Below are 230,686 nucleotides of genomic sequence, written 5' to 3'. Positions count from 1 at the left end.
CTCGGTGCTGAGCGATCCGAGGTCGTTGCCGCTCGGGGTGAGCGAAACCTTGCCGCTGCGCTGTCCATTAGAGGAGGTGATAGAAGAGGGAATGTTGACTTGCTTCACGCTCGCGATCGAGGAGAGCGGTACCGAACCGGAAGCGGTGGGAATCGGGGCGCTGCCCAGAGCTTGGATCGAGGTGAACTGCGTTCCCTTGCCGATCTGTACCCGGTAATCGGTGGTATCTATGCGCACCGTGCCAGCCGGGATAGGGCTGACCGTCGCGGCGAGAATGGCTGCCACCTGCTGTTCGTTGAGTCCGGCGGCTACCGCCTTAGCCCGATCGATGCTGATCTCCACCACCGGATTGGAGGCAGAGAGATTGCTTGTCACCTCAGAGGCGCCGGAGGTGTCCTTCAAGGCAGCCATTACGGCGTCATTGGCTTTTTGCAGGTCTTCGCCGCTGCTGGCTTTGATGTTCACATCCACGGTGCTGGAGGTGCCTAAGCCGCCGCCGCTGGCATTCAGCGTGATGGTGCAGGCATCCTTGACGCCGTCGAGAGCCTGCTTCACCTGAGCTTGCAGTTTCTCCTGATCGGCCTTCTCATCGGTAACAACCTGGAAGGTAGCGCTGGAGGCGCCGGAGGAAAGCAAGGAAGAGAATCCTCCGCTAGCGTTGCCCACGGTCACCTGGATGTCCTGAACGCCCTCAATGCCGTGCAGCGCGTCCTCGACTTTCTGTGCGGCCTGGCTGGTGCTGTCCAGGCTGGTACCTAGCGGCATAGCCTGAGTGATTGAGAGCGAGTTCTGGCCTGAATTGCCGAGCAAGTTCTGCGGCAGGAGAGGCGTCATGGCCAGCGTCCCAGCCAAGATCAAGAGGCCAGCAACAACGGTCCAAACAGGATGTTTCTGGGTATTTCGCAGGATCGGCAGATAGCCGCGTTGCAACCAGCTCTTACGTTCCTTTTCCTCAACGGCGGCCAACGACTCGGCGGTGGGGGTACCGGCGTCTTTGGGGGAGCGCAGGAACCAGAAGGCAAGCACCGGAACGATGGTCAGCGAGACCAAAAGCGAGGCGACCAGCGCGATGGTAACCGTGAGGGCAAAGGGCCGGAACAGTTCTCCGGCGATATTGCCAACAAAGGCAATCGGGAGGAAGACGGCGACCGTAGTCAGCGTCGAGGCAGTCACCGCACCGGCAACTTCCTTAATCGCTGAGGTGATCGCAACAAGCTTGTCCTCGCCATAGCTGAGATGTCGTTTGATGTTCTCGATCACCACAATGGAATCGTCAACCACCCGGCCAATCGCGATGGTCAGGGCACCCAGGGTAAGGATATTGAGTGAGTAGTGGCTGGCCCAAAGCCCGATCAGCGTGACCAGTAGGGAGAGCGGGATGGAAATCGCGGTAACCAGCGTGGAGCGCACCGAGAGCAGGAAGATCAGGATCACGATGACGGCGAAGCCCAAGCCGAGCAGGCCTTCGGTACCGAGGTCCTTAATCGACTTCTCGATGAAGGGGGCCTGATCAAAGACCGTGGTAAAGGTCACGTTCGAGCCCAGTTCGTCCTTCAACTCGGGGAGCAAATCATTGACGGCGTGTGCCACCGTGACGGTATCTGCATCGGGGGTCTTGGTGACCGAAAGCGCTAAGGTGGGCTTGCCGTTTGTCCTGGTGATCGACGTCGTCGGATCATCTTGTAGTGAGACGGAAGCGATCGATCCGATAGTTACCGGGGTTCCGGGATTTTTGGTGCCAGCGAGAGGAAGACCTTTTACCGCATCGATGGAGTCCACCGGGCTGCCGATCTGCACGGAAAGCGATTTGCCCGCATCGGTGATACTTCCTGCAGGTACCAGGGCACCGTTGTTCTTCAAGGCATCGGCAATGGCGGAGACGGAGGCCCCGGCTGCGGCCAGCTTAGCTGGATCGGGTTGGATCTCGATGTGCTGACCGTTCGCGCCGGTGACATCCGCACCGCGAACCCCGGCGATCTTCAGCAGCTTGGGTACGGCGATTCGTTGCAGATCGGAGTTAAGTTCCGAAAGCGACTTATCCGAGGCCACTGCGAGGTAAAGGATCGGGAAATCGCTGATGCTTCCCGCAATGGCCTGCGGATCAGCATCGGAAGGCAGCTGATTACGAGCATTAGCGATGGCTCGGTCAATCTGGTTGCGGGCACGGTCCAGGTTGGTGCCGTAGGTAAAGGTCAGGTTGATGGTGGATACGCCGCTGCGTGAGGTGGAACTGGAGGAATCCAGATTCTCCACCGCGTTCAGGGCCGTTTCCAGGGGCCTGCCTACCTGTGCATCAATCACCTCCGCCGAAGAGCCAGGCATCGAAGTGACCACGGTGATCTGTGGAAACTCGAGTGAGGGGATGAGCTCCTGTTTGAGGGAACTCATAGAGATCACGCCGAAGATTGCGACGAAGACCGTCACTAGGGCGATGAGTGCGCGGTTGCGCAGGGACAGGGCGGCCAGACGGAACATCGGTCATCTCCGAAGTAGAGGCTTGGTCAAGCAGGCGTGATCAACCGAGATTGATCTAGAAGTTAATTCAGTTGTAGGACCGCTGCGGTTTTTGTCATGGTCTCCGCAGCCAAATCCGGGTTTTCGTTGAGCTTAGTACCCAGTGTGGGGATCATTTCCTTGAGCTTGTCCTGCCACTGAAACTTGAATTCCCGCGGGAAACAACGCTGCAATAGTTCCAGCATGATCGGCACCGCTGTGGATGCTCCCGGAGAGGCTCCCAGCAGCGCGCTGATCGATCCGTCTGAGGAGGTGATGACTTCGGTACCGAACTGCAGGATGCCGCCTTGCTTGCGGTCCTTCTTCATGATCTGTACACGCTGACCGGCGGTGATCAGTTCCCAGTCCTCACCATTTGCCTGCGGGAAGTATTCCTGCATGGTGTGAACCTTGGAGCCGCGTGATTTGAGCACCTCGGAGATCAGATACTTGGTCAGACCAAGATTATGCACGCCGGCCGCAGCCATCGGATAGATATTGGAGGGCTTGATCGACAAAGGTAGATCCCATAGCGAGCCAGCCTTGAGGAAGTTCGTGGAGAAACCAGCGTAGGGTCCGAACAGCAGCGACTTCTTGCCGTCAACATAACGAGTATCCAGGTGCGGAACGGACATCGGCGGGGCACCGACGGACGCCTGGCCGTAGACCTTAGCGCTGTGCTGGGCGGTGACTTCTTCGTTAGTGCAGCGGAAGAACTGGCCGGAGACCGGGAAGCCACCGTAGCCCTTGCCCTCTGGAATGCCAGAGCGTTGCAGCAAGTGCAGCGCTCCGCCGCCGCTGCCGATGAAAACAAAGCGGGCCTTGATGGATCCCAGCTCCCCGGAGGCCCGGTGCTTGAGCTTGAGTTGCCATTTGTGGTCGGTGCCGCGTTTGACGTCGGTGACGTCGGTGCCGTAGTTAATTTCGCCGTCGCGGGTGGACAGGAAATTGACCAGGTCCTTGGTCAGCGTGCCGAAATCAACATCGGTGCCTTCGGCTGCCCGGGTGGCCGCGACGCGTCCGGAACCTGAGCGGCCCTGCATGACTAGGGGAGCCCATTGGGCAATCTGCTCACGATCCTCGGAGAACTCCATCGAGGAGAACAGCGGGTTCGGCTTGAGCGCCTGGAAGCGGGTGTGCAAGTAATTGGAGTGGTCCTCGCCCATCACAAATGACATGTGCGGCACGGTGTTAATGAAGTTCTTCGGCGAACCAATGTGCCCTTCGGTCACCAGATGGGACCAGAACTGCCGGGAGAGTTGGAACTGCTCATTGATGCTGATGGCTTTCGCCGGATCAACCGAGCCATCTTTGGCCGCAGGGGAGTAGTTCAGCTCGCAGAGTGCGGAGTGTCCGGTGCCTGCGTTGTTCCAAGGGCCGGAGGACTCCTGGCCCAGCTCATTGAGGCGTTCAAACACCACAATGGACCAGTCCGGTTGGATCTGGCTGAGCATTGCGCCCAGGGTAGCGCTCATGATGCCGCCGCCGATCAAGACGACGTCGGCTTCTTTGGTCTGTGAAATGAAGGTCACGGGCATTTCTCCGGTAGCTGCGGACGATGCAAAGCGCCTTAGAAGCGTATCGCGCAGCGAGCTACTTCCTTAAATTAGAAACCTGCTCAGGAACTGAGGGTGATCTTATTGAAGACCTCGTTGAGCACCGGACTGACCGGATAATTATTTACCCGGGGGGAGAGAGCCAACGCGGAAATCGGGAAGGCAATCGGTACCGCCGGGATCGAGGTGGCGATATCTGCATTGATGGACTGATAGGCCTTGGTGCGTTCTGGCCCGTCAGGAAGCGTTTTAGCGCGGTCGATCTTGGATACCAGCTGCGGATCGGTGGAGCCCAATTCGCCCGTGGTCGAACCAAAGAGCGGCCCCACAAAATTATCTGGATCGGAGTAAGAACCGTTCAGGCCAAGCAGGTCCAAGGCATGATCTCCCGCGCTGGTGACTTTGCCCACATAGTTGTCGGACCACTCGATCGGCACCGGTTTAATGTTGAAGCCGACGGCAGTCAGTTGAGCTGAGATGTCGGCATAGATCTTTTCGGGGCTCGGCAAATAAGGTCGAGTGACGTTGAGCGGATAGTAGAACTTCAGCGGCTCGCCCTTATAACTTGACTCCGTCAGCAGTTTTTTCGCCTTATCCGGATCATAACCGGCGCTGGGGACTTGATTGTTGAATCCGCTCAGCTTGGGTGGGATGAACTGGTTGGTTGAGGTCGATCCTTCGATGAAGTAGTTCTTCACCAGGGAGTCCTTGTCGATGGCCACCGCAATAGCCTGGCGAACCTTCAGATCGGCCAGTTCCGGGATTTTCTGATTCAGCCCCAGGTACATCACGGAGAAGGGATCGCGCTGCTGAACCTGCATGCCCCGCTTCACCAAGGATTCGAAGTTGTCCGTGGTGACGAAGTCGTAACCATCGATCTTGCCGCTCAGCAATGCCTGTAGGCGAGCCTGGGATTGTTGGTAGGTGACAAAGTGGATGGTCTGGATTTGGCCCTTGTCTCCCCAATACTTGGGATTCTGGACCAGGGTGACGGTGCCATCCTTCCAACTGCTGAACTTATAAGGTCCGGTGCCAACTGGGTCGAGCGCAAATTTGGAGAGCTTGAAGGCTCCGTGCTCTTGGTCCAGCACATCGGCCTTGCCAGAGGTCAGTGCTGCCGGGGAAGCGATGCCGAAAGCGGGCTCGGTCAGGGCGTCCAAAAAGCTGGTGAGAGCCAGATTCAAGGTGATGGTCACCTTGAGCGCGCTATTGGCAGTGCAGCTTTTGAAAACCGAGTTCTTGGCATCGTTGGAAAACGTCCGGAACAGGGATTTGAAGCTGCCAGGGAAGATGGTGGATGACTTTTGCACCGGGAAGTTGTACCAGCGATTGAAGTTGGTACAGACAGCCGCCGCGTTGAAAACCTGTCCGTCCTGGAACGTGACATTCTCTCGCAGCGTGAATTCATAGGCTAAGCCGTTGTTCAGAGCCTTCCAGCTGGTGGCCAGCGCCGGGGCGGGATCCCCAGTGGTGGGATCGGTGGTGACCAGCCCCTCAAAGATCTGCCGGGTGACCCGGTTGGAGTCCACATCGCTCACTAAAGCGGGATCCAGTCCGGCTGGGTCAGAGGAGGTGCCGAAGTTGAAGGTTGTGGTGGATAGCGAAGAGGCCGACGGCGTCGGGTCGGGGGCCGTGGTGCAAGCTGCCAGGGAGATAACCAGCAGGGCAGCGGCTATCACACCGGCTCTTGATCGGCCGGCTCCGGATCGTCGTCGCACGCGGTTCTCCCTTTGCAACTGTGGGTAGTGAATTCTTACCAGTCTAATCAGACCAGCTATGAACAGAGGGCTCACTGTGAATCTACTCAAGAGAACCAGAGTAAGTTCCCGCTGCTCTGGACAATTTCGGATACCGGGCTAGCGTGGAAAGGTGATTTTGAAACGCAAGCGGAACAGAGCGTGGCGTGGCCTCGGAGCTGGGACCGCCGTCGTGCTGTTGCTTTCAGGTTGTGCCACGGCGGCCGGGGCGAGCGCTCCGATCACCATGGAACCGAGCGGGAAGACCGATGGGGCAGCGACCACAATAGTGGTGGTGGGCGATTCGATTAGCACCGGTTTTCAGACCTCGAGCGCCGATTCTTGGCCGAGCAAACTGGAGCAGAACTTTACTGCTCAAGGCGTGGCGCTGACCTTGGTAAACACGGCGGAAAACGGTGCTGGGTACCTAGTGGCCGGCTCGGAAGGGAAGACCTTCGAGCAGCAGACGGAGAACGCCATCCCGGGGGATACCAGCGTGGTGATCGTTTACGGTTCGGAAAACGATATTGGCTACGATGTCAGCCAGATCAGCTCCCAAGTGGTGAGCACTGCCACCGCCGTCCGAGCCCAGGCTCCGCAAGCACAGATACTCTTTGTTGGCCCGGCCTCTTATAGTTCGAACGTCGATCCGGATCTGCTGAGTATCCGTGACCGGATCCAGCAGGGTGCGAAGAGCGCGAAGGCTGATTTCGTGGACCCCATCGCCCAACGTTGGATTATGGATGATGAGGCTGAATTGATCGGGCCCGACGGCGATCACCCCACCGTGCAGGGGCATCTTTATTTGGCGGCGAAGTTTGAGTCCCTGGTGGCTCCGTTGCTGAAAAAGGGGTAGCTTTGCGGGGCGATGTTAGCGTGATGAGCATGCCCTTTCAATCAACCCATCGGCTCGAATTCCATCAGGATCGAGTCATCAAGCGTTTCAATTCCTGGCAGAATCAGGAACCGCAGCGCGAGCGGGCTGCGCTGGAATTGTTGGCCTTGCATGCGCCAGACCTCTCGCCACGCTTTCTTGATTCTGGTGAAGACCAAGGCCATCCCTATGTTGTTATGAGTCGGCTTGAGGGAACTGCAGCGGAGGGGGCGCTAAGCGATCTGCAGCTTTCGATGCTCGCCTCGGCCTTGAGGGAACTACACACTTCTGTTCCCAGCGACACGTTGAATGAGTTACCTCAACGGGTCTGGGGTCGGGAACTCGCCACGGAGGCTTTGCAAAGGCTGGATTGGTCGCGTTCCGAAGGATTATTGGGTCCAATACTCAAAGCGGCCGAGTTGGCTCAAGGATGGCTCAAGAGCGCCGAACTATTAGAATTTCGCGACAGCGTTGGAGTGAAGGTCTTTGCCCAAGCCGACGGAAATGTCGGAAATGCGGTTTTTGACGGTGCGCGTTGTCGCCTGCTCGACTTTGAGGATTCCGGCTGGTCGGATGCCTCGTTTGAATTGGCAGATCTACTAGAACATCCCAGTAGTCGGTTGACTGAGCTACTGAAGGTCAAAGAATTCATTGCTTACTATGCGCCGAGCCGTCAAACCTCAGCTCAGTTAGGTATTGACCGGAAAGCCATGGCGATATTTTGGCTGAATCTCCTGCTCCCCGGGAACCCAGCTCACCACCGCAATCCCGAGGGCTCTCTGGCGAATCAGGCAGCCCACGTCAGCGCGCTTTTGACTCGCTAAGCTGTGCGTTCTTGTGGTTGTTGGGCAATTTCAGATGTTAAAGCCCGTTCCCCCTCAGGCTGAGAAAGAAGAGGTAATGACTGACATCGATCAGCTGGCCATGACGCCGTAGGCGTCAGAAATCCAGGTTCACTACGTCGATGTGCGCGAGGCGGGACTTGAACCCGCACGTCCGAAGACACCAGAACCTAAATCTGGCGTGTATACCAATTTCACCACTCGCGCATCGGCTCAAAAGATGAACCGAGTATCCATCTTAGTCCAGCTTAAGGTCTCTGCGAAGTTTGGCGACGTGTCCGGTGGCTCGAACGTTATATTGAGCCAGGCTGAGGGTGCCTTCTTCGTCCACTACAAAGGTCGAACGGATCAAGCCCTGGTAGGTACGCCCGTAGTTTTTCTTCTCGCCCCAGGCTAGGTAAGCCTCGGCCACCGAGTGCTCAGGATCGGAGAGCAGAGGGAAGTTCAAGGATTCCTCGCTAGCGAACTTGGCGAGGGCTTTTGGCTGGTCGGGCGAAATTCCGATCACCGCGTAGCCAGCGGAAGCCAGCGAGTTGAGATTGTCCTGGAAGTCGCAAGCTTGTTTGGCGCAGGCCGGTGTTGAGGCTGCCGGGTAGAAATACACCACCGTCTTCCGTCCGCGGAAATCATGCAGGGCGACGATCTTGCCATGGGCGTCGGATAAGGCGAAGTCGGGTGCGGGGTCACCGACGGAAAGGCGATTTTCAGGCATATGAAGAGCATATCCTGCTCTGCCGACAGTCTCCGTGAAGAGTTTTTGAATCTATTGTAAAAAATATTGAGAGTCCATAGACTGAACTTGGCGAGGATCGTCGGGCGTAGTCTGAGCCTCAGACGCAGCATCAAGAAAGGCCGATATGGACAATCAGGCATACATCTTCGACGCATTCCGTACTCCGCGGGGCAAGAATAAGGGCGGAGCCTTGCATGGCACTAAGCCAATCGATCTTGTGGTTGGTTTGCTAAATGAGCTGCAGCCCCGAAACCCGAGCCTAGACCTAGAGCGAATTGACGACGTCGTCCTCGGGGTGGTCTCGCCGGTGGGCGAACAAGGGGGAGACATTGCGCGCGCGGCTGCCCTGGTGTCCAAACTGCCCGAAAGCGTGGCGGGGGTACAAATCAATAGGTTCTGCGCTTCCGGGCTGGAGGCGATCAATCTTGCCGCAGCCAAGGTGAGCGCGGGGTGGGATTCGCTAATAGTCGCCGGCGGAGTGGAATCGATGTCCCGGGTGCCGATCGGCTCCGATGGCGGTGCCTTCGCCCAGGACCCCACCACCGCCTACGACACCTATTTCGTGCCCCAAGGCATTGGGGCAGATTTAATCGCCACCATCGAGGGGTTCAGCCGAGAGGATGTCGATGCCTTCGCGGTGGCTTCGCAAAACAAAGCCGAACACGCCTGGAATCAGGGTTATTTCGATCGGTCGATAGTGCCGGTCAAGGACCTCAACGGTGTGCTGCTGCTAGATCAAGATGAGCACCGCCGTCCTACATCCAGTGTGGAAAGCCTGGGCCAGCTGAACGCAGCCTTTGCCGTGATGGGGGAGCAGGGCGGCTTCGATGCCGTCGCCCTGCAGCGTTATTACTCGGTTGAGCGGATCAATCACGTACACACCGGCGGGAATTCCTCCGGCATCGTCGATGGTGCCGCGCTGACGCTGATTGGCAATGCAGAGATCGCCCAGGGTCTAGGGCTGGAACCACGGGCCCGGATCGTAGCCACAGCGGTGGTCGGCAGCGAACCGACCATTATGCTGACCGGCCCAACCCCGGCCACTCGTAAGGTATTGGCCAAGGCTGGCCTGACCGTGGATGATATCGACCTTTTCGAGCTCAACGAAGCCTTTGCCGCCGTCGTACTCAAATGGATGAAGGACCTCAATATTCCTGCAGAGAAGGTCAATGTCAACGGCGGTGCGATTGCCATGGGCCACCCACTCGGGGCTACCGGGGCAATGATTCTGGGCACCGTACTGGACGAGTTGGAACGCCGTCAGCAGCGATATGGGCTAGTCACCCTGTGCATCGGCGCAGGGATGGGCATCGCCACCATCATTGAACGAATCTGATCGAGAAGAGCAAGAGGAAGACCATGGCCCAAGAAGCTCCTGCCATCCACTGGACAAGTGACGACGACGGCGTTGTCACCTTGACGATTGACGATCCGAACGCGAGCGTCAACACCATGAACGATATCTACATCAGTTCAATGGCCACCACGGTCGAACGGCTAGAAGCGGAACGCGACTCGATCCGCGGGATCATCATCGCCAGCGCGAAGAAAAGTTTTTTCGCTGGCGGTGACCTCAAGATGCTCAGCCAAGGGTCACCGGAAACCGCAGAACAGCAGACCAAACTGACCAACGAGGTCAAGGGGCACTTTCGGAGGATGGAAAAACTCGGTGTCCCCATCGTGGCCACCCTCAACGGCACCGCCTTAGGTGGCGGCCTGGAGGTCGCGCTGACGGCGCATCATCGGATCGCTGCGGACGTCCGGGGTAGCCAGATCGGACTGCCTGAAGTCACGCTGGGACTGCTTCCCGGCGGTGGCGGAATCATCCGGACCGTGCGCATGCTCGGCCTACAGAACGCGCTCACCAAAGTGATCCTGACCGGCACCAAATACTCTCCGCGAGCCGCACTTGAGGTGGGACTGGTGGACGAGGTGGTCGATGTGGTCGAAGAACTCGCCCCGCGAGCCAAGGCTTGGATTATGGCTCATCCGGAAGCAACCAAGCCCTGGGACGTCAAGGGGTTCCGGATTCCCGGTGGCGCTCCCAGTAGTCCTGCCCTTGCCGCGATCCTGCCAGCCCTGCCCGCGAATCTGCGCAAACAGATTAAGGGAGCCCCAATGCCGGCCCCGAGGGCGGCGCTCGCTGCTGCAGTGGAAGGTGCCATGGTCGATTTCGACACCGCCTCTCAGGTGGAGACCCGATACATGATCAGCCTGACCATTGGCCAGGTGGCGAAGAACATGATCAACGCTTTCTTCTTCGATCTCCAGCAGATTAACTCCGGCGGTAGCCGACCCGCAGGGATTCCAGCCTGGAAAGCCAGCAAGGTGGGGGTCATCGGAGCCGGGATGATGGGGGCAGCTATCGCCTATGTTTCCGCTAAAGCCGGGATCGACGTCGTACTCAGAGACGTTTCACTGGAGGCCGCCGAACGAGGCAAAGCCTACTCAGTTGGCTTAGAGAAGAGGGCTTTGGAGCGAGGCAGAACCACATCGGAGAAGTCCGAGGCTCTGCTCGGCAGGATTCTACCCAGTGCCGATCCGGCGGACTTTGCGGGTGTTGACCTGGTGATCGAGGCGGTCTTCGAAAACGCCGAGGTAAAACAGAAGGCCCTCCGGGACATCGAAGGCATGGTGAATCAGGATGCCGTGCTGGGCTCCAATACCTCCACCCTGCCAATCACCTTGCTTTCCGAGGGAGTGTCCAAGCCCCGGGACCTGGTGGGTATCCATTTCTTCTCCCCAGTGGACAAGATGCAACTGGTGGAACTGGTTCGCGGCAAGAACACCTCGGATGAGGTGCTGGCCAAGGCTTTTGATTACGTATTGCAGATCCGTAAGACCCCCATCGTGGTCAACGATGCGAGGGGCTTCTTCACCTCCAGGGTGATTGGCAAGTTCATTGCAGAGGCGGTGGCTGCCGTGGGAGAGGGAGTCGAACCGATTGCGGTAGAGCAAGCCGCCCTGCAGGCAGGCTACCCAGCCGGGCCGCTGCAACTGCTCGATGAACTCACCCTGACCCTGAGTCAGAAGATCAGGCTGGAGGCGAAGGCTGCCGAGGAAGCCGAAGGAAAAACCTGGTTGGCACATCCCAGCGAGGCAGTTCTGGACCGGATGGTCGATGAGCTGGGACGTAAGGGTCGCTCTACGGGAGGCGGCTTCTACAACTACGACCAAGACGGAAAAAGAACGGGTATTTGGCCTGGGCTGCGCACCGCCTTCGCCTCGGGTAGTCGCGAATTACCGCTCATAGACCTGCAAGAAAGAATGCTCTTCGCCGAGGCGATCGATACCGTCCGTTGCCTGGATGATGGCGTTCTCAGCTCGGTTCCCGATGCCAATATTGGGTCGATCTATGGCATTGGCTTCCCCGCCTGGACCGGTGGGGTGCTGCAATATATCAATCAGTACGACGGCGGCCCCTCCGGCTTCGTTGCCCGGGCCGAGGAGCTTGCGCTCAGCTACGGTCCGCAGTTCGAGCCGCCAGCGTCATTACGGGAATTGGCCCGATCCGGAAAGAGGTACTGAGCGCCCTGGTGACAGGTCCTACAGTTGGCTACCCATGCCATAACGAACCAGATCTTGGGTGGCCTTCACCAGATCCTCCAAGGTTCGGGTGCGGGGATTCCACCACTCGGCTGCCCAGTTCATTGAGCCGAGAATGAGGAGTCTGGTGACATTGATGTCGAGATCTTTCCTGAGCTCTCCGGCTTCCTGTGCTTCGCCGAGCAAGGTGCGCCAGGTTCTGCTGTAGGTAGCCTCCTCAGCCGCCGGTCGTACCCTCAGATGCTCGGGGAGCTGACCGGTATTGCGGATAGAAGCGGTGGCGTAGTCCGAGATATTCAGTTCGTAACGCAAATGGGCTTCCACCGCGTGCAGGATTTTCTGTAGCGGGCTGGTTTCTTGCGGCAATTCGTCGAGTACCTGCTCCACATGGGTTCTTACCCGGTGAGCGCCGGCCCACATGACTTCTTCAACTAGCTCATCGCGGGACTGGAAGTAGTAATAGATGGCGGGTGCTTGGACCTCGGCTACCCGAGCCACATCGGCCAAGCGCATTCCGGCATACCCTTTTTGGCTGAGTACTTGAGCGGCGGCGTCAAGGATGCGCTCGCGGGTGCGCGCCGATTTAGAGGGGTTCTCTAAGGCTTGTTCGTTGCTGGTAGCTCCGCTCATCATCTTCAGACTATATCGAGGGCTTTGCCTCCGGCTATTATCGTTTTTAATTTGATTTCAGGATCCCGAACTTTAGTAGTGTCGCACGGCAAAGTTACCGGAGGGATGGCTCTGGAGCGATAAGTCGGACGTCATGCTGATCGCGCACATACACCTTTTCTAGCGCTTTGGTAAGTCTTGAGCATTGACTCGGACGGGGTTAAATTTAGAGGGTGCGGGCGCTTCTAGTGTGCGGAGCGGCTGTGCTGATGGCGATGGCTCTTTTAGTTTCGCCCAAGGCGCAAGCTGCAACTGGGGAGAATCCGCCGCGCCTGGGATCGAGTTTTATCGAGCCGCAAACGGTGGTTTCCTGGGACGCCGTCCGCTGGGACCAGGAAACGCATTCCATGCTCGAGGCAGGCATGGATTCGATGAGTCTGACCTTCTCGATCAATGACAATAGCAAGATCTCCTACTACCCAACTAGCCTGAAGGGCTACACCCAGAGCATCGCTAACGGACGCCAGGTAGATGTGCTGGGAGCCATGCTTGCAGCCGCCAAGCGGGCCAATATGACGGTTTGGATTGGGCTTCAGGCCGATAGTCCCACCTGGTTTAGTACGGGGCAGCTTGATGCCTCTTGGCTCTCCGCGCAGGCAACATTATTTGGGAAAGTGGCCCAGGATATCTGGAACAAGTACGGCGGAAGCTATCAGGGAACCATCTCCGGCTGGTACGAGCCCTACGAAAACAATAACTACGATGCGATCGTTGGCACGGTGAATCGACCGCAGCTGATGCACACGTTCTTTCGGCAACTCAGTTCTGCCCTGGGAAAGGTCAGCAAGGACGGCCGAGCGGTCCGTAAACCGGTGATGATTTCCCCGTACTACCTGCGAGAACTGGAGAACAGCACAGATTATCGAGATTTCTGGCGGATAGCGTTACGCGATACAAGTATCTCGGTGGTGGCATTGCAGGTTGATGCTTATCTAAAACCTGGGTCTCAGCAGGACGAGGAAAGCCGGACCGAAGTGATCTCTCAGTGGGTTCAGTCCGTTTCTCAGGGTGTTGCTGAGGCTGGAAACGGTGCCGTCAGCTGGGCGAATATAGAACTTTTTCAGCATGATTACTCGACGGCCACTGTCCGATATATGCTCACGGCGATCCAGGCGGCGGCGCCCTTCGTCAGTGGATTCACCAGCTATAGCTTCGCTTCCAGATGGAGTCCTTGGAGCATTGGTTACAACTGGTACTTACAGGCGTACCGGGACTATCTGGACAGCGGTCTGATTCCTAGTGCACAGGTGAACCCACCAACCATGATCTCGGTCAGTCGAAATGGAACAGTCCTGGATCTTCGCTGGAATGCTCCGGAGCCAGGGCGTTATCAGGTGGTCTCTTATGCCGTCTATGCCCTGTCGAGCAATATCAGGGTTGCCACCGCAGGATGGGACGCCTCGGGAGTGAGCATAGCGGTAACGCCGGGGGAGAGCTACGTCATTCAGGCGGTTGACGCGGCGGGCGATGTATCACCCTTGGTTTCTCTGAGTTAGTACAAGTCTAGTTGATACTTGCTATTGTAGATGGCCGGTGGGATGCGGTTGGGGTTGCATCCCACCGGCCTCCCTCCTGTCCCGCACGGCGGCAGAGCTAGGCAGAACAGGAGGGGCGCCGCAGCATATCTTGCAGGGAACGAGTTGCTGCGGCGGGCGAGCTGTTAGCTCGCCGGTTTAGGGGAATCGCTAGTGGATTCTTTGATTTTTCTTAGGCCTGGGAGGAATTGAAATGATCCCAGAGCGCCTCGAGACACTGTGCCGAGGCCGTTCCGTCGCCATAAGGATTTGAGGCTTCAGTCATTGCCGCGTAGTCCTCTGGATGACGCATCAATCGAGTGGTCTCGGCCACGATCCGTTCGGTATCGGTACCGATCAGCTTGACGTTGCCTGCCTCGACTCCCTCACCACGTTCAGTGGTTTCCCGCAGTACCAGCACGGGCTTGCCAAGTGAAGGAGCTTCCTCCTGGACACCACCAGAATCGGTAAGTACCAAATGGGCACGGCCCAGCAGCTTGGCAAATTGCGCGTAGTCCAAAGGCTCAATCAAATGTACATTGTCCAAGCCATCCAGATGTTCATGCAAGATAGTCCGGACAGCAGGGTTCTTATGCATTGGCAAGACAATCCCGGCTTCCGGGAAGTCAGCCGAGATCCGTGCGACGGCGGCGGCAATGTTAGCCAGAGGCTCACCCCAGTTTTCCCTACGGTGAGTGGTCACCAGAATGATCTGCCGAGCGCTGTCGCGGCTTGCCTCAAGCAGCTGTGGATCATCGAAGTCGCCGGGAAGATTCGCGGTATATAAGAGCGCATCAATGACCGTATTGCCCGTCACCGCAATGTTCTTCTCAGCCACTCCATCGCGGAGCAGGGCGGTCTTATTCGCCTCGGTAGGGGCGAAGTGTAGAGCCGCAATCTGACCGATGAGCTTCCGGTTCGCTTCTTCGGGGAAGGGATTGTAGATGTTGCCGCTACGTAGTCCAGCCTCCAGATGGAAAACCGGGATCTGCTGATAGAAAGCAGCCAGGGCACCCGCGAAAGCCGAGGTGGTATCGCCTTGGACAATTACGCCGTCGGGCTTCACCTCGGCGAGCAGTTTGGACAAGCCCTCCAACACCTTGGTGGTGATTGAGGTCAAGGTCTGACCGGGCTCGCTGATGTCTAGATCTGTATCTGCAACGATGCCGAAAAGCGAATTGACCTGGTCGAGCATCTCACGATGCTGCCCGGTAAGGATGATGTACACCTCGAAGCGAGGATCGGCTTGTAACGCCTTGACCAGAGGAGCCATTTTGATGGCTTCCGGACGAGTACCGTAGATAACGGCTATTTTCTTCATGGTGTCTTTCTTAAAGCCGAATTGATCAGGTGTCCTTGGCGACTGGGCCGCCAAGGTGTTGTTCTGCGTTGCGTTTGGTCTTGAGCCAGCCATTTCGTCCGGTAGCAACCCGGAATGCGGCACGGACCAGGCAGATGTAGGTGTAATACACGTACAGCCACATGCCGATACTCCAGCCGATAGTTCGCCACCAGCTAGCCGTCGGCTCGCATTTGATCTTATAGATAGGACCCCACATGGCAAACGGCATGATTCCGAAAAGCAAAGTCATGAGGAGCACCCAGCCGATGTTCTCCAAGCCACCAAAAACGGGCTGACCGGAGAGAGCGCTGATCAGGAAGAAGATGGCCATGCCACCCCAAGTGAGGATGCCTAGGAGCTGCAGATAGGGAAGTATCAAGTAGTAGGTTGACTCGACCACTGACGCATTAGAGAAGTGCCTAGATTTGATGATTTCCGGCAGATATTTAATGCACTGGATATTGCCCTGAGCCCAGCGGGTTCGCTGAGTTACCAACCGTCGCCCGCTGCTAAGCGCTTCCTGGGCTACGTAGGACTCTACTATATGGCGATTCTCATAGCCGGCCAACAACACGTGGACACCGAGTTCGTAGTCCTCCAGGAGAGCACCATGCCACGGTTCTCCGGCTTCGTCCGCGATTTTTTGTAGCACGGAGAGCCGGGTGAATTGCCCATTGCCGCCTAGGCCAACCGAGGCGGTTTTCTCCCGAAGACTCTGCATGGCCACAATCACGGTGCGGAATTCGATGTCCTGCATCCGGAGCAGGGCCCGGCCGAAGAAATTACGAATTGGTTTACCAGGACCCAGGGGAGCGGGATCGTCACGATTCTTCATCCAGACCGAGGTCTGTGCAGCGCCGACCTTTGGATTGGCAAAGACATCCGGGCCTGCCGCCTGCTCGAGTGCATTGGCCGCAAGCTCACCGTCTGCGTCGACGACGCAAACGATCAGTTTTTCCGGATTGACGCCCTCCTCTAGCGAGCTAAGCATCTGATGGTAAGCAGTGTTCAGCGCGTCACCCTTGCCGGTCCTGGCTTCTGGTCGACGACGTTGAACGAGATGCACAAAACGGTCCTTTTGGGCGTAACTTTGCACGATGCTTGAGGTGGCATCCTCACTGTCATCATCAATCACCCAGATATGGGTGCCGGGGAAAGTGCCAGTAAGCCGCTCAATGGTGTTGCCAATGACAGCTTCCTCATCCCGGCAAGGGACCATAAAATGCCATTCGAAGTCTTCGGAGTTTCCGGGAGGATTTGGCTTCCGCCGGAAATAGGGGACCACGATGGAGGTGATGTAAGTGAGAAAGCCGATCAGCAGGAAGACTGCAACTGCCTGGATAATGTTCATTGCTGGGACTTGTGTTTCCGGCCGAAGGAGAGTCGGATGAAGACGATCATGCCCGCAGCGAAGGCCAGCAGCGCAAAGGCGCTTCCGTAACCCTGGTGGGCTGCATCGAAGCCCGCCATGCCGAAGTGGTCCCAGCCAAAGGCAATCATCACGATACGAATCACATTAGCAAGAACGATGATGAGGAAACCAGCCGCCAGTGCCTTAAAGACGGTGCCAATCTTGAAGCGCCTCATTAGTAGAAGTAGCGCGGCCAGCAAAAGCAGCGGTGAAATGATGATGACCGCAGAACACAGCTCGGTGATATCGATACCTCGTGGATTCGCTGTTCCTAAGCCGAAGTAAGCGACCTGGCCGAGGGACAGTGCTTGTCCAGGCACCACCCAAGAGATGGCGAAGGCCGAGATTGTGGCCTCCCAACCTCTTACTACCTCGCTGAAAATCAGCGCCAACACGGCTGCTGAGGCAAGCATGGCAGCGAGAACAACCCTCGGCAGATAGCCGAATACCGACCCGGTCGGGAGATTGTCGCGGTGTTTGCGTTGAGCCGTCACAGTGATTTTTTCCATTCTTATTTCTTCTTGAGCGCGGTACAGCGCTCGGTCCAAGGTGTGGGAGGAGCCCCCCAAGGCGCCCCTCCCACACTATGAGTCGGCGGTTTAGTCCGCCTGGTTTGAGGTGCGTAGTCGACGTCCGCGCAGAAGCAACAGACCACTAGCGATCAGAACGACCGCCACTACTAGCAGGACCCCACCACTGAAACCGGTGGAAGCTAGCACGCCGCCTCCGGCAACAGCTCCAATAAGGGGGCCGCTTCCGCCTCCAGGAGTACCGCCGTACATCAGCGCACGTCCGTTGCTGAAACGGCTACCGCACTCTGGCGACGCCGGACGATCAGCAGCATACCGAACAGAGCGATCAAGCTCGCTCCGCCAATGCCGAGCACCGTCGGGGAGATCATCGGACCGGAAGGCGTCGGCACCACAGTGTTCGGTCCCACCGTTGCATTGGCCAGCGAGATAGCCATTGCGCCACCGGAAAGACCGGGGAACAGGCTAGCCTTGATGGCTGACTGCGTGTAGGAACCGTTGCTGTTGGTAGCAGACGGCTTCAGTACGAAGGACCCGATAACCGAGGCGACGCTGCTGAAAGAAGTCGCAGCCAGATCGGTAACCGTTTTAGCAGCCGCCTGCAGAGTAGCCAGCGCTGCCTTTGCCGCAACATTCAGCGGGAAGGGCAGTGCATTGACCGCAGCAATTGCCGGTGCCAGCATGGTCGCGATACCGGAGTTCACCTTATCGGCCATCAACTGCGGCAGCAGCTTGACCAAATCGGTGTTTGGCGGCACCTGCTCCCAGCTGGGAACTCCCATTGCATTCAGGAACTGATCCTGACCGATGGTGATACCGTTCGGGCCCACCGGGCTGGTGAACGGAGTCAGGCCAGGAACCAATGCACCCAAAGTGTTGTAGGCAGTCTGCAGCAGAGTCAGCGGCGCGCGGAGGGCATCCACCGCGGTGCCGCCGATTACGGCGTTGATGTCGGACACGGTGGACGAACTGGTGGGAGTCCCATCAGCGGCCAAATGCGCCTCGGAAGAGAACTGACCCACATTGAACTGAACCGTGAACACATCCGGCAAGCCAACAGTGCTCGGCTTGATGTTGAACTGTGCCGCCGAGGATCCCGGAGCGCCGGAGGCGGTTACGCCGCCAGCATATGCGTCCGAAGAGCCATCAACACTGGCATCAGCGTAGCGTCCAAAGCCCTGAAGCGTCAGGATCTGACCGATTGGTCCCGGAATCGTGACGCCACCTTCGGCGCCCGAGGTAACCAGCGGTGCTTGGCCGCTATTAGTTGCATCAACAGCACCAATAGATCCAATCGTGGTGCCGAGTACCGATCCGGAGATCAGGTTGGCATCACCATGGGAGATCGTGGTGGCCGCTGAGGCCAAAGAAGCACCCGAAGCCACCATTCCGGCGGCAAGGGCCACAACGGCTCCGGCCTTTAGGCCGCCCCTGAGCCGTCTGCGCGAACGCGAAGACGAGGGAGGTTGTATATCCATATCTACTCCTTCATGGAAGCAACGGTTCCGTCTTGTGAACGAGGCCCGTTGCCGTAATCCATCCGACCTGATGGCCGGACCACTATGGTGTAGATGGAAATGGGATATAGTGACGCAAAATCGCTTGTGACTTAGCTCACAGGTCTGAAAGATTGGCCTTCGACACCGAGACTCTCACTTTCACCGAATGAAACCTTCGAGTAGATCTCTTGCCTCGGAGATGTTCTTCGGCAGGCTCTCGTATTCCAATTGGGTTGCGCCGAGTTCTTCCCCGAAGCTCCTCAGCAAGGACTCCTGTAGGTGCAATAGAGAACTGAAGTTGGTGGTGCTGCGTTCCAGCAGAACCAGAATGGTTCCTTGGCTGTAGCTCACGGTTGCCCCTGAATCCCTGAGTGTCTGAGCAGCTAGTTCACCGAGCTTTGCCTCGAAGAACCAAGAATCGAGTCCCGAGGCGGGCGGTAGCTGAGTAAATTTTAACGCCCCAAGTGCCCAGTGCTGAGCCGTGTTCCGGACCGCCATTGAATCGGTCAGCACACGGTGGAAATGCGCGGAGGTGGAAAGGCCTGTGCCTGGTTCCGTGCACGATATTGCGGGGCCTGGCTCCCAGCCAACGACCCAACCCTCCACGAATCCTTGGAGGCAATCCAGGTCAACATCCTGTTCGGCAGCCTGATAGAGCAGGCGGAAGTCAGCAATCGACTCGGCAATACTCACTCCGCTAAATCCTCGGCTATTGCCAATTTTGCGGGCGAGTTCCACAGACAGCTGACCTTCGTCCGCCATCGATTCGGCAGCGATTTCGAGCTCCGGGGTCCGCCAATCGCCCTCAGTCCGCCAGCACTGGGCAGCTGAGAGCGTCTCCCATCGCTTGATCAGGGCCTGTGTGCTGTCTTTGCGGGGTAAGTCGAATAGGCGGGGAAATCTCATACTTGGTAGTAGTCGGAACGGGCATTTAGTGACGCGACATCTCAAAATGTGACAATGAGCATAAAATTTCATTTTTCGCGTCATCAAAACGAGAAAACTTCTACTTAAGCTATGTGCAACACAATGCGATCCGAGTTTTAGCGACCGACTCCGCCTCACAAGGGTCAGAGAGTGACGGTCAGCTCATCGCCCGCGTCCGGGGCGGGAATACAATTGCCTTCGAAGAGCTCTATCTGCGTCATAAAGCAGTGGCGCATGCGGTGGCCAGGGAGAACGCGGACAACGCCAGTGACGCGGAGGACATAGTTTCCGAAGCTTTTTCCTACTTGCTGGCAAAGCTTAGAGCGGGTGAGGGGCCGGACAACTTCTTCCGAGGTTACCTGCTCACGGCTGTACGCCGTACCGCTTACGCCCGGAATAGATCGGCCGTGAAGACTAGGCCTTCTGCCGACGATCTGATTTTGGATCGACCGCTAATGGAACCAGACCGGATCATCGAAGAATTCGAATCCACCGCGATGGTGCGAGCTTTCTCCGATCTGCCGGAACGCTGGCAGAGCGTGCTGTGGTATCTCGATGTTGAGCAGGAAAAAACCCAAACTGTGGCCGAGCGGATGGGTATCTCGGCAAACTCCGTCTCTGCATTGGTGATGCGCGCTCGAGTTGGCTTGCGGACCAATTACCTTCAGCAACACCTGAGCCCAGATCAGGGCCGCGAATGCCGTGGGTACATCCGCCAACTCGCGAAGTATGTCAGTGGCACTTTGTCGAAATCCTCACGTTCCGGCGTCGAAGATCACCTGACTGATTGCGCCCGGTGCACACAACTACTTCTCACCCTCAAAGACACCAACCCTGCCTTCCGTGCCGCGATTGTGCCAGCGATCGCGGGAATCAGCTATCTGGCCTATCTCAACCTTCCTCCGGTAGGAAACCTTCCGCTGCCCCGAGCCAGGGGGTTGCAGAGCATCCTGCGATCCACCGGAGTCGGAGTTGGTCTGGGGAGCGCAGCCGGTGTCGCCGCAGTGGCGGCCGCGGCTTCGGTGATCCTGATGTCCAGCAGTCTGCCGGTGGCTCCCTCCGTGGAGGGAAATCAGCAGGGATCCTCGCCTGCAGCCGTTGCGATAGGCCGACAGCCTGCGGCAGCACCGTCGTCGAAATCTTCCGCGAAAAGCAAGCCGGAGGCAACGAAACCAGCCCAGCTGGTCGCGGGGCCGACCACTTCTGAGTTCAGCCTGCCGCAGTCCCTGGTGAGCCCGCAGCAACAAAGCTCATTGGCTACCACGCCGGTGAATATTGCGCCGTTGACAACTGGTCAGGCGAGTAGTCCGGTGCTAAGTTCTCCGGCCCCGCAAGTAGTGAGTAAGCCGGTAGCTACGGCTCAGCAGCCCACGGTGGCTCCGGTCGCCGAACCGGCAACCCCAACGGATCCGACTGTCAGTACCCCTGATCCGATCATCAGTACCCCGGACCCGACCACACCCACCGAACCATCAACACCAACCACTCCGGTGTTACAAGCGATGACGGTGCAGACGAGTTCTTTAGCGCTGCTTGGTGCTTTCCATCAGATCACCACGACGCTCACCCCACCGGTGGGGACTACCGCAACCGATCTCACGGTGGTGTTCAAACTAGACTCAGCAGCCTCTTTTGTGCCGATCCAACCACTGAATCCTTTGGGCTGGGGCTGTGACCGGGGTAGTGATGACCAAACTTATACCTGCAAGATCTCTGGTGTGGTTAGTACCCCGATGATTCTCACCCAGACCATCAGCATTCTCTCGACCGGAGCCACATCCACCGTCGAGGTAACCGTTAGTGGTACCGGAATCGCCCCCTCCACCTCGAGCTTGGCGATCTGAGCTTGAGGTCTTGATAGCAATTTGATAGCAGCAGGCTGCTAAATTCACTGTTATGACTGAGCAGAATCCGCGGCTAGTTAGGGTCTACGACGAACTTAACTCGGGCACCTGGGACACGGATTTCTATGCCGCTCAACTGAGTGCAGAACCACTTCGAGTTGCCGATATTGGTTGCGGGACCGGCGCCTTTGCGGTGCGATTAGCCCGGCTTGGTCATCAGGTGGTAGGAGTTGATCCGAGCTCCGCGATGCTCGATTTCGCCCGTAGGCGTGAGGGCGCCGAGCTGGTTCATTGGCTGGACGGCACCGCCGAGAGCCTTCCCTCAGGTCCTTTTGATGCTGCGTTGATGATGGGCCATGCTTTCCAGTGCCTATTGAGTGATGAGGCTATTTTGGCAACACTCCGGGCGGTGAGATCTCGTTTGGCCCCGGGTGGCAGGTTCATGTTCGAATCCCGAAACCCGGTGGCAAAGGCTTGGCTGGGCTGGAACACTCCGGAAAACCAGCCGAGCCGGACAGAGACCGCCTCGGAAGGCCCGCTCGAAGAGAGCTACCGGGTGCTCAGTGCCAAGAATGAGCTGGTGGATTTCGAATGCTGGAACAAATTCCTCTCCGATGACGAAGAGATCACCGAACGTGCCACCCTGCGCTTCGCTCCAGCCTCGACCCTGGACACTCTGCTGGCTGCTGCGGGATTCGGTGCGATTCGCTGGTTCGGTGACTGGAATGGGGCTGATTTCGATCCGCGGAGCAGCGCCGAGATCATTGTGATTGCTGCCTCCTGATTCGACCGTCCTCAGAGCTGTCATTTCTTGGCAAGCTCAGCAACCCGAGTTGTACTCGCAGTGCGATAGTCTGCGAAATATCAGCTTTTAGTGGCAGCAGATTCGGGCACCGGAGGACGGATGCAGCAGGAAATCAGGCTAACGAAGGACATCAGTATTCTTGCGGATGGTCTGGTCCAGGACAAGAGGTTAGCGGTTGAAACCCAACGGCTGGTCCGTAAGTTCCGCAGACTTAAGTGGTTCTTCTTAGTTGTGCTGATATTGATTTGCTCCGGTGTGGTGAGCCTCCTAGTTTTCCTCACTAGACCGACCTGGGGCGGATTCGTCGAGGTCCCGGCAACCGTGACGAGTCAACATCACTATTACTACAGAGGAGATCATTGCCAGGTCGGGGTGCGTTTTAGCTTCCGCGGCGAGCAGCGCAATGCTAGTTTCGACACCTCAAACATCTGCACGGTAGCCCCGGTTATTGGCGCGGCCGTCACCTTGGCTGTTGACCCAGCTGATCCTAGTGACGTCTTGATCAAGGGATATGACGGATTTCAACGAGAGCTACCTTATTTCTTCGGGTTTTTCGGCTTGGTATTCATAGGGCTGTGCTCTGCATTCCTCAGACTTGCGATGTCCAACGAACGTCGTATTCGGGCAGTGGGCAGGAGAGGAAGCTGGATGCAATTGACAGCCGTGGTCTTCCGACGGGCACGTTATCGGAGGTCGGTAACGCTGATTCTGCAGGCCACTGGGGTCGATAGAAAACCGGAACTCATCGGATTGAATTTGCCGGATAGCTGGCCTGGAGTCCTCGGATTGAAGGAAAGCAGCAGCCTTAGCTGCTGGATAGCGGCCGACGGTGATGGCCAAGTCTTGCTGTCGGCTCCGGATGTCGTTCGGGTCTACTTAGTCGGAATCTCGCTGCCTAATGATTTTGAGCTCCGTGCCATGCAGAGCTAATCGGCGATATCGAGGTCCTAATCTCCTGGTGGCTACGGAGTGAAACGCCTGGTGGCTACGCCTAGAACTTCCTCCATTGTCCTTCGGAGATCACCTCAACCGATCCGTCGACTACCTTGATGGCTGTCTGCTCGTCAATGGCGTAGGCCGGGATGTCGATGTCTGCGGCCCACCGCTCCGCGTCAGCCATCGTGTTGCTTGGGAAGGCGTTCAGGTGCGGAAAGATCGAGAAGTCGACGACTCCCAAGGTGCGGTCGTCCGGTGCGGACGGCCACTCGACGAAATAGGCCCCGATTCGAGGCGTCATCACCATGCTTCCGGCACTTACGCCCACCCAGACCATCTCCGGCAGCGAAGACAGCTGATCAGCAAGCCCAGACTCTCGGATCCAGTGGTACAGGTAGGTAGCGTCGCCGCCGTCAACCAAGAGTACGTCCGCTTCCTCGATCCAGGGCACCCATCGTTCCGCACCGATCGTGGGCAGCGCGGTGAGCTCAAGGACGCCGATCGAAGCCCAGCCCAAGCCGGAGATGTGTAGCCCTTCGGGACTGGCGGCTATGAAACCCTGCACCGTCGTCGGGCCGCACATCGGATGACCCCACTGGGCGGTTGGAATGCAGAGGGCGTGGCACTCGGAGATTGGCTTGCCTAGTAGCTGCAGGAGAGCCGAGTGGATGCTGGGGTTTGTGACGCCGCCTGAGGTAAGCAAGAGCTTCAAGGTGCCTCCAAATGAGTGCTCGGAAGACATCCGGGACCAAAGGCCCTGGACCGTCCGGCAATGATTTAGCCATCCTAGTTCTCTCTGAGACGGAAAGGAGGAGGGTGGGAGTCTTGGGGAAGCTCCCACCCTCCTCGTTATCACCACTCCAGCTCATCAACAGGGGAGGGGACCCTTGTTGATGAGCTTGTATGGAGGGGATGCGGAGCGGTACGGATCACCTTTCGTAACAGGTGCTCCGAACCGCAAGCTATTAGTGCGTTCCCGGTAGCTCAACCCTGGCTCCGGTGTTCGCTGAATGAGAATCGTCGTCTGGGCTCCATGCCCAGAAGGACCTGAACATCAATAATTATGAGCAAGACCTCCAAGGGGGGTGTTCACCTTGTTTGATCCGGCCATCATTGCGCACTGAATTCTGAAAATCAGTCACAGGAGGGCACTCCGAGCTAATTTTTCGCCGGCGCGGCCCTCCGAAGCTCTAGGCTTGCCGTTCTGTGATAGAAGGTAGCAATGGAGTTAACAAGACTGGATCGCAAATTACTTCTGGTGCTCCAGAGGTCACCTCGGATGCCCTGGGCTCAGGTGTCGCAACTGGTTGGAGCGAGCGCCGCTACCTGTCAGCGACGATGGGAAGAGATCCGAGATGCCGGAAATGCCTGGATTACGGTAGGTCCCATTGGATCGGCGGGGGAACCCGTTGTCTTCGGTCTCAAGCTGGCATGCGCCCCGGGACAACTGCGGAGCTCTGTCCAATCGTTATCGGACTCGCCGCAGGTGCTCGGACTCGATACCGCTATTGGTCAGTTCAACATCATGGCTGTGGTGCTGACTCCTTCGCTGGACGCGATCAATGACTTCCTTGACAGCAAACTCCCATCGCATATCACTGCGTACGAAACTGTTCTTTTTACCAAGCTGATATCCGGAACCTTCGATTGGTTTCTGTCCGCTATCAATGACGAAGAGCGCGCCATCATTGCCAAGATCCCTCGGAGTGTTCGCCTGGATCCCTCTGATTTCAAGGACCAGAATCTGGACCGGGTTGATAAGGCGATACTGGCGAAGCTTCATCTCAATGCCCGAGCCGCGACTGTGGATATTGCCGCCGCGGTAGTGAGCGAACTGGGCGGACAAAACGACGTATCGGCCCGAACAATTTCACGCAGGACCGAATACTTGGTGTCTCGCCAAGGATTCCGGATTCAATGCGAGGTTTTGCCTGAGTTCGTTGGCCTCCAGGCCACTGTCCATTTTTGGTTGCGGTTTCCGCCGCAAAATTATCGTGAAGTGATCGGCTTGGTTCGCAGTTTGCCCGAGGTGAGGTTCGCCTATTTCACCCCAGGCCGGACAAACCTATTTCTCTACGTCTGGTTGGGGAACGCTGAAGATCGCATCGGCTATGAATCGAGGCTGGCTCGGTTAATACCAGGGCTTGAGATCGTAGAGTCGGTACAGATAACCAGAACCTATAAGAGAACGGGCGCCGTTATACTCGACGCCGGAAAGCCGAGGCATACCGGCTGGGAGGATCGATGATAATCCCGCGCACTTTGTCGTAAGGTCTACCGATCAACAGGTGTGGCGATTGTCTCCACGGTCCTCGTTTCCGAGGGTTGCTCGGCCGGTATGAGAGTCACACCCTTGCTAGCGACGCTATTGCGGCGAAGAATGAGGGTGTGACTCTCATATGCAGGGCAGCGCCCTGTCGGTCCGTTATTAGGAAAAGGTTGCCCCTGCGCGCCTTTTCCAGCTGCCGCACTTCTAGAACAGACCGAGCAGCTGCCTTCCTGCGTGAACGATCCCCCATCGCTCATTTATAAGTGTCGCTACGGAAGAAACGTGTCGCAGAATAATCTGTAATTTTTTTCGGAGGTCCTCATCTGACTTGCTGTGAGACGTTGCGGGGGAGTAGGCCGTCATCATTTCGGGCATCAGACCAGGTTCTGCAAGAACGTGCCAACCGTTTTTTGCTCGAGTGGAGTTGCCTCGCATTCCAGTCTGGTCTGATCTTTTAGACCGGGGTGGATATCTTCGATCACCAATTGACAGTAGTGGAGCCGGACGAAGTTCTCCGCAGTGTTGGGCAAGAGGAAATAGAGGATGCGGTGGTCATAGGCCACTACCGCCTTCGTTTCTTCGAAGGTGGAGAGGCAGATTTGTCCAAGATTGGCCTGCAGGCTCCAGACGCCCGGGGCCGCCCAAAGCTCGGCCTTATCGGGTAGCCGAATCACCGCAAGAATCGTGTTCTCCGCCGAATCGTCGGAGAGGCAGTTGTCGAGCAGTATTTTTTCCAGATGCGAAATAGTCGAAAGGCCTGTTCCGGGTTCGACGCAGTAGGCACCGGGTGGATCCACTAGTCCGGTCGCCCATCCTTCGGCAAGCGCCTGAAGTGCGCTCACATCAACTTCGAGATCTAGGGCGGCAAAACCGCACCTGAAGTCTTCGAAAGTCTCGGCGATCCCCACACCTGCCTCGGCTCGTGCGAAACCGAGATTCGAAGCCATCGGTTCAAGTTTGCCACCCAGGACCATAGCCTGAGCAATAACTCCCACCTCTGGGAGGAACCAATCTCCGGCGTCACGCCAGCCCGCCGACTGTGACATGATTGACCATTTATGTAAGAATTTATCCACTAGACTGCTTGAGATCTCCGATCCGCCAATATGTCGCGTGCTCATGTACATAGGTGTCCTGAATGAAGTGATCGTGTCGCAGATACTCCTTGTGATGCTGATCACAAGGAGCCAAGGTGCTGTGCTGCTACCGATAGCGGGCTCGGAAAATAGTTGATGCGCGTGAATGGATAGGTGAGGACATGTCCTCTCAGAAAAATGAATATGCCCCAGGCCGAGAAAAAACTTCTAGCGACGCAGAGCTGATCACTCTCGTTAAAGCTGGCCAAGAGGAGGCATTCGATGAACTTTATCGTCGGCATCATTCCATTGCGCTGGCCATCGCAAGACAAAACGTAGACACTCCCTCTGACGCCGAAGATATCGCGGCCGAAGCTTTTGCTCATGTCCTGGCCATGTTGAAAGCAGGCAGTGGCCCAGAGAACTTTTTTCGAGCTTATCTACTGACCGTGGTGACACGGACGGCGCACCGGGCGAACGCGAAAAATTCTCGGATTCGAGCCACCGACGATGAACAAATGCTTGATGTTTCCGTGGAAGACGAGATCCCTGAGCTGGAAGCCATCGATTCTCGTGCGGTGGCAGAGGCCTTTCAAGAATTGCCAGAACGGTGGCGCGCTACCCTTTGGTACATTGACGTAGAGGGGCAGAAGCCCGCTTCGGTCGGGGTCATCCTTGGTATCTCCGCAAATGCTGTCTCCTCTCTTGCGGGAAGAGCGCGAGATGCGCTTCGCAGTGGCTACCTTCAAAAACATGTTCAGACCGTTGCGCTTGACGATTGTCGTCCTTTCGCGAACAACCTTGGTAGTTATGTCACGGGGAGTCTGCGGAAGTTCACCAGGGATCAAGTGACCGAGCATCTCTCAAGTTGTTCGAAGTGTACGGCCCTCCTGGTAGAGCTCTCCGATATTCGAGGAACTATGCGAAGAGCGTTGGTTCCAGCCATTACGGGCCTTAGCGCCGCTAGCTACCAAGCCACGGCGCAGCCCCTTGGCTTTGGTGATGCCGTGACTGGCTCTGCTGTGGCGAAGTCCAAGGTTGTCATTTTGATCGGTTCAACTATTGCTGTGGTCGGGATCTTGGCTCTCCTCACCATCCACCTCTTCGGTGTTGGGCCCGATCGGCCCCTGAAGGAGGCTGCGAAGTTAATCCCCCAAGAGGTTGCCGTGGCCCAAACACCGGTGCCGGTAAAAAAACCTTTGCAAACGCCGACGCCAAGTAAGCCCGCTCTTGTCCCGGTTCCAGCACCGGCAGCTACGACTCAGCCGCCAGTTACGGCTCCAGTGGCTGTTCCGGTGCCTGTCCCTACACCCACACCTACGCGGGTCCCGACCAAGGTGACCGGCCAGATCCTCGCTGCATCGACTCCCTCGGGGTCGTCATCGGTCAGCATTTCGATGGTGGCAGATGGAACTCAACCGCTTTCTTTCTTGAAGGTTGAGCTAAAGCTCGGTCCGGGAAAAGTTTTCTCCCAGTCTCAACCTGCACAGGCCTCAGGATGGTCCTGTTCGGCACCTACCGGGGCGAAGGATCTCATCGTTTGCACGACGGACCAGGGGAGTAAAACCCCGCTGTCCTTGAGTGCAAACATAGATTCTGGATCCCCTACTTCTCTTAGCCTGACAATCTCGGGGACCGGAATCACGACCACCAGTTCTTCTAGAACTGTCTAGCACCTAGGATTTCCTCGGCTAAATCAGTAACCCTTTCCAACGTCGGACTAACTGTGCATACTGTTTGAATGAACAAGCCGGAGTTGGTTTCAGCCCAGCAGTGGCAGCGAGCTCGGGATGAACTGTTGGTGGCGGAGAAGGAACTTACCCGTGCGCAGGATGCCCTGGCTGCGCGACGCCGTCGACTGCCAATGGTCAGTTTTAGTAACCACTATGTGTTCGATACACCCACTGGCCCAGCAACCCTGCTCGATCTATTCGATGGCCGCGAGCAATTGGCGCTCTACCAGTTCATGGACGTTGGGCCTGAGCACTTCTGCCCGGGTTGCACCTGGTTCACCAATAATGTTCCCGATACTGGTCTGGCTGGATTGGCACAGAACGGTGTCAGTTGGGTCACGGTCTCGGATATGCCGCTGGAACAGATCGAATCCTATAAGCAGCGCAAGGGTTGGACGCTACCTTTCGTTTCATCCCACGGCACCAGTTTCTCCGAAGACTGCGGGGTGGGCGGCGGTTTCATGTTGAGCATGTTTTTGCGGGACGGCGATGAGGTGTACCGAACTTACAACACCACCTCCCGTGGCGTTGACCGTTTGGTTTTCAGCAACAGCATTCTCGATCTGATGCCATTTGGCAGGCAGGAAAGCTGGGAAGATTCCCCAGCTGGATGGCCACAACAGCCTTGAACCACGGTGTAGCTGTGGAGCGGACTTGATGATCGTCCGGTAAGTGAATTTTCGGGCGTGTCTGCTGGTAACTCGTCTCCCGTCGCCGCTCCCATTTTCCTTATGCAAGCGGTATCCGACGTTTCGTTCCGACATTCAAGTTGCTAGCACCTGGGCATGGCGACTCCTTTGGGGCGCGTAAATAAAGGGCTTTCCCCCGGTCTGCAATTATCACAGAGTGGGGGGTGCTTCTTTCATTTACCGGAATCTGGAGCCTCGATTGATGTTTTCTTAATCACGTTCATAAAGTTCAAGAAAATCGCGTCAGTGGTTAGGGGAATTGGCTACTTAAGGTTTGTGCATCGCTTCATGATGAACCTTGTGACGAAAGGGAGCTAAACCTTGGGGAGCCATACCTCGGAAAGAAAACCGCACACCTCACTGAAAAAGGTGGCTGGCAGGATACGAGGTATTGCCTTGGCCAGGGCTGGTGTTATTGCCTTGTTACTAAGCGCGGGATTGGTTCCAGCAGGAGTTTCGACGGCGTCGGCCGCACCGACAGTGCAGCCGGAGACCGCGCCGGATTGTGCCGCTCTGCCCGGAGAAGCAGCGCAGACTCGTCTTGGTTCGGTGTTCGTCCGTCCGGACGCTGGCCCGACGCAGTACTCGGACTGGTGGTGGGGCTCCACCGCAGGGGTCACGGAATGGCCCGACACGGTCAATTTGCTCGCGAAAGCCTGCGTGGATTCGGTCATAGTGCAAGACACTGCCCAGACCTGGACAGGTACTAACCAAATCCCAGGTATGGGCGCGGAGCAACAAGGTCCTTGCATCGTGAAGGATACGAAGGGGCGGTGGGTGCAGCCGCTGTTTAGTTCAACTGATTCGGAGTGGGATGCCTCCCGCGTCCGATATAACAGCGCCGTGTCTGGACCGGTCTCGTGTGTGAATGCCCCGGAGCGGCGTGCGGACCAGGTCGGTGCGATATTGGCGGCGGCAAAGGCTCGAACTGATTCAAGCGGGAGACCCTTCAAAGTATGGCTGGGCCTGCAGCTTGATGAGAATGCTTGGTTTGGCGGCGGATCGAGTAACGATGCCTGGATGGCCCAGCAAACCGCCTTGTCTAAGGACCTTGTGGATGCATTGTGGGCTAAGTACGGACCGAGCAACGCCGCAGGGTCGGTACCGGGGCATACGGATTATTCCTCGATGATCGCGGGTTTTTACTTGCCGTTTGAGGCGAACAACACCGAATACACCACCTCGACCGCTGCGGATCAGGCTGCCCGGAAGAAACGGTTTGATCTGTTGAATGCTTACACCGATACGGTCTCGACTTACATCACCAGCAAGCAATCTTCCCTCGGGGTGATGGTGGCTCCATATCACTCGGGAAAGATCGGCGCAGATCCAGCCAGCGCCGCGGAAAAAGACAGACGAGCTGATTACCAAAGCGTGGTTACTGAGCTTTTGAAAAACTCGGCAGTTAGTGTTTATGCCCCGCAGGACATGTTGGGTGCGCAGGGCGCTTCGCCGACCGATATTGCTCCTTGGTTTATTGCCGCTAGGGCGGGGATCAGTGCGTCCGGCAAACCCACAAAACTGTGGGCAACCTCTGAAACCTACTCTATGCAGGGTGCCTCGAACATGCCGATCGGCGAATTAACTGCCCATATGAAAGCGGCGAACACCGTCATCTCAGGCTTGAGTCCTTCTGTCGCTGGTATTGATGGATATGCCGGTTTCTCATTGAATAACCTGAACCGCAATGCCTGGGCATTCAATGCTTCTTTGAACACCCTGTCTTACCGGGCGTACCTGTCGTACTTGGCTCTAGGCTGGTCTCCGCCGCAAGTTGTGCCGGCCATGAACGCAGACCGGCCCGCTGAGGGGAACACCGTGAGCGCCGTCCGGTTAGGAGGGAGCAATAACTATAACGTTCAGGTCGAGTTCCCCTTCCTGCCCACTGCCGTGCCGGATTTCGGAGGCACGATGTATTCCCCGGTGGCAGGCTATCAGATCTACCGCAATGGTCAAGCTGTCCGACAACTACCCCAACCACTAAAACAAAAAACCACTCCGGCGACGGTGGTTGACGGAAACAGCGACGGATATCCCGATGTCGACACCACTGCTCGTGCAGGCACGAGTACCGGAGCAACCGGGGTTCTCGGATTCACTGACCCTAACCTGCAACCGGGAAACACCTACACCTACCAGGTTGCCGCTTTCGATGCTTTCGGCAATACCGGACCCAAATCACCGGGTACGGCGGTGGTGTTCCCCACCGACGCAATCAGCGTCGTGAACGACACGGGCAACCCGGACTCCCCGCAGGACAAGGGCACTGATATTGGAATCAACGCTCCCTACACCTTCTTTCCATCGAGCGTTGACGCGTCCAAAGGATCCGACGGCTCAGGGGCTTGGCTAGATTACAACCAGTACATCAGTCCGAACACTTCCAGCACTGGTGGGTCATACCCCGACGGTGTAGCCGGGCCGAAGCTTTCGGACGGTAATACCGGCGAACCAACTTTCAAAGACCCAGCTTGGACGGGGATCTCTAATGCCGGTGGTACCTACACCATCACCTACAACCTCGGTACCGATACTCAAATACACACCGTTAACACGCACTGGCTCAACGATCCCGCGGGTGGGATCTCACCGCCAGCCGGGATCAGCGCCGAATGGGCACCGGACCCCGCCGGTACCGGTGGAACTGCCGTTTACCACTCCTTCGCCTCGGGGGCTGTTGACCCAGGAACAGGGACCAATACGGCTGGAGCAACTCCTGTCACCGGGATTCCAGCAGGAACAGCCGGTTGGTTCAGTACCTCCCTGCCCGCTGGGCAAACCGCGAATGCCCGGATAATCCGGCTCACCGTCACACCCGGAACCGCAGGAGACTGGTCAATGATTTCCGAGGTTGAGGCTCTCACTGCCTCGGGTGTCGCCGTCGAGCCCTGTACTCGGTCGTCGACTTATACCTGCATTGCTCTGGCCAGGGGAGGGAGCCCACTGAAAGTTAGGTACCAAGAACAGCCCTGGGAGAGTACCGACCCTATTAAAACCGGTCGACTCACTGACCCGACGGTTCCCGCCCACCCTGCCGATCCGTGGACCACAAACCCCGTCGGTTGGGACACCACCGTCCCTGGCTGGTGTAAACCAGATGCTGGAACTACCTGCGGGCAAGGTTCATCGGCAACGATAACTGCTGTTGTTGACCTTGGTACGAATCAGCCCATCGGAAGTCTCAGCTCATCCTGGTACAACCTGCCTGGCTACGGGGTGTTGCCGCCAACCGCCGTGACCATGGCCTACCGGCACGAACAAGACCAGGTAGGAGCTGATACCGGATTTCAAGCAGCAACACAGGCAGCCACCGATAGCGGAGCTGGTAAGTACACGACCTTCAACGCCACGGTGCCTGTCCCAGCCACCGGTAATCCCGTGACAGCTAGGTGGATCCGCTACACCATCAATATTTCCCAGACCGGCAGCTCGGCAGCACAATGGTTGATCGCTGATCGGCTTAATGTCCGGACGCCTATTGCGGACTCTCTGACAAACAACCAAAACACCCTAGCCGCCTACCGCACAGGAAACACCAACAACCCCGGTTACAACCCTGGGGAGCCAATCGATCCCGACACAAACAATCCGACAAGCCCGCTTCCTCAGGGTACAGCGCCTTTGCTTCCTAAAGACCAAACTGTAGGGAACGCTATGCCCGAGCCATGCACATCTGCGTCTGCGAACTGTGTTGCTCGGGATACCACCAGCGGGATCAATGCCCTGACTAAAACCGACGGAACTGGAAAATCCCCCTTGGTCAATGCCGAGGAGTGGTGGAAACCAGGTACGCCCTGGGTTGGGTTGAGTAATTCGATCGGCTGGGACTTAACGCTTGCCCCTGCCTGGCAACCACACCTAGGTGTTCCGACAGCACGGATGGACGAAACTCAGATTAGTTTCTTGCGCTCAGCTAACTCCGGAATTCAACTTCCCTCAAGCGTGGACCTGTATTACAGCACCACAGCTGTGGATGACGCTAAAGCAACTTGGAAATGGACCCGGTCCACTGCAGTGGCTCCGATTCTGCCTCCGTACCTGCCCGATAATACCGAATTCATTCACAGCTACACCTTCCCTCCCTTCACCACCGACAACGGCTCCACCATCGGCAAGCTCCGCTTCCATCTCAACACCAACGGGATCGCTTACTCACCCCGTTTGAATGCAACTATTTGGAGAAATGTTCCGTGATTGATACCTCTAGTAATTTGATGGCGAGTTTTTGGGTTCGTAGGCGTCTTCTTGTGAGGAGGTGGGTTAGTGCTGTTCTCCTGAGCCTAGGGGCAGCCTTGCTATGTAGTGGAGTTCTGGCTCCGGGTTCGGCGCAGGCTGTGGTCAGTGAGTACGATCCAACGGATGAAACTCATTACTGCAACTTTTACGACACGGCTTTGAAGAAATGGGTTGTGGGTTGTTTTGATGCGACGGCGCGGATTAGTGATCTTACTAGTGGGGCTATGCCGGGGGATGGTAAGCCTGTTCGTCCGGGTGATGTTTTGTTGTTTACCTATACTTTGACGAATAACACGACTACCACTATTGAGGATCTTTCGCTTTATGGTGTTTTTCCGAAGATTGATTGTGCTCCGGATCCTGCGTGTCTTTATGGGCCTGAATTCGATGGTGGCAATGGGTGGCAGTCTAATCGGGAGGTGGGTCTGGTTCCTGAGTCTTTGCGTATTCAGGGTGATCCTGATGTGAACATGGGTCATTTTGATGGTGGGGTGGTTCGTCCTTTCACTCTTCTTGGTCAGGCGGGATTTTTGCAGCCTTATGCGAGCGCGGATTTTCGGGGGTATCTTCCGCCAGGTGCTACTACGGTGACGACGTTTCAGATTCAGGTTCCGTATAACGCACCCATCGGTTCTACCTACGCCATGACTGTGAACTACACACATGCCGGAGATGTGAATCCTTTTTCCTTTTCTGGTGCTACGGCCAGATATGCGCAGGTTGATGCGTTACCGACACCTGAACCGACCGCTACTGCGACGAGTACACCACCTGTAACTAGTGCACCGACCTTAACTAGCACGCCTACAACGACTACAACCGAACCGAGCGTCACGGCTAGCCCGACAGGAACTAGCACGCCGAGACCAACGAGTACTGGCTCATCCAGTACGACCGGTGGTTCGGGTAGTTCGTCGGGAACTGATACGTCTGTGTCAGCCGGTACGGGGTCACCCTCGACCCTGGTCAAGCCCGCAAGCGTGTCCTCGGGTTCTGATGCAGGGGTGGATAGTGGTGCCGCCCCGCAAGCGTTAGCAACCACGGGGACGCCGAGCAGCACTATCTGGGTTATCGTCGCTGGAATTGTTAGCGCCGGGTTAGGACTCGCGTTCATGTTGGCCAGCAGGAATCGTCGCCCACGCCGTCACTAAATGTAGTGCTTAGGCGTCTTTGTAGGTTGGTGTGATTGCAACTATTTGGAGAAATGTTCCGTGATTGATACCTCTAGTAATTTGATGGCAAGTTTTTGGGTTGGTAGACGTCTCTTTGTGAGGAGGTGGGTTAGTGCTGTTCTCCTCGGTGCAGGGATAGCCTTGCTATGTAGTGGAGTTCTGGCTCCGGTTTCGGCGCAAGCTGTGATTACTGAAGAACACAATGACTACGTTGAAACTCATGGTTGTAACTTTCGTGATCCCTTTTATAAGATTACTTATCAGGGTTGTTTTGATGCGACGGCGCGGATTAGTGATCTTACTAGTGGGGCTGTGGCAGGGGATGGTAAGCCTGTTCGTCCGGGTGATGTTTTGTTGTTTACCTATACTTTGACGAATAACACGACTACCACTATTGAGGATCTTTCGCTTTATGGTGTTTTTCCGAAGATTGATTGTGCTCCGGATCCTGCGTGTCTTTATGGGCCTGAATTCGATGGTGGCAATGGGTGGCAGTCTAATCGGGAGGTGGGTCTGGTTCCTGAGTCTTTGCGTATTCAGGGTGATCCTGATGTGAACATGGGTCATTTTGATGGTGGGGTGGTTCGTCCTTTCACTCTTCTTGGTCAGGCGGGATTTTTGCAGCCTTATGCGAGCGCGGATTTTCGGGGGTATCTTCCGCCAGGTGCTACTACGGTGACGACGTTTCAGATTCAGGTTCCGTATAACGCACCCATCGGCTCTTATTACGGAATGACGGTGAATTACACGCATTCTGACCAGCCGCTGGCCAAGCTCAGTGGCGCTACGGCCAGGTATGCGCAGGTTGATGCGTTACCGACACCTGAACCGACTGCTACGGCGACGAGTACACCGACTTCAACTAGTGCACCGACCTTAACGAGTACCCCCACGACTACGTCCGAGCCCAGTGCTACGGCTGGTCCGACAGGAACTAGCACCCCCAAGCCGACCACTACTGGTGTGGCAAGCGCGACCGGTGCTACGGGTAGTTCGTCGGGAACTGATACGTCTATGTCGGCCGGTACGGGGTCATCGACTCCGGTTCTGATTAAGCCAGCAAGCGTGCCGTCGGGTTCTGATGCAGGGGTAGATAGTGGCGCCGCCCCGCAAGCGTTAGCAACCACGGGGGCACCGATCAGCACTATCTGGGTTATCGTCGCTGGAGTTGTTAGCGCCGGGTTCGGACTCGCGTTCATGTTGACCAGCAGGAGTCGTCGCCCACGCCGCCACTAAACCCAAGCCCAGACCAGGCGGAGACAGCTCGCGTCGCTGTCGTGCCCTGGAGGAGTGTTTTTCCTGATAACGCAGGGAGTGGCGTTTCTGACCGAGTAGTCGGTTCGGCCCTCAAGAAGCGAGGCTAAGCCGCCGGCAAATCAACCTTGCTGGCGAAAAGGATGCAGGAAGGGACCAGATGGAAACCGTAGTTCCAAAAACGAGTTATGCAGACGATGTTAGTTCCGCCGTTCTCGATTTTCCGCTGGAACTGGGCTTAGCAGAAGCCGGTTCCAGCGATGGCTACGACGTCTATAGATCACCGGCAGATTGCCCAAAATTGCCGCCCAGGGTGAGACCATTTTCAATCTGTGCTGAACATAGATCAGCCACCAAAAACCCACTCCAAAAACAATCGGTCCTGACCGCGTTTCCGCAGGTCAGGACCGATTCTTTGTGCACCCCCCGGGACTCGAACCCGGAACCCATTGATTAAGAGTCAATTGCTCTGCCAGTTGAGCTAGAGGTGCAATTGTCACTCTCGCAAGCCCGGTCAAAACAGACCATTTCTGCGATTCGCAACGACATGTAATGCTACATGGTTTTCGGGTGGCTGTGAAATTGACGCAACTACGGTCCCGAGGAGGGCTGGACGCCCTTGAGATCGTTAGCGTAACCAAAGCGTGCCGGTTCGCCCAGAGACTTGCGCAGTCATAGACTCGGCACATGAGCGTGGAGACTGCTAAATCAGATAAACCGGATATCAAACCCCGTAGCCGTGTCGTCACCGACGGCATTGCCGCTGCTCCCGCACGAGGCATGCTTCGTGCGGTGGGCTTTGGAGACGAGGATTTCGCCAAACCGCAAATTGGCGTAGCCAGTTCCTGGAACGAGATTACGCCCTGCAACCTCTCGCTCAACCGACTCGCTCAAGGCGCTAAAGAGGGCGTGCATGCGGGCGGGGGATTCCCCATGCAGTTCGGCACAATTTCTGTTTCCGACGGGATCTCGATGGGTCACGAGGGCATGCACTTCTCCCTGGTATCCCGTGAGGTAATCGCAGATTCGGTGGAAACCGTCATGATGGCCGAGCGAATCGATGGTTCGGTGCTGCTCGCGGGCTGCGATAAGTCGCTGCCCGGCATGCTGATGGCGGCCGCGCGCCTGGACCTCGCCAGCGTCTTCCTCTACGCAGGCTCGATTATGCCGGGCTGGGTCAAGCTCGAAGATGGCACCGAAAAGGATGTCACCCTGATCGACGCCTTCGAGGCTGTCGGAGCCTGTGCCGCTGGCAAAATGTCGGTGGGTGACCTAGATCGGATCGAGCGAGCGATCTGTCCGGGTGAGGGCGCCTGTGGCGGCATGTATACCGCCAACACGATGGCCTGCATAGGCGAAGCGCTCGGAATGTCCCTGCCGGGTTCCGCTGCCCCGCCAAGTGCCGACCGCCGTCGTGATTCCTTTGCTCATCAGTCCGGTGAGGCGGTAGTGAATCTGCTCCGGCTGGGCATCACGGCTCGCGACATTATGACCAAAGAAGCTTTCGAGAACGCCATCGCCGTGACCATGGCTTTCGGCGGCTCGACCAATGCTGTATTGCACTTGCTGGCCATCGCTCGCGAAGCCGAGGTGGATCTGCAGCTTGAGGACTTCAACCGAATTGGCGACAAGATCCCGCACCTGGGCGACCTGAAGCCCTTCGGCCGGTACGTGATGAACGACGTCGACCGGGTGGGTGGGGTGCCGGTCATCATGCGGGCGCTGCTCGACGCCGGCCTGCTGCACGGCGATGCGCTCACCGTAACGGGCAAGACGCTGGCGGAGAACCTAGAAGCCATCAACCCACCGGATCTGGATGGCAAGATCCTACGCGCGCTGGATAACCCGATCCATAAGACCGGTGGGCTGAGCATCCTCAAGGGCTCGATGGCACCCGAGGGTGCAGTGGTAAAGACCGCTGGCTTCGACGCCGAGATCTTCGAGGGCCCGGCGCGAGTCTTCGAACGTGAACAGGGTGCCCTGGAAGCGCTCAAAGCAGGGCAGATCCAAGCCGGCGACGTCGTGGTGATCCGCTACGAAGGCCCCAAGGGGGGGCCGGGAATGCGTGAAATGCTTGCCATCACTGGCGCAATCAAGGGTGCAGGTTTGGGCAAGGACGTCTTACTGCTCACCGATGGCCGTTTCTCCGGTGGAACCACCGGGCTCTGCATTGGCCATGTGGCTCCTGAAGCGGTCGACGGCGGCCCTATCGCCTTTGTGCGCGATGGTGACCGGATCCGGGTGGACATCCCAAACAAGAGTTTTGACCTATTGGTCGATCCAGTCGAGCTGGAGGCTCGTAAGGAAGGCTGGCAGCCCTTGCCTGCTAAGTTCACCAAGGGAGTGCTCGCCAAGTATGCCAAGCTGGTGCACTCCGCTTCCGAGGGTGCGGTCTGCGGCTAAACGCCTGACTGTTTGGTGCCGGTCCGCTGCGGGATTCACCCGCGCGGGGCCGGCACCGTTTCGGTGAACGTCCACTAACTGGACACTGTGTCCATATAATGAGATGCGTAACCGGTCGGTTGACACTCTCTGCGAGGACCGGAACACTAAAGGTATGCAGATCGGAATTCTCGTAGTCCTTACCAAGCGCGTGACGGATTAGCCCACAAGGCAAACCGTCCGACTGGTAACAGTCCGAGCTGCATAGCACGCGCAAACCCCTCGCAGAGCCAACCGGCTGGAGGGGTTTTTTATTTGGATCGACCAGCTCCACCTGATGCGACACCGGATCACCGTCATGCTTTCCAACGGTGAAAGCGAAAGAAGAGTCTCATGAGTAAAAGTCCGACCACCAGCCCGACGGTGACAGCCAGTCCGGCGCTGATGGCGAATTCGCACCAGTCCGCCAAAGCAAGCTCGGCGAGGTCCCTCGTCAAAGCCGACTTGGCCGCTGCCTCGCTGGTCCAGGGCCCCAATAGGGTTATCCCGCCCACGCAGATGATCGGTTCGCAAGCAATCGTCCGCGCTCTTGAGGAGCTCGGGGTGACCGATATCTTCGGGCTTCCGGGTGGCGCGATCCTGCCCACCTACGATCCCTTAATGGCTTCGGACCTGAACCACGTTCTGGTCCGGCACGAGCAGGGTGCCGGGCACGCTGCAGAAGGTTATGCGATGGTGACCGGGAAGGTTGGCGTCTGCATTGCCACCTCGGGTCCCGGGGCTACCAACCTGGTCACAGCCATTATGGATGCACATATGGACTCCGTACCCTTGGTTGCTATCACTGGTCAGGTTGCCTCCGGAGTGATCGGAACTGATGCCTTCCAGGAAGCAGATATTGTCGGCATCACGATGCCGATCACCAAGCATTCGTACCTGGTCACCGACCCTAATGACATCCCTCGGGTGCTGGCCGAGGCCTTCCACCTGGCGTCCACCGGCAGACCCGGTCCGGTGTTGGTAGATATCGCCAAGGACGCCCAGCAAGGGCCGATGACTTTCGCCTGGCCACCCAGCGTCGATCTTCCGGGGTATCACCCGGTGTTCCGCGGACATTCCAAGCAGTTACGCGAAGCAGCCCGACTGATTGCAGCCGCAAAGAAGCCCGTGCTCTATGTGGGTGGTGGCGTGATCAAAGGGCACGCTTCGGCCGAACTCCGTGCCCTGGCTGAGCTGACCAAGGCTCCCGTGGTGACCACATTGATGGCACGTGGAGCGTTCCCGGACTCACATCCACAGCACGTTGGTATGCCGGGTATGCATGGATCGGTTTCTGCCGTCACTGCTCTGCAGCAATCCGATCTGCTCATCACCCTGGGGGCCCGTTTCGATGATCGGGTGACCGGAGTGCTCGCCAGCTTCGCTCCTGGCGCTAAGGTGATCCACGCGGATATTGATCCGGCCGAGATTTCTAAGAACCGCACCGCGGATGTCCCGATTGTCGGCTCGGTCAAAGAGATCATTCCTGATCTTATTCAAGCCGTGACCGCCGAATTCGCCGAGTCTGGAACTCCTGATCTGGCCGAATGGTGGTCCTTCCTGGACAACCTCCGCAACACTTACCCCTTGGGCTGGACCGAGCCCGAGGACGGGTTAACTTCGCCGCAGAAGGTGATTCAGCGCATTGGTGAGCTCACCGGCCCGGAAGGGGTCTACGTCGCTGGCGTGGGACAACATCAGATGTGGGCGGCTCAGTTCGTCAAGTACGAGCGTCCGCATTCCTGGCTGAACTCCGGGGGAGCGGGCACGATGGGCTATTCGGTACCCGCCGCGATGGGTGCCAAGGTGGGTGCTCCGGATCGAGTGGTTTGGGCGATTGACGGTGACGGCTGTTTCCAGATGACCAATCAGGAACTGGCCACCTGCCGGATCAATAACATTCCGATCAAAGTAGCGATCATCAACAACTCCTCGCTCGGCATGGTGCGGCAGTGGCAGACCCTCTTCTACGACGGTCGCTACTCCAATACCGATCTGAATACCGGGCACAACACCATTCGGGTACCGGATTTCGTGAAACTTGCCGAAGCCTACGATTGTGTGGGCTTGCGCTGCGAACGCGAAGAGGACATCGACGCGACCATTCAGAAAGCCCTGGAGATCAATGATCGCCCGGTGGTGATCGATTTCGTGGTGAGTCCCAATTCAATGGTTTGGCCGATGGTGCCCGCGGGTGTCAGCAACGATCAGATCCAGGTGGCTCGAAACCTGACCCCACAGTGGGAAGAGGAGGACTAAAAGATGGCGCGTCATACCCTCTCTGTTCTGGTGGAAGACAAGCCAGGTGTACTCACCAGGGTCTCCAGCCTGTTCGCCCGCCGGGCCTTCAACATTAACTCCCTTGCCGTCGGCCCCACCGAGATCAACGGGGTTTCCCGGATGACAGTTGTGGTCGAGGCGGAGGGTGACTTGATCGAACAGGTCACCAAGCAACTGAACAAGCTGGTCAACGTGATCAAAATCGTTGAACTCGTTTCCGATTCTTCCGTACAGCGCGACCATATCCTGGTCAAAGTTCGTGCGGATGCAGCAACCAGGCTGCAAGTTACCCAAGCTGCCGACCTGTTTCGGGCCGCAGTGGTGGATGTCTCCACGGATTCGCTCATCATTGAAGCCACCGGCCATCCGGAGAAGCTCACGGCGTTACTCAATGTGCTTGAGCCGTTCGGAATCCGGGAAATCGTCCAATCGGGCACCCTGGCGATCGGCCGCGGGGCTCGTTCGATGAGCGAACGCGCCCTGCGCAGCGCATAACCCTTATTTTTATCCAACAACTAAGGCCCTTAGGCCTCAAAGGAGAATCACTGTGACCGAGTTGTTCTATGACGACGACGCCGATCTGTCCATCATCCAGGGTCGCACCGTCGCCGTCATCGGCTACGGCAGTCAAGGCCATGCGCACGCCCTGAGCCTGCGCGATTCCGGCGTCGACGTTCGAGTTGGACTGGCTGAAGGATCCAAATCGCGAGCTAAGGCTGAGGCCGAGGGCTTGCGCGTGCTCAATGTGGCCGAGGCCGTGGCCGAAGCCGATCTAATTATGGTGCTTACCCCGGATCAGGTACAGCGGCACGTCTATGCAGAATCTATCGAAGCTAATCTGCAGGCCGGCGATGCGCTGTTCTTTGGCCATGGCTTTAACATCCGTTACGGCTACATCAAGCCCCCGGCGGACGTCGACGTTGCGCTCGTTGCTCCTAAGGGCCCGGGCCACATTGTTCGCCGCGAGTTCGAAGCCGGCCGCGGCGTGCCGGACCTGATCGCCGTCGAGCAAGATCCTTCCGGTAACGCCAAGGCACTCGCACTCTCCTATGCGAAGGCCATTGGTGGCACTCGCGCCGGAGTCATCGAGACCACCTTCACCGAGGAGACCGAGACCGATCTCTTCGGCGAGCAGGCTGTGCTTTGCGGTGGTGCTTCGCAGCTCATTCAGTACGGTTTCGAGACTCTGACCGAAGCTGGTTACAAGCCCGAGGTTGCTTACTTTGAGGTGCTGCACGAGCTCAAGCTGATCGTCGACCTGATGGTTGAGGGCGGCATTGCTAAGCAGCGCTGGAGCGTTTCGGATACCGCCGAATACGGCGACTACGTTTCCGGCCCTCGGGTGATCGATCCGCACGTCAAGGAAAACATGAAGGCCGTGCTCAAGGACATCCAGGACGGCAGCTTCGCCAAGCGTTTCATCGACGATCAGGATGCTGGAGCTCCGGAGTTCAAGGCGTTGCGGCTCAAGGGTGAACAGCACCCGATCGAGACCACCGGCCGCGAGCTGCGGAAGCTGTTCTCTTGGATCAAGAACGAAGACGACTACACCGAAGGCTCCGTAGCCCGCTAACCCTTTGTTACGCGCGAGTGCACACTTAACGCCCATGTTCTTCACGCAACATAGGCTTTAAGTGTGCACTCGCGCATTGAAGTTTGCTGTCGGATCTAATTGAATTTTGAGGAACCTCCTGTGACCGCCAAGCCCGTAGTGCTGCTCGCCGAAGAACTTTCACCCGCAACGATTGATGCGCTCGGTCCGGACTTTGAGATCCGGCATACCGACGGCGCTGACCGGTCCCAACTGCTCGCTGCCATCGCCGATGTCGACGCCATTCTGGTGCGTTCGGCCACCCAGGTGGATGCCGAAGCTATTGCCGCCGCCAAAAAGCTCAAGGTGGTGGCCCGCGCCGGGGTCGGCTTGGACAATGTGGACATCAAGGCTGCGACCCAGGCCGGTGTGATGGTGGTGAACGCACCGACGTCGAACATTGTTTCCGCTGCGGAACTCACGGTGGGCCACATCTTGAGTCTGGCTCGGCACATTCCGGCGGCCAGCGCCGCACTCAAGGCGGGGGAGTGGAAGCGGTCTAAGTACACCGGTACAGAGCTGTACGAGAAGAAGGTCGGCATTATTGGCCTGGGCCGGATCGGCGCTTTGATCACCGCTCGGCTGCAAGCCTTCGAAACTCAGATCTTGGCCTACGATCCCTACGTGACCAGCGCTCGGGCCGCTCAGCTGGGCGTCCAGCTAGTCAGCCTCGATGAACTGCTGGAACAGTCAGATTTCATCACCATCCACATGCCCAAGACGCCGGAGACCCTCGGCATGATCAGCACCGAGGCGTTCAAGAAAATGAAGAACACCGCCTATGTGATCAACGTGGCCAGGGGAGGGCTGATCGATGAGACCGCCCTGTACCAGGCTCTGCAGGACGGCGAGATCGCCGGGGCCGGTATTGATGTTTTTGTGAGCGAGCCGAGCACCGATCTGCCTTTCTTCGGCTTAGACAACGTGGTGGTCACCCCGCACCTGGGCGCCTCAACCGATGAGGCACAGGAGAAGGCTGGTATCTCGGTGGCGAAATCTGTGCGGCTCGCGTTGGCGGGCGAATTGGTGCCCGACGCCGTGAACGTCGCCGGAGGCGTGATCGATAAGGACGTTCGCCCGGGCATCCCCCTAATCGAAAAGCTCGGCCGAGTATTCACCGCTCTGACCCATGCTTCGGTGACCCAGATCGACGTCGAGGTGGCTGGCGAGATCGCCACGAAGGACGTCAAAGCGCTCGAACTAGCGGCGCTCAAAGGCGTGTTTACCGACGTCGTCTCCGAACAGGTTTCCTATGTCAACGCTCCGGTCCTCGCCGAGCAACGCGGTATCAACGTGCGGCTGATTACCACCGAAGAAGTGGAAGATTACCGCAATGTGCTGACCCTGCGCGGTGCTCTTTCGGACGGTTCGCAGATCTCCGTGGCGGGTACCTTGACCGGACCGAAGCAGATCGAGAAGCTGGTGGGGGTCAACGGCTACGACGTTGAAATCCCGATTAGCGATCACCTGATTGTGCTGATCTACCAGGATCGACCCGGTGTGGTGGGCACGGTGGGTGGAATCCTGGGCGAGAAGGGCATCAACATTGCCGGAATGCAGGTCTCCCGAGCGGCCGACGGCGGTCAGGTACTTTGCCTGCTCACCGTGGACAGTGCGGTGCCCCAGCAGGTACTGGATCAGCTACGCGCATCCATCAATGCCAGTACCGCCCGCGAGGTCGACCTGGAGGACTGAGCTTACGCTCAGCGGAGGGAATGATTCGACCGTGATCGAATCATTTCGGCGGCAGACTGGCTAAAGAAGCCAGCTCAAGGAGTCGCCATGCAAACCGCAGTGCCAGTGCTACAGAAGCCATTTTTTTCGTCACGGCAACGCTGGATGGCTCTGGTCGCCCTCTCCTTGGCTTTCGCGCTTATCCAATTGGATGCCTCGATTGTCACCATCGCACTGGGTTCTATTCGGAGCGATCTCGGTGGCGATGTGAGCGCCATGCAGTGGGTGATTGACGGTTACACCGTGCCGCTGGCGGCCTTCATGCTGACCGCCGGATCGCTCGGAGACAGAATTGGGCACCGGAAGCTCTGCTTGAGCGGCTTGTTACTCTTCGCCCTGGCCTCCGTGCTTTGTGCGCTGGCCCCCGAATTCGGCTGGCTGATCGCGGGACGGGTTTTCCAGGGCATCGGCGCTGCCGTGCTACTACCTTCCTCGGTAGCTCTGGTCAGTCAGCTCTTTCCGGCACCTGCCGCCAGGGCACGGGCGCTGGGAGTATGGGGAGGGGTGGCCAGCGTCGGCTTCGCCGCTGGACCGCTTCTCGGTGGACTGTTACTGAGCAATTTCTCCTGGCAGGCAATTTTCTGGCTCAATCTTCCGGTCACCTTGCTGATCGGCTTGGCCATTCGGCTGCTAGCGGCCGAGTCGCCGCCACAGAGCCGACGCCTAGACCTGGCAGGTGCTTTACTCGGCGTGCTGACTTTGGCAACTTTGACCGCCGGAATCATCGAAACCGGCCACGGCGAACCGTTACTCTACCTCTGCTTACTGTTGGTCGCCGTCGTGCTCGGGTTCTTCTTTTTCCGGCTGGAACGCAGACCTGGCGCCATGCTGCCCTTGAACATTTTTTCGGCGCCATCCTTTAGCTGGGCCATTGGGGTGGGATTCCTCTTTAACTGCTGTCTGTATGGCACCCTGCTTTCTGTCACTTTGGTCTTACAGAGCGTTCTGGGCCTGACCGGAATGGCAAGTGGCCTCGCGGTCTTCCCACTCGCCGTCGTGGTCTGTTTCGGTGCACCAGCCAGCGGGTTCTTGGCGGCGCGTTTCGGCCCCCGGGTGCCAATGATGCTGGGGTTTGGCTCGGGAGTTGTCGGATCATTGACGGTGCTCTTCGCGGGGCTCGGCAACTCCATTCCACTACTCATGGTGGGAATGGGGATTCTTGGACTTTGTTCCTTCGCGATGCCAGCCATGACCTCGGTAGCGCTCTACTCGGCTCCGGAGGAACATCGGGGTCTGGCCAGCGGAGTGCTCAACACCTCGCGGCAGATGGGTGGTGCCATTGGTATTGCGGTACTGGGTGCGGTGCTGGGCAGCCACCCAGGGAGCACCGCTGTGCTGGCACCACTCATGGCGATTGTGGCGGGCTGCTTTATCCTCGGCCTGGTGTGTACCTTCTTCGCCACTGTCTCCCGGGAAACCGCGCAGCACAGAGTTACAGTGAGGTGATGGTGGTGAGAGGCGAAGTGAACCTATCCCGAGTTGGCGAGCTTTTTGCCGACCGGGCACGCAGCCGCATTCTGATGGCACTGCACTCCGGCAAGGAACTGCCCGCCAGTACGCTGGCTAGCGAGGCCGGAGTTAGCCGTTCGACGGCGAGTAGTCACCTCCGTAAGCTCAGCGACGGCGGCTTACTTGCCGTCGCCGAACATGGCCGGAATCGCTATTATCGCTTGGCGAATCAACAGGTTGCCGAGGTGATCGAGAAGCTTGCCGAACTGGCCTCCGAGGGACCGATCCGCTCGCTTCGCGAAGGCACCAAAGCGGCACAATTGAGCCTGGCTCGCACCTGCTACGACCATTTGGCGGGCAGGCTGGGCGTCTCGGTGATGAAAAGTATGCTCAATCAAGGGCTTCTTAGCGGTGGCGACGGTAGCTACGATCCGCTGAAGAGCGGTACCGATCGCCCTGCCAGCCACGGACACGATCACGACTACAAGCTCACCCCAGCCGGCGAAGAGTTCATTGGCAGACTAGGGGTGAAATTCGCACCGGGCAGCCGACCCTTGATCCGCTATTGCATCGACTGGACCGAGCAGAGCCATCACTTGGCCGGAAAGCTGGGACGGGGATTGTTCGAGCGTTTTCTGGAGCAGGGCTGGATCCTGCAACGGCAGAGCAGCCGGGCACTGAAAATCACGAGCAGCGGAATCGATGCTCTGCACCAGCACTTCGGATTGGACTGGGAGCGTCCTTGAGTAGTGAGCCGCTCAAAACCGTCACGATTTCTTAAGCCACCCGGCGGACGGTATTTTCAAGGGGTGACCAAGACTCCTTACTACCTGACCACCGCGATTACCTACCCCAATGGGGTGGCACATATCGGGCATGCCTATGAGTACGTCTCCGCGGACGCGCTGGCTCGTTTCAAGCGCCTAGACGGCTTCGATGTCTTCTACATGTCGGGTACCGATGAGCACGGACTGAAAATGCAGCAGACCGCGGAAAAAGAAGGTCTGCCGGTCAAGGAATTGGTGGATCGGAATTCCGAAGCGATCCGCGAGGTGCACGATTTGGTGGGCAGCAGCTACGACCGCTTCATGCGGACCACCGATGCGGATCATTACGCGGCTTCGCAGGAGATCTGGCGTCGGATGGAAGCCAATGGCGATATCTACCTGGATAAGTACACCGGCTGGTACTCGGTGCGCGACGAGGCCTATTACCACGAGGACGAAACCGAGCTCCGTGAGGATGGAATCCGGTACTCCAAGGAGACCGAAACCGAGGTTACTTGGACCGAAGAAGAGTCCTATTTCTTCCGGCTTTCGCAGTACCAGGATAAGCTCCTGGCGCTCTATCAGGCGCAGCCAGAATTCGCGGCACCTCGGTACCGCTTCAATGAAGTGATTAGCTTCGTGAAGTCGGGGCTACAAGACCTCTCGATCAGCCGGACTTCCTTTGACTGGGGTGTTCCGGTTCCCGGCAACGAAAAGCATGTCATGTACGTCTGGGTGGACGCGCTGACCAACTATCTCACCGGGGCCGGATTCCCCGATCAGAATTCGGAGAAGTGGCGTTACTGGCCCGCTGATGTGCACATTATTGGCAAGGACATCTCCCGCTTCCACGCCGTCTATTGGCCCGCTTTCCTGATGAGCGCGGGGATTGAGCTACCCAAACGGGTGATGATCCACGGCTTCTTGTTCAATAACGGGGTGAAGATGTCCAAGTCGCTGGGCAATGTGGTTGCCCCGGCCGATTGGGTTGCCGAATACGGCTTGGATGCGGTGCGTTTCTTCTTCCTCCGCGAGGTGCCCTATGGTCAGGATGGAAGCTACAGCCATGAGGCGATTATTGGCCGGAAGAACTCGGATCTGGCGAATAATCTGGGCAATCTGGCGCAGCGTTCGCTCTCAATGGTGGCTAAGAATTGCGACTCCCAGGTACCCGCTGCTGGCGAATTCAGTGCGGCCGATACCGCTCTGCTTGATCAGGCCGAGGCGCTGTTGGAACTAAACCGCGGCTATTTCGAGGTGCAGGACTTCCACCGGGCCCTGGAGGCGATCTGGACCGTGCTGGGTGATACCAATGCCTACTTCGCCGAGCAGCAGCCCTGGGTGCTGCGGAAAACCGATCCGGAGCGGATGCAGACCGTGCTGTACGTGACCCTGGAGGTGCTGCGTCGAGTCGGCCTGCTGCTTCAGCCGGTGATGCCGGAATCCGCAGCTAAGCTGCTGGATGCCTTGGGAGTTTCGCACGACGACGGCGCCCGCGACTTTAGTGCCTTCGCTATGGTTCTGGTGGCGGGGACTTCGCTTCCGGCCCCGGAGCCGATCTTCCCGCGCTACGAAGAGTCAACAAGCGACAGCTAAAACTAGCTGGAATCGATGGCTGCCAGCTTTAGCTCATCTACTTGTTTTTAGTTGCCTTACTCTTTCAGTCGCTTTCGGATGCTTGCCAGGAAGCCGTGTTAGCTGGCCAGGTGATCTTGGTTTCGTCGAAGGTCACTTGGTAGTAATCGGTGGGGTAGGGCGGCCAAGGCGGCTCGTACCAAGGGTAAGGTGGTTTCCAGAATTTTAGGATCTTTACCGTGATCGGGCCGTAGGTGTAGGTATGCCCCTCCTGGGCGTTCTTGAAGCCATGCTCAAGGTGAACAGCTTTTCCCTTGTTGGGTGATCCTTCGATCCAGGGTGCCTGATCTATTTCGATATTCAATACCAGACTCAGTGTCTTGAGATCGCTGTGGTAGCCGTAAAGAGAGTTTGGCTGTGTGTAAATCCAGCCAGCCTTTTTCGTGTCACTGGTTGCGCCGGGGTAATCAAGCCGTGGGGCCGAGCTGAATAGCTTTGGCGGGGGATTAGTTAGTACTACGTTGGCCTCCGGAATAGTGGGCGCTGGCCAGAAGGCGTTCAAGGGGAACCCTGTCACGGCAACAGATATCACGATCAGCCCGGCAAGAAGGCTGGCCCAGGTTATCCAGTGGCGCCGTGCGGACCATTTGTGCTGGGAATTTGATGTGGCTGCGGTATCGGTGGTGTTTATGTCCGAAGCTTTGGGCAGATTCTCCGTCGTGCCGCTCATGGCTTGGCCCCGATAGCCAGGTCACGGAAACGCGAACGGAACTCGTCTATCGAGATTGTTACTGTTCCTTCGATCTTCGTGCCTTTTAGGTTGCCGCCGTCTGGTCCCCAGGGGTTGGCGAGGGTGACTTTGCCGTTCTGGACGCCGGTGACGATGTAGACGTGGTAGGGGACGAGTGCGGGGTTACCCGGGTTTTGGTCCCAGGGGAAGCCGTCGGTGTATCGGGTTGCAGCAATGGGTTGGTGGTCGTCTATTGCTTTCTTCAACTGCTCTTCCGTCGGTGACAAGGGTGCGAGGTGGTTGCCGTGAGCGGGATCATTCACGATGATTGTGTCTGCGTCCTGTCCGGTGAGTAGTTCCAAGGCACCTTCAGGTGCGACCCCTTTGTTTCCGAAGGCTGACGAGAAACCACTGAGACTGTCATAAGTGCCAGATCCGGGCTGAGCAGCCCGCGCCTTCTCAAACACTGAAGCCCAATTCCAACCCTTGTTCTCTTGACCGTCCTCACCATAGGAGTAATAAGGGATCTTTCTCCCTTTGAAGTTTTGGTAAGGCAGGTAGCCACTGACCGTGGTTTCGAAGGGCTTGTCGTCCTTATAGAAAGTCACTGTGTAGGTGCCGTTGGGGTTTTGTCGAATGTTCTTTTCAAGGAAACCTGGTCTGGTTCCGGCGATCGCACCGATGCCAGCATTGAACCAGCAGTCATCCGCCGCTCCTTGATGGACGTCTTTGAGTTGGAAGCGCTGGGAGAGGTCGATAGGTGGTTTGATCCAGCCGTCGCCTTTTGAACCGGGTTCCAGGGCCGGCATAAATTGGTGCAACCGGTCCACGTCCACGGCAGAGGCGGCATTGAAGAGTTGATTGGCCATGATCATCGGCCCATCGCCACCATTATTGGTCAGAAAGTCGTTGAACTGTTTCAGATCGTCGTCGCTGAGCCCGGCGATAGCCGCCCGCCACTCCGCCTGGCTGTAGACGCCTGGACCCATCCACGACAAGGCGCCAAATAAATACCCCACCGCGTTAACCCCACCAGCACCTTTGATTTTGCCCAGCAGGTCATTGGTACGGCTCTGGTCTACCTCGAACCGTGCGAACACAGGCGCCAGTCCGGCAAGCATCTGATTCAACACCGGATTGCCGGAAACTACAGCACCATCCAAACCCGCGATACGGGCGCGTTCGCTGACTGGGCGGAGCACATAGCGGGCACCGTAGCCGCTCATACCTTCGGTGTATTCGGTACGGATCTGTTCCAGAGCCCTGCTTGCGATATCGCGGGCAGCATGCGCGTCTTCCAGATGCCCTTGAATAAGGGAATCCATGCCCGGCATGGACATTTGAGACGGGTCGTTGATGACTTGCTGAATCTGGTTCGTTTTCTGTTTTGCAGCCAGGAAGTCTCCGAGCTCCGATTCAGAGCGGTCTTGTAAGCCCTTCAACCAGAGCCCGCATTCCGAACACACCCCGGAGAGTGTGGTGAAGTCCTTGATCGATGACTCCAGGAAGCGAGCTAGCGAGGTCAATAGACCGAGCGTTGCCTCTACGGTGAGACCTGCTGAACCATCGGTGCTGACCAGGGACTTCATCTGGTCCGCGTAGCCTTGATAGGTGCTCGTCTGAGTTTTCCAGAACGTACCGACACTCGTGATGCTCTGCGGATCTCCGGGACACGGATCACCACCGGCCTGATTCCACTCCCCGGCGCTGTAAGCGCTCTTCCGGCTCACGATAAAGTCACCCCGTGCGGAAGCTTGCCAGCCAAGGATTGATCCGCAGCAGTGAAGGACTGGGCTGCAGACCGGATGCCCTGTGCCGCTGCATAGAACAGCTCCTGAGCCTCGGCGATCTGATCCTTCAACGCCGAGTTCACAGCCTCCACAGCGTGAGCGAAACCGCCGGTACCGGCGTCCATCACGGGAATGGCGACGGCAGCAGTGAGATCCCCCGACACCCCGAGAACAGTCTTCGCACGGGATTCGAAGAATGCGGTACTCGTTAGCAGATCGGACATGTTGTTCTCTCACTCGCCGAGAATTTTACCCAAACGATAGTCAATACAACATACAGTAAACCGTCGAGCAGCCGAGAGACAACCAACTCACAGAAATCCCTTACGAAAATATGGTCCAAGAACGCCATTGGGGCGTGGCCGCGGCCACGCCCCAATGGTGCATCCGATACTCACGACCGCGCACTACGTTAACGCCAGTAGGCTGCCAACGGGTTCAGCGCCGATTAGTTGATCAACCGATTAGCCGATCAACCGATTAGTCGGTGGCCAGGCCCTCAACCGGCGAGAGCCGGGCGGCTCTTCGGGCCGGGATTACCGAAGCAGCCAGGCCAGCCACCGCGGCGATCAGCAGTACTGCAAGTAATTGCAGCCAGGGCAGATTGGGCATCACCGGTCCGAGCGGGCCCAGGGCGGACTGGGTGCCCAGCCAACCGTAAAGGCTGCCCAGGACCACTCCGATCAGCGCCGCGACCCCGGCGATCAAGACCGCCTCCAGGGCGAGCATGCCACGCAGCGCACCTCGGCTCAGACCAAGGGCACGTAACAGCGCGTTCTCCCGGGTGCGTTCCAAGACGGAAAGCGAGAGTGTGTTCGCCACCCCAATCAGGGCGATCAACACTGCTACCGCGAGCAGCCCGGTGACAACGAGCAGCAGAATATCGATCACCTGATTGAAGCCAGCCTTGATCAAGGCCCCGCCGGAAACCTGGGAGTCCTGGACGCCGAGGGCAGCCGCGATCTTCTTCTGCAGGGTCAGCAGCTCATCCGTGCTCTGCCCTGGAGTCAGTTTCATCCACACCTGTTGCAGGGCACCGGATGGTGCGGGAGCCGTCCCCAGGTTCACCATCACCGGGAACTCAGCCGTGCTGGCCTGGGCCACGGGCAGATCTTGATGGCTGCTACCGGAGTCCAGGGTCAGCGAGCTGGCTTTGGTGCCCTTGGGCATCAGCAGCTGGGCCGGCTTCACCTGGTTCTGCGGAGTGCTCAGCAGCAGGGCAGCATCTGCGGAGGAGATACCGTAGACCGGGGTGCCTGAGTATTCGCCGCCAAGCTTACCCACCAGCGGGATCAGCACCGCTTGAGTAACCCCTTGCAGTGCTTTAACGGCTTCGAGTTGTTGGCTGGTGTATTTCCCGTCATACGCCTGGACATCTACCGGATAACGTCCCTCCAGGCTGGAATCGAAGGTGCTGCGCGCTGTTGCCGCGCCGGTGAGCATCATCGAGACCAAGGTGACGCCGATCAGCAGCGCGGCCGCGGTCGCCGTCGTCCGGCTGGGGTTCCGCACCGCGTTCAGCGAGGCTAGTTTGCCGGGCACGCCGGCCGGGGTGGCGAGCTTACCCACCGCGGAAACCAAAGCTGGGATGAACAAATTGGCGCAAAGCAGCAGACCAATAAAGCTTGCAGCACCGCCGGGTACCGCGATCAGCAGGTTCGAGGTCAGCGCGCCCGCGGTGAGGGCTAGACCGCCGAAGACCAGGAGTACCCCGCCCACCACGAGGCGAGTGCGTCCGCCACGGTTGTTGAGTGCAGCGTCATCGGCGGGCCGCATAGCAGCCAAGGGCGCGACGGCGGTCGCGGCCCGGGCGGGTACCAGGGCTGCCACCAGGGTCAGCAAGGTGCCCACCACGAGCCCAGCCACCACAGCCTGCCAATTCAGCGCGAAGGTAGCGAACTGGTAGTCCGGGATAGTGCGTAGGGAAGAGACCAGGGCGGCCATCCCGGCAATGGACAGCGCGACTCCCAATATCGAGGACAGGATGCCGACTAAGAGCGCTTCAACCAGCACAGAATTTCGAATCTGACTCTTACTGGCGCCGACGCAACGCAGCAGGGCGAGTTCACGGGTGCGTTGGGCGACCAGCACTGCGAAGGTATTGGCTACTACGAGGGCCGCGACAATCAGCGCTATTGCGGCGAAGGCCAAGAGCACGACGGTGAGCACATCGGTTCCACCGGTCATTCCCTTCATGGTTTCCGTGGTCTGTTCGTCCGCGGTGAGGACCGTGATGTTTTTGAAACCGCTCGCCTCGACGGCCTGCTGAATGGCGGTCCGGCTGTTCTGGTCAAGCGGTGAAGCCAGTTTGAGTTGAATTGTGGTGAAGCTCAGCGGGCTGGTCGCCAACGGAGTTACGGTGGCCAGTGGAGCCAACATCTGACCCGCTCCGGAACTATGCGGGTCATTGCTCGGCTTGAATAAGCCGCTCACCGTGACTTCGAGTTTCTGGCCCTTCGAATTGCTCAGGGTGAGGTTCCCCCCGAGCTTCACCTGCTGACGCTCCGCGGTTTTCTCATCGATCGCCACCTGGGTGGGGCTGCCGGGCAGGCTTCCCGAGCTCAGGACGGCTGATTCCAGCGAGAGGTCCTGGGAGGTGTTCTGCAATACGGCGTTGAAGCTTCCCGCGGTCGTACTGGCCTCTACCGGTGCATTGATCTGAGCGAAACTTGAGCTGACTCCGGGTAGCTGCTTCACGGCGTCGTACGCCTTTTGATTGAGTGGCTGTTCGTAGTTAGTCGAGGAAACGACGGCATCGGCCTTATTGAAGGACTGCCCGACGCTGGCTTTCAGAGTTGCTTGAGTGGAACTGCCAACCAGTAGGGTGGCCACCAGAAATCCGACGGCGAGCATCACGGCAAGTCCGATGGCGATAAAGCGCCGGGAATGTGTTTTGACTTGAGCAAGGGCTACCTGGAGCATCTCAGGCACCCAATTTGGCCAGCGCAGCCAGCACGGTCTCTGGGGTGGGGTTGCTTAGATCGCCCACCAGTTTGCCGTCGCTCAAGAGCACCACCCGATCCGCATAGGATGCGGCCAGCGGATCGTGAGTGACCATAATAATGCTCTGCCCCATCTCTTGGGCGGCTCGGCGCAGCATGCCAAGCACCTCGGCACCCACTCGCGAGTCCAGATTGCCGGTGGGCTCATCAGCGAAGATCACCTCGGGACGAGTCAGTAGGGCGCGGGCTACCGCGACTCGCTGCTGCTGGCCGCCGGAGAGCTGGTGTGGCCGATGCGTCAACCGATCGGTCAAGCCCAGTGTTGTGGTGACGAAATCAAACCACTCGCGGTCTACGGTGCCATTGGCGAGGGCAACCGGGAGGGTGATGTTCTGCTCAGCCGTCAGGGTAGGGACCAGATTGAAGGCTTGGAAGATGAAGCCGATTCGGTCCCGGCGCAGCGCGGTGAGCTGAGCATCATTGAGTTTGGTGAGATCCGTTCCGGCCATGGTAATGCTGCCAGCGTCCACCGTGTCGAGGCCTGCCAGGCAGTGCATCAGGGTCGATTTGCCGCTACCGGAGGGGCCCATAATGGCGGTGAAACGGCCGGAGGCGAAATCGACATCAACATTTTGCAGGGCCGTCACTGCGGTCTCGCCCCGGCCATAGTTCTTGTTCAGGCCGCGTGCTGAAACGGCCGTGCCGGTAGCGACGCCTTCTGGCCCCGAGGAGTGAGTATCAGTCAAAGTGGTCATACTTCGACGGTACCGACGGCTCGATAGCGAGGGAATCGGGCCAGGGAATGATTCCGGTCAGCTCCAGAGCGGTGAGCCTCAGCCCAGGGTATGAGAGGCCACGGGTCTGAGCACGCCTAGCTCGGGGTAACCACACCGGTCTCGTAGGCGATGACCACAATCTGCACTCGATCCCGGGCACTGAGTTTGCTCAAAATATGTCCAACGTGGGTCTTCACGGTCGCCTCGGAGAGGAAGAGGCTACTGGCGATCTCCGGATTGGAATAGCCCTGGGCAATCAACAGGAAAACCTCGTGTTCCCGCGCGGTCAGGCGCTGCACAGCTTGCTGGTGTTCATCCTTGGCAGCGCTCGGGGCGCTGAGTAAGGGAGCCACATGGTCCAGCAGCCGACGTGTGGTGGAGGGGGCAATAACGGCGTCGCCGCGATAGACGGTGCGGATCGCTTCCAATAGTTCCTCCGGTGGCGCGTCCTTGAGTAGGAAGCCACTGGCGCCGGCCTGAATGGCGGCTAGCGCGTACTCGTCCAAATCGAAAGTAGTCAGCACCACGATCTTGAGTCCGGCCAAGCGGGAACCGTCAGGTGCCGAACGCACCCGCTCCATCAGTTTGCGGGTGGTTTCGATGCCGTCCATTCCGGGCATCCGCACGTCCATCAGTACGACGTCGGCGGCGCTCGCTGTCAGCGCGGTGAGGGCATCCCTACCGTTCCCGGCCTGCAGAACGACCTCGAGATCGGGCTGCGAATTGATCAGCATGGTGAAGCCGGAGCGGACCAATTGCTGATCGTCCACCAGGGCAACCTTGATCCCGGCATTGGCGGTGTTTTCTGCGGTATCGGTCATCAATGCCTCGTTGCTAGCTGGATCAGGCTTCGGTATAGGGAATGAATGCGGCGACTTGGAAGCCGCCACCGGTCTGGGGCTTTGCTTCCAGGGTTCCATCGTAGAGCTTGACCCGCTCGCGCATGCCGAGCAGACCGTTTCCGCCCCCGGAGCTGGGCGGGTCGGCGGCGGCTCCGCGACCGTCGTCGAGCACCGAGATGGATAGCCCGCGCGACTGCCAGTTCAGACTTACCGTGCTGTGCGCTCGCGGACCGGCGTGTTTGAGCACATTGGTGAGCGCTTCCTGGACCACTCGATAGGCGGTCAGCTCTGCTCCGGCGGGGAGCTGTCTGCGAGCCTGGCCCAGCTGATTCAGCTCGACGGATAGCCCCGAGGAGCGAAAGCCGAGCAGCAACTCATCGATATCTCCCAGGCCCGGGAGCGGCCTGGTAGAGGCTTCTTCGTCACCACGTAGCACGCCAAGTAAGCGACGCATTTCGCGCAGTGAGTTTCGCCCGGTTTCCGCGATGGTGCGCAGGGTTTCGGTAGCGATCTTCGGGTCTTGTTCGGCAGCGTAACGGCCGCCGTCGGCCTGGGTGATGATGACGGAGAGCGAATGGGCCACGATGTCGTGCATTTCGCGGGCGATATGTGCTCTTTCATCACTCGCGGCCAGGGCACGCTCCTGTTGCTGCTCAATTTCCAGTCGTTGAGCCCTGTCCTCCAGTCCTTGTTCGCGTAGCCTGCGGGTTCGAGTGAGATCCCCAAAGGTCCAGGCGAAGAGCACCAGCACCCAGACCAGAATCATTAGGATGACCGCATAAGGCAGATTTGCAATGGTGAAAGTGCTGGTGTCGAGGCCGAGGTAGAGGTAATAGCGAGTAACCAGCATCGCGCCACCTAATAATGCTAGGCTGAGACCGCAGAGGCTAGCCCAGCGCGGGGCAAAGGCCGCAAGAGCGTAGACCACCAGGATCACGCCAAGATCGGCGGGCATCGGGGTGATGTCGAGAGCCCACTGCAAAATAGCGGCTGCCGCAATAATGCTGCCGGCCAGCACGGGGCGGGTGCGTCGCCAGATAAGCGGCGCGATCAGCAAGGTGGCGAAAAACACCGTGATTCCCAGCTCTGAGCTCGGGAAAAAGGCCAAGGCTAACCAGAGCAGGCAGGTGACGGTGATGTCCACGATGAAATGATGAGTGCGGAACCACTCGTAGACCCTGTGCATCACCATGTTTCGACCTTAGAGCCTGACGGCCGCCGCTTGCATCCTGCCACGGTCTGATTCCGGAACCTTCGCCAACTGTCCGCAGATTGTCCGGAGGGTGAGACAGGTTGTCCAGCATTTGGATGCCTCATTACCCTGGAAGGATGAGCACATCGATTGATCTGGCAGTCATTCCCGGCGACGGAATTGGACCGGAGGTGGTGACCGAGGCAGTCAAGATCCTCAAGGCTGTCGCCAGCCAAACCGATCTGGAATTGAAACTGACCGAGTACACCCTCGGTGCCGAACACTGGCTGCGCACCGGGGAGACTCTGCCGGAGGAGACGCTCGCTGCGATTCGTCAGCACGATGCCATCCTCTTTGGCGCGGTGGGCGCCGCGCCGGGGGACACCCGGATTCCCTCCGGACTGATCGAACGCGAGCTGCTGCTCAAGCTGCGGTTCAGCCTGGACCACTATGTGAATCTGCGCCCATCGAAGCTCTATCCAGGAGTGTCAAGCCCGTTGGCAGCTCCCGGTGTGGTGGATTTCGTCGTCGTCCGGGAAGGCACCGAAGGTCCTTATGTCGGCAACGGTGGCGCACTGCGCGTTGGCACAGGGGAGGAGATTGCCACCGAGGTCTCTGTCAATACCGCTTTCGGTGTGCAGCGAGTGGTGCGGGACGCCTTCCGTCGTGCCGCTCAGAGTGAGCGGAAAAAGCTCACCTACGTGCACAAGCACAATGTTTTGGTCTATTCAGGACATCTCTGGAAGCGCACGGTAGAAGCCATTGCCGCAGAATACCCGGAGGTGGCGGTCGACTACTTGCACGTCGATGCCGCCACCATCTTCCTGGTCACCGATCCGGCTCGTTTTGATGTCATTGTCACGGACAATCTCTTCGGGGACATCCTGACCGATCTGGCCGCGGCGATTAGCGGCGGCATCGGCTTGGCTGCTTCCGGGAACCTCAATATGGATCGCAGCGCACCGAGCATGTTTGAGCCGGTGCACGGCTCCGCTCCGGATATCGCGGGGCAGCAGAAAGCTGATCCCAGTGCGGCAATTCTTTCGGCTGCGCTTTTGCTGGATCATCTCGGACAGCCGGAGCTGGCCGCCAGGATTGAGACCGCAGTGGAGGCGGACATTGCGGGGCGTGCTTCGCTGGGCCAGCGCACGACGGCGCAAATCGGCGATGCGGTGTTGGCTCGCCTCGGTTAGGGGTACTTCGCCTAGAATCATCGTGATGGGCGCGGCCACTAGGATGGACCATGATCGTTGCCGCGACCGGGTTGGTAAATCCGGCCCCGCCCAGAGGAGAGAAACACGATGAGCCAGGACACCGGAACGGACTCGCAGTCCTCTGAGCTGGAAGCCGCCGATAGTCACGACCTGATCCGGGTGCAGGGCGCGCGGGTGAACAATCTCAAGGACGTGAGCCTTGAGATTCCGAAGCGACGACTGACTGTTTTTACCGGCGTCTCCGGCTCCGGTAAAAGTTCGCTTGTGTTCGCTACCATTGCGGCCGAATCGCAGCGAATGATCAACGAGACCTACAGCACCTTCATCCAGAGCTTCATGCCAACGCTCGCCCGCCCGGACGTCGACGTGCTTGGCGGGCTGACCACCGCGATCATCGTCGATCAGGAGCGGATGGGCTCGAACTCTCGTTCCACGGTCGGCACGGTCACCGATGCCAATGCCATGTTGCGGATGCTCTTCAGTCGACTGGGGCAGCCGCACGTCGGCTCACCGAACGCGTTCTCCTTCAACGTGCCCTCGATTAGCGGGGCCGGTGCGGTCACTCTGGAAAAAGCCGGTAAGACGGTGAAGGAACGCCGCAGCTTCAGCATTACCGGTGGCATGTGCCCCCGCTGCGAAGGCATGGGCACCGTGAATGACATCGATCGCGGACAGCTCTATGACGATTCCAAGTCCCTTAATGAGGGAGCGCTGACCATTCCCGGTTACACGGCGGATGGCTGGGGTGTAAAGATCTTCACCGGTTCCGGCTTCCTCGATCCGAATAAAGCGATCCGGGACTATACCGAGAAGGAACTCCAAGACTTCCTTTTCAAGGAGCCGGTCAAGGTCAAGGTCGGGGACATCAACATGACCTATGAAGGCTTGATTCCCAAGGTCCAGAAGTCGATGCTCTCCAAGGATAAGGAGGCAATGCAGCCCCATATCCGTGCCTTCGTGGAGCGAGCCGTCACCTTTATCTCCTGTCCCGAATGCGGCGGCACCAGGCTCAGCGAAGGCGCCCGTTCCTCGAAGATCGCCGGGATCAGCATTGCCGATGCCTGCGCCATGCAGATCAGCGATCTGGCCAACTGGGCGCGGGGAGTCAAAGAACCGTCGGTGGCGCCGCTCTTGGCGAACTTATTGGCGCTGCTTGATTCTTTTGTAAATATCGGCCTCGGCTACCTCTCGCTCGATCGCCCCTCCGGAACCCTTTCGGGCGGCGAGGCGCAGCGCACCAAAATGATTCGTCACCTCGGCTCCTCGCTCACGGATATCACCTACGTTTTCGACGAGCCGACCATTGGCCTGCATCCGCATGACATCCAGCGAATGAACGATCTGCTGCTGAGACTGCGGGATAAGGGCAATACGGTGCTTGTGGTGGAGCACAAGCCCGAAGCCATCGCCATTGCCGATCACGTGGTGGACCTTGGCCCGCGTGCAGGCACGGCCGGCGGTGAGATCTGTTTCCAGGGCACCCTTGAGGGACTGCGAGCCAGCGGTACGCTCACCGGTCGCCACCTCGATGATCGGGCGCAGCTGAAATCCTCGGTGCGTTCCAGCAAGGGAGCCATCGAAATCCGGGGCGCAAAGTCGCATAATCTGCAGAATGTCGATGTCGATGTGCCGCTCGGCGTGCTGGTGGTGATCACCGGGGTTGCGGGTTCCGGCAAGAGTTCACTGATTCACGGCTCGCTGGATCATCGTGAAGAGGTGGTCTCTATCGATCAGGGCGCGATTAAGGGCAATCGGCGCAGTAGCCCGGCGACTTACACCGGCCTGCTGGAGCCGATTCGCAAAGCCTTCGCCAAGGCGAACGGCGTGAAGGCCTCGCTCTTCAGCGCGAACTCCGAAGGTGCCTGCCCGGTCTGTAAGGGTGCCGGGGTCATCTCCACCGATCTTGGTTTCATGGATACCGTCGAGACGCCCTGCGAGGAGTGTGAAAGTAAGGGATTCCGCGCCGAGGTGCTGGAGTACAAACTCGGTGACGAGGATACCGCCAAGGACATTAACGAGGTGCTGGCCATGTCGGTGGTCGAAGCGGAGGATTTCTTCGGTAAGGGTGCGGCCAAAATCCCGGCGGCCCATGCCATTCTGCGGCGCCTAGTCGACGTAGGCCTCGGCTATCTCAGCATCGGTCAGCCGCTTTCCACCCTCTCCGGCGGCGAGCGGCAGCGACTCAAGCTGGCCACTCGGATGGGGGAGAAGGGCGGCGTGTACGTGCTCGATGAGCCGACCACGGGTCTTCACCTGGCCGACGTCGAACAACTTTTGAGTCTGCTTGACCGGCTGGTGGAATCGGGCAAATCGGTCATCGTGATTGAACACCATCAGGCGGTCATGGCACATGCCGACTGGATTATTGACTTAGGTCCGGGAGCCGGGCACGACGGCGGTAAGGTCGTTTTTGAGGGTACCCCGGCCGAGCTGGTCGCGGCCCGTTCAACCCTCACGGCTGAGCACCTCGCAGCCTACGTGGGTGCCTGAGTAGAACTGCCTCGATAACGGGGAACTTTGCTCAGGCCAGTAGAATGGTTTTGGCCACCCCACTAGCCGCTTCCGAGCGGTACAGTTAATGATGAATAACCGAACTAAGCCTGAAACCCCGCTCCGCCGGGGGCAACACCGCATCCTTGGAGGACAACGATGACTCAAGTGTCGAGTGAATTGGTTTTCGATCAGCGATTGAGCGAAACCCCGAAAAGCGCTACGGAGCGCGAAGCAATCCTGGCGAATCCTGGATTTGGCGATCACTTCACGGACCACACCGCCATTGTTGACTACAAGGTTGACCAGCAGGGTGAAGGTGGTTGGTACGATGCGCGGATTGAGCCTTATGGTCCGATCGCTCTGGACCCGGCCGCTTGCGTGCTGCACTATGGGCAGGAGATCTTCGAGGGTCTGAAGGCTTATCGGCACGCCGACGGCTCGGTGTGGACCTTCCGTCCGGACGCTAATGCGGCTAGGTTGAACCGTTCCGCTCGACGCTTGGCGTTGCCGGAATTGCCCGAGCAGGTGTTCCTTGATGCCATCACCAATCTGGTTCAAACCGATCAGCAATGGGTCCCCTCGGGCGATGGGGAAAGCCTGTACCTGCGTCCCTTTATGATCGCTACCGAGGCTTTTCTGGGGGTGCGCGCGGCTCGAGAGGTTTCGTTCCGAGTCATTGCCTCCCCGGCCGGTAACTATTTCGGTGGAGAGCTTAAGCCGGTTTCGATCTGGATCTCCCGTACCTACGCTCGCGCTGGGCGAGGCGGTACCGGGGCGGCGAAATGTGGCGGGAACTATGCAGCCTCGCTCTTGCCGCAGCTTGAGGCAGAAGCCCACGGCTGCAAGCAGGTGCTGTTCCTCGACCAGGAAAACGATAACGCCGTTGAGGAACTGGGCGGGATGAACGTGTTCTTCGTCTTCAAGGACGGATCGCTAGTCACTCCGGCGCTCTCCGGCAGCATCCTGGAAGGCGTCACGCGTTCCTCGGTACTTCAGTTGGGCCGCGATCGTGGTCTCAACGTGCAAGAGCGTACCGTGACCTTGGATGAATGGCGTTCCGGGGTGGCTTCCGGGGAGATTGCTGAGGTCTTCGCCTGTGGGACCGCCGCGGTGATCACGCCGATTGGGCGACTGATGGATGAGAACGAGGAGATCGGCTCGGCAGATGCCAAGGCCGGGGAAGTGACCATGAGCATCCGTGAGGAGCTGCTCGGCATTCAGACCGGTACCGTGGCGGACAAGCACGGCTGGTTGCGCCGCTTGGTCTGAGCGGTTCCTTTACCCGCCGTGGGTCCTGTCGCCGTCTTGCTCGGACAACGTCTGCCCTGAAATCGTGAAATAGTTGTTCTATGCGTATAGCCCGATTTGTTGTGGATGCCGAACCCCTCTATGGCGTAGTAGATGACGCCGCCGAGAACGTCCGAGTCATTAAAGGGGATCCGTTCTTCAACGGTGTTGAATTCACCGGTCAGAGCCATCCCCTCGATGATGTCAGGCTGCTTGCCCCAATCATTCCCCGATCCAAGGTGGTGGGAATTGGTCGCAACTATGCCGAGCACGCCAAAGAGCTCGGAAATGAGGTTCCTGCCAGCCCGCTGATGTTCCTTAAGCCGAACACCTCGGTGATAGGGCCGGGTGATCCCATTGCCTTGCCGGAGTTCTCCGATGAGGTTTCCTACGAGGCGGAGCTCGCAGTGGTGATCGGCCGGATCTGCAAGGACGTTCCAGAGGAGCGGGTGGACGAGGTGATCTTTGGCTACACCTGTGCCAACGATCTGACCGCGCGCGATGCGCAACGCACCGACAACCAATGGGCCAGGGCAAAGGGCTTTGATGGTTCTGCCCCCTTGGGTCCGTGGATTGAAACCGAGCTCGACGTCGAAGACCTCGGCGTGCAGGGGCGGCTGAACGGCAAGCTGGTCCAAGACGGACGAACCTCGCAAATGATTTGGGGCGTAAAGGCTTTGGTCTCCTACGTTTCGCAAGCCTTTACGCTGCTCCCAGGCGACGTGATCCTGACCGGAACCCCGGCAGGAGTCGGGCTGGTCACCGAAGGCGACCGCTACGAGGTAGAGATCGAAGGCATTGGCACGCTCTCTAACCCGATTGTGCGACGCTAACTCGCCGACTATTCGATACGAACACCATAGATTCGGAAAACCATGACGATACCTTCTGTTGATTCCTCGACGCCCGTCCGGGTACGGTTCTGCCCTTCGCCTACCGGTACACCGCACGTCGGCTTGATCCGCACCGCGCTCTTTAACTGGGCTTATGCCCGGCATACCGGCGGCAAGTTGGTGTTCCGGATCGAGGACACCGATGCGGCTCGGGACAGCGAGGAGAGCTACCAGCAGTTGCTGGAAGCCCTGAACTGGATGGGAATTGACTGGGATGAGGGTGTGGAAACCGGGGGACCGCATGCGCCCTACCGGCAGTCACAGCGCAGCGAGATCTACCAGGATGTGATTGCGAAACTCCGCGAAGGCAATTTCATCTACGAGTCCTATTCCACTCCGGAGGAAATCGAGGCTCGACACAAGGCTGCCGGTCGCGATCCGAAACTGGGTTACGACGGCTTTGACCGGGACCTCAGTGAGGAACAGATTGCGGCGTTCAAAGCCGAGGGCCGTCAGCCCGCCTTGCGCCTGAGAATGCCCGATGAGGACATCACCTTTAATGATCTGGTCCGGGGTGAGATCACCTTCAAGGCTGGATCGGTGCCCGACTTCGCGGTGGTGCGGCCGAATGGTGCCCCGCTGTACACCTTGGTCAACCCGCTGGATGATGCCCTGATGGGCATTACCCATGTGCTGCGTGGAGAGGACATCTTGTCCTCCACACCTCGGCAGATTGCGCTGTACCGTGCTCTGCATGCCATCGGGGTGGCCAAATACCTGCCAGAGTTCGGCCACCTGCCCTACGTCATGGGTCAGGGCAATAAGAAACTCTCGAAGCGGGATCCGGAATCCAGCTTGTTCCGTTTGCGGGACTGGGGATTCATAAAAGAGGGGCTGCTGAACTATTTGGCGCTTTTGGGCTGGAGCCTTTCCGCCGATGAAGATATCTTCACGGTCGAGGAAATGGTCAAGGCTTTCGACGTTAGCGATGTATTGGGCAATCCGGCGCGCTTCGATGTGAAGAAGGCGGAGGCTATTAACGGCACCCACATCCGCTTGCTCGCACCCGCGGACTTCCGTGCTCGGCTAGTGCCTTACCTGCAGACCGCTGGCTTAGTCGGCGCTGAGCTGACCGCGCGTCAGGAAGAGATCCTGAGCGAGGCCGCCCCACTGATTCAGGAACGAGTTCAGTTGCTGGGCGAGGCTCCGGAGATGCTCCGGTTCCTTTTCGTTGCCGACGACGACGTTGCTCCCGCCGAGGATGCGCTCAAGGGCCTGCCGGAAAACTTGGGTGAGGTATTGGACGCGGCGATTGCCGCCGTCGAACCTCTTTCCGAGTGGACCGCTGAGGCTATTCAGCTTGCCTTGCGTACTGCGCTGGTGGATGGTTTGGGTGTGAAGCCGCGGCTTGCATTCGGGCCGGTGCGGACCGCGATTTCCGGTCGCCGGATCTCTCCGCCACTGTTCGAATCCATGGTCATCCTGGGCAAGGAATCCTCCTTGGCTCGCATCCGTAGCTTTCGCGATCGCTGAGTTGTTCCGGTGATTCCCCTGGATGCTCAAATTCGTGCCGTGCTCTTCGATATTGATGACACCCTAGTTGACCTGGGCACTGCCATGGCGCGTGCTGTCAGGGCATCGAGTGCGGAATTCGTGCCCGAACTCAGCGAGCAGGAGTGGGATCGTTTGTGCTGGGGATTCCAGGCCGATCCGGAGGGCTACTATGACGCCTTCCTACGTGGTGAACTGGAATTCGTGGGGCAGCGAGTGGCTCGGGCTCGGCTGGCGTTCGCCAGCGTGGGTGGGGGATTGCCCGACGCTCAGGTGGAGGGCTGGAACGCGGCTTACGAAAGTGAAGCACAGCGGCATTGGCAGCCGTACCCGGATGTTTTACCGGTTTTGGATGCGCTGGATGCGTCCGGTATTCGCTACGGTGCGGTGAGCAATAACGTTGAGTCCTACCAACGACGCAAACTGGATATCGCCGGGCTGTCCCGGATCTCGGTTTTGGTCGGAACAGATACTGTAGGCGTGCCCAAACCCGATCCTAGGATCTTCCAGGAGGGGGTTCGGCAGCTGGGTTTCTCTGTGTCCCAGACCCTTTATGTCGGCGACAATCTGCTAGTTGATGCGCTAGGGGCAACTCAGGCAGGTCTACCGGCGCTCTGGCTCAACCGGGAGGGCTTAGCCGCCGAGAGTGTCGACGGTCAGCGCTGGGATGGGCCGCAAACGAGCACCCTGGCAGAGCTGCCTGAGTTCCTCTAGGTTGTCAGCTTAGGAAATCAATCCTCGTCTTCGTAGCACGATGGAGAGGATGCAACCGAGCAGGATCAAGGCGCAGACGATAATGCCGATCAGTCCAACTGTTCCGGCGGGACTGACATTGGTTACCTTGGTTTGAAGCTCGTGTGCGCCGTCGTTGAGCTTTTGCGAACCGGCTAGCAAACCATTCTCCGGATCTGGATTGTGCATTCCATCCTTGATCTGCACCATGCCATCCGAGAGCAATTTGGTGCCGAGTACCACGCCGGGGGCAGCCGGGTCGGTGCTATTCAGCTTCTGATCCAGGGTGACAAAACCGGCCTTCATTTTCTGGCTTCCGGTATCGAGCTGTTTTGTTCCATCCGCCAGCTTGGCCGAACCAGCAAGAAGGCCGCTATTCGGATTTTTCACGCCGTCGAGGAGTTTGGCGGCACCGTCTGCCAATTGCTGGCTACCATCGTGTAGTTGGGTAGTTCCGTCAGCGACCTTGCTGGAACCGGCGAGCAGGCCGTTCTCTGGATCAGGGTTGGTGAGACCATTGAGCAGCTTGCTCGCACCAGCTGCAAGCTTTTGTGATCCCGGGGATAATCCGTCTTCACCGGGGTGATGCGGGTCTTCGTACATTGCACTGAGAAGTTCTGCACTCCCATCGGCAAGGGATTGGGTTCCTGGGCTTAAGCCAGGATCGGCATGATTGACAGGATCATGAGACATGCCATCGAGCAATGCGGCGACACCTGAATACAAGCCTGCGTGCGGATTCGGATCGCTTAAACCGGCCGCGAACTGGGCTTGACCATTGGAGAGAGTCTTGCTCCCAGCAGCTAGTTGCTGGGCACCAGCTGCAATTCGCTTGGATCCGTCAACCAGGCTCGGACGACTCGGAGTGCTGGGACCACTTACCGCGCTTTTGAGTGCTTGTCCTCCCTGGTCGGCGAGGGTTGCCCCATCAGCTAGTTGCTGTATTTGCGAGAGCAGTACCGCAGAAGGAAGCGCCCCTACAGGCCCCTTGACCGCTGCGAGAAGAGCCTGGAGACCTTCTTGTAGCTGGGCAAGTCCGCAGGCTTTGGTGTAGTCAGCATTACCTTGGCTGTGAACACCAGCCAGATTGTTTACACCGTCCGCAAGGGTCGAATTAGGGTCAACGGAAGTCACCGGAACGGTGGGACACGTTGTGGAATTTGTCTTGACCGGAGCAATCAAAGCTGCTGCTTGCTGTGTTCCAGCGGCCAATGAGGCGCTACCGGCAGCTACCTGCGCCGCGCCAGTGGTGAGTTGAGTAACTGCAGGTTTAATTTTTCCTGTAACGCCCTGATTGAGTTCAATCAGCCCCGGCTCTAGGTAGACCTTTACCCGGCTTGCAATCGTCGCGGAGCCGTCTTTGAGTTTCTTCACGCCATCTAGAAACTCTCCGTTGAGTGCAGTTGCAAGCTGGCCGGCACCATCGCTAATTTGCTGTGCGCCGGGTACCACCTGGTTACTGATAGCCCCGTTGAGCTTGACAGCACCCGCGTCGAGCAGCCCTGCACCAGCATTAAGTTTGCTCGCTCCATCACTGAGCTGCTGAGCTCCGGGGGCAAGCTGCCCGTTAATCCCGTCATGTAACTTCTGCGCCCCGGCATTTAGCTGCCCTGCGCCACTGGCGATCTGACCGGCTCCGTCGGCCAAATTCTGTGGGTCCTTGCCACTGCTGCTCGGGGTGAGTGCACCGGAGAGCTGCACGGCGCCGTCGGCAAGCTGTTGGGCACCGACCTGTGCCTTGTCTACCCCCGGAGCCAACTGATTGACCACCTTGTTCCTGAGTTTCTGGGTGCCGTCGGCCAGTTGATGGCCGCCGTCGGCAGCCTGTGCTGTGATGACCGCGAACATGATCAGCAAGCCCAGAACGAGCAGTCCGAGAATGGCGATGACGATGTTATGCCTACGTGGATTCGGTGTAGGTCTAGCGACCCTGCTAGTTGACACGAGAAGTTTCCAATCGGGAGAACGGATGGTTTCAGTGTGACCCGGATTACATTTCGTTGTTACCAAACAGTAACCTACCGCAGAGTAACCTCTAGCTGTCAAGGCTCGCGTGGTTATTTTGTTCAAAAGTTTGAGGTATTTTTTCCGTGCTTTACGTTCTTCTGAGGAGAAGCCGGCGCAGGCTCGGTTTTGTCGGTGGGGGATTCTCGGGTAAAGTTATATCCCGGCGCTTGGGCCGTCTCGGGAGTCTATGACAACCGGGAAAAGGCCACGCAAGAGCCATTGGGATATGGTGTAATTGGCAACACAACGGTTTCTGGTACCGTCATTCTAGGTTCGAGTCCTGGTATCCCAGCGCTAACGGAAGCCCCTCGTAGCGGTCAAGGTTGAGACTTGATTTCGGAGTGGATTTCGGTGGCAAGCCGCGGCCCCATCGTATAGCGGCCTAGTACGTCGCCCTCTCACGGCGGTAACACGGGTTCAAATCCCGTTGGGGTCACCAAGGAAATGGTCTTCCGAAACTCAGGTTTTGGGAGACCATTTTTGTTTTTTCTGGAGCTTTCCATCCAGGCTTCCGGCGAGGCTTCGGTTTGGCTGGCTCTGTTGCGTTATGGCATAATCGATGCGTTCGGCCCCATCGTATAGCGGCCTAGTACGTCGCCCTCTCACGGCGGTAACACGGGTTCAAATCCCGTTGGGGTCACGTTCAGGAGTCCCGGTCTTTGGCCGGGGCTCCTTCTTGTATGTTGGTAGCTGATGCCCCGCGCCTTTCAGCTTGCCGCGGCGTCCCGAATCTTGATCAGGGTGCGCAGATTTCTGGTCGTGGTAGTTGATTTGTAGACCGCCTTCGCGGTGAGCTTGCTGATCGGCGACTCCAAGGTTCCGCCCACCGGAGCCAACCAGGCCACCGCCTCGGGACCAAGCGCGGCGAGCTGGCCCTCCAGTTCCCGTCCCTCTTCCAATAAACGGGCGACGGCGGCTGGCTCGGAGGAGAGGGTGACGTAACTGTGCTGCTCGGCAGAGTCAGGGGAGTAGGGGCAAGCCTCGATCAGCTCGGCGATCCTTTTCACGGTCAGAACCACCACCCAAGCCTGATAATCGAAGCGCTTCCTGAGCGCCTCCTCAATCCGGTTTTTGAGCTCGACCGCGGGGAGCTCGGAGGCTAGTACCACATTGCCGCTAGCCAAAAGGGTCTTGACCTTCTGCACCGGGAGCGTCGCCAGGCACTCTCTGAGATCGGCCATCTTGATATTGATCCCGCCAACATTTACGCCGCGCAAAAGAATCGCGAAGTTTTCCATGGGAAAAGCCTACGTTGTTCGGCGTAAGGCTGGCTTATTCGCTCGCCTTTTTGAGTGCTTCGGTGAGCGCGCGGGCGGCAGCCCCGACAACCTCGGCGTGCAGCCTACCGGGCTGTCGGGTCAGTCGCTCGATGGGACCGGAGATCGATACCGCGGCGATCACTCGCCCGGAGGGGCCGCGTACCGGGGCCGAAACCGAGGCGACCCCCATCTCTCGTTCGCCGAGGCTCTGAGCCCAGCCTCGCCGTCGGACGCCGGCCAGCACGGTGGGGGTAAATCTCGCGTTTTGTAGACCATCCAGCAGCCTCTCGTGATCCTCCCAGGCCAGCAAAATCTGCGCCGCGGAGCCGGCCTTCATGCTCAGCTTGGTGCCTACCGGGATGGTGTCTCGTAGCCCGATAGGACGCTCGGCCGAAGCCACACAGACCCGCCATTCGCCCTGTCGGCGAAAGATCTGGGCGGATTCCCCGGTGGCGTCGCGTAGCTGGAGCAAGACAGGCCCGGCGGCCGCAATGAGCCGGTCCTCGCCCGCCGCGGAAGCCAGTTCAACGAGGCGTCCGCCCAGAACAAAACGACCATGCACATCGCGACTCACTAAGCGGTGGTGAGCCAAGGCCTGAGCCAGCCGGTGCACGGTGGGCCGAGCCAGGCCGGTGGCGGCCACGAGCTGCGCCAGGGTGGTAGGTCCAGCCTCCAGTGCGTCAAGCACCTGGGCTGCTTTATCGATGACACCGACGCCGCTGACACCATGAGAATTGTCCATATAGCGATATTAGCGTCTCATTATATGAGATGCACATCGAAGTGCTGGCGCGTTACCAGTACCGCTGTCAGAGTAGATGAAAAGAAGTAAGTAGATGGCTAGAACCATCGGTGGCTGGAGCACCTCCAGCACAAAGGCATCCAGCACAGGAGCGGATCGTGAGCAGCAACATTCCCAAGACCCTGGCAGAGAAGGTCTGGGCAGACCACTTGGTACGCAAGGGACAGGACAACGAGCCAGACCTGCTCTTCATTGACCTGCACCTGCTGCACGAGGTGACCTCCCCCCAGGCTTTCGAGGGATTGCGGCTGGCTGGCCGACCACTGCGCCGGGTGGATCTGACCATTGCCACCGAGGATCACAACACCCCCACCCTGGACATCGATAAGCCCATTGCGGATCCAACCAGCCGGACCCAGATCGAGACCCTGCGCAAGAACTGCCAAGAATTCGGCGTTCGGCTACATTCGCTCGGCGATGCGGAACAGGGCATTGTGCATATCGTGGGCCCGCAACTGGGCTTGACCCAGCCCGGGATGACCGTGGTCTGTGGCGATTCACACACCTCTACTCACGGCGCTTTTGGTGCCCTGGCCTTTGGCATTGGCACCTCCGAGGTGGAACATGTGATGGCCACTCAGACCCTGCCGCTCAAACCCTTTAAGACGATGGCCATTAACGTCGAGGGCACCCTGCGACCGGGTGTGAGTTCCAAAGACATTATTTTGGCGGTTATCGCCAAGATCGGCACCGGCGGTGGCCAAGGTTATGTGCTGGAATATCGGGGCTCAGCGATCCGCGAGCTGTCGATGGACGCCCGAATGACCATCTGCAATATGTCCATTGAAGCCGGGGCCCGAGCGGGCATGATCGCCCCGGATGAGACCACTTTCGAATACCTCAAGGGCCGCCCGCACGCGCCAGAGGGCGAAGATTGGGATGCCGCGGTCAAATACTGGAAGTCCCTGCACACCGAAGCCGATGCGAACTTCGACGCGGAAGTCTTCCTGGACGCGAATACCCTGGAACCCTTTGTCACCTGGGGCACCAATCCCGGCCAGGGAGTGTCCTTGAACGAGAGCGTTCCAGCCCCCGAGGACTTTGCGGATGAGAACGCCAAAGCAGCCTGCGAACGAGCACTGAGCTACATGGGACTCGAGGCACACACCCGGATGAAGGACATCCGAGTGGACACCGTCTTTCTGGGCTCCTGCACTAACTCCAGGATCGAAGATCTGCGGGCCGCTGCCGAGGTTATCAAGGGACGGCAGAAGGACCCGGAGATTAGGATGCTGGTAGTTCCCGGATCGGCACGGGTGCGCTTGGAGGCCGAGGCCGAGGGCTTGGACAAGGTCTTCAAGGAATTTGGCGCCGAGTGGCGTTTTGCGGGCTGTTCGATGTGTCTGGGAATGAACCCGGACCAATTGCAGCCGGGGGAGCGCTGCGCCTCCACCTCAAACCGTAATTTCGAAGGGCGGCAGGGCAAAGGTGGCCGCACCCACCTGGTTTCTCCGGTGGTCGCCGCTGCCACCGCAATCCGAGGCACCCTCAGCTCGCCTTCGGATCTACCCCCGCTGACGACGGCGAACGCGGCCTAGGCCAGGAGAGAGACAATGGAAAAGTTCAGTACGCACACCGGAATCGGCGTCCCTTTACGGGAATCTGATGTGGACACCGATCAGATCATCCCCGCGGTCTTCCTCAAACGCATCACCAAAACCGGCTTTGATGATGCGCTCTTCGCCTCCTGGCGCAAGAACGAGGACTTCATCCTCAATCAGGAACCCTTCAAACACGGCAGTGTACTGGTGGCCGGCCCGGACTTTGGCACCGGTTCCTCCCGGGAACACGCGGTCTGGGCACTGCGGGACTATGGCTTCAAAGCGGTGCTCTCCTCCAGATTTGGGGATATCTTCCGCGGAAACTCCGGTAAGCAGGGCCTGCTCACAGCTCAAGTTGACCAGGCCGATATTGAGCTGATCTGGAAGGTCCTGGAGAACGCACCGGGCACCGAGGTAAGCGTTGATCTGCTCAGCAAAACCGTGAGTTGCGGGGTGGTGGTAGCTCGCTTCGAGATTGACGATTACATCCGCTGGCGGCTATTAGAAGGCTTGGATGATATCGCTTTGACCATGGTGCATGAGGAGAAAATCTCCGAGTACGAGGCTCAGCGTCCGTCGTGGAAGCCCCGTACCCTGCCGGTGAAACTGGAGCAGGAACTTTAGCCGCTCCGCACGGGCAGGAATATTCGATCTGAGCGGCAGAAGAAACTATGCTGGATCGATGAGTAGCGTACTGACAGTTCGTGGCGGCGTGCCTTTATCCGGGCGAATTTCGGTACGGGGGGCGAAAAATCTGGTCCCCAAGGCCATGGTGGCCGCGCTGCTGGGGGATTCCCCCTCGGTGCTGCGCAATGTTCCCGAAATTAAGGACGTTGAAGTAGTCACCTCGTTGCTTCAACTACACGGTGTCTCCGTGCTTAAGGACCCGATTAATGGGGACCTGACCTTGGACCCGCAAAACGCCACCACCGCCTCAAGCACCGAGATTGACGCCCATGCGGGGGACTCCAGAATTCCCATTCTGCTGTGCGGCCCGCTGATACACGCCATCGGGGAGGCATTTATCCCGGATCTGGGCGGCTGCAAGATCGGCGACCGGCCGATTGATTTCCACCTCAATGTGCTGCGGCAGTTCGGCGCCGTGGTGGAGAAGCGGCCCGGAGGCATCCATATCTCCGCCCCGAAGGGGCTACAAGGCGCCAAGATCTCGCTGCCCTATCCCAGTGTGGGAGCCACCGAGCAGGTACTCCTCTCCGCCACCAAAGCCGAGGGCATCACCGAACTTATCGGGGCCGCCGTCGAACCCGAAATCATTGACTTGATTGCTGTGCTGCAAAAGATGGGCGCGATTATTAACGTCCAATCCGAGCGGACCATCCGGATCGAAGGCGTGAAGAACCTGAGCGGCTACCTGCACCGGGCTCTGCCTGATCGCAACGAAACCGCCTCCTGGGCCTCCGCCGCCCTGGTCACCCGCGGCGACATCTTTGTCGAGGGCGCCGCTCAGCGCGACCTGATGACCTTTATCAATACCTTCCGCAAGGTAGGCGGCGGAATGGACATCGAAGAGGACGGCATCCGCTTTTATCACCCCGGCGGTAAGCTCAATCCGCTGGTGTTGGAAACCGACGTACACCCCGGCTTTATGACCGACTGGCAGCAGCCCCTGGTAGTAGCCCTGAGCCAGGCCGAGGGGGTGTCCATTGTGCACGAGACGGTCTACGAGAACCGCTTTGGCTTCACCAAGGCGCTGGTCCGGATGGGGGCTAATATTCAGCTGCATCGGGAGTGCCTGGGAAGCACGCCCTGCCGCTTCGGGCAGCGCAACTTTCGGCATTCGGCCGTGATTTCCGGTCCCGCGCCGCTGCGCGGTGCCGATATTGACGTGCCCGATCTGCGTGGCGGATTCAGCCATCTGATCGCCGCGCTGGCGGCCACCGGAACCTCGCGGGTGACCGGGATCGATGTGATTAATCGGGGCTACGAACGGTTCACCGAGAAGCTGGCCGCACTCGGTGCCGATGTCGATGTTAGCGCGGGAGTGGCCAGGCGATGACCGAATCGCAACCCCTTAGCATGAGGGTGATGTTTCATATTCTGGCCGATACCTTGCGGCCCTTGATGAACATCATGCTCGGCAAGGAATGGCTCCAGCTGGAGAAGCTGCCCCGGGATACCGGTTTCATTATCTGCCCCAATCACTGCACCGAAATCGATCCGATTCTGGTGGGGCAGATGCTTTACAGCAATGGCCTTCCACCGCACTTTTTGACCAAAGCCTCACTTTTTAAGATTCCGGTGGTGGGGAAGGTGCTGGCCGGTTCCTTACAGATCCCGGTGGACCGGGCCGGGCCAACCGCCCGACGCTCACTCGAAGTGGCTCAGGAGGTCCTAGACCAACGGGGCGCCATTGTGATTTATCCGGAGGGCACCCTGACCAGGGACCCTGATCTGTGGCCAATGAAGGGGCACACCGGAGCCGCCAGGCTGGCTCTGCAGACCGGTGCACCGGTTATCCCGGTGGCACATTGGGGTGCCCAGGAAGTCTTTCCTCGCTACGCCAAAATGGTGAAATTGTTTCCTCGAAAGAAGGTTCGGATGATCGTCGGTGATCCGGTGGATCTCGACGAATTCCGCGATAAGCCCCAAGATAAGCAGCTTCTGGACGCCGTCACGGAGAAGATTCTGGTCGAGATTACGCTCTTGCTGGCAGGATTGCGGGGCGAACAGCCACCCGGCGAACGCTGGGATCCGAGTGTGCACAATCAGACCTCCCGTGGCAGGCAGATAGACAAAGACTCCGGGATGAACGAATGAGCGGCGGGAGCAAGCTAGCGGTTCTGGGCGCGGGGAGCTGGGGTACAACTTTCGCGAAAATCCTGGCGGATGCTCAGCCGGAACTGAGCGTTGAGCTCTGGGGACGGCGAGCAGAGGTGGTAGCACAGATCAATCGGGACCATCGGAATCCGAACTATCTGCCCGGCATTGACCTGCCACACAACATCCTGGCGAGCACCGACGTCGAAAGCGTACTGAGCGGAGCCGCCCTTGTGGTTCTAGCGGTACCCGCGCAGTCCCTTCGCCCGCAACTGGCCGCCTGGCGGGAACATTTAGCACCGGACGCCGTCGTGGTCTCCCTGATGAAGGGCTTGGAACTGGGCACCGACGCCAGGATGAGCGAGGTAATCGCCGAAGGACTCGGGCTGCCTGCCGAGCGGATCGTGGTGGTCTCCGGACCAAATCTGGCCATGGAGATCGCGCGTTGCGAACCAACGGCCTCAGTCATCGCCTGCACCGACGAATCGGTGGCCCACTGGGTCGCCTCGCTCTGCACCGCCAGCTATTTTCGCCCCTACACCAATACCGATGTGGTCGGGGTGGAGATCGGCGGCATTGTAAAAAACGTGATCGCCTTAGCCGTCGGCATTTGTGAGGGCAGGGAAATGGGCGATAACACCAAGGCATCGGTGATCACCCGCGGTCTTGCCGAGACCACCCGGCTGGCACTCGCCCTCGGCGGCGAATCGGATACCATGGCCGGACTTGCCGGGCTGGGCGATCTGGTGGCAACCTGTTCCTCACCTTTGAGTCGAAATCACAGCGCCGGCCGTTTGCTCGGCCAAGGGCTGAGCCTCGATGAGGTCAACGCCAGGATGACGCAGACCGCTGAGGGGATCAAATCCGGCCGCGCCGTCTACGATCTCGCCAAGAAACTGGGCGTTGAGATGCCGATTACCGAGGCAGTGGTTGCCGTGCTGGCTGGCAAACTCGACGTCGACGAATTGGGGCCACGGTTATTGTCCCGAGAACTTAAATCAGAAGGGGAATCTGCGTGACCGAAAAAACGCATAAACCGCGGATCGCTGTGCTCTTTGGCGGTCGCTCCAGCGAGCACGCGGTCAGCTGCGTCACTGCCGTGGGCGTGATGGGTGCGATTGACCGGCAGAAGTACGACGTCGTCCCGGTCGGGATCAGCAAGAACGGCCAGTGGGTGCTGGCCGGCCAGGAAACGGAACGCTGGCAGATTACCGCCGATAGTCTCCCCGAGGTAGATCCTGCAGCGCAGGCTGTGGCCTTGCATAGCAATGGTGCCGGTACCGAACTCGTGAGCAGCGCTCCCGGGGAGATACCTCAGTTATTGGGTGAGGTCGATGTGGTCTTCCCGCTACTGCATGGACCCTTCGGCGAAGATGGCACCGTGCAAGGACTGCTGGAGCTAGCCGATATCCGCTATGTGGGTTCCGGGGTGCTGGCCTCTGCCGTGGGCATGGATAAGGAGTACATGAAGATCATCTTCTCCTCCGCCGGACTTCGTGTGTACCCCTATCAGGTGATCCGAGAAAACGAGTGGCGGCGTTCCCGTTCCGCCGTGCTGGCTCGCGTGGAGGAGCTGGGTTGGCCGGTTTTCGTCAAGCCCGCCCGGGCCGGATCATCAATGGGGATCAGCAAGGTTGACGGCCCCGAGCAACTCGAAGCAGCCATTGAATTCGCCCGCGAGTATGACCCTAAGGTGATTGTGGAGGCCGCGGTCTCGGGGCGGGAAGTGGAGTGCGCCGTACTCCAGGGAAGGGACGGGGCGCCAACCCGGACCTCTTTCCCGGGTGAGGTGGTTACTTCTGGGGATCACAGTTTCTACGATTTTGAAGCCAAGTACGTGGCCGGGTCGGGTACCTCGCTGAGCTGCCCGGCGGAGCTGCCGGATGCTGCCATCAAGGAGATCCGGCGTGCCGCTGCCAAGGCTTTTGAGGCGATCGACGCCGAAGGGCTCTCCAGGGTGGACTTTTTCTACACCCCCGAAGGGGAGGTGGTGATCAACGAGATCAACACCTTGCCCGGCTTCACACCGAGGTCGATGTACCCGCAGATGTGGGCCGCTAGCGGGATGAGTTATCCCGAGTTGGTCGAAGAGCTGATCCAATTGGCGCTGAGCCGGAAGACCGGCCTGCGCTAACGACTGCTTTTTGCGCCAACCTCGGCTTGGAATCTCAGTTGTTGGTGCTGCTTCCGGTGCTACTTCCGGTGGGGAGCGTCTCCGCCGGTCCCACACATTTATAAGTCTGCGGGATTTTGGACACCGAGGCGGCTAGTTGCGGCAAGATCGTGCTGGAAGCCACATTCTTCTCACTAAAGAGAATCTCGGTGGCAGGCTGACGGCCGTAGGTGGTCAGGGTCCAGGTATCGCCCTTCTGCTTCATCACCCAGTCCACACCATTGACCCCGACGCAAGTATCCGTCGTGGTGCGTGGGGGTGGGGTGACGCCGCAGCGCAACACCACCACGGAGGGATTTCCCCAGGCTGCGGTGGCTTGGGAACTGGTTTCTCGCAGCGGCGCGTCGGCCAGCGCATCCGGAAGTGCGATCATCATCGGTGCGCAAGCCGGATCGGCGGAGTCCTTGGCCGGGGCCACCTCTACGGCCGGCGTGCAGGCGGTCAACAGGGCTCCCACGCCGAGGAAGAGGATGAGGAGCCGTCCGGGCGCTGCTTTCAACATACTTTTCAGCCTAGCTGATCGGCGTTCAGTTTATTTTGACCCTTCCCGTCGGCAGCTTTGGCGGTGGGAGGCGTTTCAGAAGGCAGGCTGTCAGCTCGAGGCGTTACGGTGGAGGGATGAGTGGAAATGTCGCGGACCGGCTCACCGTCGGTCAATTGAGTGAGCGTGAGTTGCTCGCCCAGATTTTCCCTCGCCTGGCTAACTCCTCCTCAGTACTGCTGGGGCCCGGAGACGATGCAGCCGTGGTTGCTGCCCCTGATGGTCGCACCGTGATTTCGATGGACACCCAGGTCCAAGACCAAGACTTTCGGCTGCACTGGAACAACGGCTACGCCTCCACAGGCTTCGATGTTGGTTGGAAGGCGGCAGCCCAGAATTTGAGCGATATTAACGCCATGGGAGCGGTAGCCACCGGCATGGTGGTCAGCTTGACCATGCCGCCGCAGACCGAGCTGGAATGGATGCGAGACCTTACCGAGGGACTGAGTCGCGCAATAACGGAGCTGGGTGCGGATCGGTGCGCCGTGGTCGGCGGGGACCTGTCCTCGGGACGGGAGCTGGTGGTGACGGTGAGCGTGATCGGTGACCTTGAAGGACGGGCGCCGGTGCTGCGTTCGGGAGCTGAGGCGGGGGATCGACTGGCCATCTGTGGGGCTCTGGGCCGTGCTGGGGCGGGCTGGGCGCTGCTGGAAAGCGAGAATTCGATCTCCTCGTTGAACGCCGATCAGCTGGCTTTACTGGATTCCTTTCGTTGCCCGCGGCCACCCTTACTCGCAGGTCCTGCCGCCGCCCGAGCCGGAGCCACCTCAATGCTTGACGTTTCCGACGGACTGATTCGCGACGCCGGGCGGCTGGCTTTGGCGAGCGAGGTTCAGATTGATTTGGACCCAGGAGTCCTCCGAGAGCTAGCAAGGCCGTTGGAACCGGCGGCTCGACTGCTCGGACGGAACGCCGTCGATTGGGTGCTCGGTGGAGGAGAGGACCACGGCCTGTTATCCACATTCGGACCCAGATCGGCCCTGCCACCTGGATTCACGGTGATAGGCTCGGTACGCTCGAAAGCAGATAACGACACAAACCCCGCTGGGGTGCAGGCTCCGGTAACGGTTGCTGGTCAGCGCAGCGACGTCGTGGGATGGGATCATTTTGCAGACTAAGATCGCCGCCAACGCTTCCGCATTTCGGCGTTGGTTGGCTAAAAGCGAAGAGACTCTCGGAAACCACAGTGATCGGCTCAACGCGATCAACATCTTTCCGGTGGCCGACGGTGATACCGGGACCAATCTCTATCTCACCATGAGGGCAGCCAACAGGGCGGCCCAGCAGAACGAAAGCTCAGACCTCGGAGTGCTGCTAAGCGCCGCCGCTCAGGCAGCGATGGAGGAAGCGCGGGGAAATTCCGGGACCCTGATAGCGGTTTTCCTGGCCGCAATGGCCGAACCCTTGCAGGGTGCCACCCGGTTGAGCGCCCCGTTACTGGCCGCTGCCCTGCGCCGGGCTCAGATTCGTTCCTGGTCGGCGCTCAGCGATCCCATCCAGGGCACCATGCTCTCCGTTCTGGAGGCCGCTGCCGAGGGGGCGGTTACCGCCGACGATGCACTGGGCGGTGATGACAGCAATCACGCGCTATCGGTGGCCCTGGATGCCACGGTAGCCGCCGCCCTGGAGGGGGTGGTGCGCACGGAACAGCAATTGAGTGAACTGCAGCGAGCCCAAGTGGTGGATGCCGGAGGGGTTGGTCTGCTGCTCGTCCTCGACAATCTGCGCGCGGTGATCCTGCATCAGGAGCTACAAGCGAATTTGCTCGATGGCCTGGCGGGCTATGACGTACACAAAACTCATATCCACCAGTCAATGTCCGTGATCGAAGGCGTCGAGGTGATGTGCACGATCGCGCTGTCTCCTTTGGACGCGGCGAATTTGCGAATGAAGCTGGACGAACTGGGTAACTCGGTGATTATGAGCCCGATGGCTCAAGAGGGCGAGCAGGAAATTTACCGCTGGCGGGTACACGTACACGCCGATGAGCCGGATGCGACACTCACCGCGATCCGTGCCCTGGGCGAGCCGATGAACGTCACGGTGGCGGAATTGCGCGCGGCAACCCATGACCATGCGGACGGCTGAGGGCGCGCTGCCGCTGGAGCGATTGCTGGGTAAGGCCTCCGCGAGCAGTCTGGAAAAACATCTCGGCTTGAGCACCGTGGCCGAGCTGCTCAATTACTTTCCGCGGCGCTACCTCAACCGCGGCGAACTAACCCCGATCAATAGCCTGCCCTTCGACGAAGAAGCCACCCTGATTGCCCGAGTGGTCAGCCTGACCAGCCGACGGATGCGGCAACGCAAAGGCAGCATCACCGATGTGGTGATCACTGATGACACCGCCGGGGGAGCCGGATCCCTCAGAATCAGCTTCTTCAACGGCTGGCGAGCGGAGAAGGAATTGCGTCCCGGGGTACGGGCGATGTTCTCCGGGAAGGTTGGCTTCTTCAACCGCTCGCTCACCTTGACCAATCCAGATTACGTTTTGCTGGATGGCACCGGTGATGACGGGGAGATAGCACTCGCCCCCATTCCGGTGTACCCGGCCACCGCGAAGCTGCCCAGCTGGAAAATTGGTAATGCGGTCTCCGCCTTGCTGGACGCCGTCGACCTCGCCGAGCTCAGTGACCCGCTGCCGCCAGAGATCGCCGAACGCGAAGGCTTTGCCACTATGGAGGCGGCCTACCGGATGATCCACCGCCCGGCGGATGCGGCGCAGTGGCAGCAGGCCCGGGACCGCTTTCGCTTTCAGGAAGCGCTGGTGCTCCAGACTGCCCTGGCTCGACGTCGGGCACAGACCATGGCTCAGCACGCGGTGGCCAGACTCGGCAGTCCGGACGGGCTGTTAGCCGCCTTCGACGCAGCCTTGCCTTTCACTCTCACCGCCGGGCAGACGGCTGTCGGGGTGCAAATATCGGAGGAGCTCGCTGCTGCTAGCAAGGCAGGCCCCGGCCCGATGCACCGGCTACTGCAGGGAGAAGTGGGCTCCGGTAAGACCTTGGTGGCTTTGCGTGCCATGCTTCAGGTGATTGACTCCGGCGGACAGGCGGCGCTGCTAGCTCCTACCGAGGTACTGGCAGCTCAGCACTATCAATCGATCCGAAATATCCTGGGACCGCTCGCCGAAGGCGGCATGTTGGGCGGCTACGACGGCGGCACCCAGGTCACCCTGCTCACCGGGACGATGAGTGCGCCGGCAAAGAAGCAAGCGCTACTGGCTGCGGCCTCCGGGCAGGCAGGCATTGTGATCGGTACCCATGCTCTGCTTTCCGATCACGTTCAATTCTTCGATTTGGGTTTGATCGTGGTGGACGAACAACACCGCTTCGGAGTGGAACAGCGCGATGCGCTCAGGCTCAAGGCCTCACATCCACCGCATCTGCTGGTGATGACGGCAACCCCCATTCCGCGCACGGTGGCGATGACGGTGTTCGGTGATCTAGAAACCTCCGTACTCCGAGAGCTCCCCGCCGGGCGAGCACCGATCAGTAGCTTCGTGGTGGGGCTTGTTGAGAATCCCGCCTGGTCACAGCGAATCTGGCAGCGCAGCCGCGAGGAGATCGATGCCGGGCACCAGGTCTACGTTGTCTGTCCCCGGATTGGTGAGGCCGAGGGTGCGGAAGCACCCAGTGGGGACGAACCGGAACAGAGTAACCGCGGGGAGAACCGGGAGCTCACCTCGGTGATCGAGCTGCTCGAACAGCTACGCAACGAGCCCGCCCTGGCTTCTTGCCGAATCGAAGCCATGCACGGCAGGCTCGATCCTGCGGAGAAGACCAGAATCATGGCCGATTTTGCCGCCGGAGAGGTGCAGATGCTGGTCTCCACGACCGTGATCGAAGTGGGCGTTGATGTACACAACGCCACCCTGATGGTGATCATGGACGCGGACAGATTCGGCATCTCGCAGCTGCATCAGCTACGTGGCCGGGTGGGTCGCGGCGGATTACCGGGTACCGCACTGCTGGTCACCGAGCTGGAGCCCGAACACCCCAGCCGACGGAGGCTGGACGCGGTAGCGTCCACCACGGACGGCTTTGCGCTCTCCCATGAGGACTTGAAGCTTCGCCGTGAAGGCGACATCCTGGGTGCGAGCCAATCAGGCGGTCGGTCCGCATTGCGCTTGCTCAGAGTCCTAGACCATGAGCAAATCATTGAGAAAGCCAGGGCAGATGCGGTTCAGATCATTGCCGACGACCCAGAGTTGGAAAGGCATACTGAGTTGGCCGAGGCGATTGAGCTTTCACTCAATCCGGAGAAAGAGGCTTTCCTTGAGCGAGGCTAAAACACACCGGCTAAGCGGAGAAGAGCGATGAGCAGGATCATTGCAGGTTTGGCCGGTGGGCACAGCCTAGTCAGCGTGCCAGGTACCGGAACCAGGCCCACCACTGACCGGGTGAAGGAAGCCCTGTTCTCCCGTCTAGAGGCGATGGACCTGCTGAGCAACGCAGCGGTGCTGGATCTCTACGCTGGCTCTGGTGCGCTCGGCATTGAAAGCGCAAGCCGTGGTGCCCGCAGCGCAGAATTGGTGGAAAACGATCACCGAGCCGCTCAAGCCTGTCAGCGGAATGCTGAGCTGCTCAATAAGCTGCGCGGTAGTAAAGGCAAAGCAGTCTCGGTGCACCGTTCCAAGGTGGAAACCTTCCTGGCACGCCCGGGAGGACCCTGGGACCTGGTCTTCCTCGACCCGCCCTACCCGCTTTCCGAGTCGGAACTGGCCGACGTGCTGGCGGAGCTGAGTGGCAAGCTCTCCGCGGGAGCCGTCGTGGTGGTGGAACGTTCCTCGCGCAGCCCCGAGCCCTGCTGGCCGCTAGGGGTCGAGAGGTTCTCCGAGCGTAGCTACGGTGAAACGAAGCTCTGGTTTGCCGAACCAGTCGAGCCCCCGGCTCCGGAACTCTAAGCTCGATTCTCGATCCCCGATCTTCGTCTAGAGGCGGAAATCGTCGAGTTCTACGCCTTCCAGGACTCGACAGGGATGCGGTCCGGCGGCGAGCAGCCGTTCGGTCCAGAGCGGATTCCAGTGTTCGGTGAGGCAGCCAGCGAGAATCAGATTGCCCGGGTAGCGACCGCTGAACATGGAGCTCTCTGCATAGAGCACCGTGGCTGGCAACACCGAACTTAGGGCGGTGCATTGACTGCGCAGCAGGCTCAGCCCCGGTTCGTCCCCGACATTGACCAGCAAAAGACCTTCCGGACCGAGTAACGCGGCGGCCTCGGCGTAGAAATCTGCACAGGCGATATGCTCCGGAGCATCCGGACCGGAAAAGATGTCCAGCACAATGGCATCAAAGGGCCCTTGATCGGCGACCTTCGGCAACATCCAACGGGCGTCACCAATTTCAATCTGCAGCTCACTACCGGCGGGCATGGGCAGGCTCTCAAGCACAAAATCCAGTAGTTCTCGTTCCAATTCGACGGCGGTCTGCTCAGAGCCTGGTCGAGTGACGGCTAAGTAGCGAGCCAGGGTCAGCGCGCCCGCACCCAGGTGCAACACCTTAATCGGCTCAGCGCCTGGTCGAAAGACATCGAGCAGATTAGCCATCCGGCGCAGGTATTCATAAAAGACCTGTTCCGGGGCGGCCAGATTCACATGGGATTGCTCGGCTCCGCCGATGCTGAGTACATAAGCGCCGGGAATGAAGTCGTCCGGCTGAATCTCGGCATGCACACCGAGTGAACTCAGCAGCCGGCGGTTCAGAGCACGTCCTTGAGCGTCCCGAGCCGGCGAGCAGCTTCCTCCAGCACCTCGGTCTTCTTGCAGAAGGCGAAACGCAGCAGGCTCCGGTTCCGCTGGGCCGCCTCAGGGTGGCAGAACACCGAGACCGGGATGGCGGCAACCCCGATCAACTCGGGTAGCTGCCGAGCCAGTAGGGCCGCGTCAGCTTCTTGAGCGCTAGCCAAGCTCAGGGGTGCCACATCGGCATTGATGAAATAACCGCCCTGTGGCAGATGCACGGTAAAACCTGCCTCGCGCAGGCCGTTCGCAAGCAGATCACGTTTTTGCCGCAAGGAGTCTGCGATGCCCTGGTAGAACTCATCGTTCTGGCCCAGACCCCAGGCGATGGCTGCCTGGAAGGGTGTTCCGGAAGAATAGGTGAGGAACTGCTTGACCGTACGCACCGCGGCGATCAGCGTGGCCGGACCGGTGGCCCAGCCCACCTTCCAGCCGGTAAAGGAGAAGGTTTTGCCAGCCGAGGAGATGGTGATGGTCCGTTCCGCCGCTCCGGGCAAGGTGGCTATTGGCCGGTGCGGGGCATCGAAGGTTAGATGCTCATAGACCTCATCCGAAACGATCAGCGCATCGTACTTCGTGGCCAGCTCAACGATCTTCTGTAAGGCTTCGAGGGAGAACACCGCTCCGGAAGGATTATGCGGGTTGTTCAGCAGCACCAGCCGGGTTCGGGAAGAAAAAGCGGCTTCCAGGGTTTCCAGATCCACCTGAAAGTCTGGCGCGTTCAGCGGCGCAGTGACGTGACGGGCACCGGAGAGCCCGATCATCGCCCCATAGGAATCGTAGAACGGCTCAAAGGTCAGGACCTCATCGCCCGCACTGGCAAAGGCCAGGATAGTGGCGGCAATTGCCTCGGTGGCTCCGGTGGTTACCAACACTTCCTGTTCAGGGTCGACGGCGAGCGAGTAGAAGCGCTTCTGATGGCTGGAGATAGCCTCCCGCAGTTCGGGGATGCCCCTGCCGGGAGCGTACTGATTGGCACCGCCGTCGACCGCTGCCTTGACCCGGTCCTTGATCTCCTGCGGACCGTCCTCGTCCGGGAAGCCCTGACCCAAGTTGAGCGCTCCAGTCCGGGTAGCCAAGGTGGTGATTTCCTCGAAGATCGTTACACCAAGCCGGCCGTTGGTGGACAGCAGATTGGCTCCTTCGGCGGTGCGTTGCCACGGCATGCTCATCCTTTCACCCTATCCCCGAAGCGCGAGTGCACACATAACGCCCATACTTTTGCTGAAACATCGGCGTTATGTGTGCACTCGCGCGGGGGAGGGAGGATAGATTGGACTTATGCGTCGCGCGGTGTGCCCCGGATCATTTGACCCCATTCACAATGGGCACCTTGAAGTGATTGCGCGTGCCGCCGGGCTATTCGACGAGGTAATTGTGGCGGTCTCCACTAATTACTCGAAGAAGTACCTTTTCAGTTTGGAAGAGCGGCTGGAGATGGCAGGGGAGACCTTCGCCTCGCTGCGTGGCATTGTGATAGAACCTATGAGCCAGGGCTTGCTCGCGGAATACTGCAGACAGCGCGGTGCGAGCGCCATCGTCAAGGGCCTGCGTTCCTCCTCGGACTTCGACTACGAGGTGCCGATGGCCACCATGAATCGGCAGCTGAGTGGGGTGGAGACGATTTTCCTGGCCGGAGAATCGCACTATTTGCACCTTTCCTCCACCATGATCAAAGAGGTGGCCATGCTGGGCGGAGACGTCGCCGATTATGTTCCTAGGGCAGTTCAGCGCAAACTGGCAGAGCATCAAAGTCGTTGACGAAACGCCCACCAAAGCCGCAGTTTGAGGGCGGGGAGGCTTTCAGGCTAAGATGATACGTCGGTCATATGTTTTCTTCAGGAGTCCCCATTAACACGAACCAACGGACGCATCCGGGTTCAGCACTGGTCATTGCGGTCAAGGATTTTGCGCGCAATCCCGGTGGAATGCGGAACCTCGAAGAGACGGTACCAGCGCCGGGGGAACTCAGCGTTGCAATGATCGGTGTTCAGGAAGGGTCGGAAGTTGACCTGGATCTGAGCTTGGAGGCCGTACACGAAGGAATCTTTGTCTCGGGCACTGCCAGCGTCCACGTAGTGGGCGAGTGCAGCCGATGCCTAGATCCCCTTGCGTATGACCTCGACGTCGATATTCAGGAGATGTTTTTCTTCGAAGGACTCGCCCCGGTGCGTGCTGCGAAGGAAGACGATAATGAAAGCCTGGACGACGAGCAGCGGTTGGTAGAGAACGATCATATCGATCTCGAACCTCTGTTGCGGGATGTGGTAGTCACTGCGCTGCCCTTCCGACCGGTATGCCGGGAAGACTGCCAAGGTCTATGTTCCGTTTGCGGAATCAGGCTGGCAGACGAACCCGGTCACCATCACGAAGATCTGGACCCTCGCTGGGCTGCTTTGAGCGGACTTGCTGAGGATCAAGAGAACTAGTTTTAGCCGTCACTGAGTTGCCGGGCTGATTGCCCGACAACGCGAAGAGAGAAAAGAGTCAGCCGTGGCTGTTCCCAAGCGGAAGATGTCCCGTGCCAATACGCGCGCCCGCCGTGCCCAGTGGAAGGCCACTGCGCCTAACCTGGTCAAGACCGTGGAAAACGGCCGGGTGACCTACTCCTTGCCGCACCAGGCCAAGGTGGTCACCGACTCCGCAGGCACCGCGCTTTTCCTGGAGTACAAGGGCCGTAAGGTTGCGGACGTCTAAGTTGTCCCTGTCGTTTCGGCAGTAACATCTCGTCTAATATGCCTTCCTCCAGAAAAGCGGTACCGGAGCACGAAGAGCTTTTGAAGCGTCTCGGCGTCGAAATCGACACCGGGACGCTTCGTCTTGCCCTGACACATCGCTCCTATGCCTATGAGAATGGTGGTATTCCCACCAACGAGCGCTTGGAGTTCCTGGGGGATTCGGTGCTTGGCTTCTCGGTCACCGACGCCCTGTTCCGGGACAATCCGGACCTGGCCGAAGGTGAGTTGGCTAAACGGCGCTCGGCCGTGGTGAGCACAAGAGCCTTGGCCGCGATCGGACGGGAACTGGGGATCGGCGAGTTCATTCTGCTCGGTCAGGGTGAATTGCTGACCGATGGCAAGAATAAGTCATCGATCTTGGCGGACACCATGGAAGCACTGATCGGTGCCAGTTATCTCTGCAATGGCATCGAGGTGACCAGAAAGATGGTTTTACGCTTGGTGGGTCCCTTGCTCAAGGACTCCGCTGCGCTCGGGGCGGCCACCGACTGGAAAACCAGCATTCAGGAGTACGCGGCCAGCCAACACCTGGGGCAGGTCCGCTATGAGGTGGTTGGCGATGGCCCGGATCATGCTCGCAGCTACCGGGCTACCCTGCTGATCGGCCGATTGTCCTACGCCAGTGGTGAAGGAAACTCCAAAAAAGAAGCCGAACAGAATGCCGCCGCCAATAGCTGGCGCGAGATTCACGGAATTCAGGTCTGAGTCCCCGCGATGCCCGAACTGCCAGAAGTTGAGGTGGTCCGTCGCGGTCTGGAGCGTTGGGTCACGGGGCGGAACATTACCGAGGTGCAGGTCTTAGACCCGCGTTCCGTTCGCCGTCATCTGCTGGGTTCCGAGGACTTCCGCGGGCAGCTAATTGGTGCTCGGATCGACTCGGTGGTTCGAAGAGGTAAATTTCTCTGGCTACCACTCACCGATGCCCAAGAAAATCAGAATCAGGACAAACCAAAAGAGGTTGCCCTGATGGCGCATCTGGGCATGAGCGGTCAATTGCTGATGCAAGAACCGACGCGGCAGGACGAAAAGCATTTGCGCGTCCGACTGAGCCTTGACGGCGAAGGACCGGCCGAGCTTCGTTTCGTGGATCAGCGCATTTTTGGCGGGTTATTCGTTACCTCCTTGGTGCCCACCAGCGACGGATTGCCTGGTGGAGACCAAGGTGAGACCACGCCGTCGGAAGCTCTGATAGCTGCCGAGGCCGCTCATATCGCGAGAGACCCACTTGATCCAAACTTCTCTCTTACGGCGTTTAAAGCGGCACTCAAACGGCGCAAGACCGGCTTGAAGAGGGCACTGCTCGATCAGTCGCTGCTCTCCGGGATCGGAAATATCTACGCCGATGAAGCACTCTGGGCCAGCAAGCTGCACTATGCCAGGGCTACCGAGACCTTACGCACCGTCGGGGTGGAACGGCTTATCGACAATGCCCGGCGGGTGATGCTGGACGCTCTCGCGGCGGGAGGCACCAGTTTCGACTCGCTCTATGTCAACGTCAACGGTTCCTCCGGGTACTTCGAACGCTCGCTCCGGGTCTACGGCAGGCAGGACAAACCCTGCTACCGCTGCGAAGAGGAAGGCGTGCTGACCTTGATCCGGCGGGATTCCTTCATGAATCGGTCCTCCTATTTCTGCCCGCGATGCCAGCCCAGGCCGCGAAATGGCCATTGGTAAGCACGGAAAAGCAGAAAAAGCCTCAGAACAGCGCAATTTCGACCGAATATCAGCCAGATTCGGCCCAGATGCCAGTAGATTATTGGCAATGAACACCTTGAGCAGAACGGGACCCTAAGTGCACTTGAAAAGCCTCACCCTCAGGGGCTTTAAGTCATTTGCCTCCGCTACCACCTTCGACTTCGAGCCCGGAGTCACCGCGGTGGTTGGTCCCAATGGCTCAGGCAAGTCCAATGTGGTCGACGCGCTCGCCTGGGTGATGGGCGAACAAGGCGCCAAGACGCTGCGCGGCGGCAAAATGGAAGACGTCATCTTTGCCGGCACCGCGGGGCGGCCACCGCTGGGACGTGCTCAGGTTTCGCTGACCATCGACAATGCCGACGGTGCTTTGCCCATCGATTACAGCGAGGTGACCATCTCTCGCACGCTGTTCCGTACCGGTGGCAGTGAATATGCAATCAATGGGGTCACCGCTCGGCTGCTGGATATCCAGGAACTGCTTTCCGATTCCGGCTTGGGCCGAGAGATGCACGTCATTGTCGGTCAAGGCCAGCTAGACAAGGTATTGCATGCCACCCCGGAGGATCGTCGCGGTTTCATCGAAGAAGCAGCTGGAATTCTCAAGCACCGACGCCGCAAAGAGAAGACGCTGCGCAAGCTCGAAGCCATGCAAGCCAATCTCACCCGGCTCAGCGATTTGACCAGCGAAATCCGACGCCAGCTCACCCCGCTGGGACGGCAGGCAGAGGTAGCCCGGAGGGCGCAAAGCGTGCAATTCGAGGTTCGAGATGCGCGCGCCCGCTTGCTGGCCGACGATCTGGTTACCCTGCGCAGCACCCTGGAACAAGAAGTTGCCGATGAAACGGCACTGAAGGCTCGGCGGGCCGAAGTGGAAGCGGCGCTGGAGGCCGGAAGGGTCCGCCAAGCGGAACTTGAGCAACTCGCCGCACAGGCCACCCCCTTACTCAACACGGCTCGAGACACCTGGTATCAGCTTTCGGCCCACCGGGAGCGGCTGCGTTCGCTCGGCAACTTGGCCGCCGAACGACGTCGGCTACTGGGTGCCGCCGATACGGTGCAGGATCATGGCCGGGATCCGGAGAAACTTGAGCAGCAAGCGGCCTCGGTGCGCGCCGAAGAGGCCGGGTTGAAGGCAGCACTGGACTCCAGTCGCCAAGAGCTGCAGGCTGCTGTGGACGCCCGGGGGCAGTCCGAGGAAGCAGCTAGGGCCGAGGAGCAGCGGCTTACCGCGATTCTTCGGGCCGCGGCCGACCGCCGCGAAGGTTTAGCCCGCTTGGCCGGTCAGGTGGGTGCCGCCAGGTCTCGGGCTGAGGCGGCAGAAGCCGAGCTGGGCCGATTGCGCGAATCACAGGGCGCCGCCGAACAGCGCAGGATTTCCGCCCAACAGGAGTTCACTGCCCTGGAATCGCAGATCGCCGGGGTGGAGCAGGGCGAGGAGTCCCTCGATAGCGACTATGAGGAAGCCAGCGAATCGCTCGAAGCCATTGAGGAACGGATCGCTGAGCTCACCGCCGAGCAACAAGGCGCTGAGCGGGAGCGGGATTCACTCACCGCCCGGCGGGACGCCCTGCGGGTTGGCTTGGAACGCAAGGACGGCAGCGAGCTGCTGCTTTCCTCCGCACAACAGGGAGTGCTGGAACGAGTTTCGGCGCTGATCACTGTGGCGGCGGGGCAGGAAACAGCGATAGCTGCCGCTCTCGGTTCGCTCGCCGACGCCGTAGTGGTGGAGGACCTGGCTGCCGCGGTCAATGCCTTGGACTGGGCTAAAACGGACGACGTCGGCCGCTTGGAGCTGATGATTTCCTCCACCGCGCCAGGCCAGGGCGCGGGCGCTAAGGCACGGAAGGTAGCGGCATCGATTCCTGGGACCAGCGCCGCACTTGATTTAGTGCAAACAGATCAGCGGATTTCAGCCGGGGTTCAATCCGCGCTGGCCGAGGTAGTGGTGGTGGTCGAGTTACAACAGGCGCGCTCGGTGATCGAAAGTGATCCCGGCTTGACCGCGGTGACCACGAACGGTGATGTTTTTACGGCTCTTTCCGCGCGTGGAGGCTCCGCTTCGGCCCCTTCGCAGTTGGAGTTGCTGGCCGCGGTCGAGGAAACTGAGCAACAAATCGCTCAAGCCACCGCCCGGGCCGAACGCTGCACCTTCGAACTGTCCGGGGCGGCCGCCCAGCGAGCCGATGCCCAAGCAGCCGCCGAAGCAGCCCTGGAAAAGCTGCACGAATCCGATGCCCGGATGGCCGCCGTCGCCGAAAGATTGGGACATCTGGGCACTACCTTGCGGTCGGCGGTGGGGGAGAGCGAGCGGCAGGCGCAATCCATAGAACGAGCCGTGCAGAACATTGCCCGAGAGCAAACCAGCCTTGAGGAGATTTCAGCTCGGCTGAGTGCGGCTCAGGAGGCGCCGAGTGATGAGGAACCCTCGACGGTTTTGCGCGATGAGCTGGCCGCAGCGGCGGTCGCTGCCAGGGCAGCCGAAATGGATCATCGTTTGGCTCTGCGTAGCACCGAAGAACAGCTGAACAGCACGGCCAACCGAGCAGCCTCCCTGGAGCGGGCAGCCCGAACCGAACGACAGGCCAGAGCCCAGGCGGCCGAACGCGCCCGGGTCCGGCAGTTCCAAGCCCGGAAAGCCGCGGCAGTGGCACAAGCCGTCACCCTGACGCTCGCACACGCTGACGTCTCGGTGGATCTGGCTGGACGGGAGCGGGACGCCGCAGAGGAACTCCGGGCCGTGCGGGAAACCGAACTGACAGCGGTGCGCAGCCAAAACGATAAGCACGCTGCGGAGCTGGCCGAGCTGACGGACTCCGTGCATCGGGATGAACTTGCCAGGACGCAGCAGCGCTTGCGGATTGAAGCCCTGGAGAACCGGGCCATCGAGGAACTGGGGCTGACGGCCGAGCACCTGGTCACTGAATATGGTCCGGACACCCTGGTTCCGTTGGGACCGGGGGAAGTGACCGATAAATGGGCGGCTTTGCGGGTTCCGGTTGATGAAGACGGCCAGGCAATCAGGGAGGGCATCCCCTTTGTTCGGGCAGATCAAGAGAAGCGACTCAAGCGGGCGGAACGAGATCTGGCAGCGCTGGGTAAGGTAAATCCCCTGGCATTAGAGGAGTTTGCGGCCCTGGAGGAGCGTCATCAGTTCCTCTCCAGCCAGCTAGAGGACCTCAAAGCGAGCCGGAAGGACTTACTGGATATCATCCGTGAGGTCGATGAACGGGTGGAACAGGTCTTCACCGCCGCCTACGCCGATACCGCTGCTCAATTCGAGCGGGTGTTCGGGCGGCTCTTCCCCGGCGGCGAAGGGCGGTTGGTGCTAACCAATCCCGAGGACATGCTGACCACCGGCATCGAGGTGGAGGCCAGGCCCGCGGGCAAGAAAATCAAGCGCCTCTCCCTGCTCTCCGGCGGCGAGCGCTCGTTGACCGCCGTCGCGCTGCTGGTGGCGATCTTCAAGGCCCGGCCCTCACCGTTCTATGTGATGGATGAGGTAGAGGCGGCCCTGGACGATACCAATCTGGGGCGATTGATCACGATCTTCGAGGAGCTTCGGGAATCTAGCCAGCTCATTGTGATTACCCACCAGAAGCGCACCATGGAGGTCGCCGATGCGCTGTACGGAGTGACCATGCGGGGCGACGGCGTATCTACGGTGATTGGGCAACGATTGGCTGCTGAGGCCTAAGTAAGAGAACAATAGTCGAGGGGCCTGGACCGTTGCGGTCCAAGCCCCTCGACTATCGCTACCTTCTAGATACCGGAATTAGTTACTCCGATGATTCCGCCGAGCACTCATCAGCAGGCTCGCCGCACCCATCACTAGGATCGCCGCGCTGAGCAAGAACAGGATCGCTAGACCGGCGGGACCGGTATTGGGCAGTTGACCTTGTGGCGTCACCACCGTGATCACCGCCGCTGTCACGTTGATTTTGGTCGTCGCTTCCGTGTTGGAGACCGGCCCGATAGTGGAAATCTCGGTCTCGCCGAGTGGGTAACCGACCGGGATGGTCAGCGGCGGATCGAAACTGCCATCAGCGGAGACCAGCACATCGGAGACGGTGGTCGCGCTATAGCTTCCCTTAGCGGGCAGGGTCACCGTTACTTTTTCACCCGCTGCAAAGCCGGTGCCGGAAACCTTGGTGGTGTCTCCCTGGTGCAGCGTAGACGGATCAGCGGTGATCTGCGGATTCCAATCTCCCTTGGTCACATTGATCTTGGTCTGCGCATGCTTCACGGTCTCCACACCCGCGCCGGTCACCGTGACTCCTTGCTGCACTGGATGGTTCTTCGGCACCGCGAGGCTGGCCACAAATGCGCCGGCCGAGTTCGCCGTCGCTTCGATCACACTGGCCGGTGCCGGAGCGGCAGCCGGTATGGATACCGTGACCAGATCGCCAGCTTTGAAGTTGCGGCCGGAGATCTTGGTCGAGGTGCCCTGTGGGACATCGCTCGGATCACTGCTGATCAGGGGATCACCGTTCGGTACCACCGTGATCTCGGTGCTAGCAGGGGTCTGCGAGACCGGGCCAAGCGCGGTCAAGGTGACCGCTCCCAGCGGATAGTCCTGCGGAACCGTGAGCTGCACAGCTGCGAGTGCTCCTTCCGAGTTGACTGTGCCACTGCCGGTGACCGGCCCCACGCCATCCTTTGCTGGCAGGGTGACTGTGACGCTCTCACCGGAGGCGAAACCAGTCCCGGTCACCGCGGTGGCGGTGTCCTGTGGAACCGTGTTCGGGTCCGCGCTGATCCCGGTTTCCCAGTCGCCCTTGGTCACCGCGAGGGTGGTTGAGGCTTCACTTTGTGCATCGCCTGTCGCCTCGATCGGGAAGCTAGCTCCGGTCGGGTGATTCTTTGGAACCACTAACGAGATGGTGAAGTTTCCGGCGGCATCCGCTAGCGCAGTCACCGTGACGGCGGGGGCTGGTGCCTCGGCAGCCAGGGTGACCGTGACCGTTTCACCACCCCGGAAGTTCGTCCCGACGATATGGGCGGTGCCACCCTGCGGAACGCTGGGTTCCGTGGAGATGCTGGCCGGACCACCGGGAATCACATTGATCACCGCGGCCGCCGGGGTATCGGAGATGTTACCGAGAGCACCCAGATTGGCACTGCCTTGTGGGTAGTCTGCCGGGACGGTCAGCGGGATGCTGAAGGTTCCATCGTCGCCTGCCAAGACGGTGACCGTCACCGGTCCCACCCCGCCGGCAACGGGCAGGGTGACCGTGACCGTCTCACCGGCCGCGAAACCGGAGCCGCTGACCGTCGTCGTCGATCCCTGCGGGACCTCGCTCGGGTTGCTGCTCAGCGTCGGTGCCCATTCTCCCTTGGTTACGTTAATGCTGGCGTTAGCCTGGTGCTCGGGACCATTGCCGCTGATCATTACCCCGCTGGCCACCGGATGGTTCTTGGGGACCGTGAGGCTCAGGGTGAACTGGCCAGCGCTGTCCGCCGTGACGGGCACCGTGACCGCTGGTGCCGGGGCAGCTGCCGGGAGCACCACATTGACCACTTCACCCGCTCCGTAGTTAACGCCACTCAAGCTGAGGGAGGTTCCCTGCGGCACATCCGTGGGAGTCGGTGTCAGGCTGGCCGGACCGCCCGGGACCACGTTGATCTCCGTGCTGGCCGGGGTATCCGAAACCGGGCCGGAGGCGCTAATGGTCGCGCTTCCTTGCGGGTAGTTAGCCGGAACCGTGAGCGGGCTGCTGAAAGTGCCATCCGGCGCCACCACGACGTCGGTAACCGTCACGGCCGGGGCGTTCCCGGCGGCGGGCAAGGTCAAGGAGACTTTCTCCCCGGCGGCGAATCCGGTACCACTCACCGTGGTGGGGGTGCCTTGCGGAACGACCGAGGGCACGGCGCTAATCGCGGTGTTCCAATCCGTCTTGGTCACATTGATGGTGGTTTGAGCCTGATGATCGGGTCCATTGCCACTCACCACGACGCCGTTGGACACCGGGTGGTTCAACGGTATCGGCAGACTTGCGGTGAACCACCCGGCGCTATTGGCGGTAACCGGAACGATCACTGCTAATGCAGGATCATCTGCGGGAATGCTCAGTAGCAGCACCTCGCCCGGACCGTAATTGATGCCGGTGATCGTGGTGTTCTCACCTTGTGGCACATCGGAGGGATTGGCGCTGATGGCTGCCGGTCCCGCGGTTTCGATCAGTAATTCCACACTGGCCGGGGTATCGGAGATGGGGCCGAGTACCGTCACGGTGGCTGAACCAAGCGGATAGTCCGCCGGTACCGTCAGCGGGGTGCTGAACGTGCCATCGGGAGCTACCAGGACATCGACGCTTACCGGTCCAGAACCGTCTGCCAGGGGCAGCGTGACGGTAACCGTTTCACCTGCTGCAAAGCCGGTGCCGCTAATGGTGGTGGGGGTTCCCTGCGGTACCGCAGTGGGGTTTGCGCTCACCGAGGTGTCCCAATCACCCTTGCTGACGCCCAGCGTGGTGGAGGCCGTGGAAGCCTGATCACCGACGGCTTGTACAAGGAAGGAAGCACCCACCGGATGGTTCATCGGCACACCGAGCGCAACGCTGAAGTTTCCCGCGGGATCCGCTGTCGCGTTCACCGTGACGACGGCGGCAGGTGCCGCAGCCGCCAAGGTCACCGTCACGTTTTCGCCGGCCTTGAAATTGGTGCCGGAGATCGTGCTGCTACTACCCTGCGGTACCGTCCCCGGGGAGGCACTGATGCTAGGAGCTCCCGCGGGCAGCACGTTCAGCTGTACGGTTGCTGGGGTATCCGAGATCGGGCCGAGCACGGTGACCGTGGCGGGCCCCTGTGGGTAGGTGGCAGGCACGGTTAGCGGTGTGCTGAAGGTGCCGTCAGCGGCCACCAGAACATTAGGTACCACCACCGGGCCGACCCCGGAGGAGGCTGGCAGGGTCACGGTAACCGTCTCACCTGCGGCGAAGCCGGTGCCGTCAATCGTGGTTGAGGTGCCTTGCGGTACGTCAGAAGGCGTCGCGGTGAGAGCGGGGTTCCAGCTGCCCTTTACCACTGCCAAGGTGGTGCTGGCGGTGCTGCTGGCGTCACCAACCGCGGTGACAGGGAAGCTTGGGCCCACTGGATGGTTCTGTGGCACGGTGAGCGCCACAGTGAACTGACCGGCGCTGTTTGCAATGGCGTTGAGATTCACCGCTCCGGCAGGTGAAGCCGCAGCTAAGGTGACCACAACGTTCTCTCCAGCGGCAAAGTTAGTGCCGGAGATTTGGCTCTGGCCACCTTGCGGAACGCTGGCCGGTATCGCGGTGAGCGTCGGAGCGCCGTTGGCGACAATGCTGGCGGCCGCGGTGGCGGGAGTTTGGGAAACCGTTCCGGTTGCCGTCAGATTGACCGGACCGAGCGGGTAATCCTGCGGGATGGTCAGACTCACCGGCACCAAGGTGCCATCGGGATTGACCGTAGTGGTGACATTGACCGGACCGGAGCCGTCCTTCTCCGGCAACGTTACGGTGACCGTCTCACCGGCTGCGAAGCCGCCGCCCGAGGCACTGGTTGAGGTGTTCTGAGGCACCGTGCTGGGGGTCAAAGTGAGGCTAGTATTCCAGTCGCCCAGGATGACATCGATAGGTGTGCTGGCCTGGTGCTCAGGTCCATTTGCACTCACCGTAACCCCAGTCGCCACCGGATGGTTCTGCGGCACCGTGAGGCTAATGCTGAACTGACCGGCGCTATTGGCTGTCACCGGCAGGCTCACCGCCGGAGCCGGAGCCGAGGCGGGTAGTGCTAGGGTCAGTTGCTCCCCGGCGCTGTAGCCGGTTCCGCTGATCAGGGTGTTGCTACCCTGCGGAACCTGCACCGGGTTAGCGCTAATGGCGGCCGGCCCTGCGGTCACGACCTGAAGTTCCACGGTCGCTGCGGTATCTGAGATCGGACCAAGAGCCGAAACCGAGACCGTGCCTAAGGGGTAATTCGCCGGAACATTCAGCGGAGTGCTGAAGCTGCCATCCGCGGCCACCGGAACATTCGGTACCGTGACGGGTCCGACCCCATCCTTGACTGGCAGGGTAACGGTGACCGTTTCACCGGCAGCGAAACCGGTGCCGCTGATCGTCGTCGCAGTTCCTTGTGGCACATCGCTCGGTGCGGCGCTGAGCGAAGTGTTCCAACTGCCCTTTGTGACATCGATGATGGTGGAAGCAGCTGAAGCTTGATCTCCGGTTGCCAGTAGCGGGAACGATGTTCCTACTGGGTGGTTTTGTGGCACAGCCAGGGCTACGGTGAAGTTGCCGGCCGGATCAGCGGTGGCGTTCACCGTTACGGCGCTCGCCGGTGCTGCTGCGGCTAAGGTGATCACGACATTCTCGCCGGCCTGGAAATTACTTCCCGAGACCTGGGTGCTGCCACCCTGCGGCACGCTGGCGGGAGTCGCCGTCAGGCTTGCGGCTCCGGCCGTCACAATACTCAGCGAGGTCACCGCCTGAGTATCCGAAATCGGTCCCAGAGCAGTGATGTCAACAGCACCGAGCGGGTAGTTGCTCGGTACCGTCAGCGGGGTGCTGAAGCTGCCGTTCGCTGCCACCAAGACGTTGGTAGCCTGTACCGGCCCCACACCATTCTTAGCGGGCAAGGTGACGGTTACGCTCTCCCCGGGGGCAAAACCGCTACCGCTAACTATGGTGTTACCGGATTGCGGAACTGTGGAGGGAATAGCGATGATCGAGGTATCCCAGCTGCCTTTGCTGACTCCGAGGGTAGTGGTGGCGGTGGAACCTTGATCGCCCTGAGCATTGACCGGGAACGCTGCTCCAACCGGATGATTTCCGGGGACCGTGAGCGGTACGGTGAAGTTACCAGCCGCATCTGCGCTCACGTTTACGGTGACAGCGGTGGCTGGTGCCGCCGCAGGCAAGGTGATCACGACGTTCTCACCGGCTTGGAAATTGGTGCCGGAGAGTTGGCTGGTACCGCCCTGCTGAACGGTTCCCGGGTTGGCGCTCAGCACCGGCGGACCCGCGGGAAGGATGTTCAAGGAAGTGCTGGCCGGAGTGTTGCTCTGGTCACCGATGCCATTGAGTGTGACGGCGCCGAGCGGATAGTTTGCCGGTACGGTCAGCGCGGCGCTGAAGGTCCCATCCGGAGCAACGGTGATCCCGTTCAGAACCACCGGGCCAACCCCGCCCTTGAGAGGCAGCGTGACCGTGACGGTCTCGCCTGGGGCGAAGCCGGTGCCGCTCACCATCGTGGTAGCACCCTGTGGTACATCGCTCGGGGTGGCGGTCAGTGCGGTGTCAAAGGCCGGTCCGGTGATCGTCACGGTGACGGTAGCCGGAGTCTGTGAGACGTCGCCTTCACCGGTGATGACGGTGGGACCCACCGGGCAATTGGCGGTCAATGTCACCGGGGTGGAGAAGCCGCCATTTTGATCGGCTATCACGGTGACCGGGGGAACCAGGCAAGGACCGGAAAGCGTTACGGTTTCCCCGGGAGCGTAGCCGGTACCGGTGATCGTGCTGCTGCCGCCCTGCGGGAGCGCAGCCGGGTCAGCTGTCAGAGTGGTGGGGTAGACATGTTTGATCACGGTGATTTGAGTGGTTGGATCCGCGCTCACATTGCTGTTGGTCGGGTGCGCGGTAATATTCACCGCCCCAAGTGGGTACTCGGCGGGTACTCCGAGGTTCACTGGAACCAAGTTGCCGGAGCCGTCTGTGGTGGTATTGACCACGGTTGCGGGGATCGCCCCGGAGGCGGGCAAGGTCAAGGTGACCGTGTCATCTGGTGCGAAACCGCTGCCGGTCAACTGAGTAGAGGCGGCCTGCTCGACCGTGCTCGGAGTGGCATTGAGCACAGGAGTAAGTACCGGTACCAGCGTGCCGTGCACTGTGGAGGAGGCGAAATTGAGTGAAGCCAAGTTGAGGATGCCCAGTTGGAGGGCGCGAACCGTGAAGCTGCCTGCCCCGAGATCGCCGACCCCGGGTTGCACATTGGCAGTGAGCGGAACCAACTGGTTCAGTGCGTCGAGGATAGGACTGACCAAGCCGGAGAGTCCGTTGACGAGCGGCTGGACGACGGTTGTTTGAAGATTATCCACGGTGTTCAGCAAGGTTGTGACGACCGGTCGCAGCAAGGGCTTGAGCAGGGTGCTCAGGACTCCCAAATTCAGACCGACGACACTGCCGGAGACGATGGTGGTGGTGTTGTCCTGGATCTCTGCGAGCGAAGCGTCAACGGTGACATTTCCGAGCGGTCCGATAATGCTGGAAACGGCGAGGGTGCCGGTAACCCGGGTTGCGCTAACTGCTGCGGTTAGTCGCTGTACCGTGCTCTGCACCAGGTCGGTCAGGGTAGAAGTAATCCCGGTGGCGATGGCATTGGCAATGGGACCACTGAGGAGGGGAGTGTTTGGGGGCAGATTGTTAATATCCATCCCATTGGCGGTTAGGATCTTGGTCAGATCGAGGATTACCTGGCCGGTGGAGAGGTTGATCGAGACGCCATTGTCCACATTGCCGTTGAGGAAGCCGCTAGGGAGCACCGCGGACAGATCCGGCAGGCTCGCGCTCAGGTTGCCCTGGACCCGCAGTGCCACCACATTGAGATCGATATTGAGGGCGCTGATTGCGGAAGCAAAAGTTTGTAGAGCCTGGCTAGTGGGCGCCACCACTTGGTCGCGTAGCGTGCTGTAGACTCCGCCGATCGCTGGTGAGGTGAGTTGAATCTTCAGATCCGAGAGCGCATAACTACTCGTCGGAGCGGCCCCACCCAATTGCTGGGCATGAGAAGCCAGTGCGCCGACGTCGACCCGAGCGGTGGAGAGCACCGAGTTCAGGGCCGGAACGGTATCCAGAATGGGGCCAAGGTCAAGATGCGCGTCAGCAGGTGGTGTTCCGGGCGCGCCAACCGAGATAGCGCCCTGGTCGCTGACCGCCCCGGAGCCCGCCACGGCGTCGCCGTTGTTATCCGCCTTGGAGTATTGTGCTGCCGGGCCGACGGCGAGCAAGGGGTTTGCGCCGCCCAGCAGGTTTAGCAGCCCGCCCAGGCCGACATTGAGTCCGAGAGCCGAGACATTCAGCTGATTATTCGGCCCCAGTGGATGTGCGCCATTCGGATTATCGGCAAGAGATCCGTTGAGGGCGGCTATCTGATCGAGATTGACTGCCAGCACTTGGCCACCAAAGAACTTTCCCAATCCTTGTGAGACCGAGGGACCGGCGGCTTGAGCCGGTGAAAGCGGCAGCGCTACCAGTGCGGCAGTAGCTAGAACGGCTATCAGGCGGCCGAGCCAGACCCTGCTCCCTGTCTTCGCCGCGTCCCGATTCTTAATGATGTTCACTAGTCGTCTCCTCATAGCTGTCACAGGAAAATGCCTTTGATTTACAGCGTGTCATCAGCTTTCTCTCGGATGACTAGCTAAGTGGATAGAAAGTATTAGCCAGGTGGCCATACTTTTCGGGGAAACCTAACCGATAGTCTTAGCTCATTACGACTTGATAACCATGTGGTGAAAGTCTGGGGATAGCCAGTAGGCTAGTAATAGTTCAGTAGATCCAGCTTTGGGGGCCAAGGGTAAGGAGTGGTCTTGGGCCTGCAGCCGAGTCCTCGTCCGATCATCTCGGTGATCGACGAACAATCTGCATCGGTTGATTTAGCTCCCGATGCAGGACTCATTAGGGTTCATATTGCTGGCGGCAATTTCCTCACCAGGCTCGGTCTAGGGCAGCTTTTCTCGGCTTCGGGATTCATCGAGGTGAGCGGTATTAGCCGCACCGAATCCGAAGCTGTCCGCAGAATCCAGACCGAATGCCCCGATGTGGCGGTGATCGATTCCGAGATCGGCGCTTCCGCGAGCACAGCGATCCTGACCGCTATAGCGATCTCCGGCAGCCCCACCAGAGTCGTGGTGTTGGCCTCAGTAGAAGCCCTGCAAACTATGGATTCCTATATCGAGGCCGGAGTTAGCAGCTTCCTGGACAAGCGCTCCATGCTGGAGGACATTGCTTCAATCATTCGGGTGGTCAGTGCCGGTGGAGTGGTTTTCGCTTCCCCGCCGCAGCTCGGCCGGAATGGCTCGCTCCGTCGAACCGGAACTCCGCAATCGGAACGTTTCCAGGCGCTGAACTCCCGAGACAAAAGGATTGTGCGTGCCATCGCCAATGGTCTGACGAATGGTCAGATCGGCAATCTCATGCATATCAGTGAAGCGACGGTGAAATCCCATTTGGCTCAAATCATGCGCAGCGTGGGAATCGACAACCGGGTACAACTGGCAGTTGCGGCGGACAATGCCGGGCTTTTTGACTCGACGGGGCTAGAAGAGCGCTAAGTAGTCATACCGTCATCGGGACGCTTGGCTATGAGAAGCTAGAGGCGTGAATGATACCTGGCTCCTGATTCTTTATATCGTCGTTGGCATTGCGGTGATCGGCTCGCTGTTGATGGTCTTCCTGAGGACCTCCCGCAACCGAACCAAGTACACCGACACCCGGGACGCCAATGATCCGGCTCCCGGCGGCACACTGCTGGAGGATCGCCCCGGAACCACGGCAGAGACCACACCGACACCCGGTTCTGAGGACCTGCTCACTCCCGAATCCGCCGGAGAAGCCGTCTCCATTGAGCGCCCGGAGCCCCCGGCCGGGCGACTGCAAAGACTTCGGGCGCGGCTGGCCAGATCGAATAATAGTCTCGGCAAGGGTTTGCTGGCTTTGCTCTCCAGCGACAAGATCGATGAATCCGTGTGGGACGAGATCGAAGAGACGCTGCTGCTGGCCGATATTGGCACCGAACCGACCATGCAACTGGTCGATACCTTGCGGGAACGTGTCAAGGTGATGGGTTCCCGCACGCAGGACGAGGTTCGCGCCATGCTGCGCGAAGAACTGGTGCGTTTAGTTGATCCCGGAATGGATCGCTCACTGGCCGTTGAACGACACGGTGAGCTACCCGCCGTCGTAATGGTGGTGGGTGTTAACGGGGTGGGCAAAACCACCACGGTAGGCAAACTGGCTCGCGTGCTGGTAGCTGAGGACAAGGACGTGCTGCTCGGTGCCGCCGATACCTTCCGTGCCGCCGCGGCGGAACAGCTGGCCACCTGGGGTGCACGGGTGGGAGTGCCCACGGTGAAGTCCGACGTCGATGGGGCAGATCCTGCCTCGGTCGCCTTTGAGGCGGTCAAGGCCGGCATTGAGCAGGAGGTCGATGTGGTGATGATCGATACCGCCGGACGCTTGCAGAACAAGGTTGGCCTGATGGACGAGCTCGGCAAGGTCAAACGAGTGATTGAGAAACAGACCCAGGTCGATGAGGTGCTTCTGGTTTTGGATGCGACCACCGGGCAGAACGGGCTCAATCAGGCCAAGGTGTTCAGTGAGGTGGTTAATATCACCGGCATTGTGCTGACCAAGCTTGATGGCACGGCTAAGGGTGGCATCGTGGTGGCCATCCAGAAGAGCATGGGCGTCCCGGTCAAGCTGATTGGCCTGGGCGAAGGCGCCGATGACCTGGCTCCCTTCGACGCAGAGCAATTCGTAGACGCCATCCTCAACTAACCCCCAACCCATCCGTCCCACTGACCCACCTCCGCCTTACCCAGCTGTCCCACTGAATGGTGCAGAAGTTGCTGTTGTGACGATTTTCGGTGTACTCCTGCCACTTCCGTAACACCCAGTGGGATAGCTGGGAGTGAAACGGGGGAGGGAGTGGGACGGATGGTTTGTAACCTGGCGGAAACTTATTGGTGACTTAGCATTTACTCCCAGCCGAAGCTTGTAACAGCACCGACATCTAGAACCGCTTAGCGTGAAACACGCCACCCGCAGAATCTCAGTACGAGTTGATTGCGTTCCTGCAATCACTGACGCACTAGGTGAGAAAGTGGGGCACTGTATTCATGAACGCAGGTGACACCGCTTGGGTATTGGTCTCGGCAGCTCTGGTTCTGCTGATGACCCCGGGACTGGCTTTTTTCTATGGGGGCATGACTCGCGCCAAGGGCGTGCTGAACATGATGATGATGAGTTTCGGCGCGATCGCTTTGGTGACCGTGCTCTGGGTGCTCTTTGGCTACTCAATGGCCTTCGGCACCGATATTGGGGGAGGCCTACTGGGCAATCCCTTTGAGAAGTTGGGCCTAAACGGGGTGTTAGGCACCGGAGACGGCGCACCGCTGGTTGGCACCATCCCGGAAATCGCTTTTGTCGGCTTCCAGGCAGTGTTCGCCATTATTACCGTCGCCCTGATCTCCGGAGCCATCGCGGACCGGGCAAAGTTCGGCGCTTGGATGCTCTTCGGCGGCATCTGGGTAGTACTGGTGTACTTCCCGGTGGCGCATTGGGTTTTTGACTTCAATAAGGACGCCAATGGCAATAATATTGGTGGCTGGATTGGTCAGGGACTCGGAGTGGTCGACTTTGCCGGTGGAACCGCGGTGCACATCAACGCCGGTGCCGCTGCTTTGGCTTTGGCTCTGGTGCTCGGCAAACGGCTGGGCTTCGGCAAGGATCCGAGCCATCGCCCGCACAACCTTCCCTTCGTTATGCTCGGGGCCGGTCTGCTCTGGTTCGGCTGGTTCGGCTTCAATGCGGGCTCAGCCTTGGCCGCCAATGCGACGGCTGGACTTGCCTGGATCAACACGCTGGCTGCCCCGGCTGCCGCCACCCTGGGCTGGCTGATCGTTGAGAAGATCCGCGACGGTCACGCCACCTCGCTCGGGGCCGCTTCCGGCGCCGTCGCAGGCCTGGTAGCGATCACCCCGGCTGCCGCCGCGATCACCCCGGCATGGGCCCTTGTGCTGGGCATCTTGGCAGGTGCCGTCTGCGCGCTGGCAGTGGGGCTGAAATACAAGCTCGGTTATGACGATTCGCTCGACGTCGTGGGTGTCCACCTAGTTGGTGGCCTGATCGGCACGCTGTTCATCGGGCTGGCGGCAAACCCGGAATCCCCGGCTGCTGTCAGCGGTTTGTTCTCCGGCGGTGGCTTCGAATTACTGGGCAAGCAGGCGTTGGGCTCCTTCGTGGTACTGGCCTACTCCTTCGTGGTTGCCTTCATCGTGGGCTGGATCATCAATAAGACGATGGGCTTCAGAATCTCCGAGGAGCACGAAGTAAATGGCATCGACGTGTCCGTGCACGCGGAAACCGCCTATGAATTTGGCGGACGGGTTGGTAGCGCTTTCCATCCTCTTGACGAAGCCCTGCGATCCAGGCATGTTGAGATTCAGCAAGAGCAGCAGATTAAGGTGGAATCATGAAACTCATCACGGCGATCATTCGACCGGAGAAGTTCGACGACGTGCGGGGAGCCTTAGAGAGCTACGGCGTCCAAGGACTTACCGTGAGCGCAGCCAATGGTTACGGCAGGCAGCGCGGACACACCGAGGTCTACCGTGGGGCGGAGTACGTTGTCGATCTGTTGCCGAAGATCCGGATTGAAGTCCTCGCCACCGACGACCAGGTGGATGACATTGTCGATGTGCTGATCTCCAGCTCTAATACCGGACGCGCAGGCGATGGGAAGGTCTGGACCGTGAGCGTGCACGAGGCAGTACGGGTACGCACCGGAGAACGGGGCAACGCCGCGGTCTAAGCCTTAGGCGGTGTCAGCACCAAAAACCTTCGCCGAGTGTGGGGATCTGCACGTTATAACCACGGTTTAACGTGCAGATCTCCACACTCGGCGGCGTTTAAAGGGCGTTAGATGCTGGTGGGCCAATCCTTGGGGCCAGGGCTGCCAGCCGAATAGGTTTCTAACGGAACCTTGTTCGCCTTCCAGGCTTTGAGCGCTGGCTCCACGATCTGCCAGCAGAGCTCGGCGGTATCCGCGCGGACCGAAAGCAGCGGATCTCCGTTCAGCACGCCGTCGAGCACTTCACCATAGGGGAGCAAAGGGTCTCCAGAGAGGTCCGCCTCCAGCTTCACCCGGTTCAAGCTGAAAAGATCACCGGGACCGTTGATGTCCAAATCAAGCTGCAAGGTGTCCGGCCCAAAGCCAATATGTAGCCGGGTGGGGGAGTCAACCCCGCGGAATCCGGTGGGCAAGTGCGGCACCTGCTTATAGGTGATGACGGCTTCCTTGCGGGCCTTGCCCAGCGCCTTACCCGAGCGCAGGATGAACGGTACACCTGCCCAGCGCCAGTTTTTGATCTGGATTTCCACCTCAGCCAGCGTCTCGGTGTGCAGCGCCGGATCAACGCCTTCCTCGGCTTGATAATCAGGTACCGCCTTGCGGCCAATTTTTCCGGCCGTGTACTGTGCCCGACGAGTGCTCTGAGCAAAATCCGTATCGATGCTGCTGGCGCGCAACACCGAGGCGATGCCATCGCGGACGTCCTGCTCACCCAGGGTAGCCGGGGCTTCCATCGCTATGATGGCCATGATTTGCAGCAGATGACTCTGGATCATGTCCCGTAGCGCGCCCGCGTGGTCGTAGTAGCGTGCGCGGTTCTCCAGGGCCAGATCCTCGTCGAAGACAATCTCGACCTTCTCGATGTGGTCGGCGTTCCACAGCGGTTCCAGCAGTCGATTCGCGAAGCGCAGGCCCAGGATATTGAAAACCGTGGATTTGCCCAGGAAGTGATCCACCCGGTGAATATGGTCCTCAGGAACCAGCGCCGCCAGTGTCTCATTGAGTGAATGCGCCGACTCCGCCGAGGAACCGAAAGGCTTCTCCATGACCAAGCGGGTCTCCGCCGGCAGCTCGTCGGCGCTGAGCAGCTCACAGGCCGCCTGGCTGACCGCCGGGGGAAGTGCGAAATAGACCGCGATCGGCCCTTCGAGGGTGGCCAATAATTTAGCCAACTCACCTTTTGCGGTGACATCCACCTGGTGATAGGAGGTGCCCGCTTTGACCGTCTCGAGCGCCTTCTGGCCGGTCGCCGTCGTACCTTCTGAAGCCGCCTCAAAGACGGTACCAACCCGTTCTAGCCACTGCTGATCGCTCCAGGCATCGTTCCCAGCCCCGACGAGGGTCAGGTTCTGAGCGCGGCCAGCGGCAATCAAACGTGCGACGCCGGGCAGTAACAGTCTGCCCGTCAAGTCACCTGAGGCGCCAAGAATGAGCAGGGTGCGCACGGCGTGCTTAGAGCTCTTCTGAATACTTTTCTTTGTTCCAGTCACCCCCCAAGCATGCCACCAACGTCAGCTTTGTGAAGCCTGGCACACCAACTTTGGCTATTGCTAAAGTTCATTCGATGAGCAACCATCGCCCCGAGCAGGATCAATGTTCCCTCCGCCTGGTTCGCTTGGAGGACTCAGCCGAATTGGCGGCTGCCTACCGCAGGAACCTCGAACACTTGCAACCGTGGGAGCCGCAACGCGCCGAAACGTTCTACACAGAGGCGGGCCAGCGTGAAGCGATTTCTAGCAAACTTGAGGAGCTTGCCGGGGCTTCGACCCTGCCGTGGGTGCTGACGGAAGCTGAACGGATCATTGGTACCGTCACGGTCACCGGAATTGTGCGCGGCCCTTTCATGAGTGGAAACCTGGGTTACTGGATTGATCGGAATGTGCAGGGCCGCGGGCAAATGAGCACGGTGGTTGCGCAGGTGTGCCGGATTGTTGCGGAGGAGTATGGTCTGCACCGACTCCAGGCCGGCACTCTTCTGCATAATCAGGCTTCGCAGCGGGTGCTTCGGCGTAATGGCTTTGAAGCGATCGGGGTGGCTCGCAATTACCTGAAGATCGACGGGCGCTGGCAGGACCATCTGCTTTTCCAACGCATATTCGGCAGCTGAGCTTGAGAGACATTCAGTATTGGTTCCGCTGTGAGCGTGCGGTGGGCGGCGCGATGGCATTGGCTTGCTATCCTTGAAAGGCTGTTCCACTGAACTTCTTTCGAAAGATGATCATAGGTGTTTAACTCACTGTCCGACCGGCTGGCCGCAACCTTTAAGAACCTTCGTGGCAAGGGCCGGTTATCCGAGGCCGATGTCGATGCCACCGTTCGGGAGATCCGTCGCGCCCTGCTCGACGCCGATGTTGCGGTGTCCGTGGTTCGCGAGTTCACCGGCAAGGTCCGTGAGCGCGCGCTCGGGGCCGAGGTCAATGCTGCCCTGAATCCGGCGCAGCAGATCGTCAAGATCGTCAACGAAGAACTTGTAGAAATCCTGGGTGGCCAGACTCGCCGCATCAGGCTTGCGAAGAATCCGCCGACCGTCATTATGTTGGCCGGTCTACAGGGCGCCGGTAAGACCACCCTGGCTGGCAAGCTGTCCAAATGGCTCAAGGGGCAGGGGCACTCGCCGCTTCTGGTGGCCGCCGATCTGCAGCGCCCCAATGCGGTCAAGCAGCTCCAAGTCAATGGCGAGCGCGCCGGTGTTCCAGTTTTCGCTCCGCATCCGGGAGTTTCCTCGGAGTTTGAGGCCGCTACCGGTGATCCGGTAGCGGTGGCGCAGGCTGGTCTGGCCGAAGCTAAATCGAAACTGCATGATGTGGTGATTGTTGATACCGCGGGACGGCTCGGCGTTGATGCCGAGCTAATGCAGCAGGCCGCGAATATCCGGGCAGCAATCTCCCCGGACGAAGTGCTTTTCGTGATCGATGCGATGATCGGTCAGGATGCGGTTGCCACCGCGCAAGCCTTCGATGAAGGCGTGAATTTCACCGGCATTGTGCTTTCTAAGCTCGACGGCGACGCTCGCGGTGGTGCGGCCCTCTCGGTGGCCACGGTGACCGGCAAACCGGTGATGTTCGCCTCGACCGGTGAATCACTGGATGACTTCGAGGTTTTCCACCCGGACCGGATGGCTTCCCGAATCCTGGATATGGGTGATGTGCTCACCCTGATCGAACAGGCGGAACAGGCCTGGGACAAGGATGAAGCCGCCCGGATGGCGAAGAAGTTCGCTGATCAGGAAGATTTCACCCTCGATGACTTCCTGGCTCAGATGAACCAGATCCGCAATATGGGATCGATGAAGAAAATGCTGATGATGATGCCCGGCGCCGCCGGCATGCGTCAGCAACTCGAGCAGTTCGATGAGCGGGAGGTCGATCGGGTGGAAGCCATTGTCCGCTCGATGACTCCGCACGAGCGGGTGGCACCCAAGATCATCAATGGTTCCCGCCGGGCTCGTATCGCGCGTGGTTCTGGGGTTCACGTTTCCGAGGTGAATGGCCTGCTGGAACGCTTCGGCCAGGCACAGAAGATGATGAAGAAAATGGCTGCCGGTGGGATGCCTGGGGTTCCTGGGATGACCGGGCCGGGTGCCGGCGGTGCCCGTAAGGCTGCCAAGAACGCGCCAAAGAAAAAGGCTCGTTCCGGCAATCCCGCCAAGGCTGCGCAGCAATTGCGTGAGGCCGAGGAGAAGCGAGCCAATCGGGGCACCGCGGCCGCTACTGGAGCCGCCTTCGGTGCACAAAATCAAGACTTCGATCCTTCAGCGCTGAACCTGCCCAAGGGCTTCGACAAGTTCCTGGGCAAGAACTAGCTGGCTGCGGCGCTCAACGTTGCAGCGCGGCTAATTGGTGCATGGCCTTCCTGGTAGCCGGGTAGAGCTCGCTGAAAATACTGTAGAGCTCCTGGTAAAGCTCCTGCCGTCGCGGCTCGGGGTGAATTATTTCGGTAATCCGCGACCAATCGGTCTTGGCCTCGACGGCTCCGGTGCCGATCGCCGCCATGAGCGCATCTCCGTAGCTGGCGCCAATGGTTTCGGCCGGAATTTCTTGAGCGTAGCCGGTGATATCGCTCGTCACCTGGGTCCAGAGCTTGGATTGGGTGCCACCTCCGACGGCGACCAGTCGGCTGGGCCGTTCCGCGCTAGCCGCCAAAAATTCCATGATCTGCCGGGCACCATAACCGATGCCTTCGTAGCCTGCCCTAAAAAGGTGTCCGCGTTGGTGTGCCGTGGTGAGGCCGAGGATGGCTCCCCGGGCCTGCGGGTCGAAGATCGGCGTGCGCTCACCCGCAAAGTAGGGCAGGAGGAGCAAACCATTCGATCCAGGCGGAACCCGCTCGGCTTCGGCGATCAGCTGCTCAAAGCTGGGTTGGCCGAAGAGCTGCCGCATCCAGGAGGCCAGGGTGCCGCTCGTTGAGGTTCCGGCGGCCAGGCTCAGGCTGCCGGGCTCAACGGCCGTGGTGGTCCAGAGTTTTTCGTGCGCTTGATAGTTCTGCAGAATCTGCACCACGAAGAGCGTGGAGCCGTACATCAGCATGGTGTCTCCAGGCTGTCTGACACCCGCGCTGAAGGCTTCCGCCCAGGCATCTACGGTGCCCGCGCAGACCGGGGTGCCGCTCGGGATGCCGGTGAGCCGGGCGGCTTCTACGCTGACGCTGCCAACCACCTCGGCGGGCCAGACTAGTCGCGGTGCTGGAACACCACCGACAATTTTCTGCCAATGCTCCGGAATCCAATCATTGCTGTGCAGATCGTAGAGCGGGTCGGACTGACTGGCGCTGTGGTGATCTTGAATGTATTCGCCGGTGAGCCTTGCCACGATAAATGAGTTGAGACTGAAAATACGTCGTGTGGCGGCAAAGACCTCTGGCTCATGCTGAGCCAGCCAGCGAACTTTTGGCCCCACCGATTGCGAGGAGAGTTGTTTGCCGCAGCGTTCGAAAATTTTCTCGGCGCCAAGTTCTTGATTTAGTTCATCAATTTCTGCACCGGCCCTGCTATCGACGCCATACAAAATCGCGGGCCGTAGCGGTTTTAGATCTTCGCCGGTGACTACCAAGCACGGTCCCATTCCGCTAACGCAGACACCCTGCAATGGGAGCTCAGCACGGCTAAGCAGGGTCCGGCTGATCTGCTGAATCTCGGCCCACCAGATCTGCTCGGCATCGAATTCAAACCAGCCGGGCCGGGGTGTGCTGACGTTGTGTTCAATGGCCTCTCGGTCGAGGATCCGCCCCTCACTGGTAACCAGCACGCCTTTGGTGCTGCCGGTGCCGATGTCGATACCGAGAAACATGAGAAACCGCCTTTGGTCAGCAAGGAAGAGCTAGCTAGCGGAGTTGGCCGCATAAATCTAAGAGTAATCGTTTTCTCGACTTCGAGAAACAGCAGCTTAGAGCAATCACTTCAAACCTGCGGCGATAAGCTGCTGGGATGGAAATAAGGATTCGCCCCGCGGAGCTGACTGACTTTCAGCATCTTCCCGAGATCGAGAGTTCGGCGGACGTACTCTTGGAAATGCCCGGACTACCCGCCGTCAGCTCCAGCCAGGAATATCAAGAGTCACTGCAGACCTTGGTAGCTGAAGCTGACGGCAAGCTCATCGGCCTGGCCCGAATCGAAGAGGTCGACGGCGAAGCGCACCTAGAGCAACTTTCGGTGCGTCCCGAGGCAGCTGGCCAGGGCGCCGGGCTTCGGCAACACGAGGTGGAGCTTGGCCTGGATGGCCTCGGAGCCCGCGTGGTGATGGTGGCTAGGCTCTAGTTCTGGACTGATAGGTTCTGGGCTGATAAATTTCCGCACCGGCTGCGATGAACTCAGCGGACTTTGCTTTCAGTCCGGCTTGCATTTCTTCGATGGAGGCCACCAGGGTGGCTTGCTCCGATGCCCCACCAAACTCGGCTCGGATGTCCTGGGAGATTCGCATTGAACAGAACTTAGGGCCACACATTGAACAGAAGTGCGCGGTTTTCGCCGGTTCGGCTGGCAAAGTCTCGTCGTGAAAGGCTTCGGCGGTGGCTGGGTCTAAAGATAGTGAGAATTGGTCTCGCCAGCGAAACTCGAATCGAGCCTTAGACAGCGCATCATCGCGTCGGTGCGCCTCGGGGTGGCCTTTGGCCAGATCGGCGGCGTGCGCGGCGATCTTGTAGGTAATCACTCCGGTCTTGACGTCGTCTTTATTTGGTAGCCCAAGGTGCTCCTTCGGCGTGACGTAACAGAGCATAGCGGTGCCGTAACGGGCGATTTCTGTTGCGCCAATTGCGGAGGTGATGTGATCGTAGCCGGGGGCGATATCGGTCACCAGCGGCCCGAGCGTGTAAAACGGTGCTCCTTGGCAGAGTTCCTGTTGTCGCTCCACGTTCTCGCGCACCAGATGGAACGGTATGTGGCCCGGCCCCTCCACCATCACCTGAACGTCGAACTCCCACGCCCTGGCGGTCAATTCCGCCAGGGTATCGAGTTCCGCAAACTGTGCAGCGTCATTAGCGTCAGCGGTGGCGCCGGGGCGCAAGCCATCGCCCAGGGAGAAGGCGACGTCGTACTGGGCGAAGATTTCGCAAAGCTCGTCATAGTGGGTGTAGAGGAAATTCTCCTGGTGGTGTGCCAGGCACCAGCCAGCCATGATGGAGCCTCCGCGAGAGACAATGCCGGTCACCCGGTTTGCCGTCAGCGGTACATAACGCAACAGCACGCCGGCGTGAATCGTCATGTAGTCAACTCCCTGTTCACACTGTTCAATCACGGTGTCACGGAAGATCTCCCAGTTCAGCGCGGAAGCGTCACCGTTGACCTTTTCGAGGGCTTGATAAATCGGAACCGTTCCTATCGGCACGGGGGAGTTGCGAATGATCCACTCCCGAGTGGTGTGGATATCGTCTCCGGTGGAGAGGTCCATCACGGTATCCGCGCCCCATCGGGTGGCCCACTGCATTTTGTCCACCTCCTCGGCAATGGAGGACGTTATGACAGAGTTGCCGATATTGGCATTGATTTTGACCAGAAAAGCCTTGCCAATGATCATTGGCTCGGACTCCGGATGATTGATGTTGTTCGGAATGATCGCCCTGCCTGCGGCCAGTTCGGCGCGCACCAGTTCAACCTCGCAGCCCTCGCGCAAGGCGACGAAACGCATTTCCTTAGTGACAATACCGGCCCGGGCGTAGTGCATTTGAGTTACCCGTTTGCCTGGCAAGGCTCGGCAGGGCTGTGCCTTAGCCCCTTGCCATTCTGTGGAGGCGGCACCTCTGCGCACGGCCGAACGACCGTCGTCGGAAAGCTCTCGACGGCGGCCCTGATAGCTCTCGACGTCGCCGCGCTCGGCGATCCACTCGGCTCGCAAAGCCGGTAACCCGCGCACCGGATCACTTCCCGGCCCGCTGCTGCGATAAGTGACAAAATCCGGGTTTGGCCCTTCGGGGGAATCTTCGAGGGCGATTCGGGTGACCGGGACGCGTAGCCCTTCTTGGTCGAGGAAGGAAAGTGAATGTGAGGGATGAATTTCGGCAGAATTACGCATATTTCCTACTTCCTTCGCCGGTATGACCCGGACAGGTTCGAACGGTCGCAGGCGGTATCAGCCCGATCTCAGCCCTTTGCCAAGGGCACCCGTGTGGATGGAACAGAGAATAGCAGATGTGGCTGAGCGGAAAGAGAGATGAGTTCGACACAGGGAATAAATTGAAGCTTCAAGTAATTAGGCAAAATATGAATTTTGAAAGTGCCGCACAGGATCTGCTGCCAGCCGAGCTGGCCATGGAGATGGTCACCCTCAAAGTTGGCAATCTGCCAGGGATGACCGATTACTACCAGCGCGCCCTTGGCCTGGAAACCATAGCCGAGGCAGCCGACGGCGTCCGGCTGGGTCGCGCTGGAACCGCGTTGGTGAAGCTGGCTCCGGCCGAAGGATTACAACTGCCCTCTGCTGGGGAGGCAGGTTTGTTCCATACCGCGCTGCTTTTCCAAAGTCGGTCTGCATTGGCCGCCACCCTGGCCACGGCCGCCCAGTTCGATGCCAGTCTCTTCGTGGGCAGTGCCGACCATCTGGTGAGCGAAGCTTTTTACTTCACCGACCCAGAAGGCAATGGCATCGAACTCTATTTCGACCGGCCGCGAGACAGTTGGCATTGGGATGGTGCAACCGTGCGAATGGCGAGTAACCCACTCAGCCCGCAGAGCTATCTGCTGGAAAACCTGGACGAAACCGCGCTGAGCGGGCAGCGTGAGGCTCAGGCCGCCGTCGGACACGTTCACCTGCAGGTCGGAGAGGTAGCGAGGGCTGAGGACTTCTACGTCCGTACGCTCGGTTTTGAGAAAACCGCGAGCATTCACGATCAGGCACTCTTCGTCTCCGCAGGCGGCTACCACCACCACATGGCCATGAACGTTTGGAACAGCCGAGGAGCGGGCCCGCGGCGCGACACCCTGGGCTTAGGAGAGGTTCGAATCGCGCTCCCCGGTGCCGATGACCTTGGAGCCTTGCAAGAACGCCTTGATCATCATGGCATTGCAAATGGCAACACGGGTGCGGAACTGCGCTTCGAGGATCCCTGGCGAAACCAGATCCGGGTTACTGTGGACTCGAAGCTGCGCTCGCAGCACTGAATGACTCGAACCACCGTCGAAAGAGGCATTGCGATGTCCGCCAGGAACCAGCTTTTCATTGCCGACCATCAGCAAGCCAGCCGTTATGCCCGAAGTGGGCAGGGCGCACCCGCTGAATTGCTCGATTTCGGTGATGTGAGCGATCTGGAACTTGAGGTACTGGCCGAACTGGCCGCCAAGACCGTGCATACCACCGGCATTGAGTACGAGCTGGGCATGGTTGATGTGGATCTGGATCAGCTGCTCGTGGTCCCAGATGCCGTCACCGAGGTGTTTGCAGAACTTCCAGGACTGGAAGACCCTGAAGAGCTCAAGGACCTCGTTGCTGCCTGGGCCAATAGCGAGGAATTCGACGGCACCTTGGAGCTTGCCGAAGCCTTGGTCAACCAGCTTGCCGCGCTGGCCGTGAAGGTGGTTGCGGCGGCGGAGGATTCCAGGCTGGCGCTGTACTTCCTGCTGGGCTGAATCATTCCTCTGACTCTCGGCTCTTCGGGTTTTCTCGGTGAGCAGCTCTCCGGGGTGGTGGCGGTGTGTTGAGTTCGCTTGGTCTGCGCCGATCTGGCATAATGAACGGGTACTCGATCCGCGCGGCCCCTCTCTCCGTGTGCGACGTGTCCTTTAGAACTTTCCAGGATCGGCCCGCCCCACGGGAGCGTGACGGAAGGTTCGATCCTTTCAGAAACAGGAGTGACCACAAAAGTGGCCGTTAAGATTCGTCTCAAGCGCTTCGGCAAGATGCGCGCCCCGTACTACCGCATCGTCGTGGCTGATTCGCGCACCAAGCGCGATGGTCGTGCCATCGAAGAGATCGGCAAGTACCACCCCACCGAGGAACCTTCGTTCATCGAGGTTAACTCCGAGCGTGCTCAGTACTGGCTCTCCGTGGGCGCCCAGCCCACCGAGCAGGTTGCCACGATCCTCAAGATCACCGGCGACTGGCAGAAATTCAAGGGACTCACCGGCCAGGAAGGCCGTTTGAAGTCCAAGGTGGCTAAGGAAGCTTTTGTGGCTCCCGAGAAGTCTTCGGTCATCGTGAAGGAAGCCATCACCTCCAAGAAGAAGGCCGCTGAGGAAACTCCGGCCGAGGAGACCACCGAGGCTCCGGCAGAGACCACCGAGGCTGAGTAAGTTGCTAGCCGAGGCTCTGGAGCACCTGGTTCGCGGAATCGTGGACAGCCCAGATGATGTCCAGGTTGAACTGCGGAATAACCGCCGCGGTGAAACCCTGGAAGTCAGGGTTCATCCGGAAGATCTGGGCCGGGTGATCGGACGTCAAGGACGTACCGCTCGCGCCCTGCGCACCGTGGTGGGAGCCTTGGCGGGCGGCGATCAGGTACGGGTCGACGTGGTTGACACCGACCGGCGTCGCTAGAAACATACACGCTAAGATTGTGGCTCCGGCATTCGTGCCGGAGCCCTTTCTTTTAACAGACTTTTACAATGAAACCCAGTAACTGAAACCCCAGGAGAAACATGCAGGTGCAGGTAGCCCGGATAGGCAAGCCGCATGGGATTCGCGGTGAAGTGACCGTGCAGGTGTTCACGGACGTTCCCGAGGAAAGGTTCGCTCCCGGTGAGGTGTTCAACACCGAAAAAGGTGAGGTGCTCACCGTCGCCAGCGCACGCTGGAACAAGGACATTCTCTTGCTCGGCTTCGAGGAAGTCCCGGATCGCAACCGGGCGGAGGAACTCCGCGGAACCCGGCTAACCTTCGATCTCGATGAAACCGGGAGCGAGGAAGTCGAGGGCGATGCTTGGTACGAACACGAGTTGATCGGCCTGGAGGTGCGAATTGGCTCCGAAAAGGTTGGCGAGGTGAGCGCACTGAACATCATGCCCGCGCAGGATCTGCTGGAAATTACCGCCCTCGACGGCAGCGAAGTGCTGATTCCCTTTGTAGAGCAGATCGTGCCCGAGGTAAATGTCGAAGCGGGTTTTATTCGGATCACGCCACCAGACGGACTCTTCGAACTCAATAGTGAGAACGCCGAGGGGACTGAAGGCTGAGATGCGTTTCGATGTGATCAGCATCTTTCCCGAGTATCTGGCTCCCCTTGAGTTAAGTCTGATCGGTAAGGCTCGGCAGGATGGCTTAGTGCAACTCACGGTGCATGATCTGCGTGATTTCACCCATGACCGGCATCGAACCGTGGACGATACCCCCTACGGCGGCGGCGCCGGGATGGTGATGAAGCCGGAGCCTTGGGCGCAGGCGCTGGAATCCTTGAAGCCCGGCACCGAGACACTTGAGGCCGGGCAGCCGGTACTGGTGGTTCCTTCACCCGCGGGAGAGGTCTTCACCCAGGCGATCGCCGAGGAACTCGCAGCCGAAGAACATCTGGTGTTCGCCTGCGGACGCTATGAGGGCATCGATGAGCGAGTCCTGGAATGGGCGGCGCAGAACTACCGGGTGCGTCCGATGAGCCTAGGTGACTATGTGCTCAACGGTGGTGAGGTGGCGGTGCTGGCCATGGTCGAGGCGGTGGCTCGGCTGCTGCCGGGGGTGGTGGGTAACCCCGAGTCCCTTATTGAGGAATCTCACCAGGACGGACTGCTGGAATACCCGGTGTACACCAAACCTTCTGATTGGCGGGACAACCAGGTTCCCGAGGTATTGCTGAGCGGCAATCACGCCAAGATTGCCCGGTTCCGGCGCGATGAGCAATTACGGAGGACGGCGGTGCGGCGCCCGGACTTGATTGCCCAGCTCAGTGTCGCGGAGCTGAATAAAGCGGATCTGGGGTTACTCGCGGAACTGGGGTACGCCGTCGTCGACGGTGAACTCAGTCAGGTTCTCGCAGAATAACTCTGATTAGTGCGGCTACCGGAGATTGTGGCAGAATGGGTAGCTGTGCTTGTTGAGCCTTTCCTGCCATCGGGGGAGTAGGTTCATCGGACAATCACACCGGCCCAGCAATCCTGCATCAGGGCCGGAAATAACACTTCGACAGTCGTCGCCGCTCCGGACCGGAGTGAGCTTCGGCGGTCGCGATTAAAGTGAATGACCGATGGCGTTCACCAGGAGTTGCACTATGCACATCCTTGATAACCTCGACGCAGCCAGCCTGCGCAATGATGTCCCCGACTTCCGCGCCGGTGACACCCTCAAAGTTCACGTGAACATCATCGAAGGCAACCGCTCTCGTGTTCAGGTTTTCCAGGGCTTCGTCCTGGGTCGCCAGGGCAACGGCGTGCGCGAGACCTTCACCGTCCGCAAGGTCTCCTTCGGCGTCGGCGTGGAGCGTACCTTCCCGGTACATTCCCCGATCATCGAAAAGATCGAGGTCGTCACCCGTGGCGACGTTCGTCGGGCCAAGCTGTACTACATGCGTGATCTGCGCGGTAAGGCTGCCAAGATCAAAGAAAAGCGCGACGCCATCGTTGCCAAGTAGATTGCTGCGAAGGATCTAGCTTGAACTTTTCAGCGAAACGTCAGTCCAGGAAACTGGGCTGGCGTTTCGTCGTATTGACCATCGTCTTGGTGGTGCTGGTGAGTTCCTTGATCCGAGCCTTTTGGGTCGAGGTCTACTACATCCCCTCAGATTCGATGGACCCGCTTTTTGTTACCGGAGACAGGGTTGCCGTTTCCCGTACCGATTACAGTTTTGGCTCAATACACCGCGGTGACGTGGTGGTTTTCGATGGGCGGGGATCCTTCGATCCGCTCAATTCGGGCCGCGGGCCACTGCTAGATGCACTCTCCGGAGTGGGCCAGTTTCTCGGTGTGGCCGGAAGCGATACCGTCTACGTTAAGCGAGTCATCGGTGTAGCAGGCGACGAGGTGAAGTGCTGTTCCGCTGACGGTAAGCTCACCGTCAATGGTCAGCCACTTGATGAGCCTTACCTCTTCTCAGGCGACGCACCGAGCGCCATGTCCTTTGATGTGGTGGTGCCAGAGGGTAAGTTGTGGCTGATGGGGGATCACCGCTCGATATCAGCTGACTCACGATCTCTCCTAGGCGCTCCCGGTGGGGGACTCATCTCCGTCAACAAGGTCATCGGTCGTCCTATCCAGATTCTCTGGCCTTTAGACAAGGCCGGAACCGTACCACGGATCATGATTGGTCCTGATGCACAGAAAGGCGCACAGTAATGTCGCACCCGACGCCGGAACCGGCTGAAGAATCAGCAGCAGATCGGCGGACCGGGCGACGGCGTGCCGAGCCGGAGGTTGCTTCGGTCACCGCAGCTGCCGATCTTGAGCAGAGTGCTGCCAATTCTGAGGATGCCGGCTCTGAGGATGCCGTTAGCCCCGCTGCGGCAAAGGTTGAGGATCCCGCTGCTGCGGAGAAAGAGGCTCTAGCGGTGAAGACGGTAGCCAAAAAAGCTAGGAAGTCCAGCGGACCGCTGTCCTGGCTCAAGGAAATCGTCATCGTAGTGGCGATTGCCCTGGTGCTTTCCTTCCTGCTCAAGACCTTCCTTTTCCGGGCTTTTGTGATCCCCTCCGGATCTATGGAGAACACGCTTCAGATCGATGACCGGATCTTCATCAATGAACTGGTGCCCCGGCCCTTCGCGCTGCAACGCGGCGATGTAGTGGTGTTCAAGGACACCCAGGGCTGGCTTGCTGCCGAACAAACGCAGACTCCGCAGCAAAGCGGTAACTGGTTCAAGGAAGCGCTGGTCTTTATCGGTCTAATGCCGGATGAATCACAGCAGCACCTGGTGAAAAGAGTGATCGGCTTAGCCGGGGATCACGTGATCTGCTGCGACGCCCAGGGCCGGATCACGGTCAATGGCCAGCCCTTGGACGAGCCATATTTGTTCCCGGGTTCCAATAACGCGCTTGGACCCAATGCGATCTTTGATGTCACGGTTCCGGCCGGAAAACTCTGGGTGATGGGTGATAACCGGAACAATTCCGCTGATTCTCGCTGGCATCAGCAGTTGCCAAGCCAAGGCTTTGTTGACCAAAACGATGTTGAAGGCACCGCGACGGTGATCGCCTGGCCGCTGAACCGTTGGACCATCCTGGGGAATTACCCGGGTACCTTCCGCAATGTTCCTGCGCCCAGCTCCACCCCGGTGACCAGCTCCAGCCCGGTTCCGACGGGGCAATAAGTTATGGTTGCCGCCGCACCCACGCTCGCCGTCGAACGTGCACTGATGGCTTCGGGCTGCCGGTTCGTCGCGGGAGCGGATGAGGTGGGGCGTGGCGCTCTGGCCGGTCCGGTCAGCGTGGGGATCGTGGTAGTGGACGCCTCCTCGCAAAAGCCGTTGGCAGGAGTCAAGGACTCTAAGCTACTCTCCGCGGCCGAGCGCGAAGCCCTGGTGCCGCTGATCAAACAGTGGGCGGTGGGTCATGCGGTGGGGCACGCCGCGGCTGATGAGATCGATGCCTTGGGCTTGATGGCTGCTCTGCGCTTAGCCGGCACTAGAGCTTGGAATTTCCTTCTTGGTTCGGGGGTTCGAGCCGAGGCCGTGATCCTGGATGGTAATCACGACTGGCTCTCGGCTCGTGAGCAACTGGACCTCTTCGCCACTTCGGAGGATTCTGAGGGTGGTGTGGACGTCCCGGTGCACACCAAAGTGAAAGCTGATTTGCAGTGTCTGAGCGTTGCGGCCGCGAGTGTGCTGGCAAAGGTGGAGCGGGATGCTTTATTAGTCGCTCTCGACGGCGATCACCCTCAGTTCGCTTGGAAGGTGAACAAAGGTTACGCCACCACTGCACACCGCGCCGCGATTGATCAGTACGGCCCCAGTAAATGGCATCGGATGAGCTGGCGGCTGGGCGGTACGGCAGGGGCGAATGCGGCGAATGGTCAGGTTGAGGGATGATGGTTAGATGAGTGCTGAAGATCTTGAGAACTATGAAACCGATATGGAGTTGCAGCTCTATCGCGAGTATCGGGATGTGGTCGGATTGTTCAGCTATGTAGTGGAAACCGAACGGCGTTTTTACCTAGCTAATCACGTCGATCTGCAGGCGAAATCTGCGGATGGCGAGGTCTATTTCGATCTCAGTCTGCAGGATGCCTGGGTTTGGGATGTCTATCGTTCTGCACGGTTTGTGAAAAACGTTCGGGTGATCACTTTTAAGGACGTAAACGTAGAAGAGTTGGCCAAGAATGACGACCTGGAATTGCCCAAAGGAACCGATCTCGGCAACTGATTCTAAGCCGACTGAGCGAGCTTCCGGGCTCGAGTCGATTTCTTAATTCCAAGTGTCAACAACCATAATTGGCACGGATGTTTGAGTGTGGGAGGACCATCCCACGGCTTGCGGTTGGAGCTCGAAGGCCACACTCAGTAGTTCAAGCGAAGGGGACCGCGATGCGGATTGAAGATCTTTGGGGAGCATTACGACGGTCTTGGTGGATTGTTCTTATCGGTATCGCTCTTGGCCTTGCGGGCGGCTTGGTCGCCACGACGATAACCTCGAAAGTGTACGTCTCGGAGACTCAGGTCTTCGTTTCGACTCGTACAACTGGCACCATAGCCGAACTTCAACAAGGAGAAGTCTTCGCCGAAGCAAGGGCTCAGTCGCTGGTGATTTTGACCACCAGCCAAAGTATTTTGCAACCGGTCATTGACGAACTCGATCTAAAGATGACCTTAGGGCAACTGACCGGAATGGTCTCCGCCTCATCCACCCCCAGTACGCCCGTGGTTACGGTCAAGGTTTCAGCCGGAGATCCCAAGCTGGCGAGCGATATCGCGGCCAAGATTACTGCGAGGCTGAAGGATGATTCCGGAACCTTGGACCCCACCACCGGGAAGACCTCCCCGGTCAGCATCGTCGTTTTGAGCGAGGCCACCACCCCCACTGACCCCTCTTCGCCGAACCGATCGATGAATCTTGCCCTGGGTGGATTTGTTGGCTTTGCGGTGGGCTTGATTGCTGCGCTGATCCGAGGTCAAAGAAAGACGCTGCCCGTGGTTGAGAACGGGCTTGTACGCGTTGAAGCGCCGAAACAGCCCCGGCCACCGAGTTCGGCGAGTTCCTCGGCTGCCGCAAAACCTCAAGCCCAGGCTGTGAAGCAACAGAATCTGAAGCAACAGAAGGGGAACACCGCAGGAAATGGAAAATAACCAGAAACGCCAGGTTGCTGTAATTTGCCCGACTGAATACGGTGGACAAATCGAGCATGCGGCTGATCTGGCTATGGCCATCGCCGCCGAAGCAGACGTGGAGCAGTGCTTTTTAGTCAGCAGGCCGGGAGCAGCCGCCTACTTAGGAACCCTGGAACAGCCCGGCGTCAGACTGTTGGAAGTTCTCCCTCCCCGGAGGCTCACCGGTGGACGAGTACAGAATCTGCTTCGCCCGCTGCGCCAGGTCATCGACCTTTTGACCGAGCACCGCGCCATCCGCCGGGTCAGCCGAACGATGGGTGACGATGGGCAACTCGTCCTTGAAACCAGCAAGTATCCGCTCGCTTCCTTGCTACGGGCGGGAAAGCGGATTGAAGTGGTGCTTTTTGTACACAACGCAAAGCCGCATTTCGATCGCAAAGAAGCAGGATTTCGGCAGCGGCTCCTGATGGGACTAGAAACCAGCAGTATGAAAACCGCGGACAGGGTGGTTACCCACGGGAAAAATCAAGGAAAAACCTTGTCCGAGATTGTTGGCGATCGGCTAAGCGCTGTCTCGCTTCCAATGTCCAGTAGGTTATCGAATCCGCAGGAGCTATCGAAGCCGGAATCATCAGCCTATGACCTCAAAGACAGCGCACTGTGCATCGGCGAGCTACGAAGCAATAAGGGCGTTGAGCTCGCAATGAGTGCAGCCGATACCGCGCAGGTGCCGCTGCTGGTAGCAGGCAAGAGCGACGAAGAAGAGACTCGGGTGAAGCTCGCTGCTCTAGCCGCCAGCTCAGAGTACGTAACGCTGCAGGATCGCTTCCTTGAGCGCAGCGAATTCGACCAATATCTACAGTCGGCGCGACTCGTCGTCCTCCCTTACACTCACTTTGACGCACAGAGTGGTGTGCTGACCAAGGCGATGCACGCAAAGGCTGCGATCTTCGCCTCGGATCTACCCTCGTTACGTGAACAGGCGGGGGACTATTCGGCCATTGAGTTCGCCGATCACCGCGACCCGGCAGGCTTTGCTGACGGCTTGGCGAAGGCTTTTCAGGCTGGCCAGCGGGCTGCGCAGAATGCTGACCTTGAGGATTTTAGTGACTGGAAGTTGGTTGCCGGGGCTGTCCTGGGTGGCCGCCGGAATCAGACGTGACGGAGCAGAAATTTAACCGATTCGACCAGATTGTTGCGGTCGGCTTAATCCTTACCTCGGTACTTCCCTATTTTGCCGTGTCCATAGGCATCAGCACCAACATGCCGATATCGAGCCTTTTTGGTGCGTATCTCCTGATTCGCTGGTTCCGAGATTCTCGCATTCTCTGGCTTTCGCTCCTCACCCTGCTGGCTCCATTTTTCGCGACCTTCCTCCGACTGTTTTTCGGTGGGGAAGCGTGGTCGCCGGCCACTAGCCTCACCTGGGTGCTGGCGATCATTCCTCTCTCCGCGATGGTCGTGGCAGTGCTTGTGCTCAAATCGGCATTGCTCAGATGGCTGAGAGTAATTTTGATCTTCAGCGCCGGGATCTCGCTGGTACAAAAGTATTTTTTCCTGGACCAGGGGACTGTTCCCTGGCTATGGATCTATGACGTCCCCGGATATGCGCCGGTCAGGCTCCTCGCCCCAACCATCGCAGCCTATATTCGTAGGCCGTTCGGTCTCTTTCCGGAACCTTCCTTTATGGCCGGGTCGCTCAGTATTGTTGCCGTCGCACTGATTCTCACGGCTTCATCGCTGGGCCGTAAGTTACGTTTATTCGACTGGATCGCGCTTGCCCTCACCTGCTGGGTGATTGCCATCAGCGGCTCGGGTACCGCGATTGTCAGCCTTCTGCTGATCGTCCTCTGCATCTTCTTGCCGCTGATGAAACGCCTTGGCGGGATTATTGTCATTATTCTGCCGCCGGTGCTTTTTGCCGCCGGAGTGGCTGCGCTGGGTGTGGTGAATCAACGGCAGAACAGCGTGAATTGGTCTTGGGTGGACCGCTGGAGTTCAATTACGGCCGCCGCGCGATACGTCGTTAGCGATGTTCAGGTCTTTTTCTTGGGGATTGGCCGGGGTAACTCCAGCCCGTACTTCCTGAGCGGAAAAATCCGAACCGATGATCTTCCGCACTCCACCGTTTTGCCCGATGTCTACAGCGTGCTGCTGAGGCTGGTGCTTGAAAACGGCGTACTTTTCGGCTTGCCGATCATTATTGTCATGGCGCTTTTCGTTATCCTTGGAGATCCAACAAAGCTGAAAATACTCGGTCTATCCGCACTCGTTATCTGGGTCGTTGCGGCGGGCTTGGCAATCAGCTATGACTCCGCCTTCTGGCTCTATGGATTCCCGGGCTTAGCGTATGGCTTGAGACGGCTCCGGCAGCCCGTTGACGATCCGAATCCCCTGAGTGAGTCCGCAACTCAGCCGGTGGCTAGCTGAGCGCCCATCCGCCGTCGAATGAACAGATAACCCACTGCGGCCACTGCTAGCTCGCTTAACCCGGCTAAGGCCAGCCCTAGAATCGGTATGGGAATCGCCCTAAACAAGAGAAGTACAAGAACCAAGAGGGCCAGGGCAGCTATCAGCAAGGCCGCGTTTACCGTTAGTTCTTTGGTCCAGCGTAAGCCTACGGTTTGCCAAGCCCAGATCAGATATAGCGGGCAGGCAACAAAAGGTACGACGACGGTTGCCAAAGTGGTCAGGGTGATGTCGCCACTTGAAGAGGCCCACAGAATGAGCGGGATGCTCAACAGCAGCACACCCATATTTGCTAGGGAAATTAGCCAGGGGTTGCGACGTAGGTTCACCAGTTGGCTAGCCGGCTGAATGACGGCGTCTGCAAGAATACCGATTCCGAGCATGGCAAGTGCGCCCTGAGCAAACTCGGACGACCGGCCTAGCCAGATATCAATAATGTCCTTGGACAAGATAAAGACGGGTATCGCCAACAGGAGCCCCAGAGACCAGACCAGCCCGGCGCAGCGTTTGTACAGGGCGAGGAGGCCTTCTTTGGTGCTGGTCATAATCGGGTGGATAAAGGGATTCGCAATCCAAGAAAGCAGCAGGCGGCAACTTTGATAGAGCCGCATCAAACCGCCGAAGGCCGTGGCTGCGGTTAGGCCTAAGGTGGTGCCAACCACGTAGAGCGGAAATTGAGATCCGGCCAGAAGCGCAAAGGAACCAATGAAAAGCACGCCGCTCATCTTGAGCAGCGGCAAACCATGAATACTAAAACTACCTCGGTGGAAGACCGGCCAGGAGTATCGACGGAAAACTGCAATCGCGCAGACCACCGCGGGAATCATCAGGGAAATGGCTTCCGAGAGGATCACGCCAACAGCCCCCCAGCCCGCCCAGAAGGAAACAGCGTATCCGGCTGCCCGCAAGATCAGACCAGCCAGAGAGCTCTTTCTCTCAATATCGGGTCGATCCTCGGCCCACAGCACCGCGTTATAGGCGCGTCCCGCGATCGATACAAATAAGGTGAACCCCGTGAGTGGGACCAGCAGGGGCAAGAGCTTAGCTACCTGCGCGTTGATGCTGACAGTGTTCAAATAGGCCGGAAAGGCCACGGAAAAAATCGCCAGCAGCAAAACGCCCAGGCTGAGGAAAATAGTCGTTGCAAGGGTGACGAATCGTCGTCGCTCCAAGGGGTCCTTGATGACCGCCAATAAGCGTACGATTCCGGTGCCCAGGCCAAAATCTGAAAGTGTGAAGAGCTGAATCGCTCCGAAGGCCAAAACCCACAATCCATAAGCTTCAGCGCCGGAGATGGCGATCGCGAACGGATAAAGCAAGAGCAAGCCGACGATGCTGGCAATACCGGAGAAGTAGTTCCATACTATGTTTCCGGTAAGTCTGGATTTTTGGCGAGGCGAAGAGTTCACTATGATGAAAACGGTCCTGTGTGTAGTTGGGTTCCGAACAGAGGACGAGCTGATCTGGCGGGTAGGAGATCAGCCAGCAGAGGTGATATCACGGCTAATTGGGGTTGAATGAATGTGATGGCTGCGAAACGACAAGCGCCTAAACGAAGAATTGTGTTCATATCGTCGGCGCGGTCAGTATGGGGAGCCGAGCAAAGCATGTTCATGCTCGCACGTGCTCTGAAAGATCGTGGATTTACCGTAGATCTGGTGTGTTTCCCCGGGACTATCGAAACCCAATGGCAGCAGCAGGTCGGTCGCTCAGCATTACTTGCTGACGGATCCGCCCCACCAACGGAGTCCAAGCTGAAGGAAAATTTCATACTTTGGCGATCCTATCGGAGAAATGCGGCAGAGTTCGACAGGGTGGTTCTCTTCACTTACTACTTGCTCGTCGGGCTTCCGCTCACCAGGCTTCTGCTGGGGCGTAATAGAGCCAGGTTTGTGCTTGATCTACATGACAACTTGCCGGGGAAGCGTGGGCTTCAGTTGCTTAGGTTATTTGCTCGATCAGTGCACAGCGTGGTTGCCTGCAGCTCGTTTACCGCCAATCAAGTCGCCGGACTCGCCCCTGCTGTGCATGTTATTCACGGACCTGCCGAAGCCCTTTCCGCAGTTGAACAACCTTCGCCGTTTAAGAGGATAGGAATCCTTGGCCGGATAGTGAAGGAAAAGCACCATCTACTACTTGCCGAAGCTATCGCAGGCCTTAATGACGAGTCCGTCATGATCGTTCGTGGTTCCGGTGATGGTTCCGTCAATGATAATTCCGATGAAGTTCGTGCCTACGGTCAAGCAGAACTGGGTAATCGCTTTATCGATGAGGGCAAGGTGGCTCCGGAGCGAGTTTTGGATAACCTGGACGTGGTTGTGGTTGCTAACCATCGCGAGCCGATGGGGCGCACCGTGCTAGAAGCTCAGCTCTCCGGAGTGCTGGTGGTTGTCCCGGACCAGGGTGGTAGCAGCGAGCTGGTCAAGGACCAAGAGACCGGTCGGGTCTACCGGGCAGGCGACTCGAATCATCTACGCGAGGTACTAGCGTCGATAGATCCTGCCAGCGACTCAGCTTCCGAGCTGAGAGCAAGAGCTCTTCAACAAGCCCAAGATACGGTTACTCCTCAGAGCTATGCCGAGCACTATCTATCGGCTTTGGGGGCTGCTCTCTAGGCTGCACTTCCGGAAGGCTGCTCTTCCGGACCGGGTTATGTGGTCCGGAGCGGGAGTGTTGTCTTTTCCTCCCCAAGTGCATGTAAAGGGCACTTTCCTCACATTGCGGAGGTATTTGGGATTCTTGCTGTTCCTAAGGCTTAGTTTCCTCGATGCTGAGGTGGTGAGAAGCAAAGAGGAGTTGGGCAGAGCAGGAGAGGCTCTTGCCGCGGAGTTTTTAGAGCGGCGAGGCTTCGAAATGATCGATGCCAATTGGCGTTGCCCGAGCGGTGAGATTGACCTAGTCGCCCTTGACGGGGAGATCTTGGTGATTATTGAGGTCAAGACTCGTCGCTCACTTCGTTATGGCCATCCCTTTGAAGCGATAACTGAGAGCAAATTGCATCGCTTGCGCACTCTTGCCGTGCTTTGGGCCAGACATCATGGATTCTTTACCGCTCGGCTTCGCCTTGATGCGGTGGCGGTGCTGTTGGCCCAAGGCGCAGAGCCGAAAATCGAGCATTTGCGGGGTGTGGGCTAATGAGTTTAGGCAGAACATTCGCGGTGGCGCTGATTGGCCTAAACGGACATCTGGTGGAAGTGGAAGCGGACATCGGGCAAACCCTTCCGGCTTTTCAGCTTTTGGGCCTTCCGGATGCTTCACTAATGGAAGCGAAGGAGCGCATTCGCTCGGCGGCTCATAATGCCGGAATTCCGCTCAGCCGACGTAAGATTACGATTAATCTGCTACCAGCCTCGTTGCCGAAACGGGGGAGCTCCTTTGACCTGGCCATGGTGATGGCGGCGCTACGAGCCGCGGGAGATATCCGGGATCCGGGACGGACAATTTTCCTAGCCGAGCTGGGCCTGGACAGTAGGCTGAGACCGATCCGAGGGGTTCTGCCCGCTGTGATGGCGGCTGTTCGCGCAGGTTACCCCGAGGTTGTGGTGGCTCCCGGCAATTTAGAGGAAGCAAGCTTAGTGCCCGGCGCCGTGGTCCGAAGCTTTCCCGGCTTGGCACAAGTTGCCTTGGAGTTCGGAGCGAACCCTACCGATCTGATCTTGGATACCGGCCAGGATGCTGCTGCCGAAATTGCCAGTCCGCTGGAAGGGCGGGAGCCAGACCTGAAGGAGGTAGCGGGACAGCCGGAGGCCAAAGCCGCGCTCGAAGTAGCTGCGGCGGGCGGGCACCACCTCATGTTGTTGGGGCCACCGGGGGCTGGCAAGACCATGCTGGCCGAGAGGCTGCCGGGGCTGCTGCCGGATCTGGACGATATGCAAGCTATGGAAGTCACTGCCATTCACTCCCTCGGCGCGGTAGTTGCCAGCAGGTCGGAACTGATTCGCCGTCCACCGTTTGAAAAGCCTCATCACACCGCGAGCATGGTCTCGATTGTGGGTGGTGGTTCCGGTTTGCCGCGTCCGGGCGCGGCCAGCCGAGCACACCGCGGTGTGCTCTTTCTCGATGAAGCGCCGGAATACGACCGTCGGGTTCTCGACGCCCTCCGGCAACCCCTGGAAAGTGGGGAACTGATCTTGCATCGGGCTGCGGGGACGGCGACCTATCCGGCTCGTTTCCAACTCGTGTTAGCCGCCAATCCTTGTCCTTGTGGAAATGCCACCGGCAAGGGAATGGACTGTCAATGCACGCCGATGGCTCGCAAACGGTACTTCAATCGGATCTCTGGGCCGCTCCTTGACCGAGTCGATATTCAGTTGTCTATTGGCAGGCTTTCACTCGCTCAGCTCTCGGCGCAGGGTTCGGCGGAAAGTAGCGCTTCGGTATCCGCCCGGGTGCGCGAGGCCAGGGAACGAGCCTCGGTTAGGCTGGTCCGCTTCGGCTTGGGGTTCAATGCTGAGATCTCAGGGCAGCTTCTGCGCGGACCGTTGCGATTGCCGGAATCAACCACTCGAGTTGTTGATCATGCTCTAGAACGAGGAATGTTGACCGCTCGAGGATATGACCGGGTGCTTCGTCTGGCCTGGACGCTTGCCGATTTGGCGAGTGAAACGCAGCCGGGACCGGAGCAGCTGGGGCAAGCCCTGAGCATGCGACAGCACGGCTTTCAGCGATGAAAGGAACTGCAACAGGAATGGACGAGCTGAATCCCAGAATAGCCAGAGCCGCTTTAAGCCGCTTGATGGAACCTTCGGATCTGCAAGGAATGGCTTTGTTGAAGATTCTAGGCCCGGTACAGACGCTCGCCGTGGCAGTCGGCCGGATTCGCTTGGATGCTGAGTCCGAGAGAGCTGTGGCGGAGCTTCTGGATGAGGAGACCGCACTGGAATGGCGTGGTCTGGAGGACTGTTTAGCTCGTTGGCGCCCGAGGCTTGCCGATTTGGCGCCAGAACGTGATCTCGGGGTGATGCAGCGCCTGGGTGGTGGGCTAATGATTCCCGAAGATGCAGCCTGGCCAAGGGCTTTGAGCGATCTGGCGCTAACCGAGCCGATAGGACTCTGGTACCGATCGGCAGCTATGGCGGCAGATCGTTTGATTCCGCAATTAGAGGATTGCATAGCCGTGGTTGGCTCGCGGGACAGTACCCGGTATGGGGAATCGGTCACCGCCGAATTGGTGCATGGCCTGGCCGGTTCGGGCAAAACGATTCTTTCAGGAGGTGCCTATGGTATCGATGCCGCAGCACACCGGGCTGCCCTGCAGAGGCAGTCCGGAATGCAGCCCGGTGTGCAGCCCGGAGGCTGGCTACCAACCATTGCCGTTATGGCTGGCGGTTTGGATAGGTTCTATCCGAGTGGAAATGAGGGACTGCTGAGGGAAGTTGCAGCGCGAGGGATTCTCTTGGCGGAGGTTCCTCCAGGATCTAATCCGACCAGGTATAGGTTTCTGCAACGCAACCGGTTAATCGCTGCTCTTAGCTGCGCGACAGTCGTGGTGGAGGCCCGTTGGCGTTCCGGTGCGCTGAACACGGCACATCATGCGCTCGGCCTGGGGAGAGCCATGGCCGCCGTGCCTGGATCGGTGTATTCGGCGAATTCAGCGGGGTGTCACCGGCTACTGAGGGAAGGAGCACAGTGTGTCTCGGATGCTGCCGAGATCCTCGAACTAGTGCTGCCAATCGGCAGTATGGCAGGGGAGCGTTCGACGGAGAGCCGCGAAACAGATGGGCTTTCGCCGCAGGACCTCATGCTGCTGGACGCGCTCCCGCTGCGCAGCGAAGCCGTGGTGGAAAAGCTAAGTGCCGTTGCCGGGCTCCAGGAGGGTGCCGTCCGGGCGGGCCTAGGTCGTTTGGAGGTACTGGGCCTAGCCAAAAGGGGCACCGAGGGCTGGTTGCGTTCGCATCGAAGATCGGGGGTGAGCGATCGGCACTGAGCGATCGGCACTGAGCGATCGGCACTGAGCGATCGGCACTGAGCGATCGGCACTGAGCGATCGGCACTGAGGATATTAGCACTGAGGGGATCGGCACCGGGAAGGTCGCGATCAACGGACGATGCACGATTGAATCGGCTGAGGACGGCGATCCTTCTTGATTGTAGAAGCCATTAGCCGCACAGTGGAATAGTGACCGAGACCGAGCTTCCGGAGCCCTTCGCCGGGGTGCTAGCTGGCTTCGAACGGTATCTTTTGGCCGAACGCGCCCGTTCGGTGCACACCGTACGAGCCTATTTGGCCGACGCTGAGGCTTTGATCTACTTCGCCCTTGCGGACGGTGCTCGATCCTTGACCGATATTGATCTAGCCACGATTCGGCAATGGCTGGGCGAGCAGAGCGTGGCCGGGTTGGCTCGCTCCACCCTGGCTCGGCGATCAGCCACGGTGCGCACCCTGATGGCTTGGGCGCTTCGCGAGGGTCTCATCCAGGAGAACCCGACCTTGCGGCTCAAAGCCCCGAAACGGCAGAAAACCCTGCCGGGAGTACTCCACCAAGAACAGATGCAACGACTTATCTCGACGCTGGAAGCCGATGCCTCGGGAGGCGATCCGCTCGCCGTCAGAGACCAAGCCATGATTGAGCTGCTCTACGCCGCAGGGCTCCGAGTGGGGGAGTTGGTGGCTCTGGACCTTGATGATCTTGACTTTGAACGCCGTACGGTTCGGGTACTCGGTAAGGGCAATAAGGAACGCACCGTTCCGTTTGGAAAGCCCGCGGCCGGGGCTTTGCAGCATTGGTTGAACGGTTCTCGGATGGCACTGTATCGGCAGGGAAGCGGGGCGGCACTCTTCCTGGGGGCTCGCGGCGGGCGGGTTGATCAGCGCCAGGTGCGTTCCGTCGTCGGGCGCGGATTTGAGGTTTTGGGGGACACCTCCGCTACTAGCCCGCACGCCTTGCGACACAGCACGGCGACCCATCTGCTCGACGGTGGCGCGGATTTACGCGCCGTTCAGGAGATCCTGGGGCATTCATCTCTGGCTACCACTCAGATCTACACGCATGTTTCGGTGGACCGGCTGCGGGCCAGCTATCGGCAGGCTCATCCGCGAGCCTGAACCGTTGGTCACACATCGGACCCGAGCCGTCTGCCTCAAACCGAGCCGTAACCAAGAGCGGCGAAAATAAGTCTTAGGGAATACCACTGGCGAAATTCCATCGCTGTGACTCTTTTCTGGCGTTCTTCCGATAAGTACGGCACAATAAACGTAGAACTGAAGAGCAACAGTGCTTTCCACCTTGGAAAAGCTAGCAGGGCGTCGGGGAAGACGTACCTATAGCTATGGAGGATGGAATGTCTGTTGTGATGGCACGTGGAGTGCTTTTCGTGCACTCCACCCCCACTGCGTTATGCCCGCATGTTGAGTGGGCCATCGGATCGGTGCTCGACGCGCGCATCGATCTCGACTGGACCGCTCAGCCTGCTGCGCCCGGAATGTTTCGGGCCGAGTTGTCCTGGACCGGGCCGCAAGGGACCGGCTCCATGCTGGCTTCTGCTTTGCGTGGCTGGGCACATTTACGCTACGAAGTTACCGAGGAACCGAGCGCCGGGGTTGATGGTGGCCGCTGGTCGCATACCCCCGAGCTGGGCATCTTCCACGCCGTGACCGATGTACACGGCAACATCATGGTTTCCGAGGACCGGATCCGCTACGCCTACGAGGCTGGCGCCGGTGATCCGGCACAGGTCTATCACGAACTCTCTCTGGCCCTGGGCGAAGCCTGGGATGAGGAGCTCGAAGCCTTCCGGCACGCTGCCGAAGGTGCTCCAGTTCGCTGGTTGCATCAGGTGGGCTAAGAGCAACACCAGCAAACACGTTAAAAACCTGAGGGGCCCGACGAGATGAGTCGTCGGGCCCCTCAGCGTGTTTCTAGTAGTTGCGAACCACCACGACGGCGTTGTGACCGCCGAAGCCGAAGGAGTTGCTGAGCGCCACGATATCGCCCTGCGGCAAGTCGCGGGCGGTAGTGACAACGTCGAGCGGAATCTCCGGATCTTGGTTCTCCAAGTTAATGGTGACTGGAGCCTTTCGGTCCACCACTGCCAAGGTGGTGAGCACGGCCTCCACGGCGCCGGAAGCGCCCAGTAGGTGCCCCATCTGCGACTTGGTGGCGGAGACAGCCACATTGTCCACATGAGTTCCCAGTGCGGCCCGCAGAGCGGTGTATTCGGGCTTATCGCCCACCGGCGTCGAGGTGGCATGCGCATTGACGTGCACAACGTCCTCCGGCTGTGCCCGGGCGTCGAAAAGAGCCGCCTTGAGTGCACGGGTGGCACCGAGGCCCTCAGGGTCAGGCGCGGTGATGTGATAGGCGTCGGCGGTTACCGATGTTCCGGCCAGCTCCGCGTAGATATGAGCGCCACGAGCCAGGGCGTGTTCTTCGGCTTCGAGAACCAAGGCTCCCGCTCCTTCACCCATGACGAAACCATCGCGGTTCAGGTCATAGGGGCGCGAGGCATGCTCAGGATCGTCGTTACGGCGGGAAAGTGCCTGCATGGAGGCAAAGGAAGCCAGTGTCATCGGGTGAATAGCGGCTTCGGTGCCACCGGCCATTACGACGTCGACCTTGCCCGAGCGGATCAGCTCAACGCCCTGGTGTAAGGCTTCGGTACCGGAGGCGCAAGCGGACACGGGGGTATGTGCTCCACCGCGGGCTCCCAGATCAAGGCTGACGGCCGCGGCTGCGCCATTGGGCATCAACATTGGCACGGTCATCGGCAGAACCCGGCGTGGGCCGCGATCTCGCAAGGTGTCCCACGCATCCAGTAGCGTCCACACTCCGCCGATGCCGGTGGCGAAGGCCACCGCAAAGCGGTCGTGGTCGACATCCTCGATGGCCGCGTCTTTCCAAGCCTCCCGTGAGGCAATGACGGCAAACTGGCTCGAAGGGTCTAGTCGTTTCGCTTCGACCCGGGAAAGCACTTGGTCCGCAGGTGTGGTCACCCGGGCTGCGAAGGTCACCGGTAGTTCGTATTTGGCAACCCAGTCATCGTGCAGGGTGTGCGCTCCGGAAACCCCGATCAGCGCATTTTTCCACATGGTCGGGACATCGCCGCCGATGGGTGTGGTGGCGCCCAATCCTGTGATGACTACTTTGCGGGACATTTTTTCTCTCTCTAAAAAGTGGAAAAGGTGCGGCTTGCGGCGGCCTTAACAGCACGCCGCAAGCCGAGAAACCGATACGAACGCCTTAGGCCTGAGCGCCGGCGATGTAATTGACGGCGTCGCCGACGGTTTTGAGGTTCTTGACCTCTTCGTCCGGAATGCGCACGTCGAACTTCTCCTCGGCGTTGACCACAATGGTCATCATCGAGATGGAGTCAATATCCAGATCATCGGTGAAGGACTTGTCCAGCTCGACAGCCTCGGGAGCCAAGCCGGTCTCCTCGTTCACAATCTCGGCCAAACCGGCCAAGATTTCTTCGTTGCTAGCCATTAGCGGCTCCCTTTCTACAGTGTTTACCCGGTCAGAATCCTGAGCGGGCAGTGTCGATCAAACCACGATTGCGGCTTGAATCACGAACTTTCGACGTGTTTTGCCGCGAAAGCCCGCTAAAACTATTAATTTATGGCAAAACCACTACCTGAGCACCGAAAACCAGACCTGCCCCGAAACCGATCTGCAGGGAGAGGCCCCCGCTGAGTTCTGGCTTTTCTTTTAGCAATCTGGTGGTGGCCAGGGGGATCGATGCAGCGGAGGTATTGCCGGTGTCCTCAATATCGCGTCCGACAACGACGTGCTCCGGAAGCTTGAGTTCCTTCACCAGCGAGTCAATAATCCGCATATTGGCCTGATGCGGCACGAAAGCGGCCAGGTCATCAACGGTTACTCCGGCTGCTTCTAGGGCCTGTTTTGCTACCTTTGCCATCTCCCAAACGGCCCAGCGGAAAACGGTCTGGCCGTCTTGGCGCAAGGTTGGCCAAAGCTGCGCTTCGGTCTCTAACACTGAACCGACCGAGGGGCCGCCGTCCTGCTGTGCTGCCAGGGAAAGCTCGCGTACGTCGAGCAAGGAATGAGTCATTCCAATGGCATCCCATTTACTGCCGTCCGAGCCCCAGATGGTCGGGCCGATGCCGGGCTGATCGGAGGGGCCGATCACCGCGGCGCCGGCGCCATCGCCGAGCAGGAAGGAAATGGTGCGCTCGTGGTTGTCGATTACATCCGAAAGCTTCTCGACGCCGACCACCAAGACATAATCGGCGGTGCCAGAGCGAACCAGGGCATCTGCTTGACCGATTCCGTAGCAATAACCAGCACAGGCGGCGGAGATATCGAAAGCAGGTGCAGGAGTTGCCCCCAGGCGTTCGGTGAGCAAAGCGGCAGCGGATGGCGTGGCGTATTGATGGGTCACCGTCGAAACGATCACCGCACCCAACTGAGAGGCCTCAATGCCGGCTTTAGCAAGAGCCTCGCGCGCGGCAGCCTCGGCCATTTCGATAACGCCGATCTCCTTGGGAGCCCGCCTGCGAGTGACGATCCCGGTGCGTTGGCGAATCCACTCATCGGAGGAATCGATCCACTGGCAGACGTCGTCGTTAGTCACGATCAGCTCGGAGCGGTAGGAACCCAGACCGAGGATCCGGGTATTTTCCCGGAGCTGAGACTGTTTGAGGGTTGGGGTAGTCACTGCTCTCCTTCCGATGCTTCTACCGAGGCATCGTTTGCTATCAATTCCCGGGCCGTATCCAGATCTGCCGGGGTCTTTACCGCTACGGTAGCAACTCCTGGTATGGCTCGCTTCATCAGACCGGTCAGGGTGCCTGCCGGGCTGAGTTCAATCAGCGCATTGACGCCGAGTGAGGTCATGGTTTCCATGCACAGATCCCAGCGCACCGGGCGGGAGACCTGGGCAATCAAACTCTGCAGTGCGGCTCCGCCCGAGGTGACCGGGGCGCCGTCGTAATTGGACAGCAGCGTGACCGCCGGGTCCTTCGGGTTCAGCTCCGGCTGGAGTGCCTCAAGGGCGCCGACCGCGGGAGCCATATGTCTGGTGTGGAAGGCGCCAGCAACCTGGAGCGGGATCACTCTGGCTTTGGCTGGCGGGTTCTCAGCCAGCACAGCGAGTTGCTCCAGGGTTCCTGCTGCAACCGTCTGACCGGAGCTGTTCACATTGGCGGGGGTTAGCCCGGCGGCTTCGATGGCGGCCCGTACTTCCGCCGGATTACCGCCGACCACGGCACTCATCCCGGTGGGGGTGACGGCGGCGGCCAGAGCCATATTATTTGCTCGCTCGCGGACGAAGCGCATCGCTTCATGCTCACTCAGGACGCCGGTCACGGCAGAGGCGGTAATCTCGCCCACCGAATGTCCGGCGGCAAGTGCGGAGGGATTAGCGGAAGTGAGCAGTTGCTCGCCTAGCAAGGCGCGAGCGGCGATCAACCCAGCGGCCACAATGAGTGGCTGGGCAATGGCGGTGTCCTTGATGGTTTCTGCATCCGAGGTGGTGCCGTGTACGGCCAGATCTACTCCGGCTACCTCGCTGAGGGTGGCTAGTTGTTCGGCCACCCCAGGTAATTCGAGCCAAGGGGAGAGGAAACCGGGGGACTGGGCGCCCTGTCCAGGGCAAAGAATTGCGAACACGTTATCTAGCTTCCCAAAGTATGACTGTTTTTCCGGTGTGAACCGACACCAAGCTCCTCCTGGCATCTTGTAGATAACCTACAAAGAGTGTGGCAAGTGAGCCCCGAAGATGCCTCCGTTTTAGTCGGATACCCATCATTATGGCTTTGCTGCTTGGGCTAATCGGCCAACCGCAAGCGCGGTTTGCAACACAAAGGCCTCACGGGGTAACAGTGGATCCCAACCGGTCACATCGGTGACTCTGCGGAGCCGATAGCGAACTGTATTGGCGTGTACGAAGAGCTCGCGGGCTGTAGCCTCCAGCGAATGGCCAAGGGAGAGATAGGCGCTCAAGGTCTCCACCAAGCCATTGGAGGCCGCCAGCAAAGGTCGATAGATGCCGCGGACTAGGGCGCGCCGGGCGTCGTCATCACCGTTCATCACTCGCTCCGGCCAGAGATCGTTGGCAGCCACAGGCCGGGGAGCCTGCGGCCAAGCGCGCACTGCCGCTAGGCCTGCGAAAGCCGCCCGCGCTGAGTAGCTGGCGTCCACCAAGGTGGCAGCCTCCGGGCCGTAAACCACCGGTCCGGCACCGAAGAGCTCGCTAATCCTTAGATAGGCGGTTTCCTGATCGTGCAAGCCGCCGAGTACCACGATCAGTCGATCACCTTGGATGCCCACCAAGGCATCCTCCGCGTGGCGGCTGGCCGCTCGTCGAAGGTCGTTGACAAAACCCTGCCCCGCTGATTCCGGAGCGGAGCCAATCATTACCGTGAAGCGATCCTTGGATTTCCAGCCGAGGGCGGCAATCCGGGAACGCAGCACATCGGTGTTTTCGCCCCGCAGGATGGCATCCACGATGAGTGATTCCAGCCTGGTATCCCAGGCTCCCCGCGATTCGGCAGCGCGAGCGTAGACATCGGCTGCGGCAAAGGCCACCTCACGGGCATAGCGCAGGACGGCCTCGCGGAGTACGGCTTCCTCCCCGGGGGCGGCGAGCTCAGGAACTTGGTCCTCCACCACCTGAACCACAATTCGAATCACTTGCAATGCTTTTTGCAGACTGATCGAACTGGCGAGTTCGGTAGGGGCATTGCCGAAAATATCGGTCAGCACCCAGGCGGGTGAAGAGGGCTTCTCGTAGTAGCTGACGAAGGAAGCGATGCCGTTTTGCGCCAGCAGGCCCAAGGCGCTGCGCTCTTCGGCACCCAGCCGCCGGTACCAGGGCAGCGAAACATCGAGTTGTTTCGTGGTGGTTGTCGAAAGCACACCAATAGTGGCGCGTAGCCTGGCCAGAGTCTGCGCGTTGCTCGGCGCAGACTGTTTGGCCGGTTTCAAAGAAGGCATAGTAAGAGCATAGCCTCCGACTTGTAGGAATCGCACAATGCCTGAGTATAAACAACGCTTTCCATGGCGATTGTTTGGTGCTTCTCTACAACTTTTCCGTTTGGCCGCTACTCATAACGCTTAACCAAAAAAAACGCTCTGGGGTGACAAGCAGATGCTTGTCACCCCAGAGCGTTACGTGGATTAGCTGTCGCCGCCGGCGTTGCCGGTGGTTCCCGCGTTCACATCGAGCAGACGGTACTTCTCGATCGCCTGAGCCGGAGCCTGCCAATCGACCTCGCCGCGGCGAGCTAGCATCTCCAGGGCACGCACCACGACGGAATGCGAGTCGATCTTGAAGAAGCGACGGGCGGCCGCACGAGTGTCGGAGAAACCGAAGCCATCGGCCCCCAGCGTGGCGAACTCGTTAGGCACGAACTGACGGATCTGATCCGGAACGGCTTTCATATGATCGGTGACCGCCACGATTGGTCCGGTGGCACCGGCCAATTGCGAAGTGACGAAGGGAGTCCGAGCCTGAGCAGCCGGGTTCAAGAACTGCTCCTCTTCGGCAGCAAGACCGTCCCTGCGCAGCTCCGTCCAGGAGGTCACCGACCAAACATCGGCGGAGACACCCCATTCCTCGGCAAGAATACGCTGAGCTTCCAAGGCCCAAGGGACCGAAACGCCGCTTGCTAGCAACTGGGTCCGGGGGCCGTCGATCTTCGCGGGGGCGAGCAAGTAAATGCCCTTGACAATACCTTCGACGTCGAGCTCTTCCGGCGCAGCAGGCTGCTGGATGGGCTCGTTGTAGACGGTGATGTAATACATCACGTTCCGCTGCTCCTCGCTAAGCGAGGCATCGGTGCCGTACATCCGTTCTAGGCCGGAACGGACGATATGGCCGATCTCGTAGCCGTAGGCCGGGTCGTAGCTGAGCACCGCCGGGTTGGTCGAGGCCAGGATCAAGGAGTGTCCATCAGCGTGCTGCAGGCCTTCACCGGTCAGCGTGGTGCGACCGGCGGTGGCACCAATCACGAAACCGCGACTCATTTGATCGGCAGCGGCCCAGAGGCCATCACCGGTGCGTTGGAAGCCGAACATGGAGTAGAACACGTAGATCGGGATCAACGGCTCGCCGTGCGTTGCGTAGGAGGTACCGGCTGCGGTGAAAGCCGCCACCGAACCCGCCTCGTTAATACCGGCGTGCACGATCTGTCCGGCCGGAGACTCCTTGTAGGCCAGTACCAATTCACGGTCCACCGAGAGGTAATTCTGACCCTTGGGGTTGTAGATCTTCGCAGTGGGGAAGAACGAGTCCATCCCAAAGGTACGGGCCTCATCCGGAATGATCGGCACAATTCGCTTACCGAATTCCTTGTCCCGCATTAGGTCTTTGAGCAAGCGAACGAAAGCCATTGTGGTGGCCGCCAGTTGCTTACCAGAGCCGCGGTTGGCTACCTCATAAGCCTTGTCTCCGGGCAGTGCCAACTCGGTGTGCTGGTGCCGCCGTTCCGGCAAAAAACCGCCGAGCGCCTTGCGGCGATCCATCAGGTATTTGATCTCCGGCGAATCCACCCCGGGGTGGTAGTACGGCGGGCTGTAAGGATCGGCTTCGAGTTGCTCGTCGCTGACCGGGATCCGCAGGTGATCGCGGAAATCCTTCAGATCCTGAAGGGTGAGTTTCTTCATCTGGTGGGTCGCATTGCGGCCTTCGAAGTGAGTGCCCAGGCCATAGCCCTTGACGGTGTGCGCCAAGATGACGGTTGGCTTTCCCTTGAATTCGACGGCAGCTTTGTAAGCCGCGTAGACCTTACGGTAGTCGTGGCCACCGCGCTTGAGGTTCCAGATTTCCTCGTCGGTCATGTCCGCGACCATTTCCTTGGTCTGCGGGGACTTACCGAAGAAGTGCTCACGCACAAAACCGCCGGACTCTGCCTTATAAGTCTGGTAATCGCCGTCGACCGTGGTGTTCATAATGTCCACCAGCGCGCCGTCGTTGTCCTTGGCGAGGAGGTCATCCCACTCCCGGCCCCAGACTACCTTGATGACATTCCAACCGGCTCCGCGGAAGAAGGCTTCGAGTTCCTGCATGATCTTGCCGTTACCGCGTACCGGGCCGTCTAGGCGCTGCAGATTGCAGTTGATCACGAAATTGAGGTTGTCCAGATTGTCATTAGCCGCCAATTGCAGCAGACCGCGAGATTCCGGTTCGTCCATTTCGCCGTCGCCCAGGAAGGCCCAAACCTGCTGGTCCGAGGTGTCCTTGATGCCGCGATTGTGCAGATACCTATTGGACTGAGCCTGATAGATCGCATTCATCGGGCCGATGCCCATCGAGACGGTGGGGAACTCCCAGAAATCCGGCATCAGACGCGGGTGTGGGTAGGAGGACAGGCCATGGCCAGCCTTCGACTTCTCTTGTCGGAAGCCGTCGAGATCTTCCTCGCTCAACCGGCCTTCCATGAAGGCGCGGGCGTACATACCGGGGGAGGCGTGCCCCTGGAAGTAGATCTGGTCGCCGCCGCCGGCGTGATCCTTACCGCGGAAGAAGTGGTTGAAGCCCACTTCGTAGAGTGTCGCTGCGCCAGCGTAGGTGGAGATGTGACCGCCCACGCCAATATCGGGTCGCTGGGCGCGGTGCACCATGATGGCGGCGTTCCAGCGAAGCCAGGCGCGGAATTTACGTTCGATTTCCTCGTCGCCCGGGAACTCGGGTTCCTGGTCGGCAGGAATCGTATTGACGTAGTCGGTCGTAGTGACCATCGGTACGCCCACGCTCTGCGCACCCGCGCGCTGAAGCAATGAGCGCATGATGAACTGCGCCCGTTCGGTACCTTGTTCCTTGATCAGAGAGTCAAGGGACTCGATCCATTCAGCTGTTTCTTCCGGATCGCGGTCGGGCAGCTGATTCGTCAACACGCTCAGAATGTGAGAATTTTCTTCCCCAGCAGTCACGTTCAACCTCTCTTATGAAGCGCTTTTGTGAAGCTCAATATGCGAAGCAATGGTGGGCATAACCCATCGACCACTCTAGTCCGCCGTACTGACAGATGCGTAGCCGAGACTCGACTATGAAGAATGGTGGGAAACTAACAGATGGGCCGCCAAAGGAGTTGTTTCGGGTATTCTCAGGCTCCTGAGCTTGAAGCAAGCGGCATTAGGGTGTTGTCTTGTGATGAAGCACATACTGCAGAAAGGATCGGGAGACACAGTGAGCGAGGCCGAGGCCGACACATCCGCGAATGTGGCGGTACGACTGGGGTTCAAAGAAGGCGAGCTGATTCAAGAGTTCGGTTATGACGAGGATGTCGATTTCGATCTCCGCGCCGATATCGAAGATTTGATTGGTTCCGAACTTCTTGAAGAAGACGACCATGAGGTGGCGGATGCTATTTTGCTGTGGCACCGCGCCGACGACGGTGATCTGGTCGATGCGTTGATGGATGCGCTGACCGGGCTTGACGACGGCGGCGTGGTCTGGGTTCTCAGCCCAAAGTCGGGCAGAGACGGCTACTTAGCGCCGGCTGAAATCCAGGAAGCCGCACCGACGGCGGGGCTACATGTCACGTCCTCAGTGGGCGTCTCAGAGGATTGGGCTGCCACCAGACTGGTTCCGCGCCGAAACAAATGAGCCGAAACAAATGAGCTGGGCTCAATGACGCCTTTGGCACTGGGGGAGCCAGCCCCTGATTTTCTGCTGACCAATCAGTTTGGTGAGCAGCTGAGCCTCAAATCTCCTCTTGGCCAGAACACACTGCTGGTTTTTTACCCCTATGCTTTCTCCGCCGTGTGCGGATCCGAGTTGCAGGAGCTAGAACAGAAGAAAGGCGAGTTCTTCTCAGCCCGGACTCGGCTATTAGCTATTTCAACCGATAGCAAGTACACCTTGCGTCGCTACGCCGAGGAAGCCGGTCTGTCCTTTGATCTGCTCAGTGATTTCTGGCCACATGGAGCAGTAGCAGATTCTTATGCTGTTTTTGATCGGGAGCGAGGCGTGGCCCAACGTGGCAGCTTCGCCATAGATGCAGAGGGTATTTTGCGCGCCAGCTTCTCTTCCGGTGTAGCCGAACAGAGGCCTTGGTCGCAGTACCAGGACGCTTTGCGAGTGCTGACCGAATGACTGATCGGGGAACGGCGGGACGTCCGGGACTCGGCCTAATGGGGTTCGTTTCCGGCGAATCCGCTGGCGAAACCGCCGAGTTGTCCGCCTCGCTGAGACAGTCGCTGGATGGCATTGCTGAACTCATTGGCGGCGCGCCCATCGCTGTGCTGACGGGCGCAGGATTGAGCACGGACTCAGGAATTCCCGACTATCGTGGCCCGGGAGCTCCCGAACGCAACCCGCTGACTTACCAGCAGTTCACCGGAGATGAGGAGCTCCGCCGTCGTTATTGGGCTCGAAATCAGCTGGGCTGGCGGCACCTGCGCCGAGCCTCACCCAATGCCGGGCACTTCGCCGTAGCGGCTTTGGAAAGCAGAGGCTTGAGCAGCGGGATCATCACCCAGAACGTGGATCGACTGCACGAGGAAGCTGGTGCGCTGAATGTGGTGGACCTGCATGGCCGTTTCGATCGGGTGGTTTGTTTGAGCTGCCGGACCGAGTTCAGCCGGGATAGCGTTGCGGAACTGATGGAGGAGTTCAACCCCGATTTCGTGGAGAGAGCGGAGGCGAGCGGGAGAATCAATCTGGCTCCGGATGCCGATGCCGAACTGGATGACGCCGAACTCATCGGGTCTTTTCTGATCGCGCCGTGTCCGGTGTGTGGTGGGACGCTCAAGCCAGACTTTGTTTTCTTTGGGGAAAACGTACCCAAGGACCGAGTGGAGCGCAGTTTTCAAATGTTAGAAGAGGCCTCTGCTCTGTTGGTTGCCGGTTCTTCATTGACCGTGATGAGCGGGCTGCGGTTTCCTCGGCGTGCGGTCAAAGACGGCAAGTCGGTGGTGATTATCAATCGTGGCGCTACCCGGGGAGATGATCTTGCCTCGATAAAGCTGGAGGCTGGAGCGAGTGAATCACTGAGTTATTTGGCCCGTGCGCTTCCGGATTTGCCTAGCAGGTACCCGGATCAGGTAGAGTAGATCATCGTTGCGCGTCACGATGTGCGGCGAATGGGTCTTTAGCTCAGCTGGTAGAGCGCCACGTTTACACCGTGGATGTCATCGGTTCGATCCCGGTAGGACCCACAGCGAGAAAATCCCCGTCGTTTCAAGGTTTTTAGTCCTTGGACGGCGGGGATTTTCTGTGTCTAGACGGGTTTTCGGACTCCAGGCTGCGCTCCAACGGCGCCTTCCAAACTGAGTAACAGCTAAATGCGCCAGCCGGTTCGACCCCAATAATGCAACAACAGCTATCGACGCCGCTGGTACAGGTTCACCAGATCGCCCGCTTACCCTGGCGGCGTTCCCACAGCGGTCTGCCAGGTGAGCACAACTAATCAAAACCGGAAGGAGAAAGACTCTCGGGCTTGCACCCCATCCGGAGTCTAATAGGTTTTCTGAGGCGTAAGAACCTCCTAAACGTCAACTCAGGCCACATTGAGATTTGGGCTGCGGTCGTCCGAGGCCCGGTGCTACGCGGCAATAATACTCATCCAATACATTCACTTGTGCTAAGGTCGCGGCTATTGATGCCCTGTTTGCGCAGGTATTATCGCGCAGACCAATAGCTAACCAAGGAGGCAGAGAAGATGAAGAAGATTCTCACCCTGGATTGGGTGCAAACACCTCTGATATTCATAGTTGCGTTGCTGGTTTATCTTCTGATCGGAGGCCCCTTCGGGCTTACCCAGCTCCTAATTATTGCCGCCGTTGTAACAGCGGGATACCCTCTCGGCAAATGGATTAGGGCATCGACAAAACGTCACAGAAACCGACCCACAAACTGAGGTAACGCTTCCTAGAAACAAGGAGGCTTCTAACCGCTTCTTATTGGGAACTGACTTTAGACCCTTGTTTAGGGAGCTACATACCTCAGCACGAACCTTCACCTGTTGTTCTTTGTTGCCGGCCGTCATGCAGATTTCGAGGAGAGAGGCGGCCGTTGGAGCAGTGCCCCTCCTTCGATCAGATATTTGGTAATGCGGCTATGAGGTCTTGGACGGGGACGTCGAGGGCAGTTTCGATCTGACGGTTCTCCCAGTTGAAGGCAACGCGAAACTGATGGAGGTTCCGTACCGGAACTGGATAGGTCATTCTAAAGTCTCCGCGCCAGATCTCCCCTCCTGCACATGTTCCCCAGGTTGCACCTTCAAGGCGGAATCCTGGTGCAAACTCGCCATAGATCGAGTCGTCGTATACGGCATCGTCGTCCACTAGTCTCCACCGCGCACGAACAGTCAGCGCCCCAGCGTCAGGTTGAACATGGGGCAAGTTGAATGGGTACCCGGTGCTGTAATCATAATTAAAGCTGGTCAGCACTTGGAGGGCGAAGCTAATTCCGTCCTCGGTGACTCCAACACCCCGAACCGCCACGGCTACATCATTCCGATCCACAACGATGCTATTAGAGACTGTTACCGGGCGAGGAATAGGAAGTTTTTGAGAGGTCATGATGATTCATTATCTCCGAAAAGGTGGCAGTTTTGTTAGAAGACGATTGCATATCGAGCCTAGTCGCTGTGTCCTTGGCTCGCCTGGATCGCGGGGTAGAAACAAGAGTGTGGTGGGTTACTCGACCTGGTCGTTACCATAGGAACTAGCTAAAAGGAGTGGTTATGTTCGAACTCACCCCGCTTGAGACCTCCGCACTGCTGCTGTGGGTCGTCGGATTTGCTGCCGCAATCGTGGTTGTGTTTCTTCGGACTACTGGTACGCGCGCAAAAATTGTCATCCTCTTAGGCGCGTTAATTTTGCCGATCATTGGCTCCCTAGCCGCAATAGCATTCGCTATTTTTTCCCTGGCCCGTCGCCGTGAAGTATTGAGCCGGGTATATTCCTCCGGAGAACTTTCCGAGCCACGCTCCGTAAAGAAGGCTGCTTAGCTCCATTTCAGATAGCGGCTACTACGCCCGGAGTGAGAACAAAACCCCGGTGACGTGGCAGGCAGCGCCGAAGGAGGCTCCAGCCACCATGCCCCACATTCGGTATGAAATGCCGATCGAAATGTCGGCCAGTTGCGCTACGGCCGCAACTCCCAGTAAGAGGAGCAATCCTGATGGGACGGGGACCAGCCAGACTACGACGCCGATCAGCAGGCCGAGAGGAATGGCGCGCGCAGCGTACATTGCGGGGAAGAATCGACTCGAATGCGCTTGACTGTGCGGAGCGAGCGCTCGCGGACGGGCCAGCGACATGGCGCCGAAGCCTGCTGAAACTACCCCTGCCAGAGAGTTGAGGAACGTGACCCACCAGGGCATTTATGTTGTCCTTCCAATAGTTCGTTGCTGAGTCTTTCACCTACGATGATGGGTGTGGGACACCGACATGGTGCAGGTATTGATAAAGCGTAGCTAGATTGCGTCGACAGCAGCAGGGGTCGAGCTAGCCTCCCGGGAACGCCGCGACGAAGTAATACCGGGAATCGCTATACTCGCCGGGTGAATGAAATTCTGGCGGGCGGGCATATGAACGTCGTTGAACGCGCGGGAGACACCGTCCTCAGAAACGGCGGTCCCTGGACACCAACGGTGCACCGCTACCTCGATTATCTAGCACTTGCCGGAGTCGATTGGGTTCCTAGCCCAAGGGGGATTGAGGGGGAGCGGGAAAGGCTTTCCTTCATGGAGGGCGAGGTGCCGATCTATCCGCTACCGGGTTGGGTGTGGCAGGAGCAGGTGCTTCAAGACGGTGCCCGGTACCTCCGGCAACTGCATGATGCGAGTATTGGCTTCGCCTTGGACGACGCCGTTTGGCAGTCGCGCTCGAAGGTCCCGGCCGAAGTGATCTGCCACAATGATTTTTCACCGCACAACTTGGTCTTCCAAAACGGCGAGCTAATCGGGGCGATTGACTTCGATATGTGCTCTCCCGGACCACGACTCTGGGACATTGCTTACTTTGCCACTCGCGCGGTGCCGCTGACCGCCGTCACACCCGAAAATGCGCCGGGGATGGATCAGGCGCGGCATCGAGTCCGCCTGATCCTAGAAGCCTATGGCTCTGAGACGAGTTGGAATGACGTGCTTCGGCTGGCGATTATTCGACTTCACGATCTGGCGGTTTTATCGCGGGAGAAGGCTGTTGAGCTAAATAAACCGGAACTCTCGCTGCATGCCGAAGACTATCTCCGGGACGCAGAGTTTCTCGGCACAATTCGCGACTAAAAGCCCGAACAATTAGCCACTATCTCGGTTAAGCTGAAGACAGTTTTACTGAGGAGGCCATAATGTCTGAAAATCCCGGTACCCCTGGAGCTCCGCAACCTCCTGGGCCACAGCAGCCCTACCAGCAAGGGCCGGTTCCCGGCGGCCAAGCCCAGAATCAGCTCCCGTATCCACCCGGCTACCAGCCCGGCTACCAAGGTGGATATCCGCAATCTAACTATCCGCCCCCGCAGTCCCCTGGACAGAGCAACGGCCTGGCTATTGCAGCGCTGGTTCTGGGCATCGTCGCGGTCCCGCTAGCTTTCATCCCTTTCTTCGGTCTAGTGAGTGTTTTGCTCGGTATCGCTGCCATTGTCTGTGGCGGCATCGCGCTGGCTCGCAAAGGCTCTTCGAAACCGATGCCGATCATCGGCGGAGCGCTTGGTTTGCTGGGCATGGTGATTTCCATTGTGGTCACGGTCATCACAATCATCGCCCTCACGGCCGCCGTGCACTCGACGGTGGACAAATTTCCCAGCAACTTTCCGAGCGGCTTTCCCAGCGAAATCTCTCAGCAACACCAGTTCAAGATCGTGGTGACTTCGACGGCGGAATCCCTGGTCAGCTTCTCGGCTGGCACCGAGAGCGGCTCGAAGGTGACGTTCAAGGGCAACTGGGAGAAGGAGTTTACCGCCAAGACTTTCTTGGGAATGGCTACCGTCTCCGTCACTTCCGTAAACCCCAGTGCCAGTAACCAAGTGAGTTGCGAGATCTTTATTGACGGCAAGAGCGTGGACAAAGGGAGCGATACCGGCTCGGTCAGTTGCATCGGTACCGCGGAGAAATAAAGCGGAGAAGTGAAGAGGTAACTAAAAAGGCCCTGACCGTCGTTATTGGGGGATACGACGGTCAGGAGCCACTCACAAGCATAGCCATAGCTGCGGCGGATGCAAAGCCCTCAGGGCAAGTTGCCAAAATTTTTTTGGAAGTTGGACGATTGTCCAGAAAAATAGCCGAAATTTGCGCCTAAAAGGCGGGATTCTCGCCAAAATTTTTGGGGAAAAATTGAAGGCCTCCTGCGCTGACTATTGGGGGATGCCAGCGCAGGAAGCCATAAATAAATATACATGGATTTGCATAGGTGTCCAAATCGAGCGCTTGCTGAAACGGAGGTCATATTGAGCCAGGTGTAGCCCAGAACAGCGAAGCGCGCCAGGAAAGCATTAGGCTCGTAAGGTCAGGACTTTTAGATCCATGGAGGAAGAATGTCTGCACAGATCGGCGTCACCGGACTGGCCGTTATGGGTGCGAATCTCGCCCGCAACCTGGCCCGGAACGGGTTTACCGTTGCCTTGCACAATCGTTCGGTTAGCCGAACCGATGAACTGCTTGCCAAACACGGTACTGAAGGCGATTTTGTCCGTACCGAATCACTGCAGGAGCTGGTGGATTCGTTAGAGAAGCCTCGCCGGGTACTCATTATGGTCAAGGCAGGTGCCCCCGTGGATTCGGTGGTTGACCAACTGGTACCGCTGCTCGAAGAGGGCGACATCGTGATCGATGCCGGTAACTCGCACTACGAAGATACTCGCCGTCGGGAAGCAGCTCTGGCTCAGAAGGGCCTGCACTTTGTTGGTATCGGGGTCTCTGGAGGCGAAGAAGGGGCGCTCAACGGCCCCTCGATTATGCCGGGCGGCTCCGAGGAGTCGTATCGCGCCCTTGGCCCTCTGCTGGAGAAGATTTCCGCCCACGTAGATGGCAAGCCTTGTTGCGCTTGGATTGGTACCGACGGTGCCGGACACTTCGTCAAGATGGTGCACAACGGCATTGAATACGCGGACATGCAGGTGATCGGTGAAGCCTATGATCTGCTCCGCAGCGGTGCCGGTCTAGAACCCGCCGAACAAGCCAAGGTTTTCTCGGAATGGAACAAGGGAGAGCTCGCCTCGTTCTTGATTGAGATCACCGCGGAGGTGCTTGGTCACGTTGATGAGCGGACCGGGAAGCCCTTTGTCGACGTCGTGGTGGATGCTGCCGGGCAAAAGGGCACCGGACGCTGGACCGTCATCTCCGGGCTGGAGCTCGGATCGCCGGTTTCCGGAATCGCGGAGTCGGTTTTCGCTCGCGCACTTTCCTCCAAGGCTGCGCAGCGCGTGGAAGCCCAGGAACTGCTTTCCGGCCAGGAAGCCGACATCAGCGTAGGAGAAGACTTCGTCGAGGACGTTCGCCAGGCACTCTATGCTTCCAAACTAGTGAGCTACGCCCAGGGCTTGGATATGCTCACCGGTGCGGCCGATGAATACGGCTGGGATCTGAAACTCGATGAAATTGCCTCGCTCTGGCGTGGCGGCTGCATTATCCGGGCAGAACTGCTCAAGGAAATCACCAAAGCCTATGCGGCTGAGCAGAAGCCCAGCAATCTGCTCTTCGCGCCCGCTTTCACCGAAGCCATTGCCCAGGCACTTCCAGCCTGGCGTCGGGTGGTCGCAACCGCAGTGCAATTAGGTATCCCGGTACCGGTGTTCTCCGCTTCGCTGGCCTACTACGATGGGCTGCGCCGCAAGCGCCTTCCCGCCGCCTTGACTCAGGGGCTTCGTGATCTCTTCGGGGCTCATACCTACCAGCGCGTGGACACCGAAGGAACCTTCCACACGCTCTGGGGCGAAGACCAGTCCGAGATCGCCGCCGTGGATAGCCACTAAGCGAATAATCGTGAGCGAATAACCCGTTCGGAAAGGGAGCTGCCATGGCTCAATCGAAGAAACCGTCGCTAAGGCTCACTTCGCTGACCATCGGCAGCTCCCGCCCTCGGGAACTCGCGGCGTTTTATGCTCGCCTGCTCAGCTGGCCTATCCGAGCCGAAGAAGCAGCAGGCGACGGCGAACCCGAGTGGGCAGGCTGGGCTCAGCTAGCGCCCCCGGAGGGCGAGAGCGGCCCCACCCTCAATGTGGAATACGAGCGGTTCTATAACCGTCCGGTCTGGCCGAGTGAGCCAGGGCAACAGACCGCCTCCCAGCACTTAGACATCGCCGTGGACGATCTGGTCGAGGCCGTGGAATGGGCGATTAGATGCGGGGCCACCTTGGCGCAGACTCAGCCTCAGGAAGGTGTTCGAGTGCTCTTCGACCCCGAGGGGCACCCCTTCTGCCTTTTCCGCTGAGGTCCCGGCCGTCGTCGTCCTCAGATATACATGGCCGGGTCGATGTACTCCGCCGGATCTACCGCCGGGGCAGACTCGCGCTTGGCGTCCCGATGCCGCCAGCTTGCCGGGATTCCGGTCAGAATGGACTCGGGCGGCGCATCTTTGACCACCACAGCATTAGCGCCCACGGCACTGTCCGAGCCGATCGTCACCGGACCAAGAACCTTAGCGCCCGCCCCGATGGTGACTCGATCACCCAGCGTGGGGTGTCTTTTGATTTTGGCCAGCGAACGGCCGCCCAGGGTCACACCCTGGTAGAGCATCACGTCTTCGCCGATCTCAGCAGTCTCACCGATCACCACGCCCATACCGTGGTCGATGAAAAAGCGGCGGCCAATGGTCGCCCCGGGATGGATTTCGATTCCGGTAAAAGCTCTGGCCAGTTGAGAAAGCACTCTGGCGGGGAAGCGCAGCGCCGGGTTCTGCCACATCCTATGGGTCAACCGATGCACCCAGATGGCATGCAGGCCGGAATAGACGAAGAGATTCTCCACCGAGCCGCGTGCCGCTGGATCATGTGAACCAGCGGCTTGAAGGTCTTCCCGCAATCTGGCAAAGAACGTCATCTTTTCTAGCCCCGAATATCGTCGTACAGCACCGTGGAAATGTATCGTTCACCAAAATCGCAGACCACGGCGACAATGAGTTTTCCGGCGTTCTCCGGTCGCTTGGCCAGTTCCAGGGCTCCCCAGACGATGGCTCCCGAGGAAATACCTCCCAGAATGCCCTCCTGAGTGCCCAGCGCACGAGCAACGCTCACCGAGTCTTCGATGGTGGCGTCCAGTACCTCATCGTAGATCGAGGTATCCAGCACCTCGGGGATGAAGTTCGCGCCAAGTCCCTGAATTTTGTGCGGGCCAGGAGCCCCTCCGTTGAGAATGGGGGAGTCTTTGGGCTCCACGGCCACGATCTGCACGCCGGGCTTGCGTTCCTTGAGTACCTGCCCAACGCCGGTAATGGTGCCACCGGTGCCAACTCCTGAGACGAAGATGTCCACTTCACCGTCAGTATCCGCCCAGATCTCTTCGGCGGTGGTGGCTCTGTGCACGGCGGGATTGGCCAGATTGGCGAATTGCTTAGCCCAGATCGCGTTCTCGGTGGAAGCAACGATTTCCTGGGCTTTTTCTACCGCCCCGCGCATGCCTTCCGAACCCGGGGTGAGCACGATTTCGGCACCGTAGGCGCGCAGCATCACTCGGCGTTCGGTGGACATGGTCTCCGGCATGGTCAGAATGACCTTGTAGCCGCGGGCAGCTCCCACCATGGCCAGCGCAATTCCGGTATTGCCGGAGGTGCCTTCAACGATGGTGCCACCGGGCCTCAGGTCTCCGGAGGCTTCGGCTGCGTCAATAATGGCCTTGCCGATCCGGTCCTTCACGCTATTTGCGGGGTTGTAGAACTCCAGTTTGACCACCACCGTGGCTTCCAGGCCCTCGGTAAGCCGGTTCAGTTTGACCAGCGGGGTGCGGCCCACTAGTTCGGTGACGTTCTCATAAATCGCTGCCATGGGATTCCTGTCTGAGTCTGTGTTCTAGTTCCGTTGCCGAGCCTGCCCGGACGGGGTCCTTGCACATAGTAGCTAGCGCTCGGTGCAGTGACCTAAGGGGTCAGCCATGAGGAGTAATATTTCCTAGCCTTCGCCAGCTTGGGATTGATGATCACTTGACAGTAACCCTGTTCGGGGTGTTTGGCATAGAAGTCCTGATGGTATTCCTCGGCCCGGTGGAACTGTGGCAATTCGGTCACCTCGGTAACGATGGGCTGCGCCCACAAAGGCTGCGCCCGTTCGACGGCGGCGTGGAAGGACTCCTGTTGCTCGGCATCCGTGTAGAACATCGAGGAACGGTACTGAGTGCCTACGTCATAACCTTGGCGGTTCAAGGTGGTGGGGTCATGAGAGACAAAGAACAGATCCAGGATGGTTTCCTCTGGAATGATAGTTTCGTCAAAACTCACCGCCACCACCTCGGCATGGCCGGTAGTGCCGGAGCAGACCGAGTCGTAATCGGGATATCGAGTATGCCCACCGGTGTAGCCGGATACCACTTCGCTGACGCCGCGGGTTTTCTGGTAAATCGCATCGAGACACCAGAAGCAGCCTCCACCCAATACAAAAGTCTTCACGCTCCTTCAATGTCCGGGCGGCCCAGAAGATTCCCGAATCGGCGCAGCGGCAGACATAAGATGGGGCTATGGACGAACCGAACGACGACGGCGGGCCGGTGCAGGTGGTGCGGCCCACGCTCGCTGAGGTGCTTTTAGCGGTCGAGGAGTTATGGCCCGAATCGCTGGCCGAAGACTGGGATGCGGTGGGGCTGGTAGCTGGCCGACCGACGTCGAGCATTCACAAGATACTTTTTGCCGTGGATCCGAGCCTTGAAGTGGTGCAGGAAGCCCTTGAATGGGGTGCAGACCTGATCATCTCGCACCACCCGTTGATGCTTCGCGGAGTGAACTCGGTGGCCGCTACGAGTGGCAAAGGGCGGATCGTGCATGAGCTGATCGAGGGTGGTTGCGCCCTGCTTACCGTGCACACCAATGGTGATTCCGCCGTCGGGGGCGTCTCGGATGTGCTTGCCGACGCGCTGGGGCTCCAGGAGGTCCGCCCGCTACAGGCGGCTCAGCATGGCTTACCGGAGGAAGGCATCGGCCGGGTGGGCGAATTGCCGCAGGCCGTGCAACTGGGGGATTTCGCCGCCCTCGTGTTCAGTGTGCTGCCCGCGGTGGCTGGTGGCGTTAAAGTGGCAGGGGATCGGGACGCTCTGATTCGGCGGATAGCACTCTGCGGCGGCGCCGGAGACTCCTTATTGCCAGCCGTTCAGGCGGCCAACGCCGATGTCTATATCACCGCGGATCTGCGGCACCATCCAGCCATAGAAGCGCGCGAAGGACGGACCGATGGCAGACCTTATCTGATCGATTTATCGCATTTTGCCTCGGAGTGGCTGTGGCTGCCGGCGGCCGCACAGGCTTTAGGGAATGTCTTGGACGATCAAGGCTTCGAAGTGGAATTGCAGGTCAGCCAGCTCAATACCGATCCCTGGGATTTCGTCTTGACTCCTGGCGAGGCCTGAAGGGCCGTAGGCTTGGGTAACAGGTTTGAATGAGAAGAGGGTACTAATGGCGAAAGCGGCTCCTGCTGAGCAATTGAGGTTGTTGGATTTGCAGGCCTTAGATGGGCGAATTAAAAGCCTAGATAAGCAGATCAAGACCTTGCGTGCTGATCCGCGCCTGACCTCTCTGCACGGGGAGGTGGCGGCAGCGCAGTCCGCCCTGGGGCAATTGCACACCGAGCTTGCCGATACCCAGCTGGACCTAAAACGTTCCGAGACAGATGTAGAGCAAGTCGTGACCAGGATGGAGCGCGATGAGGCCCGTTTGAACGCAGGTGGGCTATCCAAGGATCTGATGGCGCTGCAGGCGGATCTGGCCTCCTTGGCGAAACGACGTTCCGATCTGGAAGATGCCGAGCTCGAAGTGATGGAACGGCTTGAAGATGTCACCGCCCGGCACGGTCGCCAACAGGCCGTGGTGGAAGGCCTGCAGGGACAGCTTTCCCTGGTTCAGGACGAAGTTGATGCCGGGCTCGCCGAGCTATCGGTGGATCGAAGCGCCACCCAAGAACGACGCGCGGAACTGGCGGCCAGTTTCGAAGCAGGACTTCTGGGTGTCTACGAGAAAACCCTAGAACGCCGCGGGATCGGGGCAGCCAGATTGTTCCACGGCACCTCCGAAGGCTCCGGAATGCAACTGAGCCCCGGGGATCTGGCTGATATCTCCAAGTCCGCCGCAGACGATATTGTGTTCTGTCCGGATTCGGGCTGCATCCTGGTGCGCTCTACCGAGTGGAACTGAAACGAGCTCGCGGTGACTCTGCACCATATTGAACTCTGGGTGAAAGACTTTGACCGTTCCCGGGCTTCTCTTGGTTGGATGTTCGAAAGGCTCGGTTATGTCCTGAAGGACAGCTGGAGAAATGGGGCTTCCTGGCAGGGCGAGGGCTACTATCTGGTGCTGGAGTCCGGCCCGGATGTGCGTGGTGCACATGAACGCAGAGATGCAGGCCTGAACCATTTAGCCTTCAGCGTGGCCAGCGAGCGAGAGATCGATGCGATCACCGTCGAATCGAAGGATCATGGCTGGCAAGTGATGTTCGCGGATCTGCATCCGCATGCTGGCGGCCCAGATCATTACGGGGCTTATCTGGAGAACCCCGAGGGCTTCGAAGTGGAGATCGTGGTGGGCTGATTAGGCTTTGGCCGGTGGCTTAGCCTTGACCGCGGGCTTGGGCTTGGCGAAGCTAATGCCTTCCGCCAAGATGATGTTCAAGGCTGCGGGTTTCCGCGAGGTGCCGGGGACCAATTCCGAACGGAAAGCTTCCCTCGCGATCCGAAGTAGCTGCTGCGGGGTTTCTGGAGCTTTACCCCGCCGGCTGAGCAGGTGCCGGGCCAACTGGCCGCGAGTGTGCTTGGCGAAGTGTGAGACCACGGTGAGGGTGCCAGCGCGTTCTTGGAAGACGTTGACTTCAACGGTCTGCTCGGCGGGCGGCGTCCAAGCCGAGGTGTAGCTGCTGGAACGGCAATCGATCATTAAGTGATCAGCGGCCCGTTCGGTCAGCGCCTCGGTGAGGAAAGGCTTCCAGAAGGAGGAGAGCCGCCCAAGGCCGGGCAGCGCGACCGACATGGACAAACGATAAGCCGGGATCCGGTCAGAAAACCCCACCGCTCCCCAAAGGCCGGAGATCACCAGCACCGATTCCTCGGCTCGTCGTCGCTGCGCAGGGGTCAGTCCTCGGTAACCGAGTGCATCGTAGAGCACACCGCTATAAATCCGGTATGCCTCGGCAGCAGGTTCTTCGAGAAGTCTGGTGTTGCGGGCAACCTCGGCGGCCAGAGAGGCGCCGACCCCGAGGCGTTCTAGTGCCTCAGGATGTGCCGAAACCTCCGCCAATGCCTTCAGTACCTGCAGCCGAGGAGCCGTGAGTTCCGGATGGGAGAGCCGGGAGAGATCCATCGCCGCGCCACGGGGCGCGGCGGTCTTACCCTCGGAGGGCGGCAGCAAGATCAGCACTAATCGAGCTTAGCTTGCTCCCGGGCTCCTTTCCCGCGGCGTGAGATTGGCCACGATGGTCGGTAGCTGGCCCTGGCTCACTTTAGAATTGATATCGACTTTGGCTCGGCCAGCGGCCGAGCCACACCAACGACTTCAATGAGGAAGGCACCCCTGTGACTGTGAATCCCGATGCAGCCCATCAATCTTGGGCGAAACGCGAGGCGATGGCGGAAGAGATGATTCCGCTGATTGGCCGGCTCTACCGGGAGAACAACGTGGTGACCGGCGTGTACGGGCGGTCCTTGATCAATCAATCGGTGATGGGCCTGCTCAAGGCGCACCGCTGGGCACGTCAGATCGACGATGTTGAACTTTCCTTAGAAGAGACGCTGCCGCTGTTGCGTGCTCTAACCGAGCTCAACCTGGGTGCCGCCTCGATTGACCTAGCCAAGCTCAATCTCCGCTTGAAAGCGCAAGAGCAGCCCCTGGAAACCTTCCTGCGAACCGAGTTGGCCGACGTCGTCGATCAACAGGGTATTGATGAGCGTCAGAGCACTGACGTCGTGCTTTACGGTTTCGGAAGAATTGGTAGATTGCTGGCTCGGATCATGATCGAGCACGCTGGCGGTGGCAACGGACTGCGACTCCGAGCCATCGTGGTACGCCGGGGTTCGGAGCAGGATCTGGTGAAGCGGGCAAGCCTGCTGCGACGCGATTCGGTGCACGGACCCTTCGACGGAACCATCACCGTTGACCAAGAGAACAATACGATCCTGGCCAATGGCACCCTGATCCAGGTTATCTACGCGGATAACCCTGCGGCGATCAACTACACCGCTTACGGCATTGAGAATGCCCTTGTGGTGGACAATACCGGTCGTTGGCGGGATGCGGATGGCCTGGCACAGCACTTGCAGAGCCGGGGTGTTTCGCGGGTTCTGCTGACCGCGCCGGGCAAGGGCGATCTAAAGAACATTGTGCACGGCATTAATCACGGCTCGATCTCCTCGACCGATAAAATCATCACGGCAGCTTCTTGCACCACCAATGCGATCACCCCGGTGCTCAAGGTCCTCAACGATAAATACGGCATTGTGCACGGGCACGTCGAGACCGTGCATTCCTTCACCAATGATCAGAACCTCACGGATAACTTCCATAAGGGGGATCGGCGGGGGCGTTCGGCCGCGCTGAACATGGTGCTGACCGAAACGGGAGCCGCGAAAGCGGTGGCCAAGGCGCTGCCGGAACTGCTTGGCAAGCTCACCGGGAATTCGATCCGGGTACCAACCCCGGATGTGTCGATGGCCATTCTGAACCTGAATCTGGAGCAGGAAACCACGAAAGAGGAGGTCAATAGCTATCTCCGTGAGGTTTCCCTGTACTCAGATTTGCACCGGCAGATCGACTACATTGATTCCCCGGAAGTGGTCTCCACGGATTTCGTCGGTTCCCGAAGGGCGGGCATCGTGGACGGTCTGGCGACGATCTCCCACGGTAAAAACCTGGTGCTTTACGTTTGGTACGACAATGAGTTCGGCTACAGCTGCCAAGTGGTGCGGGTGATGGAGGAGATGGCTGGAGTCCATCCAGCGGCCTTCCCTCAGTCCTAGTTTCCAGCCTCCGGTGTTCCGGGACTCTTGAGTCGATGTGAGAGCTGACTGCCCCGGTGCTGTCGGTGCTGTCGGTGCTTGCAGCTAACCTAGCTTCATGGCAGTTTTCGGGAGGTCAACGGATCGGGCTAGGACATCGTCCCGATTTGTCTCCTGGGCCGCGATAGTCGCCAAGACCCTTAGCGTTGCGGCACCGGTGGCCGCCACCATCCTGTTTTTCTGGGCACGTGATTCTCCGGCGTTCTTCTGGTGGGCTGCCGGGATTTTGCTGCTGAGTCTGGTGCTCCAGCTGACTAGCTTTGCCTGGGAGCGTCGCCTTGCTGCACGTACCTTGGTCAATAGCAATGCCTTGAACACCTATATCTCCCAGATGGCGGCTGCGGTGGCGGAGATGCCCGGGCAATCCGGCGCTGAGAGGGTAGGGACGCTCAACGAATTGGCTCGATACGCGGTAACAGCTCTGGTCAATGTTTTCCATGACGCCAAGGATGTACGCGCCATTGCCTATTCACTGGGACCTGCTAACGACCGACTGGAGGTTTTCAGATACGCCGGGGTGAGGCAGCCGAGCGGAACCTTCATCGGTCAAGACGCAGGACGCGGAGACAAAGCTCTGGATTTTGTTTTTAATTCGAACTCTTCCTATCTGTTCATACCGGATCTGAAGAAGGAAAAGCCTGAAGACTACGGTGGCAGCGGTAATGGCTACCGTACTTTTATTTCGGTCCGAATCAACAGCTCCACCGATGTACATGGGATGCTTACCCTGGACGCCGCGGATGTAGGTGACCTCACCGAAGATGACGCTCACGTCATTGAGATGTTCGCCAACATCCTGGCGATTGCCTTTGCCGAAACCGCTCGTGCAAGCCCGGACAATTCTGCGGATAGCCGATAGAATGGAAACGAACGAGGAGGAAGCATGACAACTATTCCCTTTGGCACCGCCAAGGCTCTGCACCCGCGTTCAGCCAAGCTCCCGGACCTGTCAGATCCTCGGGTTATTGCGGAGATCTACGCCCAAGCTGAAAAGTCAGCGAAAGTTTCCAGGCGCCGCCGTCTCGGTATTTTCCGGAGCACAAAGCCGGTTCGGGGCTGAAGACCATTCCGGTCAGCTAGACTTAAAGCACGGATGGGATAGCTAGACGACCGCGCGTTATCTGCGCTTTAGAGTGCAGATGGCTCGAGGAACGTCCGGGCTCCACAGAGCAGGGTGGTGGGTAACACCCACTCGGGGTAACCCGCAGGCTAGTGCCACAGAAAACAGACCGCCTCTTTTTCCTTCGGGGAGTGAGGTAAGGGTGAAACGGTGGTGTAAGAGACCACCAGCCGTCCAGGTGACTGGATGGGCTAGGTAAACCCCACTCGGAGCAAGGCCAGACAGGGCGCGTTTGAGGGCTGCTCGCCCGAGTGTCCGGGTAGGCTGCTGGAAGGCATCGGCAACGGTGACTGTAGATGGATGGTCGTCGCGGCGTCGCCGGTAACAGCGTCGCTGAACAGAACCCGGCGTATCGGCTATCCCATCCGTATTTAGGCTTGATTTCTCTGCAGTCTTAGGCAGTAAGATTCCAAAGACAATCGACCTCCGGATCGTGAATGGAGCAAGGTATGAAAGCAGCGCAATTCAGCCAGTTCGGGGGACCGGAGGTCCTCGAGATCGTGGATATCCCGCAGCCGCACCCAGCCTCCGGCCAGATACGGATTGCGGTACGCGCGGCCGGTGTGAACGCGAGCGACTGGAAGAAACGCCAGGGTCTGATGGATCAAGAACTCCCACAGACCATGGGATACGAGGCAGCGGGTATCGTTGACGAGCTCGGCGAGGACGTCACAGGCGTCGCCATCGGTGACCGGGTATTCGGGTTCAGCGGCGGCGGCTCCGCGCAGGCGGAGAGCGCGGTGCTTGACTATTATGCACCGATCCCTTCATCGCTTGATTTTGCCGCTGCGGCCGCGCTGCCAGCCGTAGTCGAGACCGCTGCTCGCGGGCTTGACCAACTCGGCGTTGGTGACGGCAGCACAGTGCTCATTAACGGTGCTTCCGGGAGCGTTGGTAGCGCCGCCGTCCAACTCGCAGTTGCACGCGGGGCGCGAGTGGTCGGAACCGGGAGCCCTGGTACGCATGACTACCTGCGTACCTTGGGTGCAGAGCCTGTGGCCTACGGTGACCAGATGACTGAGCTGGTCCGCGCGGTCGCTCCCGACGGCGTGGATTTGGCACTGGACGTTGCCGGCAGCGGGGTTCTTCCGGAGCTTATCGATCTCACCGGCAGTCCGGATCAGGTCATCACCATGGCGGACTTTAGCGGTGCGCAAGAGTATGGTGTGCGATTCAGCAGAGGAGACTCAGGCCGCGCCATTTACGCCCTCGCACAGGTCGGCAGCCTTATCGAGTCCGGGAAGTTCTCGCTCCCAATCGGGCAGACCTTCCCGCTAGCCGAGGTCGCGGAAGCGCATCGTGTCGGCGAATCCGGGCGGGTCCGCGGGAAGCTTGTACTGCTGATTGATTGACCATACTAGCTCGCCAGCACTCTGGCGGCTGGGTCTGCTACGACCACAAGGTGCCGCAGGTTAACGCCAGGGCAATGCCTGATGACCTCATCAGGCGACGGAGTGGCAGCCTACGCCAGAAACGCAGCGATTGAGGTGTCACCGTCCGGACCGTAAGCCCATGTTAGCGTTCTGAAATGATCGTATGGCTCAATGGAACACACGGGGCAGGCAAGACGACGACAGGCGCCCTCGTTCAACAATTGATTCCGGGCTCCAGGGTATTTGATGCCGAGAAAGTCGGTGAAACCCTTATGGACATTACCCCTGGGCTGCCCGCAACGGATAACTTTCAACACTGGGCTCCATGGCGTCCGCTAGTTGTCGAGACCGCACGCCGTGTTCTCGACTACACCGGTGGAACTTTGGTTATGCCGATGACTGTCCTTGTCGAGCAGTACTGGAATGAGATCAAAGAAGGTTTTGCCAAACAGGCGATCCCGGTCAGACATTTCGTGCTCCACGCAGACCAAGACACCCTACGCAACCGCATTATGGGCGACGCACTACTGGGTCCTTCTACCTTCCGTCTGAAATACCTCGATCCATACGCTGAAGCTGCTCAAACCTGGCTACACGCAGAAGCTGAGGTCATCGACACCACCAACCTCACCCCAAGAGAAACCGCGTTGGAGGTCGTAGAAGCCCTCTAGAACTAACGACCCTGAACCTGGCTCATAGGGGAAATGACGGGCTGGAACTTTGTGGAGGGGACGGCTAAGAGGCTTCCTGTACAGCGGCCTCTGAAAGTTCCTGAGCTCGATAAAGAAGTTCAGCCACGACGAGTTCGAACGGCTCCATTGTCCGTTCCGCTCGACTGAGAACCACTGCGCCTTCTATCGAAGCAATCAGCTGCGTTGCGAATCGGGTAGCCTCGAGCTCCGGTACCCCGCTCTGCCGGAGCATTTCAGCCAAGAACCCACGCCATGCACGGAAGACCTCGGCCGCCCGATTGAGCAGTTCTGCGGAATCTGCGGCAACTGCCACGGCAAGAACAGAACATCCCGCCGAGAGTTTCGATCGGACCAGCACAGCGCTCCAGATCTCTACGAAACGTTGAGTGATCACCCCCGCAGACTCGCCCCTGGCTTGTTCCATTAGTTGCATTGCACGCGCTCCAGCGCCAGCGAGTGCTTCGGCGACAAGCTGATTCTTGCCTTCTGGAAAGTGATGATAGATCGATCCGCGTGGAGCGCCTGAGAGTTCGACAACATGGGAAAACGAGGTCTCCTGCAATCCTCGCTCCGCGAGGAGCCTGCCTGCTGCGTCAATCATGGACTGTCTTGTTCCCCGCACCATCAGTACTCTCCCGTTGACATGACATCCATCATAGTTTCTGTTGACGAAATTCATTCCATGGTGGATGATGAATTCCGTATTATGATGACCATCTTAATTTAGAGGAAACTACCATGCCAATGATCGATGTCTACGCCACCGCAGGAACCTTCCAGGATAAGCACCAGCTCGCTCAGGACCTGGCTACCTTGTTGATGGGAATCGAAGAGGTTCCGAACATCCCCATGTTCCGGCAGAACACCGCTGGATTTGTGCACGATTTGCCCGCAGGAGACCTCTCCAACGTTAATGGTGAGAGCAACTATGTTCGCGTTCAGGTGCTTACCAACGCCGGTGCGCTCGACCGCGATAAGCAGCTCGCCGTCGTCAGTAAGTTCACCGAAACCATTGCCGCTGCGGCGGGGGACTCGACCCTTGCTGAGCGCACCTGGGTGCTGCTGACCGAAGCGGTGCCCGGCGGTTGGGGCCTTGGCGGGCACGCGAATACGAACGAAGAATTGGTTGCAGCCGCACGGGCGCAGATTGCCGAACTGCAGGCCAAACAACCCGAAGCGTAAGTCAGCCTTTAGCGAGGCTATTCAAAAAACCAACTGGGTCCATCAGCAGCGGGGCAAAAGCCAGCTCGGCTGCTCCAATGAGCATTAGATCTGAACCCAGAGTGGCCCGCAGGACTCGCACCTGTCCGGCCGGTTCCGACATGGACTGGCTGGACAGGAGCGAATCCAGCACCGCTGGAGCCGCGGCGTAGAGAACGCTAAGGAATCCGTCCAGCAGGATTACTCCGGGGTTGAAGATATTCACGGCGTTGCGCAAGGCAATGCTCAGATAGCCCAGTTGCCTCTCTACCTCCGCCTGTGCATCCGGACGCTCGGCAGCGATGAGTGCCTCCTCCAGTTGCCCCAGCTCGCCTCCATTGAGTCCGAGCAATTCGAGGAGTCTGGACTGTTGGACCTCGGTTTCCAGGCACCCGCGGGCCCCACAATAACAGGGTGAACCGTCGGTCCGCACGAAGGTGTGTCCGAGTTCTCCGGCATAGCCGGAAATGCCGGAGAGCAGCTTGCCATCGGCGATGATTCCGCCGCCAATACCGCTGGCCCCACCGTTAAGGTAGATCAGGTTGCGCAGCTCGGCTCCTGCGCCAAAAATGGATTCCGCTTCCGCTCCGAGCGAAGCATCGTTGGCTGCTTGCGTTGGATATCCGGTGCTGGCTGCCAGCATCCCGGCCACCGGCTCGTTCCTCCAGCCCAGGTGAGGAGCATGCTGCACGACGCCGTCTGCCGGGGTGACGAGCCCAGGAACGGCGATGCCGACACCAACGATCCGATAGTTGGCGTCCAGCTCGGATCGCATTCCCGCGATAACGGCGGCTGCAATACTCACTGCTTCTTGAGCTGAAGGGATTCGTTCGGTCTCGTAGCGGATCTTCTTGATCACATTTCCACCGAGGCTTACTAATCCTATTGTGATGGCATCAATCTCCGGATTAATGGTCAGGGCGGCGATGCTCTCACTGGGGTGAACATCGGGGCTCGGACGACCTACCTGGGTGGCCCCGGATGGAGCCGTCTCGTGTACTAGGTCCAGCGCGACCAGCTGAGCGATCAGCGTGCTGATGGTTGAGCGATTGAGTCCGGTCTGCTTGGCCAACTGCACCCGGCTCAGCACCTTGCGATGGTGCACCATGGACAGCAGCAATGCCAGGTTATTGCGCCGTGCCGGATCCGGATCGTTGGCGGTATTGCTCATCACACTGCCGGAACCAAGCCCGTCTTGCTTCTTCGGTTTCAAGATATCGATCCTCTTAGAAGCCAAGGAGTATCTGGCAGAAGGGAACATCTTGGAACTTTCTTATTTGCTGCATGAGACAACATAACAGGTAATTTGCACCGAAAGATAGCTGTCGAAGCTGAGGGAGTTCTTGAAGGTTCGCTTACATGTGGGGATCTAGGGGTTGACATTGCCTCGATTATGAATAAGTTTGTCTACAGAACATTTTATCTCGATCCTCGTCAATCTCATTCCTTCCACTTTGGAGCCCTCAATGGTGATTCAACCAAGTCGTGACGACAAGTTCTCTTTTGGCCTCTGGACTGTTGGCTGGCAGGCAGGCGACCAATTCGGTTCTGCCACCCGCCCCCCGCTGGATACTGTGGAAGCCATCAACGCTCTTAGCGACCTGGGAGCGTATGGGGTAACTTTTCACGATAATGATTTGTTTCCCTTCGGTGCGACAGCTACCGAACGTCGGAATGAGATCGATAGGCTCAAGGCTGCGCTTGAGGCGACCGGACTTGTTGTGCCGATGGTGACCACCAACCTTTTCAGCCACCCGGTGTTCAAGGACGGCGGGTTCACCAGCAACGACCGCAGCGTGCGTCGCTTCGCCTTGCGAAAGGTGTTAGAAAATCTTGACCTCGGGGCAGAACTCGGTGCGGAGATCTTTGTGATGTGGGGCGGGCGCGAAGGCAGCGAGTACGATGCCGCCAAGGACATTCGCGGTGCCCTGGAGCGCTACCGCGAGGCAATGAACCTACTGGCAGACTATGTCACCGATAGGGGTTACAACCTCCGGTTCGCCATCGAACCAAAGCCTAACGAACCGCGCGGTGACATTCTGCTGCCCACCTTGGGGCATGCACTAGCCTTCATTGAAACTTTAGAGCGGCCGGAGCTTTTCGGGGTCAATCCGGAAACCGGGCACGAGCAGATGGCAGGTCTGAACTTCACCCACGGTATTGCGCAGGCACTCTATCAAGGCAAGCTCTTTCACCTTGATCTCAACGGGCAGCGCAGCATCAAGTTCGACCAGGACCTGGTGTTTGGGCACGGTGATCTGCAGAACGCCTTCTCCCTTGTGGATCTGCTGGAAAATGGTGGTCCCCAGGGTGGACCGGCTTATCAGGGACCTAGGCACTTTGACTATAAGCCCAGCCGCACCGAGGACATCAATGGTGTCTGGGATTCCGCTGCCGCAAATATGCGAACCTACCTGCTGCTCAAGGAACGTGCCAAAGCGTTCCGAGCCGATCCAGAGGTCCAGGCCGCCTTGACCGAGTCCAGAGTGGCGGAGGTCAACGTGCCCACCTTGAATCCCGGGGAGGGGTATAAAGAACTCATCGAGGACCGGAGTGCCTACGAGGAGTTCGACGCCGGAGCCTACTTTGATGGGAAAGGGTTCGGTTTCGTCCGGCTACAGCAGCTTTTCATCGAGCACTTACTGGGCGCCCGCTCCTAGCCCAGTCGCTACAGATTTCGGGGGTTTTGAGCAGTAGATGAGAACTATGATGATCCCCGCGAACGGGATCAATATCCAGAAAAGATTGCGCTGATCATAGCCCGCGTCCCGTAGTCTTCGGGCGGCTACGGCGAGACTCGGTAACAAGATAGCAATCCCCCAGAAGCCAGCGATCAAGGTACCGAGATAGGTCTTGTCCGCAACCTGGAAAACGTTGAGCAGGTTCAGAGCGCTCAGCACCAGGCCGTTGAACAGAGCCCACCACCAGAATTCGGCGCGGGTAGCGAGGCCGTTGAACTCGGAGTATTTACGGAAAACGGTTTGAATAGCTTCACCAAAGGACACTGCCCTGGTCCTTTCGTTCGGATAGTAGAGATCCATCATAAAGGCTCATAGGGTGAAAATAGTCCCAAAAGTTATCCACATTCCTTATCCTTTTCCGATCATGAGGGGCAAATAGTCGGTGCGGCTTCTTAGCGTGGTGTTATGCACATTCACCAAGCCAAAACACCTCGGGAGCTAAGCAAACAAGCCAGCCTCACCGGACTGGTCATAGTGACTTGCCTCGTTTTCCTCAGCACGGCGGTGCTGAGTTGGTGGACGGTTGCCGACAGTGCCGTGCGGTGGCAAGCAGCCTCGGCAGCGCCGGTTATCGTGAAAGCAATAGCGGAGGGCGGAGCCAGACCGCTTTTCGCTATTGAGCCAACCACGGCTTTGGCGCTCTTACAACGGCTTGCGGTCAAAGATCGAGCTCCTTCGAGGGGCTACCGTCGAGAGGCTTTTGGCGAAGCCTGGTACGACCTCGATCACAATGGTTGTGACACTCGGAACGACGTGCTGCGACGGGATCTTCAGTCCCCAGCGTCGGTGCGAGGCTCGCCTTGCCAGATTGCCTCAGGACTCCTGCACGATCCATATACCGCGAAGGACATTGATTTCCAGCGTGGTGCCGAGACCTCTAGTGCGGTTCAGATAGATCATTTAGTTTCGCTCTCGGATGCGTGGCAAAAGGGTGCTCAACAACTCACTGAAGCGCAGCGACTGTCCCTGGCGAACGATCCATTGAATCTGCTAGCAGTGGATGGTCCGCAGAACGTGGAGAAGGGCGCCTCCGATGCTGCCGAATGGTTACCGCCGCAGGAAAATTTCAGGTGCAATTATGTGGCTCGGCAAATCTCAGTCAAGGCCGCTTATGGGCTGTGGTTGAGTCAGGCCGAGAAGACCGCCATGCTGAAGGTCCTGAGTAGCTGTCCGCAGCAGATGTCCTGGAAGGCTGCCTGAGCTGAGCCCAGCTTAATTGAACTGAACTGAACTGAGCTGAATCGAGACGAGCTGAATCGAGCCGGGACGAGCCCAGCCCGGTTTAGGCTAGTGCGCTTCGCATAAGCGCATAAGCGCATAAGCACAGGCCCAGCGGCGGGTTTTCTGTCACTTGCTCATCCGGTTTGGGCGGCTTCAGAAAACTTCAAGGATTCACACAGCAAATCTCGTGGCGTATCTACTGGAAAGAGCTAAGGAAATGGTCCATTCTTATGCCATGAACGAGATACTGAACCCCGTGGAATTGGCACAGAAGAACTTGAAAGAAGCCGAGCGTCAGCTCGCCAAGGCCGAGACGGAGGCTGCTTCGGGCGGTATTGGTCAGGAACGTCTGCAGCAGTTAGAGAAGCTACGTCAGTTCTGCATCGAAGACTTGCAGCGGGTTATCAAGGAAAACTGAAGGCCTAGAAGCTCAGCTGTAGATACCCTTGGCCTACCTGCCAGCTTCCGCCATTTTCGATTCGGCCGAGCACCGTGCGCTGAAGCGCAGTGTCACGGGGTAAGGCGGCGATATTCTGAACGTCTCGTCGGCGGAAAGTAAAGTACACGGCGTCGCTGGGCGTATCTAATAGCTCACCGTAGAGCGTGAATCGCGAGGCAAATTGAGCAATATTGGATTGCGGGGGAAGCGTCTCTAGCAGATAAGGGTCAAGTAACCAGGAAACACAGTTGGCTAGGCGGACCGGCTGCCTCGGGAAAAATTCTGCAAAGAAGGGGACCGCCCGGGCAAGGGAGTCCTCGACCGCAGCAGGGGAGAGCGGACGGCCTTCCTCCTCGGGAATGTGTATCCCCAGCACGGCTTCATTGGAAGCGAGGTCGGCGATACCCTCAGGGCCGGGCTGGATCTGGAATTGCAGACGACCCAATTGGTAAAGAGTGCCGGTGGCGTGCTCGGTGAGCCATCTCCAAGTCTCCAAGCCAAAGAAGCCTGTAGTTACCCGAGAAATCGCGATATGCCTACCAATATCCGCCACAGTGGCACGGATAACTTCTTCGGGAATGCCTCGATCCCGGTACCAGCTTAATTGCTCGGGCAGGAAACGAAGCAGAGCGCTCATCCAGACCAGTTGACCCCCAGCACTGCTGGGTGGTTTTTCACCGAAATTACCCAGCCGCGAACGCAATACGGCTAAAGCGGCCTCAACCTCAGCGGATGGAGCGGACTCAAGCAATGCGCGGGTCTCCACGCGATCATCCGCCCGCACCGCAGCCAGTTCCAGGATCTCTTCGATATTGATCGAATCGGAAGGGGTCATGGACTCAGTGTCCAAAAGGATCGGGATCGATGCCCGGTGTCCAGCTCAGTCCCGGAACGCCCCAGCCGTTGTCCTTGGCCGAGCGACGGGCCTTCCGCTTATAGCGATCCACCAGCTTGTCCACATACAACTTGCCATCTAGATGATCGTATTCGTGCTGCATGCAGCGAGCGAACCATTCAGTGGCCTCGAATTCCACCTTATTGCCATAGGCATCAAAGCCGTTGACTCGCACCCATTCCGCTCGTTTTAGCGGGAAATGGTCGCCGGGAACCGAAAGGCAACCTTCGGCTTCGTCATCGGGGTCGGGGGAGTTCCCCGAGATCTTACCCAACACCAAGGAAGGGTTGACCAAGACGCCCTGGGGAGGAACGCCGTCGTCGTTGTCCATTGCGTAGACGAACACCCGGAGGCTCACCCCAATCTGCGGGGCAGCCAGACCGACCCCATTGGCGGCAGCGTTCGTTTCATGCATATCGGCCACCAAACGCAGCAGATCTTCGTCGAAATCCCGGACCTCAGCGGCTCGTCGATGCAATACCGGGTCGCCCTGGACTCGGATCGAATAAATCGTCACGCAGCACCGCCAGCAATGTCACGACCGACGATGTCTCGCATGATTTCACTGGTGCCGCCGAAAATCGTCAGCAACCGGGACGCCAGGAATGCCTGGGCCACCGGATACTCCAGGATGTACCCATAACCGCCATGTAATTGCAGGCAGCGGTCGGTAATGGACTTCACCCGTTCGCTGGCCCAAAGCTTGGCCTTTGCGGCACTCACGGCATCGAGCTCACCCGCATTGAAGGCCAGAATCGCGCGATCGACGTAGCTTTCGGTCACTTCCACCTCGGTTTGGATATCGGCCAGCGCAAAACGGCTGTTTTGGAAATCGATCACGCGTTCCCCAAAGGCATTCCGGTCCTTGGTGTATTGCACTGTGGCCTCAAAAATGCTGCGAGCGACGGCGGAGCTTGCCACCGCAATAGCCAGCCGGCCCTGCGGCAGTTGGGCCGCAGCGTACTCCAGCCCGCGGCCAAGCTCACCGAGCAGATCGTCAGCTGGGACCCGAACGTTATCGAAGAACAGCTCGGCGGTATCGGAGGCTTTTAGACCCATCTTGTCCAACTGTTTTCCGGTGTTGTAGCCCTCGCCTTTGCGCACCATGAACAGCGAGTAGGAGTCCTTATTACCGCGACCGCTTCCACCGTCGGTCCGCGCGAGTACTAAGGCTGCGTCGCCGGAGATCCCATTGCCGATGAAAGTCTTCTGACCGCTGATCAACCAATCGTCGCCGTCGCGCACTGCTTTGGTCCGTACTCCCCGCAGATCCGAACCCGCGCCCGGTTCGGTCATTGCGATGGAGGTGACGATTTCTCCCGAGACCATACCGGGCAGCCAACGTTCCTTGAGGTCCTCGGAACCGTAGGCGAGCAGATGCGGCAAAACCATGTCGTCGTGTAAATGGAAGGCCAGGCCAACCGCTAAATGGTTGGCTCGGGCGAATTCCTCGTCCAGCACGGCGCGGAAACGGTAATCCGTCATTCCCATGCCACCAAAGTCCTCGGGCACCGCCAGGCCAAGTAGACCTTGCTCTCCGGCTGCGTTCCACAGGCTCCGGTCCATCATGTGTTCGGCATCCCACTGCGCGTAATGCGGGGCTACCTCACGATGATTAAACTCCTGGGCAACTTCTCGGAATAGCTCGTGATCTTCTTCGAAAAGCGAGCGCTTCATCTCCGGTGCCCTCTCGTCATTGTTCAGCGGTCGTCATTTTTCAGCACGAAGGCCGCACCGGTAAACCGATGCGGCCTTCGCTTGAGAGTGTTCAACCACTCTTCTGGGTGAGATACGGGGATTGAACCCGCGACCCCCTGGACCACAACCAGGTGCTCTGCCAGCTGAGCTAATCCCACCATGTGCGTTCCCGCAGCGACAACTAGTCTACAGGTTCGGAGGCAGTGCTCATAACTCGGCGCGAGATCTGCTGTGCTGTAGCGGAATCCGGGCCCGGAGCGGGGACAAAAACGGCTTCTCGATAGTAGCGAAGCTCATTGATGGAGTCCTTGATATCTCCCAGTGCTCGGTGACCGCCTTGTTTGGCCGGAGATTGAAAATAAGCACGGGTGAACCAGCGTCGGGAAAGTTCTTTGATGGTGGAGACATCGATCACTCGATAGTGCAAATGCTCAATCACCTTCGGCATGTCTCGGGCTAGGAAGCCGCGATCGGTACCCACAGAGTTGCCACCGAGCTGAGCTTTGCCCGATTCCGGAACATGCTCGGTGATGTAAGCCAGTACCTTTTCTTCGGCTTCTTCCATTGATATGCCGTGGGGCAACTCATCGATCAGCTTCGAGGTGGTGTGCATTTGCCGGACGAAGTCACCCATTTGAGCAACGGCAGCCTGCTCGGGTTTGATCACCACATCGACGCCCTCGCCAAGAATATTCAGCTCAGAGTCGGTGACCAGGACTGCAACTTCGATCAGGGCGTCCACGCTCAGATCGAGGCCGGTCATCTCACAATCAATCCATACGATGCGTTCAGCAGAAACAGAAGAATTAGCCACCTGACCAATCTACCGTGTGCTGAAGGGGTCCCGGGAAGCTGGACTGGTCTAAAATGAGTTGAGTTTCATCACTCTCCGCCCTTGACCTCCTCAGGAGCAGCACAATACTGCCGGATCGGAATCAGCCCTATGACAACGCCCGAGTCACCAACCGGCGTTGGACAGCGCCCGGACGCTGATTCGCCGGTGCGGGACACGCCCGATCAAGAGAATGATTTTCACGACGCGTGGAAACCGCTGACCGCGGGGCTAGTGGGATCGCTGCTGTTAATGTTCGGTTCGGTAGGAATCGGTTGGCTAGCGCAGTCCTCCGCGCTCTGGCGGAATCCGATATTCATCTGGATGCGGGCCGAGCCAGCGGGCATTGTGATCTCGGTTGCTTGTATCGCAATTGGTGGCATGGTCTTGGTGCGTGCTTGGCTCAGATTGGGGCAGCGATTTACCGACTGGCCACCAGCCTCTGGCCGGATTGTGAAGAAAGCCATTCTGATGTGGTCGCTGCCCTTGATGGTGACCATTCCATTGTTCAGCAGGGACGTCTACGCCTATATCGGCCAAGGCCGATTGATGCAGGCGAATCTGAATCCGTATGTCAACGGTATTTCGGCGCTTTCCAATTGGTTCAACCTGGGCGCCGATAAGCTCTGGGCCGAGGCTCCGACGCCTTACGGCCCGGTGTTCTTATGGATTGAACAGTTTGTGGTGACAGTCAGCGGAGGCAATCCGGAACTTTCGGTTTTCCTCTTCCGGGTTTGTTCCGCTTTCGGCGTGCTACTTTGCGTTATTTACGTGCCGCGGTTGGCCGTTCTGCACGGAGTGAACCCGAATCGGGCGCTGTGGCTCAGCGTGGCTAATCCTTTGCTTTTGGTAAATTTCTTGGCTGCCGTTCATAACGACGCGCTGATGATCGGCTTGGCCGTGGCCGGACTCTACTACTGCGCTACTAAACGTTATATTTTCGGCATCGTACTGATCACTGCCTCGATCGCGATCAAGCCGATCACCGTGATTCTGCTACCTTTTGTGGCTTTGCTCTGGGCCGGGAAGAAAGCCAGTTGGCCGCGTAAATTCCTTTATTGGGGTATGACGGCGGCGCTTTCGCTGGGCATTATGGCGCTACTTGGCTGGATCAACGGTTTTGGATTCGGCTGGATCAACGGACTTTCAGCGCCCGGCAGCGTATGGATTTGGTACGCACCGGTGGGGGCGCTCGGCCTTATTGTGGCCAGTCTGGGCAGTGCCCTGGGCTGGGATGGCTGGGCGATCACCGGTCATATCTGGGACGCAGCCAAGGTCCTAGCGGTTGGCATCGTGGTCTGGCTGGCTTTCAGAGGCAGCTATGAGCGGATCATTCGGCGGATGGCGCTGGCTTTTGCCGCCGTCGTTCTGCTGTCTTCGATGATTCAGAGCTGGTACGTGGTCTGGCTGATCCCGCTCTTCGCGATCACCGGGATTCGCAATGACTGGCAGGTCAAGACGCTTTACTTCATCCTGTCCTTCTTCATGATCTACTCGATCTCGGATCAGCTCAACGTCTGGCCTTATCTTCAGCAACAGGACGCCTGGATCAACCTGGACAGCGCTAGACTCGCGGCGGCACTAATTGCGCTGGGCTTCGCCATCTACGTGGTCTTTGTGGATAGGAAGACTCGTAAGCTCTTCCTACGCACCGAACACACCACGCTGGATGTCATCTAGCTGGCTTGGACGGCGCCCTTGCGCGCTAACTGGATCACCTCTCGGATGGCCCAGCCCAGCAAAATAAATAGACCCAGATTCCGCAACGACAAGATCACCGCGATAGCCGGATTCAACTCGTAGAGCTGTACGTAGAAAATTGGGTAGACCAGTGTGGTGAGCACAGCGATGCAGAGCATTAGATAGCCCGGGAAGCGCCACTGTTGCTTGTTGTAGAACAGGCCGACTGCCACAATCGCTGCCAGCCAAAGCTGGAACTGCGGCGAGCCAACTTTATTGAAAACAATGAAGGAAGCAACTAGCGCCAGCGAGCCCGCCACGATGAGTTGCTGGGGGTTGGCGCCACGGCGCAGAGCCCAGAGCAGCAGAACAACAATGACGACGGCGGCCAGCGCCAGCAGGGGATTCATCACCGATCCGATGGTCTCGCTGAGTCCGCCCCGAACCTCACGAGTATTTATCGAGACATCCTCGAAGATGTAGGTGTCACCCTGATGCAAAATGGCTTGCCACAGCCCAGGAGTAGTAAAGGGCGCTTCCAATTGCATGCCTCGCCCGCCCTGGGCGGTAAGGAAACCCAGTAAATACTGCAAACCGCCGCCGGCAGCCACTACAGCCACCACAGCTGCGGTAACCACGACGCCGGCGATGATCGCCTTAATCCGGTGCTTACTGGCGACTATGACGGCAAACAGCACGGCAGCCGGCCACACCTTGACCCAGGTGGCCAGGCTGAGCATTGCCGCAGCCAGGTAGGGGCGTGCCGCTAGCAAGAGCAAAGCGGTTATTACCACCGGTGCGGTCAAACCATCGATCCGGCCGACTGCCACCGTACCTAGGATGGCGGTGGCACCAAGCCACCAATAAGCCGCGTAGTAACCGTTCTGAGACCGCGGTTTCGCCAAGAACCAGATCGCCATAAAATTCAGCACCGCGAACAGTAGGAACCAGGCTAGTTGATACAGGTAGCCACCGAAAACTGCCCCAATTAAGATCGGCAGCATGGCACCTACCGGGTAGACCCACGCTTGGGTTATGCCCTGCCACTGGCCTTGCTGGAGGCCCTCTAAAGCCCAGAATCGGTAGTACCCGATATCACTGAGCACTTGCCCGCTGAAGATCAAGGGGGAAAGCAAGCCCAGAATCAGTAGGTGCAGAACGCCGAAGGTGAGCCACAGGGCGCGCGGCTGGTGGAATTTTTTCTGCAAAGTCTCAGACAAGCGCGGGTCCTTGTGGTGGTGGCGGGTGCTTCAGGAACATAGGAAGAATAACATCGTGCCGGGTTCCTACCTCAGCTCAGATGCTTGAGTGCCTCTCTGCGGGAGAGCGGACTGAGCTGGGTTTCCCGCACCGCCACGAACTCCTTGACCCACTCGGGATCCGTTTTTGCATACTCGCGTAAAGCCCAGCCGATGGCCTTCCGGATGAAGAATTCCGAATCCGGCATATTCGGTTCGATGACTTGAGTTAGCAGTTCGACGTCGGTTCCGGCCTTCGCCTGCAACTGACTGATAATCGAGAGCCTTCGAAACCAGAAATCCTCGTCCTCGCTCCAAGTCAGGATGAGAGGTTTCATGGTTGAGGGATGGGCTTGGAGCAAATCTTTGATCCGATGAGCCACCTCATCGACGTGATCCCACCAGGCTCCGGTACTGACCATCTCGCAATAGAGCGGCAGGAAAATCAGATTCGCGCGGGTGGCCTTGAGTCCGGTGAGCGCCATCGCGACATAGCGTTCTTCGCGGAACTCCGCTTCCCGCCAGAGTACCGTTGCGGTGTTGAGTAGAGATGCCTCGCCGCTGAAAGGGAAGCTGCGGGCCGCCGTCGTCGTGAATTTGCGAACCACCGGCATCGGAACGCCGAGGTAGGGCATGCTGGACTTCATATAAGCCTGCATTTTTAGGGCACGCTCGGGGTCTTGGGATTCACGCAGCCCGCGGCGGATGTGTTCGATCAATTTCTGGTTGGGCATCACACTATTAAACATCTGTAAGGTGCCATTGCGTAGACTTGCGCCATGGTCGAGTTGAAATCTCCGGGTGAAATCCAGGCTCTCCGTGAAGCCGGACGCGTTGTTGCGCAAGCACTGGCCGCAGTGCGTGCGGAAGCGCGGGTGGGGGTGTCACTCAAAGAACTGGATGAGGTGGCAGCGGACGTGATTGCCGCTGCGGGAGCCAAGCCGGCCTTTCTGAATTACCACCCGAGGTGGGCGCCGACGCCCTTTGACGGGGTGATTTGTGCCAGCGTGAACGACGCGATTGTGCACGGAGTGCCGAATGGTTATCGGATTGCCGACGGAGACCTGGTCTCGATTGACTGCGGTGCCTTTTTGGACGGCTGGTGTGGTGATTCGGCCATTAGCTTCATCGTGGGTACCGTGAATCCGGATGACCAGGCGCTCATCGACGCTTGTGATGCTGCCCTGGCGCGGGGGATTGAGCAGGCAAGGGTTGGTAACAAAATCGGGGACATTGCCTATGCGGTGGGTGGAGAAGCCCGACGGGACGGTTACGGGATCTTGGCCGATCACGGTGGGCACGGCGTCGGGCGAGCGATGCACGAAGATCCGCATGTGCCTAACGATGGCAGGCCCGGCCGAGGACTTAAGTTGAGTGAGGGCTTGGTGATCGCCATCGAGCCGATGCTGATAACCGGCGGGTCCGATGCCTACCGGCACGATGCCGATGGCTGGACACTGAGATCGCCGGATGGTCGCCGTGCCGCGCACAGCGAACACACGATAGCGGTGACCGCCGAGGGGCCAGTGATCCTCACGGCGCTTTAGGCTCTGGCCCTTTCTGCCGGTGACCACTGAGTTGACGCTAGATGGCCTGCGGTCAATATCGCCTCAGGATTCGGTAGAGTAGTAGAGATGTTTTGCCCTTATGGGCGAACACCAGCCTCGGTAGCTCAGCGGATAGAGCAGGAGCCTTCTAATCTCTTGGTCGTGGGTTCGATTCCCGCCCGGGGCACAATACTCTTTTATTTACACTGAACATGGGCGCGCATGGGACTGCTGTCTGACGGTTTACTGACAGTTATGAATCAGGGCTGCTAGGTCGAGAGCCAGGGCAGGTAGGGGAGCGCTGCCGACGCGACTCAACTCCCGGTGCCAAGAACAGGAAACTATCCCAAGTGATAGTCGAGAAATGGTCTAACGAACAAATCCCCACCCGAAGGTCGAGGATTAGGTATTGACGATTCAAATATCCGGCTCAATAATGGGTGGTATGACTGAAACTTTGCAGGTGAAGTATGGGCTCAAATATCTTTCCGGGGTGAATAAAGGTGAGGTTTTTGAGATCGCGGCCACCCAGGAAGACAGAGCAATTGGTTACGTACAGCAGCAAGCCGATGCGCTCGGCTTCGAGGCAGCGGCGGTCTCCTCGACCGATGGTGGGAACACCTGGCAAACCATTTAGTTACTTGGTGGGCGCCGGTTCAGTGTGTTCGGGTCTTTGGGGTAGAAGCATCGCTTAGGACCTAAAGGACAAGCATGTAAATCGCCGCGACTGACATGCTTATTCACCGCAAGCTTTGTCCGCACAGGCACCGAAGGGCGGACAAGGTATGCAGTCGCGGTCTTGCGGTGAAAACCGGACCCTTTCTGAGCTCAGAAAGGGTTGGGCCATCGTGACCGCGTGCACCTGCTGACCACACATCCGTGATCGCTCTTTCGAAGTGGCCCCGGCTTCTCCAGCTCCCATAGTCGTTGTGAGGCAGGCGAGGAGCCAGTGTTTTCAGGCGATCAGGGCCCCCGGCCGAGCGCTTAACGAACTGGCTCAACTCTCGGGCACTTGCTGAGTGGTCCTAAAAATCCCAGTCTGCTCATCGGGCAGCTAGGTAACCGATCTAGCACCCTTGCCAGCGGTCACGGACTTGAGTGCGTCCAGTGCCTCCCGCATGAACAGTGATAGCTCGTGTTCTTCCTTTGTGGCGATCCATCGATGGAAGCTGACCTTGAAAAGAGCAATCCCAGACTCTGCGGCCAGACTAGCCTCGGGTTCCGCAATGCCGTGCTGGCGCAGAGTTTCGGCCAGCGCAGCCGAGGTTGAGGCGAGCTTAATCAGGTCGCGTTCCTGGAGCTCGGGGTTCAACATGATCACGGCCTGACGAGAACGCACGAAATCACGTTGCTCGGTGAGCATCTCAGCAATCGCCTCAAGCCCCGCGGCTAGCGCGTCGATCGGCGCGACAGACTTCAGCGCATCGGACACGGCCCCCACAAACCGGTCCCGAAACTCATCGGCGGTGGCAAACAGCACCTCGCGTTTATCGGCGTAGTGATTGAAGAAGGTTCGCTCGGTAAGCCCGGCGTGTTTGGCGATCTCTGCGACGGCTGTCTGTTCGTAACCACGCTCGCTGTAGAGTTCCAGCGCTGCTGCTGCCAGTCGCCCGCGTGCATTCGGCTCCCATCTACTCATAGCTAGATACTATCTGATTGCAGTTGCTGCAATCAGATCATAAGATTGATTACAGTAACTGAAGTCAACTAATGGAGTTTCTTATGCGTATCTTTGTGACCGGAGCCTCCGGTTTTATCGGCTCTGCTGTCGTTCCCGAGCTCATCGGCGCGGGCCATCAGGTCGTGGGGCTTGCCCGCTCAGCCACCTCCGCCGCCGCGCTCAGCGCAGCCGGCGTCGAAGTCGTCCACGGCACTCTTGATGACCTCGAGCTGTTGGGGGAAACTGCCGCGGCCTCCGACGGGGTGATCAACCTTGCCTTTCATGGCGAACGTGCCTTCACCGGCGACTACCTGGGCGCCGCTGAGGCTGATCGTCGCGTCGTCGATACCTTCGGCGATGCATTGGCAGGTACCGATCGCCCGCTAGTGTTGGCCAGTGGTTTCATCGGCTTCCCCACCGGGCGCGCAGTAACCGAGCGGGATGAACCCATCGTTGATGATTCCCCCTATGTAATTCGGTCGGTCACCGCCCAGGCTGCTCTCGCTTTTTCCTCGCGCGGCGTCAGATCCTCGGTGGTCCGGGTTTCTCCGACCGTCCACGGTGAGGGGGACCGTGCCTGGGTACCGCACTTGGTCGCCACCGCTCGCGCCAAGAATGTCTCCGCCTACATTGGTGACGGCAGCAATCGGTGGCCTGCGGTTCACCGACTTGATATCGCCCGATTGTTCCGCCTGGCCGTTGAGGAAGCACCCGCGGGATCGGCGCTGCATGGTGCTGCGGAGGAGGGCGTCGCGCTCCGAGATATCGCTGAAATGATCGCTCGCCGCCTTGACCTACCGGTGACTTCCGTTGCCCCTGAGACCGCAGAGAAGCACTTCGGCTGGCTGAGTCCCTTCATGAGCCTCGACGTCCCGGTGTCGAACACCCTCACCCGTGAACTGCTGGGCTGGCAGCCCTCCCAACCCAGCCTGCTCGAAGACCTGGCCAAGGGGCGCTACTTCGACACTGAAGTCACCCGCGAACTGCTCCGCTGATGAGCGGGCACTCCTCCTCCCCAAACCCGTTTAAGTGACCTTTTCCTCACATCGTGTGTTCGCATCGTGGCGGTGTTCCTCACCTGGTCGGAAACTGGCAGTGGCCTTATCAAGGCAACTGAAAGAGAAACCGAATAGATCCAGGAGTAGAGATCATGAACGATGTAGTAACCGTCCGAGGCTTTGTGGCAAGTGAGGTGCGAATGACCCTGACCGAATCTGGTTGGCCGATAGCAACCTTTCGCCTTGGTTCCACCGAGCGCCGCTTTGATCGAGTGCGGAGCCAATGGGTTGACGCCGGAACTAATTGGTACTCGGTGTCAATGTTCCGTGGCCTAGCGCAAAACGCTTCCTGCAGCGTGAGTAAGGGGGAACGGGTGATTGTCACCGGGAAATTGAAACTGCGGCAATGGACCAAGGGGGAGCGGCACGGAATTGCACCAGAAATCGATGCCGACGCGGTGGGGCATGATCTGGTCTGGGGTACGGCGAAATTCAAAAGGGCAAGCACTACTGCAGAGCTGGAGAAGATCGCTGGTGATGCATCTGCTGAGCCTCGGGCGCTAGATCAGGTGGAAACAGGAACTCCTGAAGGACGGGACGCAAGTTCTGAAGAGCCAGCCAGTAGTCCACAAGAAGCTCCCGCCCAACCTCCCGAACAACTGATCTTTGCCGCTCAAGCCGGAGGTACACAGGGAGAGGGCACCGAGAGTGTGCAGGACGACGGCGACGCTCGACTAAGCGGTGAGGCTCCACCCAGTCAGGTTGTCAAGGCGCCGAAACCGAGGGGGAGAAGTTCGGTAACAAGGGACGATAGTAGTGACGATTCTGAGCCACCGTTTTAGTTTGTTGGCGGTCTGCCCGAGGGTTTCGCACAGCGAAATACCAGAGCTAGGCTTGCCAGCAACGGGTGTGATCAGGCGGGGGCTTTTTTGACCTCAAGAGTTCTTGAGGTTCTAGGTTGAGTCCATGACTATTGATGACCGCTCAATTGACGCCGGAAAGGATACTGTGGCCGCCAAAGAGTCTGTCTGGTCGCCGCAGTATCTGATGACCACGATAGGAATGTTTTCCATCGTGGTGCTGACCGCCTTTGAATCCCTTGCGGTGACGACCATCATGCCTTTAGTTAGTGCAGAGCTCTCCGGAGATGCCCTTTATGGCCTGGTGTTCGCCATGACCTTCGCCACCGGTGTGATTGGTATGGTGGCGGCGGGATCCTGGTCTGATCGCAGGGGCCCACGGACGCCGCTTTTTGCAGCGCTGGGAATTTTTGCGCTCGGACTGCTGATGGCAGGCTTGGCTTCCTCGATGTTGATGCTGGTAGCTGCCCGTGCGGTCCAGGGGATCGGTAGCGGGGCGATTAGCGTGGTGATCTATGTACTGCTTGCCAGAATCTACCCGGCGAGGCTCTTACCGAAGATCTTTGCAGCCTTTTCGGTAGCCTGGGCCGTGCCCTCGGTGGTAGGCCCCTTCATCGCAGGCCTTATCGCAGATCATCTGCACTGGAGATGGGTTTTCTTCGGTGTGCTGATCCTCCTTCCACTGGCTTTGATGATGATGTTGCCAGGTATCCGTGCCAACTCCGGTCAGATGGGGCCAGGAAACGCCGAGACTCCTTGGCGAAAGCGGCTTCTATGGGCTTTGCTGGTCGCGATAGCGACCTTGTTACTAGGCATGGCTGCGCAATTTTCGGGCATCGCCGCGCTGCTTTTGGTCATTGCTGGGCTAGCCGGGGTGATGATCGCGGTGCGTCCTTTGCTGCCGCCGGGAACCCTGCGATCACGGCGGGGACTGCCGAGCATCATCTTGCTTCGAGCGCTTCTTTCGGCAGCCTTTTTCAGCGCAGAGGTCTACATCGTCCTCGGGCTGGTCAACCATTACGAGCTGAGCCCGACCCTGGCGGGATTGGCGCTTACAGTGGGTGGAATTTCGTGGACAGCTGCCTCGGTGACGCAATCCAGGCTCACAGAGCAACTGTCCCACGCCCGGGCGGTGAGGGTGGGTGCAGCATCGCTTTGTTTCTCACTTTTCGTCATTACGGGGGCTGTGCTGATGTCACTGCCCGCGCCGATGCTCATCGCAGCTTGGATTTTTGCCGGGGCGGGAATGGGATTTGGGCTGGCCCGATTGAGCACCATGGGCTTGTCGCAAGCCTCCCAGAGCAATCAGGGAGAGATATCCTCGGCCATGTCCATGGCGGACTCGATCGGTTCTGCAGCAGCCTTGGCTATTGTCGGGGTGATCTTCGGTGCTCTTTCCGCGCTGCTACCGGCCTCGGAGCTCGAACACAGCCGCTGGCCGGTGACCGGAGCACTCGTGTTTTCCTTGCTGATGGCGATACTTGCCCTATTGGTCTGCTTCCGTACGACGAGTCGGGCAACGATGATAGCTACTCGCGGTGAGTAGTTCAGCTCGGAATAATGGCAGAATAAGCGGGTGACTCAGAAGCAAAGTGCGCAGATGTTCTCCGCAAGACACAAAGTTCACCGTGCCACCTCGGTCGCTATCGTGGCGCTTACGACCGGACTGCTCTTGAGCGCATGCACTCAGCCAACCCCAAGCTCCACCAGCGACCCAGTTCCGGCAGCTTCCGAACTGGCCAGCAAATCTCCTGGGCCGGTGGGCACTATGGTGACAAAAGTTAATAAGGCTTTGACTAGCTTGGCCGCGAAGAGCCCGAAACCCAGCCAAGATCAGATCCGCAGCACCCTGCAAGGGCTAGGAGTTGCTGCAACGGACGTTGAGGTCTCGATTTCGAAAACCCCCACCGGACTTGATGTGGACGCGATCCAGGGCTCGGTCAAAGTTGAGAAATCCTGCGTCATCGGCCAGATCCGGGAAGGGAAAGTCTCGATCACCCTGCAGCCGGTGCTTTCGACTGGAAAGTGCTTTGTCGGAGATCAAGACTGAGGAAATAGCAGCCCTCCATCGCCGGGCGCTTCGCTGAGATCCCACTCCGAAACGGCTGCGTTGTGAGTTAGCGCCATGCACCCACTAGCCTTGAAGCATGGCGGAATTCATTTACACCATGACCAAGGCCCGCAAAGCAGTGGGCGATAAGGTCATCCTCGACGATGTCAGCATGTCCTTCTTCCCCGGCGCCAAGATCGGTGTGGTGGGTCCCAATGGCGCCGGCAAGTCGACCATCTTGAAAATTATGGCCGGGTTGGACACCCCCTCCAATGGCGAAGCCCGGTTGAGCCCGGGCTACAGCGTTGGCATCCTCTTGCAGGAGCCGCCGCTGAACGAAGAGAAGACTGTCTTGGGCAACGTCCAAGAGGGAGTCGGCGAGATCTACGGCAAGATCCAACGCTTCAACGAGATTTCCGAGGAGATGGCCAACCCCGACGCGGACTATGACTCTCTTCTCGAAGAGATGGGCAAGCTGCAGGAAGCCATTGACGCCGCCGATGCTTGGGACCTGGATTCCCAGCTGGAACAGGCCATGGATGCCTTGCGCTGCCCTCCGGGTGATGCAGATGTCACGGTGCTCTCCGGCGGCGAGCGGCGCCGCGTAGCACTGTGCAAATTGCTTCTGCAAAAGCCCGACCTGCTGCTCCTGGACGAACCCACTAACCACCTTGATGCAGAGAGCGTGCTGTGGCTAGAGCAGCACCTCTCCAGCTATGCCGGCGCCGTACTCGCCGTGACTCACGATCGTTACTTCCTGGATCACGTTGCCGAATGGATCGCGGAGGTTGATAGGGGGCACCTGTACCCGTATGAGGGCAACTACTCCACTTACCTGGAGAAGAAGCGCGCCCGCTTGGAGGTTCAGGGTAAAAAGGACGCAAAACTTGCCCGAAGGCTGTCTGAAGAACTCGACTGGGTCCGCTCCAACGCTAAGGGCCGGCAAACTAAATCCAAGGCTCGTTTGGCTCGCTATGAAGAGATGGCTGCCGAGGCCGATCGCACCCGGAAACTCGACTTCGAAGAGATTCAAATCCCGCCGGGACCGCGACTGGGTTCGCTCGTTCTTGAGGCCAACAAGCTGCAAAAGGGCTTCGGCGATCGCGAGCTCATCAACGGATTGTCCTTCTCGCTTCCTCGCAATGGCATTGTCGGCGTCATCGGCCCGAACGGTGTTGGAAAAACAACGCTTTTCAAGACCATCGTGGGAATGGAACCGCTCGACGGCGGTGACCTCAAGATCGGTGATTCGGTCCGGGTTTCCTATGTGGATCAGAGCCGTGGCGGCATCGATCCGGAGAAGAACCTTTGGGAGGTTGTTTCCGATGGACTGGATTTCATCAAGGTGGGCAATGTTGAAATGCCTTCCCGTGCCTATGTCTCGGCCTTTGGATTCAAGGGACCGGATCAGCAGAAGAAGGCTGGGGTGCTTTCCGGTGGGGAGCGCAATCGGCTCAACCTGGCGCTGACCCTGAAGCAGGGTGGCAACTTGCTACTTCTTGACGAACCCACCAACGACCTGGACGTGGAAACCCTCTCCAGCCTGGAGAACGCCCTGCTTGAATTCCCCGGCTGCGCCGTGGTGGTTTCTCACGATCGTTGGTTCCTGGACCGGGTAGCCACCCATATCCTGGCTTACGAAGGCACCGAAGAGAACCCGGCTAACTGGTACTGGTTTGAAGGCAACTTCGAATCCTACGAGGAAAACAAGGTTGAGCGCTTAGGTGCAGATGCGGCTCGTCCGCACCGGGTTACCTACCGCAAGCTCACCCGCGACTAAGTTCCTTTAACTGGCCCCGAGTCTTAGCGCTCAGGGTCTTAGCGTTCGGGATAGCCCACCGACACCGCGATAGCCTACTGTCGCGTCGGTGGGCTATCCCGAAGTCGTTAAGCTATCCCGAGATCGCGTGCCAGCTAGGCCTGGGGAACCCGGATCATGCCCTCTTGAGCCACCGAGGCGACCAGTACGCCGTCGCGATTAAAGAACTTGCCAATGTTCAGCCCGCGAGCACCGGAGGCGCTGGGCGACTGCGCAATGTAGAGCAACCATTCATCGACCCGAACGGGGCGATGCCACCACATCGCATGATCCAGGCTGGCCACGGACATGCCCGGGGTGATCCAGCTCAGCCCGTGCGGACGCAACGAAGGTTCCAGTAGCGTGTAATCACTTGCAAAGGCCAGGGCGGCACGATGGAGGTTAGGGTCGTCGGGCATTTCACCAATGGCCTTCAGCCAGACCGCTTGATAGGGTCGCCGATCATTTTCGTCCGCGCCGAGATAGAGGTTACTGCCCACATGTCGGACGTCGAAGGGGCGTTGTGCGGTGGCCCGGGCTAAGGGATGGTCCAGGTGTCCCAGCAATTCGGCGGCGCTCGGCAACGATTCCGGTGCAGGCAGGCCGGTGGGCATCACATCTTGGTGATCAATTCCGGCATCGGGCTCCTGGAAGGAAGCGATCATGGACAAGATCGGCTCGCCGTTTTGGTAGGCATGGATCCGACGAGCGGAAAAAGAACGCCCGTCACGCAGTCGTTGTACGCCAAAAGTGATGGGCTGATCAGCGTCTCCGGCTCGCAGGAAATAGCCGTGCAGGGAGTGCACCGCGCGACTTTCGACTACCGTGCGTGAACCCGCAATGAGGGACTGAGCTAATACCTGACCGCCGAAGACCCGGTGTGAATGACGTGGTTGCGAAATCCCCACGAAGACATCTTCATCTGTCCGGGCACCATCAGCATCGCTGAGATTCAATAACTCCAGAAGGTCGTGCAGGGGCTGCAGCGCATCATCAGTCATACCCAGACTCTATTGTGCCTCGATAGGGACACTCAACCAGAGTGTTCTGCAACACACTTTTTGGGCCTATCGCCCGCCTTTGCGAAGATGAGGCATGAGCAGTCTTCGCCTTGCCGACCCTCAAACGGTCGCGGATCTCCGAACCTTCGTTAGCCGCGCCCGGGCTGCCGATGACGGAGCCATTAGATTTCAAGCCTCCGAAACCGTTCTAGCGGCTTGGGTTTGCTCGATGCGTCCGCGACTGCTTGGCGAAGGAACCCCCACCATTTTGGGCCTACGCACCATGCCCCTGGCTGAGCCAGAGCTGCTCGACCAGACCGTTCCCTTGGCTGCTGTGGCGGATCGATTGGCGCGAATGGGGGAGAGCGAGACCGAGCTGGCCATTCCGCCGATGACGGTCAACGAGTCCTGGGCAGCTCTGAGCGCCCCTCGTGCAGACTGGGTACTGCTCGGTGAGGTTGAGGGCGCCGCATTGATTGATGTTGCTAAGGAAGGTGTCCGGGAGATAGCCCAAATTATTCCGGTGAATCCAGGCGCTCTGATCGTCAACAATGCGCGCGCCGCGGTCTGGGGCCGAGCCATGGAGCAGCATGCCGGATTACCTGCTGGAGCGGCTTTTGCCGGCTATGCCCTCGGTTTCTGGCAGCCAGCGGAACGGATTAGTATTCACCGCTCGGGGCGTTGGAGTCGGTTGAGTAGCAGCCTGGGGCATGTTTTGATTCGCCCACCAGCCAAGCTTTGAGCAACCAGTCCAAGATACGCAATCCGAAGGAATTTAAGCCAGGGTTTCGGCCTCTTCGGGCTCCGCTACCGAGCCGTCAGTAGGAACAACAGCTCTCTTGCGATACCTCCAGACGCCCACAGCCACCACGACGGCAGCTAGGGCAACGGAGAGTAGTAGCGATTCCCGGGTTGAGTCCAGGATCATCATTCCGATCAGAAGGGCCACGATACTGATGATCGCAAGCCAAGTGAGATAGGGAAAAAACCACATCTTCAGGCTCAGGTTTTGAGCTGCAGCACCCAGGCGACGGCGCAGGATTAGTTGGGAAATTGAGATGACGAGCCAGACGAACAGCGCAATGGCACCCGAGGTATTCACTAGGAACAAGAACACGGTGTCCGGAGCCAGATAGTTCAAGCCAACGGTGATGAAACCAACCACTGTTGAGGCTAGGACGGCGGCGGCTGGGACACCCCGCTTGGAAATCCTGGTCCAGGATTTCGGCGCGTCGCCGCGCTGAGAAAGGGAGAAAAGCATTCGACTGGCGGTGTAGAGCCCGGAGTTCAGGCAGGACAGCACCGAGGTGAGGACAACGATGTCCATGATGGTGCCGGCTCCCGGAATGCCGTATAACTCAATGACGGCCACATAAGGACTTTTCGCCACGCTCGCGCTGTTCCAAGGAAGCAGGGTGACCACAACGGCAATGGAGCCAACGTAGAAAATCAAAATGCGCCAGACCGTCGACTTAACGGCTTTCTTGACGGCGTCTACCGGGTTTGCCGACTCGCCAGCAGCAATGGTGGCGATTTCCGCGCCAAAAAACGAAAAGACGACGACCAGAATACCGGCCAAGACGGCTCCAGGACCGTTGGGCAGAAAACCACCTTGGTCTAGAAGGTTGCTCAGACCAGGTGCCGGAACGCCCGGAATGAGTCCGAGGATTGCGGCTATCCCGGCGAGCAGGAACAAAACGATCGCTGCGACCTTGATTGAAGCAAACCAGAACTCAAACTCCCCATAGGACTTCACCGAGCCGAGATTTGTCAGCGTCAACAAAACCATCAGAGCCAAGGCCCATAGCCACTGATCGACGCCGGGAATCCAGCGGTGCATAATTGCGGCACCGGCGGTGGCCTCAATGCCAAGGACGATAATCCAGAACCAGGCGTACAACCAGCCGATGCTGAAACCCGCCCAGCGGCCAAGTGCCTTATCCGCGTAGGTGGAGAACGATCCGGTCTCCGGGTTGGCTGCTGCCATTTCGCCGAGCATGCGCATTACCAGGATTACCACCAGGCCTGCTGCCAGATAGGCCAAGAGAATGCCGGGACCGGCTTGCTGGATTGCTACCCCCGAACCCACAAACAAGCCAGCACCGATAACTCCGGCGATGGCGATCATGGATAGATGTCGCGGTTTGAGTGATTTGGAGAGCTGCTGCTCGGTTTGCATCGGTTCCTCCTGGGAGCTGGATGCACGCCTGCTGCGAGCATCCGATCGAGATGGGTCCGGCCCAGATTCGTCCTTCATCGTATAGGCGTGAGGCTATCCGGTTCGGAATCTGTGGGGCAATATCATTAAGAAGTAAAATTTTCTTTACATTAAGGTACATAAGAGCGTAGCCTTCAAATGTCAATATTATTTGACATTGCAGAATTGCTCGGGGAGCCATCGTGCCGTATCAAGAGAAGAATGCCTGGACTCTCGGAATCCTTGCCTTAGTTAGCTATCTCAGCTATTTGGTCATCGTACTTTCGATGTCCACCAATACACCGCTCACGGAGATTTCTTATGCGCCAGCGATGTTCTGGACGATTGGGGGTTCTATTTTGCTCTCCATCCTGGTCCAGATCCTGGTTGGAATCTTCTCTCCGCAGGACAGCGGAACGAAGGACCAACGAGATCGTGAAATCGGCAGGTTCGGCGACTACATAGGGCAAGCTTTCCTGGTGATCGGGGGAGTAGGTGCATTGCTGCTGGCGATTTTCGAACTCGGCTATTTCTGGATTGCCAACCTGCTTTACTTGGCCTTCGTGCTTTCCGCGATCCTGAGTTCGACTGCAAAGATTTTTGCCTATCGCAGGGGCTTTCAAACATGGTGAAACCGACGCGGATTACCAATTCAATCCGCAAGTTACGGGGTGAACTGACCCAGGCAGAATTAGCCGCACGGATCGGCGTCACCAGGCAGACCGTGATCGCGATTGAGCAGGGACGATATTCCCCTTCCTTGGAGGTGGCTTTTCAAATAGCTCGAGTTTTCGACAGACCGCTTGACGAGGTTTTTCAGTATCCCGATGACCAGTATCCCAATGAGGAGCGAAAGCATGAGCAAGGTAACTGATGAATCGGGCATAATGCAGGCGATCATCCAAGAACGCTATGGTTCAGCGGAGGTGCTGGAATTCCGCGCGGTCAAAAAACCGACACCGCAACCCGATGAGGTGCTCATCAAGGTGCACGCCGCGGGGGTGGATCGGGGAACCTGGCACCTTATGGAGGGGAAACCCTATCTGCTTCGGATCTTTGGCTATGGCCTGCGACGGCCCAAGGTCACGATCCCTGGGCATGATGTGGCCGGCATTGTTGAGGCGGTGGGGACGGAAGTCACCAAATTCAACGTCGGAGACGTCGTGTTCGGTACCTGCCGCGGATCGTTCGCCGAATATGCGGTTAGCAAAGCGCCATTGCTCGCTCTGATGCCAGCAAAACTGACCTTCGACCAAGCCGCAGCGCTTCCTACCTCAGGGGTGACCGCGCTCAAAGCACTCCGTGATGCCGGGAAATTGGTCTCCGGTCAGAGCGTATTGATTATTGGTGCCTCCGGCGGCGTCGGTAGCCTTGCTGTGCAGATCGCCACCGCTGCCGGTGCGCAGGTAACCGGAGTGTGCAGCACTCGGGGTCTTGAATTGGTTCGCTCGCTGGGCGCCGAGTCGGTGATCGACTACACGCAACAGAATATTGGCGAAGCCGCTGGCTACGACCTGATTTTGGACATTGCGGGTGGTCGCTCGCTCTCCGAACTCAGACGTGCGTTGAAGTCGAGCGGAACACTTGTGATTGTCGGGACGGAAAGTGGTGGCAACCTGACCGGCGGTATTGGCCGCTCCCTGCGGGCAGCCCTGCTCTCGCCCTGGCTGAGCCAACGGCTGACCGGACTTATAGCCTTCAATACCGAACCGGCCCTGCAGGCGATCAGCGAACTGGTGGAAAATGGCGCGATAGTGCCAAGCGTGGAGCGCAGCTATCCCTTAGCGGAAGCTTCCGAGGCTGTTCGTCACCTTGCCGAGGGAAGAACACTGGGAAAGGTTGTGGTCTCAGTCGTCCGCGGAGTTAACCATGGAATGAGCCGCACGGTCGAGGTAATCCCAGAGCGTGGCATCCTGTAGCGGGGGCAGCTCCAGGGTGTTCAAAGCTTCCCGCATCAGCTCCAGCCACCGATCGCGAGCGCGGGGAGTGACGGTAAAGGGAGCATGCCGCATTCGTAACCGGGGGTGCCCGCGTTCCTCCAGATAAGTTCGTGGTCCACCCCAATACTGCTCTAGGAACAGCAGCAGGCGGCGTTCGGCCGGGCCAAGATCCTGCTCGGGGTACATTGGCCGGATCAAATCATCCTTCGCCACTCGCAGATAAAACTCGTGAACCAAAGCGGCAAAGGTCTCGTGTCCGCCAACAGCTTCGTAGAAATTATCCGGTGGCGCTTGGAATCCGCCCACGGGCACCAGCTTGGCTAGCGGCTCGCCGAACCGAGAGGGGATAGGAGTGCCGGTTTCTTCACTCATCATTAGTCTCCTGCCCGTTGGCTTTGCGGATGATCGGGTTTCTCTTCCGCCACCGGATCTTGATCAGGGTCTCGATAGTCACCCTGCGAACGATTGCCGACGCGCAGGATCTCGCCGTTGCGTAAGTACCAGATGGCGCCGTCCTCGGCCCGGACCCTGGTAATCCGTAAGCCTACCGACTCCACGGTGCCCACCACCTCGGAGGTTTCGATCACGTCACCGATCCCGTATTGATCTTCGATGGTGATGAAAATTCCAGCTAGGAAGTCCCGGATCAGCTGCTGACAGCCAAAGCCTACCGCGACGCCGACAATGCCCAGGCTAGCCAGCAGCGGCCCGACATTGACGTGGAAAGCGATCAGAATATAGACGATCACGATGATGACTACTACGACGCTTAGCAGCGAGGAGAGAATGGAGCCCACTGTTTCGGCGCGTTGCACCCTTCGCTCCGAGTCCAAGGGCCGGAGTACTGGTTGAGCCCATCGCAGCCCGGGCTTGTGGAAAATAGTGTTTCCCTCGCGAACCCGGCGAACTAATCGGGTGATCACAAAGCGTCCGACTAACCAGACCAGCAATCCGAAGAGCACACTGATGGCGGAGCTTATCCAGGTTACGAGTACGGGGTCGTCTGTCCAGAGCACTTCGCTGAGCGCTCCTCTCTTAGCAGAATGAATGTTCCTTGGCTTCTATTCTCGCAGCTAGGCTTGCTGCATGCGCATTCTGATCCTGGGCGGAACGATGTTTCTCTCCCGCACTCTTGCCAAGCTGGCGGTGAAACGCGGCCATCGGGTCACCGCTCTCGCCAGGGGTACCCACCCGACCCCCGCAGGAGTTGCGCTGTACACCGCGAACCGGGACGACGGCGAGGCCGCCTATCAGGAACTACTTCAGGATCCGACGGCGCACTGGGATGCTGCAATAGATGTCTCCCGGGTGCCAACCCAGGTCAGCGCCGCGATTGCGGCTCTACAAGATCGGGTGTCCCATTGGACCTTCGTTTCGACCGTATCGGTCTATGCCGATCATGCCGTGCCGGGTGGTGACGAAAGCAAGGAGTTGCTGCCCGAATGGGTCGAAGGTCAGGACCTTCTCGAACACTACGGCGAGGCAAAGGTAGCGTGTGAGACCATCCTGCGTTCCGCCCTGGCAGGCGAAGTGCTCATCGCCAGACCAGGCCTGATCTGCGGTCCTGGCGATCCCAGTGATCGTTACGGTTACTGGCCGGCGCGCTTCGCCAGAGACAATGAGCCCGTCCTGGTACCGGACCTGCCGGGGGCTCTTACTCAGGTGATTGACTCCCGCGACCTGGCGAGCTGGTTACTTGACAGCCTTGAGTCTGGACTGACCGGAATCTTCGATGCGGTAGGGCCAAAGGTGCCATTCCAGACTCTGCTGGGTGCCGCCGTCGAACTTACAGGACACCGAGGCGAGATAGCGCTCGCAGCCCCTGATTGGCTGCTGGATCAAGGCGTGAACTATTGGGCTGGGCCCGATTCCTTGCCGCTGTGGCTTCCGACAGATGCCCAGGGCATGATGCAGCGCGACGGTGCAGCTGCGCGGCAGGCCGGGCTTAGGCTACGTCCCTTCGATGAAACACTTGAGGCAGTTCTTGCCGATGAACGTTCCCGCGGCCTCGACCGCGAGCGCCGCGCCGGTTTAAGCGCAGGCCGGGAAACCGCACTGATTGAGGCTCTAAAGCGCTGAGGTGTGGTTAGCCAATGCTCGGTTCGTGCTCCACCGGGAAATTGACGCTCCGGGCAATGAAGCACTTCTGCGAAGCTTCATGGTGCAGGCTCAGAGCCAGCTCGGCCTGAGCCGGATCAGCCAGTTCGATCCGCGGCCGTAGCAGAACGGAACTGAACTGACCGCTGCCGTCGGAATTGAGGATCATGGTTCCCTGAGCCTCGTCGGTATAGCCGGTAACCACCACGCCGTGGTTCACTGCCACGTGCAAGTAGGAGAGCATATGGCACTCACTCAGCGCGCTCAGCAGCAGCAGTTCCGGGTTCCAGCGGTCCTTATCGCCGTGAAAGGTTGCGTCTGCCGAACCGAAAAGATCCGGCACGCCCAGCGAGCGGATCAGATGATCGCGCCCATAGTCCCGATAACCGGAGGTGCCGCTTCCACGGTTTCCGGTCCATTCAGTGCGCAGGGCGTAGTGATGTTCCATCAGGCTCATGCTCAAATCCTACCGACCCCGACTCTGATCCTGACCCTGATCCGGCGATGGACAGGCCTACCAGTGTTCCGCTCCGAGAAAGCTAGTCGGTTTGGGACGATAACCCAGTTGCTGCTTGGCGGCACTCAGTTGATAGCTGTGTTCGAAAGCGAGTTGGGCCACCGCATAGCGACTCAGCGAGCCTTCCCGAGGGCCCAGGATGGCGCCCATTGCTTCGGCCGCACCTCCAAGTCCTTGAGCGAGGCGGTAGGGCACGCTTCTGACCGTGATGCGTCGCCGACGTCGGGCTAGTAAGTCAATCATTGCTTCAGCCAGTTGGACCGGCTCCGCATCGGTGATATTGAAACTTCCGGATACCGAGCCGAAGAGCGCGCAGCGCACAGCGGCAATTAGATTGTCGATATGTGTCAGTGAGTGCCGTGCCCTTCCGCCATTGGGTAGTAACAAAACATTCCCCCGCAGGGCGGCTTCTATTCGGGGCAGGAGGGTGCGGTCGCCCGGACCATAAACCGCATGTGGGCGCAGAATAACGGTTTCCGGGAACGGCCCCAAGACTAGTTCCGCACTCGCCTTGGACCGGGCATAGGCTCCCGCCAAGTTACGCCCTGGTCCTTCCGACTCCGGGGTGAAGTGATGCGAGCGGAAGGAGTCGTAAACGCTGGAGGAAGAGATATGGATCATTTGGGCATCCGGGAAGCTGCGGCGCACCGCTAAGGTGCCGTCCCGATTGGCGCGGAGTGCCGCTGCCAGAGCCATCTGGTCGGAGACTAAGGCTGCGCAATGTACGACGGCGTCAGGGCTCACCTTAGGCGGCTCGGAAAATAGGTCCCAATACACATAGCTTGAACCAGGGGGTGCTATCCAGCCCGGGGTGCTCCGGCCGGTGCCGATCACCCGGTGTCCCTCTGCACTCAACGCGGTGGCAATCGCGGAGCCGACAAACCCACTGGCGCCGGTGACCAGGATCTTCATCGGCTGACCCGCAGTTGCCGATACGCCGGAATGAGCACTTTCCTGGCGGTTTGCCGGGAACGGATCCGCAGCGTTGATTCGGGTCCCAGTTCCTCCGCAACATCCAGCAGGGTTTCCAGCACCAAGCGGATCTGTGCCATCGCCAGCGGTGCCCCCAGACAGAAGTGCGCACCAGCGCCAAACCAGAGCTGCTTGAGTTTGGCGGAGGGATTCGCCACTGGATTGAAGCGCCCGGCGGCGTGATTGATCCGAAAACCCAGCAAGATTAGCCGCTCTCCGGCGTCGAAATGATGCTTACCGAGCTGAGCCGCCGTCCGGACCCGGCGCAGCATCACCAAGACCGGAGTGGTCACTCGGAGACCTTCAGCGATGGCAGGCTCCAGCAGGGATCGATCCCGGGCCAGGCGGGGCAGCCAGCCAGAGTCGATCAGCAAGGCGATCAGCCGGGGAAGATAGGCGGTGAGCGTCTCGGTTCCGGTCAGCGCAAAGGCTCCCACCGCACCGAGTGCCTCTTCCTCGCTAAGTCCGAGTTCACGCATTCTGCCGGGCACAGTATCGGGATCACCGTTTCGATAGGCCAAGGTGGCGTGCTCACTCAAATCGCCCATAATGCGCCGGGCGGCGATAACTTCTCCTTCGGCCAGGCTCAGTTTGCGCAGGCTGACGGTGCCGCTGATCTCATGAATGCTCTGATAGAGCCGATCGTTGTGGATCTGCTCGGCGGGAAGGCCCACCAACTGTGAGATCACCACGGAAGAGAACAAATGCGCCTGTTGCACTAGGTCTACGGGTTCCCCGGAGGCGAGTTTTTCACCCAACTCAGCGAGCGGGGAACTCAGCGATTTACGGCTCAACACATCAACAAAACCCGGGGTAAAAAGCGGCGATAACTTGCGTCGCAAGAGCTGATGGTCTTGCCCAGACATGTTTAGCAGAACCTTCTCACCCAGAACAGGAGTCCAGAGATCGGAGGAGGTGCCGGGACCGTTCTTGGCGAATACCTCCGGTCGCATCAGAGCTTCGCGGACCAACTCGGGGTCCCGCACCAGCACTCCGAGCCCGGGCACCCGCAAAAGCGGGCCGGGAACGGCCCGTAGCGCAGGATAAACCAAGGGATGCGCGGAGCGCTGCACTCGCGACTCCCAGCGAGCTGCGAGTCGGGCTGAGTTTGAGGCAGAGCGTTCGACGGCGGGTCCCCGGGCTGAGGGGGTCATAGCCGAGCCACCATCAACCCCAGTGAGATGCCACCAGCCAAGCCGATCATCCCGACCAGGCTGCCCGGCTGTAGCTGCCCTGACTTCCAGCCAAGTTGAAGCTGCAGTGGCAAGGTCACAGAGGCTAGATTGCCGTGCTCGGCCACGGTATCCACACAACGCGCGGTGGAGATCCCCAGGGTTTCCATGATCGGTGCGAGCATCGGGGCAGCCACCTGATGGATGGCCAGCAAATCAAGCTGCGCCAGCTCCACCCCGAGGGTCCGTAGGCCCTTTGCCACCGGCTCAGGCCCCAGATCCAGAAAAGCCTGGCGCAGTGCTGCGCCGTCCATATCGAAATAGCTGCCGTGCGCGGCATGCGGATCCATTGACCCTCCGGTTCCCAGAGTGCCAACCTGCCAGTGTTTTGATTCGGCCACAAAGTGACCTCCTAGCAGGTGTGGGGTCATCGGTGGGCTGGCCTGCCCATCCTGTTGCGCCGGCAGCTCGGTGCGTTCCAAAATAACTGCCGCGCCGCCGTCGCTCATGGTGTAGCCGGGGAAGGAACGCAGGAACTGTTCCTTGCTCTCCAGATCCCAGCGCACCGCATGACTGGGCTGTTCACCGCTGACGATGAGTACTCGGCCGTATTGACCCGTGCGGATTAGCGCATCGGCAACCTGGAGCGCATTGAGCACCGAATTGCAGGCATTTTTGACATCCATTACCGGGCAGCTGAGCCCGAGCTTAGCGGCGACAATATGGCTGGTAGCGGGTTCAATTAGATCCTGGCTGGCGGAGGCAAAAATTAATAACTCAATCGCCTCATCCCGGCCAGATAGGGCGTCCCGGGCGGCGGCCACCGCCAGGTCCGAGGTCTGCCATCCATCGGGGCGCAGATGAACTCGGCGGACCCCGGTCAGTCGATGAATCAGACCGAGTGGCAGGTTTAGCCCGGGATTGCGCTCCAGCAGCCGCTGTTCCGTTTCCTCGGTGCTGCGAGTAGTTTCGGGCAGGTAGCTGCCAACTGCGGCGATCTTCGAGGCGATCCGGTGGGTGCAACTCATCATTTCCTCACAGCCCAAATCTTTTGATCAACGGTTGCGCTATCGAATTTATAATAACATCCAGGGCCGCCCAGGCTAGTCTCTGACGAAACGGAAGATGCCGGGTATAGACGGCGGTGTACTCCAACTCTGATTCGGCACCGCGAGACTTCTTGAAATCCGGCACACCGGAGGAGGCATGCACCGTGACACCGTGTTCCCAGGCAGTCTCGATGATCAGCAGATTCAGCATTCGATAGAGACCAAGGTGCTGTTCTTTGCCCAGATCATAGCCAACAAAGGGTGCCGTCAAATACCCTTCGGCGAGGTAATAGCCGATCACCGCATCAAGCTGGCCATCGCGCTCTAGGGCGAGGAAGCGCAACATTCCGTTAGCGGCGCTGGCCGCAATAAATGCTGGTTCGTACTGAGGGTTGTGCTCGGAATATTTGTCGATGTACAGCATTCGATACAACTCGGCTAGCCGCTGACATTGCGCCGGATCTGGCTCGGTCAGCTCTCGGACGTGATAGCCACTGGCCGCAAAGAGGGCTTGGTCGCGCCGATAGTCCCGACGTTTTTCGAAGGTTCGATTTTCGGTTGGTATAAAAAGCACGCTGCGAGCCGGAATTAGCCGATAGCCGAGTGATCTGAGCTGCTCGGGGAAGGCGCTATCCCTGCCGTGCACGCTCCGCCAGGCCACCGCAAGTGAGGGATGCGCTTGACGCACTACTCCGGTCAGCTCGGCAAGCTCTCCGCAACTAAACTGCGGGTGCAGATTCGTCGAGATCAGCGCATTATTGACTAGTGCGGCCTGATCCACTCTGCCCCAGCGCAGTAGAGTGCCCAGCAGGTCGATCGCCGGGCGCAACGCCGCTTCAAGCAGCGGCGAGTGTAATTCATCGAGTTCCACCTTGCTGAAGCTAATGTAATGCGCGTAGGGGGAGACCACATAAGCCTGAGCCTGGGCGACCGACGGCAGGCTGAGAGGTAATAGCCGTCCGGCACTGCGCAGTCCGCGCATTTCAACGTCAATATTTGCGATTCCTTGGCCACCCAGCAAAGAGGGCTCACGCAGTGTAGCTAGCGCACTGGCTGCCCAGCCATCGGAAGATTCCGGCTCGGCTGGATAGTTGCAATGATCATCCTTGGTTGCCGGGACGGAGGCTAGGCCGTCGTATTGAAGATCAGCTGTGGAGGCTTGCAGCGGGGAGCTGTGGTGGGTCCAGGCGCTACCTAATAGATTTCCCGCGACGCGAAGCTGCTGAGTGAGCGGCACTGCCCCGCGTAGCACCGAAGCAGAACGCTGCCATTGCAGTGGATGGCACAGAGCCTGAGGGAGCGCGGCCAAGCTGAGTCGTCGGGCGGGACCTTGAGCGATGAGTGGCTTGTCGTCGGAGAGCAGAGCCGAGGCGAAGTTCTCCGAAAACAGATGTATCCCGCTGGTGGGTCTCGGATTGCACTCGATGGCCACCGGACCCTCCGGAGTATCAATCAAATCCAGGCTCAGGAAACCGGTGAAGTGCAGGGCGCTGCCGAGCTTGGTCACCAAACGCGTGACCTCGGTATGTGTGGGTTCATCGAGGTCCACGGGCTCGAAGAGGGTACCGGCGCCATATTGCGCGCCACCGGCCCGCCAGCGGGGGTTGTAGACCGAGACGGCTCTCAACTGCCCGGAACGGAATGCCGCCGTGACGCAGATTTCTGCCCCAGCCAGGAATTCTTGAGCCAACCAGGGCTGCAAGTGGGTGATTCGGGGAGCAGCGTCGAGGGGCTCACCTTCCGGGATAACGACGGCGCTCGTGCCGAAGCGAGAAAAGGCTGGTTTGAGAACTAGGGCGGGGGAGCGCAATCCGCCGCTTCCGAGTTTTTGCCGATCCAGCGCGGCGAACTGTTGTTGCGACTCAAGGAGCTTAGTACGTGGTGTCTTCTCGCCCAGGGATTGCAAGAGCGAGATGAATTCGGCCTTGTGATGCAGGGTGCGCAAGGTGCCGATGGGTGCAGCGAAGAGTAGCTCGGCTAAGGTCGAGAACCCATCCCGAGCGGCTACTTCCGCCAACCAGAAAACTTCCTCGCAGCTGGGCAGTACGAGCTCGGCCCCGTGTTCGAGGGCAATCTCTTGAATGGCGGTGCCAAATTCCCTGGGGTACCACCGTGCAGCGGGTACCCGGTAAGCCCGATCCACGAAGTTACTCGCGGCGAGCAGATTGACCTGACTCTCGGCGGCAATCACCCGGTAACCGGCTGCGGAGAAGTGCCGCGCCAGCTCGACGGCCACCGCGGACCGACCTCCGGTCACGAGCACCGTGTTCATGCTGTAGAGCCCTCTCGCCGGGCGTCGGCCGCCAGGAGCTGGATTCGGCGCAATTTGGCTCCTGGGGCTGGTGCTTGCCAGCTGCCGAATTCTAGTTTTGGTACAGAAAGTCGATAACGGGCGAAGAGGGCCGTCAACTCATCCCGAACTCGTTCCTCGGCTTCTTGAGAAGGCGCGCGCAAGCCAATCAACAACCGTTTACCGGACTGTGCCACCGACCAGTCCTGAAACTCTGTGCTCGCCAGTGCCATCGCACGCCTAAGTACGTCGGGGAAGATGTTGACGCCGTCAAAGACCAACACCGCATCGGCTCGGCCATCCACGCCAGCCAGCGCCAGCGCCGGATTGCCGCAGCGGCAGGGGTGCTCGGCAACCCGAAGTACATCGTCAAGGCGGTAACGCAGCATGAGCTGGGTACTTCTAGTGAAATCGGTAATGATTGGCACAAAGCGGCTGCGCTCCGCATCCAGCCATTCTTGTTCGAAATGGACGTGCTGCTCGTTCAAATGCAGGGTGCCTAGTCGGCAGCTGAAACCCAGCAGCCCCTCGGTGGCTTGATAAACCTGCCCAGGCCGGACTCCGAAGGAGCGCTCTAAGAACTCGGCATCGGATTCATCAAGCTCCTCAGCCACCGAGAGGATCTTCCGCGGACGCAAGCTGAGCCGTCCCGAGAGCTGGGCTTCCGCAAGCGCACGCAGTACCGAGGCTGGCCCAATCAGTAACTCGGCTTGCCGGCTATTGAGCTTCTCGAAATGGCTTTCCAGCGGTTCCAGAAGATCGTAAAAATCGAAGGCGACCCGGCTGCTACGGACGGTGTTGTAGAGATTGCTGTCGGCGCGCAGCAGGAAGGCTATCCGTAGGGCGGGTTTCCAGGGGCTGAGGATCTGGCGCAGGGCGGCGCTATCAAGAACCCTAGCCAGGATGGTTCCGGCCCAGAGTAAGCGTTCGGTGGAACTGAGCAGGAAGACTCCGTGTCTGCCAGAGGTTCCGCTGGAGAGGCCGACCGTCAGGCCGTCCAGCTCCGCCCGGAAATCTCGGCTACGTTCGGAGGCCTTCGCCAGCTCCAGCGCTTCCGCTAGGCTGACGCCCTGCGAGTTGTAGCGCTCAAAATCAGCCAAGACGATCGACTTGTCGATTACCGGCAACTCCCGCCAGTGCAGCCCACGCCCTTGCAGCATCTTATCGAGGCGGCGTTGCTGCCACCGCAGCAGAGCTGCGCGGTTCCGAAACCGATAGCCCCAGCGCGTACGGCAGAACAGGAAGCCGGCAGCCAGCAGATCAGAGACCGGCACGACGGCGGCACGAGCCCCCGAGGTGCCCCGACTGTCGGTTCTAGTCATTTCAATAGTCTAAAGCCTTATCGCCGGGAAACTAGGGTAAAACTGCGGCCAGTTGATCTAGCAGATCAACTGGCCGCAATTAGTGGACTGACTTTAGTGGTCGGCGGCCTGCGCCTTCAAAGCCCGCACCACGCCGTCGCGGCTTTCCACCACGAGTCGGCGAAGGGCAGGAGTCTCTTCACCCAACTCAGCCAGGAAAGCATCGGTGGCATCCAGGGTGGACTGCTCAACCAGCTGCACAGGGTAGAGCCCGGTGACGATGGTGGAGGAGATCTCATGGGATTTCTCCGCCCAGATCTTCCGAATGGCACCGAAATACTGCGCCACGAACGGTTTCAGTAAGGCCAGATCGTGGACCCGGCCAAAACCGGTGATCGCTGCCCGCTGAGTCGCGTTGGGCATCTCACCGCTGACCACCACAGCGTCCCAGACCGACTGCTTAGCTGCCGCCGTCGGAATAGCCGCCGAGGCACCGGCCGCGGCGAGCTGACCTGTCTGGGTTGGATCCCGCTCCAGCTCCGCATCGATCTCGGGCTGAGTAAAACGACCACCGGCCACCAGAGAGCTGCGCAACTCCCAACGGAGATCCTGATCGACCTCCAAGCCCTCCAGCCGGTAACTCCCACTGAGCAGGTCCGCCACAATATCGAGATGCTCGGCGCTTTGCGCGAGCTGCGCGAAAGCCTTCACGAACTGCAACTGCGAATCCGAGCCCGGAGCGGCCGCGGTAAAGAGCGACCAGAGTCCCTCAGCCGCCGCGATCTTGGTCTCGTGCTGCGCTTCCGGGGCGACATAGAGCCCCAGAGTGGTCTGCAACTGACGGAGCAGCACCAACACCACCGAGGAGTCACTCTCCGCGCCGATATTGGACAACACCAGATCCACGTACGCCCGGGCGGGAGTTTCGCCGTCGCGGGCGGCATCCCAGGCGGAAGCCCAGACCAGGGTGCGGGGCAGCGAGCCGGCGAAGTCCTTCAGATGCGCGGTGGCGGTGACCAGAGACTTCTCATCCAGCCGAATCTTGGCATAGGCCAGGTCGTCGTCGTTGAGCAGCACCAGCGCGGGCCGAGGACGGCCGATCAGTGCGGCAACCTCGGTGCGTTCGCCGTCAACATCAAGCTCTTCCCGGTGCGTGCGAACCAACTTCCCACTGCCATCAAGGTCATAGAAGCCGACCGCTAGGCGGTGCGGACGGATGGTTGGATACTCCGCGACGGCGGACTGCAGGATGGTGAAACCGGTAATCAACCCGTCTTCTTCGGTGATTTCGGCGCGTAATGTGTTCACCCCCGCAGTCTCTAGCCAGAGTTCGGACCAAGCCGTCAGATCGCGGCCACTGGAAACCTCCAGCTCGGAGAGTAGATCGCGCAGCTCGGTATTGCCCCAGGAATGCTTGGCGAAGTAAGCGCGCACCCCGGCCATGAACTCCTCTTGGCCCACCCAAGCCACTAGCTGACGAAGCACGGAAGCTCCCTTAGCGTAGGTAATGCCATCGAAATTGACCTGAACATCTTCCAGATCGCGGATTTCTGCCTTAATGGGGTGCGTGGAGGGCAGCTGATCTTGCCGGTAGGCCCAGGACTTTTCCATCGAGGAAAAGGTGGTCCAGGCTTGGATGAACTCGGTGTTTTCGGCTGCCGCGAGGGTTGACATGAACTCGGCAAAGGACTCATTGAGCCAGAGGTCGTTCCACCAGCGCATGGTGACCAGATCGCCAAACCACATATGTGCCAGCTCGTGCAAAATGGTGATCGCCCGGCGCTCAACAAGCGCCTCGGTGACCTTGGAGCGGAAGACGTAGCTCTCCAAGAAGGTCACCGCACCGGCGTTTTCCATTGCCCCGGCATTGAATTCCGGGACAAAGAGCTGATCATACTTCGCGAAGGGGTACGGAGTGCCGAACTGCTGCTCGAAGAACTCAAAACCCTGCCGGGTCAGTGCAAAAACGTTCTCCGCATCCAGGTACTGCATGAGCGATTTGCGCGCGAAAACGCCGAGTGGAATGACCCGGCCGTCCGAACTGGTCAGCTCACTGCGCACGCTCTGATAGGGGCCGGCGATAAGTGCCGTGACATAAGAAGCGAGCCGGGGTGTGGGCTCAAAGGTCCAGGTTTTACGGGCACCGCCATCGGCATCGGAACCATCATCGACCGGCTCCGGAGTGGGCGAATTGGATACCACGTCCCAATGTGCCGGAGCGGTGACCGTGAAACTGAAGGTGGCCTTGATATCGGGTTGCTCAAAGACCGCGAACATCCGCCGGGAGTCGGGAACCTCGAACTGGCTGTAGAGGTAGACCTCCTGATCCACCGGGTCAACGAAGCGGTGCAGGCCCTCGCCCGTGTTGGTGTAGAGCGCATCGGCCACCACGGTGAGCTCATTATGCTCAGCAAGTTCGGGCAGCTTGATGTACACACCATCAGAGACCTCGGCGGGATTCAGCTCTACTCCATTGAGGGTCACCGAGTGAACCGTGTCCGTGATGGCATCGATAAAGCTGCTAGCTCCGGCGCTAGCGCTGAATCGAACGGTGGTGGTGGAGCCAAAGACCTTGGGGCCACGAGTCAGGTCAAGTTGCACCTGATATGAATCGACACTGATCAATTCAGCCCGGGCGCGCGCTTCATCCCGGCTGAGGTTCATTCCTGGCATGTTGTGCCTTTCGTCAGAACAGATTCCCGGATGGTCACCGGGTGGATATGGAGCCATTCTTCCACCAAGCTGACAGACTGGAGTAATGGCACTCAACCTTGCGATGATCGGCGATGGGGCCATCGCCACGGCCCTGCGGAATCACCTGAACGGGTACCCGCAGTTGAAGCTGGTCGGCATTGTTAGTAGGCATCCGCTCTCGGCTCGCAGCGAGCGCGACGGCGTGTCCCGGCTCGATCTGGACCAAGCCTTGGATTCCGCTGAGGTCCTGGTGGAAGCTGCCGGAGTTGATGCGGTGGGGGAATACGGGGCTCGAATAATCTCTGCCGGAAAAGCCTTCCTGGTTACTTCCATAGGCGCCTTTGCCGATCCCCTCGTTCGGGCGGCCGTGCTGGAGTCCGGGCCGGGGCGAACCTTTCCCACCACGGGAGCCATCGGCGGTCTCGACTTGATTTCCGCAGCCGCGGCGAGCGGCGGAATTACAACCGTCAACTTGGAAACCCGAAAGAAGCCGGCTGCCCTGATTCAGGATTGGATGGATACCGGCCAGCGCAGCGAATTGCTCCAATCGGTCCGGCCGGTGACGGTCTTCAGCGGGACCCCGGCCGAAGCGATCGCGAAGTTTCCCGCCTCCCTCAATGTCGCCGTCGCCCTCGGCCTAGCTACCGGAGACCTTGAACGGGTCAGGGTCCGGCTGATTGCCGATCCGCAAGCAGAATTGACCGAGCATCTGATCACCGCCGAGGGGGCTGCGGGGGAGTACTGCTTCCAGATCCGGAATCAGCCCGATCCGGAACAGCCGCGTAGCAGCGGTCTAACGGCGCGCTCGCTGCTTGCCGGACTGCTCCGCCTAGCGGAGCCAAGCGGAAAGTTCATCTGAGCGGCTGAACCCATGAAAGAGCAACGATTCGACCATAGATTTCTCGCTTTCGGGATTGGTTTTCCTTGGGCGGTGGCCTTCTGCTTCGCCGCGATAGCCTTATTGCTGCGGCGGACCGTGCCGGATTCACTGGGTCTGCATTGGCAAGGTTCGCATCCGGATCTGCTGCTAACCTTCCCTGCCTTCGTACTGGTTGCGACCCTTGCCATCGGGGTGTTCGGGTCGATGTGCGGGGCGCTCGGCGGCGCTCGACTGGCTCAGCGCTGGCTACGCCGTTTGCTGATGGGCTTGGCGGTGATGATCAGTCTTTTATTGGCTTCTCTGGGTGCCGCTTTTTTGATGGGACAACGTGGTTTGCCCAGTGCCGAAGGCGGCAGCCTCGACGCCACCGTCTTTGCCCTAGGAGCTGGGGCAGCCGTGGCTCTGGGCGTGGTGATGATGTTTGTCTATCAGCCCACACCGATTTGGGGTACGCGCGACGACCTGGCGCTAGCCGAAGAACACGCAGCGCTGATCGGGCAGCCACGGATTGACTTTGGCGTGCATGCCCGCGGCTCCAGCTTTGTCTTGTTGACCATGATGCTTTTGTTGCTGGGTGGGCTGCTACTGATTGTGTCGAGTTGGGCCGCTTTGGCGTTGGCCGTGCTGATCCTGTTGCTGATGGGATCACTTTTCGTGCGGGTGAGTATTGACGGCAGCGCCGTGGAAGAACGTTTTCTGGTGTTACGAGTAGCGGGGTTTCTTCCGGTCGCGAAGTATCGACTCGCCGAGCTTCACGCCGTGGAGGCTGTGCCGAGCGATCCCTGGCAGCAGGGTGGGCCGGGCCTGCGGCGGCATGCTGGGTACTGGCAGTTCATTGTTCGGAAGGGAACGGCGCTCCGGCTCGATTTTGGCCCCCGAGCCGGACTGTTGATCGGTACTCGGGATGAGGAACAAGTAGCGGAGCTTATCGCGTACCTGCGCGCTTCCCAGGAATGATGTCGGTACCAAGGTCATCGAAGGTTCTCGATGCCATCGAGTGTGGAGATCTGCACCTTATGGGGCGCATTTAGCGTGTAGATCTCCACACTCACCGCGATAGGCTTGTCTCTATGACCAATCCCCGTGTACACATTGGAACCGACCACGCCGGAATGGAGCTCAGCGCTCATCTGATCAAACACCTCACCGGACTTGGCTACGAGGTAGTAGATCACGGGCCGAAGAGCTACGACGCCGAGGATGACTATCCGGTGTTCTGTATTCATGCGGCGCAAGCAGTGATGGCCGATACCGAAGCCGGCGTTTTCGCGCTGGGTATCGTGTTGGGCGGCTCCGGCAATGGTGAACAGATTGCTGCGAACAAGGTGAAGGGGATTCGGGCTGCGCTGGCTTGGAATTTCGACACCGCTAAGCTGGCTCGCGAGCACAATAATGCCAATGTGGTGGCTGTCGGCGGACGTCAGCACACTGTGGAGGAAGCCGCCGCATTGATAGAAGCCTTCCTGGCCGAACCTTTTAGCGAGGCGGAACGCCATATCCGCCGGATCGCTAAGATCGCCAGCTTCGAGGAAACCGGAGCGATCTCCGAGTAGTTCCGATGCCTGAAGGACACACCATTCACCGGCTGGCCCGGCAGTTCAACGATGTTTTTGCCGGGCAGCGGCTTGAAGCGGCGAGCCCACAGGGCCGTTTCGCAGCCGGGGCGAAACGAATAACTGGTCAGGAACTGCTTCAAGCTGAAGCTCGTGGCAAACAACTTTTTCTACACTTTGACCACCAGCTCACCTTGCGTGTGCATCTGGGCCTCTACGGAGCCTGGGACTTCGGTGGTGACGAGAATTTCCGCGGTGCCTCCAGCATCGGTGCTCCACGCCGGATCGGGGAGCGGGAACTGGGTGCTGAGGCTGGGGAGTACAGCGGCCCACCGGCACCGGTGGGCGCGGTTCGGCTACGGCTGGTTTCCCAACATGGCTGGGCCGATCTGCGTGGCCCCAGCGTTTGCGAACTCATCACCGAATCAGAATTTGCCACCCAATTGGCCAAGCTAGGCCCCGATCCGCTGGCGATTGAGCCGGAGAGTGAGGCCGTTTTCCGGGAAACGGTGATGGCTAAAGGAACCCCGATCGCGACACTACTGATGGATCAGAGCGTGCTGGCCGGGGTAGGGAACGTCTATCGCGCGGAGTTGTTGTTCCGGGCTCGACTCAATCCCTGGTTACCCGGAACCAAGCTCAGCACAGGGGAGCTGACCACCCTCTGGGCGGACGCCGTCGTACTCCTAGAACGAGGAGTACGAGATGGCCGGATTATCACCACCGAGCCGGAGGATCGGCAGCGGAACGAAACCCTGCACTATGTGTACAAGCGGAACGGTTTGCCGTGTTTGAAGTGCGGAACAGTGGTCGAACTGAGCGAAATCGCGGGCCGAAAGCTCTACTACTGCCCGAATTGTCAGCGGGCTAACTAGAGCCGGAGCGGTCAGTAGTTCGGAGCCGCTGGAAGGTGAAAATACTGTTCCAGGGTGGGAATTCCCTGCTGGGTCATATCGGTAGCAATGAACTTCCCGACATAGCGCAAATGCCAAGGTTCATAGGCATAACCAGTAGTTCCGGTATATCCATTGGGGTAACGGATGATGAATCCATAGCGCCAAGCATTCTTGCGTGCCCAGGCTCCGGCGGCAGTATTCTCAAAACAGGATTGCAAACTGCAAGATCCTGAGGTATCCCCGATGTCCATAGCCAGGCCGCTTTGGTGTTCACTATAGCCAGGCCGGGCAGAAATCAGATCTGCTTCGGCCTGTCCGTATTGCTGGACATAGCCCTGATAGAGGCTTTTCTGGGTCCAGTAGTCGCGATATCCGCTGACCGTGGTGATCTTAACTCCACTTGCGGCAGCGGCTGAGATCATCGACTGAGCGGCCACTGCCGCACTGTACTGTAGCTGAACCGAACCAACTGTTTGGATGGGCGAGGGCGCATAGTCGATCGGGACTAGCGGGCGTTTTTTATTCACCACTACGGCACCATAAACGACCTTCGCGCCGCCGCTAGAGGTCCAAGTAATGGAGCCTCCCTGAAAGCTTTGACGGCAGATGCCATTGCTACAGCTTTGGTCGGTGGTGGGGTAGCCGAGGTATCCCTTTTCGGTGCCGGTGTTGATCCAGGCGGTGCGGATGGCGGTTTGGGTGGGGTGGGCTCCGGTGGTGGAGGTCCAGTGGATGGATCCGCCTTGGAAGGCTTGGTAGCAGCCACTGTTTTTGAGTCCGCATTTTTGGTCGGTGGTGGGGTAGCCGAGGTATCCCTTTTCGGTGCCGGTGTTGATCCAGGCGGTGCGGATGGCGGTTTGGGTGGGGTGGGCTCCGGTGGTGGAGGTCCAGTGGATGGATCCGCCTTGGAAGGCTTGGTAGCAGCCACCGTTTTTGAGGCCACATTTTTGGTCGGTGGTGGGGTAGCCGAGGTATCCCTTTTCGGTGCCGGTGTTGATCCAGGCGGTGCGGATGGCGGTTTGGGTGGGGTGGGCTCCGGTGGTGGAGGTCCAGTGGATGGATCCGCCTTGGAAGGCTTGGTAGCAGCCACTGTTTTTTAGTCCGCAGATAACGGCGGTTGCTGGAGCTCCTAAGGTAGCGGCGACACCGGGTGCCGCATAGGCCTGTGCAATAGCGGCCTCGCCAGCGCCGGCCGCGAGGGCTGGGGACGCACCGATAAGTAGGGCTACGCAGGCAGCAACGGTTACTAAGAACGAAACAACAACCCGCATGGCTATTCCCTAACGGCTCGATGGAGGCAGTATTTCCGGTAAAAATCCGCGCACGAGCCTCCAAGTATACGGGGAGGGTATTTCAGCGCCGAGCCACTCAGATAGGTGGGTCTAGATTAATTTGGAGGGGATGACGGGAATCGAACCCGCGTAATCAGTTTGGAAGACTGAGGCTCTACCATTGAGCTACATCCCCGAGGGCCAGAGATAACTACATCATACTGGGGCGCTAGGCTGTCAAGCTGAGTCCCAAATCAAGGTCTTCCGAAGAGCCACCAAAGTGGTTGCAAAGATCTCTTTTGGAGCTCTGAAAGAGCGGATTTGAACACCCAAGATGTGCTCAATGTGCGCAGCACGGCTTGAGGCCGTAGACTTGTCGAGCATCACGGGGCGTAGCGTAGTGGCTAGCGCGCCTGCTTTGGGAGCAGGAGACCGCAGGTTCGAGTCCTGTCGCCCCGACCCGTAGTACCAGCACGCAACCTAACCGAATCCATCTCAGGAGTAATACTCAGTGAAGAGCGCTGTCGAAAACCTCTCGCCCACCCGGGTCAAACTCGACGTCGAAGTTCCTTTTTCGGAACTGCAGCCGAGCATCGATGAGGCCTACAAGACCATCTCGGAGCAAGTCCAGATTCCTGGCTTCCGCAAGGGAAAGGTCCCCAACCGACTGATCGATCAGCGTGTTGGCCGCGGCTACGTCCTGGAGACAGCCGTGAACGACGGTCTCAACGGCTGGTACCAGAGCGCGGTTGCCGAGACCGGTATCAAGCCGCTGTCCCGCCCCGAGGTGGAAATCACCGAGGTCCCGGACCCCAGCGCCACCGAGGGTGAATTGAAGTTCCAGGTCGAGGTGGACGTCCGCCCCGAGGTGGAGCTGCCCGATTACTCCGGCATCGCCGTCGAGGTTGCACCGAGCACCAAGTCTGACGACGACGTGGACAAGGCTCTCGACGAGCTGCGCGGCCGCTTCGGAACCTTGGTTCCTGCGGATCGCCCGGCCGAGAACGACGACTTCGTCACCATCGACATTACCGCCAAGATTGATGACGCCGAGGTGGACTCCGCTACCGGACTGTCCTACCAGGTTGGCGCAGGCACCATGCTCGAAGGCATGGATGAGGCAATCACTGGTCTGAGCGCAGATGAAGAAGCCATTTTCAACACCAAGCTGGTGGGCGGCGAGCACGCCGGTGAAGAGGCTCAGGTCACCGTCAAGGTCACCGCAGTCAAGGTCCGAGAGCTGCCGACGGCGGATGACGACTTTGCTCAGCTGGCCAGCGAATTCGACACCATCACCGAACTGCGTGAAGATCTGGCTCAGCAGGTTGGCCAGTCCAAGGTCGTCGAGCAGGGCGTAGAAGCCCGCGATAAGGTGCTGGAGAAGCTGGTTGAACTGATTGAGGTTCCGGTACCGGAGTCCGTCATTGAGGACCAGCTGGAGCAGCACTTCAACCCGGCCAACGCGCACGGTGAAGAAGAGCACGATACCGAAGAGCACCGCGCCGAGGTACGTGAGAACGCCGAGCGTTCCTTCAAGAACGAAATCATCCTGGACGCCGTGGCGGACAAGGAAGAGATCAGCGTCTCGCAGGCCGAATTGATCGATTACATCGTCAACTCCGCTGGCCAATACGGCATGGATCCGAACCAGTTTGCGCAGATGCTCGACCAGTCCGGCCAGGTTCCCCTGGTCGTCGGTGAGGTACGTCGTCGCAAGGCTCTAGCAGCCGTATTGGGACAGGCCAAGGTGACCGATACCGAGGGCGCCGAAGTTGACCTCTCCGAATTCGTCAAGCCTGCCGTTGACCCCGATCTGGAGTCTGCACTGAACGAGGCTGCTGGTGTTGCTGGCGCTTCTGAAGGACCCGAGGATGTTCCGGTCGGGCCCGCCGGTGACGATCCGGGTGCCGCTCGTTTCTAAGCTGAGGCACTAAGCCTTTGAACGCCGTCGTCCTCTAAAGAGGGCGGCGGCGTTTTATCTTGTTTTGGTTCGCCATTCTGCCAAGGGCAGCATGGGTGCGCCGTCAGCGAACAGCGCTGTTTCGCGGAAGATATCGATCCCGGAAACGGCTACTGTCCAAGTAGTGATACAGGTCTATTGAGATGAGTGAGAAACCATGACTGAACTGGTAATTTCCGGATCGACGGCCCCCAGGATGGCTGTTGAGCCCGGTGGAGCTGACGACTATGTCTACAACCGCCTGCTCAAGCAGCGCACCATCTGGTTGGGTTCGGAAGTCCGCGACGACAATGCCAATGTGATCTGCTCACAGCTGCTCCTGCTGGCCTCCGAGGACCAGGAAAAGGACATTTACCTCTACATCAACTCGCCTGGCGGGTCGGTGACCGCGGGTATGGCGATTTACGACACCATGCAGTTCATTCCGAATGATGTGGTCACGGTGGCTACCGGTCTGGCCGCCTCGATGGGGCAGTTCCTGCTTTCCTCGGGCACCAAGGGCAAGCGTCACGCCACACCGAATGCACGTATCCTGATGCATCAGCCTTCCGGCGGCATCGGTGGCACGGCCTCCGACATCAAGATCCAGGCCGAGTTGATCCTGCACATGAAGAAGGTGATGGCCGAACTGACTGCCGAGCAGACCGGGCAGACCGTTGAGCAGATCCTCAAGGACAATGACCGAGATAAGTGGTTCACCGCGGAAGAAGCCCTGGAGTATGGCTTCTTCGACAAGATCAGCGCTCACGCCGGTTCAGTAGCCGGTGGCGGCGGAACCAACGCGAAGTAAAGGTAGAGAGAATCATGACGACGAATTTCACCGCGGCAGGATCTGCCAGCATGTGGGCGCAGAATGTTGGCTCGGTAGCCCAGAACATGCCGAGCTCACGTTATGTGCTGCCCCAGTTCGAAGAGCGCACCCCCTATGGCTTTAAGCGCCAGGACCCCTACACCAAGCTCTTCGAGGATCGGATCATCTTCCTCGGCGTGCAGGTAGACGACGCTAGTGCCGATGACATCATGGCGCAATTGCTGGTGCTCGAGTCCACCGATCCGGATCGGGATATCACCCTCTACATCAACTCGCCCGGCGGTTCCTTCACCGCGATGACCGCAATTTACGACACCATGCAGTACATTCGGCCGGAGATTCAGACCGTTTGCCTGGGCCAAGCTGCCAGCGCGGCCGCCGTGCTGCTGGCCGCGGGTACTCCCGGTAAGCGTTTGGCTTTGCCGAATGCTCGGGTGTTGATCCACCAGCCCGCGCTTTCCGGCGGCCAGGGCGGTCAAGCCTCGGACCTGGAAATTCAGGCTAATGAAGTGATGCGGATGCGGACCTGGCTCGAAGAAACCCTGGCCATGCACTCCGGACGCACTCCAGAGCAGCTCAATAATGACATCGAGCGGGACAAGATTCTGACCGCCGAAGAAGCTCGTGAATACGGCCTGATTGACCAGGTGCTGGAGTCCCGCAAGCTCAAGCCCTCAGCAATCACCAAGTAGCTCCACGCTAGTTTTACGCACTCGGACGCCGGGGCTTTCCATATTTATGGCTTGCCCCGGCGTTTGACGTAGCATCGGGCGGAAATTGCCCTAGAGTGGAAATCTGTAAGTGGTATTTGGGAAAGGGATTGTGATGGCTCGAATGGGTGAGAGCACGGATTTGCTCAAGTGCTCTTTCTGCGGAAAGAGTCAAAAGCAGGTGCGCAAGCTGATAGCCGGACCCGGCGTGTACATTTGCGACGAGTGTATTGAGCTGTGCAACGAGATCATTGAAGAGGAGCTCGCCGAGGTAGCCGATTTGGGCAGCTTCGAACTCCCTAAGCCCAAGGAAATCTTCAATTTCCTGCAAGAGTACGTGATTGGCCAGGAACCAGCTAAGCGTTCGCTTTCGGTGGCGGTTTACAACCACTACAAGCGCATTCAAGCCGGTTCAAAGGGCCAGGCCTTGGCGGATGGTAGCCATCACGACGACGTCGAGATCGCCAAGTCGAATATCTTGCTGATCGGCCCCACCGGCTGCGGCAAAACCTACCTGGCACAGACTCTGGCTCGCAGGCTAAACGTACCGTTCGCCGTCGCCGATGCCACCGCGCTCACCGAGGCTGGCTACGTGGGTGAGGATGTGGAAAATATCCTGCTCAAGCTGATCCAGGCTGCCGATTACGACGTCAAAAAGGCCGAGCAAGGCATTATCTACATCGACGAAATCGATAAGATCTCGCGGAAGAGCGAGAACCCCTCGATTACCCGGGACGTTTCCGGCGAGGGCGTGCAGCAAGCCCTACTAAAGATTTTGGAAGGCACCGTCGCCTCGGTACCGCCGCAGGGTGGACGCAAGCACCCGCACCAAGAATTCATTCAGATCGATACCACCAATGTGCTCTTCATTGTGGCCGGAGCCTTTGCCGGTCTGGAGGAGATCATTGGGGCTCGCGCCGGAAAGAAGGGCATCGGCTTCGGAGCTCCGCTCGGCGCGCTTTCCGGGGAAGAAGCCAGCTACGGCGATGTGATGCCGGAAGATCTGCTCAAATTCGGCTTAATCCCGGAATTCATTGGCCGCTTGCCGGTGATCACTACGGTGTCTCATTTGGACCGGGATGCGCTGATCCAGATCCTGACCGAGCCCAAGAACGCGCTGATCAAGCAGTATCAGAAGATGTTCCACCTTGACGGTGTGGATCTCAGCTTCGAAGAAGACGCCTTGGACGCCATTGCTGACCAGGCGTTGGAACGTGGCACCGGGGCACGTGGCTTACGCGCCATCCTGGAAGAGGTGCTGCTGCCGGTGATGTTCGAATTGCCCAGCCGAGACGATATCGCCTCGGCCGTGGTGACCGCCGAAGTAGTTCGGGACGGCGGGCAGCCCACCCTGATTCCTCATGACGTAGTAGCCAAACGCAGGAACAAATCCGCCTGAGACCGGGCCGGACTGAGGGAGCACCATGAGCCAGATGCCATACGGCCAACAACAGTTCCAACAGCCTGCGCCGCGCCAGTTCTTTCCCGCGCTAAACGGTGCCGTTCCGGTGACTGGCGGAAGGCAAGTGCTGGTCTGGCTGCTGGACGGGGTGATTTTCGGGCTTCCGGTGGCGATTCTGTCCTTTCTTTGCTTCCTGCCGATGCTATTCACCATCTTTTCAAATATTGATAAGCATGCTGGCTCTGCGAATGTGCGGCACGAAAACTGGTCCGACGCTGAACTGAGCGCTTTTTTCACTAGCTTGCTGGTTGGCTTGCTGCTGAACGGGATTTTGATGCTGGCCTACTACGGGGTCTATTGGTATCTGATCGCGGTTAAGGGGCGGACCCCGGGAATGTCGATCATGGGAATGCGGTTAGTCTCGGTGGAGACCGGCCAGCCCATCGGCTGGGGACCTGCCTTCTTGCGTGGTCTTGTAGTAGTCCTCGGTTCGGGAATCACCAGCGGCCTTTTGGGCTTGCTCTTCTGGCTTTCCCCGCTCTTCGACTCAAGCACCGGTTGGGCACAAAGCTGGCACGACAAAATGGTGAAAGCCGTTTTCATCGATACCAAAGCTGGTCGAGATACCTTCGTGCAGCAATGAGTTCGGCACCCGCCAGCGCTTCGATGCTGTGAATAGTATTTGACAGGAAAATAAGGAGATTTATGAGCGAGAACAAAGCTGACTTTTGGTTTGATCCGATCTGCCCCTTCGCCTGGGTGACCTCGCGATGGATCGGCGAGGTGGAAAAGGTCCGCGGCATTAGCGTGGACTGGCACGTGATGAGCCTATCGGTACTCAACGAAAATAAAGAAGATCTCTCGGACTTCTATAAGTCCTTGATGAAGCGTGGCTGGGGGCCGGTGCGAGTAGTAGTTGCCGCGCAGCAGCTACATGGTGATTCCGTGGTCAAGCCGCTCTACGATGCGATCGGCACCCGGATTCACAATGAAGGTCAGAAGGACTACCTGGAGGCCATCCGCGGTGGCTTGGCTGAGGTCGGATTGCCTGCGGAGTTGATCGACTTTGCCAGCCAGGATACTTACGACGGCGAGTTGCGAGCTAGTCATGAAGCGGGCATTTCGCAGGTGGGTCAGGAAGTCGGAACCCCGGTGGTTTCCTTCAACGGAACCGCCTTCTTCGGACCTGTGCTGACCAGGATTCCGCGCGGCGAGGATGCTGGTCGGATCTGGGATGCCACGGTTGCCCTGGCCGAATTCCCCTACTTCTTTGAGCTCAAGCGTAGCCGGACCGAATCGCCACAATTCGACTGATTCGGGAAGCAAAAACGCCGGTGGGGTGCGATGTTGAGAAAACATCGCACCCCACCGGCGTTTGTCGATTTAGGCCTGAACGGACTCTCCAGCCTCGACCAGCACGACGTCGGCCACTGTGAGTTCGGTGCCTTCGCTAAGTGAGATTTCCCTCGCGTTCGCAGCAGCCCTGAGATCGCCTAGGCCATTTTGCAACTGCTTTAGCTGGTGGGCCGGTGCACTGATCCGAGCGCTAAGCACCTCCGTGCGTTGCTTCACCTTCGCTTCGGATTTCGCCTTACGGATACCGCTCAGTGCGATGCCCAGGGTGCCAAGCATTTGGGTGTCACCTGAGCTCGCGTCGAAGCTTTCCGGCCAAGCTGCCTGATGCACCGAGCCAGTGCGCCACCAGGACCAGACCTCTTCGGTGGCGAAGGGAATGAAAGGTGCAAACAACCGCAATAGGGAGTCCAGAGTGGTCGCCAACGCAGCCAACACGCTGGCCTGTTCTTCCGCACCGGCCGCACCATAGGCACGATCCTTAATGAGTTCAACGTAGTCATCGGTAAACGACCAGAAGAAGCTTTCGGTGAGCTGCAGGGCCCGGGCGTACTCGTAGGACTCGAAAGCCTGCGTGGCCTGCTTGATCACTCCCTCAAGTTGAGCCAGCAGTGCAAGGTCCAAGGGATTGCTTAAGGGTTCCGATCCCGGCTTAAGCACGTCGTGCTCGGTGGCACCTAAATTGAGCACGAACTTAGAGGCGTTCAGCAGCTTAATGGCCAGTCGGCGTCCGATCTTAATCTGACCGGTATCGAAGGCGGTATCCACGCCAAGTCGGGCCGAAGCAGACCAATAGCGCACCGCGTCCGCGCCGAACTGCTCCAGGGTTTCGGTGGGGACCACCACATTGCCCTTGGACTTTGACATCTTCTTCCGGTCCGGGTCTAACACCCAGCCAGAAATCGGAGCATGTCGCCAGGGAGTCGCATCCTGCAAGGCATCCGCGCGCACCATCGAGGAGAACAACCAGGTGCGGATAATTTCGTGAGCCTGCGGACGGACGTCAAAGGGAAAGACGTTGCTGAACAACTTCTTGTCGCGGCTCCAGCCTCCAACGATCTGTGGGGTTAGCGAGGAAGTCGCCCAGGTATCGAGCACATCGGGATCACCCGCGAAGCCACCGGGCTGATCACGTTGTTCCTCTCGGTACCCGGGGGCTGCTTCGGCCGCCGGGTCCACCGGGAGCGCTTCATCGGCGGGCAGAATCGGGTGATCGTAATCCGGCTCTCCCGAGGCGTCGAGTGGATACCAGACCGGGATCGGCACTCCGAAGAAGCGCTGTCGAGAAACCAACCAGTCTCCGTTCAGCCCTTCCACCCAGTTCTCGTAGCGAGCCCGCATAAAGGAGGGATGGAATTCCAACTCCTTACCGCGTTGGATCAACTTTTCCCGGCGCTCCGCGTCGCGTCCGCCATTGCGGATGTACCACTGCCGGCTGGTGACTACTTCTAGCGGCTTATCGCCCTTCTCATAGAAGTTCACCGGATGCACTATTGGTTTTGGCTCGCCGTCCAGATCGCCGCTTTCCCGGAGGAAGCCGACAATGCTCTCTTTGGCGCTGAACGTCGTCTTGCCCGCCAGCGCTGCATAGTGCGCCACGCCGTCGCCCGTGATCCAGTCCGGAGTCTCGGCAATAATCCGGCCGTCGCGGCCGACGATGGGCCGGGTGGGCAGTTGGAGTTCGCGCCACCAGGTGACGTCGGTCAGATCACCGAAGGTGCAGACCATGACCAGGCCGGAACCCTTGTCGGGCTTGGCCAGCGGGTGTGCCTTGACCTCAAGTTCGACGCCGAACAGCGGCGAGGTGACCTTGGTTCCGAAGAGTGCTTGATAGCGTTCGTCATCGGGGTGTGCCACCAGGGCCACCGCAGCCGGAATTAGTTCCGGACGAGTGGTCTCGATGTAGACCGGATCGCCCCCGGGGCGATGGAAAGCCACCCGATGGAAGGCGCCGGGGCGCTCCCGATCCTCAAGCTCAGCTTGTGCCACGGCGGTGCGGAAGGTGACGTCCCAGAGAGTGGGAGCTTCCGCCATATAGGCATCGCCGGCAGCCAGATTCGCTAGGAAGGCTCGCTGGCTGACCGCCCGAGAGGTGTTATCGATGGTGCGGTAGCTCAGGTTCCAGTCAACCGAGAGGCCCAGCGTGCTGAAGAGATCCTCGAAGACTTTCTCGTCATCTACCGCGAGTTCTTCGCAGAGTTCGATGAAGTTGCGCCGTGAAATCTGGATGAAGTCGCGCTCGTTCTTCGCCGGCTCAGCGGGCGGGGCGAAGTCCGGATCGTAGCCGATTGAGGGGTTGCAGCGCACTCCGTAGTAGTTCTGTACCCGGCGTTCGGTGGGCAGGCCGTTATCGTCCCAGCCCAGCGGGTAGAAGACGTTCTTACCGCGCATTCGCTGGAAGCGGGCGATCACATCGGTTTGGGTGTAGGAGAACATATGGCCCACGTGCAGGGAGCCGGATGCGGTGGGGGGTGGGGTGTCGATCGAGAAGACTTGTTCCCGGGAGGTTTCGGGGGAGAACAAGTAGGTTCCTTCGTCCCGCCAGCGGGCGGAGAGTTTGCTCTCCAGGCCCTCCAGGGCGGGCTTGTCCGGAACGTTGTTCTGATTTTCTGCGGGCGTGTCTGTACCCGAAATGTTTTCAGCCATACCCGATTGTTTCACGTCCCAGCCCCCTCACCCCACCCAGCCCTCTCTACCTCCGCTACCCAGTTATCCCACTGGATGTTAAGGAAGTTGCTGGAGTGAAGAAAAATCTAGGACACCAGTAACTTTGGCAACACTCAATGGGATAACTGGGAGGCGGGTTGTCCTCCACAGGGGTGGTTGTTGAGGGTTTTCCTCACATACGGGGCTTCGGGGCTGTGATCCTGCGACTGTTCTCGCGATGGTGAGGCATGGACGAACTTCAACGAATGATGGCTAGGAATTATGGAATTTGCCGGTTCAGTCATCTCCGGCGGTTAGGGCTAAATCGTTTCCAGATCAGAGATTTGGTCGATGCAGAAGTCCTTCGGAAAACTGCGCGAGGTACCTATTCGCTCCCTGGCGCGGACCCGGTGCTGGTCCGGGCTGCTGGGCTGAACGTTTCGGTTACGTGTGTGACGGCGGCGATCTACCACGAATTATGGGTACTACGAGCGCCAGCGCAGGTCCACGCGGTAGTTGATAAGGGGCGAAGCGTGCCCGGCTATGTGCTCCACCGAGGCCCCCGGAACTCAGCGCAATTGGTACTACCGGTTATTGAGACGGTGGTTCACGCTATGCGTTGCCTGCCGGAAATAGAAGCCTTGGTCATTGCGGAATCTGCGGTGGTTCGGCAAGAACTGGAAGTAGCGGAATTGTTGAGCAGGTTTGCGGGCGAGGCAGACCGGCGGATCAGAAGACTTATCAATTTGATTGAACCGAGCTCAGAATCACCGATGGAGTCGCTGGCACGAGTGCTGATGCTCGGTGCCGGACTCCGGGTGGAGGTTCAGAAGGCTATCTATGGGGTTGGTCGAGTCGATTTCCTGGTTGAGGGCGTGCTGGTGGTGGAGATCGATGGTTACGAGTTCCACTCTTCGAAAGCGCAGTTCGATAATGATCGACGGCGTCTCAATCAGCTAAGCAGCCGGGGAATACCGTTATTGCGGTTCTCCGGAAGGCAACTGAAGCTTGCACCGGAACAATTCCTGGAGCAAATCCGGGCAGCACTAAGCCAAATCAGCGCCGCGCCTTACCCAGTTATCCCACTGAGTGGTGCTGGTGGTGCAGATGTGACCGAAAACCGTTGACTTCCGTCACTTGCGTAACACTCAATGGGACAACTGGGTAAAACGAAGGGGGTTACCAGACTTTGATGACTTGGCCGGTCTCGATGCCTTCGATAGAGCGGACAAAGGCATTGGCGACGGCGGCGCCGGAGACGGGAACTGCGCCCGGGAATGCGGAAGCGTAGGCTTCCCAGGATTCCTCCAGAACGGTGGGGCTGACCGAGTTGATCCGAAGTCCACGAGGCAGCGCACCAGCGGCGTTGCGAACGAACCCGTCCACCACGGCATTGGCCACCGAGGCGGCAAGCCCATCCGGGACCGGGATCTCCGCCAGTATGCCCGAGATTAAGGTGATGGATCCGCCGTCGACTATCAGCGGGGTTGCAGCCTGCACGACGGCGATCTGACCGATGCCTTTATTGGTCACCGCGGTCGCAAAGTCCTCGGCGGTCAATTCGGCGAGAGGCTTGAAGGGGGTGCCACCGGCAGTGACCACAACGGCATCAAACTGTTCTCCGCGGTCCTGAGCAGCTCGGAAGAACGCTGAGACGGAACTCTGATCTGCAGTATCCAGCGCTGGGCTGCTGCTCCGGCTGACCCCAATGACCTGATGCCCGCGTTCCTTCAGCAATGATTCAACTGCCGAGCCGATGGTGCCCGAATTCCCGATCAATAAAATGCGCATGCTCGCTCCTCGATGAGATCTTTACCTTCTTTGTCCGCCAACCGGGATAACGGGTAAATAATTCCAAAGCTGCTACCACCCCGGCTAGGCTTGATACCGTGAACGCCCAGCTGAATAAACCGACCACAGATGTCCCGCAGCGTGCCCTGGTGACGGGAGCCAGCACCGGTATCGGTCAGGCCACCGTCCGTGCCCTGACCGCGCAAGGCTGGCAGGTTTTCGCGGTGGCCCGACGGGCGGAGCGCCTGGAGCGTCTTGCCGCCGAAACCGGGGCCATAGTGATTCCAGCCGATATTACCGAGGACGCCGATGTGGCTAGGATCTTGGCCGAGGTCACAGCGGGCGGCGGCATCGATACTTTGATCAATATCGCCGGAGGCGCACGCGGAGCCGAAAAAGTCGCCGAGGGTAAGAGCGAGGACTGGGACTGGATGTACCGGGTGAACGTGCTCGGCACCATGAAACTCACCCAAGCATTTCTGCCCATGCTGCGCGCCGAGCGGCGCGGCACCGTGCTGAATTTAACCTCGACGGCGGCGCTGGTCGCCTATGAGGGCGGCGCCGGTTACAACGCCGCCAAGTTTGCGCAGCGGGCGCTGACCCAGGCCTTGCGGTTAGAAGAAGTGGAACACAATCTCCGGGTGATCGAGGTGCTCCCCGGCATGGTGCAGACCGAAGAGTTTGCGCTGAACCGGATGGCTGGAAACAAAGAAGCAGCGGCCAAGGTTTACCAGGGCGTGGCCGCACCACTCACGGCTGAGGACGTGGCGGAAGTGGTTCGCTATGCGGTGACTTTGCCGCATCACGTTAACCTGGACGAGATTGTGCTCCGCCCGGTGGCTCAGGCCGCCGCCCATAAAGTCATTCGAAACGCGCGAGTCGAAGCCCAAGATTGAGAAAAGCTACGCATCCCATGGCTTAGACTTATTAGATCAGCGTTGACCCGGCTATCACCGGTGAGCTTCCGGAAGAACACCGGCCCCCGGGGCGGTCAGTAGAACCGGACGGGTAAGCCCGTAACAGCAGCAATGAGCGGTGCTCTGCCCGGCGTATGCCGAGCGGAACACAAGCGAGGTGGTACCGCGGGGTGGGTCCGAAACCGGACAAACGCCGTCCTTGCATCCTGAAGTCCGACCTACCGCAGGATGTCACGATGCCGCATTACCCGAAGTCTTCCTTTGGACCCAGCGCGGAGAACCACGCCGTTCCCGCCAGCGTTTCCTTCCCCAAACTCGAAGAGCAGATCCTCAAATACTGGGATGCGGACGGCACCTTCCAAGCGAGCATTGATCATCGCCCGGCGGGGGAGAACGGCTCCAATGAATTCGTCTTCTATGACGGCCCGCCCTTCGCTAACGGTCTGCCACACTACGGGCACCTGCTGACCGGCTATGCCAAGGATCTGGTGGCCCGCTACCAGACCCAGCGCGGCCGCCGGGTGGAGCGCCGTTTCGGCTGGGACACTCACGGGCTGCCCGCCGAGCTGGAAGCAATGAAGCAGCTCGGGATGACCGAAAAAGAAGAAATCGAGTCGATGGGCATCGACAAGTTCAACGATGCCGTCCGCGAATCGGTGATGAAGTACACCAAGGAGTGGCGCGAGTACGTGACTCGCCAAGCCCGCTGGGTGGACTTCGATAACGACTACAAGACGCTTAACGTCGACTACATGGAGTCGGTGATCTGGGCTTTCAAGCAATTGCACGAGAAGGGCCTGACCTACCAGGGCTTCAGGGTGCTGCCCTATTGCTGGAAGGACGAGACCCCGCTCTCCAACCACGAATTGCGGATGGACGACGACGTCTACAAGATGCGTCAGGACCAGACCGTTACGGTGAGCTTCCCGGTGTTGCCCAGCGAACTCGCTTTGAGCGAGGAGCTGGAGGGCGTCAATCTGATGGCCTGGACCACCACTCCCTGGACCCTGCCGACCAACTTCTCGGTCGCCGTCGGGCCTGAAATCGACTATGTCGTGGTGGACAACGGAACGCAGAAATTCCTGCTGGCCGAGGCCCTGCTGGGCAATTACGCTAAGGATCTGGGTTTCGAATCCGCCGATGCCGCCCAGGAAGCCGTGCTGAAGCGCTACCAGGGCAAGGAACTGGCTGGCCTGAAGTACCAGCCGCTCTGGGATTACTACACGGACGCCGAGAAGTGGGGTACCGGCACCAGTTGGCAGGTGCTGGTTGAGGATTACGTCACGACGACGGACGGTACCGGTGTGGTTCACCAGGCTTCCGCCTATGGTGAGGAAGATCAGCGTAGCAGCGAGGCTCATGGCATTCCGGTGATCGTCTCGGTGGATGAGGGTGCGCGGTTCCTGCCGATGTTCGGTGAAGGTCCACTCAGCGGCATCGTCGGCCTGCAGGTTTTTGAGGCGAATAAGCCGATCATCAAGGTGCTGCGCGAATCCGGCCGACTGGTCCGGGAAGCCAGCTACGAGCACAGCTACCCGCATTGCTGGCGCTGCCGTAACCCCTTGATCTACAAGGCGGTCTCCTCCTGGTACGTCCAGGTGACCCAGTTCAAGGATCGGATGATCGAGCTGAATCAGCAGATCAACTGGATCCCGGGCAATGTCAAGGACGGACAGTTCGGTAAGTGGCTGGAGAACGCCCGGGACTGGTCGATCAGCCGGAACCGTTTCTGGGGCAGCCCGATCCCGGTCTGGCAGTCCGACGACCCCGATTACCCGCGTACCGATGTCTACGGATCGCTCGCCGAGATAGAAGCCGATTTTGGCCGGTTGCCGTTGAACAAAGAAGGTCAGGTGGATCTGCATCGGCCATTCATTGACGAACTGACCAGGCCAAACCCGGACGACCCTCGGAGGGAAGGGGAAGGGAAGTCGACGATGCGCCGCGTCGAGGACGTGCTGGATGTCTGGTTCGACTCTGGTTCGATGCCCTACGGCCAGGTGCACTTCCCTTTCGAGAACGAAGACTGGTTCAACACCCATCACCCGGCTGACTTCATCGTGGAGTACATCGGGCAGACCCGCGGCTGGTTCTACATGCTGCACATCCTGGCCACTGCGATCTTCGACCGGCCCGCGTTCAAGAACGTGATCAGCCACGGCATCGTGTTGGGCTCGGACGGGCAGAAGATGTCGAAGAGCCTGCAGAACTACCCCGACGTTTCCGAAGTACTGGACCGGGACGGCTCGGACGCCATGCGCTGGTTCCTGATGGCTTCGCCCATCCTGCGCGGCGGCAATCTGATCGTCACCGAGCAGGGCATCCGCGACGGTGTTCGCCAGGTGATCCTGCCGCTCTGGAACGTCTATAGCTTCTTCACCCTTTACACCAATGCCGCTAATAGCGGTGCGGGCTACGAGGCGAAGCTGCGCTATGAAGGCTACTCGGACAGCCTGGACCGCTATCTGGTATCGAACACCGCCTCGATGGTGGAGGGGATGACCGCGGCGCTGGACAGCTACGAGATCTCCGATGCCTGTGATCTGCTCCGGGACTATTTGGACATGCTGACCAATTGGTACGTCCGGCGTTCCCGGCAGCGCTTCTTCGACGAGGACCAGGACGCTTTCGATGCCCTGTACACCGCGCTGGAGGCGCTCTGCCGTGTTGCCGCCCCGCTGCTGCCGCTGGTCACCGAAGAGATCTGGCGCGGGCTCACCGGTGGTCGCTCGGTGCACCTGAGTGATTGGCCGGCAGCTAAAGAGTTCCACGCCGATGCCGAGCTGGTCTCCGCGATGGAATCCATCCGCCGAGTCTGCTCGGTGGGTTCTTCTTTGCGGAAGGCCGCGAAGCTTCGGGTGCGCCTACCGCTCCAGGAACTGACCGTCGTCGTGCCTGCCGCTGCCTCACTGGAGCCTTTTGCCGACATCATCGCCGAGGAGCTAAACGTGAAGGCGGTCCGTTTCCAGGACGCGGCGGAAGCCTCACTTGCCGAATTCGGCATTGAGCAGCGGCTTGCCGTCAATGCTCGTGCGGCCGGCCCCCGGCTGGGCAAGGACGTTCAACTGGCCATCAAGGGTGCCAAGAGCGGCGACTGGTCGGTGCAGCAGAACGACGACGGCGAAGTGGTCACCGCAGGCGGTTTGGTACTGGAATCGGGTGAATACAGCCTGGAGACCGCAGTTTCCGAGTCCCAAGGTGGAAGCTTCTCGGTGGCATTGCTGCCCGGGGGCTTTGTGGTGCTCAACACCGAACTCACTCCAGAACTAGAAGCGGAGGGCGTGGCCAGGGATATGGTGCGCAGCATCCAGCAGGCTCGAAAGGATGCCGATCTACAGGTCAGCGATCGGATCGTGACCACCGTTAGCGCCCCGCAGAGCGTGGTTGATGCGCTCGAGGCCAACGCCGAGCTGGTACGTTCGGAGACGCTTTCGGCGCGGCTGGAGTTGGTACCGGGAGATGAAGAGATTGTCGTGACTGTAGCCCGTACTGCTTTCGAGGGTGCAAGCCAAGGAGCCCAAGCATGATTGACGAATACTCGGTGGAAAGCGTCTACGCGGATCTGCTTGCCCGGGCACCAGAGAACAAAATGGAGCCCCGAATGGCGCCCATGTGGCGTGCCATGGAGCTGCTGGGGGAGCCGCAGAAGGCTTATCCGGTGATCCATTTGACCGGCACCAACGGCAAGACCTCAACTGCGCGGATCATCGAGGCCGGGCTGCGGGCGCATAACTTGCGCACCGGACGGTACACCAGCCCGCACCTTTCGAAGGTGACCGAGCGGATTAGTATCGACGGCGAACCCGTTCCCGATGAGACCTTTGTGCGGATTTGGGATGAAATTCATCCCTATCTGCAGATTGTCGATGCCGAATTGGAAGCCGAGGGAGATCCTCGTCTGACCTATTTCGAGGCACTTACCGTGCTGGGGTTCGCAATTTTCGCCGATGAGCCGGTGGATGTAGTGGTGCTGGAAGTTGGTTTGGGTGGCATTACCGATGCCACGAATGTGGCCGATGGGACTGTTTCCGTGGTGACCCCAATTTCCCTGGATCACACCGATCTGCTTGGGGATACGCCGGGCGAGATTGCGCTGGAGAAGTCCGGGATCATCAAGGCCAGTGGTTTCCTGATCTCCGCCGCTCAGCCAGCGGACGCGGCCCAGGTGCTTTTGGAGAAGGCCCAGGAACTTGGCGTGCCTTACCGCTTCGAAGGCGTCGAGTTCGGGGTGCAGGAACGGTCTGTGGCGGTTGGTGGGCAGTTGCTCACCATTCAAGGCCTGGCCGGACGCTATCCCGATCTGCTGTTGCCGTTGCACGGCGCGCATCAGGCGGAGAACGCCGCCGTCGCAGTGGCCGCGCTGGAAGCCTTCTTCGGGGCAGGGGAGCGGGAACTTGAGGTGGAACTGCTGCAGGATGCCTTCGCCCTGGTGAGTTCGCCGGGCCGTTTAGAGGTTTTGCGCACAGCACCCACCGTGGTGGTTGATGCAGCGCATAATCCTGCGGGTATTAAGGTGACCGCCGAGGCCCTGCAGGAGGCTTTTAGCTTCAGCAAGTTGGTGTTGGTGTTGGGTGTGCTTCGGGAAAAGGACGCTATCCAGATTCTGGAGCAGCTCCGTGACTCACTGGGAGAGTTCGCCGAAGAAATCTGCCTGACTCAGTCGGATTCACCGCGAGCCATTCCAGCCGGTGAACTGGCCGAGTTGGCTCTGGATGCCGGATTCGAAGAACAGAACATCCACATCGCGGAGAAGCTGGACGAGGCGCTGGTCTGGGCGGTGGAGCGTGCGGAAGCACATGAGGACCTCTCCGGTGCGGTGCTGGTTACCGGTTCGATCACCTTGGTGGCTGAGGCTCGAATTCTGCTGGGGAAGGCCTGAGCATGTCGGACCAGAACTCGGCTGAGCAGGAGCCGGAGCAACATCAGCCTCGACAAACTCCGCTACGACAGACCAAGGCACAGCGTGAATGGCGTCCCGGAATGCCAAAGAAACGCCGCTCCACCCGAGTCATGTTCGCCTCAACGGTGCTCAGCCTGGAAGCCTTTGTCGCTTTCTTCGCCACCCTGGTGATTTTCGGTCTGCATTCCAAGGAAATTCCAGGCGCAGTTATCCTCATTGGTGGCCTGCTACTGAGTGTTGTACTGATTGGCACTTGCGCCTTTCTGAGCAAAAACTGGGCGAATTGGCTGGGCTGGGTGCTCCAACTGGTGTTGATCGCCCTGGGGTTCGTGGAACCGATGATGTTTGTGATCGGGATCCTGTTCGCCATCGCCTGGTGGTACGCGCTACGCACCGGCCGAAGGATCGACAAGGAGAACGCCCAGCGGGACGCGGAGCAGAAAGCCTGGGAGCTGGCGCATCCGGAAGAAAAACAGGCCTGAGCAGGCCTTAGACTAAAACAAATACCCTTTCGAGTCCTCCTAGGAGCACAATGAGCACTGAGCGCACCCTTGTCCTAATCAAGCCGGACGGCGTTTCCCGCAACCTCTCCGGAACAATTCTGGCCAGAGTGGAAGCCAAAGGCTACAAGCTTGCCGAGTTGAAGAAGACCGCGGCGAGCCGGGAGCAGTTGGAGGAGCATTATGCCGAGCACGTTGGTAAGCCGTTCTACGAGCCGCTGGTCGAATTCATGCTTTCCGGTCCTATCGTGGCCGCAATTTTCGAAGGTGAGAGAGTCATCGAGGCCTTCCGCTCGCTGGCCGGAGCAACCGACCCCGTTGTGGCCGCGCCCGGCACCATCCGGGGCGATTTTGGCCGCGACTGGGGGCTCAAGGTTCAGCAGAATCTAGTACACGGCTCGGATTCAGTGGAGTCCGCCGAGCGGGAAATCGCCATCTGGTTCTAAAGCATTGCCTCAGTGGCGAGTTACCTCAGTGACCCAGGAAATCCAAGGTCACTGAGGCAAAGCCGGAGGGGTTATCCAGCATTACATTGTGCCCGGCCCCGAGATATTGACGAGTTGAACCGTTGGGGAAAGCTTTCTGATCGGCGCTAGGTCAAAGTGTTCGACGTCGGCCCCGGTCCAGGAGCTGCGCGGCGGTTCCACTAAAAGCTTCGAAACTGTAAGAGTATTCCTCGGGCCGATCACTCAGGCCGAAACCCGGTAGGTCGATTAGCAGCTTGCGATACTTCGCTAGCCGAGGATCTGCACAGAACTCAGCGAAGTACGCCGTGGACATTGCCCCATAACCGTGCAGGAACACTAGGGTCTCCGGGCCTTCGCCAAAGTCTAAATAGCGCACGTACTGGCCTTGGGGTAACAGCGGCGCTCATTCGTAAGACGCCCACCGATGCGATTCGCCGGATTAGCTATGATCCGGATTCTCGTCCCGGAGTTTCAGCCTTATTAGATACCGCAGCGGTCTGCCTGGGGCTCAGCGCGCAGAGCTTGGCTGAGTCGATCGGCGACGGCGGGGCGGGGCGACTTAAAGCAGTGGCGACGGACGCTGTCAACGACTATTTCACCCCACTGCGGGCCCGACGGCGGGAACTCGCCCGACTGCCCGAAGTAGCCCTTGAGATACTGCGAAGAGGCAATGAACACGCCAATGAGCTTGCCGAGCAGACCCTGGGAGAGGTCCGTCAGGCGATGGGCATGGTGTACTGAACGGATTCTCTGGCCCCTGTCTGAGCACTGTCTGGCTGAGCTCAGGCGTTGCTGGCGACGAAGAGGTTGATGAAGCGGAAGAAAATGCTGGCGATCACGCACAGGTAGAGCACTCCGATGATGGTCCAGCCCCAGCTAGAGAGGAACTTCACCAAGCCAGCCGGTGCCGGGATCACCCCGTGCACTAGGTTCCGGATGGTGGTCCAGATAAAGAGTGGGATCATCATGGCCCACACCACCATGCACCAGGGGCAGAGGATGGCGATCACGTAGAGCGCCTGGAACCAAAGCCAGCAGATGAAAACCATGCCCAGGGTGACGCCGATCTGGAAGCAAATCCAGTACCAGCGGGAAAATTTAGCACCGGCTAGCAGGGACATGCCCACCACGAAGACCATGCCAAAGCAGACGATCCCGATGAATGGGTTGGGGAAGCCAAAGGCCGCGGCCTGCGGTTGTTCCATTACCTTTCCGCAGGAGACCAAAGCGTTGAAATCGCAGGAGAGAACAGCATTGGCGTTCCTGTAGAGCTCCAAGCGATCCAGTACCAGTGCGGCCGCCGCAATGAAGGAGACGAAACTAGTGATGAGCAACAGGACGGCGAAGGGGCGATCCCGGGTGAACCTGGGTTTTGCTGAGTCTTGGCTGCTGGGAACCTTGGAGGTTGACATGGGGCCGATTCTAACCTGTGAAACTGAACGCGGAACATAGCTTGTGCGGCGCTACCAGGAGCCCAGCTCAGGGTGTGAGAGAATGACAGTGGCTGAAGCTGTTCCACAAGCAGCGCTCAGTCCGACGGTTTGTTCCCTTGCTATCAGATGTTGATACAGACAGTATCCACTGGCCTAGGCGGGTACCAGCCGTTGGCGTTCCGGACATGCCGCACCCGCAGGACGGTGCCAGCTGGAGCGTAATCCACTGATTTCGGTCAATGCCTGCGGGTGTTGACAAAGGGCCCCCGTTGGCACCGATTGTGGCGGTGCAGCGAGGGGTGGAGCACAGCCATATATGGAAATTGAAGAAAACGAAGTAAGCAACGTAGCCGCTGTAGCTGAGCCTGTGGTCAAGAGGACCAGGCGCAAGACTTCAAAAACAGCGGACAACGAGGTAGTGGCTCCTGCGGAGTCCCCGGCCGAAGAGTCGGTGGAGCAGCCGGTCAAGCGGGCTAGGCGCTCGCCGCGGAGCAAAAAGGTCACGGAAGAAGCCGCGGTGGCCCAAGAGCTGCCCATTGCGGAGGCAGCCCCTGGGCTTGTGTCCGCCGAGGCGCAGCCCGCTGAGGCAACTACCGAGTCGACCACTGAGCCGGTAGAGGCCAAGAAACCGGCACGCAAGAGGCCTAGCCGCCGGAAGGCTGCGGTTGAGCCGGCCGAAGCTCCGGAATCGGAGTCCGAAGCCAAACAAGCCCCGGAAGCGGAATCATTGCCGGAAACTTCTGCGGAGCCGATGGCATCGCTATTCCTTGAACCGGTGGCTCCCGGATCACTACTCTTCCAAGCTCCGGATCTTTCCGTGGTGGCGGTTTCGCGGGAGAACACGCGGGAGAACACGGAGGATGCTAGCTCGGAAGACGAGGATGACGTTCGCGAGGAAAGCGGCCGTCGTCGTCGCGCCCGCGGTCGTAAGACTAAATCCGTTGAAGCAGCGGAGAGCGGTACTCAAGACGAAGCCGAGGATGCTTCCGATTCCGCCGAAGCTTCAGAAGGCACCAGCTCACGTCGCCGCCGTCGTCGCCGTCGTGGTGAAGCAGATCTGGAGCTCACCGGTGGTGGCGAGGATGATCCGCCCAACACGGTTACCAGGGTCCGTGCACCCCGGCCAGCCTCCGAACCCGCCTCCAACCGAGTCACTTCGGTTCGAGGATCCACCCGATTGGAAGCCAAGAAGCAACGCCGTCGTGAGTCCCGGGACACCGGCCGTCGCCGTCAGGTGATCACCGAGGCCGAGTTCTTAGCTCGCCGGGAATCGGTAGATCGGGTGATGGTGGTACGCCAGCGCGATGAACGGATTCAGATTGGCGTGCTGGAAGACGGCATCCTGGCCGAGCACTTCGTCTCTAAGACCCAACAGGATTCCCTGATCGGCAATGTCTACCTGGGCAAGGTGCAGAACGTACTGCCCAGCATGGAAGCCGCTTTCGTCGATATTGGCCGCGGCCGCAATGCGGTGCTCTACGCCGGTGAGGTCGATTGGGACGCCGCCAAGCTAGACGGACAACCGCGCCGGATTGAGCACGCGCTCAAGAGCGGGGACTCCGTACTGGTTCAGGTCACCAAGGATCCGGTGGGCCATAAGGGTGCCCGGCTGACTTCCCAGATTTCGCTGCCAGGACGCTACTTGGTGTACGTTCCGGGCGGCTCGATGACCGGTATTTCCCGCAAGCTTCCCGACGTGGAGCGCAACCGGCTAAAGCGGATTTTGAAGGATAACCTGCCGGAGAACGCCGGAGTGATTGTCCGGACCGCAGCCGAGGGTGCCAGCGAGGAAGAACTCACCCACGATATCAATCGGCTTCGTGCGCAGTGGGAGAATATCGAATCCAGGTCTAGCTCCACCAAGACGCTGGCTCCCGAGATGCTCTACGGAGAACCGGACCTCACCATCAAGGTGGTGCGCGACGTTTTCAATGAAGACTTCAGCAAGCTCATCATCTCCGGCGAGGATGCCTGGGACACTGTTGAAGCCTATGTCACCTATGTGGCTCCCGATCTGCTTGACCGCTTGCAGAAGTGGGAGAGTGGCGAAGACATTTTTGCTGTTCACCGGATCGATGACCAGATCGCTAAAGCCTTGGAGCGCAAGGTGTTCTTGCCCTCCGGTGGATCGCTCGTGATCGACCGCACCGAAGCGATGACTGTGGTGGACGTGAACACGGGCAAATTCACTGGCTCGGGTGGCAATCTGGAAGAAACCGTAACCAAGAACAACTTGGAAGCCGCGGAAGAGGTGGTGCGCCAGCTCCGTTTGCGGGATATCGGTGGCATTATCGTGATCGACTTCATCGACATGGTGCTCGAATCCAACCGAGATCTGGTCTTGCGACGCATGGTCGAATGCCTTGGCCGGGACCGGACCAAGCATCAGGTTGCCGAAGTGACTTCGCTGGGCTTGGTGCAGATGACCCGCAAGCGGATGGGCACCGGATTACTTGAAGTCTTCGGCGAGCAGTGTGAAGTTTGTGCTGGGCGAGGTGTGGTGACCCACGCCGAGCCGGTGGAACACCGCACCACTCATGCCGCCGCGGCGGAGCAACACCACCCGCGGAACGACTCTCCGCGGCCTAGTCGCAGCGAGAAGAAGCGCAATCGGAGTCGGCAGCAAACTCAGCCCGAGCCGGAAGTCGAGGAGCTGAGCGAGCAGGAGAAAGCCGCTAAGGCCTCGGCAGCTCGCGCAGCGCTGGCAAATATTGCTGCCGCCGCGATGGCAGCTCATCAGGATGAACCAGCCTCGGAACAGGCTTCAATGGAGCAGGCTGCGGCGAAGAAAGAGAGCCCTGCCTACTCTGCGGAGCTAGGCGCGGAGGAGGCCAGCACCGCGGTGTTGGCCTTTGGTGAGGACCTGGTCGAGTTACCGCACCGAGTTGAGTCTGACTCGGGTCCCTCACTGACCTTGGATTCGCTGAGTGATGTCTTTGAGCAGCTAGTTCCGGCAGCTGAACCAGCCAGTACGGAAGCTGCGCCTGCCCGCAAATCACGCGGACGGCGTCATCGGGCGGCCGGAAGGGCACAGGGTGCCGCCAATAGCAATGAGGTGCAAGCCATTCTCGGCGAGTCCACCGGTGCCGTGGTAGCCCCGGAACCGCAGGCTGCAGCGAAGACCAAGCCCGCCGCGCAGACGGCTAAGAAGAGTGCGAGCAGCGAGCCGATGATCCTTGGCGTAGGTGTTCCTGCCTCGGAGCTCTAGCTAGCTGCCATCTCCGAACCCCTGGCTCACCGAACCCGCCTTTGCCTTCCGGCGTGGCGGGCTTGGTGAGCCAACTGGCCCCCGGTAGACTTATTGAGCGCGGTTCGCCGGGCGTCACCCGGTGGCAATGAATTACCGCAGAATCCCCGCATTTGCAGGGGAGGGCCGCAGTAGCGTATTCTGGACTGTCGGTGCATTACGCCGTTGGTAGGTCATGTCTGAAGGCTTCAAAGCTTCTGGATTTTAAGACCTCAGGCGAGTGGCGCAGCGGAAAAGCATTCCGCACACAATTTTTGAAAAGCTAGAAATTAACGTCGAGAGAAGTGAGTTCCCCAGTGGTGTACGCGATTGTCCGCGCAGGCGGCCGCCAAGAGAAGGTTTCCGTAGGAGACTTCGTTACCCTGAACCGCGTCCCCGGTGGGGCCGGCAGCACCATTGAGCTGCCCGCCGTACTCCTGGTCGATGGTGAGAAAATCACCTCGGACGCCAAGGACCTGGCCAAGGTCAAGGTCAAGGCTGAGATCCTCGAAGATCTCCGTGGCCCGAAGATCGTCATCCAGAAGTTCAAGAACAAGACCGGTTACAAGAAGCGCCAGGGCCACCGCCAAGCGCTGACCAAGGTCAAAGTTACTTCCATCGCGTAAGCACCCAAGACTGAAGGCAGGCAAGAACAATGGCACATAAAAAGGGCGCAAGCTCCACTCGTAACGGTCGCGATTCAAACGCCCAGTACCTCGGCGTGAAGCGATTCGGTGGCCAGGTTGTTTCCGCAGGCGAGATCATCGTCCGCCAGCGAGGCACCCACTTCCACCCGGGCAACGGCGTTGGCCGTGGCAAGGATGACACGCTGTTCGCCCTGGAGGCCGGCGCTGTTGAGTTCGGCAGCCGTGGTGGCCGTCGTGTCGTCAACATCGTTGCTGCAGCGCAGTAATTTTCAACACTTTACGGTGGGGCGGGCCAAACGGCTCGCTCCACCGTTGTTTTTAAGTTGTTTCAACCAGCGCGTTCAGCGGGCAAACTAGAATGGAAGCCGATCCATCAACGGTAGATCGGCATTTCCAGTCAGGAGATTTCAGTGGCAAACTTCGTCGACCGGGTAGTGCTCCATGTCTCCGGCGGAACGGGTGGCCACGGCTGCGTTTCGGTTAAGCGGGAGAAATTCAAGCCACTGGGCGGGCCCGACGGCGGTAATGGCGGCAATGGCGGTGACGTCATCTTGCGCGTCTCGCACCAGACCACCACACTGCTGGACTATCACCATGCCCCGCATCGGCACGCCGGTAACGGCGGACCCGGAATGGGGGATTGGCGCGCTGGAAAACACGGCGAAACGCTGATCCTCTCGGTTCCGGACGGCACCGTGATCAAGACAAAGACCGGCGAAGTGCTGGCCGATCTGATGGGCGAAGGAACCGAGTACATCGCTGCTGCTGGCGGGCAGGGCGGATTAGGCAACGCCTCCCTCTCCTCGCAGAAGCGGCGGGCGCCTGGCTTTGCGCTGCTGGGCATCGAAGGTGATGAGCAGGACATTGTCCTTGAGCTGAAGAGCATCGCCGATATTGCCTTGGTCGGATTTCCCTCGGCCGGGAAGTCCTCGCTGATCGCCGCAATGAGCGCGGCTAGGCCCAAGATTGCCGATTACCCGTTTACCACCTTGATCCCCAACCTAGGCGTAGTAGAGGCCGGGGAGGTCCGGTTCACCATAGCGGATGTGCCAGGACTGATTGAAGGGGCCTCCGAGGGTAAGGGGCTGGGGCATAATTTCTTACGCCATGTGGAGCGCTGTGCAGCGCTGGTGCACGTTTTGGATTGTGCAACCCTTGAATCGGACCGTGACCCGCTTTCCGATTTGGCGATTATCGAAGCCGAACTCGAAAAGTACGCCGTCGATATGAGCTATGCGGGGGCCGATGGGGAAGTGGTGCCGCTCAATCAGCGGCCCAAGCTGGTTGCCTTGAACAAGATTGATACCCCCGATGGCAAGGAAATGGCCGAGTTTGTCCGCGGTGAGCTAGAAGAACGCGGCTACCGGGTGTTCGAGATCTCGGCTATCTCCCATGAAGGCTTGCGCCCGCTCTCCTTTGCAATGGCTGAACTAGTCACGGCCGCCAGACAGCAGCTTGCGGTGGAACCGGTGACGGTAACCCCAACGGTGCTCCGGCCGCGAGCGGTCAATCGCAAACAATTCATCATCCGCCCCGAAGAACGCAATCTGGAGCCTTTATTCCGAGTGCTGGGGGAGAAGCCCGTCCGCTGGGTCAAACAAACCGATTTCACCAATGAGGAAGCCATTGGCTACCTGGCTGATCGCTTGGCAAAGCTCGGCGTAGAAGACGAGTTGTTCAAGAGCGGTGCCAAGCCCGGAGACACCGTGGTGATCGGCGAGGACGGCAAGGACGCCGTGGTCTTCGACTGGGAACCCACCATGATGACCGGCGCCGAATTGCTAACCGGCCCCCGCGGCACAGATCTGCGGTTTGCTGATCTGGGCGATCGCCCAACCCGAAGCGAGAAACGCGAGGAATACCAGGAGCGCCGGGACGCTAAAGCTGCGGCTCGCGCGGAACTGGAAACAGAGCGTAAAGCCGGTATCTGGACTGAGTCCGTTTCGGCCAGGCGATCCGGGGCTGTTCGCGAACAGTCCGATAAGCACGCTTCAGCTCAGGACGGGGAACTGCTGGACAACGGTGATGAAGGCTGAGCAGGTAGCCGGCCGTGAAGCGCTGGCGACCGCAGCCAGGATTGTGGTCAAGGTTGGCTCCTCCTCACTGACCTCGGTGAACGGGGGGATCTCCGAGCGAGCCTTGGAAGATCTGGTTAAGGTGCTCGCCGAGCGCAGTAACCGGGGGACCGAGATCATTTTGGTCTCCTCGGGTGCCATCGCTGCCGGGCTAGCACCCTTGGGTTTGGCCAGGCGCCCCAAGGACCTGGCCACCCAGCAATCCGCGGCAAGTGTTGGTCAGGGCCTGCTGATGGCACGCTATACCGAGGCTTTCGGAGCTCATGGAGTAACGGTGAGCCAGGTGCTGCTGACCGCCGATGATTTGACTAGGCGGACTCAGTACGCCAACGCTTACCGGGCGATGGAACGCTTGCTACACCTTGGCGTGCTGCCCATCGTCAATGAAAATGACACCGTGGCAACCCACGAGATTCGCTTTGGCGATAACGATCGACTGGCGGCGTTGGTGGCTCATCTGGTCAAAGCAGACGCCATGTTGCTGCTTTCCGATGTGGACGCGCTCTACGACGGTCCGCCCTCCGAAGGTTCCCAACGGGTAGCGCAGATAGCCGAACCGGCCGAACTCGAGGGGCTCAGGATCGGCTCCACAGGTAGCGCGGGTACCGGAACGGGTGGGATGGTCACCAAGGTCCAGGCCGCCAGCATCGCGGCCGGGTTCGGTACGCCTGCCCTAGTTACCTCCGCAGCCAATGCCGCTCGAGCCCTAGCCGGTGAGGACGTCGGAACCTGGTTCAGTATGCACGGGGTGCGCCGACCAATCCGCCTGCTCTGGCTCGCGCATCTGGCTAGCACGCACGGTTCGCTGACTCTCGACGACGGAGCGGTGCGTGCCATCCGGGAGCGCCACAAGTCGCTGCTGCCAGCCGGAATCAAAACGGTGAGCGGGGATTTTGAGGCTGGGGACGCCGTCGAACTCCTGGATTTACAAGGAAAGATCTTTGCCCGCGGGCTGGTGAATTACGACGCCGCGGAATTACCTAAGATGCTCGGCCGGCGGACCAAGGAACTCGCGGCCGATCTGGGCAGCGACTATCTGCGCGAGGTAGTGCACGTGGATGACCTGGTGTTGCTCTGAGGATTCCCCGGCATGGGCGGCTCTGGATAGAATGGGACCATGACAGAGCTGATCGAAAACGCCGGTGCATCGCTTTCCGGCGAGGCGGAATCCTTGCAGACCGCCGTGCACGCGATCACCGATCGGGCGCGTAGCGCTTCGCGCCAGCTCGCCCGGGCCAATCGCGCTTGGAAAGATCGTGCGCTGCTAGCCATGGGCGCCGCTTTGCAGGCACATGAACAGCTCATCCTGAAAGCCAATAGTGCCGATCTTGAGCTGGCTCAAGCCGCGGGAACCAGTGCGGCGCTCATCGATCGGATGCGCCTTACCCCGGAGCGGATCAAGGCGCTCACCGCTGCCCTGGAGAATCTCGCTTCGCTGCCCGACCCGGTGGGTACCGTGGTGCGCGGACAGACCTTGCCCAATGGCTTGCGGCTCCGTCAGGTTCAGGTGCCCATGGGCGTGGTGGCAGCCATTTACGAAGCCCGCCCCAATGTGACCGTCGATATTGCCGGGCTGGCGCTCAAGAGCGGAAATGCGGTGATCCTGCGGGGTGGCAGCGCGGTTTCCCAGACGAATATTGCCCTGCTCGGGGTAATTCGCGATGCCCTAGAGGAAGTTGGCCTTCCCGCCGATGCGGTGCAGAGCGTGGACGCTTATGGGCGTGAGGGCGCCGCCGTGCTGATGCGCGCCCGTGGCCGCGTCGATGTGCTGATCCCGCGTGGTGGCCATGAGCTGATCCAGACCGTGGTGAATAATTCCTCGGTGCCGGTGATCGAGACCGGCGAGGGAAATGTTCATATCTTCATTGACCAGTCCGCTTCGGTGAGTTCCGCCGTCGAAATTCTGCTGAATTCCAAAACCCAACGGCCCAGCGTGTGCAATACCGTGGAGACCCTGCTGGTGCATGCCGGGTCTGCAGCCCTGCCTGCCGTCTTGACCTCGCTGAGCGCCGCCGGAGTCCGGTTGCACGCCGATGAGAGGGTACTGGGGCTGCTGCCAGCCGGGGTTCAGGCTGAGCTCGCTACCGATGATGATTGGGCCCGAGAGTATATGGGCCTGGAAATCGCGGTGAAGCTGGTGGATTCGATGGACGAGGCGATTGCCCATATCCGGCGTTGGAGCACCGGGCATACCGAGGCGATCCTCTCCAATGACCTCTCGAACACCGAGCGCTTTGTCGCGGAGGTGGATTCGGCGGCGGTGATTGTCAATGCCTCCACCCGGTTCACCGACGGAGGCGAGCTGGGGTTAGGTGCGGAGGTGGGAATTTCCACCCAGAAATTGCATGCGCGCGGGCCGATGGGCTTGAGCGAATTGACCACAACGAAGTGGATCGTGCATGGCGAAGGACAAGTTCGCGGCTGAGCCGCGTAACATATAGTCGGTAAACACTAAGGATCCATCCAGCCTAAGGATCCATAAGGGAGAGAGAAACATGCTGACCCAGCTCGTCGGAGTCGTTGCCACAGCAGCCAGCGAACACGAAGAACCAGCCCCACTGTTTATGCCTTTTTGGATGTTCGGGGTTTCGATTTTCGCCATTCTGCTGATTCTGATGCTCATCACGGCTTCTTTCACGAATCTGGGCAATCGCCATGAGGCGGTTGAAGAGCATGTAGATCCCAATAAGCAGCACACCAATAAGCACGATCACGGCGAGGCTAAGGCGTCCTCCCATCACTGAACAAGCCGCAGCGGTCGGCGAGAACAGGCGGCTCCGGCTTGGGGTGATGGGTGGTACTTTCGATCCCATTCACCACGGCCACTTGGTCGCCGCCTCCGAGGTGGCCGCGAGATTCGAGCTTGATGAGGTCGTGTTTGTGCCCACCGGGCAGCCCTGGCAAAAGACCGCCAGCTCCGGGCGGAGGGTCAGCGAGGCCGAGCACCGGTACCTGATGACGGTGATCGCCACCGCAGCCAACCCACGGTTCACGGTCAGCCGGGTAGATATTGAACGCCCGGGCTTGACCTACACCATTGATACCCTGCGTGATCTGCACAGGCTCCGTCCGGAAGCAGATTTGTTCTTCATTACCGGCGCGGACGCTATGGCTCAGATCATGTCATGGAAAGATAGTGATGAGCTCTGGTCGCTCGCCCATTTCGTCGGGGTGACAAGACCGGGCCATGTACTTGATGATGCCGGACGTAAAGATGTCAGTCTTCTGGAGGTGCCAGCGATGGCGATATCCTCCACGGACTGCCGCAATAGGGTCGCCTCACACCATCCGGTCTGGTATTTAGTGCCAGATGGTGTGGTGCAGTACATCGGGAAGTACGGTCTCTACCAAGACAAGCAAGAGTAGCCAGCCGAAGCAAACGTGAAAGACGCAGAATGAGCCAGGACGCCGAGCAGCCACGCAGCCGTAGAGAGCTGCGTCGCACCCAAGGTTCAGCCACTTCGGCTGCCAGCGCCGAAGCACCAGCGAGCTATCCCACGGTGCCGCTGTTGCCTCCCAGCGCTCCGGCATCCGATGCCCCCGTTCCCAGCGCGCCGGTTACTAACCCTTCGGTTGCCAGCGCCCCGGTGCACACTGCTCCGGTAGGCAGCGCCGCGTCCGCCAGGGAGCGAAAAGGCCATGCCAATCCGGCCCAGCTCACCCGCCAGGCGATCAGGGCCGAGGAACGTGCCAGGCTGGCCGCGCTGGCTGAGCAAAGTCAGCAGGCCGAGGTGCCGGAGAGTGTGGAGCAGCCGACGGCGGGTACCCCAGCAGTTGCCGAGGCCCCGGCTGGAACCGCAGAACCGACAGCTACCGAGCAGCCGCTTGCCGATCCTGCTGCGCTTGCCGATTCTGCTGAGGCGCCCTCGGCGGCCGCCGGGAGCAGCCGCAGGGCTCTGGAAGCACCAGTTGATGCGCCGGTGCAACGACAGGAGCGACGCTCACAAGTCAGGGCCCGGGACAGGGCTGCCTTACGCGCTTACCGTGAAGTTGCCGAAGCGGCTCCACCAGCGGAGCCGCTGCCTTCCAGGAGGCTGCTCCGGCAGCAGATGCTCGAGGCCGAGAAGGCCCCGGTGACGGCGGCCAATCAGGTGGTTCCAGCGCCAGCTGGACGACAGGCGCTGAGCGTTCCGCAGGCGCTTGCCGAGCGGGATGCTTTGGCTCAGGACGCTCAGGCTAAAGAAGAGCTGATAGCCCAAGCTCAGGAACATGCTGATGCCCTGCCGACGGCAGAAGATCCGCTGAAGGTCGATGTAGAGGTCTTGGCTCAGCAGAAAGCGCTAGCCGAGCGAGCCGCGATTTTGAACGAACGTGCGCAAACCCGAGCCAAGCTGGCCGAGGAGAGTGCCGGAACGCGACAAAAGCTCAACGATCCGACCATGGCTCATAACCTGGCCATGGTCACCCCCTTGCAGTTCGTCAAGATGCCTGGGGTGGAGCGTCCGGTGCTCAAACCGCCGAGTACGTCCCATGTCCCGGTGGTGACCCGCTCTACACCCGCCGTTTTGCCTAAACCGGTCCGGCCGCCGTCGACCCCGCCTAAGGGAAACACGGTAGCTGACGGTACGCCAGCGATGGGCACTCCTGGCCAGGTGCTTCGTCGGGCTGAGCAGATGGCTCGGGTGCGGCCGCGTTTTACCGCCCAGGGTGACGAGCAGGAAACCGCTCCGCTGCCGGCCAATAGCGCTCACGGTTTGGAGCCCTTGGATGCCGTGACGGCGGGTCTGGGCCGGGTGCGGCGCAGCAGGCTCTGGCAATGGGGCGTTGGCCTAGTGGGCGGCGGCGCACTGCTTGCAGGATTGATAATGATCATTTCATCGATGGCTCGCTGAGCCGAGTAGGAGTCCCTTGACTGCCACCGAAAGTTCCCTCACTTTAGCCCGAACCGCGGCCCATGCCGCCTCGGAAAAACTAGCCGAGGATGTTATTGCCTTAGACGTCAGCGAACAGTTGGCGATTACGGATATCTTCTTGATCGCTTCCGCTTCGAGTGAGCGCCAGGTCAATGCCATTGTTGACGGCATCGAAGAAGAGCTGCTCAAACAGGACCTCCGACCGGTGCGTCGCGAAGGCCGCTCCGAGGGACGCTGGGTGCTGCTCGATTACGTTGAGGTAGTGATTCACGTTCAGCACGAAGAGGATAGGGTTTTCTACGCTCTAGAGCGGCTGTGGAAAGACTGCCCTGTGGTGGACCTGCAACTCGACGCATGAGGCGGGTGCTGTTCTGGCGACACGGACAGACCTCCTGGAATGGGGCCGGACGGTTTCAAGGTCAGACCGATATCCCACTGGATCTAGTGGGGCACGAGCAGGCGCGGCGGGCAGCCGAATTGCTGGCTGGCTTACGGCCGGACGCGATTCTCAGCTCCGATCTGGGACGTACCCGGCAGACGGCGGGCTACTTGGGTGAAGCCGTAGGGCTGACGCCCGGCGTTGATACGCGATTGCGGGAGACCTATGCGGGTGCTTGGGAAGGTTTGACGTTTGCGCAGATCGATGAGCAGTTTCCGCAGGAGTCCGCAGCCTGGAAGACCGGAGCAGTTGAGGTTCGCCCCGGTGGGGGAGAGAACCGCCTGGAGGTGGGTTCCCGCGTGGCCGAAGCGGTCAGCCAGGCAGTTTCAGAGCTGGACGACGACGGCCTGCTGATTGTCGTGACCCACGGCGGTGCGATCCGTTCGGGCCTGGTGGCCATGCTTGAACTTCCCACCGAGTATTGGGGAATTCTGTCCGGCGCCGGCAATTGTCATTGGTCGGTGATTGAGGAGCAAGCCAGCGGTTTGAACTGGCGACTTACTGAGCACAATGCCGGGTCCTTGCCCGAACCTGTGGTGCTCCAGGAAGGCTGAGCCGGGCTCCTAATCAGCCGATCTGGCGTCGATTTGGTGTCGATTTGGCAAGGCCAAAATGCTGTTCTAAGATAGACAAGTTGCTTCGGCAATGAACGGGGCTGTGGCGCAGCTGGTAGCGCACCTGCATGGCATGCAGGGGGTCAGGGGTTCGAGTCCCCTCAGCTCCACCATTTGTTCGAAGTTCCAACCCTGCCCGGCGTATTGCTGGGCAGGGTTTCTTTGTCTCTGATGTCGTTGTCCTCGGTGAGGATGATCTTGGAAAAAAACTTGGTAGCTGTCGAGCCGTAGGTTGACGTCGTTGAGGTGGGCAGTGATGCGGTCTTGTTCTTTCTTGAGGATGGGCAGGGTGATCGTGTCGACATAGAAGCTTTGGAGCAGTTTGAGTTGTTCGGCTTCTAGACATTCTTTGTGAAGGGTTAGGTCGCGGCGTTCGAGGTCGGATTCGTGGTCGATGCGGTCAAAGATGTCCTCGATCATCCCGGTCAGTGCTTCAGCCGATTCCGGTGAGAGCTCGACTATGTGGTAGTGCTTTTCGACGAGTGTTTCGACGAGTGTTTCGACGAGTGTTTCGACGAGTGTTTCGACGGTGGAGACTAGGACGGCACCGAAGCCTCGACGGGGGATCTAGTCATCATCCGACGCAACGACCGCCGGCTGCCCGCCGGGCACAACGCTCAACCGGGGACACCGCGCACGCGATCGTGCACTCCTCATCGATGACCCGAGAGAGCTTCTACGTGTCTATGACCCGCGGACGGGATCGCAACATTGTGTATGTCGCAATCGATCAGGAAGGTCTGGAGCAGCACTAATGGAAACTAGTCGATGAAGTCACCGCTAGTACTGTGCTGTTCGGGGTGCTCCAGGATTCCGGCGCCGAACCATCCGCCTACGAAGCCAGCGCCGCCACCGCCCAGCACGACTGCTGGGCTAGCCTCATCGAAACCTCCGGCCTCACCGCCGAACGGGCACAAGAGGTCATCGCCTCCGACGCGTTCGGACCACTCACAGCTGCGCTGTGCCAGGCTGAAGCCAACAACTACGATGCTGCCACGCCTGATCGCGGCACGCGAGCTCACAGATGCCGACGATGTAGCAGGGATCCTGCGGGACGGGCTTATCAAAGCCACCAGCAGGCGCAGCGGAACCAGCCGCGGACGAGGGACACCGCGTCCGATCGTCAGCCTTATCCCAGAAGACGCCGGCCCCATCTCCGATGACATGCGTGCCGCGCTCAACAAACGCAAAGCGCTGATCGAACAGCGTGCTCGCGTGCTGGGCGAAACCGCGATCACCAAGGACGCGCCTTGGATCAAATCCCTCGGCGCACCGCCTCGTGACCCGAGACGCCAGACCGCCTGGGAGCGAAACATCCACCATCGCCGCCTACCGCGACCGGTAGGGTGTCGCCACAGTTAGCACCGGCTATGCAACTTCGGACAGAACCCAGCGGGTTGATGCCGCCCGGACCAAAGCAGCAGAGGACCGGGCGCGGGCCATTTTGAATCAGATTGTGGACAGCCGTAGCAGGTCCGAAGGGCGAACAAATGACCGCGCGGGTCGAACGTTGTGATCGGCCTCAGATACGTCGCTAGCTAACCTTCAGGTCGATGTCGCCCGTCGAAAGGGTGACGTCGAAGTGTCCGGCGCTCAGGCACGAACCTTCTGCGGGCGGTTCGCGCCACGGTCTTGCGTCTTGCAGGTCGGAGGAGACCGACGACGGTTTCCCGTCTCTTCCCCAATAGGGAGGCATGCCGGGTACTGAGCCTGCCCGGTGCGGGTTCCTTGTTTTGCCAGACCGTTTAGGGGGTAGGGACCTGGATGCTGGTGTATTCACCGTTGCTGAGGAGGATAGCGCGGCCGGGGATGTTGCGTCCGAGGTGGTGTTTGGGGATGGTGAGGCTGAGGATTTGGGTTCCGCTGAGTCCGGAGGTGGGCCACAGGAAAAGTCCTTGGCGATGTTTCTTGGCTTCGGCGATGGGCCCTTTGAAGGTGTTAGCGGCGTCATCGATTTGGCAGCCGACGATGTAGTCGATGTTGTTTGCGGCTGCGAGGGCCGTGGTGAGGGTGCCGTCTGTGAGGGTTTCGGCGTTATCGATGATGACGGCGATACGGTGGGTCGGGGCGGTGGTTTGGAGGTAGTGGGTGAGATCGGCGGCGGCATCGGGGCTGGCGGGGTTGATGACCGGTGTGCCGTGACTTCGGGCGGTATCGGTAAGGATTGAGGCACGGTGGTCGATCACGATGACGGGGCGTGTGAGGTCGGCGAATCCGTGGACGAGGGTGGCCAAGGCGGTCGAGCGCCCTGATCCGCGTTCACCCGCAATGACGAATCCTGGGGTGATGGCCCAGTCGAGGTGGTAGCGGGTGAGTTCGTCTCCGCCGACTCCGATCATTGGCCCCGTGGTGGACATCGACGGTTCGGCTACTGGCAGGTTCAATGCGTGGGCGTAGCTGATGCTGGCGGGCAGTACGTCGACCCGGAAGGGGCGTGGCCCGGTGGTAGTTCCGAGGCTATGGTGTCTTCGGGTGGCTGTTTCGACGGTGGCTTCGAGCGCGGCGTGTTGGGCGGCGCCGTCGGCCGGTGCGTCCAGGATCGCTAGCTGGGCTTCTCGGGTGGGTTGGGTACCGAAGTAGATCCGGCCGGCCGGGATGTGTTCGGGGAGTTCACGGGCGGCGATGCCGACGAGTCGGTAGTCGTCGCGGTCGGTCATCGGGAGCAGGTATTTGGTGTCGATGAATCCGGCGATTTTGTCGGTGAGGACTGCACGGTCTCCGGCGAGGATGATGCGGATGCCAGCTGCCGGTCCTTCGCGCAGCAGCTTCATGAGCTGGTCTTTGAAGACAGCGAGGGCTTCGATACCGAGGTCGGAGCTGACCCGTTCGTAGCCGTCGATCAGGACGAGCGCGAACGGCAGTGCTGGGGATCCTGGGTGGTTAAGGCGGCGTTGTTCGTTGATGTCTCCGACGCCTGCTTGCGCGAGGGTGTTCTGCCGGGTTGCGAGGTCGGCCAGGAGACGAGTCATGAATCGTTGCAGTCGACCGGACTCCAACGGGGTGACCACGGCACCGCAGTGGGGTAGGTCCGCGGCTGGTCGTAGGCCGCCGTTGCCGTAGTCGATGGCGTAGAGGTGGACGTTGGTGGCTTCGCAGGTGGCGATTTGCCCGACGATACCACGCAGGGCAGTAGTGCGTCCGGACCGTGCACCGCCGATGAACATCAGGTGGGAGCCGTGGGTGATGCTCCAGTTGAGCGGACGTTGTGCTTGTTGGGAGGGGACGTCTTCCAGTCCCAAGATGATGTCCAGCCCCGGGTCCTGCTTGTGTGCGGGCTCGGGGGTGTTGGGCAGGTCTGCGAGGGTGAGCTGTGTTGGCAGGGGAGCGAGCCAGGGTGCTGGATTGCGGGTGATGCCCAGTTCGGTGGCGGCCTGACCGACCAGTTCGACGATGGCGCGTAGATCGGTGTCGTCCCGGTCTTGGGTGGTGGACACCGAACTAGAGGTATGGGGTGGGAAGCGGACTGGTTCGCCGAGTTGGTCCCACCGGACCGGGACGACTTGTGGCAGAAGGCGGAGGGCGGATGCGGTGCCAGGTCGTCGCCCGGCGACCATTCCGCTTTGGAAGATCGCCGGGGCTTGGCCGGCGCCGCGGCGGATGTAACCGCGCCCTGGGGTGCTGCTGCTGATGTTCGCCGCGTCGGGTGCGTCGATGACATCCATGGAGTTGGACTTGTCAGTGACTCTGAGACTGACGCGCAAGTTGGTGTTTGACTGCATTTCCGGGGTGATGGTTCCGGACGGCTTCTGGGTGGCCAACAGCAGATGGACTCCCAGCGACCGGCCGACACGGGCGATGCGTAACAGGCCGGTGATGAGGTCGGGCAGTTCGAGTTTCAATTCTGCGAATTCGTCGATGACCAGTACGAGCCGGGCTAGGCCGCGGGCGGCTGCGGTCTGGGGGTCTCTGGCCCAGGCTTCTTTGGCGTCTTCGACGCCGAGGTCGGCGAGCACGGTTTGGCGGCGTTTTAGTTCGGCGTCTAGGGAGGCCAGGGCGCGTTGGGTTTCACGGCCGTCGAGGTTGGTGACCATGCCGACGGTGTGCGGTAGCGAGGCGCATTGCGCGAATGCTCCGCCACCCTTGTAGTCGATGAGGAGGAAGTTGAGCGCGTCGGGCCGGTTAGCCAAGGCCAGCGAGGAGACCAGAGTCTGTAAGAACGCGGATTTGCCGGAACCGGTGGTCCCGGCGATGAGCCCGTGCGGGCCATCGGTGGCCAGGTCGATCGCAAC

200 protein-coding genes, 11 tRNA genes, 1 other RNA gene, 2 pseudogenes and 1 riboswitch (2 of these 215 only partly in view) are annotated in these 230,686 nt (G+C 59.2%); of the genes and pseudogenes, 140 read left to right on the top strand and 74 right to left on the bottom strand.

Annotation, left to right across the window (positions count from 1 at the left end; translation table 11 throughout):
• The 3 genes from FHU41_RS04605 to FHU41_RS04595 all read right to left on the bottom strand — a co-directional run.
• Window positions 1–2,475, bottom strand: partial view of an efflux RND transporter permease subunit gene (locus tag FHU41_RS04605; protein WP_179388426.1) — the 5' portion only. Its footprint begins 714 nt before the window's first position; only the first 2,475 of its 3,189 coding nucleotides appear in the window; its start codon is at window positions 2,473–2,475; the stop codon falls past the left edge of the window.
• A gap of 62 nt (window positions 2,476–2,537) precedes the next feature.
• Window positions 2,538–4,025: a malate:quinone oxidoreductase gene (locus FHU41_RS04600; RefSeq protein WP_179388425.1), complete on the bottom strand. Its 1,488-nt coding sequence runs from the start codon at window positions 4,023–4,025 to the stop codon at window positions 2,538–2,540.
• An 86-nt stretch (window positions 4,026–4,111) separates the two neighbouring features.
• Window positions 4,112–5,728 carry an ABC transporter substrate-binding protein gene (locus FHU41_RS04595; RefSeq protein ID WP_343046243.1) on the bottom strand — a complete coding sequence of 539 codons (1,617 nt, stop codon included), beginning with the start codon at window positions 5,726–5,728 and terminating at the stop codon, window positions 4,112–4,114.
• Between the two features lie 190 nt (window positions 5,729–5,918).
• Between FHU41_RS04595 and FHU41_RS04590 the strand changes: the two genes are divergently transcribed.
• Both FHU41_RS04590 and FHU41_RS04585 read left to right on the top strand, forming a co-directional pair.
• Window positions 5,919–6,641: a GDSL-type esterase/lipase family protein gene (locus tag FHU41_RS04590; protein ID WP_179388424.1), complete on the top strand. Its 723-nt coding sequence runs from the start codon at window positions 5,919–5,921 to the stop codon at window positions 6,639–6,641.
• Between the two features lie 29 nt (window positions 6,642–6,670).
• Window positions 6,671–7,483, top strand: coding sequence for an aminoglycoside phosphotransferase family protein (locus FHU41_RS04585; RefSeq protein ID WP_179388423.1), 813 nt, complete (start codon window positions 6,671–6,673; stop codon window positions 7,481–7,483).
• A 143-nt stretch (window positions 7,484–7,626) separates the two neighbouring features.
• On the opposite strand, the gene FHU41_RS04580 is transcribed toward FHU41_RS04585, so the two are convergent.
• Together FHU41_RS04580 and bcp are read right to left on the bottom strand one after the other, a co-directional pair.
• Window positions 7,627–7,708: transfer RNA gene (locus tag FHU41_RS04580), tRNA-Leu, on the bottom strand.
• Between the two features lie 31 nt (window positions 7,709–7,739).
• Window positions 7,740–8,213 (bottom strand): thioredoxin-dependent thiol peroxidase, encoded by a 474-nt coding sequence (gene bcp, locus FHU41_RS04575; protein WP_179388422.1) that lies wholly within the window; start codon window positions 8,211–8,213, stop codon window positions 7,740–7,742.
• A gap of 145 nt (window positions 8,214–8,358) precedes the next feature.
• Here bcp and FHU41_RS04570 point away from each other — a divergent pair, with 145 nt between their 5' ends.
• On the top strand, window positions 8,359–9,570 hold the full coding sequence (locus FHU41_RS04570) for an acetyl-CoA C-acetyltransferase (protein ID WP_179388421.1): 1,212 nt from the start codon (window positions 8,359–8,361) through the stop codon (window positions 9,568–9,570).
• Window positions 9,571–9,593: 23 nt separating this feature from the next.
• Window positions 9,594–11,762, top strand: a complete 2,169-nt coding sequence (locus FHU41_RS04565) for a 3-hydroxyacyl-CoA dehydrogenase NAD-binding domain-containing protein (RefSeq protein WP_179388420.1) — start codon at window positions 9,594–9,596, stop codon at window positions 11,760–11,762.
• Between the two features lie 18 nt (window positions 11,763–11,780).
• Here FHU41_RS04565 and FHU41_RS04560 read toward each other — a convergent pair whose 3' ends face one another.
• Entirely contained in the window at window positions 11,781–12,413 is a 633-nt protein-coding gene (locus tag FHU41_RS04560; RefSeq protein ID WP_179388419.1) for a TetR/AcrR family transcriptional regulator, read from the bottom strand.
• A 209-nt stretch (window positions 12,414–12,622) separates the two neighbouring features.
• On the opposite strand from FHU41_RS04560, the gene FHU41_RS04555 reads away from it, so the two are divergent.
• Entirely contained in the window at window positions 12,623–13,945 is a 1,323-nt protein-coding gene (locus tag FHU41_RS04555) for a DUF4434 domain-containing protein (protein WP_179388418.1), read from the top strand.
• Window positions 13,946–14,156: 211 nt separating this feature from the next.
• On the opposite strand, the gene wecB is transcribed toward FHU41_RS04555, so the two are convergent.
• The 5 genes from wecB to FHU41_RS04530 all read right to left on the bottom strand — a co-directional run bounded on the left by wecB (window position 14,157) and on the right by FHU41_RS04530 (window position 19,651).
• Window positions 14,157–15,284, bottom strand: coding sequence for a non-hydrolyzing UDP-N-acetylglucosamine 2-epimerase (gene wecB / locus FHU41_RS04550; protein ID WP_179388417.1), 1,128 nt, complete (start codon window positions 15,282–15,284; stop codon window positions 14,157–14,159).
• Between the two features lie 25 nt (window positions 15,285–15,309).
• Window positions 15,310–16,656, bottom strand: coding sequence for an XrtP-associated glycosyltransferase (locus FHU41_RS04545; RefSeq protein WP_179388416.1), 1,347 nt, complete (start codon window positions 16,654–16,656; stop codon window positions 15,310–15,312).
• Window positions 16,653–17,225: an exosortase S gene (gene xrtS / locus FHU41_RS04540; protein WP_179388415.1), complete on the bottom strand. Its 573-nt coding sequence runs from the start codon at window positions 17,223–17,225 to the stop codon at window positions 16,653–16,655. Before xrtS ends, FHU41_RS04545 begins: the two co-directional genes overlap by 4 nt.
• Before the next feature lie 272 nt (window positions 17,226–17,497).
• A complete protein-coding gene (locus FHU41_RS04535) occupies window positions 17,498–18,724 on the bottom strand; it encodes a hypothetical protein (protein ID WP_179388414.1) in 1,227 nt (408 codons plus the stop codon).
• Window positions 18,725–18,904: 180 nt separating this feature from the next.
• The gene (locus FHU41_RS04530) at window positions 18,905–19,651 is read right to left on the bottom strand and encodes a hypothetical protein (protein ID WP_179388413.1); all 747 of its coding nucleotides are present in this window, start codon (window positions 19,649–19,651) and stop codon (window positions 18,905–18,907) included.
• A 113-nt stretch (window positions 19,652–19,764) separates the two neighbouring features.
• On the opposite strand from FHU41_RS04530, the gene FHU41_RS04525 reads away from it, so the two are divergent.
• The 3 genes from FHU41_RS04525 to FHU41_RS04515 all read left to right on the top strand — a co-directional run bounded on the left by FHU41_RS04525 (window position 19,765) and on the right by FHU41_RS04515 (window position 23,251).
• Entirely contained in the window at window positions 19,765–21,516 is a 1,752-nt protein-coding gene (locus FHU41_RS04525; RefSeq protein ID WP_179388412.1) for a sigma-70 family RNA polymerase sigma factor, read from the top strand.
• A gap of 52 nt (window positions 21,517–21,568) precedes the next feature.
• Window positions 21,569–22,300, top strand: a complete 732-nt coding sequence (locus tag FHU41_RS04520; protein WP_179388411.1) for a class I SAM-dependent methyltransferase — start codon at window positions 21,569–21,571, stop codon at window positions 22,298–22,300.
• 90 nt (window positions 22,301–22,390) lie between these two features.
• Window positions 22,391–23,251 (top strand): DUF3592 domain-containing protein, encoded by an 861-nt coding sequence (locus FHU41_RS04515; RefSeq protein ID WP_179388410.1) that lies wholly within the window; start codon window positions 22,391–22,393, stop codon window positions 23,249–23,251.
• Between the two features lie 61 nt (window positions 23,252–23,312).
• Here FHU41_RS04515 and FHU41_RS04510 read toward each other — a convergent pair whose 3' ends face one another.
• Window positions 23,313–23,969, bottom strand: a complete 657-nt coding sequence (locus FHU41_RS04510; RefSeq protein WP_179388409.1) for a Type 1 glutamine amidotransferase-like domain-containing protein — start codon at window positions 23,967–23,969, stop codon at window positions 23,313–23,315.
• 510 nt (window positions 23,970–24,479) lie between these two features.
• Between FHU41_RS04510 and FHU41_RS15475 the strand changes: the two are divergent.
• Window positions 24,480–24,590, top strand: a pseudogene (locus FHU41_RS15475) (AsnC family transcriptional regulator); the annotation flags it as partial.
• A gap of 192 nt (window positions 24,591–24,782) precedes the next feature.
• Window positions 24,783–25,505, top strand: a complete 723-nt coding sequence (locus tag FHU41_RS04505; RefSeq protein WP_246279428.1) for an Lrp/AsnC family transcriptional regulator — start codon at window positions 24,783–24,785, stop codon at window positions 25,503–25,505.
• Window positions 25,506–25,900: 395 nt separating this feature from the next.
• Here FHU41_RS04505 and FHU41_RS04500 read toward each other — a convergent pair whose 3' ends face one another.
• Window positions 25,901–26,572 carry a hypothetical protein gene (locus tag FHU41_RS04500; protein ID WP_179388407.1) on the bottom strand — a complete coding sequence of 224 codons (672 nt, stop codon included), beginning with the start codon at window positions 26,570–26,572 and terminating at the stop codon, window positions 25,901–25,903.
• Between the two features lie 212 nt (window positions 26,573–26,784).
• On the opposite strand from FHU41_RS04500, the gene FHU41_RS15470 reads away from it, so the two are divergent.
• The 4 genes from FHU41_RS15470 to FHU41_RS04480 all read left to right on the top strand — a co-directional run bounded on the left by FHU41_RS15470 (window position 26,785) and on the right by FHU41_RS04480 (window position 35,668).
• Entirely contained in the window at window positions 26,785–28,275 is a 1,491-nt protein-coding gene (locus FHU41_RS15470) for a sigma-70 family RNA polymerase sigma factor (protein WP_179388406.1), read from the top strand.
• Window positions 28,276–28,343: 68 nt separating this feature from the next.
• Entirely contained in the window at window positions 28,344–28,964 is a 621-nt protein-coding gene (locus tag FHU41_RS04490; RefSeq protein WP_179388405.1) for a DUF899 domain-containing protein, read from the top strand.
• 429 nt (window positions 28,965–29,393) lie between these two features.
• A complete protein-coding gene (locus tag FHU41_RS04485) occupies window positions 29,394–33,218 on the top strand; it encodes a DUF4434 domain-containing protein (protein ID WP_179388404.1) in 3,825 nt (1,274 codons plus the stop codon).
• Window positions 33,219–34,471: 1,253 nt separating this feature from the next.
• A complete protein-coding gene (locus FHU41_RS04480) occupies window positions 34,472–35,668 on the top strand; it encodes a hypothetical protein (protein WP_179388403.1) in 1,197 nt (398 codons plus the stop codon).
• Window positions 35,669–36,104: 436 nt separating this feature from the next.
• On the opposite strand, the gene FHU41_RS04475 is transcribed toward FHU41_RS04480, so the two are convergent.
• Window positions 36,105–36,177 (bottom strand) — tRNA-Lys (locus FHU41_RS04475).
• Window positions 36,178–36,373: 196 nt separating this feature from the next.
• On the opposite strand from FHU41_RS04475, the gene ilvD reads away from it, so the two are divergent.
• The 8 genes from ilvD (at window position 36,374) to metG (ending at window position 47,524) form a co-directional block, all read left to right on the top strand.
• Window positions 36,374–38,089: a dihydroxy-acid dehydratase gene (gene ilvD / locus FHU41_RS04470; protein WP_179388402.1), complete on the top strand. Its 1,716-nt coding sequence runs from the start codon at window positions 36,374–36,376 to the stop codon at window positions 38,087–38,089.
• 423 nt (window positions 38,090–38,512) lie between these two features.
• Entirely contained in the window at window positions 38,513–40,366 is a 1,854-nt protein-coding gene (locus tag FHU41_RS04465; protein ID WP_425503275.1) for an acetolactate synthase large subunit, read from the top strand.
• 3 nt (window positions 40,367–40,369) lie between these two features.
• Window positions 40,370–40,882 (top strand): acetolactate synthase small subunit, encoded by a 513-nt coding sequence (gene ilvN / locus FHU41_RS04460; RefSeq protein WP_179388400.1) that lies wholly within the window; start codon window positions 40,370–40,372, stop codon window positions 40,880–40,882.
• A 52-nt stretch (window positions 40,883–40,934) separates the two neighbouring features.
• Window positions 40,935–41,960: a ketol-acid reductoisomerase gene (gene ilvC / locus FHU41_RS04455; RefSeq protein WP_179388399.1), complete on the top strand. Its 1,026-nt coding sequence runs from the start codon at window positions 40,935–40,937 to the stop codon at window positions 41,958–41,960.
• A gap of 120 nt (window positions 41,961–42,080) precedes the next feature.
• A complete protein-coding gene (serA, locus tag FHU41_RS04450) occupies window positions 42,081–43,673 on the top strand; it encodes a phosphoglycerate dehydrogenase (protein ID WP_179388398.1) in 1,593 nt (530 codons plus the stop codon).
• An 87-nt stretch (window positions 43,674–43,760) separates the two neighbouring features.
• The gene (locus FHU41_RS04445) at window positions 43,761–45,158 is read left to right on the top strand and encodes an MFS transporter (RefSeq protein WP_179388397.1); all 1,398 of its coding nucleotides are present in this window, start codon (window positions 43,761–43,763) and stop codon (window positions 45,156–45,158) included.
• 5 nt (window positions 45,159–45,163) lie between these two features.
• Window positions 45,164–45,907, top strand: a complete 744-nt coding sequence (locus tag FHU41_RS04440) for an ArsR/SmtB family transcription factor (RefSeq protein WP_343046242.1) — start codon at window positions 45,164–45,166, stop codon at window positions 45,905–45,907.
• Window positions 45,908–45,970: 63 nt separating this feature from the next.
• Window positions 45,971–47,524 carry a methionine--tRNA ligase gene (gene metG, locus FHU41_RS04435; protein ID WP_179388395.1) on the top strand — a complete coding sequence of 518 codons (1,554 nt, stop codon included), beginning with the start codon at window positions 45,971–45,973 and terminating at the stop codon, window positions 47,522–47,524.
• A gap of 64 nt (window positions 47,525–47,588) precedes the next feature.
• On the opposite strand, the gene FHU41_RS04430 is transcribed toward metG, so the two are convergent.
• The 7 genes from FHU41_RS04430 to FHU41_RS04400 all read right to left on the bottom strand — a co-directional run bounded on the left by FHU41_RS04430 (window position 47,589) and on the right by FHU41_RS04400 (window position 55,775).
• A complete protein-coding gene (locus tag FHU41_RS04430) occupies window positions 47,589–48,233 on the bottom strand; it encodes a hypothetical protein (RefSeq protein ID WP_179388394.1) in 645 nt (214 codons plus the stop codon).
• Window positions 48,230–49,963: a C2 family cysteine protease gene (locus tag FHU41_RS15370; protein ID WP_179388393.1), complete on the bottom strand. Its 1,734-nt coding sequence runs from the start codon at window positions 49,961–49,963 to the stop codon at window positions 48,230–48,232. Before FHU41_RS15370 ends, FHU41_RS04430 begins: the two co-directional genes overlap by 4 nt.
• Window positions 49,960–50,247 carry a hypothetical protein gene (locus FHU41_RS04420; protein WP_179388392.1) on the bottom strand — a complete coding sequence of 96 codons (288 nt, stop codon included), beginning with the start codon at window positions 50,245–50,247 and terminating at the stop codon, window positions 49,960–49,962. Before FHU41_RS04420 ends, FHU41_RS15370 begins: the two co-directional genes overlap by 4 nt.
• Before the next feature lie 256 nt (window positions 50,248–50,503).
• Complete coding sequence (locus FHU41_RS04415) at window positions 50,504–52,945, bottom strand: ABC transporter permease (protein ID WP_179388391.1); 2,442 nt, start codon at window positions 52,943–52,945, stop codon at window positions 50,504–50,506.
• Between the two features lies 1 nt (window position 52,946).
• Window positions 52,947–53,720, bottom strand: coding sequence for an ABC transporter ATP-binding protein (locus FHU41_RS04410; RefSeq protein ID WP_179388390.1), 774 nt, complete (start codon window positions 53,718–53,720; stop codon window positions 52,947–52,949).
• Window positions 53,721–53,836: 116 nt separating this feature from the next.
• On the bottom strand, window positions 53,837–54,562 hold the full coding sequence (locus FHU41_RS04405; protein WP_179388389.1) for a response regulator: 726 nt from the start codon (window positions 54,560–54,562) through the stop codon (window positions 53,837–53,839).
• A 22-nt stretch (window positions 54,563–54,584) separates the two neighbouring features.
• A complete protein-coding gene (locus FHU41_RS04400) occupies window positions 54,585–55,775 on the bottom strand; it encodes a sensor histidine kinase (RefSeq protein WP_425503244.1) in 1,191 nt (396 codons plus the stop codon).
• Window positions 55,776–55,912: 137 nt separating this feature from the next.
• On the opposite strand from FHU41_RS04400, the gene FHU41_RS04395 reads away from it, so the two are divergent.
• The 6 genes from FHU41_RS04395 (at window position 55,913) to FHU41_RS04370 (ending at window position 63,867) form a co-directional block, all read left to right on the top strand.
• Window positions 55,913–56,968, top strand: a complete 1,056-nt coding sequence (locus tag FHU41_RS04395; protein ID WP_179388388.1) for a 3-isopropylmalate dehydrogenase — start codon at window positions 55,913–55,915, stop codon at window positions 56,966–56,968.
• A 108-nt stretch (window positions 56,969–57,076) separates the two neighbouring features.
• Window positions 57,077–59,479 carry an ATP-binding cassette domain-containing protein gene (locus FHU41_RS04390; RefSeq protein ID WP_179388387.1) on the top strand — a complete coding sequence of 801 codons (2,403 nt, stop codon included), beginning with the start codon at window positions 57,077–57,079 and terminating at the stop codon, window positions 59,477–59,479.
• A gap of 159 nt (window positions 59,480–59,638) precedes the next feature.
• Entirely contained in the window at window positions 59,639–60,751 is a 1,113-nt protein-coding gene (locus tag FHU41_RS04385; protein ID WP_179388386.1) for a branched-chain amino acid aminotransferase, read from the top strand.
• 80 nt (window positions 60,752–60,831) lie between these two features.
• On the top strand, window positions 60,832–61,602 hold the full coding sequence (locus FHU41_RS04380; protein WP_179388385.1) for a fumarylacetoacetate hydrolase family protein: 771 nt from the start codon (window positions 60,832–60,834) through the stop codon (window positions 61,600–61,602).
• 42 nt (window positions 61,603–61,644) lie between these two features.
• Window positions 61,645–63,135 carry a glutamate--tRNA ligase gene (gene gltX / locus FHU41_RS04375; RefSeq protein ID WP_179388384.1) on the top strand — a complete coding sequence of 497 codons (1,491 nt, stop codon included), beginning with the start codon at window positions 61,645–61,647 and terminating at the stop codon, window positions 63,133–63,135.
• A gap of 9 nt (window positions 63,136–63,144) precedes the next feature.
• Window positions 63,145–63,867, top strand: coding sequence for an HAD-IA family hydrolase (locus tag FHU41_RS04370; RefSeq protein ID WP_179388383.1), 723 nt, complete (start codon window positions 63,145–63,147; stop codon window positions 63,865–63,867).
• 9 nt (window positions 63,868–63,876) lie between these two features.
• Here the strand turns inward: FHU41_RS04370 and FHU41_RS04365 are convergent, their stop codons facing one another.
• Window positions 63,877–65,829 (bottom strand): hypothetical protein, encoded by a 1,953-nt coding sequence (locus tag FHU41_RS04365; RefSeq protein WP_179388382.1) that lies wholly within the window; start codon window positions 65,827–65,829, stop codon window positions 63,877–63,879.
• Between the two features lie 283 nt (window positions 65,830–66,112).
• On the opposite strand from FHU41_RS04365, the gene FHU41_RS04360 reads away from it, so the two are divergent.
• The 3 genes from FHU41_RS04360 to FHU41_RS04350 all read left to right on the top strand — a co-directional run bounded on the left by FHU41_RS04360 (window position 66,113) and on the right by FHU41_RS04350 (window position 66,532).
• Window positions 66,113–66,184 (top strand) — tRNA-Gln (locus tag FHU41_RS04360).
• A 71-nt stretch (window positions 66,185–66,255) separates the two neighbouring features.
• Window positions 66,256–66,331 (top strand) — tRNA-Glu (locus FHU41_RS04355).
• A gap of 128 nt (window positions 66,332–66,459) precedes the next feature.
• A tRNA-Glu gene (locus FHU41_RS04350) sits at window positions 66,460–66,532 on the top strand.
• A 67-nt stretch (window positions 66,533–66,599) separates the two neighbouring features.
• On the opposite strand, the gene FHU41_RS04345 is transcribed toward FHU41_RS04350, so the two are convergent.
• Window positions 66,600–67,130, bottom strand: coding sequence for a DUF1697 domain-containing protein (locus tag FHU41_RS04345; protein ID WP_179388381.1), 531 nt, complete (start codon window positions 67,128–67,130; stop codon window positions 66,600–66,602).
• A 34-nt stretch (window positions 67,131–67,164) separates the two neighbouring features.
• Window positions 67,165–67,893, bottom strand: coding sequence for an IclR family transcriptional regulator (locus FHU41_RS04340; RefSeq protein WP_179388380.1), 729 nt, complete (start codon window positions 67,891–67,893; stop codon window positions 67,165–67,167).
• 155 nt (window positions 67,894–68,048) lie between these two features.
• Here FHU41_RS04340 and leuC point away from each other — a divergent pair, with 155 nt between their 5' ends.
• The 6 genes from leuC to FHU41_RS04310 are packed head-to-tail and all read left to right on the top strand — an operon-like array spanning window position 68,049 to window position 74,406.
• Window positions 68,049–69,491 (top strand): 3-isopropylmalate dehydratase large subunit, encoded by a 1,443-nt coding sequence (leuC, locus tag FHU41_RS04335; protein WP_425503274.1) that lies wholly within the window; start codon window positions 68,049–68,051, stop codon window positions 69,489–69,491.
• A 15-nt stretch (window positions 69,492–69,506) separates the two neighbouring features.
• On the top strand, window positions 69,507–70,118 hold the full coding sequence (gene leuD, locus FHU41_RS04330) for a 3-isopropylmalate dehydratase small subunit (protein WP_179388379.1): 612 nt from the start codon (window positions 69,507–69,509) through the stop codon (window positions 70,116–70,118).
• A 58-nt stretch (window positions 70,119–70,176) separates the two neighbouring features.
• Window positions 70,177–71,511, top strand: a complete 1,335-nt coding sequence (gene murA / locus FHU41_RS04325; RefSeq protein WP_179388378.1) for a UDP-N-acetylglucosamine 1-carboxyvinyltransferase — start codon at window positions 70,177–70,179, stop codon at window positions 71,509–71,511.
• Window positions 71,512–71,540: 29 nt separating this feature from the next.
• The gene (locus tag FHU41_RS04320; RefSeq protein ID WP_246279427.1) at window positions 71,541–72,272 is read left to right on the top strand and encodes a lysophospholipid acyltransferase family protein; all 732 of its coding nucleotides are present in this window, start codon (window positions 71,541–71,543) and stop codon (window positions 72,270–72,272) included.
• Window positions 72,269–73,291 (top strand): NAD(P)H-dependent glycerol-3-phosphate dehydrogenase, encoded by a 1,023-nt coding sequence (locus FHU41_RS04315; RefSeq protein WP_179388376.1) that lies wholly within the window; start codon window positions 72,269–72,271, stop codon window positions 73,289–73,291. Before FHU41_RS04320 ends, FHU41_RS04315 begins: the two co-directional genes overlap by 4 nt.
• The gene (locus FHU41_RS04310; RefSeq protein ID WP_343046241.1) at window positions 73,288–74,406 is read left to right on the top strand and encodes a D-alanine--D-alanine ligase family protein; all 1,119 of its coding nucleotides are present in this window, start codon (window positions 73,288–73,290) and stop codon (window positions 74,404–74,406) included. The genes FHU41_RS04315 and FHU41_RS04310 overlap by 4 nt, the downstream gene beginning before the upstream one ends.
• A 34-nt stretch (window positions 74,407–74,440) precedes the next feature.
• Here the strand turns inward: FHU41_RS04310 and FHU41_RS04305 are convergent, their stop codons facing one another.
• The gene (locus tag FHU41_RS04305; RefSeq protein WP_179388375.1) at window positions 74,441–74,947 is read right to left on the bottom strand and encodes a DUF3515 family protein; all 507 of its coding nucleotides are present in this window, start codon (window positions 74,945–74,947) and stop codon (window positions 74,441–74,443) included.
• A 116-nt stretch (window positions 74,948–75,063) separates the two neighbouring features.
• On the opposite strand from FHU41_RS04305, the gene FHU41_RS04300 reads away from it, so the two are divergent.
• The 4 genes and pseudogenes from FHU41_RS04300 to rsmD all read left to right on the top strand — a co-directional run.
• Window positions 75,064–76,104: a thiamine-phosphate kinase gene (locus tag FHU41_RS04300; RefSeq protein WP_179388374.1), complete on the top strand. Its 1,041-nt coding sequence runs from the start codon at window positions 75,064–75,066 to the stop codon at window positions 76,102–76,104.
• The gene (locus FHU41_RS04295) at window positions 76,094–77,074 is read left to right on the top strand and encodes a DAK2 domain-containing protein (protein ID WP_179388373.1); all 981 of its coding nucleotides are present in this window, start codon (window positions 76,094–76,096) and stop codon (window positions 77,072–77,074) included. The genes FHU41_RS04300 and FHU41_RS04295 overlap by 11 nt, the downstream gene beginning before the upstream one ends.
• Window positions 77,061–79,274, top strand: coding sequence for an ATP-dependent DNA helicase RecG (locus tag FHU41_RS04290; protein WP_179388372.1), 2,214 nt, complete (start codon window positions 77,061–77,063; stop codon window positions 79,272–79,274). Before FHU41_RS04295 ends, FHU41_RS04290 begins: the two co-directional genes overlap by 14 nt.
• An 18-nt stretch (window positions 79,275–79,292) precedes the next feature.
• Window positions 79,293–79,889 (top strand): annotated as a pseudogene (gene rsmD / locus FHU41_RS04285) (16S rRNA (guanine(966)-N(2))-methyltransferase RsmD); the annotation flags it as partial.
• A gap of 27 nt (window positions 79,890–79,916) precedes the next feature.
• Here rsmD and FHU41_RS04280 read toward each other — a convergent pair.
• Together FHU41_RS04280 and FHU41_RS04275 are read right to left on the bottom strand one after the other, a co-directional pair.
• Window positions 79,917–80,657 (bottom strand): spermidine synthase, encoded by a 741-nt coding sequence (locus FHU41_RS04280; RefSeq protein ID WP_343046240.1) that lies wholly within the window; start codon window positions 80,655–80,657, stop codon window positions 79,917–79,919.
• Between the two features lie 26 nt (window positions 80,658–80,683).
• Window positions 80,684–81,895: an aminotransferase class I/II-fold pyridoxal phosphate-dependent enzyme gene (locus FHU41_RS04275; RefSeq protein ID WP_179388370.1), complete on the bottom strand. Its 1,212-nt coding sequence runs from the start codon at window positions 81,893–81,895 to the stop codon at window positions 80,684–80,686.
• 109 nt (window positions 81,896–82,004) lie between these two features.
• Here FHU41_RS04275 and coaD point away from each other — a divergent pair, with 109 nt between their 5' ends.
• From coaD to smc, 6 genes are all read left to right on the top strand, one after another.
• The gene (gene coaD, locus FHU41_RS04270) at window positions 82,005–82,484 is read left to right on the top strand and encodes a pantetheine-phosphate adenylyltransferase (RefSeq protein WP_179388369.1); all 480 of its coding nucleotides are present in this window, start codon (window positions 82,005–82,007) and stop codon (window positions 82,482–82,484) included.
• A 125-nt stretch (window positions 82,485–82,609) separates the two neighbouring features.
• The gene (locus FHU41_RS04265; protein WP_179389124.1) at window positions 82,610–83,152 is read left to right on the top strand and encodes a YceD family protein; all 543 of its coding nucleotides are present in this window, start codon (window positions 82,610–82,612) and stop codon (window positions 83,150–83,152) included.
• 64 nt (window positions 83,153–83,216) lie between these two features.
• Window positions 83,217–83,420 carry a 50S ribosomal protein L32 gene (rpmF, locus tag FHU41_RS04260; protein WP_179388368.1) on the top strand — a complete coding sequence of 68 codons (204 nt, stop codon included), beginning with the start codon at window positions 83,217–83,219 and terminating at the stop codon, window positions 83,418–83,420.
• 38 nt (window positions 83,421–83,458) lie between these two features.
• Window positions 83,459–84,166 (top strand): ribonuclease III, encoded by a 708-nt coding sequence (gene rnc / locus FHU41_RS04255; RefSeq protein WP_179388367.1) that lies wholly within the window; start codon window positions 83,459–83,461, stop codon window positions 84,164–84,166.
• 9 nt (window positions 84,167–84,175) lie between these two features.
• Complete coding sequence (gene mutM, locus FHU41_RS04250; RefSeq protein ID WP_179388366.1) at window positions 84,176–85,135, top strand: bifunctional DNA-formamidopyrimidine glycosylase/DNA-(apurinic or apyrimidinic site) lyase; 960 nt, start codon at window positions 84,176–84,178, stop codon at window positions 85,133–85,135.
• Window positions 85,136–85,253: 118 nt separating this feature from the next.
• On the top strand, window positions 85,254–88,850 hold the full coding sequence (smc, locus tag FHU41_RS04245) for a chromosome segregation protein SMC (RefSeq protein ID WP_179388365.1): 3,597 nt from the start codon (window positions 85,254–85,256) through the stop codon (window positions 88,848–88,850).
• Window positions 88,851–88,928: 78 nt separating this feature from the next.
• Here the strand turns inward: smc and FHU41_RS04240 are convergent, their stop codons facing one another.
• Window positions 88,929–96,455, bottom strand: coding sequence for a choice-of-anchor G family protein (locus tag FHU41_RS04240; RefSeq protein ID WP_179388364.1), 7,527 nt, complete (start codon window positions 96,453–96,455; stop codon window positions 88,929–88,931).
• Between the two features lie 246 nt (window positions 96,456–96,701).
• Here FHU41_RS04240 and FHU41_RS04235 point away from each other — a divergent pair, with 246 nt between their 5' ends.
• The 4 genes from FHU41_RS04235 to FHU41_RS04220 all read left to right on the top strand — a co-directional run bounded on the left by FHU41_RS04235 (window position 96,702) and on the right by FHU41_RS04220 (window position 100,705).
• Complete coding sequence (locus tag FHU41_RS04235; protein ID WP_179388363.1) at window positions 96,702–97,445, top strand: response regulator transcription factor; 744 nt, start codon at window positions 96,702–96,704, stop codon at window positions 97,443–97,445.
• A 46-nt stretch (window positions 97,446–97,491) separates the two neighbouring features.
• On the top strand, window positions 97,492–98,670 hold the full coding sequence (gene ftsY / locus FHU41_RS04230) for a signal recognition particle-docking protein FtsY (protein ID WP_179388362.1): 1,179 nt from the start codon (window positions 97,492–97,494) through the stop codon (window positions 98,668–98,670).
• Between the two features lie 341 nt (window positions 98,671–99,011).
• Window positions 99,012–100,370, top strand: a complete 1,359-nt coding sequence (locus tag FHU41_RS04225) for an ammonium transporter (RefSeq protein WP_179388361.1) — start codon at window positions 99,012–99,014, stop codon at window positions 100,368–100,370.
• Window positions 100,367–100,705, top strand: coding sequence for a P-II family nitrogen regulator (locus tag FHU41_RS04220; RefSeq protein ID WP_179388360.1), 339 nt, complete (start codon window positions 100,367–100,369; stop codon window positions 100,703–100,705). Before FHU41_RS04225 ends, FHU41_RS04220 begins: the two co-directional genes overlap by 4 nt.
• 107 nt (window positions 100,706–100,812) lie before the next feature.
• On the opposite strand, the gene FHU41_RS04215 is transcribed toward FHU41_RS04220, so the two are convergent.
• Window positions 100,813–102,234, bottom strand: a complete 1,422-nt coding sequence (locus FHU41_RS04215; RefSeq protein ID WP_179388359.1) for a glucose-6-phosphate dehydrogenase — start codon at window positions 102,232–102,234, stop codon at window positions 100,813–100,815.
• A gap of 74 nt (window positions 102,235–102,308) precedes the next feature.
• On the opposite strand from FHU41_RS04215, the gene FHU41_RS04210 reads away from it, so the two are divergent.
• Together FHU41_RS04210 and ffh are read left to right on the top strand one after the other, a co-directional pair.
• On the top strand, window positions 102,309–102,851 hold the full coding sequence (locus FHU41_RS04210; RefSeq protein WP_179388358.1) for a GNAT family N-acetyltransferase: 543 nt from the start codon (window positions 102,309–102,311) through the stop codon (window positions 102,849–102,851).
• A gap of 117 nt (window positions 102,852–102,968) precedes the next feature.
• Entirely contained in the window at window positions 102,969–104,546 is a 1,578-nt protein-coding gene (gene ffh, locus FHU41_RS04205; RefSeq protein WP_179388357.1) for a signal recognition particle protein, read from the top strand.
• Window positions 104,547–104,559: 13 nt separating this feature from the next.
• On the opposite strand, the gene FHU41_RS04200 is transcribed toward ffh, so the two are convergent.
• On the bottom strand, window positions 104,560–106,029 hold the full coding sequence (locus tag FHU41_RS04200) for an FGGY-family carbohydrate kinase (RefSeq protein WP_179388356.1): 1,470 nt from the start codon (window positions 106,027–106,029) through the stop codon (window positions 104,560–104,562).
• A 137-nt stretch (window positions 106,030–106,166) separates the two neighbouring features.
• Between FHU41_RS04200 and FHU41_RS04195 the strand changes: the two genes are divergently transcribed.
• Entirely contained in the window at window positions 106,167–106,496 is a 330-nt protein-coding gene (locus FHU41_RS04195) for a GNAT family N-acetyltransferase (RefSeq protein ID WP_179388355.1), read from the top strand.
• Here the strand turns inward: FHU41_RS04195 and thiC are convergent.
• The gene (gene thiC, locus FHU41_RS04190; protein WP_179388354.1) at window positions 106,486–108,249 is read right to left on the bottom strand and encodes a phosphomethylpyrimidine synthase ThiC; all 1,764 of its coding nucleotides are present in this window, start codon (window positions 108,247–108,249) and stop codon (window positions 106,486–106,488) included. The two genes, FHU41_RS04195 and thiC, sit on opposite strands and share 11 nt — an antisense overlap.
• Window positions 108,242–108,352: riboswitch (TPP riboswitch) on the bottom strand. It overlaps the preceding gene by 8 nt.
• 85 nt (window positions 108,353–108,437) lie before the next feature.
• Here thiC and FHU41_RS04185 point away from each other — a divergent pair.
• The 14 genes from FHU41_RS04185 to FHU41_RS04120 all read left to right on the top strand — a co-directional run bounded on the left by FHU41_RS04185 (window position 108,438) and on the right by FHU41_RS04120 (window position 118,778).
• Entirely contained in the window at window positions 108,438–109,334 is an 897-nt protein-coding gene (locus FHU41_RS04185; protein ID WP_179388353.1) for a VOC family protein, read from the top strand.
• A complete protein-coding gene (locus tag FHU41_RS04180) occupies window positions 109,335–109,799 on the top strand; it encodes a hypothetical protein (protein ID WP_179388352.1) in 465 nt (154 codons plus the stop codon). It abuts the gene before it with no gap.
• Window positions 109,800–110,033: 234 nt separating this feature from the next.
• Window positions 110,034–110,462 (top strand): 30S ribosomal protein S16, encoded by a 429-nt coding sequence (gene rpsP, locus FHU41_RS04175; protein WP_179389123.1) that lies wholly within the window; start codon window positions 110,034–110,036, stop codon window positions 110,460–110,462.
• A gap of 1 nt (window position 110,463) precedes the next feature.
• On the top strand, window positions 110,464–110,706 hold the full coding sequence (locus tag FHU41_RS04170; protein ID WP_179388351.1) for an RNA-binding protein: 243 nt from the start codon (window positions 110,464–110,466) through the stop codon (window positions 110,704–110,706).
• Between the two features lie 101 nt (window positions 110,707–110,807).
• Window positions 110,808–111,341: a ribosome maturation factor RimM gene (gene rimM / locus FHU41_RS04165; RefSeq protein ID WP_179388350.1), complete on the top strand. Its 534-nt coding sequence runs from the start codon at window positions 110,808–110,810 to the stop codon at window positions 111,339–111,341.
• Window position 111,342: 1 nt separating this feature from the next.
• Window positions 111,343–112,140 (top strand): tRNA (guanosine(37)-N1)-methyltransferase TrmD, encoded by a 798-nt coding sequence (trmD, locus tag FHU41_RS04160; RefSeq protein ID WP_179389122.1) that lies wholly within the window; start codon window positions 111,343–111,345, stop codon window positions 112,138–112,140.
• A gap of 226 nt (window positions 112,141–112,366) precedes the next feature.
• Window positions 112,367–112,726, top strand: coding sequence for a 50S ribosomal protein L19 (gene rplS, locus FHU41_RS04155; RefSeq protein ID WP_179388349.1), 360 nt, complete (start codon window positions 112,367–112,369; stop codon window positions 112,724–112,726).
• 20 nt (window positions 112,727–112,746) lie between these two features.
• Complete coding sequence (lepB, locus tag FHU41_RS04150) at window positions 112,747–113,427, top strand: signal peptidase I (protein WP_179388348.1); 681 nt, start codon at window positions 112,747–112,749, stop codon at window positions 113,425–113,427.
• Entirely contained in the window at window positions 113,427–114,395 is a 969-nt protein-coding gene (lepB, locus tag FHU41_RS04145; RefSeq protein WP_179388347.1) for a signal peptidase I, read from the top strand. Before lepB (FHU41_RS04150) ends, lepB (FHU41_RS04145) begins: the two co-directional genes overlap by 1 nt.
• A gap of 3 nt (window positions 114,396–114,398) precedes the next feature.
• Window positions 114,399–115,112, top strand: a complete 714-nt coding sequence (locus FHU41_RS04140) for a ribonuclease HII (protein ID WP_246279426.1) — start codon at window positions 114,399–114,401, stop codon at window positions 115,110–115,112.
• Between the two features lie 7 nt (window positions 115,113–115,119).
• A complete protein-coding gene (locus tag FHU41_RS04135) occupies window positions 115,120–115,446 on the top strand; it encodes a DUF2469 domain-containing protein (RefSeq protein ID WP_179388346.1) in 327 nt (108 codons plus the stop codon).
• 161 nt (window positions 115,447–115,607) lie between these two features.
• Window positions 115,608–116,366, top strand: a complete 759-nt coding sequence (locus FHU41_RS04130) for a YveK family protein (protein ID WP_179388345.1) — start codon at window positions 115,608–115,610, stop codon at window positions 116,364–116,366.
• Window positions 116,356–117,510 carry a glycosyltransferase gene (locus FHU41_RS04125; RefSeq protein ID WP_179388344.1) on the top strand — a complete coding sequence of 385 codons (1,155 nt, stop codon included), beginning with the start codon at window positions 116,356–116,358 and terminating at the stop codon, window positions 117,508–117,510. The genes FHU41_RS04130 and FHU41_RS04125 overlap by 11 nt, the downstream gene beginning before the upstream one ends.
• Entirely contained in the window at window positions 117,507–118,778 is a 1,272-nt protein-coding gene (locus FHU41_RS04120; RefSeq protein WP_179388343.1) for a hypothetical protein, read from the top strand. Before FHU41_RS04125 ends, FHU41_RS04120 begins: the two co-directional genes overlap by 4 nt.
• On the opposite strand, the gene FHU41_RS04115 is transcribed toward FHU41_RS04120, so the two are convergent.
• A complete protein-coding gene (locus FHU41_RS04115) occupies window positions 118,760–120,226 on the bottom strand; it encodes a lipopolysaccharide biosynthesis protein (RefSeq protein WP_179388342.1) in 1,467 nt (488 codons plus the stop codon). The two genes, FHU41_RS04120 and FHU41_RS04115, sit on opposite strands and share 19 nt — an antisense overlap.
• A 108-nt stretch (window positions 120,227–120,334) precedes the next feature.
• On the opposite strand from FHU41_RS04115, the gene FHU41_RS04110 reads away from it, so the two are divergent.
• The 6 genes from FHU41_RS04110 (at window position 120,335) to FHU41_RS04085 (ending at window position 126,602) form a co-directional block, all read left to right on the top strand.
• Window positions 120,335–121,432: a glycosyltransferase family 4 protein gene (locus FHU41_RS04110; protein WP_343046239.1), complete on the top strand. Its 1,098-nt coding sequence runs from the start codon at window positions 120,335–120,337 to the stop codon at window positions 121,430–121,432.
• A 163-nt stretch (window positions 121,433–121,595) separates the two neighbouring features.
• Entirely contained in the window at window positions 121,596–121,952 is a 357-nt protein-coding gene (locus FHU41_RS04105; protein ID WP_343046238.1) for a YraN family protein, read from the top strand.
• Entirely contained in the window at window positions 121,952–123,487 is a 1,536-nt protein-coding gene (locus FHU41_RS04100; protein WP_179388340.1) for a YifB family Mg chelatase-like AAA ATPase, read from the top strand. Before FHU41_RS04105 ends, FHU41_RS04100 begins: the two co-directional genes overlap by 1 nt.
• Before the next feature lie 17 nt (window positions 123,488–123,504).
• Complete coding sequence (gene dprA, locus FHU41_RS04095; RefSeq protein ID WP_179388339.1) at window positions 123,505–124,743, top strand: DNA-processing protein DprA; 1,239 nt, start codon at window positions 123,505–123,507, stop codon at window positions 124,741–124,743.
• A gap of 192 nt (window positions 124,744–124,935) precedes the next feature.
• Window positions 124,936–125,862 (top strand): tyrosine recombinase, encoded by a 927-nt coding sequence (locus tag FHU41_RS04090; RefSeq protein WP_179388338.1) that lies wholly within the window; start codon window positions 124,936–124,938, stop codon window positions 125,860–125,862.
• A gap of 236 nt (window positions 125,863–126,098) precedes the next feature.
• Window positions 126,099–126,602, top strand: a complete 504-nt coding sequence (locus FHU41_RS04085; protein WP_179388337.1) for a DUF3145 domain-containing protein — start codon at window positions 126,099–126,101, stop codon at window positions 126,600–126,602.
• A gap of 73 nt (window positions 126,603–126,675) precedes the next feature.
• On the opposite strand, the gene FHU41_RS04080 is transcribed toward FHU41_RS04085, so the two are convergent.
• The 6 genes from FHU41_RS04080 to aceE all read right to left on the bottom strand — a co-directional run bounded on the left by FHU41_RS04080 (window position 126,676) and on the right by aceE (window position 134,650).
• Window positions 126,676–127,911, bottom strand: coding sequence for a beta-ketoacyl-[acyl-carrier-protein] synthase family protein (locus FHU41_RS04080; RefSeq protein WP_179388336.1), 1,236 nt, complete (start codon window positions 127,909–127,911; stop codon window positions 126,676–126,678).
• A gap of 85 nt (window positions 127,912–127,996) precedes the next feature.
• On the bottom strand, window positions 127,997–128,242 hold the full coding sequence (locus tag FHU41_RS04075) for an acyl carrier protein (RefSeq protein ID WP_179388335.1): 246 nt from the start codon (window positions 128,240–128,242) through the stop codon (window positions 127,997–127,999).
• A gap of 130 nt (window positions 128,243–128,372) precedes the next feature.
• Window positions 128,373–129,434: a beta-ketoacyl-ACP synthase 3 gene (locus FHU41_RS04070; RefSeq protein WP_179388334.1), complete on the bottom strand. Its 1,062-nt coding sequence runs from the start codon at window positions 129,432–129,434 to the stop codon at window positions 128,373–128,375.
• Window positions 129,431–130,387 carry an acyltransferase domain-containing protein gene (locus tag FHU41_RS04065; protein WP_179388333.1) on the bottom strand — a complete coding sequence of 319 codons (957 nt, stop codon included), beginning with the start codon at window positions 130,385–130,387 and terminating at the stop codon, window positions 129,431–129,433. Before FHU41_RS04065 ends, FHU41_RS04070 begins: the two co-directional genes overlap by 4 nt.
• 138 nt (window positions 130,388–130,525) lie before the next feature.
• The gene (locus FHU41_RS04060) at window positions 130,526–131,713 is read right to left on the bottom strand and encodes a PucR family transcriptional regulator (protein ID WP_179388332.1); all 1,188 of its coding nucleotides are present in this window, start codon (window positions 131,711–131,713) and stop codon (window positions 130,526–130,528) included.
• 183 nt (window positions 131,714–131,896) lie between these two features.
• Window positions 131,897–134,650 (bottom strand): pyruvate dehydrogenase (acetyl-transferring), homodimeric type, encoded by a 2,754-nt coding sequence (aceE, locus tag FHU41_RS04055; protein ID WP_179388331.1) that lies wholly within the window; start codon window positions 134,648–134,650, stop codon window positions 131,897–131,899.
• A 256-nt stretch (window positions 134,651–134,906) separates the two neighbouring features.
• Here aceE and FHU41_RS04050 point away from each other — a divergent pair, with 256 nt between their 5' ends.
• The 4 genes from FHU41_RS04050 (at window position 134,907) to FHU41_RS04035 (ending at window position 136,879) form a co-directional block, all read left to right on the top strand.
• Window positions 134,907–135,326: a DUF3052 family protein gene (locus tag FHU41_RS04050; RefSeq protein WP_179388330.1), complete on the top strand. Its 420-nt coding sequence runs from the start codon at window positions 134,907–134,909 to the stop codon at window positions 135,324–135,326.
• Window positions 135,327–135,350: 24 nt separating this feature from the next.
• Window positions 135,351–135,815, top strand: coding sequence for a redoxin domain-containing protein (locus FHU41_RS04045; protein WP_179388329.1), 465 nt, complete (start codon window positions 135,351–135,353; stop codon window positions 135,813–135,815).
• A complete protein-coding gene (locus tag FHU41_RS04040; protein WP_246279425.1) occupies window positions 135,812–136,774 on the top strand; it encodes a Sir2 family NAD-dependent protein deacetylase in 963 nt (320 codons plus the stop codon). Before FHU41_RS04045 ends, FHU41_RS04040 begins: the two co-directional genes overlap by 4 nt.
• 32 nt (window positions 136,775–136,806) lie before the next feature.
• Window positions 136,807–136,879, top strand: a tRNA-Val gene (locus FHU41_RS04035).
• An 879-nt stretch (window positions 136,880–137,758) separates the two neighbouring features.
• Here FHU41_RS04035 and FHU41_RS04030 read toward each other — a convergent pair.
• Window positions 137,759–138,244, bottom strand: a complete 486-nt coding sequence (locus tag FHU41_RS04030; protein WP_179388328.1) for a hypothetical protein — start codon at window positions 138,242–138,244, stop codon at window positions 137,759–137,761.
• A 164-nt stretch (window positions 138,245–138,408) separates the two neighbouring features.
• On the opposite strand from FHU41_RS04030, the gene FHU41_RS04025 reads away from it, so the two are divergent.
• A complete protein-coding gene (locus tag FHU41_RS04025) occupies window positions 138,409–138,675 on the top strand; it encodes a hypothetical protein (RefSeq protein ID WP_179388327.1) in 267 nt (88 codons plus the stop codon).
• A gap of 21 nt (window positions 138,676–138,696) precedes the next feature.
• Here the strand turns inward: FHU41_RS04025 and FHU41_RS04020 are convergent, their stop codons facing one another.
• Window positions 138,697–139,050 (bottom strand): hypothetical protein, encoded by a 354-nt coding sequence (locus FHU41_RS04020; RefSeq protein WP_179388326.1) that lies wholly within the window; start codon window positions 139,048–139,050, stop codon window positions 138,697–138,699.
• Window positions 139,051–139,230: 180 nt separating this feature from the next.
• On the opposite strand from FHU41_RS04020, the gene FHU41_RS04015 reads away from it, so the two are divergent.
• From FHU41_RS04015 to FHU41_RS04000, 4 genes are all read left to right on the top strand, one after another.
• Window positions 139,231–139,956, top strand: coding sequence for a phosphotransferase (locus FHU41_RS04015; RefSeq protein ID WP_179388325.1), 726 nt, complete (start codon window positions 139,231–139,233; stop codon window positions 139,954–139,956).
• 62 nt (window positions 139,957–140,018) lie between these two features.
• Entirely contained in the window at window positions 140,019–140,783 is a 765-nt protein-coding gene (locus FHU41_RS04010) for a DUF4190 domain-containing protein (protein WP_179388324.1), read from the top strand.
• A gap of 417 nt (window positions 140,784–141,200) precedes the next feature.
• Entirely contained in the window at window positions 141,201–142,637 is a 1,437-nt protein-coding gene (gndA, locus tag FHU41_RS04005; RefSeq protein ID WP_179388323.1) for an NADP-dependent phosphogluconate dehydrogenase, read from the top strand.
• A 44-nt stretch (window positions 142,638–142,681) separates the two neighbouring features.
• On the top strand, window positions 142,682–143,095 hold the full coding sequence (locus tag FHU41_RS04000) for a VOC family protein (RefSeq protein ID WP_179388322.1): 414 nt from the start codon (window positions 142,682–142,684) through the stop codon (window positions 143,093–143,095).
• Between the two features lie 20 nt (window positions 143,096–143,115).
• On the opposite strand, the gene epsC is transcribed toward FHU41_RS04000, so the two are convergent.
• The 3 genes from epsC to msrA all read right to left on the bottom strand — a co-directional run bounded on the left by epsC (window position 143,116) and on the right by msrA (window position 145,261).
• Window positions 143,116–143,703: a serine O-acetyltransferase EpsC gene (gene epsC, locus FHU41_RS03995; protein ID WP_179388321.1), complete on the bottom strand. Its 588-nt coding sequence runs from the start codon at window positions 143,701–143,703 to the stop codon at window positions 143,116–143,118.
• Window positions 143,704–143,708: 5 nt separating this feature from the next.
• A complete protein-coding gene (cysK, locus tag FHU41_RS03990) occupies window positions 143,709–144,644 on the bottom strand; it encodes a cysteine synthase A (RefSeq protein WP_179388320.1) in 936 nt (311 codons plus the stop codon).
• Window positions 144,645–144,736: 92 nt separating this feature from the next.
• The gene (gene msrA / locus FHU41_RS03985) at window positions 144,737–145,261 is read right to left on the bottom strand and encodes a peptide-methionine (S)-S-oxide reductase MsrA (protein WP_179388319.1); all 525 of its coding nucleotides are present in this window, start codon (window positions 145,259–145,261) and stop codon (window positions 144,737–144,739) included.
• A 68-nt stretch (window positions 145,262–145,329) separates the two neighbouring features.
• Here msrA and FHU41_RS03980 point away from each other — a divergent pair, with 68 nt between their 5' ends.
• Genes FHU41_RS03980 through FHU41_RS03970 form a run of 3 tightly spaced genes read left to right on the top strand, consistent with a single transcriptional unit; the run spans window position 145,330 to window position 147,385 of the window.
• Entirely contained in the window at window positions 145,330–146,211 is an 882-nt protein-coding gene (locus tag FHU41_RS03980; RefSeq protein ID WP_179388318.1) for a Nif3-like dinuclear metal center hexameric protein, read from the top strand.
• Window positions 146,212–146,257: 46 nt separating this feature from the next.
• Window positions 146,258–146,992, top strand: coding sequence for a zinc ribbon domain-containing protein (locus FHU41_RS03975; protein WP_179388317.1), 735 nt, complete (start codon window positions 146,258–146,260; stop codon window positions 146,990–146,992).
• Window positions 146,993–147,004: 12 nt separating this feature from the next.
• Entirely contained in the window at window positions 147,005–147,385 is a 381-nt protein-coding gene (locus FHU41_RS03970) for a VOC family protein (RefSeq protein ID WP_179388316.1), read from the top strand.
• Here FHU41_RS03970 and FHU41_RS03965 read toward each other — a convergent pair whose 3' ends face one another.
• Complete coding sequence (locus tag FHU41_RS03965) at window positions 147,386–148,207, bottom strand: peroxide stress protein YaaA (RefSeq protein WP_179388315.1); 822 nt, start codon at window positions 148,205–148,207, stop codon at window positions 147,386–147,388.
• A 155-nt stretch (window positions 148,208–148,362) separates the two neighbouring features.
• Between FHU41_RS03965 and FHU41_RS03960 the strand changes: the two genes are divergently transcribed.
• From FHU41_RS03960 to FHU41_RS03935, 6 genes are all read left to right on the top strand, one after another.
• The gene (locus FHU41_RS03960) at window positions 148,363–149,802 is read left to right on the top strand and encodes a glyceraldehyde-3-phosphate dehydrogenase (protein WP_179388314.1); all 1,440 of its coding nucleotides are present in this window, start codon (window positions 148,363–148,365) and stop codon (window positions 149,800–149,802) included.
• A 97-nt stretch (window positions 149,803–149,899) separates the two neighbouring features.
• Window positions 149,900–150,700: a GAF domain-containing protein gene (locus FHU41_RS03955; protein ID WP_179388313.1), complete on the top strand. Its 801-nt coding sequence runs from the start codon at window positions 149,900–149,902 to the stop codon at window positions 150,698–150,700.
• 24 nt (window positions 150,701–150,724) lie between these two features.
• Window positions 150,725–150,901, top strand: coding sequence for a hypothetical protein (locus tag FHU41_RS03950; protein WP_179388312.1), 177 nt, complete (start codon window positions 150,725–150,727; stop codon window positions 150,899–150,901).
• A gap of 34 nt (window positions 150,902–150,935) precedes the next feature.
• An RNA gene (gene rnpB / locus FHU41_RS03945) (RNase P RNA component class A) lies at window positions 150,936–151,329 on the top strand.
• An 81-nt stretch (window positions 151,330–151,410) separates the two neighbouring features.
• Entirely contained in the window at window positions 151,411–152,313 is a 903-nt protein-coding gene (locus FHU41_RS03940) for an NADP-dependent oxidoreductase (protein ID WP_179388311.1), read from the top strand.
• Window positions 152,314–152,489: 176 nt separating this feature from the next.
• Complete coding sequence (locus FHU41_RS03935) at window positions 152,490–153,005, top strand: P-loop nucleotide/nucleoside kinase family protein (RefSeq protein WP_179388310.1); 516 nt, start codon at window positions 152,490–152,492, stop codon at window positions 153,003–153,005.
• A 64-nt stretch (window positions 153,006–153,069) separates the two neighbouring features.
• Here the strand turns inward: FHU41_RS03935 and FHU41_RS03930 are convergent, their stop codons facing one another.
• Window positions 153,070–153,627, bottom strand: coding sequence for a TetR/AcrR family transcriptional regulator (locus tag FHU41_RS03930; protein ID WP_218846930.1), 558 nt, complete (start codon window positions 153,625–153,627; stop codon window positions 153,070–153,072).
• A 137-nt stretch (window positions 153,628–153,764) separates the two neighbouring features.
• Between FHU41_RS03930 and FHU41_RS03925 the strand changes: the two genes are divergently transcribed.
• On the top strand, window positions 153,765–154,208 hold the full coding sequence (locus tag FHU41_RS03925; RefSeq protein ID WP_179388308.1) for a tautomerase family protein: 444 nt from the start codon (window positions 153,765–153,767) through the stop codon (window positions 154,206–154,208).
• A gap of 1 nt (window position 154,209) precedes the next feature.
• Here FHU41_RS03925 and FHU41_RS03920 read toward each other — a convergent pair whose 3' ends face one another.
• Window positions 154,210–155,487: an ROK family transcriptional regulator gene (locus FHU41_RS03920; protein WP_246279424.1), complete on the bottom strand. Its 1,278-nt coding sequence runs from the start codon at window positions 155,485–155,487 to the stop codon at window positions 154,210–154,212.
• Between the two features lie 205 nt (window positions 155,488–155,692).
• Between FHU41_RS03920 and xylA the strand changes: the two genes are divergently transcribed.
• On the top strand, window positions 155,693–156,886 hold the full coding sequence (gene xylA / locus FHU41_RS03915) for a xylose isomerase (RefSeq protein WP_179388307.1): 1,194 nt from the start codon (window positions 155,693–155,695) through the stop codon (window positions 156,884–156,886).
• Here the strand turns inward: xylA and FHU41_RS03910 are convergent.
• On the bottom strand, window positions 156,866–157,270 hold the full coding sequence (locus FHU41_RS03910) for a DUF805 domain-containing protein (protein WP_218846928.1): 405 nt from the start codon (window positions 157,268–157,270) through the stop codon (window positions 156,866–156,868). The genes xylA and FHU41_RS03910 overlap by 21 nt on opposite strands.
• Before the next feature lie 102 nt (window positions 157,271–157,372).
• Between FHU41_RS03910 and FHU41_RS03905 the strand changes: the two genes are divergently transcribed.
• Both FHU41_RS03905 and FHU41_RS03900 read left to right on the top strand, forming a co-directional pair.
• Complete coding sequence (locus FHU41_RS03905) at window positions 157,373–158,167, top strand: HNH endonuclease family protein (protein WP_179388306.1); 795 nt, start codon at window positions 157,373–157,375, stop codon at window positions 158,165–158,167.
• A gap of 256 nt (window positions 158,168–158,423) precedes the next feature.
• A complete protein-coding gene (locus tag FHU41_RS03900; RefSeq protein WP_179388305.1) occupies window positions 158,424–158,606 on the top strand; it encodes a hypothetical protein in 183 nt (60 codons plus the stop codon).
• A gap of 4 nt (window positions 158,607–158,610) precedes the next feature.
• Here the strand turns inward: FHU41_RS03900 and FHU41_RS03895 are convergent, their stop codons facing one another.
• The 5 genes from FHU41_RS03895 to orn all read right to left on the bottom strand — a co-directional run bounded on the left by FHU41_RS03895 (window position 158,611) and on the right by orn (window position 162,034).
• Window positions 158,611–159,462 carry an acyltransferase domain-containing protein gene (locus FHU41_RS03895; protein WP_179388304.1) on the bottom strand — a complete coding sequence of 284 codons (852 nt, stop codon included), beginning with the start codon at window positions 159,460–159,462 and terminating at the stop codon, window positions 158,611–158,613.
• A gap of 4 nt (window positions 159,463–159,466) precedes the next feature.
• On the bottom strand, window positions 159,467–160,039 hold the full coding sequence (gene def / locus FHU41_RS03890; RefSeq protein ID WP_179388303.1) for a peptide deformylase: 573 nt from the start codon (window positions 160,037–160,039) through the stop codon (window positions 159,467–159,469).
• Window positions 160,036–161,199 carry an acyl-CoA dehydrogenase family protein gene (locus tag FHU41_RS03885; RefSeq protein ID WP_179388302.1) on the bottom strand — a complete coding sequence of 388 codons (1,164 nt, stop codon included), beginning with the start codon at window positions 161,197–161,199 and terminating at the stop codon, window positions 160,036–160,038. Before FHU41_RS03885 ends, def begins: the two co-directional genes overlap by 4 nt.
• Window positions 161,200–161,305: 106 nt before the next feature.
• Window positions 161,306–161,378, bottom strand: a tRNA-His gene (locus tag FHU41_RS03880).
• A 23-nt stretch (window positions 161,379–161,401) separates the two neighbouring features.
• Window positions 161,402–162,034, bottom strand: a complete 633-nt coding sequence (gene orn, locus FHU41_RS03875; RefSeq protein ID WP_343046237.1) for an oligoribonuclease — start codon at window positions 162,032–162,034, stop codon at window positions 161,402–161,404.
• A 129-nt stretch (window positions 162,035–162,163) separates the two neighbouring features.
• Between orn and mptB the strand changes: the two genes are divergently transcribed.
• Entirely contained in the window at window positions 162,164–163,732 is a 1,569-nt protein-coding gene (gene mptB / locus FHU41_RS03870; RefSeq protein ID WP_179388301.1) for a polyprenol phosphomannose-dependent alpha 1,6 mannosyltransferase MptB, read from the top strand.
• Here mptB and FHU41_RS03865 read toward each other — a convergent pair.
• Together FHU41_RS03865 and FHU41_RS03860 are read right to left on the bottom strand one after the other, a co-directional pair.
• Window positions 163,729–164,952 carry a glycosyltransferase 87 family protein gene (locus FHU41_RS03865; RefSeq protein WP_179388300.1) on the bottom strand — a complete coding sequence of 408 codons (1,224 nt, stop codon included), beginning with the start codon at window positions 164,950–164,952 and terminating at the stop codon, window positions 163,729–163,731. The two genes, mptB and FHU41_RS03865, sit on opposite strands and share 4 nt — an antisense overlap.
• Window positions 164,953–165,023: 71 nt before the next feature.
• Window positions 165,024–165,704 (bottom strand): DNA alkylation repair protein, encoded by a 681-nt coding sequence (locus tag FHU41_RS03860; protein WP_179388299.1) that lies wholly within the window; start codon window positions 165,702–165,704, stop codon window positions 165,024–165,026.
• 45 nt (window positions 165,705–165,749) lie between these two features.
• Here FHU41_RS03860 and map point away from each other — a divergent pair, with 45 nt between their 5' ends.
• From map to FHU41_RS03845, 3 genes are all read left to right on the top strand, one after another.
• Window positions 165,750–166,517, top strand: coding sequence for a type I methionyl aminopeptidase (map, locus tag FHU41_RS03855; protein ID WP_179388298.1), 768 nt, complete (start codon window positions 165,750–165,752; stop codon window positions 166,515–166,517).
• Window positions 166,518–166,631: 114 nt separating this feature from the next.
• Window positions 166,632–166,704: transfer RNA gene (locus FHU41_RS03850), tRNA-Arg, on the top strand.
• A gap of 258 nt (window positions 166,705–166,962) precedes the next feature.
• Window positions 166,963–167,154 (top strand): hypothetical protein, encoded by a 192-nt coding sequence (locus tag FHU41_RS03845; protein WP_179388297.1) that lies wholly within the window; start codon window positions 166,963–166,965, stop codon window positions 167,152–167,154.
• A gap of 417 nt (window positions 167,155–167,571) precedes the next feature.
• Here the strand turns inward: FHU41_RS03845 and FHU41_RS03840 are convergent, their stop codons facing one another.
• Complete coding sequence (locus tag FHU41_RS03840; RefSeq protein ID WP_179388296.1) at window positions 167,572–168,156, bottom strand: TetR/AcrR family transcriptional regulator; 585 nt, start codon at window positions 168,154–168,156, stop codon at window positions 167,572–167,574.
• A gap of 83 nt (window positions 168,157–168,239) precedes the next feature.
• Here FHU41_RS03840 and FHU41_RS03835 point away from each other — a divergent pair, with 83 nt between their 5' ends.
• From FHU41_RS03835 to ettA, 5 genes are all read left to right on the top strand, one after another.
• On the top strand, window positions 168,240–169,172 hold the full coding sequence (locus FHU41_RS03835; protein WP_179388295.1) for an SDR family oxidoreductase: 933 nt from the start codon (window positions 168,240–168,242) through the stop codon (window positions 169,170–169,172).
• A 155-nt stretch (window positions 169,173–169,327) separates the two neighbouring features.
• Window positions 169,328–170,017, top strand: coding sequence for a single-stranded DNA-binding protein (locus tag FHU41_RS03830; RefSeq protein ID WP_179388294.1), 690 nt, complete (start codon window positions 169,328–169,330; stop codon window positions 170,015–170,017).
• 124 nt (window positions 170,018–170,141) lie between these two features.
• Window positions 170,142–171,581, top strand: coding sequence for an MFS transporter (locus FHU41_RS03825; RefSeq protein ID WP_246279423.1), 1,440 nt, complete (start codon window positions 170,142–170,144; stop codon window positions 171,579–171,581).
• 30 nt (window positions 171,582–171,611) lie between these two features.
• Window positions 171,612–172,085, top strand: a complete 474-nt coding sequence (locus tag FHU41_RS15040) for a DUF6993 domain-containing protein (protein WP_246279422.1) — start codon at window positions 171,612–171,614, stop codon at window positions 172,083–172,085.
• A gap of 97 nt (window positions 172,086–172,182) precedes the next feature.
• A complete protein-coding gene (gene ettA, locus FHU41_RS03815; RefSeq protein WP_179388293.1) occupies window positions 172,183–173,865 on the top strand; it encodes an energy-dependent translational throttle protein EttA in 1,683 nt (560 codons plus the stop codon).
• A gap of 134 nt (window positions 173,866–173,999) precedes the next feature.
• On the opposite strand, the gene FHU41_RS03810 is transcribed toward ettA, so the two are convergent.
• Complete coding sequence (locus FHU41_RS03810; protein ID WP_179388292.1) at window positions 174,000–174,884, bottom strand: acyl-CoA thioesterase; 885 nt, start codon at window positions 174,882–174,884, stop codon at window positions 174,000–174,002.
• Between the two features lie 94 nt (window positions 174,885–174,978).
• Here FHU41_RS03810 and FHU41_RS03805 point away from each other — a divergent pair, with 94 nt between their 5' ends.
• Window positions 174,979–175,626 carry a DUF8185 domain-containing protein gene (locus tag FHU41_RS03805; protein WP_179388291.1) on the top strand — a complete coding sequence of 216 codons (648 nt, stop codon included), beginning with the start codon at window positions 174,979–174,981 and terminating at the stop codon, window positions 175,624–175,626.
• A 33-nt stretch (window positions 175,627–175,659) separates the two neighbouring features.
• Here the strand turns inward: FHU41_RS03805 and FHU41_RS03800 are convergent, their stop codons facing one another.
• Window positions 175,660–177,063, bottom strand: coding sequence for an amino acid permease (locus FHU41_RS03800; protein WP_179388290.1), 1,404 nt, complete (start codon window positions 177,061–177,063; stop codon window positions 175,660–175,662).
• Between the two features lie 221 nt (window positions 177,064–177,284).
• Between FHU41_RS03800 and FHU41_RS03795 the strand changes: the two genes are divergently transcribed.
• From FHU41_RS03795 to FHU41_RS03785, 3 genes are read left to right on the top strand one after another with little or no spacing between them, the layout of a single operon-like run.
• A complete protein-coding gene (locus tag FHU41_RS03795) occupies window positions 177,285–177,713 on the top strand; it encodes a hypothetical protein (protein WP_179388289.1) in 429 nt (142 codons plus the stop codon).
• The gene (locus tag FHU41_RS03790; protein WP_179388288.1) at window positions 177,707–177,955 is read left to right on the top strand and encodes a helix-turn-helix transcriptional regulator; all 249 of its coding nucleotides are present in this window, start codon (window positions 177,707–177,709) and stop codon (window positions 177,953–177,955) included. The genes FHU41_RS03795 and FHU41_RS03790 overlap by 7 nt, the downstream gene beginning before the upstream one ends.
• Complete coding sequence (locus FHU41_RS03785; protein WP_246279421.1) at window positions 177,939–179,000, top strand: NAD(P)-dependent alcohol dehydrogenase; 1,062 nt, start codon at window positions 177,939–177,941, stop codon at window positions 178,998–179,000. Before FHU41_RS03790 ends, FHU41_RS03785 begins: the two co-directional genes overlap by 17 nt.
• Here FHU41_RS03785 and FHU41_RS03780 read toward each other — a convergent pair.
• On the bottom strand, window positions 178,929–179,396 hold the full coding sequence (locus FHU41_RS03780; protein WP_425503242.1) for a globin: 468 nt from the start codon (window positions 179,394–179,396) through the stop codon (window positions 178,929–178,931). The two genes, FHU41_RS03785 and FHU41_RS03780, sit on opposite strands and share 72 nt — an antisense overlap.
• Window positions 179,396–180,037: a mechanosensitive ion channel domain-containing protein gene (locus FHU41_RS03775; RefSeq protein ID WP_179388286.1), complete on the bottom strand. Its 642-nt coding sequence runs from the start codon at window positions 180,035–180,037 to the stop codon at window positions 179,396–179,398. The genes FHU41_RS03780 and FHU41_RS03775 overlap by 1 nt, the downstream gene beginning before the upstream one ends.
• Before the next feature lie 70 nt (window positions 180,038–180,107).
• Here FHU41_RS03775 and FHU41_RS03770 point away from each other — a divergent pair, with 70 nt between their 5' ends.
• Window positions 180,108–181,100, top strand: coding sequence for an NAD-dependent epimerase/dehydratase family protein (locus tag FHU41_RS03770; protein ID WP_179388285.1), 993 nt, complete (start codon window positions 180,108–180,110; stop codon window positions 181,098–181,100).
• A gap of 7 nt (window positions 181,101–181,107) precedes the next feature.
• Here FHU41_RS03770 and FHU41_RS03765 read toward each other — a convergent pair whose 3' ends face one another.
• The 7 genes from FHU41_RS03765 to pepN all read right to left on the bottom strand — a co-directional run bounded on the left by FHU41_RS03765 (window position 181,108) and on the right by pepN (window position 191,083).
• On the bottom strand, window positions 181,108–181,575 hold the full coding sequence (locus FHU41_RS03765) for an OsmC family protein (RefSeq protein WP_179388284.1): 468 nt from the start codon (window positions 181,573–181,575) through the stop codon (window positions 181,108–181,110).
• A 57-nt stretch (window positions 181,576–181,632) separates the two neighbouring features.
• Complete coding sequence (locus FHU41_RS03760) at window positions 181,633–182,547, bottom strand: NAD-dependent epimerase/dehydratase family protein (RefSeq protein ID WP_179388283.1); 915 nt, start codon at window positions 182,545–182,547, stop codon at window positions 181,633–181,635.
• Entirely contained in the window at window positions 182,544–183,761 is a 1,218-nt protein-coding gene (locus tag FHU41_RS03755; RefSeq protein ID WP_179388282.1) for a cytochrome P450, read from the bottom strand. Before FHU41_RS03755 ends, FHU41_RS03760 begins: the two co-directional genes overlap by 4 nt.
• A complete protein-coding gene (locus tag FHU41_RS03750; RefSeq protein WP_246279420.1) occupies window positions 183,758–184,810 on the bottom strand; it encodes a 3-oxoacyl-ACP synthase III family protein in 1,053 nt (350 codons plus the stop codon). The genes FHU41_RS03755 and FHU41_RS03750 overlap by 4 nt, the downstream gene beginning before the upstream one ends.
• Window positions 184,811–184,814: 4 nt before the next feature.
• Entirely contained in the window at window positions 184,815–187,100 is a 2,286-nt protein-coding gene (locus FHU41_RS03745; protein ID WP_179388281.1) for a GNAT family N-acetyltransferase, read from the bottom strand.
• Window positions 187,097–188,440 carry a F390 synthetase-related protein gene (locus FHU41_RS03740; protein WP_179388280.1) on the bottom strand — a complete coding sequence of 448 codons (1,344 nt, stop codon included), beginning with the start codon at window positions 188,438–188,440 and terminating at the stop codon, window positions 187,097–187,099. Before FHU41_RS03740 ends, FHU41_RS03745 begins: the two co-directional genes overlap by 4 nt.
• Window positions 188,441–188,533: 93 nt before the next feature.
• Complete coding sequence (pepN, locus tag FHU41_RS03735) at window positions 188,534–191,083, bottom strand: aminopeptidase N (RefSeq protein WP_179389111.1); 2,550 nt, start codon at window positions 191,081–191,083, stop codon at window positions 188,534–188,536.
• A 94-nt stretch (window positions 191,084–191,177) separates the two neighbouring features.
• Between pepN and FHU41_RS03730 the strand changes: the two genes are divergently transcribed.
• The 4 genes from FHU41_RS03730 to FHU41_RS03715 all read left to right on the top strand — a co-directional run bounded on the left by FHU41_RS03730 (window position 191,178) and on the right by FHU41_RS03715 (window position 194,421).
• Window positions 191,178–191,972 carry an aspartate dehydrogenase domain-containing protein gene (locus FHU41_RS03730; protein ID WP_179388279.1) on the top strand — a complete coding sequence of 265 codons (795 nt, stop codon included), beginning with the start codon at window positions 191,178–191,180 and terminating at the stop codon, window positions 191,970–191,972.
• 12 nt (window positions 191,973–191,984) lie between these two features.
• A complete protein-coding gene (locus FHU41_RS03725) occupies window positions 191,985–192,950 on the top strand; it encodes a hypothetical protein (protein ID WP_179388278.1) in 966 nt (321 codons plus the stop codon).
• A 113-nt stretch (window positions 192,951–193,063) separates the two neighbouring features.
• Window positions 193,064–193,546 (top strand): ribose-5-phosphate isomerase, encoded by a 483-nt coding sequence (locus tag FHU41_RS03720; protein ID WP_179388277.1) that lies wholly within the window; start codon window positions 193,064–193,066, stop codon window positions 193,544–193,546.
• A gap of 5 nt (window positions 193,547–193,551) precedes the next feature.
• A complete protein-coding gene (locus FHU41_RS03715; RefSeq protein ID WP_179388276.1) occupies window positions 193,552–194,421 on the top strand; it encodes an Fpg/Nei family DNA glycosylase in 870 nt (289 codons plus the stop codon).
• 11 nt (window positions 194,422–194,432) lie between these two features.
• On the opposite strand, the gene FHU41_RS03710 is transcribed toward FHU41_RS03715, so the two are convergent.
• Both FHU41_RS03710 and FHU41_RS03705 read right to left on the bottom strand, forming a co-directional pair.
• Window positions 194,433–195,713: a D-alanyl-D-alanine carboxypeptidase family protein gene (locus FHU41_RS03710; RefSeq protein ID WP_179388275.1), complete on the bottom strand. Its 1,281-nt coding sequence runs from the start codon at window positions 195,711–195,713 to the stop codon at window positions 194,433–194,435.
• Between the two features lie 122 nt (window positions 195,714–195,835).
• Window positions 195,836–195,909 (bottom strand) — tRNA-Gly (locus FHU41_RS03705).
• Between the two features lie 190 nt (window positions 195,910–196,099).
• Here FHU41_RS03705 and FHU41_RS03700 point away from each other — a divergent pair.
• The 7 genes from FHU41_RS03700 to FHU41_RS03670 all read left to right on the top strand — a co-directional run bounded on the left by FHU41_RS03700 (window position 196,100) and on the right by FHU41_RS03670 (window position 201,910).
• Window positions 196,100–196,172: transfer RNA gene (locus tag FHU41_RS03700), tRNA-Pro, on the top strand.
• A gap of 52 nt (window positions 196,173–196,224) precedes the next feature.
• On the top strand, window positions 196,225–197,634 hold the full coding sequence (tig, locus tag FHU41_RS03695; protein WP_179388274.1) for a trigger factor: 1,410 nt from the start codon (window positions 196,225–196,227) through the stop codon (window positions 197,632–197,634).
• A gap of 235 nt (window positions 197,635–197,869) precedes the next feature.
• Complete coding sequence (locus FHU41_RS03690) at window positions 197,870–198,463, top strand: ATP-dependent Clp protease proteolytic subunit (protein ID WP_179389110.1); 594 nt, start codon at window positions 197,870–197,872, stop codon at window positions 198,461–198,463.
• A gap of 14 nt (window positions 198,464–198,477) precedes the next feature.
• Window positions 198,478–199,176 carry an ATP-dependent Clp protease proteolytic subunit gene (locus tag FHU41_RS03685; RefSeq protein ID WP_425503241.1) on the top strand — a complete coding sequence of 233 codons (699 nt, stop codon included), beginning with the start codon at window positions 198,478–198,480 and terminating at the stop codon, window positions 199,174–199,176.
• Between the two features lie 133 nt (window positions 199,177–199,309).
• Window positions 199,310–200,593: an ATP-dependent Clp protease ATP-binding subunit ClpX gene (gene clpX, locus FHU41_RS03680; RefSeq protein WP_179388273.1), complete on the top strand. Its 1,284-nt coding sequence runs from the start codon at window positions 199,310–199,312 to the stop codon at window positions 200,591–200,593.
• A gap of 25 nt (window positions 200,594–200,618) precedes the next feature.
• A complete protein-coding gene (locus tag FHU41_RS03675) occupies window positions 200,619–201,239 on the top strand; it encodes an RDD family protein (protein WP_179388272.1) in 621 nt (206 codons plus the stop codon).
• A 62-nt stretch (window positions 201,240–201,301) separates the two neighbouring features.
• Complete coding sequence (locus FHU41_RS03670; RefSeq protein ID WP_179388271.1) at window positions 201,302–201,910, top strand: mycothiol-dependent nitroreductase Rv2466c family protein; 609 nt, start codon at window positions 201,302–201,304, stop codon at window positions 201,908–201,910.
• A 69-nt stretch (window positions 201,911–201,979) separates the two neighbouring features.
• Here FHU41_RS03670 and valS read toward each other — a convergent pair whose 3' ends face one another.
• On the bottom strand, window positions 201,980–204,595 hold the full coding sequence (gene valS / locus FHU41_RS03665) for a valine--tRNA ligase (RefSeq protein ID WP_179388270.1): 2,616 nt from the start codon (window positions 204,593–204,595) through the stop codon (window positions 201,980–201,982).
• Window positions 204,596–204,939: 344 nt separating this feature from the next.
• On the opposite strand from valS, the gene FHU41_RS03660 reads away from it, so the two are divergent.
• Window positions 204,940–205,722, top strand: a complete 783-nt coding sequence (locus tag FHU41_RS03660; protein WP_179388269.1) for an endonuclease domain-containing protein — start codon at window positions 204,940–204,942, stop codon at window positions 205,720–205,722.
• Window positions 205,723–205,774: 52 nt separating this feature from the next.
• Here FHU41_RS03660 and FHU41_RS03655 read toward each other — a convergent pair whose 3' ends face one another.
• Entirely contained in the window at window positions 205,775–206,386 is a 612-nt protein-coding gene (locus FHU41_RS03655) for a short chain dehydrogenase (RefSeq protein WP_179388268.1), read from the bottom strand.
• A 98-nt stretch (window positions 206,387–206,484) separates the two neighbouring features.
• On the opposite strand from FHU41_RS03655, the gene FHU41_RS03650 reads away from it, so the two are divergent.
• The 5 genes from FHU41_RS03650 (at window position 206,485) to ndk (ending at window position 213,149) form a co-directional block, all read left to right on the top strand.
• Entirely contained in the window at window positions 206,485–207,282 is a 798-nt protein-coding gene (locus tag FHU41_RS03650; protein WP_343046236.1) for an SDR family oxidoreductase, read from the top strand.
• Between the two features lie 257 nt (window positions 207,283–207,539).
• A complete protein-coding gene (ileS, locus tag FHU41_RS03645) occupies window positions 207,540–210,830 on the top strand; it encodes an isoleucine--tRNA ligase (RefSeq protein WP_179388267.1) in 3,291 nt (1,096 codons plus the stop codon).
• Complete coding sequence (locus FHU41_RS03640; RefSeq protein ID WP_179388266.1) at window positions 210,827–212,182, top strand: bifunctional folylpolyglutamate synthase/dihydrofolate synthase; 1,356 nt, start codon at window positions 210,827–210,829, stop codon at window positions 212,180–212,182. Before ileS ends, FHU41_RS03640 begins: the two co-directional genes overlap by 4 nt.
• Before the next feature lie 101 nt (window positions 212,183–212,283).
• Entirely contained in the window at window positions 212,284–212,685 is a 402-nt protein-coding gene (locus FHU41_RS03635; protein ID WP_246279514.1) for a DUF4233 domain-containing protein, read from the top strand.
• Between the two features lie 50 nt (window positions 212,686–212,735).
• A complete protein-coding gene (gene ndk, locus FHU41_RS03630) occupies window positions 212,736–213,149 on the top strand; it encodes a nucleoside-diphosphate kinase (protein ID WP_179388264.1) in 414 nt (137 codons plus the stop codon).
• Window positions 213,150–213,300: 151 nt separating this feature from the next.
• Here the strand turns inward: ndk and FHU41_RS03625 are convergent, their stop codons facing one another.
• The gene (locus FHU41_RS03625; protein WP_179388263.1) at window positions 213,301–213,546 is read right to left on the bottom strand and encodes an alpha/beta fold hydrolase; all 246 of its coding nucleotides are present in this window, start codon (window positions 213,544–213,546) and stop codon (window positions 213,301–213,303) included.
• 146 nt (window positions 213,547–213,692) lie between these two features.
• Here FHU41_RS03625 and FHU41_RS03620 point away from each other — a divergent pair, with 146 nt between their 5' ends.
• Window positions 213,693–213,911: a tryptophan--tRNA ligase gene (locus FHU41_RS03620; protein ID WP_179388262.1), complete on the top strand. Its 219-nt coding sequence runs from the start codon at window positions 213,693–213,695 to the stop codon at window positions 213,909–213,911.
• 41 nt (window positions 213,912–213,952) lie between these two features.
• Here FHU41_RS03620 and FHU41_RS03615 read toward each other — a convergent pair whose 3' ends face one another.
• A complete protein-coding gene (locus FHU41_RS03615) occupies window positions 213,953–214,582 on the bottom strand; it encodes a vitamin K epoxide reductase family protein (RefSeq protein WP_179388261.1) in 630 nt (209 codons plus the stop codon).
• A gap of 337 nt (window positions 214,583–214,919) precedes the next feature.
• Between FHU41_RS03615 and FHU41_RS03610 the strand changes: the two genes are divergently transcribed.
• The 12 genes from FHU41_RS03610 to FHU41_RS03555 all read left to right on the top strand — a co-directional run bounded on the left by FHU41_RS03610 (window position 214,920) and on the right by FHU41_RS03555 (window position 226,570).
• Entirely contained in the window at window positions 214,920–217,811 is a 2,892-nt protein-coding gene (locus FHU41_RS03610; protein WP_179388260.1) for an Rne/Rng family ribonuclease, read from the top strand.
• Window positions 217,812–218,146: 335 nt separating this feature from the next.
• Window positions 218,147–218,455: a 50S ribosomal protein L21 gene (gene rplU / locus FHU41_RS03605; RefSeq protein ID WP_179389107.1), complete on the top strand. Its 309-nt coding sequence runs from the start codon at window positions 218,147–218,149 to the stop codon at window positions 218,453–218,455.
• Between the two features lie 29 nt (window positions 218,456–218,484).
• Window positions 218,485–218,742 (top strand): 50S ribosomal protein L27, encoded by a 258-nt coding sequence (rpmA, locus tag FHU41_RS03600; RefSeq protein ID WP_179388259.1) that lies wholly within the window; start codon window positions 218,485–218,487, stop codon window positions 218,740–218,742.
• Window positions 218,743–218,886: 144 nt separating this feature from the next.
• Window positions 218,887–220,512, top strand: a complete 1,626-nt coding sequence (obgE, locus tag FHU41_RS03595) for a GTPase ObgE (RefSeq protein WP_179388258.1) — start codon at window positions 218,887–218,889, stop codon at window positions 220,510–220,512.
• Complete coding sequence (proB, locus tag FHU41_RS03590; RefSeq protein WP_179388257.1) at window positions 220,502–221,629, top strand: glutamate 5-kinase; 1,128 nt, start codon at window positions 220,502–220,504, stop codon at window positions 221,627–221,629. The genes obgE and proB overlap by 11 nt, the downstream gene beginning before the upstream one ends.
• A 39-nt stretch (window positions 221,630–221,668) precedes the next feature.
• The gene (locus FHU41_RS03585) at window positions 221,669–222,976 is read left to right on the top strand and encodes a glutamate-5-semialdehyde dehydrogenase (protein WP_179388256.1); all 1,308 of its coding nucleotides are present in this window, start codon (window positions 221,669–221,671) and stop codon (window positions 222,974–222,976) included.
• 70 nt (window positions 222,977–223,046) lie between these two features.
• A complete protein-coding gene (locus tag FHU41_RS03580) occupies window positions 223,047–223,295 on the top strand; it encodes a hypothetical protein (protein ID WP_179388255.1) in 249 nt (82 codons plus the stop codon).
• Window positions 223,288–223,917, top strand: coding sequence for a nicotinate-nucleotide adenylyltransferase (nadD, locus tag FHU41_RS03575; protein ID WP_179389106.1), 630 nt, complete (start codon window positions 223,288–223,290; stop codon window positions 223,915–223,917). Before FHU41_RS03580 ends, nadD begins: the two co-directional genes overlap by 8 nt.
• A gap of 29 nt (window positions 223,918–223,946) precedes the next feature.
• A complete protein-coding gene (locus FHU41_RS03570; RefSeq protein WP_179388254.1) occupies window positions 223,947–225,383 on the top strand; it encodes a hypothetical protein in 1,437 nt (478 codons plus the stop codon).
• A 16-nt stretch (window positions 225,384–225,399) separates the two neighbouring features.
• Window positions 225,400–225,762, top strand: a complete 363-nt coding sequence (gene rsfS, locus FHU41_RS03565) for a ribosome silencing factor (protein WP_179388253.1) — start codon at window positions 225,400–225,402, stop codon at window positions 225,760–225,762.
• Window positions 225,759–226,397 (top strand): histidine phosphatase family protein, encoded by a 639-nt coding sequence (locus FHU41_RS03560; protein ID WP_179388252.1) that lies wholly within the window; start codon window positions 225,759–225,761, stop codon window positions 226,395–226,397. The genes rsfS and FHU41_RS03560 overlap by 4 nt, the downstream gene beginning before the upstream one ends.
• 97 nt (window positions 226,398–226,494) lie before the next feature.
• Window positions 226,495–226,570, top strand: a tRNA-Ala gene (locus FHU41_RS03555).
• Between the two features lie 648 nt (window positions 226,571–227,218).
• On the opposite strand, the gene FHU41_RS03550 is transcribed toward FHU41_RS03555, so the two are convergent.
• Together FHU41_RS03550 and FHU41_RS03545 are read right to left on the bottom strand one after the other, a co-directional pair.
• Window positions 227,219–227,479, bottom strand: coding sequence for a hypothetical protein (locus FHU41_RS03550; RefSeq protein WP_179388251.1), 261 nt, complete (start codon window positions 227,477–227,479; stop codon window positions 227,219–227,221).
• Between the two features lie 723 nt (window positions 227,480–228,202).
• On the bottom strand, window positions 228,203–230,686 hold the 3' portion of the coding sequence (locus FHU41_RS03545) for a type VII secretion EssC family protein (protein ID WP_179388250.1). The gene runs 1,956 nt beyond the window's last position; 2,484 of the gene's 4,440 nt are visible here — the last part of the coding sequence; the start codon falls outside the window, past its right edge; it ends in the stop codon at window positions 228,203–228,205.

This window comes from Psychromicrobium silvestre, from assembly GCF_013408295.1.
GTDB lineage: Bacteria > Actinomycetota > Actinomycetes > Actinomycetales > Micrococcaceae > Renibacterium > Renibacterium silvestre.
Note: the sequence above shows the minus strand (reverse complement) of the source record. Positions and strands in the feature narration are given on the sequence as shown.

Excerpts from the sequence above, each read along its gene's own strand:
- FHU41_RS04585 (WP_179388423.1), top strand. The coding sequence starts at position 6,671 with ATGCCCTTTCAATCAACCCATCGGCTCGAATTCCATCAGGATCGAGTC.
- bcp (WP_179388422.1), bottom strand. The coding sequence starts at position 8,213 with ATGCCTGAAAATCGCCTTTCCGTCGGTGACCCCGCACCCGACTTCGCC.
- FHU41_RS04570 (WP_179388421.1), top strand. The coding sequence starts at position 8,359 with ATGGACAATCAGGCATACATCTTCGACGCATTCCGTACTCCGCGGGGC.
- FHU41_RS04565 (WP_179388420.1), top strand. The coding sequence starts at position 9,594 with ATGGCCCAAGAAGCTCCTGCCATCCACTGGACAAGTGACGACGACGGC.
- FHU41_RS04560 (WP_179388419.1), bottom strand. The coding sequence starts at position 12,413 with ATGATGAGCGGAGCTACCAGCAACGAACAAGCCTTAGAGAACCCCTCT.
- wecB (WP_179388417.1), bottom strand. The coding sequence starts at position 15,284 with ATGAAGAAAATAGCCGTTATCTACGGTACTCGTCCGGAAGCCATCAAA.
- FHU41_RS04545 (WP_179388416.1), bottom strand. The coding sequence starts at position 16,656 with ATGAACATTATCCAGGCAGTTGCAGTCTTCCTGCTGATCGGCTTTCTC.
- xrtS (WP_179388415.1), bottom strand. The coding sequence starts at position 17,225 with ATGGAAAAAATCACTGTGACGGCTCAACGCAAACACCGCGACAATCTC.
- FHU41_RS04535 (WP_179388414.1), bottom strand. The coding sequence starts at position 18,724 with ATGGATATACAACCTCCCTCGTCTTCGCGTTCGCGCAGACGGCTCAGG.
- FHU41_RS04530 (WP_179388413.1), bottom strand. The coding sequence starts at position 19,651 with ATGAGATTTCCCCGCCTATTCGACTTACCCCGCAAAGACAGCACACAG.
- FHU41_RS04520 (WP_179388411.1), top strand. The coding sequence starts at position 21,569 with ATGACTGAGCAGAATCCGCGGCTAGTTAGGGTCTACGACGAACTTAAC.
- FHU41_RS04505 (WP_246279428.1), top strand. The coding sequence starts at position 24,783 with ATGGCTGTGGTGCTGACTCCTTCGCTGGACGCGATCAATGACTTCCTT.
- FHU41_RS04500 (WP_179388407.1), bottom strand. The coding sequence starts at position 26,572 with ATGTCACAGTCGGCGGGCTGGCGTGACGCCGGAGATTGGTTCCTCCCA.
- FHU41_RS15470 (WP_179388406.1), top strand. The coding sequence starts at position 26,785 with ATGTCCTCTCAGAAAAATGAATATGCCCCAGGCCGAGAAAAAACTTCT.
- FHU41_RS04490 (WP_179388405.1), top strand. The coding sequence starts at position 28,344 with ATGAACAAGCCGGAGTTGGTTTCAGCCCAGCAGTGGCAGCGAGCTCGG.
- ilvD (WP_179388402.1), top strand. The coding sequence starts at position 36,374 with ATGAGCGTGGAGACTGCTAAATCAGATAAACCGGATATCAAACCCCGT.
- FHU41_RS04465 (WP_425503275.1), top strand. The coding sequence starts at position 38,513 with ATGGCGAATTCGCACCAGTCCGCCAAAGCAAGCTCGGCGAGGTCCCTC.
- ilvN (WP_179388400.1), top strand. The coding sequence starts at position 40,370 with ATGGCGCGTCATACCCTCTCTGTTCTGGTGGAAGACAAGCCAGGTGTA.
- FHU41_RS04445 (WP_179388397.1), top strand. The coding sequence starts at position 43,761 with ATGCAAACCGCAGTGCCAGTGCTACAGAAGCCATTTTTTTCGTCACGG.
- FHU41_RS04430 (WP_179388394.1), bottom strand. The coding sequence starts at position 48,233 with ATGAGCGGCACGACGGAGAATCTGCCCAAAGCTTCGGACATAAACACC.
- FHU41_RS04420 (WP_179388392.1), bottom strand. The coding sequence starts at position 50,247 with ATGTCCGATCTGCTAACGAGTACCGCATTCTTCGAATCCCGTGCGAAG.
- FHU41_RS04415 (WP_179388391.1), bottom strand. The coding sequence starts at position 52,945 with ATGCTCCAGGTAGCCCTTGCTCAAGTCAAAACACATTCCCGGCGCTTT.
- FHU41_RS04410 (WP_179388390.1), bottom strand. The coding sequence starts at position 53,720 with ATGACCACTTTGACTGATACTCACTCCTCGGGGCCAGAAGGCGTCGCT.
- FHU41_RS04405 (WP_179388389.1), bottom strand. The coding sequence starts at position 54,562 with ATGACCGATACCGCAGAAAACACCGCCAATGCCGGGATCAAGGTTGCC.
- FHU41_RS04400 (WP_425503244.1), bottom strand. The coding sequence starts at position 55,775 with ATGGTGATGCACAGGGTCTACGAGTGGTTCCGCACTCATCATTTCATC.
- FHU41_RS04395 (WP_179388388.1), top strand. The coding sequence starts at position 55,913 with ATGAGCACATCGATTGATCTGGCAGTCATTCCCGGCGACGGAATTGGA.
- FHU41_RS04390 (WP_179388387.1), top strand. The coding sequence starts at position 57,077 with ATGAGCCAGGACACCGGAACGGACTCGCAGTCCTCTGAGCTGGAAGCC.
- FHU41_RS04385 (WP_179388386.1), top strand. The coding sequence starts at position 59,639 with ATGACTCAAGTGTCGAGTGAATTGGTTTTCGATCAGCGATTGAGCGAA.
- FHU41_RS04380 (WP_179388385.1), top strand. The coding sequence starts at position 60,832 with ATGCGTATAGCCCGATTTGTTGTGGATGCCGAACCCCTCTATGGCGTA.
- gltX (WP_179388384.1), top strand. The coding sequence starts at position 61,645 with ATGACGATACCTTCTGTTGATTCCTCGACGCCCGTCCGGGTACGGTTC.
- FHU41_RS04345 (WP_179388381.1), bottom strand. The coding sequence starts at position 67,130 with ATGGAAAACTTCGCGATTCTTTTGCGCGGCGTAAATGTTGGCGGGATC.
- FHU41_RS04340 (WP_179388380.1), bottom strand. The coding sequence starts at position 67,893 with ATGGACAATTCTCATGGTGTCAGCGGCGTCGGTGTCATCGATAAAGCA.
- leuD (WP_179388379.1), top strand. The coding sequence starts at position 69,507 with ATGGAAAAGTTCAGTACGCACACCGGAATCGGCGTCCCTTTACGGGAA.
- murA (WP_179388378.1), top strand. The coding sequence starts at position 70,177 with ATGAGTAGCGTACTGACAGTTCGTGGCGGCGTGCCTTTATCCGGGCGA.
- FHU41_RS04320 (WP_246279427.1), top strand. The coding sequence starts at position 71,541 with ATGTTTCATATTCTGGCCGATACCTTGCGGCCCTTGATGAACATCATG.
- FHU41_RS04315 (WP_179388376.1), top strand. The coding sequence starts at position 72,269 with ATGAGCGGCGGGAGCAAGCTAGCGGTTCTGGGCGCGGGGAGCTGGGGT.
- FHU41_RS04305 (WP_179388375.1), bottom strand. The coding sequence starts at position 74,947 with ATGTTGAAAGCAGCGCCCGGACGGCTCCTCATCCTCTTCCTCGGCGTG.
- FHU41_RS04300 (WP_179388374.1), top strand. The coding sequence starts at position 75,064 with ATGAGTGGAAATGTCGCGGACCGGCTCACCGTCGGTCAATTGAGTGAG.
- FHU41_RS04290 (WP_179388372.1), top strand. The coding sequence starts at position 77,061 with ATGCGGACGGCTGAGGGCGCGCTGCCGCTGGAGCGATTGCTGGGTAAG.
- FHU41_RS04275 (WP_179388370.1), bottom strand. The coding sequence starts at position 81,895 with ATGAGCATGCCGTGGCAACGCACCGCCGAAGGAGCCAATCTGCTGTCC.
- coaD (WP_179388369.1), top strand. The coding sequence starts at position 82,005 with ATGCGTCGCGCGGTGTGCCCCGGATCATTTGACCCCATTCACAATGGG.
- rnc (WP_179388367.1), top strand. The coding sequence starts at position 83,459 with ATGCCTTCCTCCAGAAAAGCGGTACCGGAGCACGAAGAGCTTTTGAAG.
- mutM (WP_179388366.1), top strand. The coding sequence starts at position 84,176 with ATGCCCGAACTGCCAGAAGTTGAGGTGGTCCGTCGCGGTCTGGAGCGT.
- FHU41_RS04225 (WP_179388361.1), top strand. The coding sequence starts at position 99,012 with ATGAACGCAGGTGACACCGCTTGGGTATTGGTCTCGGCAGCTCTGGTT.
- FHU41_RS04220 (WP_179388360.1), top strand. The coding sequence starts at position 100,367 with ATGAAACTCATCACGGCGATCATTCGACCGGAGAAGTTCGACGACGTG.
- FHU41_RS04210 (WP_179388358.1), top strand. The coding sequence starts at position 102,309 with ATGAGCAACCATCGCCCCGAGCAGGATCAATGTTCCCTCCGCCTGGTT.
- FHU41_RS04200 (WP_179388356.1), bottom strand. The coding sequence starts at position 106,029 with ATGTTTCTCGGTATCGACATCGGCACCGGCAGCACCAAAGGCGTGCTG.
- FHU41_RS04195 (WP_179388355.1), top strand. The coding sequence starts at position 106,167 with ATGGAAATAAGGATTCGCCCCGCGGAGCTGACTGACTTTCAGCATCTT.
- thiC (WP_179388354.1), bottom strand. The coding sequence starts at position 108,249 with ATGCGTAATTCTGCCGAAATTCATCCCTCACATTCACTTTCCTTCCTC.
- FHU41_RS04185 (WP_179388353.1), top strand. The coding sequence starts at position 108,438 with ATGAATTTTGAAAGTGCCGCACAGGATCTGCTGCCAGCCGAGCTGGCC.
- FHU41_RS04180 (WP_179388352.1), top strand. The coding sequence starts at position 109,335 with ATGACTCGAACCACCGTCGAAAGAGGCATTGCGATGTCCGCCAGGAAC.
- rimM (WP_179388350.1), top strand. The coding sequence starts at position 110,808 with ATGCAGGTGCAGGTAGCCCGGATAGGCAAGCCGCATGGGATTCGCGGT.
- trmD (WP_179389122.1), top strand. The coding sequence starts at position 111,343 with ATGCGTTTCGATGTGATCAGCATCTTTCCCGAGTATCTGGCTCCCCTT.
- rplS (WP_179388349.1), top strand. The coding sequence starts at position 112,367 with ATGCACATCCTTGATAACCTCGACGCAGCCAGCCTGCGCAATGATGTC.
- lepB (WP_179388347.1), top strand. The coding sequence starts at position 113,427 with ATGTCGCACCCGACGCCGGAACCGGCTGAAGAATCAGCAGCAGATCGG.
- FHU41_RS04140 (WP_246279426.1), top strand. The coding sequence starts at position 114,399 with ATGGTTGCCGCCGCACCCACGCTCGCCGTCGAACGTGCACTGATGGCT.
- FHU41_RS04135 (WP_179388346.1), top strand. The coding sequence starts at position 115,120 with ATGAGTGCTGAAGATCTTGAGAACTATGAAACCGATATGGAGTTGCAG.
- FHU41_RS04130 (WP_179388345.1), top strand. The coding sequence starts at position 115,608 with ATGCGGATTGAAGATCTTTGGGGAGCATTACGACGGTCTTGGTGGATT.
- FHU41_RS04125 (WP_179388344.1), top strand. The coding sequence starts at position 116,356 with ATGGAAAATAACCAGAAACGCCAGGTTGCTGTAATTTGCCCGACTGAA.
- FHU41_RS04110 (WP_343046239.1), top strand. The coding sequence starts at position 120,335 with ATGAATGTGATGGCTGCGAAACGACAAGCGCCTAAACGAAGAATTGTG.
- FHU41_RS04100 (WP_179388340.1), top strand. The coding sequence starts at position 121,952 with ATGAGTTTAGGCAGAACATTCGCGGTGGCGCTGATTGGCCTAAACGGA.
- dprA (WP_179388339.1), top strand. The coding sequence starts at position 123,505 with ATGGACGAGCTGAATCCCAGAATAGCCAGAGCCGCTTTAAGCCGCTTG.
- FHU41_RS04085 (WP_179388337.1), top strand. The coding sequence starts at position 126,099 with ATGTCTGTTGTGATGGCACGTGGAGTGCTTTTCGTGCACTCCACCCCC.
- FHU41_RS04080 (WP_179388336.1), bottom strand. The coding sequence starts at position 127,911 with ATGTCCCGCAAAGTAGTCATCACAGGATTGGGCGCCACCACACCCATC.
- FHU41_RS04075 (WP_179388335.1), bottom strand. The coding sequence starts at position 128,242 with ATGGCTAGCAACGAAGAAATCTTGGCCGGTTTGGCCGAGATTGTGAAC.
- FHU41_RS04060 (WP_179388332.1), bottom strand. The coding sequence starts at position 131,713 with ATGCCTTCTTTGAAACCGGCCAAACAGTCTGCGCCGAGCAACGCGCAG.
- FHU41_RS04045 (WP_179388329.1), top strand. The coding sequence starts at position 135,351 with ATGACGCCTTTGGCACTGGGGGAGCCAGCCCCTGATTTTCTGCTGACC.
- FHU41_RS04040 (WP_246279425.1), top strand. The coding sequence starts at position 135,812 with ATGACTGATCGGGGAACGGCGGGACGTCCGGGACTCGGCCTAATGGGG.
- FHU41_RS04030 (WP_179388328.1), bottom strand. The coding sequence starts at position 138,244 with ATGACCTCTCAAAAACTTCCTATTCCTCGCCCGGTAACAGTCTCTAAT.
- FHU41_RS04025 (WP_179388327.1), top strand. The coding sequence starts at position 138,409 with ATGTTCGAACTCACCCCGCTTGAGACCTCCGCACTGCTGCTGTGGGTC.
- FHU41_RS04020 (WP_179388326.1), bottom strand. The coding sequence starts at position 139,050 with ATGCCCTGGTGGGTCACGTTCCTCAACTCTCTGGCAGGGGTAGTTTCA.
- FHU41_RS04010 (WP_179388324.1), top strand. The coding sequence starts at position 140,019 with ATGTCTGAAAATCCCGGTACCCCTGGAGCTCCGCAACCTCCTGGGCCA.
- gndA (WP_179388323.1), top strand. The coding sequence starts at position 141,201 with ATGTCTGCACAGATCGGCGTCACCGGACTGGCCGTTATGGGTGCGAAT.
- FHU41_RS04000 (WP_179388322.1), top strand. The coding sequence starts at position 142,682 with ATGGCTCAATCGAAGAAACCGTCGCTAAGGCTCACTTCGCTGACCATC.
- epsC (WP_179388321.1), bottom strand. The coding sequence starts at position 143,703 with ATGACGTTCTTTGCCAGATTGCGGGAAGACCTTCAAGCCGCTGGTTCA.
- cysK (WP_179388320.1), bottom strand. The coding sequence starts at position 144,644 with ATGGCAGCGATTTATGAGAACGTCACCGAACTAGTGGGCCGCACCCCG.
- FHU41_RS03980 (WP_179388318.1), top strand. The coding sequence starts at position 145,330 with ATGGACGAACCGAACGACGACGGCGGGCCGGTGCAGGTGGTGCGGCCC.
- FHU41_RS03975 (WP_179388317.1), top strand. The coding sequence starts at position 146,258 with ATGGCGAAAGCGGCTCCTGCTGAGCAATTGAGGTTGTTGGATTTGCAG.
- FHU41_RS03955 (WP_179388313.1), top strand. The coding sequence starts at position 149,900 with ATGGCAGTTTTCGGGAGGTCAACGGATCGGGCTAGGACATCGTCCCGA.
- FHU41_RS03950 (WP_179388312.1), top strand. The coding sequence starts at position 150,725 with ATGACAACTATTCCCTTTGGCACCGCCAAGGCTCTGCACCCGCGTTCA.
- FHU41_RS03940 (WP_179388311.1), top strand. The coding sequence starts at position 151,411 with ATGAAAGCAGCGCAATTCAGCCAGTTCGGGGGACCGGAGGTCCTCGAG.
- FHU41_RS03935 (WP_179388310.1), top strand. The coding sequence starts at position 152,490 with ATGATCGTATGGCTCAATGGAACACACGGGGCAGGCAAGACGACGACA.
- FHU41_RS03930 (WP_218846930.1), bottom strand. The coding sequence starts at position 153,627 with ATGATTGACGCAGCAGGCAGGCTCCTCGCGGAGCGAGGATTGCAGGAG.
- FHU41_RS03925 (WP_179388308.1), top strand. The coding sequence starts at position 153,765 with ATGCCAATGATCGATGTCTACGCCACCGCAGGAACCTTCCAGGATAAG.
- FHU41_RS03920 (WP_246279424.1), bottom strand. The coding sequence starts at position 155,487 with ATGTTCCCTTCTGCCAGATACTCCTTGGCTTCTAAGAGGATCGATATC.
- xylA (WP_179388307.1), top strand. The coding sequence starts at position 155,693 with ATGGTGATTCAACCAAGTCGTGACGACAAGTTCTCTTTTGGCCTCTGG.
- FHU41_RS03910 (WP_218846928.1), bottom strand. The coding sequence starts at position 157,270 with ATGATGGATCTCTACTATCCGAACGAAAGGACCAGGGCAGTGTCCTTT.
- FHU41_RS03905 (WP_179388306.1), top strand. The coding sequence starts at position 157,373 with ATGCACATTCACCAAGCCAAAACACCTCGGGAGCTAAGCAAACAAGCC.
- FHU41_RS03900 (WP_179388305.1), top strand. The coding sequence starts at position 158,424 with ATGAACGAGATACTGAACCCCGTGGAATTGGCACAGAAGAACTTGAAA.
- FHU41_RS03895 (WP_179388304.1), bottom strand. The coding sequence starts at position 159,462 with ATGACCCCTTCCGATTCGATCAATATCGAAGAGATCCTGGAACTGGCT.
- FHU41_RS03885 (WP_179388302.1), bottom strand. The coding sequence starts at position 161,199 with ATGAAGCGCTCGCTTTTCGAAGAAGATCACGAGCTATTCCGAGAAGTT.
- mptB (WP_179388301.1), top strand. The coding sequence starts at position 162,164 with ATGACAACGCCCGAGTCACCAACCGGCGTTGGACAGCGCCCGGACGCT.
- FHU41_RS03860 (WP_179388299.1), bottom strand. The coding sequence starts at position 165,704 with ATGCCCAACCAGAAATTGATCGAACACATCCGCCGCGGGCTGCGTGAA.
- map (WP_179388298.1), top strand. The coding sequence starts at position 165,750 with ATGGTCGAGTTGAAATCTCCGGGTGAAATCCAGGCTCTCCGTGAAGCC.
- FHU41_RS03845 (WP_179388297.1), top strand. The coding sequence starts at position 166,963 with ATGACTGAAACTTTGCAGGTGAAGTATGGGCTCAAATATCTTTCCGGG.
- FHU41_RS03840 (WP_179388296.1), bottom strand. The coding sequence starts at position 168,156 with ATGAGTAGATGGGAGCCGAATGCACGCGGGCGACTGGCAGCAGCAGCG.
- FHU41_RS03835 (WP_179388295.1), top strand. The coding sequence starts at position 168,240 with ATGCGTATCTTTGTGACCGGAGCCTCCGGTTTTATCGGCTCTGCTGTC.
- FHU41_RS03830 (WP_179388294.1), top strand. The coding sequence starts at position 169,328 with ATGAACGATGTAGTAACCGTCCGAGGCTTTGTGGCAAGTGAGGTGCGA.
- FHU41_RS03825 (WP_246279423.1), top strand. The coding sequence starts at position 170,142 with ATGACTATTGATGACCGCTCAATTGACGCCGGAAAGGATACTGTGGCC.
- ettA (WP_179388293.1), top strand. The coding sequence starts at position 172,183 with ATGGCGGAATTCATTTACACCATGACCAAGGCCCGCAAAGCAGTGGGC.
- FHU41_RS03810 (WP_179388292.1), bottom strand. The coding sequence starts at position 174,884 with ATGACTGATGATGCGCTGCAGCCCCTGCACGACCTTCTGGAGTTATTG.
- FHU41_RS03805 (WP_179388291.1), top strand. The coding sequence starts at position 174,979 with ATGAGCAGTCTTCGCCTTGCCGACCCTCAAACGGTCGCGGATCTCCGA.
- FHU41_RS03800 (WP_179388290.1), bottom strand. The coding sequence starts at position 177,063 with ATGCAAACCGAGCAGCAGCTCTCCAAATCACTCAAACCGCGACATCTA.
- FHU41_RS03790 (WP_179388288.1), top strand. The coding sequence starts at position 177,707 with ATGGTGAAACCGACGCGGATTACCAATTCAATCCGCAAGTTACGGGGT.
- FHU41_RS03785 (WP_246279421.1), top strand. The coding sequence starts at position 177,939 with ATGAGCAAGGTAACTGATGAATCGGGCATAATGCAGGCGATCATCCAA.
- FHU41_RS03780 (WP_425503242.1), bottom strand. The coding sequence starts at position 179,396 with ATGATGAGTGAAGAAACCGGCACTCCTATCCCCTCTCGGTTCGGCGAG.
- FHU41_RS03770 (WP_179388285.1), top strand. The coding sequence starts at position 180,108 with ATGCGCATTCTGATCCTGGGCGGAACGATGTTTCTCTCCCGCACTCTT.
- FHU41_RS03765 (WP_179388284.1), bottom strand. The coding sequence starts at position 181,575 with ATGAGCCTGATGGAACATCACTACGCCCTGCGCACTGAATGGACCGGA.
- FHU41_RS03760 (WP_179388283.1), bottom strand. The coding sequence starts at position 182,547 with ATGAAGATCCTGGTCACCGGCGCCAGTGGGTTTGTCGGCTCCGCGATT.
- FHU41_RS03755 (WP_179388282.1), bottom strand. The coding sequence starts at position 183,761 with ATGACCCCCTCAGCCCGGGGACCCGCCGTCGAACGCTCTGCCTCAAAC.
- FHU41_RS03750 (WP_246279420.1), bottom strand. The coding sequence starts at position 184,810 with ATGATGAGTTGCACCCACCGGATCGCCTCGAAGATCGCCGCAGTTGGC.
- FHU41_RS03745 (WP_179388281.1), bottom strand. The coding sequence starts at position 187,100 with ATGAACACGGTGCTCGTGACCGGAGGTCGGTCCGCGGTGGCCGTCGAG.
- FHU41_RS03740 (WP_179388280.1), bottom strand. The coding sequence starts at position 188,440 with ATGACTAGAACCGACAGTCGGGGCACCTCGGGGGCTCGTGCCGCCGTC.
- pepN (WP_179389111.1), bottom strand. The coding sequence starts at position 191,083 with ATGAACCTCAGCCGGGATGAAGCGCGCGCCCGGGCTGAATTGATCAGT.
- FHU41_RS03730 (WP_179388279.1), top strand. The coding sequence starts at position 191,178 with ATGGCACTCAACCTTGCGATGATCGGCGATGGGGCCATCGCCACGGCC.
- FHU41_RS03725 (WP_179388278.1), top strand. The coding sequence starts at position 191,985 with ATGAAAGAGCAACGATTCGACCATAGATTTCTCGCTTTCGGGATTGGT.
- FHU41_RS03720 (WP_179388277.1), top strand. The coding sequence starts at position 193,064 with ATGACCAATCCCCGTGTACACATTGGAACCGACCACGCCGGAATGGAG.
- FHU41_RS03715 (WP_179388276.1), top strand. The coding sequence starts at position 193,552 with ATGCCTGAAGGACACACCATTCACCGGCTGGCCCGGCAGTTCAACGAT.
- FHU41_RS03710 (WP_179388275.1), bottom strand. The coding sequence starts at position 195,713 with ATGCGGGTTGTTGTTTCGTTCTTAGTAACCGTTGCTGCCTGCGTAGCC.
- FHU41_RS03690 (WP_179389110.1), top strand. The coding sequence starts at position 197,870 with ATGGCTGTTGAGCCCGGTGGAGCTGACGACTATGTCTACAACCGCCTG.
- FHU41_RS03685 (WP_425503241.1), top strand. The coding sequence starts at position 198,478 with ATGACGACGAATTTCACCGCGGCAGGATCTGCCAGCATGTGGGCGCAG.
- clpX (WP_179388273.1), top strand. The coding sequence starts at position 199,310 with ATGGCTCGAATGGGTGAGAGCACGGATTTGCTCAAGTGCTCTTTCTGC.
- FHU41_RS03675 (WP_179388272.1), top strand. The coding sequence starts at position 200,619 with ATGAGCCAGATGCCATACGGCCAACAACAGTTCCAACAGCCTGCGCCG.
- FHU41_RS03670 (WP_179388271.1), top strand. The coding sequence starts at position 201,302 with ATGAGCGAGAACAAAGCTGACTTTTGGTTTGATCCGATCTGCCCCTTC.
- valS (WP_179388270.1), bottom strand. The coding sequence starts at position 204,595 with ATGGCTGAAAACATTTCGGGTACAGACACGCCCGCAGAAAATCAGAAC.
- FHU41_RS03655 (WP_179388268.1), bottom strand. The coding sequence starts at position 206,386 with ATGCGCATTTTATTGATCGGGAATTCGGGCACCATCGGCTCGGCAGTT.
- ileS (WP_179388267.1), top strand. The coding sequence starts at position 207,540 with ATGCCGCATTACCCGAAGTCTTCCTTTGGACCCAGCGCGGAGAACCAC.
- FHU41_RS03640 (WP_179388266.1), top strand. The coding sequence starts at position 210,827 with ATGATTGACGAATACTCGGTGGAAAGCGTCTACGCGGATCTGCTTGCC.
- FHU41_RS03635 (WP_246279514.1), top strand. The coding sequence starts at position 212,284 with ATGCCAAAGAAACGCCGCTCCACCCGAGTCATGTTCGCCTCAACGGTG.
- ndk (WP_179388264.1), top strand. The coding sequence starts at position 212,736 with ATGAGCACTGAGCGCACCCTTGTCCTAATCAAGCCGGACGGCGTTTCC.
- FHU41_RS03615 (WP_179388261.1), bottom strand. The coding sequence starts at position 214,582 with ATGTCAACCTCCAAGGTTCCCAGCAGCCAAGACTCAGCAAAACCCAGG.
- FHU41_RS03610 (WP_179388260.1), top strand. The coding sequence starts at position 214,920 with ATGGAAATTGAAGAAAACGAAGTAAGCAACGTAGCCGCTGTAGCTGAG.
- rpmA (WP_179388259.1), top strand. The coding sequence starts at position 218,485 with ATGGCACATAAAAAGGGCGCAAGCTCCACTCGTAACGGTCGCGATTCA.
- proB (WP_179388257.1), top strand. The coding sequence starts at position 220,502 with ATGAAGGCTGAGCAGGTAGCCGGCCGTGAAGCGCTGGCGACCGCAGCC.
- FHU41_RS03585 (WP_179388256.1), top strand. The coding sequence starts at position 221,669 with ATGACAGAGCTGATCGAAAACGCCGGTGCATCGCTTTCCGGCGAGGCG.
- FHU41_RS03580 (WP_179388255.1), top strand. The coding sequence starts at position 223,047 with ATGCTGACCCAGCTCGTCGGAGTCGTTGCCACAGCAGCCAGCGAACAC.
- FHU41_RS03570 (WP_179388254.1), top strand. The coding sequence starts at position 223,947 with ATGAGCCAGGACGCCGAGCAGCCACGCAGCCGTAGAGAGCTGCGTCGC.
- FHU41_RS03560 (WP_179388252.1), top strand. The coding sequence starts at position 225,759 with ATGAGGCGGGTGCTGTTCTGGCGACACGGACAGACCTCCTGGAATGGG.